Source organism: Amycolatopsis sp. NPDC050768, from assembly GCF_040654155.1.
GTDB lineage: Bacteria > Actinomycetota > Actinomycetes > Mycobacteriales > Pseudonocardiaceae > Amycolatopsis.
In genome coordinates this window covers 1-226,056 of sequence record NZ_JBFAHL010000015.1, presented here as the reverse complement: position 1 = coordinate 226,056, position 226,056 = coordinate 1, and the positions used below count along the sequence as shown (strand labels likewise).

The 226,056-nt window shown below is 70.3% G+C and carries 210 protein-coding genes, 2 tRNA genes, 3 pseudogenes and 1 riboswitch (1 of these 216 only partly in view); of the genes and pseudogenes, 119 read left to right on the top strand and 96 right to left on the bottom strand.

Going from position 1 to position 226,056, the window contains the following annotated elements:
- Both AB0H62_RS36385 and nhaA read right to left on the bottom strand, forming a co-directional pair.
- Positions 1-353: the 5' portion of a phage holin family protein gene (locus AB0H62_RS36385; protein WP_220244865.1), read on the bottom strand. The gene continues 145 nt to the left of window position 1, outside the view; 353 of the gene's 498 nt are visible here — the first part of the coding sequence; the start codon lies at positions 351-353; its stop codon lies off the left edge, out of view.
- 60 nt (positions 354-413) lie between these two features.
- Positions 414-1,607: a Na+/H+ antiporter NhaA gene (gene nhaA, locus AB0H62_RS36380; RefSeq protein ID WP_220244864.1), complete on the bottom strand. Its 1,194-nt coding sequence runs from the start codon at positions 1,605-1,607 to the stop codon at positions 414-416.
- 209 nt (positions 1,608-1,816) lie between these two features.
- Between nhaA and AB0H62_RS36375 the strand changes: the two genes are divergently transcribed.
- Positions 1,817-3,274, top strand: coding sequence for a peptide MFS transporter (locus tag AB0H62_RS36375; RefSeq protein WP_360591135.1), 1,458 nt, complete (start codon positions 1,817-1,819; stop codon positions 3,272-3,274).
- Between the two features lie 3 nt (positions 3,275-3,277).
- On the opposite strand, the gene AB0H62_RS36370 is transcribed toward AB0H62_RS36375, so the two are convergent.
- A complete protein-coding gene (locus AB0H62_RS36370) occupies positions 3,278-4,003 on the bottom strand; it encodes a VIT family protein (protein WP_360591133.1) in 726 nt (241 codons plus the stop codon).
- A 115-nt stretch (positions 4,004-4,118) separates the two neighbouring features.
- Positions 4,119-4,304 (bottom strand): annotated as a pseudogene (locus AB0H62_RS36365) (DUF2848 family protein); the annotation flags it as partial.
- Positions 4,305-4,397: 93 nt separating this feature from the next.
- On the opposite strand from AB0H62_RS36365, the gene AB0H62_RS36360 reads away from it, so the two are divergent.
- Entirely contained in the window at positions 4,398-4,733 is a 336-nt protein-coding gene (locus AB0H62_RS36360) for a cupin domain-containing protein (protein ID WP_360591131.1), read from the top strand.
- A 45-nt stretch (positions 4,734-4,778) separates the two neighbouring features.
- Here AB0H62_RS36360 and AB0H62_RS36355 read toward each other — a convergent pair whose 3' ends face one another.
- The 3 genes from AB0H62_RS36355 to AB0H62_RS36345 all read right to left on the bottom strand — a co-directional run bounded on the left by AB0H62_RS36355 (position 4,779) and on the right by AB0H62_RS36345 (position 8,085).
- Entirely contained in the window at positions 4,779-5,279 is a 501-nt protein-coding gene (locus AB0H62_RS36355; protein ID WP_220244860.1) for a DUF6319 family protein, read from the bottom strand.
- Between the two features lie 150 nt (positions 5,280-5,429).
- Positions 5,430-7,409, bottom strand: coding sequence for an acetate--CoA ligase (gene acs, locus AB0H62_RS36350; RefSeq protein ID WP_220244859.1), 1,980 nt, complete (start codon positions 7,407-7,409; stop codon positions 5,430-5,432).
- A 94-nt stretch (positions 7,410-7,503) separates the two neighbouring features.
- Positions 7,504-8,085: a GNAT family protein gene (locus tag AB0H62_RS36345; protein ID WP_220244858.1), complete on the bottom strand. Its 582-nt coding sequence runs from the start codon at positions 8,083-8,085 to the stop codon at positions 7,504-7,506.
- Between the two features lie 114 nt (positions 8,086-8,199).
- Here AB0H62_RS36345 and AB0H62_RS36340 point away from each other — a divergent pair, with 114 nt between their 5' ends.
- The 5 genes from AB0H62_RS36340 (at position 8,200) to AB0H62_RS36320 (ending at position 13,420) form a co-directional block, all read left to right on the top strand.
- The gene (locus tag AB0H62_RS36340; RefSeq protein WP_220244857.1) at positions 8,200-8,706 is read left to right on the top strand and encodes a phosphoribosyltransferase; all 507 of its coding nucleotides are present in this window, start codon (positions 8,200-8,202) and stop codon (positions 8,704-8,706) included.
- Positions 8,703-9,425 carry an oxidoreductase gene (locus AB0H62_RS36335; protein ID WP_220244856.1) on the top strand — a complete coding sequence of 241 codons (723 nt, stop codon included), beginning with the start codon at positions 8,703-8,705 and terminating at the stop codon, positions 9,423-9,425. Before AB0H62_RS36340 ends, AB0H62_RS36335 begins: the two co-directional genes overlap by 4 nt.
- Before the next feature lie 88 nt (positions 9,426-9,513).
- Positions 9,514-10,287 (top strand): 3-hydroxybutyrate dehydrogenase, encoded by a 774-nt coding sequence (locus AB0H62_RS36330; RefSeq protein ID WP_220244855.1) that lies wholly within the window; start codon positions 9,514-9,516, stop codon positions 10,285-10,287.
- 32 nt (positions 10,288-10,319) lie between these two features.
- A complete protein-coding gene (locus tag AB0H62_RS36325; protein WP_360591126.1) occupies positions 10,320-11,636 on the top strand; it encodes an MFS transporter in 1,317 nt (438 codons plus the stop codon).
- A complete protein-coding gene (locus AB0H62_RS36320; protein WP_360591124.1) occupies positions 11,633-13,420 on the top strand; it encodes a GAF domain-containing protein in 1,788 nt (595 codons plus the stop codon). Before AB0H62_RS36325 ends, AB0H62_RS36320 begins: the two co-directional genes overlap by 4 nt.
- Here AB0H62_RS36320 and AB0H62_RS36315 read toward each other — a convergent pair.
- The 7 genes from AB0H62_RS36315 to AB0H62_RS36285 form a co-directional block, all read right to left on the bottom strand.
- On the bottom strand, positions 13,407-14,507 hold the full coding sequence (locus AB0H62_RS36315) for a HoxN/HupN/NixA family nickel/cobalt transporter (RefSeq protein WP_220244852.1): 1,101 nt from the start codon (positions 14,505-14,507) through the stop codon (positions 13,407-13,409). The genes AB0H62_RS36320 and AB0H62_RS36315 overlap by 14 nt on opposite strands.
- Positions 14,508-14,684: 177 nt before the next feature.
- Positions 14,685-15,614: an N-acetylmuramic acid 6-phosphate etherase gene (gene murQ / locus AB0H62_RS36310; protein ID WP_220244851.1), complete on the bottom strand. Its 930-nt coding sequence runs from the start codon at positions 15,612-15,614 to the stop codon at positions 14,685-14,687.
- 17 nt (positions 15,615-15,631) lie between these two features.
- The gene (locus AB0H62_RS36305) at positions 15,632-16,633 is read right to left on the bottom strand and encodes a MurR/RpiR family transcriptional regulator (protein WP_255638520.1); all 1,002 of its coding nucleotides are present in this window, start codon (positions 16,631-16,633) and stop codon (positions 15,632-15,634) included.
- 211 nt (positions 16,634-16,844) lie between these two features.
- Entirely contained in the window at positions 16,845-18,611 is a 1,767-nt protein-coding gene (locus tag AB0H62_RS36300; RefSeq protein WP_220244850.1) for a serine hydrolase domain-containing protein, read from the bottom strand.
- An 11-nt stretch (positions 18,612-18,622) separates the two neighbouring features.
- A complete protein-coding gene (locus tag AB0H62_RS36295) occupies positions 18,623-19,882 on the bottom strand; it encodes a DUF1343 domain-containing protein (protein ID WP_220244849.1) in 1,260 nt (419 codons plus the stop codon).
- Positions 19,879-21,702 (bottom strand): glycoside hydrolase family 3 N-terminal domain-containing protein, encoded by a 1,824-nt coding sequence (locus AB0H62_RS36290; RefSeq protein ID WP_360591121.1) that lies wholly within the window; start codon positions 21,700-21,702, stop codon positions 19,879-19,881. The genes AB0H62_RS36295 and AB0H62_RS36290 overlap by 4 nt, the downstream gene beginning before the upstream one ends.
- A 543-nt stretch (positions 21,703-22,245) precedes the next feature.
- The gene (locus AB0H62_RS36285; RefSeq protein WP_220244847.1) at positions 22,246-23,091 is read right to left on the bottom strand and encodes an HAD family hydrolase; all 846 of its coding nucleotides are present in this window, start codon (positions 23,089-23,091) and stop codon (positions 22,246-22,248) included.
- A gap of 557 nt (positions 23,092-23,648) precedes the next feature.
- Between AB0H62_RS36285 and ssd the strand changes: the two genes are divergently transcribed.
- The 8 genes from ssd to AB0H62_RS36245 all read left to right on the top strand — a co-directional run bounded on the left by ssd (position 23,649) and on the right by AB0H62_RS36245 (position 29,607).
- Complete coding sequence (gene ssd, locus AB0H62_RS36280; protein WP_220244846.1) at positions 23,649-24,710, top strand: septum site-determining protein Ssd; 1,062 nt, start codon at positions 23,649-23,651, stop codon at positions 24,708-24,710.
- A 340-nt stretch (positions 24,711-25,050) separates the two neighbouring features.
- A complete protein-coding gene (locus AB0H62_RS36275) occupies positions 25,051-26,187 on the top strand; it encodes a TadA family conjugal transfer-associated ATPase (RefSeq protein WP_360591118.1) in 1,137 nt (378 codons plus the stop codon).
- Between the two features lie 52 nt (positions 26,188-26,239).
- Complete coding sequence (locus AB0H62_RS36270) at positions 26,240-26,992, top strand: type II secretion system F family protein (protein WP_360591116.1); 753 nt, start codon at positions 26,240-26,242, stop codon at positions 26,990-26,992.
- Complete coding sequence (locus tag AB0H62_RS36265; protein ID WP_360591114.1) at positions 26,989-27,681, top strand: type II secretion system F family protein; 693 nt, start codon at positions 26,989-26,991, stop codon at positions 27,679-27,681. The genes AB0H62_RS36270 and AB0H62_RS36265 overlap by 4 nt, the downstream gene beginning before the upstream one ends.
- A 31-nt stretch (positions 27,682-27,712) precedes the next feature.
- Positions 27,713-27,877 carry a DUF4244 domain-containing protein gene (locus AB0H62_RS36260; protein WP_220244842.1) on the top strand — a complete coding sequence of 55 codons (165 nt, stop codon included), beginning with the start codon at positions 27,713-27,715 and terminating at the stop codon, positions 27,875-27,877.
- Positions 27,877-28,215 (top strand): TadE family type IV pilus minor pilin, encoded by a 339-nt coding sequence (locus AB0H62_RS36255; protein ID WP_360591112.1) that lies wholly within the window; start codon positions 27,877-27,879, stop codon positions 28,213-28,215. The genes AB0H62_RS36260 and AB0H62_RS36255 overlap by 1 nt, the downstream gene beginning before the upstream one ends.
- Positions 28,212-28,565 carry an Rv3654c family TadE-like protein gene (locus tag AB0H62_RS36250; RefSeq protein WP_360591110.1) on the top strand — a complete coding sequence of 118 codons (354 nt, stop codon included), beginning with the start codon at positions 28,212-28,214 and terminating at the stop codon, positions 28,563-28,565. The genes AB0H62_RS36255 and AB0H62_RS36250 overlap by 4 nt, the downstream gene beginning before the upstream one ends.
- 421 nt (positions 28,566-28,986) lie before the next feature.
- On the top strand, positions 28,987-29,607 hold the full coding sequence (locus AB0H62_RS36245) for a bifunctional DNA primase/polymerase (protein ID WP_220244839.1): 621 nt from the start codon (positions 28,987-28,989) through the stop codon (positions 29,605-29,607).
- A 42-nt stretch (positions 29,608-29,649) separates the two neighbouring features.
- Here AB0H62_RS36245 and AB0H62_RS36240 read toward each other — a convergent pair whose 3' ends face one another.
- Positions 29,650-32,583, bottom strand: coding sequence for a DEAD/DEAH box helicase (locus tag AB0H62_RS36240; protein WP_360591107.1), 2,934 nt, complete (start codon positions 32,581-32,583; stop codon positions 29,650-29,652).
- A 275-nt stretch (positions 32,584-32,858) separates the two neighbouring features.
- Between AB0H62_RS36240 and AB0H62_RS36235 the strand changes: the two genes are divergently transcribed.
- Together AB0H62_RS36235 and AB0H62_RS36230 are read left to right on the top strand one after the other, a co-directional pair.
- A complete protein-coding gene (locus AB0H62_RS36235) occupies positions 32,859-35,120 on the top strand; it encodes a sodium-translocating pyrophosphatase (RefSeq protein WP_360591105.1) in 2,262 nt (753 codons plus the stop codon).
- 163 nt (positions 35,121-35,283) lie between these two features.
- A complete protein-coding gene (locus AB0H62_RS36230; RefSeq protein WP_360591103.1) occupies positions 35,284-35,868 on the top strand; it encodes a hypothetical protein in 585 nt (194 codons plus the stop codon).
- Between the two features lie 161 nt (positions 35,869-36,029).
- Here the strand turns inward: AB0H62_RS36230 and AB0H62_RS36225 are convergent, their stop codons facing one another.
- Complete coding sequence (locus AB0H62_RS36225; protein WP_360591101.1) at positions 36,030-36,485, bottom strand: MarR family winged helix-turn-helix transcriptional regulator; 456 nt, start codon at positions 36,483-36,485, stop codon at positions 36,030-36,032.
- Between the two features lie 52 nt (positions 36,486-36,537).
- Here AB0H62_RS36225 and AB0H62_RS36220 point away from each other — a divergent pair, with 52 nt between their 5' ends.
- Together AB0H62_RS36220 and AB0H62_RS36215 are read left to right on the top strand one after the other, a co-directional pair.
- Positions 36,538-37,857, top strand: coding sequence for an MFS transporter (locus AB0H62_RS36220; RefSeq protein WP_360591099.1), 1,320 nt, complete (start codon positions 36,538-36,540; stop codon positions 37,855-37,857).
- 70 nt (positions 37,858-37,927) lie between these two features.
- Positions 37,928-38,647 carry a hypothetical protein gene (locus tag AB0H62_RS36215; protein WP_360591097.1) on the top strand — a complete coding sequence of 240 codons (720 nt, stop codon included), beginning with the start codon at positions 37,928-37,930 and terminating at the stop codon, positions 38,645-38,647.
- Here AB0H62_RS36215 and AB0H62_RS36210 read toward each other — a convergent pair.
- Positions 38,644-39,459 (bottom strand): serine protease, encoded by an 816-nt coding sequence (locus tag AB0H62_RS36210; RefSeq protein WP_220244832.1) that lies wholly within the window; start codon positions 39,457-39,459, stop codon positions 38,644-38,646. The genes AB0H62_RS36215 and AB0H62_RS36210 overlap by 4 nt on opposite strands.
- A 313-nt stretch (positions 39,460-39,772) precedes the next feature.
- On the opposite strand from AB0H62_RS36210, the gene topA reads away from it, so the two are divergent.
- The 7 genes and pseudogenes from topA to AB0H62_RS36175 all read left to right on the top strand — a co-directional run bounded on the left by topA (position 39,773) and on the right by AB0H62_RS36175 (position 50,167).
- Complete coding sequence (gene topA, locus AB0H62_RS36205; protein ID WP_360591095.1) at positions 39,773-42,661, top strand: type I DNA topoisomerase; 2,889 nt, start codon at positions 39,773-39,775, stop codon at positions 42,659-42,661.
- Between the two features lie 73 nt (positions 42,662-42,734).
- Positions 42,735-43,874: an MFS transporter gene (locus AB0H62_RS36200; RefSeq protein ID WP_360591093.1), complete on the top strand. Its 1,140-nt coding sequence runs from the start codon at positions 42,735-42,737 to the stop codon at positions 43,872-43,874.
- A 78-nt stretch (positions 43,875-43,952) separates the two neighbouring features.
- A pseudogene (locus tag AB0H62_RS36195) lies at positions 43,953-44,078 on the top strand (ESX secretion-associated protein EspG); the annotation flags it as partial.
- Positions 44,079-44,627: 549 nt separating this feature from the next.
- On the top strand, positions 44,628-45,281 hold the full coding sequence (locus AB0H62_RS36190; RefSeq protein WP_255638763.1) for an ESX secretion-associated protein EspG: 654 nt from the start codon (positions 44,628-44,630) through the stop codon (positions 45,279-45,281).
- A 751-nt stretch (positions 45,282-46,032) separates the two neighbouring features.
- Positions 46,033-46,665, top strand: a complete 633-nt coding sequence (locus AB0H62_RS36185; protein WP_360591091.1) for a hypothetical protein — start codon at positions 46,033-46,035, stop codon at positions 46,663-46,665.
- Between the two features lie 140 nt (positions 46,666-46,805).
- Positions 46,806-48,971: a dTMP kinase gene (locus AB0H62_RS36180; protein WP_360591089.1), complete on the top strand. Its 2,166-nt coding sequence runs from the start codon at positions 46,806-46,808 to the stop codon at positions 48,969-48,971.
- Positions 48,968-50,167, top strand: a complete 1,200-nt coding sequence (locus tag AB0H62_RS36175; protein ID WP_360591087.1) for a DNA polymerase III subunit delta' — start codon at positions 48,968-48,970, stop codon at positions 50,165-50,167. Before AB0H62_RS36180 ends, AB0H62_RS36175 begins: the two co-directional genes overlap by 4 nt.
- Positions 50,168-50,238: 71 nt before the next feature.
- Here AB0H62_RS36175 and AB0H62_RS36170 read toward each other — a convergent pair whose 3' ends face one another.
- Positions 50,239-51,918, bottom strand: a complete 1,680-nt coding sequence (locus AB0H62_RS36170) for a hypothetical protein (RefSeq protein WP_360591085.1) — start codon at positions 51,916-51,918, stop codon at positions 50,239-50,241.
- Between the two features lie 135 nt (positions 51,919-52,053).
- Between AB0H62_RS36170 and AB0H62_RS36165 the strand changes: the two genes are divergently transcribed.
- A tRNA-Thr gene (locus AB0H62_RS36165) sits at positions 52,054-52,127 on the top strand.
- Positions 52,128-52,263: 136 nt separating this feature from the next.
- Here AB0H62_RS36165 and AB0H62_RS36160 read toward each other — a convergent pair.
- Complete coding sequence (locus AB0H62_RS36160; RefSeq protein ID WP_360591083.1) at positions 52,264-53,160, bottom strand: hypothetical protein; 897 nt, start codon at positions 53,158-53,160, stop codon at positions 52,264-52,266.
- Positions 53,161-53,316: 156 nt separating this feature from the next.
- On the opposite strand from AB0H62_RS36160, the gene AB0H62_RS36155 reads away from it, so the two are divergent.
- Together AB0H62_RS36155 and AB0H62_RS36150 are read left to right on the top strand one after the other, a co-directional pair.
- Positions 53,317-53,676: a hypothetical protein gene (locus tag AB0H62_RS36155; RefSeq protein ID WP_220244824.1), complete on the top strand. Its 360-nt coding sequence runs from the start codon at positions 53,317-53,319 to the stop codon at positions 53,674-53,676.
- 148 nt (positions 53,677-53,824) lie between these two features.
- Positions 53,825-54,253 (top strand): hypothetical protein, encoded by a 429-nt coding sequence (locus AB0H62_RS36150; RefSeq protein ID WP_220244823.1) that lies wholly within the window; start codon positions 53,825-53,827, stop codon positions 54,251-54,253.
- A gap of 73 nt (positions 54,254-54,326) precedes the next feature.
- Here AB0H62_RS36150 and AB0H62_RS36145 read toward each other — a convergent pair whose 3' ends face one another.
- Positions 54,327-54,785: a GreA/GreB family elongation factor gene (locus tag AB0H62_RS36145; RefSeq protein WP_220244822.1), complete on the bottom strand. Its 459-nt coding sequence runs from the start codon at positions 54,783-54,785 to the stop codon at positions 54,327-54,329.
- A 122-nt stretch (positions 54,786-54,907) separates the two neighbouring features.
- Here AB0H62_RS36145 and AB0H62_RS36140 point away from each other — a divergent pair, with 122 nt between their 5' ends.
- From AB0H62_RS36140 to AB0H62_RS36120, 5 genes are all read left to right on the top strand, one after another.
- Positions 54,908-55,495 carry a TetR family transcriptional regulator gene (locus AB0H62_RS36140; protein WP_360591080.1) on the top strand — a complete coding sequence of 196 codons (588 nt, stop codon included), beginning with the start codon at positions 54,908-54,910 and terminating at the stop codon, positions 55,493-55,495.
- 19 nt (positions 55,496-55,514) lie between these two features.
- Positions 55,515-56,033: a gamma carbonic anhydrase family protein gene (locus AB0H62_RS36135; protein ID WP_220244820.1), complete on the top strand. Its 519-nt coding sequence runs from the start codon at positions 55,515-55,517 to the stop codon at positions 56,031-56,033.
- A 123-nt stretch (positions 56,034-56,156) separates the two neighbouring features.
- On the top strand, positions 56,157-57,431 hold the full coding sequence (glyA, locus tag AB0H62_RS36130; RefSeq protein ID WP_360591078.1) for a serine hydroxymethyltransferase: 1,275 nt from the start codon (positions 56,157-56,159) through the stop codon (positions 57,429-57,431).
- Between the two features lie 858 nt (positions 57,432-58,289).
- The gene (locus AB0H62_RS36125) at positions 58,290-58,616 is read left to right on the top strand and encodes a hypothetical protein (RefSeq protein WP_220244818.1); all 327 of its coding nucleotides are present in this window, start codon (positions 58,290-58,292) and stop codon (positions 58,614-58,616) included.
- A gap of 123 nt (positions 58,617-58,739) precedes the next feature.
- Positions 58,740-60,374, top strand: coding sequence for an MDR family MFS transporter (locus AB0H62_RS36120; protein WP_360591075.1), 1,635 nt, complete (start codon positions 58,740-58,742; stop codon positions 60,372-60,374).
- Positions 60,375-60,444: 70 nt separating this feature from the next.
- Here the strand turns inward: AB0H62_RS36120 and AB0H62_RS36115 are convergent, their stop codons facing one another.
- A complete protein-coding gene (locus AB0H62_RS36115) occupies positions 60,445-60,960 on the bottom strand; it encodes an inorganic diphosphatase (RefSeq protein ID WP_326566764.1) in 516 nt (171 codons plus the stop codon).
- Between the two features lie 324 nt (positions 60,961-61,284).
- Positions 61,285-61,803 (bottom strand): hypothetical protein, encoded by a 519-nt coding sequence (locus tag AB0H62_RS36110; protein ID WP_360591073.1) that lies wholly within the window; start codon positions 61,801-61,803, stop codon positions 61,285-61,287.
- 180 nt (positions 61,804-61,983) lie between these two features.
- Between AB0H62_RS36110 and dacB the strand changes: the two genes are divergently transcribed.
- From dacB to folK, 13 genes are all read left to right on the top strand, one after another.
- On the top strand, positions 61,984-64,071 hold the full coding sequence (gene dacB / locus AB0H62_RS36105; RefSeq protein WP_360591071.1) for a D-alanyl-D-alanine carboxypeptidase/D-alanyl-D-alanine-endopeptidase: 2,088 nt from the start codon (positions 61,984-61,986) through the stop codon (positions 64,069-64,071).
- Positions 64,072-64,162: 91 nt separating this feature from the next.
- Positions 64,163-65,179 (top strand): zinc-dependent metalloprotease, encoded by a 1,017-nt coding sequence (locus AB0H62_RS36100; protein ID WP_360591146.1) that lies wholly within the window; start codon positions 64,163-64,165, stop codon positions 65,177-65,179.
- Positions 65,176-66,150 (top strand): tRNA lysidine(34) synthetase TilS, encoded by a 975-nt coding sequence (gene tilS, locus AB0H62_RS36095; RefSeq protein ID WP_220244815.1) that lies wholly within the window; start codon positions 65,176-65,178, stop codon positions 66,148-66,150. Before AB0H62_RS36100 ends, tilS begins: the two co-directional genes overlap by 4 nt.
- Positions 66,151-66,152: 2 nt before the next feature.
- Positions 66,153-66,704: a hypoxanthine phosphoribosyltransferase gene (hpt, locus tag AB0H62_RS36090; RefSeq protein ID WP_220247209.1), complete on the top strand. Its 552-nt coding sequence runs from the start codon at positions 66,153-66,155 to the stop codon at positions 66,702-66,704.
- A gap of 195 nt (positions 66,705-66,899) precedes the next feature.
- Positions 66,900-67,265, top strand: coding sequence for a hypothetical protein (locus tag AB0H62_RS36085; RefSeq protein ID WP_220244814.1), 366 nt, complete (start codon positions 66,900-66,902; stop codon positions 67,263-67,265).
- Between the two features lie 19 nt (positions 67,266-67,284).
- On the top strand, positions 67,285-68,688 hold the full coding sequence (locus AB0H62_RS36080) for a hypothetical protein (RefSeq protein ID WP_360591068.1): 1,404 nt from the start codon (positions 67,285-67,287) through the stop codon (positions 68,686-68,688).
- Between the two features lie 150 nt (positions 68,689-68,838).
- Complete coding sequence (locus AB0H62_RS36075; protein ID WP_360591066.1) at positions 68,839-69,642, top strand: ESX secretion-associated protein EspG; 804 nt, start codon at positions 68,839-68,841, stop codon at positions 69,640-69,642.
- 98 nt (positions 69,643-69,740) lie between these two features.
- Positions 69,741-70,565, top strand: coding sequence for an ESX secretion-associated protein EspG (locus AB0H62_RS36070; protein WP_360591064.1), 825 nt, complete (start codon positions 69,741-69,743; stop codon positions 70,563-70,565).
- A 200-nt stretch (positions 70,566-70,765) separates the two neighbouring features.
- Entirely contained in the window at positions 70,766-73,165 is a 2,400-nt protein-coding gene (gene ftsH, locus AB0H62_RS36065; protein ID WP_220244811.1) for an ATP-dependent zinc metalloprotease FtsH, read from the top strand.
- Positions 73,137-73,763: a GTP cyclohydrolase I FolE gene (folE, locus tag AB0H62_RS36060; protein WP_220244810.1), complete on the top strand. Its 627-nt coding sequence runs from the start codon at positions 73,137-73,139 to the stop codon at positions 73,761-73,763. Before ftsH ends, folE begins: the two co-directional genes overlap by 29 nt.
- Positions 73,764-73,798: 35 nt before the next feature.
- A complete protein-coding gene (gene folP, locus AB0H62_RS36055) occupies positions 73,799-74,605 on the top strand; it encodes a dihydropteroate synthase (protein WP_360591061.1) in 807 nt (268 codons plus the stop codon).
- Positions 74,598-74,957, top strand: coding sequence for a dihydroneopterin aldolase (folB, locus tag AB0H62_RS36050; RefSeq protein ID WP_220244809.1), 360 nt, complete (start codon positions 74,598-74,600; stop codon positions 74,955-74,957). Before folP ends, folB begins: the two co-directional genes overlap by 8 nt.
- Positions 74,954-75,448, top strand: coding sequence for a 2-amino-4-hydroxy-6-hydroxymethyldihydropteridine diphosphokinase (folK, locus tag AB0H62_RS36045; protein WP_360591059.1), 495 nt, complete (start codon positions 74,954-74,956; stop codon positions 75,446-75,448). The genes folB and folK overlap by 4 nt, the downstream gene beginning before the upstream one ends.
- 61 nt (positions 75,449-75,509) lie before the next feature.
- On the opposite strand, the gene AB0H62_RS36040 is transcribed toward folK, so the two are convergent.
- The gene (locus AB0H62_RS36040) at positions 75,510-76,445 is read right to left on the bottom strand and encodes a MerR family transcriptional regulator (RefSeq protein WP_360591057.1); all 936 of its coding nucleotides are present in this window, start codon (positions 76,443-76,445) and stop codon (positions 75,510-75,512) included.
- A gap of 61 nt (positions 76,446-76,506) precedes the next feature.
- On the opposite strand from AB0H62_RS36040, the gene AB0H62_RS36035 reads away from it, so the two are divergent.
- The 7 genes from AB0H62_RS36035 (at position 76,507) to AB0H62_RS36005 (ending at position 83,858) form a co-directional block, all read left to right on the top strand.
- The gene (locus AB0H62_RS36035; RefSeq protein ID WP_220244806.1) at positions 76,507-76,968 is read left to right on the top strand and encodes a DUF3180 domain-containing protein; all 462 of its coding nucleotides are present in this window, start codon (positions 76,507-76,509) and stop codon (positions 76,966-76,968) included.
- Between the two features lie 69 nt (positions 76,969-77,037).
- Complete coding sequence (locus AB0H62_RS36030; RefSeq protein ID WP_220244805.1) at positions 77,038-78,828, top strand: DUF6779 domain-containing protein; 1,791 nt, start codon at positions 77,038-77,040, stop codon at positions 78,826-78,828.
- 511 nt (positions 78,829-79,339) lie between these two features.
- A complete protein-coding gene (locus tag AB0H62_RS36025; RefSeq protein ID WP_220247206.1) occupies positions 79,340-80,446 on the top strand; it encodes a PrsW family intramembrane metalloprotease in 1,107 nt (368 codons plus the stop codon).
- A gap of 262 nt (positions 80,447-80,708) precedes the next feature.
- Positions 80,709-81,611: a DUF2520 domain-containing protein gene (locus AB0H62_RS36020; RefSeq protein WP_220244804.1), complete on the top strand. Its 903-nt coding sequence runs from the start codon at positions 80,709-80,711 to the stop codon at positions 81,609-81,611.
- Complete coding sequence (gene panC / locus AB0H62_RS36015; RefSeq protein ID WP_220244803.1) at positions 81,608-82,516, top strand: pantoate--beta-alanine ligase; 909 nt, start codon at positions 81,608-81,610, stop codon at positions 82,514-82,516. The genes AB0H62_RS36020 and panC overlap by 4 nt, the downstream gene beginning before the upstream one ends.
- A 12-nt stretch (positions 82,517-82,528) precedes the next feature.
- Complete coding sequence (gene panD, locus AB0H62_RS36010; protein ID WP_220244802.1) at positions 82,529-83,023, top strand: aspartate 1-decarboxylase; 495 nt, start codon at positions 82,529-82,531, stop codon at positions 83,021-83,023.
- A 61-nt stretch (positions 83,024-83,084) separates the two neighbouring features.
- Positions 83,085-83,858 (top strand): type III pantothenate kinase, encoded by a 774-nt coding sequence (locus AB0H62_RS36005; RefSeq protein ID WP_220244801.1) that lies wholly within the window; start codon positions 83,085-83,087, stop codon positions 83,856-83,858.
- Here AB0H62_RS36005 and AB0H62_RS36000 read toward each other — a convergent pair.
- The gene (locus tag AB0H62_RS36000) at positions 83,855-84,598 is read right to left on the bottom strand and encodes an NAD(P)H-binding protein (protein WP_360591053.1); all 744 of its coding nucleotides are present in this window, start codon (positions 84,596-84,598) and stop codon (positions 83,855-83,857) included. The genes AB0H62_RS36005 and AB0H62_RS36000 overlap by 4 nt on opposite strands.
- A gap of 80 nt (positions 84,599-84,678) precedes the next feature.
- On the opposite strand from AB0H62_RS36000, the gene AB0H62_RS35995 reads away from it, so the two are divergent.
- The gene (locus AB0H62_RS35995) at positions 84,679-85,539 is read left to right on the top strand and encodes a sigma-70 family RNA polymerase sigma factor (RefSeq protein WP_360591051.1); all 861 of its coding nucleotides are present in this window, start codon (positions 84,679-84,681) and stop codon (positions 85,537-85,539) included.
- Here the strand turns inward: AB0H62_RS35995 and AB0H62_RS35990 are convergent.
- Both AB0H62_RS35990 and AB0H62_RS35985 read right to left on the bottom strand, forming a co-directional pair.
- Positions 85,536-85,850, bottom strand: a complete 315-nt coding sequence (locus tag AB0H62_RS35990) for an SMR family transporter (RefSeq protein WP_220244798.1) — start codon at positions 85,848-85,850, stop codon at positions 85,536-85,538. The two genes, AB0H62_RS35995 and AB0H62_RS35990, sit on opposite strands and share 4 nt — an antisense overlap.
- A gap of 194 nt (positions 85,851-86,044) precedes the next feature.
- On the bottom strand, positions 86,045-86,809 hold the full coding sequence (locus AB0H62_RS35985) for a class I SAM-dependent methyltransferase (RefSeq protein ID WP_255638514.1): 765 nt from the start codon (positions 86,807-86,809) through the stop codon (positions 86,045-86,047).
- Positions 86,810-86,903: 94 nt separating this feature from the next.
- Between AB0H62_RS35985 and lysS the strand changes: the two genes are divergently transcribed.
- Positions 86,904-88,412 (top strand): lysine--tRNA ligase, encoded by a 1,509-nt coding sequence (gene lysS / locus AB0H62_RS35980; protein WP_220244796.1) that lies wholly within the window; start codon positions 86,904-86,906, stop codon positions 88,410-88,412.
- 151 nt (positions 88,413-88,563) lie between these two features.
- Positions 88,564-88,917 (top strand): Lsr2 family protein, encoded by a 354-nt coding sequence (locus AB0H62_RS35975; RefSeq protein ID WP_220244795.1) that lies wholly within the window; start codon positions 88,564-88,566, stop codon positions 88,915-88,917.
- A gap of 129 nt (positions 88,918-89,046) precedes the next feature.
- On the opposite strand, the gene AB0H62_RS35970 is transcribed toward AB0H62_RS35975, so the two are convergent.
- Positions 89,047-89,862 (bottom strand): helix-turn-helix domain-containing protein, encoded by an 816-nt coding sequence (locus AB0H62_RS35970; RefSeq protein ID WP_360591048.1) that lies wholly within the window; start codon positions 89,860-89,862, stop codon positions 89,047-89,049.
- A gap of 65 nt (positions 89,863-89,927) precedes the next feature.
- Between AB0H62_RS35970 and AB0H62_RS35965 the strand changes: the two genes are divergently transcribed.
- Positions 89,928-90,500, top strand: coding sequence for a TIGR03086 family metal-binding protein (locus AB0H62_RS35965; protein ID WP_360591046.1), 573 nt, complete (start codon positions 89,928-89,930; stop codon positions 90,498-90,500).
- Between the two features lie 7 nt (positions 90,501-90,507).
- Here the strand turns inward: AB0H62_RS35965 and AB0H62_RS35960 are convergent, their stop codons facing one another.
- Positions 90,508-91,332 (bottom strand): (2Fe-2S)-binding protein, encoded by an 825-nt coding sequence (locus AB0H62_RS35960; protein WP_360591044.1) that lies wholly within the window; start codon positions 91,330-91,332, stop codon positions 90,508-90,510.
- 368 nt (positions 91,333-91,700) lie between these two features.
- Here AB0H62_RS35960 and AB0H62_RS35955 point away from each other — a divergent pair, with 368 nt between their 5' ends.
- On the top strand, positions 91,701-94,247 hold the full coding sequence (locus tag AB0H62_RS35955; protein WP_220244792.1) for an ATP-dependent Clp protease ATP-binding subunit: 2,547 nt from the start codon (positions 91,701-91,703) through the stop codon (positions 94,245-94,247).
- A gap of 65 nt (positions 94,248-94,312) precedes the next feature.
- The gene (locus tag AB0H62_RS35950) at positions 94,313-95,305 is read left to right on the top strand and encodes a hypothetical protein (protein WP_220244791.1); all 993 of its coding nucleotides are present in this window, start codon (positions 94,313-94,315) and stop codon (positions 95,303-95,305) included.
- Here AB0H62_RS35950 and pcp read toward each other — a convergent pair.
- Positions 95,283-95,912 (bottom strand): pyroglutamyl-peptidase I, encoded by a 630-nt coding sequence (gene pcp, locus AB0H62_RS35945; protein ID WP_360591041.1) that lies wholly within the window; start codon positions 95,910-95,912, stop codon positions 95,283-95,285. The genes AB0H62_RS35950 and pcp overlap by 23 nt on opposite strands.
- 72 nt (positions 95,913-95,984) lie before the next feature.
- Positions 95,985-97,430 (bottom strand): M1 family metallopeptidase, encoded by a 1,446-nt coding sequence (locus tag AB0H62_RS35940; protein WP_220244789.1) that lies wholly within the window; start codon positions 97,428-97,430, stop codon positions 95,985-95,987.
- A 160-nt stretch (positions 97,431-97,590) separates the two neighbouring features.
- Between AB0H62_RS35940 and AB0H62_RS35935 the strand changes: the two genes are divergently transcribed.
- Positions 97,591-100,749 carry a BTAD domain-containing putative transcriptional regulator gene (locus AB0H62_RS35935; protein WP_360591039.1) on the top strand — a complete coding sequence of 1,053 codons (3,159 nt, stop codon included), beginning with the start codon at positions 97,591-97,593 and terminating at the stop codon, positions 100,747-100,749.
- An 83-nt stretch (positions 100,750-100,832) separates the two neighbouring features.
- Here the strand turns inward: AB0H62_RS35935 and AB0H62_RS35930 are convergent, their stop codons facing one another.
- Together AB0H62_RS35930 and AB0H62_RS35925 are read right to left on the bottom strand one after the other, a co-directional pair.
- The gene (locus AB0H62_RS35930) at positions 100,833-101,630 is read right to left on the bottom strand and encodes an ABC transporter permease (protein ID WP_360591037.1); all 798 of its coding nucleotides are present in this window, start codon (positions 101,628-101,630) and stop codon (positions 100,833-100,835) included.
- Positions 101,627-102,604 (bottom strand): ATP-binding cassette domain-containing protein, encoded by a 978-nt coding sequence (locus tag AB0H62_RS35925; RefSeq protein ID WP_220244786.1) that lies wholly within the window; start codon positions 102,602-102,604, stop codon positions 101,627-101,629. Before AB0H62_RS35925 ends, AB0H62_RS35930 begins: the two co-directional genes overlap by 4 nt.
- A 182-nt stretch (positions 102,605-102,786) precedes the next feature.
- On the opposite strand from AB0H62_RS35925, the gene AB0H62_RS35920 reads away from it, so the two are divergent.
- A complete protein-coding gene (locus tag AB0H62_RS35920) occupies positions 102,787-103,749 on the top strand; it encodes an endonuclease/exonuclease/phosphatase family protein (RefSeq protein ID WP_360591035.1) in 963 nt (320 codons plus the stop codon).
- Positions 103,746-104,183 (top strand): acetyltransferase, encoded by a 438-nt coding sequence (locus AB0H62_RS35915; protein WP_360591033.1) that lies wholly within the window; start codon positions 103,746-103,748, stop codon positions 104,181-104,183. Before AB0H62_RS35920 ends, AB0H62_RS35915 begins: the two co-directional genes overlap by 4 nt.
- Here the strand turns inward: AB0H62_RS35915 and AB0H62_RS35910 are convergent.
- Together AB0H62_RS35910 and AB0H62_RS35905 are read right to left on the bottom strand one after the other, a co-directional pair.
- A complete protein-coding gene (locus AB0H62_RS35910) occupies positions 104,170-104,973 on the bottom strand; it encodes a Sir2 family NAD-dependent protein deacetylase (protein WP_360591031.1) in 804 nt (267 codons plus the stop codon). The two genes, AB0H62_RS35915 and AB0H62_RS35910, sit on opposite strands and share 14 nt — an antisense overlap.
- Complete coding sequence (locus AB0H62_RS35905) at positions 104,966-105,274, bottom strand: antibiotic biosynthesis monooxygenase (protein ID WP_220244783.1); 309 nt, start codon at positions 105,272-105,274, stop codon at positions 104,966-104,968. The genes AB0H62_RS35910 and AB0H62_RS35905 overlap by 8 nt, the downstream gene beginning before the upstream one ends.
- Before the next feature lie 102 nt (positions 105,275-105,376).
- Between AB0H62_RS35905 and AB0H62_RS35900 the strand changes: the two genes are divergently transcribed.
- A complete protein-coding gene (locus AB0H62_RS35900) occupies positions 105,377-106,564 on the top strand; it encodes an FAD-dependent monooxygenase (RefSeq protein ID WP_360591028.1) in 1,188 nt (395 codons plus the stop codon).
- 28 nt (positions 106,565-106,592) lie between these two features.
- Positions 106,593-107,990, top strand: a complete 1,398-nt coding sequence (locus AB0H62_RS35895) for an ATP-binding protein (protein ID WP_360591026.1) — start codon at positions 106,593-106,595, stop codon at positions 107,988-107,990.
- A 96-nt stretch (positions 107,991-108,086) separates the two neighbouring features.
- Here AB0H62_RS35895 and AB0H62_RS35890 read toward each other — a convergent pair whose 3' ends face one another.
- Positions 108,087-109,505, bottom strand: a complete 1,419-nt coding sequence (locus tag AB0H62_RS35890) for a M1 family metallopeptidase (RefSeq protein WP_360591024.1) — start codon at positions 109,503-109,505, stop codon at positions 108,087-108,089.
- 112 nt (positions 109,506-109,617) lie between these two features.
- Here AB0H62_RS35890 and AB0H62_RS35885 point away from each other — a divergent pair, with 112 nt between their 5' ends.
- Entirely contained in the window at positions 109,618-110,370 is a 753-nt protein-coding gene (locus tag AB0H62_RS35885; RefSeq protein ID WP_220244779.1) for an alpha/beta hydrolase, read from the top strand.
- 54 nt (positions 110,371-110,424) lie between these two features.
- On the opposite strand, the gene AB0H62_RS35880 is transcribed toward AB0H62_RS35885, so the two are convergent.
- From AB0H62_RS35880 to AB0H62_RS35865, 4 genes are all read right to left on the bottom strand, one after another.
- Positions 110,425-111,378, bottom strand: coding sequence for an N-acetylmuramoyl-L-alanine amidase (locus AB0H62_RS35880; protein WP_220244778.1), 954 nt, complete (start codon positions 111,376-111,378; stop codon positions 110,425-110,427).
- 107 nt (positions 111,379-111,485) lie between these two features.
- On the bottom strand, positions 111,486-112,361 hold the full coding sequence (locus AB0H62_RS35875; RefSeq protein WP_304504316.1) for an A/G-specific adenine glycosylase: 876 nt from the start codon (positions 112,359-112,361) through the stop codon (positions 111,486-111,488).
- Between the two features lie 24 nt (positions 112,362-112,385).
- A complete protein-coding gene (locus AB0H62_RS35870; RefSeq protein WP_220244776.1) occupies positions 112,386-112,877 on the bottom strand; it encodes a carbonic anhydrase in 492 nt (163 codons plus the stop codon).
- 130 nt (positions 112,878-113,007) lie between these two features.
- Positions 113,008-114,108, bottom strand: coding sequence for a LacI family DNA-binding transcriptional regulator (locus AB0H62_RS35865; RefSeq protein WP_220244775.1), 1,101 nt, complete (start codon positions 114,106-114,108; stop codon positions 113,008-113,010).
- A gap of 196 nt (positions 114,109-114,304) precedes the next feature.
- On the opposite strand from AB0H62_RS35865, the gene AB0H62_RS35860 reads away from it, so the two are divergent.
- The 3 genes from AB0H62_RS35860 to AB0H62_RS35850 are packed head-to-tail and all read left to right on the top strand — an operon-like array spanning position 114,305 to position 116,946.
- Positions 114,305-115,222 carry a zinc ABC transporter substrate-binding protein gene (locus AB0H62_RS35860; RefSeq protein ID WP_220247204.1) on the top strand — a complete coding sequence of 306 codons (918 nt, stop codon included), beginning with the start codon at positions 114,305-114,307 and terminating at the stop codon, positions 115,220-115,222.
- Complete coding sequence (locus AB0H62_RS35855; RefSeq protein WP_220244774.1) at positions 115,222-116,058, top strand: metal ABC transporter ATP-binding protein; 837 nt, start codon at positions 115,222-115,224, stop codon at positions 116,056-116,058. Before AB0H62_RS35860 ends, AB0H62_RS35855 begins: the two co-directional genes overlap by 1 nt.
- Positions 116,059-116,061: 3 nt before the next feature.
- The gene (locus AB0H62_RS35850) at positions 116,062-116,946 is read left to right on the top strand and encodes a metal ABC transporter permease (RefSeq protein WP_220244773.1); all 885 of its coding nucleotides are present in this window, start codon (positions 116,062-116,064) and stop codon (positions 116,944-116,946) included.
- A gap of 1 nt (position 116,947) precedes the next feature.
- Here the strand turns inward: AB0H62_RS35850 and AB0H62_RS35845 are convergent, their stop codons facing one another.
- From AB0H62_RS35845 to AB0H62_RS35835, 3 genes are read right to left on the bottom strand one after another with little or no spacing between them, the layout of a single operon-like run.
- On the bottom strand, positions 116,948-118,267 hold the full coding sequence (locus tag AB0H62_RS35845) for a hypothetical protein (protein ID WP_220244772.1): 1,320 nt from the start codon (positions 118,265-118,267) through the stop codon (positions 116,948-116,950).
- A 52-nt stretch (positions 118,268-118,319) separates the two neighbouring features.
- Complete coding sequence (locus tag AB0H62_RS35840) at positions 118,320-119,543, bottom strand: DUF445 domain-containing protein (protein WP_220244771.1); 1,224 nt, start codon at positions 119,541-119,543, stop codon at positions 118,320-118,322.
- 42 nt (positions 119,544-119,585) lie between these two features.
- On the bottom strand, positions 119,586-120,761 hold the full coding sequence (locus AB0H62_RS35835; protein ID WP_360591143.1) for a DUF445 family protein: 1,176 nt from the start codon (positions 120,759-120,761) through the stop codon (positions 119,586-119,588).
- Positions 120,762-121,158: 397 nt separating this feature from the next.
- On the opposite strand from AB0H62_RS35835, the gene AB0H62_RS35830 reads away from it, so the two are divergent.
- A complete protein-coding gene (locus tag AB0H62_RS35830) occupies positions 121,159-122,298 on the top strand; it encodes a hypothetical protein (protein WP_360591019.1) in 1,140 nt (379 codons plus the stop codon).
- A 130-nt stretch (positions 122,299-122,428) separates the two neighbouring features.
- Positions 122,429-123,079 (top strand): class II aldolase/adducin family protein, encoded by a 651-nt coding sequence (locus AB0H62_RS35825; protein ID WP_220244769.1) that lies wholly within the window; start codon positions 122,429-122,431, stop codon positions 123,077-123,079.
- Here the strand turns inward: AB0H62_RS35825 and AB0H62_RS35820 are convergent.
- From AB0H62_RS35820 to AB0H62_RS35785, 8 genes are all read right to left on the bottom strand, one after another.
- A complete protein-coding gene (locus AB0H62_RS35820; RefSeq protein ID WP_360591017.1) occupies positions 123,076-123,582 on the bottom strand; it encodes a TFIIB-type zinc ribbon-containing protein in 507 nt (168 codons plus the stop codon). The two genes, AB0H62_RS35825 and AB0H62_RS35820, sit on opposite strands and share 4 nt — an antisense overlap.
- Positions 123,583-123,635: 53 nt before the next feature.
- Positions 123,636-125,069: an MBOAT family protein gene (locus AB0H62_RS35815; RefSeq protein ID WP_220244767.1), complete on the bottom strand. Its 1,434-nt coding sequence runs from the start codon at positions 125,067-125,069 to the stop codon at positions 123,636-123,638.
- Between the two features lie 193 nt (positions 125,070-125,262).
- Positions 125,263-126,222, bottom strand: coding sequence for a 23S rRNA (guanosine(2251)-2'-O)-methyltransferase RlmB (rlmB, locus tag AB0H62_RS35810; protein WP_220244766.1), 960 nt, complete (start codon positions 126,220-126,222; stop codon positions 125,263-125,265).
- A gap of 37 nt (positions 126,223-126,259) precedes the next feature.
- Positions 126,260-127,648: a cysteine--tRNA ligase gene (gene cysS, locus AB0H62_RS35805; RefSeq protein WP_360591014.1), complete on the bottom strand. Its 1,389-nt coding sequence runs from the start codon at positions 127,646-127,648 to the stop codon at positions 126,260-126,262.
- Between the two features lie 42 nt (positions 127,649-127,690).
- On the bottom strand, positions 127,691-128,377 hold the full coding sequence (locus tag AB0H62_RS35800; RefSeq protein ID WP_360591012.1) for an HAD family hydrolase: 687 nt from the start codon (positions 128,375-128,377) through the stop codon (positions 127,691-127,693).
- A gap of 431 nt (positions 128,378-128,808) precedes the next feature.
- Complete coding sequence (gene ispF / locus AB0H62_RS35795) at positions 128,809-129,273, bottom strand: 2-C-methyl-D-erythritol 2,4-cyclodiphosphate synthase (protein WP_360591141.1); 465 nt, start codon at positions 129,271-129,273, stop codon at positions 128,809-128,811.
- Between the two features lie 5 nt (positions 129,274-129,278).
- Entirely contained in the window at positions 129,279-129,962 is a 684-nt protein-coding gene (locus AB0H62_RS35790) for a 2-C-methyl-D-erythritol 4-phosphate cytidylyltransferase (protein ID WP_360591010.1), read from the bottom strand.
- 64 nt (positions 129,963-130,026) lie between these two features.
- Positions 130,027-130,518, bottom strand: coding sequence for a CarD family transcriptional regulator (locus tag AB0H62_RS35785; RefSeq protein WP_033294400.1), 492 nt, complete (start codon positions 130,516-130,518; stop codon positions 130,027-130,029).
- Between the two features lie 286 nt (positions 130,519-130,804).
- Here AB0H62_RS35785 and AB0H62_RS35780 point away from each other — a divergent pair, with 286 nt between their 5' ends.
- Both AB0H62_RS35780 and radA read left to right on the top strand, forming a co-directional pair.
- Positions 130,805-131,443: a hypothetical protein gene (locus AB0H62_RS35780; RefSeq protein WP_360591008.1), complete on the top strand. Its 639-nt coding sequence runs from the start codon at positions 130,805-130,807 to the stop codon at positions 131,441-131,443.
- Positions 131,444-131,478: 35 nt separating this feature from the next.
- Positions 131,479-132,840: a DNA repair protein RadA gene (gene radA, locus AB0H62_RS35775; protein ID WP_360591006.1), complete on the top strand. Its 1,362-nt coding sequence runs from the start codon at positions 131,479-131,481 to the stop codon at positions 132,838-132,840.
- Here radA and AB0H62_RS35770 read toward each other — a convergent pair whose 3' ends face one another.
- The 6 genes from AB0H62_RS35770 to AB0H62_RS35745 form a co-directional block, all read right to left on the bottom strand.
- Positions 132,841-133,983: a hypothetical protein gene (locus AB0H62_RS35770; RefSeq protein WP_360591004.1), complete on the bottom strand. Its 1,143-nt coding sequence runs from the start codon at positions 133,981-133,983 to the stop codon at positions 132,841-132,843.
- Positions 133,980-134,600, bottom strand: coding sequence for a sigma-70 family RNA polymerase sigma factor (locus AB0H62_RS35765; RefSeq protein ID WP_360591002.1), 621 nt, complete (start codon positions 134,598-134,600; stop codon positions 133,980-133,982). Before AB0H62_RS35765 ends, AB0H62_RS35770 begins: the two co-directional genes overlap by 4 nt.
- Before the next feature lie 60 nt (positions 134,601-134,660).
- Positions 134,661-135,191 carry a hypothetical protein gene (locus tag AB0H62_RS35760; RefSeq protein ID WP_220244759.1) on the bottom strand — a complete coding sequence of 177 codons (531 nt, stop codon included), beginning with the start codon at positions 135,189-135,191 and terminating at the stop codon, positions 134,661-134,663.
- Positions 135,192-135,343: 152 nt separating this feature from the next.
- Positions 135,344-137,881, bottom strand: a complete 2,538-nt coding sequence (otsB, locus tag AB0H62_RS35755; protein WP_220244758.1) for a trehalose-phosphatase — start codon at positions 137,879-137,881, stop codon at positions 135,344-135,346.
- 35 nt (positions 137,882-137,916) lie between these two features.
- Positions 137,917-139,359 (bottom strand): trehalose-6-phosphate synthase, encoded by a 1,443-nt coding sequence (locus AB0H62_RS35750; RefSeq protein ID WP_220244757.1) that lies wholly within the window; start codon positions 139,357-139,359, stop codon positions 137,917-137,919.
- Positions 139,360-139,442: 83 nt separating this feature from the next.
- A complete protein-coding gene (locus AB0H62_RS35745) occupies positions 139,443-140,897 on the bottom strand; it encodes a threonine/serine exporter family protein (RefSeq protein WP_255638762.1) in 1,455 nt (484 codons plus the stop codon).
- Between the two features lie 566 nt (positions 140,898-141,463).
- Here AB0H62_RS35745 and AB0H62_RS35740 point away from each other — a divergent pair.
- A complete protein-coding gene (locus AB0H62_RS35740; protein ID WP_220244756.1) occupies positions 141,464-141,991 on the top strand; it encodes an NlpC/P60 family protein in 528 nt (175 codons plus the stop codon).
- 49 nt (positions 141,992-142,040) lie between these two features.
- On the opposite strand, the gene AB0H62_RS35735 is transcribed toward AB0H62_RS35740, so the two are convergent.
- Positions 142,041-142,113 (bottom strand) — tRNA-Thr (locus AB0H62_RS35735).
- Positions 142,114-142,551: 438 nt separating this feature from the next.
- Here AB0H62_RS35735 and AB0H62_RS35730 point away from each other — a divergent pair.
- Positions 142,552-142,842, top strand: a pseudogene (locus tag AB0H62_RS35730) (hypothetical protein); the annotation flags it as partial.
- Between the two features lie 134 nt (positions 142,843-142,976).
- Here the strand turns inward: AB0H62_RS35730 and AB0H62_RS35725 are convergent.
- The 7 genes from AB0H62_RS35725 to AB0H62_RS35695 form a co-directional block, all read right to left on the bottom strand.
- Entirely contained in the window at positions 142,977-143,939 is a 963-nt protein-coding gene (locus AB0H62_RS35725) for a cyclase family protein (protein WP_220244754.1), read from the bottom strand.
- On the bottom strand, positions 143,936-145,063 hold the full coding sequence (locus AB0H62_RS35720) for a substrate-binding domain-containing protein (RefSeq protein ID WP_220244753.1): 1,128 nt from the start codon (positions 145,061-145,063) through the stop codon (positions 143,936-143,938). The genes AB0H62_RS35725 and AB0H62_RS35720 overlap by 4 nt, the downstream gene beginning before the upstream one ends.
- Positions 145,064-145,091: 28 nt before the next feature.
- Positions 145,092-146,171, bottom strand: coding sequence for an ABC transporter permease (locus tag AB0H62_RS35715; protein ID WP_220244752.1), 1,080 nt, complete (start codon positions 146,169-146,171; stop codon positions 145,092-145,094).
- Positions 146,171-147,700, bottom strand: coding sequence for a sugar ABC transporter ATP-binding protein (locus AB0H62_RS35710; RefSeq protein ID WP_220244751.1), 1,530 nt, complete (start codon positions 147,698-147,700; stop codon positions 146,171-146,173). Before AB0H62_RS35710 ends, AB0H62_RS35715 begins: the two co-directional genes overlap by 1 nt.
- 11 nt (positions 147,701-147,711) lie before the next feature.
- Positions 147,712-148,803 (bottom strand): hypothetical protein, encoded by a 1,092-nt coding sequence (locus AB0H62_RS35705; RefSeq protein WP_220244750.1) that lies wholly within the window; start codon positions 148,801-148,803, stop codon positions 147,712-147,714.
- A gap of 117 nt (positions 148,804-148,920) precedes the next feature.
- Complete coding sequence (locus AB0H62_RS35700; protein ID WP_220244749.1) at positions 148,921-149,883, bottom strand: cyclase family protein; 963 nt, start codon at positions 149,881-149,883, stop codon at positions 148,921-148,923.
- A gap of 123 nt (positions 149,884-150,006) precedes the next feature.
- Entirely contained in the window at positions 150,007-150,804 is a 798-nt protein-coding gene (locus AB0H62_RS35695; RefSeq protein WP_220244748.1) for a DeoR/GlpR family DNA-binding transcription regulator, read from the bottom strand.
- Positions 150,805-151,096: 292 nt separating this feature from the next.
- On the opposite strand from AB0H62_RS35695, the gene AB0H62_RS35690 reads away from it, so the two are divergent.
- The 4 genes from AB0H62_RS35690 to AB0H62_RS35675 all read left to right on the top strand — a co-directional run bounded on the left by AB0H62_RS35690 (position 151,097) and on the right by AB0H62_RS35675 (position 156,765).
- Positions 151,097-153,394 (top strand): penicillin acylase family protein, encoded by a 2,298-nt coding sequence (locus AB0H62_RS35690; RefSeq protein WP_360590996.1) that lies wholly within the window; start codon positions 151,097-151,099, stop codon positions 153,392-153,394.
- Positions 153,395-153,479: 85 nt separating this feature from the next.
- The gene (locus tag AB0H62_RS35685; protein WP_220244746.1) at positions 153,480-154,406 is read left to right on the top strand and encodes a polysaccharide deacetylase; all 927 of its coding nucleotides are present in this window, start codon (positions 153,480-153,482) and stop codon (positions 154,404-154,406) included.
- A gap of 140 nt (positions 154,407-154,546) precedes the next feature.
- A complete protein-coding gene (locus AB0H62_RS35680) occupies positions 154,547-156,133 on the top strand; it encodes a GAF domain-containing protein (protein WP_360590994.1) in 1,587 nt (528 codons plus the stop codon).
- A complete protein-coding gene (locus AB0H62_RS35675; RefSeq protein WP_220244744.1) occupies positions 156,130-156,765 on the top strand; it encodes a response regulator transcription factor in 636 nt (211 codons plus the stop codon). The genes AB0H62_RS35680 and AB0H62_RS35675 overlap by 4 nt, the downstream gene beginning before the upstream one ends.
- 153 nt (positions 156,766-156,918) lie before the next feature.
- On the opposite strand, the gene AB0H62_RS35670 is transcribed toward AB0H62_RS35675, so the two are convergent.
- Complete coding sequence (locus AB0H62_RS35670) at positions 156,919-157,194, bottom strand: hypothetical protein (RefSeq protein WP_255638510.1); 276 nt, start codon at positions 157,192-157,194, stop codon at positions 156,919-156,921.
- A gap of 128 nt (positions 157,195-157,322) precedes the next feature.
- Here AB0H62_RS35670 and AB0H62_RS35665 point away from each other — a divergent pair, with 128 nt between their 5' ends.
- On the top strand, positions 157,323-157,874 hold the full coding sequence (locus AB0H62_RS35665; protein WP_360590991.1) for a hypothetical protein: 552 nt from the start codon (positions 157,323-157,325) through the stop codon (positions 157,872-157,874).
- Here AB0H62_RS35665 and AB0H62_RS35660 read toward each other — a convergent pair.
- Together AB0H62_RS35660 and AB0H62_RS35655 are read right to left on the bottom strand one after the other, a co-directional pair.
- Positions 157,843-158,664, bottom strand: a complete 822-nt coding sequence (locus AB0H62_RS35660; protein ID WP_220244742.1) for an acyl-CoA thioesterase II — start codon at positions 158,662-158,664, stop codon at positions 157,843-157,845. The genes AB0H62_RS35665 and AB0H62_RS35660 overlap by 32 nt on opposite strands.
- A gap of 21 nt (positions 158,665-158,685) precedes the next feature.
- Positions 158,686-159,423, bottom strand: a complete 738-nt coding sequence (locus AB0H62_RS35655; RefSeq protein ID WP_220244741.1) for an alpha/beta hydrolase — start codon at positions 159,421-159,423, stop codon at positions 158,686-158,688.
- A 48-nt stretch (positions 159,424-159,471) separates the two neighbouring features.
- Between AB0H62_RS35655 and AB0H62_RS35650 the strand changes: the two genes are divergently transcribed.
- Positions 159,472-160,743 (top strand): cytochrome P450, encoded by a 1,272-nt coding sequence (locus AB0H62_RS35650; RefSeq protein ID WP_220244740.1) that lies wholly within the window; start codon positions 159,472-159,474, stop codon positions 160,741-160,743.
- Here AB0H62_RS35650 and AB0H62_RS35645 read toward each other — a convergent pair.
- Both AB0H62_RS35645 and AB0H62_RS35640 read right to left on the bottom strand, forming a co-directional pair.
- Positions 160,731-160,940, bottom strand: coding sequence for a hypothetical protein (locus AB0H62_RS35645; protein ID WP_220244739.1), 210 nt, complete (start codon positions 160,938-160,940; stop codon positions 160,731-160,733). The genes AB0H62_RS35650 and AB0H62_RS35645 overlap by 13 nt on opposite strands.
- A 2-nt stretch (positions 160,941-160,942) precedes the next feature.
- Positions 160,943-162,622 carry an alpha/beta fold hydrolase gene (locus AB0H62_RS35640; RefSeq protein WP_360590988.1) on the bottom strand — a complete coding sequence of 560 codons (1,680 nt, stop codon included), beginning with the start codon at positions 162,620-162,622 and terminating at the stop codon, positions 160,943-160,945.
- Between the two features lie 157 nt (positions 162,623-162,779).
- Here AB0H62_RS35640 and AB0H62_RS35635 point away from each other — a divergent pair, with 157 nt between their 5' ends.
- Positions 162,780-163,367 carry an RDD family protein gene (locus tag AB0H62_RS35635; protein ID WP_360590986.1) on the top strand — a complete coding sequence of 196 codons (588 nt, stop codon included), beginning with the start codon at positions 162,780-162,782 and terminating at the stop codon, positions 163,365-163,367.
- Here the strand turns inward: AB0H62_RS35635 and AB0H62_RS35630 are convergent.
- The 6 genes from AB0H62_RS35630 to AB0H62_RS35605 all read right to left on the bottom strand — a co-directional run bounded on the left by AB0H62_RS35630 (position 163,248) and on the right by AB0H62_RS35605 (position 168,632).
- Complete coding sequence (locus AB0H62_RS35630) at positions 163,248-163,898, bottom strand: response regulator transcription factor (protein ID WP_220244737.1); 651 nt, start codon at positions 163,896-163,898, stop codon at positions 163,248-163,250. The two genes, AB0H62_RS35635 and AB0H62_RS35630, sit on opposite strands and share 120 nt — an antisense overlap.
- A gap of 14 nt (positions 163,899-163,912) precedes the next feature.
- Positions 163,913-165,073: a histidine kinase gene (locus tag AB0H62_RS35625; RefSeq protein ID WP_220244736.1), complete on the bottom strand. Its 1,161-nt coding sequence runs from the start codon at positions 165,071-165,073 to the stop codon at positions 163,913-163,915.
- An 82-nt stretch (positions 165,074-165,155) separates the two neighbouring features.
- Positions 165,156-165,914 carry a maleylpyruvate isomerase family mycothiol-dependent enzyme gene (locus AB0H62_RS35620; RefSeq protein ID WP_220244735.1) on the bottom strand — a complete coding sequence of 253 codons (759 nt, stop codon included), beginning with the start codon at positions 165,912-165,914 and terminating at the stop codon, positions 165,156-165,158.
- A 67-nt stretch (positions 165,915-165,981) separates the two neighbouring features.
- Positions 165,982-166,833 carry an SDR family oxidoreductase gene (locus tag AB0H62_RS35615; RefSeq protein ID WP_360590983.1) on the bottom strand — a complete coding sequence of 284 codons (852 nt, stop codon included), beginning with the start codon at positions 166,831-166,833 and terminating at the stop codon, positions 165,982-165,984.
- A gap of 184 nt (positions 166,834-167,017) precedes the next feature.
- Complete coding sequence (locus AB0H62_RS35610; protein WP_360590981.1) at positions 167,018-167,605, bottom strand: dihydrofolate reductase family protein; 588 nt, start codon at positions 167,603-167,605, stop codon at positions 167,018-167,020.
- 4 nt (positions 167,606-167,609) lie between these two features.
- Entirely contained in the window at positions 167,610-168,632 is a 1,023-nt protein-coding gene (locus tag AB0H62_RS35605) for a small ribosomal subunit Rsm22 family protein (RefSeq protein ID WP_360590979.1), read from the bottom strand.
- Positions 168,633-168,768: 136 nt separating this feature from the next.
- Here AB0H62_RS35605 and AB0H62_RS35600 point away from each other — a divergent pair, with 136 nt between their 5' ends.
- From AB0H62_RS35600 to AB0H62_RS35590, 3 genes are read left to right on the top strand one after another with little or no spacing between them, the layout of a single operon-like run.
- A complete protein-coding gene (locus AB0H62_RS35600) occupies positions 168,769-169,197 on the top strand; it encodes a YciI family protein (RefSeq protein WP_360590977.1) in 429 nt (142 codons plus the stop codon).
- Positions 169,197-169,547: a YciI family protein gene (locus AB0H62_RS35595; protein ID WP_360590976.1), complete on the top strand. Its 351-nt coding sequence runs from the start codon at positions 169,197-169,199 to the stop codon at positions 169,545-169,547. Before AB0H62_RS35600 ends, AB0H62_RS35595 begins: the two co-directional genes overlap by 1 nt.
- A 54-nt stretch (positions 169,548-169,601) precedes the next feature.
- Positions 169,602-170,852 (top strand): RNA polymerase sigma factor, encoded by a 1,251-nt coding sequence (locus AB0H62_RS35590; RefSeq protein ID WP_360590974.1) that lies wholly within the window; start codon positions 169,602-169,604, stop codon positions 170,850-170,852.
- Between the two features lie 11 nt (positions 170,853-170,863).
- Here the strand turns inward: AB0H62_RS35590 and AB0H62_RS35585 are convergent, their stop codons facing one another.
- The 3 genes from AB0H62_RS35585 to AB0H62_RS35575 all read right to left on the bottom strand — a co-directional run bounded on the left by AB0H62_RS35585 (position 170,864) and on the right by AB0H62_RS35575 (position 174,642).
- Positions 170,864-171,733 carry a nuclease gene (locus AB0H62_RS35585; protein WP_360590972.1) on the bottom strand — a complete coding sequence of 290 codons (870 nt, stop codon included), beginning with the start codon at positions 171,731-171,733 and terminating at the stop codon, positions 170,864-170,866.
- A gap of 110 nt (positions 171,734-171,843) precedes the next feature.
- Entirely contained in the window at positions 171,844-173,526 is a 1,683-nt protein-coding gene (locus tag AB0H62_RS35580; RefSeq protein ID WP_360590970.1) for an L-lactate permease, read from the bottom strand.
- Positions 173,527-173,868: 342 nt separating this feature from the next.
- Positions 173,869-174,642, bottom strand: a complete 774-nt coding sequence (locus tag AB0H62_RS35575; RefSeq protein WP_255638506.1) for an IclR family transcriptional regulator — start codon at positions 174,640-174,642, stop codon at positions 173,869-173,871.
- Positions 174,643-174,877: 235 nt separating this feature from the next.
- Between AB0H62_RS35575 and AB0H62_RS35570 the strand changes: the two genes are divergently transcribed.
- From AB0H62_RS35570 to AB0H62_RS35555, 4 genes are all read left to right on the top strand, one after another.
- A complete protein-coding gene (locus AB0H62_RS35570; RefSeq protein ID WP_360590968.1) occupies positions 174,878-176,251 on the top strand; it encodes a HAMP domain-containing sensor histidine kinase in 1,374 nt (457 codons plus the stop codon).
- 2 nt (positions 176,252-176,253) lie between these two features.
- On the top strand, positions 176,254-176,922 hold the full coding sequence (locus tag AB0H62_RS35565) for a response regulator transcription factor (protein WP_220244725.1): 669 nt from the start codon (positions 176,254-176,256) through the stop codon (positions 176,920-176,922).
- A 68-nt stretch (positions 176,923-176,990) separates the two neighbouring features.
- Complete coding sequence (locus tag AB0H62_RS35560) at positions 176,991-178,133, top strand: NHL repeat-containing protein (RefSeq protein ID WP_220244724.1); 1,143 nt, start codon at positions 176,991-176,993, stop codon at positions 178,131-178,133.
- The gene (locus AB0H62_RS35555) at positions 178,130-179,530 is read left to right on the top strand and encodes a phosphocholine-specific phospholipase C (RefSeq protein WP_220244723.1); all 1,401 of its coding nucleotides are present in this window, start codon (positions 178,130-178,132) and stop codon (positions 179,528-179,530) included. Before AB0H62_RS35560 ends, AB0H62_RS35555 begins: the two co-directional genes overlap by 4 nt.
- A gap of 6 nt (positions 179,531-179,536) precedes the next feature.
- On the opposite strand, the gene AB0H62_RS35550 is transcribed toward AB0H62_RS35555, so the two are convergent.
- From AB0H62_RS35550 to AB0H62_RS35540, 3 genes are all read right to left on the bottom strand, one after another.
- Positions 179,537-180,094, bottom strand: a complete 558-nt coding sequence (locus AB0H62_RS35550) for an NUDIX hydrolase (protein ID WP_255638505.1) — start codon at positions 180,092-180,094, stop codon at positions 179,537-179,539.
- Between the two features lie 76 nt (positions 180,095-180,170).
- A complete protein-coding gene (locus AB0H62_RS35545) occupies positions 180,171-180,572 on the bottom strand; it encodes a CoA-binding protein (protein WP_220244722.1) in 402 nt (133 codons plus the stop codon).
- Between the two features lie 37 nt (positions 180,573-180,609).
- Positions 180,610-181,113, bottom strand: a complete 504-nt coding sequence (locus tag AB0H62_RS35540; protein ID WP_220244721.1) for a VOC family protein — start codon at positions 181,111-181,113, stop codon at positions 180,610-180,612.
- 160 nt (positions 181,114-181,273) lie between these two features.
- On the opposite strand from AB0H62_RS35540, the gene AB0H62_RS35535 reads away from it, so the two are divergent.
- On the top strand, positions 181,274-182,050 hold the full coding sequence (locus tag AB0H62_RS35535) for a 2-keto-4-pentenoate hydratase (RefSeq protein ID WP_220247195.1): 777 nt from the start codon (positions 181,274-181,276) through the stop codon (positions 182,048-182,050).
- Positions 182,041-182,469, top strand: a complete 429-nt coding sequence (locus AB0H62_RS35530; RefSeq protein ID WP_220244720.1) for a hypothetical protein — start codon at positions 182,041-182,043, stop codon at positions 182,467-182,469. The genes AB0H62_RS35535 and AB0H62_RS35530 overlap by 10 nt, the downstream gene beginning before the upstream one ends.
- A gap of 224 nt (positions 182,470-182,693) precedes the next feature.
- Here the strand turns inward: AB0H62_RS35530 and AB0H62_RS35525 are convergent, their stop codons facing one another.
- Positions 182,694-183,554, bottom strand: coding sequence for an alpha/beta hydrolase (locus tag AB0H62_RS35525; RefSeq protein ID WP_220244719.1), 861 nt, complete (start codon positions 183,552-183,554; stop codon positions 182,694-182,696).
- Between the two features lie 8 nt (positions 183,555-183,562).
- On the bottom strand, positions 183,563-184,027 hold the full coding sequence (locus AB0H62_RS35520; protein ID WP_220244718.1) for a DUF1579 family protein: 465 nt from the start codon (positions 184,025-184,027) through the stop codon (positions 183,563-183,565).
- A 48-nt stretch (positions 184,028-184,075) separates the two neighbouring features.
- Between AB0H62_RS35520 and AB0H62_RS35515 the strand changes: the two genes are divergently transcribed.
- The 8 genes from AB0H62_RS35515 (at position 184,076) to AB0H62_RS35480 (ending at position 192,247) form a co-directional block, all read left to right on the top strand.
- On the top strand, positions 184,076-184,519 hold the full coding sequence (locus AB0H62_RS35515) for a MarR family transcriptional regulator (RefSeq protein ID WP_220244717.1): 444 nt from the start codon (positions 184,076-184,078) through the stop codon (positions 184,517-184,519).
- Positions 184,520-184,672: 153 nt separating this feature from the next.
- Entirely contained in the window at positions 184,673-185,575 is a 903-nt protein-coding gene (locus tag AB0H62_RS35510; RefSeq protein WP_220244716.1) for a GNAT family N-acetyltransferase, read from the top strand.
- Between the two features lie 65 nt (positions 185,576-185,640).
- Positions 185,641-186,069, top strand: coding sequence for a hypothetical protein (locus AB0H62_RS35505; RefSeq protein WP_220244715.1), 429 nt, complete (start codon positions 185,641-185,643; stop codon positions 186,067-186,069).
- Positions 186,070-186,100: 31 nt separating this feature from the next.
- On the top strand, positions 186,101-187,756 hold the full coding sequence (gene boxC / locus AB0H62_RS35500; protein WP_220244714.1) for a 2,3-epoxybenzoyl-CoA dihydrolase: 1,656 nt from the start codon (positions 186,101-186,103) through the stop codon (positions 187,754-187,756).
- A gap of 5 nt (positions 187,757-187,761) precedes the next feature.
- Positions 187,762-189,183: a benzoyl-CoA 2,3-epoxidase subunit BoxB gene (boxB, locus tag AB0H62_RS35495; RefSeq protein ID WP_220244713.1), complete on the top strand. Its 1,422-nt coding sequence runs from the start codon at positions 187,762-187,764 to the stop codon at positions 189,181-189,183.
- Positions 189,184-189,193: 10 nt separating this feature from the next.
- Positions 189,194-190,759 (top strand): benzoate-CoA ligase family protein, encoded by a 1,566-nt coding sequence (locus tag AB0H62_RS35490; protein WP_220244712.1) that lies wholly within the window; start codon positions 189,194-189,196, stop codon positions 190,757-190,759.
- A 13-nt stretch (positions 190,760-190,772) separates the two neighbouring features.
- Positions 190,773-191,627 (top strand): amidohydrolase family protein, encoded by an 855-nt coding sequence (locus AB0H62_RS35485; RefSeq protein ID WP_220244711.1) that lies wholly within the window; start codon positions 190,773-190,775, stop codon positions 191,625-191,627.
- 122 nt (positions 191,628-191,749) lie between these two features.
- The gene (locus tag AB0H62_RS35480; RefSeq protein WP_220244710.1) at positions 191,750-192,247 is read left to right on the top strand and encodes a sigma-70 family RNA polymerase sigma factor; all 498 of its coding nucleotides are present in this window, start codon (positions 191,750-191,752) and stop codon (positions 192,245-192,247) included.
- Positions 192,248-192,292: 45 nt separating this feature from the next.
- Here the strand turns inward: AB0H62_RS35480 and AB0H62_RS35475 are convergent, their stop codons facing one another.
- A complete protein-coding gene (locus AB0H62_RS35475) occupies positions 192,293-192,646 on the bottom strand; it encodes a VOC family protein (RefSeq protein ID WP_255638504.1) in 354 nt (117 codons plus the stop codon).
- A gap of 74 nt (positions 192,647-192,720) precedes the next feature.
- Positions 192,721-193,173 (bottom strand): MarR family transcriptional regulator, encoded by a 453-nt coding sequence (locus tag AB0H62_RS35470; RefSeq protein WP_220244708.1) that lies wholly within the window; start codon positions 193,171-193,173, stop codon positions 192,721-192,723.
- Positions 193,174-193,267: 94 nt separating this feature from the next.
- Here AB0H62_RS35470 and AB0H62_RS35465 point away from each other — a divergent pair, with 94 nt between their 5' ends.
- The 4 genes from AB0H62_RS35465 (at position 193,268) to AB0H62_RS35450 (ending at position 196,395) form a co-directional block, all read left to right on the top strand.
- On the top strand, positions 193,268-194,233 hold the full coding sequence (locus AB0H62_RS35465) for a ring-cleaving dioxygenase (protein WP_220244707.1): 966 nt from the start codon (positions 193,268-193,270) through the stop codon (positions 194,231-194,233).
- Positions 194,230-194,835: an alpha/beta hydrolase gene (locus tag AB0H62_RS35460; RefSeq protein ID WP_220244706.1), complete on the top strand. Its 606-nt coding sequence runs from the start codon at positions 194,230-194,232 to the stop codon at positions 194,833-194,835. Before AB0H62_RS35465 ends, AB0H62_RS35460 begins: the two co-directional genes overlap by 4 nt.
- Positions 194,836-194,845: 10 nt before the next feature.
- Entirely contained in the window at positions 194,846-195,982 is a 1,137-nt protein-coding gene (locus tag AB0H62_RS35455) for a dipeptidase (RefSeq protein WP_220244705.1), read from the top strand.
- A gap of 68 nt (positions 195,983-196,050) precedes the next feature.
- The gene (locus AB0H62_RS35450) at positions 196,051-196,395 is read left to right on the top strand and encodes a lipopolysaccharide assembly protein LapA domain-containing protein (RefSeq protein WP_220244704.1); all 345 of its coding nucleotides are present in this window, start codon (positions 196,051-196,053) and stop codon (positions 196,393-196,395) included.
- A 54-nt stretch (positions 196,396-196,449) separates the two neighbouring features.
- Here the strand turns inward: AB0H62_RS35450 and AB0H62_RS35445 are convergent, their stop codons facing one another.
- On the bottom strand, positions 196,450-197,307 hold the full coding sequence (locus tag AB0H62_RS35445; protein ID WP_360590959.1) for a maleylpyruvate isomerase family mycothiol-dependent enzyme: 858 nt from the start codon (positions 197,305-197,307) through the stop codon (positions 196,450-196,452).
- A gap of 76 nt (positions 197,308-197,383) precedes the next feature.
- On the opposite strand from AB0H62_RS35445, the gene AB0H62_RS35440 reads away from it, so the two are divergent.
- The 8 genes from AB0H62_RS35440 (at position 197,384) to AB0H62_RS35405 (ending at position 209,509) form a co-directional block, all read left to right on the top strand.
- Positions 197,384-198,175, top strand: coding sequence for an Abi-alpha family protein (locus tag AB0H62_RS35440; RefSeq protein ID WP_255638503.1), 792 nt, complete (start codon positions 197,384-197,386; stop codon positions 198,173-198,175).
- Between the two features lies 1 nt (position 198,176).
- The gene (locus AB0H62_RS35435; RefSeq protein WP_220244701.1) at positions 198,177-199,421 is read left to right on the top strand and encodes a DUF445 domain-containing protein; all 1,245 of its coding nucleotides are present in this window, start codon (positions 198,177-198,179) and stop codon (positions 199,419-199,421) included.
- A 49-nt stretch (positions 199,422-199,470) separates the two neighbouring features.
- On the top strand, positions 199,471-202,827 hold the full coding sequence (locus AB0H62_RS35430; RefSeq protein WP_360590956.1) for a patatin-like protein: 3,357 nt from the start codon (positions 199,471-199,473) through the stop codon (positions 202,825-202,827).
- 260 nt (positions 202,828-203,087) lie between these two features.
- A complete protein-coding gene (gene ectA / locus AB0H62_RS35425) occupies positions 203,088-203,591 on the top strand; it encodes a diaminobutyrate acetyltransferase (protein WP_220244699.1) in 504 nt (167 codons plus the stop codon).
- 38 nt (positions 203,592-203,629) lie between these two features.
- The gene (gene ectB, locus AB0H62_RS35420; RefSeq protein WP_220244698.1) at positions 203,630-204,880 is read left to right on the top strand and encodes a diaminobutyrate--2-oxoglutarate transaminase; all 1,251 of its coding nucleotides are present in this window, start codon (positions 203,630-203,632) and stop codon (positions 204,878-204,880) included.
- A 27-nt stretch (positions 204,881-204,907) separates the two neighbouring features.
- Complete coding sequence (locus AB0H62_RS35415) at positions 204,908-205,303, top strand: ectoine synthase (RefSeq protein WP_220244697.1); 396 nt, start codon at positions 204,908-204,910, stop codon at positions 205,301-205,303.
- A gap of 64 nt (positions 205,304-205,367) precedes the next feature.
- Positions 205,368-206,270, top strand: a complete 903-nt coding sequence (gene thpD / locus AB0H62_RS35410; RefSeq protein ID WP_220244696.1) for an ectoine hydroxylase — start codon at positions 205,368-205,370, stop codon at positions 206,268-206,270.
- A 476-nt stretch (positions 206,271-206,746) separates the two neighbouring features.
- Positions 206,747-209,509 (top strand): AfsR/SARP family transcriptional regulator, encoded by a 2,763-nt coding sequence (locus tag AB0H62_RS35405; protein WP_220244695.1) that lies wholly within the window; start codon positions 206,747-206,749, stop codon positions 209,507-209,509.
- Between the two features lie 677 nt (positions 209,510-210,186).
- On the opposite strand, the gene AB0H62_RS35400 is transcribed toward AB0H62_RS35405, so the two are convergent.
- The 6 genes from AB0H62_RS35400 to AB0H62_RS35375 all read right to left on the bottom strand — a co-directional run bounded on the left by AB0H62_RS35400 (position 210,187) and on the right by AB0H62_RS35375 (position 214,946).
- Positions 210,187-210,837, bottom strand: a complete 651-nt coding sequence (locus AB0H62_RS35400) for a DUF4190 domain-containing protein (protein WP_220244694.1) — start codon at positions 210,835-210,837, stop codon at positions 210,187-210,189.
- 552 nt (positions 210,838-211,389) lie between these two features.
- On the bottom strand, positions 211,390-212,274 hold the full coding sequence (locus AB0H62_RS35395; protein ID WP_220244693.1) for a hypothetical protein: 885 nt from the start codon (positions 212,272-212,274) through the stop codon (positions 211,390-211,392).
- On the bottom strand, positions 212,271-212,747 hold the full coding sequence (locus AB0H62_RS35390; protein WP_220244692.1) for a hypothetical protein: 477 nt from the start codon (positions 212,745-212,747) through the stop codon (positions 212,271-212,273). The genes AB0H62_RS35395 and AB0H62_RS35390 overlap by 4 nt, the downstream gene beginning before the upstream one ends.
- A 93-nt stretch (positions 212,748-212,840) precedes the next feature.
- Positions 212,841-213,287 (bottom strand): LapA family protein, encoded by a 447-nt coding sequence (locus AB0H62_RS35385; protein ID WP_220244691.1) that lies wholly within the window; start codon positions 213,285-213,287, stop codon positions 212,841-212,843.
- Positions 213,288-213,292: 5 nt separating this feature from the next.
- Positions 213,293-214,033, bottom strand: a complete 741-nt coding sequence (locus AB0H62_RS35380; protein ID WP_255638502.1) for an OmpA family protein — start codon at positions 214,031-214,033, stop codon at positions 213,293-213,295.
- An 85-nt stretch (positions 214,034-214,118) separates the two neighbouring features.
- Entirely contained in the window at positions 214,119-214,946 is an 828-nt protein-coding gene (locus AB0H62_RS35375) for an SGNH/GDSL hydrolase family protein (RefSeq protein WP_220244690.1), read from the bottom strand.
- Positions 214,947-215,222: 276 nt separating this feature from the next.
- On the opposite strand from AB0H62_RS35375, the gene AB0H62_RS35370 reads away from it, so the two are divergent.
- Positions 215,223-215,891 (top strand): DUF3159 domain-containing protein, encoded by a 669-nt coding sequence (locus AB0H62_RS35370; RefSeq protein ID WP_220244689.1) that lies wholly within the window; start codon positions 215,223-215,225, stop codon positions 215,889-215,891.
- 107 nt (positions 215,892-215,998) lie between these two features.
- Here the strand turns inward: AB0H62_RS35370 and AB0H62_RS35365 are convergent, their stop codons facing one another.
- Complete coding sequence (locus AB0H62_RS35365; protein WP_220244688.1) at positions 215,999-217,000, bottom strand: BadF/BadG/BcrA/BcrD ATPase family protein; 1,002 nt, start codon at positions 216,998-217,000, stop codon at positions 215,999-216,001.
- A complete protein-coding gene (locus AB0H62_RS35360; RefSeq protein WP_360590951.1) occupies positions 216,997-218,040 on the bottom strand; it encodes an SIS domain-containing protein in 1,044 nt (347 codons plus the stop codon). Before AB0H62_RS35360 ends, AB0H62_RS35365 begins: the two co-directional genes overlap by 4 nt.
- 164 nt (positions 218,041-218,204) lie before the next feature.
- Here AB0H62_RS35360 and AB0H62_RS35355 point away from each other — a divergent pair, with 164 nt between their 5' ends.
- Complete coding sequence (locus AB0H62_RS35355) at positions 218,205-218,960, top strand: GntR family transcriptional regulator (RefSeq protein ID WP_220244686.1); 756 nt, start codon at positions 218,205-218,207, stop codon at positions 218,958-218,960.
- Positions 218,961-219,073: 113 nt separating this feature from the next.
- Positions 219,074-220,627, top strand: coding sequence for an MFS transporter (locus tag AB0H62_RS35350; protein ID WP_255638501.1), 1,554 nt, complete (start codon positions 219,074-219,076; stop codon positions 220,625-220,627).
- Between the two features lie 3 nt (positions 220,628-220,630).
- On the opposite strand, the gene AB0H62_RS35345 is transcribed toward AB0H62_RS35350, so the two are convergent.
- The gene (locus AB0H62_RS35345; RefSeq protein ID WP_360590948.1) at positions 220,631-221,575 is read right to left on the bottom strand and encodes a threonine/serine dehydratase; all 945 of its coding nucleotides are present in this window, start codon (positions 221,573-221,575) and stop codon (positions 220,631-220,633) included.
- Positions 221,576-221,730: 155 nt separating this feature from the next.
- Between AB0H62_RS35345 and AB0H62_RS35340 the strand changes: the two genes are divergently transcribed.
- A complete protein-coding gene (locus tag AB0H62_RS35340) occupies positions 221,731-222,519 on the top strand; it encodes a hypothetical protein (RefSeq protein ID WP_360590946.1) in 789 nt (262 codons plus the stop codon).
- On the opposite strand, the gene thiE is transcribed toward AB0H62_RS35340, so the two are convergent.
- Positions 222,516-223,181, bottom strand: a complete 666-nt coding sequence (gene thiE / locus AB0H62_RS35335; protein ID WP_360590945.1) for a thiamine phosphate synthase — start codon at positions 223,179-223,181, stop codon at positions 222,516-222,518. The genes AB0H62_RS35340 and thiE overlap by 4 nt on opposite strands.
- A 30-nt stretch (positions 223,182-223,211) precedes the next feature.
- A riboswitch (TPP riboswitch) is annotated at positions 223,212-223,317 on the top strand.
- Here thiE and thiO point away from each other — a divergent pair.
- The 4 genes from thiO to AB0H62_RS35315 all read left to right on the top strand — a co-directional run bounded on the left by thiO (position 223,311) and on the right by AB0H62_RS35315 (position 225,965).
- Positions 223,311-224,387 (top strand): glycine oxidase ThiO, encoded by a 1,077-nt coding sequence (thiO, locus tag AB0H62_RS35330; protein WP_360590943.1) that lies wholly within the window; start codon positions 223,311-223,313, stop codon positions 224,385-224,387. Its footprint overlaps the riboswitch before it by 7 nt.
- On the top strand, positions 224,387-224,587 hold the full coding sequence (gene thiS / locus AB0H62_RS35325; RefSeq protein ID WP_220244681.1) for a sulfur carrier protein ThiS: 201 nt from the start codon (positions 224,387-224,389) through the stop codon (positions 224,585-224,587). The genes thiO and thiS overlap by 1 nt, the downstream gene beginning before the upstream one ends.
- A 2-nt stretch (positions 224,588-224,589) precedes the next feature.
- Positions 224,590-225,345 carry a thiazole synthase gene (locus tag AB0H62_RS35320; RefSeq protein WP_220244680.1) on the top strand — a complete coding sequence of 252 codons (756 nt, stop codon included), beginning with the start codon at positions 224,590-224,592 and terminating at the stop codon, positions 225,343-225,345.
- A gap of 188 nt (positions 225,346-225,533) precedes the next feature.
- Positions 225,534-225,965, top strand: a complete 432-nt coding sequence (locus AB0H62_RS35315; protein ID WP_360590941.1) for a MarR family transcriptional regulator — start codon at positions 225,534-225,536, stop codon at positions 225,963-225,965.
- The last annotated feature ends 91 nt before the right edge of the window (positions 225,966-226,056 follow it).

Genomic DNA, 226,056 nt, shown 5'->3' with positions numbered 1-226,056 from the left:
GTGAGCAGCATCAGGACGAACACGGTGAGGAACGCCGGCCAGCGGATGCCCCACCAGTCCGACAGGATCTCGGCGATGAACAGGAACAGGAAGTACGAGCTGTAGAGCCCCACGGCGAGGGCGATGAGGAAGTAGACGGCTCCCTTGAGCCCCTTCTTCATCTCGCCGACCAGCTCCGACTTCGCCAGCTCGACCTCGGCCCTGACCAGCGTCGACAGGTGCTGGGTGGCGTCGCCGACGAGTTTGCCGATGGACTGTTCCGCCGCCGCGGCCTCCTCGTCGCTCGACAGGGGCAGGTAGGGCACGGCCCCCACGCCGTCGGGGCCGGTGCGTTCGTGTTTGGGGCTGGTCACCGGGTCATCGTGCCACGTACCCGTTCCCCAAGCGCGGCGGACCGTCGGGAGTGTCGGGGATCAGTCCGCTCTCGCGTGCGCCCGGTTGCGTCGCAGCAGCAGCGCGGCCGCCGTCAGCGACGCGACGGCCGACGCGATCAGCACCGCCGCCTTGGCCAGTTCGGTCTCCGGTTCGTCGAGCGCGAGGTCTGCGATCAGCAGGCTCACCGTGAAGCCGACGCCGCCTAGAGCAGCCAGCGCCGAGAGATCACGCCAGCCCATGCCGGTGGGTTTTTCCGCGACGCCCAGCTTCACCGCCAGCACGCTCGCGCCGAGGATGCCGACGAACTTGCCCACGACCAGTCCCAACAGGACAGCCAGCGGCAACGCGGTGGTGAAGACCTGGCCCAACGCGTGCCCGCTCACCGAGATCCCCGCGGCGAACAGCGCGAACACGGGCACCGCGACAGCCGCCGACCACGGCTGGAGCCGGTGTTCCAGCCGCACCGCCGGCGCCTCGTCCTCGCCTTCGTCGGGTTTCACGCGCGTGAGCAGCCCGAGCGCGACGCCGGCGATGGTCGCGTGGATGCCCGTCGAGTGCACCGCCACCCAGGTGACCACCGCGAGCGGCACGTACAACCAGGCCGTGCGCACGCGTTTGTGCTGCAGGAACCAGTAGAGCGCCAGCGCCACCACGGCGACGGCAGCGGCCACGAGGTCGAAGCCCGTGGTGAAGACGATCGCGATCACGAGGATCGCGCCGAGGTCGTCGACCACCGCCAGCGAAAGCAGGAAGACCCGCGCGCTGCTCGGCAGGTTCGATGCCGTCAGCGCGAGCACGCCGAGCGCGAACGCGATGTCCGTGGCCACGGGGATCGCCCACGCGCGGTCGATTCCCGGCGTCCCCCAGCCGACCGCCAGTGCGATGAGCGCCGGCACGACCATCCCGCCGACGGCCGCGATCACCGGCAGCACTGCCTGCTTGAAGCGCGAGAGCTCACCCACCACGAGCTCGCGCTTGAGCTCCAGCCCGGCGACGAAGAAGAACAAGGCGAGCAGCCCGTCCTTCGCCCAGTCGCCGATCGACAGGTTCAGGTGCAGGAACTCGGGGCCGACGTGGAAGTCGCGCACGGCCCGGTAGACGTCATCGGCCGGTGAGTTGGCCAAGATCAGCGCTACGGCAGTGGCGGCGAGCAGGATGATCCCGCCGGTGGTCTCAGTGCGCAGGTAGCGGGCGAACTCGGCGGCGGCGCGGGCCGGGCGGGAAGCGGTCATGGGCGGAGTCCTCCAGGTGCGGCAATCGTCACAAACATCGCCGACCAGGCTTCCCGGCGCACCTTTTGCCGCCATTTTAGCGCCCGTCCGAGCCGGCCCGGGAGTTCGATGACGCTCACCACACCCGGTCCGGTTTTCTGTTCACCCATTCGCCTTCTAGCATGCGAATCGGAAACGACAACGTTGTCTAGGACAAGGACGAGACAGTTGTGAGTACCTCTACCGAGGCCCAGCACGACACGAGGTTCTTCGGGCACCCACGAGGGCTGGCGAACCTCTTCGGCGTCGAGATGTGGGAGCGGTTCTCCTACTACGGGATGCTCGGCATCCTCGCCATCTACCTGTACTACAAGGCCGACCAGGGTGGGCTCGGCATCGACCAAGGCGACGCGCTCGGCGTCGTCGGCGCGTACGGCGGCACGGTCTACCTCGCCACCGTGATCGGCGCGTGGGTGGCCGACCGCCTGCTCGGTTCCGAGCGCACGCTGTTCTACAGCGCCGTGCTGGTGATGATCGGCCACATCGCGCTGGCGCTGCTGCCGGGCCTGACCGGCATCGGCGTGGGCCTCGCGTGCGTCGCGATCGGTTCGGGCGGCCTCAAGGCCAACGCGACCGCCGTGGTCGGCACCCTCTACGCCGAGGGCGACGAGCGCCGCGACGCCGGCTTCACGATCTTTTACATGGGCATCAACCTGGGTGGCTTCATCGGCCCGCTGCTCACCGGGCTCGCGCAGTCGGAGGTCGGCTTCCACCTGGGCTTCGGGCTCGCCGCGATCGGCATGGCGCTCGGCCTGACCCAGTACACGCTCGGCCGCAAGAACCTGGGCGAGAAGGCGTCGGAGATCCCGAACCCCCTGCAGCCTTCGCAGCGCTGGACGGCGATCGGTGTCGCCGTGGTGATCGTGGTCGCGGTCGTCGCGCTGATCATGTCCGGCGTGGTCGGGCCGTCGAACCTGGCCGACGTGGTCGTCTACGTGGTCGTCGCGATCTCGGTGGTGTACTTCGTGGTCATCCTGACCAGCCGCAAGATCACGTCCGACGAGCGCAGCCGCGTGTTCTCGTTCATCCCGATGTACATCGCGAGCGCCGCGTTCTTCTCGCTGTACCAGCAGCAGTCCACGGTCGTCTCGGTCTACAGCGACCAGCGCCTCGACCGGAACCTGTTCGGCTGGGACATGCCGGTGTCGTGGGTCAACTCGATCAACCCGGTGTTCATCATCATCTTCGCGCCGATCGTCGCCGCGATCTGGACGAAGCTGGGGCCGAAGCAGCCGTCGACGCCGATGAAGTTCGTGCTGGGCACGGTGCTGATGGGTCTCGCGTTCCTGCTGTTCCTGCCGATGACCGGCACCGGCGTGAACGGCAGCCCGCTGATCGCGCTCGCCGGGATCCTCCTGGTGTTCACGATCGCGGAGCTGATGCTGTCGCCGGTCGGGCTGTCGCTGTCGACGAAGCTCGCGCCCAAGGCGTTCCGGACGCAGATGGTGGCGCTGAACTTCCTGTCGGTCTCGCTGGGCACCGCTATGTCGGGCAAGCTCGCGGAGTCCTACGACGTGCACGACGAGACGCCGTACTTCAGCATCATCGGCGTGGTCGCGATCGTGATCGGCCTGGTCCTGCTCGCGCTGATCCCGTTCATCCGGCGGCTGATGAGGGGCGTGCACTAGCTGCTAGCCGATCGTGGTGCCGAACAGCACTCCCACGAAGTAGGTGACGAGCATGGTGAGGGCGCCGACGCCCACGTTGCGCGCGATCGCGCGCCCCACCTGCGCGTTGCCCAGGCGCGCGCTCACGAAGCCGGTGAGCGTGAGGCCCACGACCACGGCCAGCGCGCACGCCCACACGCGCTCCGGCACCGCCGTCCAGGCGATGGACAGCAGCGGCAGCAGCGCGCCGACGGAGAACGCGATCAGCGAAGCCCAGGCCGCCTGCCACGGGTTGGTGAGGTTGTCCGGGTCGATGCCCAGTTCGGCCTCGGCGTGGGCGTGGAACGCGTCCTTGCGGGTCAGCTCGCGCGCGACGTCCGCGGCGAGTTCCCGGGACAGGCCCTTGCCCTCGTAGATCTCGGCGAGCTCGCGTTCCTCGGCCTCGGGCATCGCTTTCAGCTCTTGCTTCTCGAGCTGCAGCAACGCGCGTTCGGTGTCGCGCTGCGTGCTCACGCTCACGTATTCCCCACCGGCCATCGAAAACGCACCGGCCACCAGTCCGGCAATTCCGGCGGTGAGGATCGCGGTGCGGCTCGTGGTCGCCCCTGCGACGCCTACCACGATGCCCGCGACGGACACGATCCCGTCGTTGGCCCCGAGAACACCGGCGCGCAGCCAGTTCAGCTTGCCGCCAAGGTCGTCGTGGGGCTCGTGCGAGTGGGAATCAGTCGCGTCCACCGTTTCGGTCACGGGAATAGTGAAACACGAAATTCGGGCGAGCGCCTCTGTCCAGTGAATTACATCAAGGAAGGGTTTCCTTATTTAATTGTGCCTATCCTTTGAATGTCTGCCGATCGGCGCCGGCCTGCTGCGCGAGGTACGGCGCCACCGGGTACAGCGCCGGCGTCACCGAAGGCGCGGGCACGCCGAGCTCCGCCAGCTCCTTCACGTGCGCCGCCACGTCGTCCTGGCTGCGGCCGGTGTACCCGGCGTTGAGCAGGGTGTGGACGGGCGTGGTGATTTCGGAACCGTCTCGAAGGGTGAAGTGCACCGGGAACCTCCGGGAGTCTTGCGATGGCCGTTGTATACATGGAGTATATGTTGCTGGTGGCGGGAGTGCCCGAGGTGCCCGGAAGGCGGCGGAATGAGCGAATGGCTCGAAGTGTCCACTGTGGAAGGGCGACAGCTGACCGGCGGCGCCGCCTTCGTCCGCGAGAGAGAACGCGCCGCGCACGGGCTCGTGTACGAGATCCGCTACCCGGTCGGCGTCGGGTCGCCTGTGCACAGTCACGACCACGACAGCGTCATCTACGTGCTCGAAGGTCGGCTGTCCGGTGTGGTCGGGGGCGTGCCGGGAGAGTTCGGCGCCGGCGACACCGTGGTCCACCCGCGCGGAGTCGACCACCAAGTTCACGCCATTGTGGACAGTCGCTGGCTCGAGTTCAAAGCGCCGCTGCCGAAAAACTCGCCCCTGGCATGAAAAAGGCCCGGCAAAGAATGCCGGGCCTTTTCGCGGAACAAGAACTCAGGCGTCGAGCTCCGCCAGGGCCGCCTTGGCGGCTTCCAGCTCGGCCTCGAGCTGCGCGACCTTCGCGGCCTGCGCCTCGCGGGCCTGGTTGATGACCTCGTCGATCGGGCCCGACAGGTCCGCGTGCAGCTCCTTCGCCGCGCGCGAGACGGCGGCGGCCGGGATCTCCAGGCCCTTCGCGACCCACTTGCTGCCGTTCTTGAGCTCGGCCTGCCACTCGCCGTCGGCCGTGCCGGTGACGGTGAGGATGAGCTCCACCGTGCGGGTCTTCTTCGCGGTGGACGCGGCGGCCTTCGGCCGGCCGCGCTTCGGCTTCGGCGCCTCTTCAGCGGCCGGGGCGGCCTCGTCTGAATCGGAAGACGACGCAGGTGAGGCAGTGGTCTCAGTGGGCTCGGTGACCTCCGGGGCGTCGGCGGCCTGCGCCGAGGCAGCGGCTGCCTCGGTCGTCGCCGCTTCGGCCGCGGTGTCCTCGTCGTGCGTCAAGGCTTCCACGGTCATTCGTGTCGTCTCCTTGCCCGGATCTGGGGTGGGTACAGCGGCACATCTTAGAACATGCGTTCGATGTCCGCCATTCGGGGTAGTCAGCAGGAAAGGGGCCCTCCCGGCGGGAGAGCCCCTTCCTCGCGGACAGAACCTACCTCGCGGTGCCTACTCCTCCTTGCCCGACTGCAGGCCGGAGGAGATCAGGTCCATCACCGACGAGTCCGCGAGCGTCGTGACGTCGCCGATCGCCCGGTTCTCCGCGACGTCGCGCAGCAGGCGGCGCATGATCTTGCCCGAGCGCGTCTTCGGCAGCTCCGGCACGACCATGATCTGGCGCGGCTTCGCGATCGGGCCGATCTCCTTCGCGACGTGGTTGCGCAGCTCCTGCACGGCCTCGTCACCACCATCGACGGCGTTGCCGCGCAGGATCACGAACGCCACGATGCCCTGCCCGGTCGTCGGGTCGGTCGCGCCGACCACGGCCGCCTCGGCCACCGTCGGGTGCGAGACCAGCGCCGACTCGACCTCGGTGGTCGAGATGCGGTGGCCCGACACGTTCATCACGTCGTCGACGCGGCCGAGCAGCCAGATGTCACCGTCGGCGTCGTACTTGGCGCCGTCGCCGGCGAAGTAGAAGCCCTGGGCGGCGAAGCGCGACCAGTACGTCTCGCGGAAGCGCTCCTCGTCGCCCCACACGCCGCGCAGCATGCCCGGCCACGGCTTGTCGAGCACCAGGTACCCGCCGCCGCCCTTGCCGACCTCGTTGCCCTGGTCGTCCACGACCTTCGCCGAGATGCCCGGCAGCGCGCGCTGGGCCGAACCCGGCTTGGTGGACGTGACGCCCGGCAGCGGCGAGATCATGATCCCGCCGGTCTCGGTCTGCCACCACGTGTCGACGATCGGCGCCTTGTTCGCGCCGATGGTCTCGCGGTACCAGATCCACGCCTCGGGGTTGATCGGCTCGCCGACGCTGCCGAGCACGCGCAGCGACGTGAGGTCGTACTTCGCCGGGATCTCCGCGCCCCACTTCATGAACGTGCGGATCAGCGTCGGCGCGGTGTAGTAGATGGAGACCTTGTACTTCTGCACGATCTCCCAGTGCCGGCCCTCGTGCGGGGTGTTCGGCGTGCCTTCGTACACGACCTGCGTGACGCGGTTGGCCAGCGGCCCGTAGACGATGTAGCTGTGGCCGGTGATCCAGCCGATGTCGGCCGTGCACCAGTACACGTCCTCGCCCGGCTTGTGGTCGAACACGTTGTGGTGCGTGTACGCGGCCTGCGTGAGGTAGCCGCCGGAGGTGTGCAGGATGCCCTTCGGGCGCCCGGTGGTGCCGGAGGTGTAGAGGATGAACAGCGGGTGCTCGCTGTCGAACGCCTCGGGCGTGTGCTCGGCCGACTGCCCGTCGACGAGCTCGTGCCACCACAGGTCGCGCCCGTCGGTCCACGGCACCTCGCCCGCGAGGTCGCTGCCGGTGCGGCGGACCACGATGACCTTCTCCACGGTCTCGGCGCCCTCGAGCGCCTCGTCCACATTGGCCTTCATCGCGGCGGCCTTGCCGCGGCGGTACTGGCCGTCGGAGGTGATCACGATCTTCGCCGACGCGTCGTCCACGCGGGCGCGCAGCGCGGTCGGGGAGAAGCCGCCGAACACCACGTTGTGCAGCGCGCCGAGGCGGGCGCACGCGAGCATCGCGAAGATCGCCTCGGGGATCATCTGCAGCTGGATCGCCACGACGTCGCCGGCGGTCACGCCGAGCGAGGTCAGCGCGTTGGCGGCTTTGGAGACCTCGTCCTTCAGCTGCGCGTAGGTGATGTCACGGGTGTCGCCGGGCTCGCCGACCCAGTGGATGGCGACCTGGTCGCCGTGGCCGGACTCGACGTGCCGGTCGACGCAGTTGTAGGCGACGTTGAGCTTGCCGCCGACGAACCACTTCGCGAAGGGCGCATTGGTCCAGTCCAGTACCCGGGTCCACTTCGTGTCCCAGCTCAGGCGCTCGGCCTGCTCGGCCCAGAACTGCTCCCGGTCCGCGTCCGCCTTCTCGTAGGTATCGGCCTTGGCGTTGGCCTGAGCGGCGAACTCGTCGCTCGGTGGGAAGGTGCGGCTCTCGGTGAGCAGGTTGTCCAGCGCTGGGGACTGCTCGGTCATGGTGCAAGGCCTCCTGTAGTGCGAACCCGCGGCTCACGGCACGCTAGCGACGTTAGTCCGCTCACGACAAGGATGCAGCCGTGTGGGCGAGCCCTCAGGCGAGGCGGGCCAGCAGCCGGGCGCGTGCGCCGGGCCATTCAGCTTCCGTCATCGAGTACACCACCGTGTCGCGCGAAGTGCCGTCCGGACGGATCCGGTGGGCCCGCAGCACGCCCTCGCGCAGCGCGCCGAGCCGCTCGATGGCGCGTTGCGAGCGCAGGTTGCGGCTGTCGGTCTCCCATGCCACCCGCTGGGCGCCGAGCACCTCGAAAGCGTTGCGCAGCAACAGGAACTTGGCCTCGGTGTTGAGCCCGGTGCGCTGCCAGCGCGGGCTGATCCAGGTGTGCCCGATCGAGAGGATCCGGTGCTTCGCCGCGACCTGGTAGTACGACGTGGTGCCGGCGACGAGGCCGGTGGCGACGTCGATCTGCGCCCATGCGCGGCGGTCGGGATCGGCTGTGGCGGCTTCGACGAACCGCTCGGCGTCGGCCGAGGTCTCGAACTGCCGGATGCTCAACCAGGCCCAGATCGCGGGATCCTGGCCGACCTCGAACAGGCCCTTCGCGTGGTCCGCGCCGAGGGGCTCGAGGCGCACGTGGGTGCCGGACAGGGTCGGGTGATCGTTCCAGTCGCTCACGAAACCCAAGCTACGGCGTCAAGTGGTCGTGCCCGATAGCCATTTCTCGATCATTTCTCCAGACCACTTTCCGGTTGCTTATGCTCGCGGGAACGACCTAGGAGAGGCATGGGCATGGCTGAAGACGGCGCGGCGCGGGAAGAGCTCACCTGGGAGTTGTTCGGCACCGCCAGCAGGGAGCTCGCCGAGCAGGTCGCCGCCGACGGCTTCGAGCCCGACCTCATCCTCTCCATCGCCCGCGGCGGGCTCTTCGTCGCCGGCGCGCTGGGCTACGCGCTGGACGTGAAGAACCTGCACGTGATGAACGTGGAGTTCTACACCGGCGTCGACCAGCGCCTCGATCTGCCGGTGATGCTGCCGCCGGTGCCGAACGTCGTGGACCTGAGCAACAAGAGGGTGCTCGTCGCCGACGACGTGGCCGACACCGGCGCCACGCTCAAGCTCGTGCGCGACTTCTGCGCCGACCACGTGGCCGACGTGCGCTGTGCCGTGATCTACGAGAAGCCGCATTCGACGGTCACCAGCGAGTACGTGTGGCGCCGCACCGATCGCTGGATCAACTTCCCGTGGTCGGTCCTGCCGCCGGTCGTCAAGCGCGCCGGGCAGGTGCTCGACGCATGAGCGACCCGCTCAAGCCGCTGCTGGAGCTCGCCGGCGTCGCCGCCGCGGCCAAGGCGGCGCAGGACGCGGTGTTCGCCGTGCACCGCCTGCCCGCCAACCTGCGCGGAGGCGCGGAGACGGCCGCCGAGGCGTCGGTGCGCGCCGCGCGAGCGTCGGCCGGCATCGACGGCGCGAACCCCGAACTGCCCGCCGACGGCGCGGTCGCCGACCCCCTGCTCGCCGGCGCCCTGCGCGTGGCCGAGTCGCTGGAACCACTCCTGCCCACCTGGCGGCGCGCGCCGTTGCAGGCGCTGGCCCGCCTGCACGTCCTGGCCGCGGCCGACGTCGTCGAAGATCCCGACACACTCGGCCGGCCCCTTGCCGGAGGCGAGCGCCTGGAGCTGCTGGCCCAGCTCGTCACGGGCGCGACGTCCGTGCCCGGGCCGGTGCTCACGGCCGTGGTGCACGGCGAGCTGCTGGCCCTGCGCCCGTTCGGCTCGGCCGACGGCGTGGTCGCCCGCGCGGCGGCGCGCCTGTCGATGATCGCGACGGGCCTGGACCCGAAGGCGCTGACCGTGCCGGAGGTGGCGTTCTTCCGGCGCGTGCCGAAGTACGTCGAGCTCGCTTCCGGCTTCGCCGCCGGGACGACGGACGGGGTGCGGGAGTGGCTGCTGTTCTGCTGTGAGGCGTTCGAGGCGGGTGCGCGGGAGGCTCGCAGCATTTCGTCCGCCGCCGGTTAGGGCTGTGGTCCGGGCACACTGGATCTTGCCAGGCTGTGGTGGCCGGACACATGGTCGGCGAGGTGGGCGAGACCTAACCTCGTAGCCCATGACCAGTGGGGTACGTCACAGCTCACAGGGCGACCTTGATGGCCGCGTCGCCCTCGTGACCGGCGGTGCGAGCGGAATCGGGCTCGCCTGCGTTCGCGCGTTGGCCGCGGCCGGGGCGAAGGTGCACATCGTCGACCTCGACGCGCGCGGTGCCGAAGCGGCCGCGGCCGAGATCGGCGGCTGGGCGCACGTCGGTGACCTCACCGACCCCGCGGTGATCGACGCGTTGCCCGCCGAGCTGGACGTGCTCGTGAACAACGCCGGGTTCCAGCACGTGGCCGCGCTGCCCGAGTTCCCGCCCGAGCAGTTCGCGCGGATCCAGGCGCTGATGGTGACGGCGCCGTTCCTGCTGATCCGCCGGTCGCTGCCGGCGATGTACGCGCGCGGCTGGGGGCGGATCGTCAACGTCTCCAGCGTGCACGGCCTGCGCGCCAGCCCGTTCAAAGCCGCGTACGTCACGGCGAAACACGCCCTCGAGGGACTGTCCAAAGTGGCCGCTCTCGAGGGCGCGGAGCACGGCGTGACGTCCAACTGCGTCAATCCCGGCTACGTCCGTACGCCGCTCGTCACCGGCCAGATCGACGCGCAGGCCGCCGAGCACGGCCTCGATGCCGACGAGGTAGTGGAGCAGGTGCTGCTGCGGCGCGCGGCGATCAAACGGCTCATCGAACCGGCGGACGTCGCCGACCTCGTGGTGTGGCTGTGCGGCGAGCACGCCGGGCACGTCACGGGCGCGTCGCTGCCCCTGGACGGCGGCTGGTCGGCCGCCTGAACCCCCGTCCCCACAACGAAGTGGAGTGTGCAGTGACAACACCAACCCGGGCCGGCCTGCTGCGCGTGGTCGGCGCGAGCCTGATCGGCACCACCGTGGAGTGGTACGACTTCTTCCTCTACACCTCGGCCGCCGCGCTCGTGTTCAACAAGCTGTTCTTCCCGAACGCCGACCCGCTCACCGGCACGCTGCTCGCACTGCTGACCTACGCGGTCGGCTTCCTCGCTCGACCCGTCGGCGGGCTCGTGTTCGGCCACTTCGGCGACCGCATCGGGCGTAAGCGCCTGCTCGTGGTGAGCCTGGTGATGATGGGCGGCTCGACGTTCCTCATGGGCGTGCTGCCCACGTACGGCGCGGTCGGCGTCCTCGCCCCGATCCTGTTGACGCTGCTGCGGCTCGTGCAGGGCTTCGCGCTCGGCGGCGAGTGGGGTGGCGCGGTGCTGCTCGTGTCCGAGCACGGCGACGACCGCCGGCGCGGTTTCTGGGCGTCGTGGCCGCAGACCGGCGTGCCGGCCGGGAACCTGCTGGCCACGGCGGTGCTGGCGATCCTCGCCTCCGTGCAGTCCGACGCGACGTTCAACGCGTGGGGCTGGCGCATCCCGTTCCTGCTGTCGGGCGTGCTTGTGGCGATCGGGCTGTGGGTGCGGCTGGCCGTCGCGGAGTCGCCGGTGTTCCTCGCCGCGAAGGCCGCGGCCGGGGAGGAGGAAGCCACGCCGATCGTCGACGTGTTCCGCGGGCACCTGCGCGGGCTGGTCGTGACGTTCGGCGCGCGGCTTGCGGAGAACGTGTCGTACTACGTGATCACGGCGTTCATCCTCGTCTACGTCACCACCGGGCTCGGCCTGCCGAAGGCGACCGGGCTCACCGCCGTGCTGGTCGCCTCGGCCGTGCACTTCGTGACGATTCCCTTGTGGGGCTTGCTCTCCGACAAGATCGGCCGCAAGCCGGTGTACTTGTTCGGCGTGGTCGGGATGGCCGCGTGGGCGTTCGGCTTCTTCTGGCTGCTGGACCTGCGCACGACGGGCGCGGTGATCGGTGCGGCGACCATCGGGCTCGTGGTGCACGGCGCGATGTACGGACCGCAGGCGGCGTTCTTCGCCGAGCAGTTCCCCACCCGCGTGCGCTACACGGGCCTTTCGGTGGGCGGGCAGCTGTCGTCGATCGCGGCGGGCGCGATCGCACCGCTCGTCGCCGTGGCGCTGTTCCAGGCGTACCACTCGACGCTGCCGGTTTCGGTCTACGTCGCCGCGATGTGCGTGCTGTCGGTGCTGGCCCTGCTCGGCGCGCGGGAGACGCGCGGTGAATCGCTGGAGGAGGCTCCCGCCGAACGGCGCTCAGTGACAGCATGACCTGTGTGGATCCCTACCGCCGGTTGCTCGAGCTGCTCGCCGCCGGGGCGAGCAGCGAGCAGCTGGCGCACGCCGCGCGCGAGTCCGGCGCCGACGCGACCGAGCTCGCGCTGCGCGTGCGCGAGACGCTCACCGAGCACCAGCGGCGGGAAGCCGAGCTCACGGCGTTGTTCGACACCGCGAGCGACCTCGCGCGGCTGCGTGACCCGGACGCGGTGCTGCGCTCGATCGTGCGGCGGGCGCGGACTCTGCTCGGCGTCGACGTGTCGTACCTGAGCCTGAACGACGAGGCCGCCGGCAAGACCTACATCCGTGTCACGGACGGCTCGGTTTCCGCGTTGTTCCAGCAGATCGTGCTCGGCATGGGCGAGGGGCTCGGCGGGCTCGTGGCCCAGACCGCGCGGCCGTACGCCACCGCGGACTACTTCGCCGACGCGCGCTTCCGCCACACCTCACCCATCGACACCGGCGTGCTGGAGGAGGGCCTCACGGCAATCCTCGGCGTGCCGCTGGCCATCGGCGGCAAGGTGCTGGGCGTGCTCTACGCGTCGGACCGCGCGCCGCGCGAGTTCTCGACGGCGGAGGTCGCGCTGCTGTCGTCGCTGGCCAACCACGCGGCGATCGCCCTGGACAGCGCGCACCTGCTCGACGAGACGCGCCGCTCGGCCGCCGAGCTCAACGCCGTGAACGCGACCATGCGCCGCGCCGACGAAGCCCACGACCGCCTGATGGACCTCGTGCTCCGGGGCGGTGACCTGCCGGAAGTCGCCGCGGAGGTGGCGGGCGTGCTGCGTGGCGAGATCGCCGTCCACGACGCTTCGGGGGACTTGCTGGCGGGCTCGTTGCTGTCGTTCGACGCGCCGGCGGTGGCTTCTTCGCGCGGCAGCGGGCGCGCGGAGTCCACATCGGACACCTGGGTGTGCGCGGTGCGGGCCGGTCAGGAGCTGCTGGGCAGCCTCACGCTGGCGGGCCGGCCGGAGCTGGCGGGTGCGGACCGGCGGTTGTTCGAGCGCGCGGCCGTGGTCACGGCGTTGCTGCTGATGCTGCGCCGGTCCGTCGCGCAGGCCGAGGACGAGGTGCGCGGCGAGCTGCTCACGGACCTGCTGACGGCACCGGCGCGCAACCCGGCCTCGCTGACGGCCCGCGCGCGGCGGCTGGGTGTCGACTTGTCGGCGCCGCACGTGGTGTTCGTCGCCCACGCGCCCGGGATTTCCCGCCGTGGCCTCGCATCGGCTTGCGCGCGGTACGGCGACCTGGTGGGTGTGCACGCGGAACAGGTGGTCGCGCTCGCGCCGGACGGTGTCGGGGCGGCCAAGGTGGCCCGTGAGCTTCAGTCCGTTGTGGACTGTCCGGTGACGGTCGGTGCCGCCGGCCCCGCGAAGGGTCCCGCCGCGCTCGCCCACGCGTACGCCGAGGCGGTTCGTTGCGTCAGCACGCTGCTCGCCCTGGGTCGCGAAGGCGACGGCGCGGCGATGGCCGAGCTGGGCTTCCTCGGTGTGCTACTGGGCCGCCACGCCGACCTGCCCGCCTACGTCACGGCCACGCTCGGCCCGGTCCTGGACTACGACTCCCGCCGCGGCACCGACCTCGTCGGCACGCTGCGCGCGTACTTCGCGGCCGGCGGCAACCTGGCGCGCGCCAAGGACGAGCTGCACGTCCACGTGAACACCGTGGTGCAGCGCCTCGACCGCGTCTCCGCGCTGCTGGGCGACGACTGGCGCGAGCCGGAACGCGCGTTGGAGATCCAGCTCGCGCTGCGCGTCGCGCGGCTCAGTGGTCAGTGAGCCGCGCCGACCACTTCTCCTCGATGCGCCCGAACCGCCACACGGCGAGCGCGACCAGCCACGTGAGGATGAACAGCCCGACGATCGCGAACCCGACGTAGTCGAGGTTGACCTCGGCGATGGTGGCGAGCGGCCCGTGCGTGATGTCGAGCTGCTCGGCGAGGATCGACACGAGCTCGATCGTGCCGATGACCAGCGCCACCGCCACGGACAGCGCGGTGACGGTGATGTTGTAGTAGACCTTCCGGATCGGGCGCGAAAACGCCCAGCCGTAGGCGAAGTTCATGAACACCCCGTCGGCGGCGTCGAACAGGCTCATGCCCGCGGCGAAGAGCACGGGCAGCACGAGGATCGCGTACCAGGGCAGTGCGAACGCCGCCGCGCCGGCCGCGAGGACCAGCAGCCCGATCTCCGTCGCGGTGTCGAACCCGAGTCCGAAAAGGACACCGACGGGGTAGATGTGCCACGGCTTGCGCACGGCCTTCGTCGCGCCGCGCAGCAGGCGATTCATGAAGCCACGCTTGTCGAGTTGGCGTTCCAGCGCGGCTTCGTCCAGCTCACCGCGGCGCATCCGCGCGAAAACCCGGAGGATCCCGACGAGCGCCACGAGGTTGATGATCCCGATCAAATAAAGGAAAACGCCTGAAACCGACGTACCGATGAGGCCGGTGGTCTGGTGCAGCGCCGACGAGTCGTCCTCGAGCTGCCCGGCGACCGCGCGCACGCCCAGCGAGAGCAGCAGGCAGAGGCCGAACACGATCGTCGAGTGCCCCAGCGAGAACCAGAACCCGACCGACAGCGGCCGCTGGCCCTCGGCCATCAGCTTGCGCGTGGTGTTGTCGATCGCCGCGATGTGGTCCGCGTCGAACGCGTGGCGCATGCCGAGCGTGAACGCCGTGACCCCCAACCCGATCCCGAACACGCCCGACGCCCCCAGGTCGTAGTGGTGCGGCGCGATGAACAGCACGAGCACGCCCCAGCCCACGAGGTTCAGCAGCAGGATCACCGCCGCCATCCCGGAGAGCGACCCCCACTCTCGCCTCGACAGCGGCTGCCTGGCGCGGGTCGGTTCCTTCACCCCGGTCATCGACCTGCCCTCCCTCGCAGACAACACCTGAGAGGTTAGGCAGGTGAACAGGTGAACCGCAATAAGCGCAGGTTCACAAAAGAGCCCCTCACCAGGAGATGAGGGGCTCTTCGTCCGTTTCAAGCAAGGTGCTTGCGCTCCCCGCAGAGCTCAAGCAGTCGTATTTACCGGGACAACTCAACCCGCGCGCAAGTGCAGCGAGGCGAGTGCCTTGCGGACGTGGCCGCCGCTGGCCGCCAGCGCCGCCGCGGAGCGTTCGACGTCGGAGCCCGACAGCAGGTGCACGAGGGCCGTCTTGAGGTCGCCACCGGCCTCGGTCAGGGCGTCGGAGCAGTCGGCCATGGTCAGGCCCGTGGCTTCCTGCAGGATGCGGATCGTGCGGCCGCGCAGCTTCGCGTTCGTGGCCCGCATGCTGACCATCAGGTTCGAGTAGGTCTTCCCCAGCTTGATCATCGTGGCCGTGGAGAACGCCGTGAGGATCAGCTTCTGCGCCGTGCCCGCCTTCATCCGGGTCGAGCCGGCGATCACCTCCGGGCCGGTGGCCACGGCGATGAGCACGTCGACGCCGGCCGGCTTCGACGCGCGCGGGTTGGCCGAGACCAGCCCCGTGTGCGCGCCGAGGCGGCTCGACGCCTCGAGCGCGCCGAGTACGAACGGCGTGCGCCCGGAGGCGGCGAGGCCGAGCACGAAGTCGCCCGGCTGCACCACGGCAGCGAGCTCGGCCGCGCCGGCCTCGTCGTTGTCCTCGGCGTTCTCCACCGCCTGCCGCAGGGCCTTCTCGCCGCCCGCGTGGTGCGCGACGAAGAGGTCCGGCGGCACGTTGAACGTCGGCACGAGCTCGGCCGCGTCCAGCGTCGCCAGGCGGCCTGACGTGCCCGCCCCGACGTAGTGCACGCGGCCGCCGCCCCGCAGGGCTTCCACGGCGTAGTCGACCGCGCGCGCCAGCTGCGGCAGCACCGCGGCCACCGCGTCGGGCACCCGGCGGTCCTCGGCGTTGATGGCGCTGAGGATCCCCATGGTGGACATCAGGTCGATGTCCACCGTGCGGGGGTTGCGCTGCTCGGTCGGCGAATCGACGTGTACCGCCTGCGTGGGGACGGACATCATGCGCCTCGTTTCTCGGTTCACTTACCGGTTTCCCGCGGACGGCGGCGACCGTCGGGCCTGACCCCGAGCCGGTGCGAGCCGACCGCGTCCCTCGTCGCGTCCAGCGCGCTGACGGAGGCGTCCATGTGCCGCTGCGCGACCCCGATGAACAGGCAGTCGATCACGGTGAGCTGAGCGATGCGGCTCGCCGTGGCCCCGGAACGGAAGGTGGTTTCGCGCGCGGCCGTGGTGAGCACGTGGTCGGCGACCTCCGTGATCGGCGAGCGCGGGAAGTTCGTGACCGCGACGGTGACCGCGCCGTGCTCGCGCGCGACCCGCAGGGCCTCCACGGTGTCGGTGGTCGCGCCCGTGTGGGAGACGCCGATCGCGACGTCGCCGGGGCTGAGGACCGCGGCCGAGGTGAGCATGATGTGCGTGTCGGACCACGAGAAGCTCACGCGGCCGATGCGGTGCAGCTTCTGCTGCAGGTCGGCGGCCACGAAGGCGCTCGCGCCCACGCCGTAGACGTCCACGCGGCCGGCTTCGGCCAAGAGGTCGATCACGCGCTGCATCGTCGCGACGTCGAGCTGGTCGGCCGTCTCCTCGACGGCGCGCGCGTCGGCGAAGCTGACCTTGCCGATCACGGCCGCGAGGTCGTCCTCCGGGCTGATCTCGCCGCCGAGGTTGCGCGTGGTTCTCGCCTCGGTGCGCGCGGTGTCCGCGGCCAGCGCGATGCGCAGCTGCGGGTACCCGCCGACGCCGACGGCCTTGCAGAACCGCGTGACCGTGGTCTCGCTGGTGCTGGCGGCGAGGGCGACCTCGGTGATGCTCCGGCGCGCGACCGTCGCGGGGTCCTCCAGCACCACCTTCGCCACCCGCTGCTCGGCGCGGGCGAGCCCTGGCAGCAGCGAGCGGATGCGGACCAGCGGGCTCGCATCGGCGTCACGCACAGTGGCCTGAGCTGGGGTTTGCTCGGACGGTGCCGGGATGGTTACGGAATCGGCATCGTCCACCGTCGGAAAGTTACTAACCGTTGGCATTTGCGACAAGGCTACCCACATCCTTCGGCAGGATCGCAACCCGTCCGTGTCTGCGGACTTCGTTTTGCGATTAATCGTTGACCAGAAAGTCGCTAACCAGGTCGACCTTGTTAACGAGCTCAAGCTAACGACTTGGCAACTTAGTGTCGCCCCGCAAAAGGCTTCGGATCGCTGAGTGGGAGGGCCAGTTCGGCGCTGCGCGACAGCCCGGTCACCGAGCGCTCAAAATCCACCCGGTCGCGGTGAGTGCCGACGGATTCCGCTCACCATCGAGAACTGTCCGGCCGCGTTCGGTGACTTTCACACCGTCGACAGAAACTCCGCGTCCGGTGTAACTCGCGTCGGTGTTGTAACGCCAGCGCAGGGTCGTAACGCTCGAGGCCGGTACTTCTGCCGTCACGCGCCACCAGGCACGGTGTCCGTGGCCTGAGAGCGACGTCACCTGTCCGGGGGGTGTGCCTGCTCCGTTTGCATGAACGGCGACTGGTTGCCAATTGACGCCGTCCGAGGACGATTCCAGCTGAAGTGGATCAGTCGGACCTTCCGTATCCACAAAGGCGTAGAAGGAGACCTGCAGAGGGCCGCCGGATCGCGGTGTCAAGGGCTGCGTACTCAGCGTAGCCGTCGACTTGTCGCCGAGGCCCGCGAACCACGCGTCGCGGCCCTGAACGGGCTTCACGGCCATGGCTTGGGCCAGCGATGTGGCCCAGACCTGGCGGGCCGTGTTGATGGAGCCCCAGTTACGACTCGGGTGCACTCGGTTGGTCAGCAACAACGCGAACGACCGCGATTCCGGGTCGATGACCAGCGTCGTCCCGGTGAATCCGGTGTGGCCCGCCGTCACCGGTGAGGAAAGCGCACCCATGTACCAGGGCTGGTCGAGCTCGAACCCGAGGCCGTGGGCGTCGTCGGGGAAGCGCTGGTTGTAGTTGGTCAGCATCGTCTCGACGGTGTCCGGCCGCAGGATGCGCTTGCCCCGGTAAGTGCCGCCGTTGAGGATCGTCTGGCAGAGGATCGCCAGGTCGCTCGCGGTGGAGAACACGCCGGCGTGCCCGGCGACGCCGCCGAGGGACCACGCGTTCTCGTCGTGCACCTGGCCGCGCACGAGCCCGCGTGGCGGGTCGGCCTCGTACTCGGTCGCGGCGACGCGGTTCAGCTTCGACGCGGGCGGGTTGTAGCCGGTGTCGACCATGCCCAGCGGCGCGGTGATGCGGTCGTGCACCACTTTGTCCAGCGTCTGCCCGGTGAGCTTCTCGATGACGAAGCCGAGGGTGAGCATGTTGAGGTCGGAGTAGAGATAAGTCGTGCCCGGCGCGTTCTTCAGCGGGCTGTCGAGCACGGCCTTGCGGCGTGACGGGATGTCCGGATAGCCCTGCCACAGCGACGGCACGGGGTCGGCGTCGAAGCCGGACGTGTGCGTGAGCAGCTGCTCGATCGTCACGGCTTCCTTGCCGTTCACGCCGAACTCGGGCAGGTAGCGCACGACGGGTGCGTTGACGTCGAGTTTGCCCTGCTCCACCAGCTGCAGCGCGGCGATCGAGGTGAACAGCTTCGAGACCGACGCCATGTCGAAGATCGTGTCGTTCCGCATCGGGACCTGCTGGTCCTTCGGCAGCTCGGTACCCGCCGCGTCGGCGTACCTCAGCGCGCCGCCGACGGCGTAGCGGTCGACGACCACGCCGTCGTGGGCGAGCAGGCCGACGGCGCCGGAGAAGTGCGGGTGGCCGGACGCGTCGGGCTGCGTCCAGCTCGCCAGGAACTGCTCGGCGGACTTGATCGGTCCGGCGTCGAGTCCGACGTCGGACGGCTTGCCTTCGCGCAACGTCGTCGGCGGCGCCGCGAAGCCGTGTCGCACCACGTCGAAGCGCCCGGCGAGCGGGTCGTGCTGCGTCGTGGTGGCGATGGCGGCGGCTCCTGCGGTCGACGTTGCCGCGACCAGCACAACGACCGTCGCGGCGAGCACCTTCCTAGCACGCATGACCGCTCTCCTCAGCGATAGATCAGGTAAGGCCGGCGTTTGCGGTCGAACGCGGCGAGCTCGGCGCGCCAGGCGCCGGTGACCTCGTCGACCCCGGCGCCGGCGTCGATCATGGTGCGCAGCCGGTCGGAACCCGACAGCAAGTCGATGGCGTGGTCGGGCCGCCAGCCAAACGTTTGCGGCGCGACCTGCTTCGCGGTCACGAGCATCGCGACGGCCGTGGTGATCGCGTCGAACGCTCCTCGATCGGTCACGGTGAGCTGCACGCCGCCGCAGGTCTCGTTCACGAACTTGCTGAACGTGGGGACGAAGTACGTCTCACGGAAGCGCGCGCCCGGCAGGTCGAGCGCTTCGAGCTTGTCGCGCCAGTGCCAGTCGACGCCCGGAGCGCCGATGATCTCGAACGGCCGCGTGGTGCCACGGCCCTCCGCGAACAGCGTGCCTTCGAACAGGCAGGTGCCGGGGTAGACGATCGCGGTGTCCGGCGTCGGCATGTTCGGGCTCGGCATGACCCAGTCGAGACCGGTTTCGGCGAAGAGCATGTCTCGCCGCCAGCCGCGGACTTCGACGACGTCCAGCTTCACCGGCTTCACGCCTTCGCCGGGCAGGAACTCGGAATTGAACAGCCGCGCCAGCTCGCCGACAGTCATGCCGTGCTGCTGCGCGATCGGCTTGCGGCCGACGCCGGAGGCGAACTTCGGGTCGAGCACCGGGCCGGCGAGGCGGCCGCCGATCGGGTTCGGCCGGTCGAGCACCACGAACGCCGCGCCGACCTTCGCCGCCGCGACCATCGCCGTGTAGAGCGACCAGATGTAGGTGTAGAAGCGGGCGCCGACGTCGGCGATGTCGAACACGACGGTGTCGAGGCCGGCCTTGGTGAACAGTGTCGCGAGCTTTGCCGCGTCGGCGCCGTACGCGTCGTACACGGGGATGCCGGTGCGCGGATCCGTGTAGTCGCCTTCGGAACCGCCGGCCTGCGCGCTGCCGCGGAAGCCGTGCTCGGGGCCGAAGGCGGCGACGGGGCGGACCCCGGCGGCGACCATGTCGTCGACGATGTGGTCGCCGCTCGCGAGCACGCCGGTCGGGTTGGACAGCACCCCGAGCTTACGGCCGGAGAGCGGGCGCCAGTGCTGGGCGGCGAGTTGTTCGGCGCCGGTGAGCACTTTTTGGTGGTGCGCTGCCGGTGTTGCTTGCGCGACGGCCGAGCCGCCCGCGAGCACCGGGACGGCGAGCGCGGGGACGGCGAGGAACTTCCTGCGGTTGATGTTCACCAGCTCAGCCCGTGTCCGAAGGGGTACTTGACGGTGTTCACGTCGGCGCCCGCGGGGACGTCGACGGGCAGCTTGCCGCTCGGCTTCGTCTCGCCGAGCACGACCTTCGCGAGCGCCTCGAGCGACGGCGTGATGTAGCCGTAGGTCGCGAGCCACGTGGGCACGGGGTTGGCGTACCCGGCGTCGTACGGGATCTGCGCGGCGACCGCGACCACGGGCTTGCCGGTGCCCATCAACGACTGCAAAAGCTTATTCTGCAAGGGAAATCCGCCGAGGTTGTTCGTGAGCACCACGACGAGGTCGGTCTTCGCGGCGGCCGCGGCGGCCTGGGCGATGAGGTCGTCCGACGGGGTCTGCCCGGTCTGCAACGCGGTCGCCTGGGTGCCGTGGGCGGTGAGGCGGTCGGCGAGCGTCTGAGTGCTGGCCACGCCCCAGCCGGTGACGAGCGCGGTGGCGGGCTTCTGCTTGAGCGGCAGCACACCCGCGTCGTTGGCGATCGCGGTGATCGAGCGGTCGGCGATGCCCTGCGCGGTGGCGAGGTGCGCCGGCGTGCCGACCTTCTTGGCGACGAGCGCCGGGTTGTCGAACGGCGCGGTGAGGATGCCGCGCTTGAGCTTCAGCTTGAGCACCCGCAGCACGCTCTGGTCGATCCGCTGCATCGGCAGGTCGCCGGACTTCACGGCGGAGATCACGGAGTTGATCGCGACGTCGAGGTGCACCGGCATGAGCAGCTGGTCGATGCCGGCTTTCAGTGCCAGCACAGGGATTTCGGCGTCGCTGTGGAGCTCGCGCACTCCCTGCATCTCCAGCGCGTCGGTGATCACCACGCCGTCGTAACCCAGTTCGTTGCGCAGCTTGCCGGTGATGATCGGCTTCGACAGCGTGGCCGGCTCACCCGACGGGTCGAGGCTCGGGAACTGGATGTGGGCGCTCATGATCGAGTCGATGCCCGCGGCGATGGCGGCCTTGAACGGGGGCACGTCGATCTTGCGCCACTCGTCCTCGGTGCGGTCGATGCGTGGCAGGCCGGTGTGGCTGTCGGTGGCGGCGTCGCCGTGGCCGGGGAAGTGTTTTGCCGTGGAGGAAACGGTTTCGAAGGACGGGCCGGAGTTCTGGTAGCCCTTGACCTCGGCCGTCACGAACTGGCTCGCGAGCCCCGGCTGGCCGGCGAACGAGCGCACGCCGATCACCGGGTTGGCCGGGTTGGAGTTCACATCGGAGTCGGGCGCGAAGTCCTGGTTGATGCCGACGGCGCGCAGTTCGTGGCCGATGATCGTGGCCGCCTGCGTCGCGCTGTCGGTGCTGCGGCCGGCGGCGATGGCCATGGAGTTGGGGAACTCCGTGGCCGGAGCGCCCATCCGGGTGACAGTGCCGCCCTCCTGGTCAGTGCCGATCTGCAACGGGATGTGGGCGCCGCTGGAGATCGCGGCCTGCTGCAGGCCGTTGGAGAGCTTCGCGACCTGCGTCGGGGTGTCGAAGTTGTCGCGGGTGTCGTTGTTGAAGTAGATGACGCCGCCGAGGTGGTACTTGCGGACGACCTCGGCGGGCGTGTCGACGCCGAAGTCCGTCTGGTTCTTGGGGTTGACCTCATCGGCGGACTTGCCGTTCACCCAGGTGACGAACAGCTGCCCGACTTTTTCCTCGAGGCTGAGGCCGCGGAGCGCCTGCTGGGCGGCGGCGTCGAGAGACGTCATCGCTTTCGCGTCCGGTGTGCTGCCTGAAGCGGTCGCGCCGATTCCGGCGACGGCGAGGAGCCCCGCGAGGGGGACGGCGAGCGCATGGATCCTCCGCGGGCGCGTACGCGCGAGTCGGGTCGTCACGAAAGGGCCTCCCAGTGTCGTGCGCCGCGGGTGGTGAGAAGTCCACCTGGCGGCGCCGGTATCGGGAAGCTACTCACCGGCTTGGGCGTTGTCCATCGGCCGAGCGCAGGAACGTGGGGTTTCACCTGGGAATTTGTGGTGGAAACACTGGCGGCGCCCGTCGGCCGAAGCCGGCGGGCGCCGCCTGCAAGCGCGGAACATCTCGGGCGACCAAGCGTGCAACTCTGGTCGTACCTTCATGGACTCGGCGTCCGGCGTCCCGGTACGCAGTCCCTAGACGACGAGCCTCCCGCGGCGCGCTGCGCGTGGGTACCCGGAGTCCGCGCACGGAGGTTGCCCGGGGTGACAGAGGCTTCTCTTCTACCTCTGCCCTGGCCGGCTCAACGTCCGCACCTACTTTCTACGCCGTGAGCCCGGTCACTTCAAGAGCGTGGACGGGTGCACCGGTAAAAGAGGCTCGATCCGGTGATGCACACACCCTGAGCAACGGCCGATTCCGCTCTACGCTTAAGAAAACGGGTCCCGGTACCGCCGTGTGGGTGCCTAGCGCGGGGGCGTTCGGAACCGTCGGCGACGACTCAGGCTGTACCAGGTGGCGCCCGCCGCGAAGGCGCCCACGCCGAGCGCGACCATGCCCGCGGAACGGGCGGGGATCCGGCTGCGCAGTGACATCGGGCGTTCGAACGTGAGGATCGGCCACCCGCGTTCGCCGGCTTCGCGCCGCAGGAGCTTGTCGGGGTTCACGGCGTGCGGGTGGCCGACGGTCTCCAGGAGCGGAATGTCGGTGCTCGAATCGGTGTAGGCGAAGCACTCGGCGAGGTCGTACCCGTACGTCGCGGAGAGCTGCTTCGCGGCGACGGCTTTGTTGTCGCCGTAGCAGTAGAAGGCGACTTCGCCGGTGTAGCGCCCGTCGGCGATCTCCATGCGCGTGGCGACGCAACGCGTGGCGCCGAGCATCGCGGCGACGGGTGCGGCGACCTCTTCACCGGTGGCGGAGAGGACGACGACGTCGTGGCCGTCGGCGAGGTGGCGGTTGATGAGATCGGTGGCCTCGACGTACACGAGGGGGTCCACCACGTCGTGGAGCGTTTCTCGCACGATCGCGGAAACCTGGGCGACATCCCAGCCGGCGCAGAGCTTCGAAACCTCGGCGCGCATGCGTTCGGTCTTGTCGGCGTCGGCACCTGCTAGGGAGAAGACGAGTTGTGCGTACGCACTACGTAAAGCGGCTCGGCGGTTGATCAGCCCTTCTCTGAGTAATGGTTTGCTGAACGCCAGCGCGCTGGAAGAAGCGATGATGGTCTTGTCGAGATCGAAGAACGCGGCGACGGCTCGCCGGGGTTCTTCGGGGTGGGATTCGCGCGGCGGCGCGGTGCTGGGTTCGGCCACGTGATCAGGATAGGAGAAGCGGCGCCCGCGTACTCGCGTTGATCGAACACCGGCGCGCCCGCCCGGCGGAAAATCCATGACAGGACACTACATCCGGCTTTGGATGCCGTTACCGAATCGTAGGTGTCGATTGCGGCGCCAACCGGTGCCCGGGGGAGTTACAGTGTGGGAACCCGGTGTCCAACCGGGCCGGTTCAGTCCGACCCCCCGGGGCTGAACCCACCGGCGGCCCTCGTCCCTCCCCCCTGGCGAGGGCCGCCCTCTTTTCTGGGGGTAGTGCATTTCTTCCTCCGCGTTCGCGGATCGCCAGGATGTTTTTCGTGGCAATTACGAGATTGCCTGGAATTCCCCGGTTCAGGGGTCATGGCTGGTCGCGCATTGTGCCTCATCGATCCGACCGGAACTCCGCGCCGAGCCGTTTCGGCGGGAAGTTGTCCACAAGCCACAGGTTGTCCACAGGCTGCGCGGTTGGCCATTGCCGTCGCGTCCGGGCCGGGCGATCTTGGTGGGACCCGGTCCACGTGGCCCGGGTTCCGCTCCGCAAGGGGGAGGCCTTCATGAGAACCGCACGTCCACTTGTCGTCGCCGCCGACGGCGCGGTGCTCGACGAGATCCTGCGCGTCGCCGCGGTCGCCGGCTGCGAGCTCGACCGCGCACCGGATCTCGCGGCCGCGCGTCCACGCTGGACGCGGGCACCGCTGGTCGTGATCGACGAGGACTCCGCCGACGACCTGCACTTACCTCGTCGCGACGGCGTTTTGGTGGTGTCGAAAGGCGCGGTGGACGTCGAGTCCTGGCGTCGCGCGGCCCTCGTCGGCGCCCGGCGGGTCCTGTGCCTGCCCGACGACGAATCCGACCTGACAGTGGCTTTCGCCGACGTCGCCGACGCCCCCGCCGAACACCCCGGCCCGGTCCTCGCCTTCCTCGGCGGTCGCGGCGGCGCGGGTGCTTCCGTGCTGGCGGCAGCCACGGCCGTCGAAGCGGACCGAGCCGGCCTGGCGCTGCTCGTCGACTGCGATCCCCTGGGCGGCGGCCTGGATCTCCCACTGGGCTTGGAAAACACTCCCGGCCACCGCTGGCCCGACGTCCGGTTGTCCGGCCGCGTCTCGCTGCCGTCTCTGGTCGATGCCCTCCCTCGCCATGGCACCCTGCCCGTGCTGGCTTGCGGCCGCACCGGCCCCGGCCCCGACCCGCGCGCCCTTTCCGCCGTCGTCACCGCCGGTCGCCGCTCGGGCCGCACTGTCGTCTGCGACCTGCCCCGCCACCTCGACGAGGGCGCCTTGGCCGTCGCCTCTCTCGCGGACCTGGTGGTCTTGGTCGTCCCGGTCGAATTCCGCGCCTGCATGGCCGCACGGCAGGTCCTCGACCTCCTCAGGCCCCACGCCGACCGGCTCGCCATTGTCGCAAGTGGACACCCCCACGCCGGCGCACCCCCATCCCGCACCACGGCGCTCCTCGGCCCACCCCTGCTCGCCACCTTGCCACCCGAACGCCGCGTCGCCGCCACCCTCGAAACGGGCGAGTTCGACCTCCCACCCAAGGGAGCCCTGGTCACCGCGGCGCGTGCCGTCCTCGCCGAACTCCACCCATCGTCGGCCGCCCTCCCTGCGGCGGCTTGAGATGGGGTCGAGGTTGCAGGGGCGGTCGACTACCCCGTAGGCGGCGGCGTGGTGGGCCGACGTCATTTGCCGAAATCCGCCCTCGGTTCGCCTCCGCCTTGGCGCTCGTGCCGCGACCATGCCGTCCGGTTGAGGCACGCGCTGCGGTGCGGGCCGTAGCCCGCGCTGCCGTGTGAAGTAAGTCGTCCGTCGTTCCGGTCGGCGCCCGCTCGGTGCGCCCGACATGGCTCGCCTGCACTCGGCAGATCGCGTGGTCCTTGTCCTTTCCCTTTACCACCAACCCATCCATCGTGCGTCGCCTCTGGAGCCCAGCCATGCCCACTTACCCGAAGCCACCGACATGACCACCGAATTCGTCGAGCGTGTCCGCAATCGGCTCGCCGGTGAGAGCCGCCTCGCGGACCCCGTCGCCGTCGCGGAGGCCGTGCGCGCGGAAGCCGGCGGCACCCTCAGCCACGACGGGGTCCTCGACGCCGTCCGCCAGGCCCACGACGAGTTCGTCGGCGCCGGTCCTCTCGCGCCGCTCTTGGAGGACCCCGCCGTCACCGACGTTCTCGTCACGGCGCCCGACCAGACCTGGACCGACGGCGACTCCGGCCTGACCCGCACCGACGTCCGCTTTGCCGATGAAGAAGCCGTTCGCCGGCTGGCGCAGCGCCTCGCTCTCGCGGCGGGCCGGCGCCTCGACGACGCGCAGCCCTATGTGGACGGTTGGCTCCCCGTCCCGGGCGGGCACGTCCGTGTCCACGCCGTCCTGCCGCCGATCGCGCCCCACGGCACCTGCCTGTCCCTGCGCGTCCTCCGCCCCGCGACGCACACGCTCGACACCCTGACCGCACTCGGCGTCGTCAACGAAGAAGGCGCCGACATCCTCCGCTCGATCATCACGCGCCGCCTCGCGTTCCTGGTCACGGGCGGCACCGGTGCCGGCAAGACGACCCTCCTCAGTGCACTCCTCGCCGAAGTCAGCCCGCGCGAACGCATCATCTGCGTCGAGGACGCCGGCGAACTGCGCCCCGCGCACCCGCAGTTCGTCAGCCTCGTCGCGCGCCCGGCCAACGTCGAAGGCGCCGGCGCCGTCGAGCTGCCCGAGCTCGTCCGCCAGGCGCTGCGCATGCGCCCCGACCGCCTGGTGGTCGGTGAAGTCCGCGGCGCCGAAGTCTGCTCCCTGCTCAACGCCCTCAACACCGGCCACGACGGCGGCGCCTGCACCCTCCACGCCAACTCACCCTCCGAGGTCCCCGCACGCCTCGAAGCGCTCGCCTCCCTGGGCGGCCTCACCGGCGACGCCCTCCACAGCCAGCTGGCCGCCGCCATCCGCGTCGTCCTCCACCTCCGCCGTGACCCCACCGGCGCCCGCCGCCTCACCGAAATCGCGACCCTCCACCGCACCACCGCGACCACCCACACCACCCCCATCTGGCGCGACGGCCACTGGACCCCTTACCGCCCCCTCTTCGAGGAGACGACCGCGTGATCCCGACCTGCTCGCGAGCGACCAGACCCTTCAGCGCAGAGGAGACGACCGCGTGATCACCGCCTGGCCGTTCCTCTGCTTCGGCACCGCTCTCCTCACCTGGCCGACCCTGCCGACCCGGCTGAAGGCACCACCGCGGCGACGGCTCACCATCCCCACGCCACCGCGCCAAGCCGTCTGGGTGTTGCCGACGCTCCTCGCTCTTCCGCTCGCCGGAGTCGGAGCCGCAGTGGCGACCGCGTTGATCACCGTGGCGGCAAGGCAGGAACGGCGCAGCAGAAGGGAAACCTCCGCGGGGCTCGCCCGAGCCGAGCAGACCTCGGCCACCCTCCGCACGATGGTCGCCGAGCTGCGGGCCGGCGCTCATCCGGTACTCGCGGCGGAAGCGGCCGCCGAAGCCGTCCCCGCTCTGGCCGGCGAGCTCACCAACCTGGCCACCGCCGCAAGACTCGACAGCGCACTCGAATCTCCGGAACTCCCGGAACTCGCAGCGGCCTGGACCCTCGCCCGCAGGCACGGCCTCCCCATCGCCGACACCCTCGACGCCACTCGCCGCGACGTCGACGCCGCCACCCTGTACGCCCGGCGGTTGCACGCCAAGATGGCCGGCCCGCGGATGAGCGCGACCGTGCTGACCGGGCTGCCCGTCCTCTGCCTCGCCATGGGGCAGGCCATCGGCGCCGAGCCGCTGACCGTTCTCACCCAGACCGTCCTCGGGCAGCTGTTCCTGGTGGCGGGCGCCGCACTCCTCTGGGCGGGCACTGCGTGGTCCCGCGCGCTCACCGGCCGTCGGGAGGCCCGATGACGCCGTACGTCCTCGCCGCCGTCGCGCTCCTCGTCTGGCCCAGCGCGCCGAAGCCGCGGAGCCTCGCGCCACCAACCACATGGCGACCGACACTCCCGAGCCTCCGCACGAGACACGTCCTCGCCGCCGCAGTGGCCGGGGCATCGGTAGCCGTAGTCGCCGGAATTACGGGTGGCGCACTGGCGGGAGCAACAGCCTGGTGGCTCCTCCGCCGCTCCCGCCGACCGAAACCCCGCGACGACGTCACCGAGCGCCTGAACTCCGCCGCCACCCTCGACCTCCTCGGCGCCTGCCTCCGCACGGGCCTGCCGGTGCCGACGGCCCTCGAAGCCGTCAGCGCCACCGCGCCTGAGCACACGTCGGCCGCCATGAAAGCCACCGCCAACCTCCTCGCCCTCGGCGCGGGACCGGCCGAAGCCTGGGCCCAGCTCAAAACCCGGCCCGGGTTCGAGGAGCTGTCAGTCGCCGCGACCCGTACGGCCCGGTCCGGCGCGGCGCTCGCCGCGGCGGCCGACGAAGTCTCCCGCCGCCTGCGCGACGGGATCGGCGTCGAGGCCGAGGAACGCGCGGAACGGGCCGGGGTCGCGCTGGCGCTGCCGGTGGGGCTCTGTTTCCTCCCCGCGTTCTTCGTGCTCGGCGTGCTGCCGGTGGTGCTCGGCCTGGCCGAGCGGATCGGGAGCGTGTTGTAGATGAATCCACAATGGACAGAAAGGACCGACCATGCACTTCCTCCCCGGAGACGAGGGCACCACCACGGCGGAGTACGCCATCGGCACAGTGGCCGCGGCGGCGTTCGCGCTCGCGCTGTTCGTGCTGCTCAGCGGCGACTCGATCAGCACGGCGCTGTCGGGTCTCGTGCAGCGGGCCCTCACGGTGGCGACCTGATGGCCGGCCGTCGCCGGGACGGCGGCATGGTCACGGTCGAAGCCGCCCTTTCGCTGGGCGCGCTCACGGCCGTGGTGGCTCTGCTGCTCGCCGGCCTCGCCGCGGTGCTCGGACACATCCGGTGCCTCGACGCCGCCCGCGAAGCCGCGCGCCTGGCCGCCGCCGGACAGCCCGGTGCGGCCGAGGCCGTCGTGCGGACGATCGCGCCCCGCGGCGCGCGCCTCACCATCCGCCGGTCCGGCGACGGCATCACCGCCGAGGTCACCACCGACACGCTCACCGGCTTCCACCTGGACGCCAGCGCCTACGCCGTCGCCGAACCCGGAGCGCAGCAATGAAGGACAACGACGACGGCGTCGCCACCGTGTGGACGGCCATCGTGATCGCCGCGCTCGTCGGCCTCGCCGCGGCGGGCTGCTGGCTCGGCGCGGCCGTGGCAGCCCGGCACCGAGTGGAAGCCGCCGCTGACCTCGGCGCGCTGGCCGCAGCCGCGCACGCCGCCGACGGGCCCGCCCGGGCCTGCGACCGCGCTCGCGAAGTGGCCGACCATCAGGGCGCGGTCGTCATCACCTGCAGTTGGCACGAGCGCGACGCCCTCGTCGAGGTGCGAGCGGCGACCCCGCCCGTCCCCGGCTTGCCGCCGCCCTCGGCGCGGGCCCGGGCCGGCCCCGTCGGCCTCCCGGAGTGACGCCCGCCACCGCTCGTCCAGCCGCCGTTACGACGAGTGGCGCCCGGTGTTGATCATCGCCGGAGCAATCAGACGCACTGTCTCGACGAGCGGCGAACAGCCACGAGCAGCGGTAGCTGACGAACGGCGAGCGGTTAAAGCAGCTGGTCAACGGCCTAAACGACGTGGTGCGCCACAGTGGCCGCGAAGGGCAGTGAAAGTGTCAACCCGCGTGCTGGGGGGCCTCAGCGGGGTCTCAACGGCCGATCATCGGCTGTCCGTTATCGGCCGAGCGGTGGACTACCTGGCGTTCATCGCCCAGTAACCACCGGTTGTCGCGCGGCTCTTCCGCGCAATGTGCAAATTGCCGTTTAGTGAGACGTGCGCCACCAACGGCCCCGACCCGGGTGGCGCGAAACCGGACCTTGAAGGCAGGAAAGCAATGTTGGACGCGAATTGGCCGGACAGCTGGCGGAGCGCCTTCCGCATCGAACTTCGTGCGGAGGCGATCGGCCTCGCCTGGCGCGGCTGGCCGGTGCTCCCGGGGGCGACCCCGGCCCCGATCACCGGTGAGGGCGACGACCTCACGTGGCGCCGGCCGGTGCCGGTGCGGGACGACTGGCGCGAGCTGGTCGGCACCCACGCCCACGAGGTCGCCACCTGGTTCTCCAGCCGCACCCACAGTCTGCTCGTGGCCACGGGCACGGTCGTCGACGCCATCGAGGTCGACGACGAGCTGGGCAAGCGCGCCGCCCGCCTGCTGCGTGCTCTCGGGCACCCCGCGCCGATCGTCGCGATGCCCAACGGCCGCTGGCTCTTCCTCACCACGCCCGCCGACGGCATCCCGGCCGAGCTCGCCGAGCAGGCGTCCGTGCAGTGGCACGGTGCCGGCAGCTACATCCCGCTGCCGCCGTCGCCGTTCCAGCACGGTGTCGTGCACTGGCGCGTGAAGCCCGAGGTGTGCGGCTGGCAGCTGCCCGACCCGGCCGAGGTGCACGACGTGCTCATGCGCGCCCTCGCTGACGAGCACGCCCCGCTGCTCGCGGAGACCACCGCTGCCTGACCGGTTCGACCCCGGCAAGCAGCGTCGACAACTGAAGAGATTTCACGCACCACCGTGGCCGCACTGCTCCCCGTGCTGACGCAAAGCCCCAAGCACGGTATCCAGTACGGCCACTGCCCCTGCCTTGTCCAGCGGTTCGTTGCCGTTCCCGCACTTCGGCGACTGAACGCAGGACGGGCAGCCCGTCGGGCACTCGCAGGAGATGATCGCCTCCCGCGTTGCGGCCAGCCACGGGACAATCGCGGCATAACCGCGGTCGGCAAATCCCGCACCCCCGGGATGCCCATCGTGCACGAACACCGTTGCCTCCCCGGTGTCCTCGTGCCACGCGGTAGACACCCCGCCGATGTCCCAGCGGTCGCACGTAGCGAACAGCGGTAGCAGGCCGATCGCCGCGTGCTCGGCGGCATGCAGGGCACCGGGGACGCGCGCCGGAACCAATCCGGCGCCCCCCGGTGCTCTGCCAGCACCCCCGGTCCCCACCGGCGCCTCACCCTCGGCCCCGACCCGAGCGCCCCCGGTCCCCACCGGCGCGACGGTCCCGGCCCGAGCCGCGCCCAGAGCACCCCCGGTCCCCGCCGATGCCACCTGCGCCGCCTGCGACTCCTGTACCGGCTCGCCCTCGTCGTCCTCCCGAGACAATCGCTCCGCCGGCTCCGGCCCCACCGGGCTACTGCCGGAACGGTTGCCTTCCGCGGGCTTCGGCGCGCGAGCGCCCGAAGCCGCGGTGCCAGGCTCGCCTGGCTCAAGCTTTGCCTGGCCGTGGGCAGCTGGCTTCGAAGCCGTGCGCTCGGTGTCCGAAGCTTCAGGCTCCACTCGGCCGCGTTCCACCCGCGCCGAAGCCGCGGCGTCGGAGGCCGCCTTCCCTGCGGCCGCGACCGGAGCGGCCCCAGGCTCGGTGGCACCAGGAGGCTGTGCCGATGGCGCGCCGCCGATCCCCGCCGGCTCCACGTCCTCGGCCTCGACCCGAGCGCCCCCGGTCCCCACCGGCGCGACGGTCCCGGCCCGAGCCGCGCCAAGAGCACCCCCGGTCCCCACCCGATGCGCAGGGCCGAGCAAGTCGCTCGTCACCGTGTACCATACGGCGCGCGTGTGCAGGCTTTGTTCCGGCAGGTCCAGTGGCGTGTGGTCCAGGACCTCGCCCGACGGGCGGCGGCGCAGGTAGCCGACGACCTGCGACGTCACCGCCACCTCGCCCAGGCACACCGTGACACCGCCGTGGGAGCACTGTTCCTGCGTGGACAGCACCGAGATGTCCACGACCTCCCGCGGCGACGTGTGCCAGTCCGGGTCCTCGGCGTGCACGAGGGCGAGGCCGGTCTCGAGGTCGAGCTCGTCGACGACGTACGACGAACCCTGGTGCAGGTACACCGCACCCGGGTGCACGGCGTAGCAAGCCGAACCCGGGTCAACGGTGCCGAGCATGCGGCCGGAATCCGCCTCCACCACCGCGATCTGGTCGCCGCCCGAGCCGCGGATGCCGACTTCCGCGTGGGGGCGTTCGCGAGCGGTCCAGTACCAGCCGCTGGAACGGCGGCGCAGCAGCTTCTCCTCAGCCAGGTCCGCGAGCACCGCGCGGGCGGCCGGACCGCCGAACGATTCCAGCTCCGGTTCCGTCAACGGCAGCTCCGCCACCGCGCACGCGAGCTGCGGCCCGAGCACATAGGGGTTCGTCGGGTCCAGCACGGCCGTCTCCACCGGACGCTCTAGCAGCGCCGCCGGGTGGTGCACGAGGTAGGTGTCGAGTGGATCGTCGCGCGCCACGAACACGACCAGGGCCTCGTCGCCCGAGCGGCCCGCGCGGCCGGCCTGCTGCCAGAACGACGCCAGCGTGCCCGGGTAACCGGCGAGCACCACGGCGTCGAGGCCCGCGATGTCGACACCGAGCTCCAGCGCGTTGGTGGTCGCCACCCCCAACAACCGGCCGGACAGCAAGGCGGCCTCCAGCGCTCGACGCTCCTCGGGCAAGAAGCCAGATCGGTACGCGGCAACGGTTTCCGCCAACGCCGGGTCCACTTCGGACAAAAGGCGCCGCGCGCCCAATGCCGTGAGCTCCGCCCCGCGGCGTGAGCGCACGAAAGCCAGCGAACGCGCGCCCTCCACCACCAGGTCCGTGAGGATCCGCGCCGTCTCGACACCCGCCGAACGTCGCACCGGCGCGCCGTTCTCGCCCGTCAGCTCGTCGAGCAGCGGGGGCTCCCACAACGCGACCGTCCGCGCGCCTCGCGGCGAAGCGTCTTCAATGACCGCCGCGCAGGGCAGCCCCGTCAGCCGCGAAGCGAACTCCGCCGGCGAAGCCGTGGTCGCCGACGCCAGCACGAACACCGGCGACGCCCCGTAGTGCGCCGCCACCCGCCGCAGCCGGCGCAGCAGCAGCGCGACGTGCGAACCGAACACCCCGCGGTAGCTGTGGCACTCGTCGACCACCACGTAGGCCAGGTTCTTGAAAAACCGGGTCCACCGCGAATGCGAAGACAGGATCCCGCGGTGGAGCATGTCCGGGTTCGTGAACACCCAGTTCGCGTGCGCGCGCACCCAGTCGCGCTCGGTCATCGGGGTGTCGCCGTCGTACGACGCCGCCCGCACCCCGGGGACGTCCAAAGAGGACACCGAACGCAGCTGGTCAGCGCCCAGCGCCTTGGTGGGCGAGAGGTACAACGCGGTCGCCGCGGAGCCCGTGGCCAGTGAGGACAGCACCGGCAGCTGGTACGCCAACGACTTCCCCGAAGCCGTGCCCGTCGACACCACCACGTGGGACCCCGTGTGAGCCAGCGAAGCCGCCTCTACCTGGTGTTTCCAGGGAGTCTCCACTCCGGAACCCGCGAACGCCGACACGACCGACGGCGCGGCCCACTCCGGCCACGCCGCGAAACCGGCTGCCCGCGCGGGAAGCTCGGCCACGTGCGTGACCGGGTTCTCGTTCACCGGGACCCCCGCCGTGACCCGGCTGAGCAGCCTCCGTCCTCGCTCGACCACGTGCCGAAGCTTCGCACAGGGCACCGACAGAACCGGCGCGAGATCGATCAAGTGAGCAATCACACAAGGTCACGGAACGTACCGTGACCGGGACGCGTTGCAGGCCCGCTGAGCACTACCAATACACTCCCGCAATCCACACCCTCTGTGGCGATCGTCATGTGAGACGTGCATTGCCCGCACGGCTAGCGTGTCGCTCGGTACAGATCCATGCCAGTGCAGGCACGCCGGGTACGACGAGTCCGCATTGGCCAACGGCGTTCCCAGGAGGACGAATGTCCCGGCAGTTCCTCGCGGAGGGCGGTCTCACGCTCTCCGGGGGTGGCTACACCATCGTAGGTGTGGTCGCCGTGGTCGCCCTTGCCGCACTCGCCATCGGTTACGTGCTGCTCAGGGAGGTGCTGGCCGCGGGCCAGGGCACCGCCAAGATGCAGGACATCGCCAAGGCGGTGCAGGAAGGTGCGGCCGCATACCTGAAGCGGCAGCGCAACACCCTCGCCGTCTTCGGCGTAATCGTGTTCCTGCTGCTCTTCGCACTCCCCGCGGACGACTGGAACGAGCGCATCGGCCGCTCGATCTTCTTCCTCGTCGGCGCGGTGTTCTCGTTCACCATCGGCTACCTCGGCATGTGGCTCGCGACGCAGGCGAACCTGCGCGTGGCGGCCGCGTCGCGCGAGGAAGGCGGCCGCGAGATCGCGATGCGCGTGGCGTTCCGCACCGGTGGTGTGGTCGGCATGATCACCGTCGGCCTCGGCCTGTTCGGTGCCGCGGTCGTGGTGCTCGTCTACACGGGCCAGGCCCCGAAGGTGTTGGAGGGCTTCGGGTTCGGCGCCGCGTTGATCGCGATGTTCATGCGTGTCGGCGGCGGCATCTTCACGAAGGCCGCCGACGTCGGCGCCGACCTGGTCGGCAAGGTCGAGCAGGGCATCCCCGAGGACGACCCGCGCAACGCCGCGACGATCGCCGACAACGTCGGTGACAACGTCGGTGACTGCGCCGGCATGGCGGCGGACCTCTTCGAGTCCTACGCGGTCATGCTCGTCGCCGCGCTGATCCTGGGCAGCTCCGCCTTCGGCTCCAGCGGCCTGATCTTCCCGCTCATCGTGCCGGCCATCGGTGTCGTCACGGCCGTCATCGGCGTGTACATCACGAAGGCGCGCGCGGGCGAGGGTGGTCTCGTCACGATCAACCGCTCGTTCTACATCTCCGCGGTGATCTCCGCGGTGCTGTCGGCCATCGCGGCCTTCGTGTACCTGCCGAGCAGCTTCTCCGACTTCGGTGCGGAGTTCGCGGGCAACAGCGGTAACCCGGCAGTCATCGCCACCGTCGCCGTGATCATCGGCATCGTGCTCGCCGCGATCATCCTGAAGCTCACGGGTTACTACACCGGCACGGAGAACAAGCCGGTGCAGGACGTCGCCAGGACGTCGGAAACCGGTGCCGCCACGGTGATCCTGTCCGGCATCTCGGTCGGTTTCGAGTCAGCCGTGTACACCGCGCTCGTGATCGGCGCGGCCGTGTTCGGCGCGTACCTGCTCGGTGGCGGCATCGCGCTGTTCGCCGTCGCGCTCGCCGGCACCGGCCTGCTGACCACCGTCGGCGTCATCGTCGCGATGGACACCTTCGGCCCGGTCTCCGACAACGCGCAGGGCATCGCCGAGATGTCGGGCGACGTCGACGAGAAGGCCGCGCAGATCCTGACCGAGCTGGACGCGGTGGGCAACACCACCAAGGCCATCACCAAGGGCATCGCGATCGCCACCGCGGTCCTCGCGGCCACGGCGCTGTTCGGGTCCTATTCGGACGCGATCACGAAGGCTGTAGGCGGCACGGGCGAGTTCGTCGCGAACATCGTCAGCCCGAAGACGCTGGTCGGTGTCATCGTCGGCGCGGCCGTCGTGTTCCTGTTCTCGGGTCTCGCCGTCAACGCGGTTTCGCGTGCGGCCGGCGCGGTGGTGCAGGAAGTGCGCCGCCAGTTCCGCGAGATCGCCGGGATCATGGAGGGCACCACGCGGCCCGAGTACGGCAAGGTCGTGGACATCGTCACGCGCGATTCGCTGCGTGAGCTCGCCACGCCGGGTCTGCTCGCGGTGTTCGCCCCGATCGCCGTGGGCTTCGGCCTCGGCACCGAGGCGCTCGCCGGCTACCTGGCCGGCGCGATCGCGACCGGCACGCTGATGGCGATCTTCCTGGCCAACTCCGGTGGCGCCTGGGACAACGCCAAGAAGCTCGTGGAGGACGGCAACCACGGCGGCAAGGGTTCGGACGCGCACGAGGCCACCATCATCGGTGACACCGTCGGTGACCCGTTCAAGGACACCGCCGGCCCGGCCATCAACCCGCTGATCAAGGTGATGAACCTGGTCTCCGTGCTGATTGCGCCCGCGGTCGTCACCCTGAGCCTGGGCGGCGGCACCAACACCACGTGGCGCATCGTGATCGCGGTCGTCGCGCTCGCGGTCATCGTCGCGGCGGTCGTCGTGTCCAAGCGGCGCGGCACGGTCATCGAGAACACCCCGGCGGAAGCGAAAGCCTGATCCGCTGTTCAATGCGAAACCCGTCCGGGGCCCGGCGCGCTGTTCGCGCGCCGGGCTCCGGCGTGTCGGGAATTCTTCCCGCACTCCAGTGGGTGACTTGCGAATGATTCTCGGATCGGTACGGTCGGGGGCACCTGGACGTCGACGAGCAGGAGGTGTCGCGGTGCGGCCGCGGTCGACCGTTCTAGCCGCGCTGGTCACGGCACTCGGGATCGGCCTTGCCGCCTGCGGGCAGCAGCCGCCGGTGTCGCAGACCCACAGCGGTGGGCAGGCGGACACCTCCAGCCAGGCCGATCCGGCCGCGAGATGGGCCGACGGCTACTGCTCGGCGGTCACCCACCTCGTGCGCACGCTCGCGAACCTGCCCGAGATCGACCCGAGCTCGCCCGAACAGGCTTCCCGCACGTCGAGCCGGCTCCTGTCGTCTGTCGTCGACGGCATCGACCAGACCGTCGACGGCCTCGACCGCGTCGGCCCGCCGCCCCTCCCCGGCGACGACCAAGCGCGCGGTGACCTGCTCAAGCAGTTCGCCTCCGTCCGCTCGCGCGCCGACACCGCCCGCGAACGCCTCGACACAGCCACCGACGCCTCCGCCACCAAAACCGCCCTCGGCGACGCCCGGGCCACCCTCGACGACGTCGCCGCCCTCAACGTCCTCCAGGGCCTCAATGCGACGCCGGAACTCTCTGCTGCGGGGAAGCGGGCGCCGGACTGCCAGCAGCTCGTGGTGCCGCCGGCGCCGCGCTGACGGGGCGCTTCGGCGAGGCGTACGGGGAAGTCGGCGGTCAGCTGCTGCCCCGGTCGCGGTGACCTCATCCAACCTCCGCCGCTGCCACCGGTGCGACACGTCGAGCAGCTGTGGCCCGCTGTCGGCCCAGCTCCAGCGACGCCCGGCGGTGACAGGACTCGCTAGCTCTCCAGGTCGAGCTCGCTCGTCAAGCGAATCAGGTATCCGGCGAAGCGCTGCCGGTCGGTGGCCGACCAGGTGGCGGTGAGGTCGTTGAACGTTCTGCGCTGCCATTGGTGCGAGGCGTTGAGCAGTTCGCGCCCGGTGTCGGTGAGCTGCAGCGACGCGCGCCGCCGGTCCTGGCCCGACGTGCCGCGGGTGAGGTAGCCGCCGGCGGTCGCGTCGCGGACCATGCGGCTGGCGCCGGAGTGGTCGAGCCCGAGGTGGTGCGCGACGGTCGCGACGGTCACCTCGTCGGTGTGCTCGCTGCCCGTGTCGACGGCCTCGACCGCGAGGATGTGCTGCACGTGGCGCATCTCGCCCGTGAGCTCGGTCGACGTGCGCAGGGTCCAGCGCCGGGACCAGTGCCTGACCAGGCGGAACAACGCGGGGCCGGCTTCGGTGAGGGGTGGCGTCACGGGTTCCACCCTATCTTGACTGCGTGCGATCCGCATGCATAACGTGTGCGATATGCATGTACTTCTCCGCGGTCGCGACGCCGCCTTCGCCGCGCTCGTGCTGGGGCTGCTGATGGCTTCGCTCGATACCAGCGTGGTGGTCGCGGCACTGCCGTCCATCGGCGCTGACCTGGGCGATCCGGGTGCGGTGGGCGGGGTGACGGCGGCGTACCTGCTGGCGGTCGCGGTCGCCACGCCGGTGCACGGCAGCCTCGGTGACCGTTGGGGGCGGCGGCGCATGTTCGTCGGCTCGGTAACAGCGTTCGCCGTCGGGTCGGTGGCGTGCGCCTTGGCGTCGGATCTGGTCGCGTTGATCGCGTTTCGTGCGGTGCAGGGGCTGGGTGGGAGCGGGCTGATCGTGGCCGCGGTGGCGGCAATGGCGGAGCTGTTCGACCGAGTCGAACTGGTGCGGCGGCAAGGCTGGCTGACAGCCGTGTTCGCGTTGTCGTCGATCGGTGGTGCTCCGCTGGGCGGCCTCTTGGCGGCCGTCGCGGGCTGGTGGTCGATCTTTCTGATCAACCTGCCGATCTGCGTTGTGGCTCTGTTTCTCGGGGTGCGTTCGGTGCCGGGCACGTGGCGCGCGGGCCGAATCCGGTTCGACTGGACGGGCGCGGTTCTGGTCGCGGTCGTCGGTGGTTGTGTCGTCGTGCTCGGCAGTGGTGCGGCACCGGGGTGGGCGCCCGTGCTGGTCGCTGTCGCACTAGCCGCGACGGTCGCCGTCGTGCAGGTCGAACGGCGTGCGGCCGCGCCACTGGTCTCGCCGCGGCTGTTCGCCGACGCCCGCCTCGCGAGGGTTGTCGCCGTCACCTTCCTGACCGGCGTGGCGCTGTTCGGCAGCTTCACCTATGTCCCACTGGCCATCGGCGTCGCGCGTCCGGCGGCCACGGGCCTGCTGCTCGTGCCGATGAGCGTCGGGCAGGTGCTGGTGACCACCGGGTTCGCGCTGCTCGCCCGCCGATGGCCGCGCGTCACGGTGTGGGGTCGGTTCGGCCTGGTCCTCGGCGTGGCCGGGCTCCTTGTCACTGCGGCACTCCCGATCCTCCAGCCCGGCCCGACGCGGTTGGTCGCCGTCGTCGTGGGGCTCGCGTGCAGCGGCGCCGCGCTCGGGCTGTCAATGCAGGCCTACACCTTGCTGGCGCAGACGTGGGCACCACCGGACATCCTCGGCGCCGGGATGGCCACACTCACCTTCGCGCGCCAGATCGGCGGTTCGCTCGGGATCGCGATCTTCGGCCTGCTCACGCTGCCTGCGGTGTTCCTCGTGGCCGCCGCAGCCCTGTTGGTCGCCGTGTTCGCCGCTCCCCGCGCCGCCGACGACTGCGTGGCGGCATGATCGCCCGATCGGCGAAAAGCCGCCGCCTAACCCTCGCGTCCGATCGAACTTGTGTTCTATCATGATCCGCGTGGATCGGACGATCTCGCTGTTCTCGGCGGAGGCGAGCGGCCCGGGGGTTGCGGACCTGGCCGGCCTGCTGTGCTGCCAAGGACAGATCACCGGCTTCGGGCGCACGGCAGCGCGGCTGTCCGTGAACGTCGACGAGCAGTGGCGCGCCCGGGTGCTGGCGCGCGAGTGCCGCCGGCGTGGGGCCGACGCGCAGGTGGCGGTGCGGGAGTGCGGGCGGCCGCAGGTGCGCACGTCGTTCCGCGTCGACCTCCTTCCGCTGTCCGTGCAGTGGCTGCGCCGGGGCTGCTCGGGTCCGTCCGAAGACGATTCGGGCAAAGCGCTGCCCGAAGGCTTCCGGTTGAGCGGCGCGATGCTGCGCATGTGGGCCCTGGCGGCAGGGCGGCAGGGGCCGTCGGGCTACCTGCTCGGCATGGACCCGCTGGCGCCGCACCTGCACGACGATCTGCTGGCCGCGCTGGCGCCACTGGGCGTCCACGCGCGGTTGCTGGGGCCGAAGGCCGAAGAGCCCGCCGCGCGGTTGACCGGGCGGCGCAAGCTCGACGGGCTGCTGGAGCTCATCGGCGAGGCGCCTGCGGGCGCGGAGGACGCGTGGCCCGAACTGCCGGAAGTCCGCGAGGAAACGCGGCCAGAACGCACCGAAGGGGACTCACGCCGCGGCGGAGGCGGCGGGAGTCCCCTTCAGTATTTGCTGGGTGACGTCCTGGAGGCAGTCGGTTAGGGCTTCGGCAACGTGCAGCCGACCCGATTGAGGTCGATCTCGCTCGCCGTCGTCAGACACGCGGGAATGCCGAACGTCTCCTCGCCGTACTTGGTGCCGGGATGCACGGTCACGTTCCCGGACCCGTCGACCTCGCACGGGTTGTCGAGCGTGCAGCGCTGGCCGTCGTCGTTCGACGTGTTGTTCACGCCGATGACCTTGCCGGTCGCGGTCTCGACGATCGGGGAGCCGGACGTGCCGCCGACGGTCGTGCACTCGGGCGTGTAGCGGATCGAGTCCTTCCACACCCAGCCATTTTCGTGAAGCTCGTTCACGAACCCGTCGATCGAGCAGGAGTAGATGGTCTTCCAGTAGCCCGAGACCACGTCGATGTGCGTGCCCGCGGTCGGGTGCGCCGAGACGAGCTCGAGCGGGGAGACCCGGTACTTCTGCTTGATCTGGGCGTAGGTGGTGTCGAGCTGGTACAGCGACACGTCGGTGTCGGTCATGGTCGCGTACACGACCTTCTTGGCCTTCAGCGTCCCGAGTGAACTTTTGCCGTCGGACGACAGAAGGCTGAAGGTGCGAGTGGACCGCTGACCGACGATGACCTCGCCGGGATCGGGGAAACCCGACTCCAGGCAGTGACCGTTGGAAAGTACGAGTGCGGGCGCCGTGTCCGGCGTGCCGGCCGGTTTGACGACCGAGCCGGAGCAGTTGGACAGTGCCACCGTGCCGGAGAACGTGGTGGTCGCGGCGCTCGCCTCAGGGGCGGTGACCAGGGCGAACGCGGCCACGGCCACGGCCGCGGCACCGAGCAGACGTCGGGTCATGGTGGTTCCTTTCGGCTCGACGAGGTAGTAAGTGAAGCGGTGCCGACGTCAGGTCCACCACCGTCGAACGGAGGGTATCGGCGTGATCGCGAGATACCCTGCACGGCACGTGTCCGGAATCACGTGCTAGGTGTGGAGAGGAAACATCGCCGAGGTCAAAGGCGATCCGACGGGCAGGGGCCCGGCGGCGTGTCAGGCCACCTAGCCGCTGCGCGGCCGGTGCGGGCGTGCACACTGGCAGGTCGAAGACGCGGGCGCAGCACCCCTCGTGGAGGGGTAAAGGAGTGCCGCAGCCATCGAGGATGGCGCGGGGATGAGTGGAGAGCAGGGCAGCGTGGCAGGAGCACGGACCAAGAAGGACGGCACCGGGACGAACGGCGCCGGGACTCGGCGGCTGGTGATCGTCGAGTCGCCTACTAAGGCCCGCAAGATCGCCCCGTACCTCGGCGGCAACTATGTCGTCGAGTCCTCCGTCGGGCACATCCGCGACCTTCCGCGCGGCGCGGCCGACGTGCCGGCCCAGTACAAGGGCGAGTCGTGGGCGCGCCTCGGCGTGGACATCGACAACGACTTCAAGCCGCTCTACATCGTCACGCCGGACAAGAAGTCCAAGGTCACGGAGCTCAAGGGCCTGCTGAAGGACGTCGACGAGCTCTACCTCGCCACGGACCCCGACCGCGAGGGCGAAGCCATCGCGTGGCACCTGCTCGAGACGCTCAAGCCCAAGGTGCCCGTGCGCCGCATGGTGTTCCACGAGGTCACCGAGCAGGCGATCCGCGCGGCGGCCGACGCGACCCGCGAGCTCGACGTCGACCTCGTCGACGCGCAGGAGACCCGCCGCATCCTCGACCGCCTCTACGGCTACGAGGTCTCGCCGGTGCTGTGGAAGAAGGTCATGCCGAAGCTCTCGGCAGGCCGCGTGCAGTCCGTGGCGACGCGGATCGTGGTCGAGCGTGAGCGGGAGCGCATGCGCTTCACCTCGGCTTCTTACTGGGACATCTCCGCGACGATGGACGCCGGCGAAGACGCTTCGCCGCAGACGTTCCCGGCGCGCCTGGTCGGCGTCGACGGCGCCCGCCTGGCCACCGGCCGCGACTTCGACTCCAACGGCCAGCTCAAGGGCACGGCCAAGGAGATCCGCGTGCTCGGCGAGGCCGAGGCGCAGGCGCTGACGCAGGCGCTGGCCAACCGCGACTTCACCGTGTCCAGCGTCGAGGAAAAGCCGTACACGCGGAAGCCGTACGCGCCCTTCATGACCTCGACGCTGCAGCAGGAAGCGGGCCGCAAGCTGCGGTTCACCTCCGAGCGCACGATGCGGATCGCGCAGAAGCTGTACGAAAACGGTTACATCACCTATATGCGTACCGACTCGACCACGCTGTCGGAGTCGGCGATCTCGGCCGCCCGCAGCCAGGCCACGCAGCTGTACGGCAAGGAGTACGTGCCGTCTTCGCCGCGCCAGTACACGCGCAAGGTGAAGAACGCGCAGGAAGCCCACGAAGCGATCCGGCCGTCGGGCGAGGTGTTCCGCACGCCGGGCCAGGTCGCGGGCGAGCTGGACTCCGACGAGTTCCGCCTGTACGAGATGATCTGGCAGCGCACGATCGCGTCGCAGATGGCCGACGCGAAGGGCACCACGATGTCGGTGCGCATCGTCGGTACCGCGACGTCGGGTGAGGAGTGCACCTTCGCCGCGTCGGGCCGCACGATCACGTTTGCCGGCTTCCTGAAGGCCTACGTCGAGGCTGTCGACACCGAGGCCGGCGGCGAGGCGGACGACAAGCAGAGCCGCCTGCCGGTGCTGGTGAAGGACCAGGCGCTGACCGCCGCCGACCTTTCGGCCGACGGCCACACCACCTCGCCGCCCGCGCGCTACTCCGAGCCGAGCCTCGTGAGCAAGCTGGAGGAGCTGGGCATCGGCCGCCCGTCGACGTACGCGTCGATCATCAAGACGATCCAGGACCGCGGCTACGTGTGGAAGAAGGGCTCCGCCCTGATTCCCTCGTGGGTCGCGTTCGCGGTGATCGGCCTGATGGAACGGCACTTCGAACGCCTGGTGGACTACAACTTCACCGCCGGTCTCGAGGACGAGCTCGACCGCATCGCCAACGGCGACGAGCACCGCGTGCAGTGGCTCTCGAAGTTCTACTTCGGCGGCGACTTCGGCGTGGAGGGCTCGGTCGGGCGACTCGGTGGGCTGAAGAAGCTGGTCGACGGCAGTGTCGAGGGCATCGACGCGCGCGAGATCAACTCGATCCCGCTTTTCAACGACGCCGACGGGCACAAGGTCGTCGTGCGCGTGGGCCGCTACGGGCCGTACCTCGAGCGTGAGGTCGACGGCCAGTCGCAGCGCGCCAACCTGCCCGAGGACCTGCCGCCGGACGAGCTGACGTCGGAGCTCGCGGAGAAGCTCTTCGCGACGCCGCAGGAAGGCCGTCAGCTGGGCGTCGATCCGGTGAGTGGGCACGAGATCGTGGCGAAGGAAGGCCGCTTCGGCCCGTACGTCACCGAGGTGCTGCCCGAGGCCGAGCCGCTGCCCGAGGGCGCGACGGCTGCGCAGAAGAAGGCCGCGAAGGCGAAGGCGCCGAAGCCGCGTACGGGCTCGTTGTTCAAGTCGATGACCATCGAGACGATGACGCTCGAGGACGCGCTGAAGCTGCTGTCGCTGCCGCGTGTGGTGGGCAAGGACCCGGAGTCGGGTGACGAGATCACCGCGCAGAACGGGCGCTACGGGCCGTACCTGAAGAAGGGCACCGACTCGCGCTCGATCCAGACCGAGGACCAGCTGTTCTCGATCACGCTGGAAGAGGCGCTGAAGATCTACTCGGAGCCGAAGCAGCGCGGCCGGTCGGCCACGGCGAAGCCGCCGCTCAAGGAGCTCGGTGACGACCCCGTGTCGGGCAAGCCGATGGTGGTCAAGGACGGGCGCTTCGGCCCGTACGTCACCGACGGCGAATACAACGCGACGCTGCGGAAGTCCGACAGCATCGAGGAGCTGACGGCCGAGCGTGGCGCGGAGCTGCTGGCGGAGAAGCGGGCGAAGGGCCCGGCCCCGAAGCGCCGCACCACGACGACGCGCAAGGCGCCGGCGAAGTCGACGGCGGCGAAGTCGGCTTCGGCCACGAAGTCGGCCGCCGCGGCGAAGTCGACGACGGCCAAGAAGGCGCCCGCGAAGAAGGCGAGCACTGCGAAGGCCAAGTAGCAGGCGGAGTTTCCGTCGGGGCCACCCGAGACGTTTCGGGTGGCCCCTTCTTCGCGTCTGGGGGACGTATTCGATGCAGGAGACGCGGCGTGCGCGGGCGGCCGTTTCGGTGGTGTTCGCGGTGTGCGGGGCGGCGTTCGCCACGTGGGCCGCGCGAATCCCGGCGGCCCAGGCCCACGCGGGACTGAGCGCGGGACAGCTGGCGATCGGCCTGTTCGGCCTCGCGGCGGGGTCTGTGGTGGCGCTGGTGGCGGCCGGGCCGTTGCTCACGAAGATCGGCAGCCGTCGGGGTGTCGTGGTCGGCGCCACGGTGCTGTGCGCGGGCCTGCCGCTGGCCGCGCTGGCAACGAACCTGGTCGCTTTCGTGGGTGCGCTCGTGGTGCTCGGGATGGGCAACAGCCTGCTCGACGTGTCGATGAACGCCCACGCCGCGCGCGTCGAGGAGGCGTACGGGCGGCCGATCTTCGCCGGGTTCCACGCGTTCTGGAACATCGGCGGGCTGCTGGGTTCCGGCGCCGGGGCGCTGCTGGAGCGCGTGCCGATCGGGGTGCACTTCACCGTGACGGGCGTGGTGCTGCTGGTGGTCGCGCTGGCGGCGTCGACGCGCTTCCTGCCGGGCGCCGACCGCGGCCAGGGCGACGCGGCGTTCGTGCTGCCGGGCAAGGCGCTGATCCCGCTCGGGGTGATCGCGTTCTGCGGGTTCGTGGCCGAGGGGACGGTGAACGACTGGAGCGCGGTTTACCTGCGGGAGGTCACGGTCGCGTCGGCTGCGTTGGCATCGCTGGGGTACTTCGCGTTCTCGATCACGATGATCGCGGTGCGGGTGGTGGCCGACCGGCTGGTGGCGCGGTTCGGCGTGGTGCCTTTCATGCGGGTGGCGACCTTGGTGACTGTCGTCGGGTTCTTGCTGGTGGTGGCGGTGCCGGTGCCGGGGTTCGCGGTCGCCGGGTTCGCCGTGGTGGGGCTCGGCGTCTCGGGCATGGTGCCCCTGGCGTGGAGCGCGGCCGGCCGTAAGCAGCCCCTTGCGCCGGGCCGCGCGATCGCGGCCGTGGCGGCGTGCGGCTACTTCGGCTTCCTCGTCGGCCCGGTCCTCGTCGGTGCCCTGGCCGGCGGCATCGGGCTGCACTGGACTCTGGGCGTGGTCGGGGCGCTGGTGGTGGCGGTGTACTTCCTGGCACCGACCATGCGGGCGGCCCCGGTTCCGGCCCGCTGACCGACCGTTCGGCGCAACGTCGCGGCGAGTCGAACAAAGGTTCGAAAAATTGTCGGTGCCAGGGTGTTCAATGCAAGGGTGAGTTCAGCGACCGCAGTCTTCGACGTCATCGACGAAGTCATCGCGCCGCTCCGGGCCGAGGTACCGGAGCGGCCGTCGGTGATGGAGTTCTACGACCCGCAGTTCATGGTGCCGCCGGTGCTGGAGGGGGTGGGTGGTTCTGGTTCCCGCGGTTCCGGGCCGCCTGGGGGCCGGGGTCCTCGTGGCTCGGGGTCCCGTGATGGTTCGGGGTCTCCGGGGTCGGGTTCTCGGGGCTCGGGCCCTCGGGGCGCGGGTTCTCTGGGCTCCGGTGGTCCCTTCGGTGGCCGGGGCCCTTCGCGCAGTTCTGGTCCCGGTGGCGATGAGGAGGCCTCTTCAGGTTCAGGCTCCGGTGGATCGGGCGCTCGGGGAGGCTCGAGTGCCGATGGAGGTGTGGGCTTCTTTCGCGGCTCGGAGTCTCAGGGCGGCTCGGGTTCGTCCGGTAGTTCGGGTGGTCGGGGTTCGGAGGGGCCGGGGCAGTCTGGCGCCTGGGACTCTCGGGGCGCCTCGGGACCTGGCGGCGGCGGGAGTTCTCGCGATGGCTCGGGTCGTTCGGGCGAGTCCGGGTCGCGGGGTGACTCGGGAGCTTCCGGGGCCGGCGGTGCTGAGGGGTCTTCGGGCTCGTCGGGTTCTTCCGGTTCTTCGGAGTCGGAGGAGCTGAGCCTGGCCGACCAGGTGCGGCAGTCGTTCGGGCCCACGCTGGTGCCGGCGTTGATCGAGGAGATCGAGCAGTACACGCGGTTCGTGGCGGGCATGTCCGAGCTCGGCCTGGTGCCCGAGGGCGAGGTGACGCCGGAGGCCGTCGGGCTCTACCGCGTGCTGCGGGGCGGTTTCATCCGCGGCGTGGTGACCGGTGTCTTCCCGGCGCGCCCGGAGCCGTGGGAGGTCCGCTTCTTCGGCGACGAGGACTACACCACGGTGATGAGCAAGCTGGGCCGTCGCGCGCGGCTGCGTTCCGGTCTGCTCAGCGCCCTGCCGGGCTGGGTGTTCGACGGGTTGCCGGACCGTCCGCCGGGGCCGGGGCCGGCCGTCCGCATCGAGACCGACCGCAGTGGCCTCGTCCCGCGCGCCGCGTGGGGCTCGCTCGACGTCATCCGCGCCGCGGTCGCCCGCCCGCGCCTCGGCACGGTCCTCGTCGACCTGGCCGTCCGCGACGCCGTCCTCGCCGAGTACCCGCACGGCGCCTTCGGCCTCGTCGACAACGACCAGGGCCGCTACCAGTTCCGCGCCGCCCCCCGCCCCGACGGCGGCTGGCTCATGACCTGGCAACCGGCCACTCGCAGCACGGCGGAGGCGTGGATCGTCGAAGCGGTGCGCAACCATGCCTGACCGACACGACGCCCGACCTGGGCATCCGGAGACCGGGAACGGAGGTACGTGGGACGTGCGTTGAGGGCGCCTTGCGGTTTGAGCCGCTGGAGCCGAGCGCGCGCCGCAGCGGCGCTTGGCTTGTGCTTCGCGCTCGGCTCGCTGGTACTGGCCCGGCGGATTTCGCGGTGCCGGCGCGCGGGCGGGCAAGGCATCCAACTGAACCGGCGCCGCAGAGCCTCGCGGAGGCGGGTTCGCCGGGCGGCTGAGCGCGGCCTGATTGCCGGAACCGGCGGCGCGGACTGTCGTGGAGCGGGGTTCGCCGGGCGGCTGAGCGCGGCCGGATTGCCGGCCGTGACGGAGGGGTCGACTGCCGTCGCGCCGAAAATGGCTCGCCGGGCGGGTGAGCCTCGGCTCCATCGCTGGCCGAACTGGCGCCGCGGACTGTCGCGGAGCGGGTCGCCAGGCGGGTGAGCCCGGCCCCATCGTCGGCTGAACCGGCGCTGCCGACCGCCGTCGCGCGTGAAATGGCCCGCCGGGCCTCAGGGCGCCGGCCACGATCGATTACGAAGAGTGCCCGATCTCGTGACCGGTATCACCCCTGGACGTCGCTTTCGGCGGTCGACCGGGGTGGCCGTGGCCTGCAAACTGCTGCGGGACCGTCCGGTCGGCGGCGTGGGCGCGAGCGTTTCTGCGGCCATTGGGCGGATGCGGGAGCCGGTAGTGTCGCCGACACTGGAAGGCGAGGACATTCCGTAGTGAGGTGGTCACCATGAGCACGAGCGGTGGGGCTCCTTTCTTCAATGCCCCCCAAGGCACGCAAAGCGCCCCCGGCATCAACGCCCGCAGCGCCCCGCAGCCGGAGCGCGATGGGACGTTGGACGGCAGCATCGGCGGGGAGCGGTTCGCCGATCCGCTCGCCGGGCTGGTCACGGCGGCCGAGGCGGCGCCCGCGGTCGACGAGGCGCGGCCGTTGCCGACCGCGCGGCCCGTGCAGCACGACCCCGAAGCCGTGAAGCGGATGGTCGAGGCCGCGCTGCGGGAGGAGGCCGCGCGTACGCCGCAGCCGATCCAGCCGGCCGAGGAGAAGCCCGACGGTGTGCCGCTCGGGTTGTTGCCGCGGCAGCGGACGTGGCCCACGCGTGCGCCGCAGCTGCTCAAGCGGGTGCCGCGGCCCCGGCCGAAGGCGAAAGCCGAGGTCGCCGACGACGACATCGAGGCCGAACTAGCCGAACGGCAGGCCAAAAGGCGCGGTCTGCCGAACATCGGGATGCCGAACCTGGGCCGTCCGTCGACGAGCGCGGCGGGTGTGATCCTCGCGGTCGTGCTGCTCGTCGTGTTCGTCGTGATCGCGCTGTACATGGTGTCGAGCCTGGTCAGCAGTGTGACGGGCCTGTTCAGCTGACGTCGCTCCACCGCCGCCACACCCGGGCCGGTGCCGTGTCCGGATCGGCGATCGGGCTACCCTGACGACACGGTCGGGGGATCCGAAACTGGGTTTCCCGACGCCGCCGTGACGAGTGGGGTGGGCGTATCAGCGAAGGCGTGCGGTCGGTACCCGGCGCCGGATCGGACGGTTCGGCGAGTGCCGAGGCGTCCACGATCCACCGCGTCCGTCGGGTGCTGGCGATCAGACCATTCCGTCGGCTGTGGGGCGTCACGTACCTGTGCAGTGTCGCCGACTGGTTGAACCTGCTGGCTCTCACGAGCCTGAGCACGAAACTGCTCAGCAACTACACCGCGCAGAACTTCGCGTTCGTCGGCGTGGTGCTCACGAACCTGTTGCCCGGCCTGCTGTTCGCGCCGATCGGCGGCATCCTCGCCGACCGCTTCGACCGCCGCAAGGTGATGGTCGTCTGCGACTTCCTGCGCTGCGGTTTCCTGCTGTCGATCGCCATCGTCGGCGCGCCGTGGTGGCTGTTCGTCGCGAACTTCCTGGTCGGCTGCTGCTCGATCATGTGGATCCCGTCGAAGGACGCGGCGGTGCCCAACCTGCTGCGCCGCCCGGACCAGGTCGAGACGGCCAACCAGCTCGGCCTCGTGATGACCTACGGCCTCGCCGTGATCACCGCCGCCGGCGCCAACGCTCTCATCCTGGGCGCGAACACCACGTTCCACCTGTTCCAGGGCTCGACGGCCGACCTCTACATCGCGAAGATCGTCGTCGTCATCAACGGCCTGCTCTACCTGACCAGCGGCATCCTCATCGCCACGCGGATTCCCGAGCTCTCGCTGCGCGACGTCCACAAGCTGCCCGACCAGAAGGTCAAGAACGCCGACGAAGAGAAGTTCGGCTTCGGCGACATGGTGCGCGACGGCCTGCGCTTCGTGAAGAGCACGCCCTTGGTGCGCGGGCTGCTGATCGGTGCGTTCGGAGCGTTCGCCGCGGGCGGGGCGGTGGTGGCGTCGGCCAAGCCGTACTCGTCGTCGCTGCTCGCGGGTGACGCGGCGTTCAACCTGCTGGTGCTGGCCGTGTTCCTCGGCCTCGCCACCGGCATGGCCCTCGCGCCCAAACTCGCGCGGCGCCTGCCGCACGACCGGCTGTTCGGCATCTCGATCGTCGTGGCCGGGCTCTCGCTGGTGATCATCGCGCTGTCGCCGCACCTCGCGATCTCCGTGATCGCCGTGGCGCTCACTGGCTTCTGCGCCGGCATCGCGTTCCTCACCGGCGTCACGATCATCGGCTCGCGGGTCGAAGACGCGATCCGCGGCCGGGTCAACGCGATCTACCAGTCGATGCTGAAGATCGTGCTGTTCGGCTCGACGATCGTCACGCCGGCGTTGATCGGCCTGGTCCGGCCGCACCAGATCAACGTGTGGGGCAGCCCCGTCACCATCGACGGCACGCGCCCGGTGATGATCGGCGGCGGCCTGCTCGCGGTGCTGCTCGGCGTGATCGCCTACCGGCAGATGGACGATCGCCGCAGCGAGAAGATCCTCACCGACCTGCGCAATGCCCTGCGCCGCGCGCCCCGGCGCGTGAACGGTTTCCTCATCGCACTTGAAGGCACCACGGCCATCAACACGGCCAGCCAGGCCGCGCGCCTTTCGCGTTGGCTCGGCACCGGCACCCGGCCCGTGGTGCTCGCCGCCGATCCCGCGCTCGACGAGCGGCGATTCCGTTCGCTGATCTCCGACGCGTCGCTCACGGGCGCGCGGGCCCAGGCGCTTGTCGCCGCGGCCGTGCGCGCGGAGCTGGTCGAACGCGAGATCCAGCCGGCACTCGACGCCGGGTCCGTGGTGGTCATGGAGCGCTTTGTCGACTCGCCGCTCGCGCACCTGTGCACGATCGCCGGCCTCGACGTCGGTGAGCTCGAGGGCCTGGCCGACTGGGCGACGGGCAAGCTGCGCCCCGACCTCACGGTGCTGCTCGACGCCGAGCCGGGGCAGCGCGAGCAGAACTCGTCGGTGTCGGTGAACGACCAGTGGCGCGTGCAGCACCTGCTCGCCGAGATGGCCGCGGCCGACCCCGACCGCTACGTGGTCGTCGATGCCGACGGCACCGACGACGAGGTCGCCGCACGCGTCCGCACGGCCGTGCTCGCGGTGTTCGTCGGCCGCCTGTCCGGGCTCGCGCCGTCGGAGCCGGCCGAGCGTCCGGAGCTGGACCACAGCACCCACGCGGTGGCGACGGCCGACGTCGTCGAAGGTGCCGTCGCGGAAGCCGAGCTCGCGCCCGCGCAGGAAGTGTCCGAAGTGGACGCCAAGTGACCGGGCCGATCGGCGTCTGGGCCGAGCTCGTGGGCCAGGAGCCGGCGGTCGAAACGTTGTCGTCGGCTTCGACGGCGGCCGCGAAGATCGTGGCGGGGGAGCCTGCTCCGCCGGGTGCGATGACGCACGCCTGGTTGATCACGGGCCCGCCGGGGTCCGGCCGTTCGGTCGCGGCGCGCACGTTCGCGGCCGCGTTGCAGTGCAGCACCGGCACAGGCTGCGGCGCGTGCCCCGGCTGCCGCACGACGATGGCGGGCACTCACGCCGACGTCCGGCTCGTGGTGCCCGAAGGCCTGTCGATCTCGGTCGCCGAGATGCGCGCGCTAGTGCAGGCCGCGGCGCGGCGCCCGACCACGGGCGACTGGCAGATCGTGATCATCGAGGACGCCGACCGGCTCACGGAGGGCGCGTCCAACGCGTTGCTCAAGGCCGTCGAGGAACCGCCGGAGCGCACGGTGTTCCTGCTGTGCGCGCCGTCGGACCACCCGGACGACGTGTCGGTGACCATCCGCTCGCGCTGCCGTGTGGTGACGCTGCGGACGCCGCCGCCCGAGGCCATCGCGCAGGTGCTGATCGCGCGCGACGGCGTCGATCCCGAGCTCGCGCAGTGGGCCGCGTCGGTCTGCGGCGGCCACGTCGGCCGCGCGCGCCGGCTCGCCACGGACGACTCCGCGCGCCAGCGCCGTGCCACCGTGCTGCGGATCCCGACCGGCCTGCGACGCCCCGCCGACGTCTTCACCAGCGCCGACCAGCTGATCAGCGCCGCGGAAGCCGACGCCGGCGAGGAGAGCAAGGCCCGCGACGAGAACGAACGCTCCGAGCTGCGCACCGCCATGGGCGGCGACGGCATCGGCAAGGGCGTCGCCGGTGCCAAGCGCGCCGCCGAGGCCGCCGTGAAGCAGCTCGAAAAACGCCAGAAGTCCCGCGCGACCCGCACCCAGCGCGACACGCTCGACCTCGCGCTCGTCGACCTCGCCGGCTTCTACCGCGACGTCCTCGTCACCACCACCCACTCCGGCGCGACCCTCAACCACCCGGACCACGCCGACGACATCCGCGCCGCCGCCGGGGCCTGGACGCCGGAATCCACGCTGCGCCGCCTGGAAGCCGTCCTCGAATGCCGCGAGGCGATCGAGCTGAACGTCAAGCCGCGCATCGCCGTGGAAGCCATGGTGACGACGCTGCGCCAGGGCTGACTGCGCAGCAAACGACAACGGCCCGGTCACCCACGAAAGGTGACCGGGCCGTTCTCACGAACCCCCGGGGATCAGTCGCGCGGATGTGGTGACGGTTTGCGCGGAGCGTCGTCGGAGTGGAGCTTCACCGGCGCGGCGATCCGGCGGCGGTTGGGGAAAGCCGCGACCATCACGACGCCGAGCAGCAGCATCGCCGTACCCGCCCAGAAGAGTGGCACGGTGTCGTACGCCGTGCCCGTGTACGCGAGGTTCTTGATCGGGCCCTTGGGTGCCGGGCCGCCGGCCGCGGGCGGGGGTGTGGTGGCCGTGCCGCAGACGACGCCGCCGGTGGGGGCGTAGGCGCGGGCGACCTGTTCGCCAAGGGACAGCTGCGCCAGGGACGACGGGAGGTTGTCGCCGGCGCCGGCGGGGAGCAGGGTTTTCAGGTTCTTCGTCGGGAGCACCTGGAGGTCGAACAGCCGCGCCGAGGCGCCGAGCTGGTAGCCCTTGTACGGCGTCGTCGCGACGGAGCCTTTCTGGTCCAGACCGGCGATCGACAGCCGGAGGACGCCGAGGTCGAGGACGGTGCCCGCGGTGTCGCCGACCTGCTGGATGCCCTTCGTCAGCGTGGACACGAGTCCGCCGACCACGGGGATCGAGTTGAGCTGCCCGAATTTGTCGCTCAGGCCCGCGAGCGGCAGGCCGATCGGGATGTCCTTGGTCGGGTGCGCCGCGTCGAGCGTGTACAGGGTCTTGCCGCCGGCCTCGATGGTCAGTACGGGCGCGGTGTAGTCGACCTTCGAGGTCTTCTCGTCGCCGGTCGAGGTGACCGTGAGCGTCGGCTGGCTGGCGACCTTGATCGACAGCTCCAGCGGCGCGCCCTTGAGGATGTCGATGTCGGCGGCCTGCAGCGTCGAGGTCGACTGCACCGCCTTGTTCTTCGACCCCGGGATGTCCACGAGCTTCACCTGCGAACGCGACGACAGCGTGTTTGGCAGGCTCAGCAGCGAACCGGTGCCGTTGGCCGCGGTCTGGCCGCCGCCCGACAGGAGGCCGCCGAGGCTCTGCAGGCCCTTGGCCGGGTCGAAGCCCTGCGCGAGCTGCGTGCCCTGCGGCAGGTTCAGTCCACCCTGGCCCAGCAACGGGATCTGCGGCAGCGACGGGATCACGTTCAGCAGCGAAAGGCTCGCCACCGACGTGCTCGCGTCGGCGATCGTGCCCACGCACGGGCCCAGCGAGTCACTCCAGCGGGCGTGCGCGGTGCCGTTCAGCACGCCGATGTTCAGCAGCGGGTTCGACGGCGCGTTGAGCCCGCCGGACAGCGGGTGCGGGTTGTCCGGCAGCGCGGTCTGCACCACGGAGCCCGGCGTCTGCGGTGCCTGGCCCCCCACAGCCACCCCGAACGGTGACGCCTGCGCGATCGACTTCTCGTACGCCAGGTACGCCTCGGAGTTCGCTGACGCGCTCGACAGGCCCATCCCGGCCTCCAGCGCAGACTGCTTCGGCAGCGTCTGCCCGAAGCCGGGCAGGATCGTCGACGTCGGCACGGAGTTCGGCAGCAGGCGCAGCACGCCCAGCGCCGTGCCCGCGTCGCCCACCGCGTGGCCGAGCGGCTGCGGCCCGATCGGCGCGGACGCCGGGGGCTGCGACGGGTTCGCCGGCTGCGGGATCGGCGTCGTCGGGATCTCCTGGGCGCTCGCCGGCGCGGCGATGAGCAGCAGCAACGCCGCTGCCGCGGGCAGGGCCACCGTGCGGGGCAGTCTTCGCCGCATGTGCCGAGTCCTCCGGGTAGGCCGATCGGGGAGTGAGACCGAGGTCATAGGACCCTAACGACGCGGCCCCCGCAAGGTGACGCCCACGGCCTCCGCTACACTTGTTCCCGTCGGACGGCGCTAGCCACCCGGCATGCCGCCTTAGCTCAGTCGGCCAGAGCGATTCACTCGTAATGAATAGGTCAGGGGTTCGATTCCCCTAGGCGGCTCCGCAGGTCAGGGCCCATCCGAGACACCTCGGATGGGCCCTGATTTTTGTAATGAGTGTCTAAGACGCCTTGTCTTGTTGATCGCCAAGTTCACCCGTCAAGGGGACACCTGATCTCTCGTGACGGCGCCGCACTCTCAGCTGTGCGGACCTGCTCCGGCGCCCCGTTCGGCGAGTAGCTCCAGCCCGCCGGGGCCGAGCCGCAGCACCGACGGGACCAGCTCCGTGGTCTCGTACGGCGAACCGAGCACCTGCTCCCGGATGGTGTCCGCCAAGCCGCTTCCCTCCCTGGCGACGAACATCTCGTCCGGGCAGGTCAGGCCGACGAGCAGGTCGCCCGCACCGAGGTGCCGGGACAGCTGGGCGTGCAGGTCGGGCAGGGCGAGCGCGGAGGCCGCCATCAGGTTGTCCCTGGCGACCGACACCAGCACCTCCTTGCCCGAACGGCGGACCTCGAACTTCAGGCCGCGGGCCAGGGCGCCGTACGCGATGTCGAACAGCTTCTCGAGCGGCGGTGCGCCCATCTCCTCGTGCTGGTGCCGGGTGACGTGCCGCATCCCGATCTTGCCCTGCGGGGTCCGCGCCACCACCGCGAGCGCGACCGACAGCCGGCCGGGCACCAACGGCTGGTGCGGCAGTGTGTCGAGCAACCCGGCGCGAGGCGAGGACGCACTCCACAACACCGGCAACAGTTCCTCGGCGTTCTCCTGCTGCCGTGCTTCGTGCGTTTCAGCCATCACGGACCGTGCTTCGGCGAACGCTCGCTCCCAGTCATCGGGAGCGGGCCGGGCGAAACTGTAGGTGCACTCGGCCTTCCGGAACTGCTTGGCCATGAACTTCTGATCGGCCGCGGAGGGCTGCCATTCGCTGTACACCGCCGAAACCGCGGACGCGCGCACCTTGTGCTGCTGCCGAACGCTCGCCCAGGCCTGCTCGACGGCGTCGTCGGCCTTCGTGGGCGCGTCGGCCAGCACCGGCTCGGCGAAGCCTTTGATCCGGAAGACGACGAGGTTCCGGGACACATCGTCGTTCACCGGATCTCCTGGAAGGCAAAGGTTCTCGGCATCCGGCTTGTCTAGCACGTCGACGCGCGAATGGGGCGTAAAGCCGCAAAATGAAGCTGATCAAGCCCGGTAAGCCCCGCGCGGATCGCTCGAGCGGTTCTCAGTGCACGATTCCGAAGGCCCGACATGGCGATCAGGCGGGCTACGGCCACGGTGCTGTCCCTCATCCGCATCTTCAACGGCGCCCCCGGTTTGGTCGCGCCGGAGGAGATGGCGAAGCAGCTGGGCAGCGCGATGGACGACGACAAGACGTTCGTCTACCCGGCGCGGATGTTCGACATCCGGACGCTGGTCCTCGGGTTCAACCTGCTGCTGGTACGCGGCGGGCCGCGGCGCAGTGCGTTGCTCAAGCAGGCCGTGCTGATCCACGGCGTCGACACACTGGCTGCCTTCTGGTGGTCCGTCGAGCCGGCCGTGTCCAGTGGTGTCGCCGGTGCCGGTGGACCTCACTATCCACAGTGGAGACTGGTGGGGGACGCCCCATGAAACGGCCCGACGAGAGCCGTTGCATGACTTCCGCTCGCGGAGCGCGACGTGGATCACGCGCCGGGGCCGCCTGACTCGGCCATCCGGCCTGTGGCTTCGGACCGGAAAGCCGATGCCGGTCCTCCGGGGCCCGGATTGACTCGGTGGCATGAACGAAATCGGGAAAACCGCGATCTGGTTCGCGGCGATCGCGGCGGCACTGGCGACCGTCACCGCGTGTGCGCCGGACGGGCCGGAGCACGTCAAGAACGTCTCGTACGACACCGGCGCCATCGGCAAGGCCGACACCGACGCGCGCCTGCCGTCCTGGATCCCCGACGACGCGACGGCCGTCACGGAGGTCATCCGCACCACCGGGTCCGAACGGATCCTGCGCTACACCCCGGGTGCCTCGGGCTTGCCCGCGACGTGCGTCAAGGGTCCCGCGGCGGCGACCCGCGCGACCCTGTCGGCCGACTGGTGGCCCGCCGGCCAGGAGCACCGCACCGACCGCGTCTGCGACACCGACTGGCACGTCATCGCCGACCAGGGCCTGATCTACGCCTACAAACCGGAGACGCTCGATCAGCGTCGCTGAGAGCCGCATAAAAAGACGGATCGGGCTGCCGAGGCGTGATGCCCGGCAGCCCGATCCGTGGTGTCCGAAGTGGTCAGTCCTCCGGCGGGGTCAGCTCGATCACCGTGGCGGAGGCTTCGCCGCGCGGGGTGCGGTAGGTGATCTTGTCGCCGGCCTTGGCGCCGACCAGGGCGAGACCCAGCGGGCTGTCCGAAGTCAGCGAGTCGACGTCCTCGCCTGGGATGGTGACGACGTTGAGCACTTCCTCGTCACCGTCGGCGAAGCGCAGCGAGACGCGCGTGCCGTCGGGGAGCAGATTGCTGTTGTAGGCGCCGTGTTCGAGCTTGGCGGCGACGTCGGAGATCTGGCGCTCCAGCCGCGCGGCGGCCTCGGCCCGGTCGATCACGTCGGCCTGGTCGGCCGCGTCCCCTGTGCGTTCCTGCTCGCCGAGCTGCGGTGCGAGCGCCGCTCGTTGTGCGCGCAGATCGGCTATTTCCTTCTCCAGCTGGCGGCGCGCCGCCTCGCTGAGCCCCTTGTCCCCTGAGATCACCATGCCGGGCATTGTCCGCTGTGCGGACCGGGGTGGCCAATCCGCTTTTTCACCCGAGAGGGCACGATGGGACGTCTGCCCTAGGATTCGGGCCTGTCGTCCTGAATAACGTAACGAGGATCACCGTGACCGCCGTACCCGGCCGCAGCGCGCAGCTGTCGCCCAACCAGCTGCAGAAGCAGGAGCAGATCGTCGAGGCCGCACGAGTCGTGCTCGCCAGAGACGGGCTCGCCGGGTGCACAGTACGCGCGATCGCCGACGCGGGCCCGCTCACGAAGAGCGCGATCCACTACTACTTCGCGGATATCGACGTGCTCATCGACCGCGCGATGGCCGCCCACATCACCACGTTCGCCACGGACCTGCGCGCCGTCGGGGAGAAGTTCGCCGAACCGCGCGAGCGCCTGTTCGAGGTGACCAAGGCGTACCTGGCGGAGTTCGCGGAGCGGCCCAACGGGGCGTTCCTGTGGTTCGAGTACTGGATCGCGGCCGGGCGCGCGCAGCACCCGCAGGCGATCGACGCGATGCTGACGTCGATCACCGAGCTGTTCGCGGAGCTGCTGGCGCCGCTCGACGTCGACGACCCGCGGGCGCGCGCCCGCGCGCTGCTGAGCTACCTGCTCGGCGCCGTGGTGCAGCAGCGGGTGCGGCCGCGGCCGGTCGAGAGCCTGCGCGGCGACGTCGAGGCGCTCTGCTTCGCCGGTTATCGCTGACGCCGCTTAGGGTGCTGGCATGCCTCTGTTCTCCTTCGAGGGCGCCAGCCCGCAGGTCCACCCGGACGCCTGGATCGCCCCCACCGCCACCCTGATCGGCGACGTGACCGTCGAGAAGGACGCATCGGTTTGGTACGGCGCCGTGATCCGCGCCGACTTCGGGCCGATCGTGATCCGCGAGGGTGCGAACGTGCAGGACAACTCGGTGATCCACTGCGGCGGCACGCTGACGGAGATCGGGAAGAACGTGACCGTCGGGCACCAGTGCCTGGTCCACGACTGCACGATCGGCGAACAGGCGCTGATCGGCAACGGGTCGACGGTGCTCGACAGGTCCGTGATCGGAGCGCGGTCGCTGATCGCCGCGGGCTCGACGGTGACGCCCGGCACGGAGGTGCCCGAAGAAGTGATCGCGATGGGCAGCCCGGCCAAGAAGTTCGTGCCGCTCACCGACTCGGCGCGGATGTGGGTGGAGCACAACGCCGGGATCTACCAGGACCTCGCGCGACGGCACCGGGAGGGCTCCAAGCCCGTCTGACGTGCACTAAACTCCGGCACACAGCTGCGACTGGCGCCATCAGAGGTGGAGCACCACCGGGAAGCGACGACGAGGCCGGCACCGCGCGCCTGGGTGCCCGGCCGGTTTAGAGCCGGAGACGTGATGACACATCAGCCCGCCCTTTCCACGCTCGCCGCCGCCGACCCGCAGATCGCCGGGCTCGTCGAGGACGAAGCGAAGCGCCAGCACGACAAGATCCGCCTGATCGCGTCGGAGAACTACGTCTCGCGCGCGGTGCTCGAGGCCACCGGCACCGTGCTCACCAACAAGTACTCCGAGGGCTACGCCGGCAAGCGCTACTACGAGGGCCAGCAGTTCATCGACCCCATCGAGAACCTGGCGATCGAGCGCGCGAAGGCCGTGTTCGGCGTGGACCACGCCAACGTGCAGCCGTACTCCGGCTCCCCTGCCAACCTTGCCGTGTACCTGGCCTTCGCCCAGCCCGGCGACACCGTGCTCGGCATGGCCCTGCCCGACGGTGGCCACCTGACTCACGGCTGGTCCGTGTCCGCGACGGGCAAGTGGTTCAACCCGGTCCGCTACGGCGTGCGCAAGGAAACCGGCCGCGTCGACTTCGACCAGGTGCGCGACCTGGCTCTGGAGCACCGGCCGAAGCTGATTTTCTGTGGTGGCACGGCCATTCCGCGGACGATCGACTTCCCGCGCTTCGCGGAAATCGCGCGCGAGGTCGACGCCGTCCTGGTGGCCGACATCGCCCACATCGCCGGCCTCATCGCGGGCGGGGCGCACCCGTCGCCGGTGGGCCACGCCGGTGTTATTACGACCACCACGCACAAAACTCTGCGCGGCCCGCGTGGTGCGATGATCATGTCGGACGCTGCTCACGCCAAGGCGATCGACAAGGCCGTGTTCCCCGGTCTGCAGGGCGGGCCCCACAACCACACGACGGCGGCCATCGCCGTTGCGCTGGGGGAGGCGCAGCAGCCTTCGTTCGTTACTTATGCGCAGACGATCGTGGCGAACGCCGCTGCGTTGGCTTCGGCCTTGCTCGACCGCGGCTACGACCTCGTTTCCGGCGGCACGGACAACCACCTGCTGCTGATCGACCTGACGAACAAGAACGTGGCCGGCAAGCCTGCCGCTCAGGCCCTGGACCGCGCCGGGATCGAGCTGAACTACAACACGGTGCCGTTCGACCCGCGCAAGCCGTTCGACCCGTCGGGCATCCGGCTGGGCACCTCGGCCATCACGACGCGGGGGTTGCTGCCGGAGCACCAGGTGCAGGTGGCGGAGTGGATCGACCGCACGGTGGTCGCGGCAGCTGCTTCTTCTTCTCCGGAGGCGGAGTTGGACCGGATCGCTGCTGAGATCCGGGAGTTTCTGACGCCGTTCCCGATTCCGGGTTACGTCGCCTGACGCTGCTTTCGCTGAGCGAATGGTCCCCTCGCGCAATGGTGGTTGGTGCGGGGGGACCTTTTGCGCTGTTGGTTCGGTGCGAGGGGTCCTCTGGTGCCGTGCCGGTGGTGCGATGGGACCTTTCGCGCTGCGTACTAGGTGCGAGAGTGCCTTTCGCGCTGCGGACGTGGCGTGGGTGGATCGTTGGTGCGGGTGTCGGCGTGGCGGGGGGACCGTTTGCGCCAAGCCTTCCGCGCGAGGGGACCTTTGGGCTGTGCCGCCGGTGCGAGTGGGCCTTTCGTGCGGAGCCGACGTCACGAGAGAACCGCTCTTGGTGTGGGCCTGGTGCGAGTGGGCCTCTCGCGCGAGGGCTAGGCGTGGAGGGAGGGGATCCTTCGCACCGCGCGCTTGGCGCGAGAGGGCCTTCCACACTCCACGCTTGCGCGAGGGGACCCTTCGCGCAGGGAGTGATTGGCAAGGAGGGCTGGTGGTTCGGTGTCGGCGGTGTGAGTGGGACCTTCGCGATGCCAGCGGTTGCGCGATAGGTCCCTTCGCGGCGCCAACATGGCGCGAACGGTGCTTTCGTGCGGGTTCTCCTGCCTGAGCGGGCCGGTCGCGCCGGTGCATGAGAGGACTGGCTCGTGTCGGGGCGCGTGGGCGCAGGGGTCCACTCGTGCTGAGGTACCGGTGCGAGGGGACCGTTGGTGGCGTGTTGGTGGGGCGGGTTGACCGGTCGCGCTGAGCGGGCGGGGTGAGGGGACCGTTCGTTCTGTGTCGGCGTCGCGAGGGGACCTTTCGCGTGGCGAACGGACCAGCCGGCGCCCGAGAGCGGAGCCGTCGCGATCGGGGCGTTGGCCGGCTGCGCGCGATGATGAGCCGATGCCGCCTCTGTTGCTGCCGACCGAGCTCGTCGTGCGGTACTGCGCCGTCGACCGGGAGCTGGTCGGGTCCGCGTTGGTCGACACCCCGCGCCGCCTGGACGAGTTGACCGGGGATATCGCGCGGCGGGGGATTCCGACGCCGCTCAGGCTGGGGTTCAACGAGGAGCTCGGAGTCCTCGACGGCAACCACCGCATCGCCGTGGCGCTGCGGCTTGGGCTTGCCGAGGTGCCCGCGGCGCTGAGGAGCGAGCCCCGAAGCCCCCGGCCGGGCCACGCGAGGCCCATGCGTGAAGCCGACTTCGCCCAGCTCGAGGCCCACCTCTAACTCCCTGCGACCAGCGTCACACCTTATTTACTTGCCTCATGCAAGCTTCCCGGGAACAGTTGCACCCTGAAAGTAGTTGATGGATACAAGCAACTTCTCGACCGGACTTGAGGGAGTACCAAGATGACCGCCACCATCACCGCGGAAGGGGGCACCGGCAAGCTGTCGCACCGGCAGATCCTCACCGTGCTGTCCGGGCTGATGCTCGGCATGTTCCTGGCCGCGCTGGACCAGACCATCGTGTCGTCGGCGATGAAGACGATCGCGGACGAGCTGCACGGCCAGAGCCTGCAGGCGTGGGCCACCACGGCCTACCTGATCACCGCGACGCTCTCGACGCCGCTCTACGGCAAGCTGTCCGACCTGTTCGGGCGCAAACCCATGTACCTCACGGCGATCTCGATGTTCCTCGCCGGCTCGCTGGCCAGCGGGTTCGCGAGCTCGATGTACGAGCTGGCCGCGTTCCGCGCGTTCCAGGGTCTCGGCGCCGGTGGGCTGATGTCGCTGGCGCTGGCGATCATCACGGACATCACGGCGCCGCGCGAGCGCAGCAAGTACCAGGGCTACTTCATGGCCGTGTTCGGGATCTCGAGCGTGGCGGGACCGGTCGTCGGCGGGTTCTTCGCGGGGCTGGACTCCTTCGCGGGGGTCACGGGCTGGCGCTGGGTCTTCCTGGTCAACGTCCCGATCGCCCTGGCCGCGCTGGTCGTGGTGAGCAAGGTGCTGAACCTCCCGCACACCCGCGTGCAACAGCGCGTGGACTTCCTCGGCGCCGGCGCGCTGACGCTGGGCCTGGTACCGCTGCTGGTCGTCGCCGAGCAGGGGCGCGAGTGGGGCTGGGGTTCGCCCGCGTCGCTCGGCATGTACGCGATCGGGCTCGTCGGGGTCGTCCTGTTCATCCTGCAGGAACGCAGGATGGGCGACGCGGCTCTGCTGCCGTTGCGGCTGTTCCGCCGGCCGGTGTTCCGGGTGGCCACGCTCGTCACGGTGATCCAGGGCGCGGGCATGTTCGGCGCGATGATGTCGCTGCCGCTGTACCTGCAGATCGTGAAGGGTGCGACGCCGACGCAGGCGGGCCTGCAGATGCTGCCGCTCACCCTCGGGATCATGGTCGCGAGCCTCGGCTCCGGCGCGGTGATCTCGCGGACCGGCCGCTACAAGGTCTTCGCTGTGGCCGGTCTGGGGCTGATGGCGGCGGCGCTGTTCGGGCTGTCGACGATCGGCGCGGCCACGCCGCTGGGCGTCGTGATGGCGATCGCGTTCGTGATCGGCCTGGGCCTGGGCGCCTCGATGCAGACGCTGCAGCTCGCCGCGACCAACGACGTCGCCCCGCAGGACATCGGCGTCGCGACCTCGTCGGCCACGTTCTTCCGCCAGATCGGCGGCACGGCGGGGACCGCGGTGTTCCTCTCGATCCTGTTCGGCACGGTCGGTGACCGGATCGCGGCGGCGGTGCGCTCGGCGATGGCGACCCCGTCGTACGTCGCGGCGCTCGCCCAGCACCCGGAGTTCGCCCAGCAGATGGCGAACGGCGGCGTCGACGTAAACGACACCTCGTTCCTCGCCCACCTCGACCCGGTGCTGGCCCGCCCGATCCTCGACGGGTTCGCCGGCTCGATGAGCACGGTGTTCCTGGTCGGCGGGATCGTGCTGACGGTCGGGTTCGCCCTGGTCTGGCTGCTCAAGGAGAAGCCGCTTTCGGACAAGTCGGCGATGGAGCAGCGCTCGGAGCAGGAAGCGCTCGCGCTGGCGCACTGAAATAGATCAACGAAAGGGCCGTTCACCCCAGCTCGGGGTGAACGGCCCTTTCGCGCGTTCTCGGTCGCTCTCAGTGAGCGGGACCGTCGACCTCTTCCTTCGCCAGCCGGTCCTGCTCCCGCTGGTACGACCGCGAAATCTCGGCCTCGGCCTCCGCGCGGCCCACCCACGACGAACCCTCGACGCTCTTACCCGGCTCGAGGTCCTTGTAGACCTCGAAGAAGTGCTGGATCTCGAGCTTGTGGAACTCGTTGAGGTGGTGGATGTCGCGCAGGTGCTCAAGGCGCGGGTCGTTGGTCGGGATGGCCAGCACCTTGTCGTCCGGACCCTTTTCGTCGGTCATGCGGAACATGCCGATGGCGCGGCAGCGGATCAAGCAGCCCGGGAACGTCGGCTCCTGCACCAGCACGAGCACGTCGAGCGGGTCGCCGTCCTGGCCGAGCGTGTCGTCGATGAAGCCGTAGTCCGCCGGGTACTGCGTCGCCGTGAACAAGGTCCGGTCCAGCTTGATGCGACCGGTCTTGTGGTCGACCTCGTACTTGTTGCGCTCCCCCTTGGGGATTTCGATCGTGACGTCGAACTCCACGGCCGTCCTCGCTGCTTCTCGAATCTCGGTATCCCACACGTCGTGGGCGGCAACCGTAATCACCTCATTGACGTCACTAGTGTGGACTACGCGCTGCCGCCGGGTCCCGTGGATGTCGGCTAGGCAGCATGTGACCTTGGCCCCTTCCGGGCAGGTGAGAAGGAGTGGTGGGTGTCGGACAACGACCAGCCGATGTGGCCCGATGGTGACGAGGACACGTCGTCGCGCGGCGGTGGGGCGACCGCGCGCTTTCCCATCCCCAAGCCCGGCCAGACCGTCACGGACCAGCTCGCCGTGCCGAACGTCACACCTCCCGCCGGTTCTTCACCCGGCGCCGGCGGGCGTCCGCCGGGGTCGTGGTTCAAGCCGAACGTGGCTCCTGAACTGATTCCGGGACTGAACACTCCGGTCGAGCCGCGCCCGGCTGGTGACCGAGGTGGACAGCCGGGGCAGCAGCCGCCGCAGGGACAGCAGCCGCAGTCGGGGCCGCAGGGACAGTCGGGTCAGCCGAGTCAGGCGGGGCAGCAGAGCCAGCCGGGGCAGTCCGGGCAGATGCGGCAGCCGGGACAGCCGCGGCAGGACCTCGCCGACCGGCTCGGGCCGCGGCCAGGTGAGCAGCCGCGAGTCCGGCAGCCCCAGAACCAGCAGTCTCAGAACCAGCAGGCACCGGGGCAGCAGTCGCAGGGCGAGAGGAGCCAGTCCCAGCCGGGGCAGGGCCTGTTCGGTCAGCAGAGTCAGGGCGGCCAGCTCCAGCAGGGCCGGCAGACGCAGCAGGGGCCGGGTCAGCAGCAGTCCGGCCACGCGCCGTGGGGCCAGCAGCAAGGTCAGGGTCAGGGTCAGCAAGGCCAACAGCAAGGCCCGTGGTCGCAAGGGCTGCAGCTGGATCGCTCGGAGGGCCAGCGGCCGCAGACACAGAGCCAGCAGGGCAAAGAGCAGTCCTCGTCGGAACGGTCGCAGGAGACGCCGTCCGATCAGGCCACTCAGCAGCTTCGGGTGCCGCCGCCCGGCGTGCCCTGGGTGCCGGTGGAGCGACCCGCGCGCCCGGGCGACGGTGATCAGAGCCGCAGTGACGAGACCCGCGGCGACGAGAACCGTGGCGACCAGAACCGTGGCGACCAGAACCGTGGCGACCAGAACCGTGGTGACCAGAACCGGAGCGAAGAGCCGCGCCGCGTCGGGTCGATGTTCGAGTCCGTGGCCGCGGAGCCGCCGGAGGAAGAGGCGAGCGAAGACAGCGGCGCCGCCAACAGCGAGAGCGGCACCGAGTACATCGACGTGTCCAAATGGGACGTCTTCCGCAACGAGCAGAAGCGCGAAGAACCCCAGCGCCAAGAACCCCAGCGCCAAGAATCCCAGCGCCAGAACACCGAGTCCCCACGCGAAGAACGTTGGGACGTCTTCCACACCGCCCAGGGCGGCAACGAACCCGAAGGCCCCCGGGACGCACCCCAGTGGGACAGCCTCCAGAACCAGGGCCCCTGGTCCCAGGACAAGCCCGACAACCCCCGCGGCCTCCCCGAGCCGCCGCGCGGCGCGGTCCCCCCGGCGTCGGGGACGCAGGCCCGCCCGGTGCGCATCGAACCGTCGGGTGAGCAGTTCCCGGCGGAGGCGACCGTCGGCATCGAGCGCCCCGCCGAAGGCTTCGCCGGCGGCTACGACGACCAGGAGCCGCCCCACAGCGAGCCGCAGCGGGACACCCCGCCGAAAGAGCCGAAAGCCAAGAAGGGCAAGAAGAAGTTCGTCGTCCTCGGCGTCGTCGTGGTGCTGGTGCTCGCGGCGGCCGGGGTCGCGTCCGCGATGCCGCAGGTGTCCAACAAGCTCGGCCTGCCGTGGGCGCCCAACGCGCCGAAGGGCGACAGCCCCGACCCCGCGTCCGTGACCCTCGCGCTGCACGGCCCTGACACCTCGGGCCAGGGCCCGTCGGCGAACGGCGTCGCTTCCGCCCTGGCCGGACCCTCTGGAGCGTCGGCGCTCTCGCAGCTCAGCGGCAGCGTGATCGACCCCGCCAACGGCTCCGTCCTGTGGGACCACAGCTCGACCACTCCGCTGACGCCGGCGTCGACCACGAAGATCCTCACGGTGTCGGCCGCGTTGCTGTCGATGGACCCGACGAAGCGGATCGTCACCAAGGTCGTGCAGGGCTCGTCGCCCGGCACGGTGATCATCGTCGGCGGTGGCGACCCGTCGCTCACGGCGCTGCCCATCGGCACCGACTCGCCGCTCTACCCCGGCGCGGCCCACGTGGACGACCTCGTCGCCCAGATCAAGAAGGCCGACCCGAGCGTCCAGAAGGTGCAGGTCGACGTCAGCGCCTACTCGGGCCCCACCACCGCCCCGGGCTGGGAGCCCGGCGACGCGCCGTCGACCTACGGCGCGCCGATCGTGCCCGCGATGGCCGACGGCGGCCGCCTCAACCCGTCGGTCGACGAGACGCCGCGCTCGGGCAACCCGGCGACCACGCTCACCCAGCTCGTCGCCGACAAGCTCGGCGCGCAGGCCGCCGGCACCGCGAAGGCGCCTGCCGATGCGAAGGTCGTCGCGCAGGTGCAGTCGGCGCCGTTGCCGGACCTGGCGTACGCGCTCCTGCAGATCTCCGACAACGTCCTCGCCGACGCTCTCGGCCGCCAGGTCGCCATCACCGCTGGCGCCGAGGCGTCGTTCTCCGGCGCGGCCGCGTCGGTGAAGAAGGTGCTGGCCGACCACGGGTTCGACGTCACGGGCCTGCAGCTGTCCGACACGAGCGGCCTGTCCAATCAGAACAAGGTACCCGCGCGGCTGCTCGCGCAGGTGCTCGCCGAGGCCGCGGCACCGGACGGCAAGAACCCGGACACCCCGAAGCTGCGCCCGTTGCTCGCGGGCCTGCCCGTGGCCGGCAGCCCCGCCGGCACGCTCGCCACCCGCTACGCGACGCCGAACTCGGCCGCGGGCAAGGGCTGGGTCCGGGCGAAGACGGGCACGCTCACCGGCGTCAACACCCTCGCCGGCTACGTGCTCGACAGCGACAACCGCGTGCTCGCGTTCGCGTTCATGTCCAACGGCTCGGAGAAGAACCCGGGCCAGGCCGCGCTCGACGTGCTGGCCACCACCCTGCGGAAGTGTGGCTGCAACTAGGCGAATCGGTGCCGGATTCAGTCGGGCAAAGTGCCCTTGTGCAGGTAGCGTCGGACAGGTGAGCCAGGAAACCGAGACCCCACGGCGGCCGATGGTCGACTGGGACCTCGCGGCGTCCACCGGAGCGCGGTTGGTGCGCGGTGGTCCGCAGGTGCCCAAGGAAGAGGCCGCGCGCGCGGTCACCGACCTGCGTGACCTCACGGCCGAGGCCGAGGGCCACGTGCGGGAGCTGACGGGCCTGGGCAAGGACCTGCCACTGCTGCCGGGCACGGTCGTCGACCGGCCCGGCTGGGTGCGTTCCGCCGCGTCGGGGCTCGAAGCGCTCACAGGCCGCGCGCTGCCCGAAGCGCAGGGCGGCCCGCTCGGCCCGATCCTGGCGTCGGGCGCGGGCGTGCAGACGGGGCTGGTGCTGTCGTTCCTCGCTTCGCGCGTGCTCGGCCAGTACGACCCCTTCGGCGGCCCCGAGCGCGAAGGGCAGCTGCTGCTCGTCGCGCCCAACGTCGTCGCCGCAGAGCGCGCGATGAAGGTGCACGCGCCCGACTTCCGGCTGTGGGTGTGCCTGCACGAGTGCACGCACCGGCTGCAGTTCACGGCCGTGCGGTGGCTGCGCGACTACTTCGCCGACGAGGTCGAACGCCTCGTCACCGGCATCGCGGGCCATTCCGCCGACGGCCTTTCGGACCTCGTCGGGCGCCTGCCCGAGGCGCTCAAGCAGCGGGGCAAGGGCGTCGGCATCGCGGAACTGCTGCAGTCGCCCGCGGAACGCGCGATCTTCGATCGGCTGCTGGCCCTGTCGACCCTGCTCGAAGGCCACGCCGACTACGTGATGGACGCCGTCGGCCCGCAGGTCGTGCCCAGCGTCGAGGTGATCCGCTCGCGTTTCAGCGCCCGTCGCCAGGGCGGCGGTGTCTTCGACCGCATGCTGCGCGCGTTGCTCGGGCTCGACGCGAAGATCCGCCAGTACGAAGAAGGCGCGAAGTTCACGAAGCACGTGGTGAACGCCGTCGGCATGGAGGGGTTCAACGCGGTCTGGCGCTCGCCGAACACGCTGCCGACCCGGGCCGAGATCAGCGATCCGGCGGCCTGGGTGCGGCGCCTGCACGGGTGAGCGCGCTCGCGGCGGTCCGCCGGGCCGTGCGGGAGTTCCTCGCGACGCACGCGCCGCCGCCGGAGGTATGCGTCGCCGTCTCGGGCGGGGCGGATTCCCTTGCCCTGGCGGAAGCCACGGCGTACGTCGCGCGCCACCGGAAGCTGCGCACGCGCGCGCTGATCGTCGATCACGGGCTTCAGGACGGCTCCGCGGAAGTCGCCGCGCGAGCCGCCGCGGCCGTGAAGGAGCTCGGCGTGGACGAGGCGGAAATCCTTACCGTGCACGTCACGGGCAAGGGCGGTCCCGAAGCCGCCGCGCGCACCGCGAGGTACCGCGCGCTGCGCGCAGCGCTGCCCGGCGGCGAAGAAGGACTCGTGCTCCTCGGCCACACCCTCGACGACCAAGCCGAAACGGTGCTGCTCGGCCTCGGCCGTGGCTCCGGACCGCGGTCGCTGGCCGGCATGCGCCCGCTCGACCCGCCGTGGGGCCGGCCGCTGCTGGGCGTCACGCGCGAGCAGACCCGCGGTGCCTGCGCCGAGCTCGGCCTCGAACCCTGGCAGGACCCGCACAACGCCGATCCGCGCTTCACCCGCGTCCGCCTGCGCGCGGAAGTGCTGCCGCTGCTGGAAGAGGTGCTCGCCGGCGGCGTCGCGGCGGCATTGGCCCGAACGGCCGCACAGCTGCGTGACGACACCGAGGCGTTGGACACAGTGGCGGACAGGATTCTCACCCGCGCGGGAGGGCCCGAAGGGCTGGACGTGACGGTGCTCGAGGGCGAGCCCGCGGCACTGCGCAGACGGGTTCTCCGCAGGTGGCTGCTGGGCTCGGGCGTGCGGGAACTGACCGACGCGCACCTGCGCTCGGTCGACGCGCTCGTGGCCCGCTGGCGCGGGCAGGGCGGCGTCTGGCTGCCGGGCAACTTGGAGGCGCGCCGGTGCCGTGGCAGGCTCTCGCTGTCCGGACTCGAACCCACCACCCGAGGGGAATGACCGTGTACGAGGGCGAGATCGCCTCCGTGCTCATCACCGAGCAGCAGATCAAGGACAAGATCGCGGAGCTGGCGGCCAAGATCGCCGCGGACTACCCCGAAAACGGCCAGGGTGATCTCCTCCTGGTGGGCGTGCTCAAGGGTGCCGTGATGTTCATGACCGACTTCGCCCGCGCTCTGCCGGTGCCGACGCAGCTGGAGTTCATGGCCGTGTCGTCCTACGGCTCCTCGACCTCGTCGTCGGGTGTGGTGCGCATCCTCAAGGACCTCGACCGCGACATCGCGGGCCGCGACGTGCTGATCGTCGAGGACATCGTCGACTCCGGCCTCACGCTCTCGTGGCTGCTGAAGAACCTCGCGAGCCGCAACCCCGCGTCGCTCGAGGTCGTCTCGCTGCTGCGCAAGCCCGAGGCCGTGAAGGTCGACGTGCCGGTGAAGTACATCGGCTTCGACATCCCCAACGAGTTCGTCGTCGGTTACGGCCTCGACTACGCCGAGCGCTACCGCGACCTGCCCTACATCGGCACACTGGACCCGCACGTCTACACGTCCTGAAGCCCGGCGGTGAACCTCGCGGGGCTTTCGGACGTGTCAGAGGTGGTAACGCGCCGGCGGTGTTGCGGCGATCACACACGGCGGGGAACCTGGGGTTCGCCGATCGCGTCATAGGTGCAGACCTGGTGCGTTAACCTATGCGAAGACCTATGCCAAGCGAGCGGGGAGCTCGCGCGGGGGAACGGAGAGAGGGCAATGGGCAACAGCAGCTTGGCCGATGCCAACGCGTTCAAGAGCGCCGCTGTCAACGGCCAGGTCGGCATCGACCCGGACGCCGCACAGACCGCGCTCAACAAGATCCGCACGGGCAAGGACGCGGTCGAAGCCCTGCTCAACAGCGCGGGCTCGCTGGCGCAGCCGCCGAAGCTCGGCGCCAACCCCGTCGGCCAGGCGATGGCCGAGAAGTTCGTCCAGCGCGCCGACGGCGGTGGCGACTCCTACTCCTCGGCCCTGCAGAACCTGCTGAGCCAGTACGAGGCGGCGGAGCAGGGCATCCTCACGGCGATGGCGCGCTACCACGAGTTCGACCAGTCCGCGGCCGACCCGTTCCGCAAGGCCTGACGAGGGGGATCACGAAGTCATGGCTGGAAACCAAGACAGCAGCTACGGCCAGCAGCCGCCGGCGCAGAACGTGCCCGCCAGCGGGTCCGCGGTGCAACTCGGCGACAACTCGGTCTCGCAGAACATCGTCGACTCCGCGCGCGGTCGCGCCGGCGGGTTCGAGATGGGCGGCGACCGCGCGATCGCCAACCCGCCCAACTGGAACGCGCAGGAGAGCCACCAGCTCTACAACGGCGCGATCACCGACAACGACCCGGGCACGGCCGAGGCCACCGGGCAGCACTGGACCAAGCACGGCACCGAGCTGAAGACGGCGTCCGACGACCTGTTCAACGCGGTTGCCGAGCTCGGCAACGCGTGGGTCGGCGACGGTGCCGCGGGTGCGCAGGGCGCGCTCGTGTCCATCGCCAACTCGGGCACGCAGGCCTCCGACGCCGCACACACGATGGCCGACCGCCTCGCGAAGCAGGCCGCGGCCGCCGCCGAAGTCAAGAAGATGCCGGCGCCGCTCGACTACGACCCGAAGCAGGCCATGTCCGCGGCGCTGGCCGGCGGTCCCGCCGCGCTGGCCGCCGACCAGAAGGCCCAGGCCGACGCCGCCAACGACGTCAAGGCCCAGCAGGTCGCGTTCTTCAACGCCTACACGCAGTCGATGAAAGAGGTCGACAACACGACCCCGAGCTTCGGCCCTGACTCGCTCGGCATGAAGCCCACGCCCTCGCACTTCAACGGCAACGACTTCGGCAACGTCGGCACGATCGCGGCGCCGGTCGGCGCCGGTACCCTCGGTGCCGGCAGCTACGCCGTCGGCGGTGGCACGGGCTACACGGGCCACTCCGGCAGCGGCGCGGCCGCAGGGGCGTCCGGTGCGGGTGGCCCTCTGGTCACCGGCAACTCGGGCACCTACGGCACGTCCGGCTTCGACGGCGGCATGGCCGCGTCGGCGGGAGCCGGCGCGGGTGCCGCGCCCGCTCCGGCCCCGGCTCCTGCCACACCGGCCGTGTCCGCCGGTGGCGGTGGCGGTGGCGGTGCCGCTTCGGCACTCGGCCTGAGCGCGCTGGGCGGCGGTGCCGGCTTCGCGGGCGGCAAGCTCGGGCAGGGCTCGCGCAGTGGCGCGCGCAAGAACGAGGAGAGCACGTCGGCGGCCGCCGAGCACCAGAGTGCCCAGGGCGCCGCGCCCGCGCAGCAGCAGGGCGTGGTCTCGGCCGGCGGCACGATCGGTGGCCAGAACCCGCCGGGCATGAACCCCATGGGTGGCGGCATGGGCGGCGGCATGGGTGCCCACGGCGGCCAGGGCCAGGAGGACCAGGAGCACACCCACGCGTCCTTCCTCATCGAGCCGGACCCGGACGACGCCTTCGGCGCCAACGAGGCCACGCCTCCGCCGGTGATCGGTGCCTGGTCGGACGACGACGACAACTGACGCACTTCCCGCGGGCGCGTGGCCTTTCCGGCCGCGCGCCCGCGTTTGTCTCGAACACGGCTGTTTGGAACACGGCGCAGCACCACCGAAAATGTCTTGAACACAACGTCCTGAACACAAGGTGTGACACGGGGTTTGGGGGTTTGGTCGATGCCGAACGCGGAGCTGCTCACCCCGCTCGAGGTGGACTTCCTGTGGGAGTCGGCCGCGCTGGGTGAGCTGCCCTACCCGCTGCGGATCCGTTCGCACGGCGCCACCGTCGATGAGCGCGACGCACTGCGAGCGCGCACGCTCGGTGGCCTGGTCCAGCGGGATCTCGCCGACGGCCGCGGCCGGCCCGCGCCGCACGTCGAGGAGTACTTCGGCATCCTCGCCGCGCCCGACACGAGCCTCGACACGGTGCAGCTGCTCGATCCCAACGCCGAACCGCTGCTGGCCGTCGCCGGCCTCGTCGGCGAGCAGGGCCTGCTGGCCGTGCAGGACCAGCGCGGCTTGCACCTGCAGCCGTGCCCGGCCGACGGCTTGGCCACCGCCATCGTCTCGCTCCTGCCGGGCGCCCCGCGCGGCACGGAGAAGTCGATCACGGTGCCGCTGGAGCAGCTCGTGGGCAGCTCCGGCGTCGACTTCATGCAGCGCCGTGGCAACCAGGTCGACGCCTCGGGCCGCGCGAGCGTGGACGAGGACCGCAAGGCACTGGCCCGCCTGCACGCCCAGCCCCGGCTGCGCGGCGGGCAGATCGGCGCCAACGCGCGCAACCGCCTCGGCGGGCGCAGCCGGTCGCCGGTGCTCAGCTGGTTCGACACCGAGACCGGCCGCTACTTCACGCAGGCCACCCGCGGTCGCGACGGCCGCGACTGGATCACCATCGCGCCGGCCGACGCCGCGACCCTGCGGCACCGCCTCGGCGAGATGGTGGCCGGCGCGGCGGGGCAGGAAAGCGCGGCGGCGTTCTGAGGAGCTGCTGGTAGTTCAGCACTTCAGGCCGTTCCTGCCCGGGGCACGCTCGCGCTACGCTGAGCAAGAGATCGATCCTGGAGGGTGAGCACCACCGCATGCACCAAGAGTTCTTCTCGCCGTTGGCGTTCGACTTCCTCTGGGAGTCCGCGGGACTCGGCGAGCTGCCCTACCCGCTGCGCGTGCGCTCGCACGGTGCCACGGAAGACGAACGCGTTTCGCTGCGGCACCGGGTCGACGTCGAGCTCAAGGCACGGGGCGTCCGTGACGCCCGAGGCCGCCTCGAACCGCCCGTGGACGAGTGGCTGAACCTGCTCGCCCGCGCGCCGATCACGCTCGACGCGCTGCACATCCCCGAGTTCCAGGCCCACCCCGTCGCGCTGCTCGCCGCGGGTGACGGGCGGGCCGCCGGCGTGGTGGCCATCCAGGACGCCGACGGCATCTGGCTGCGCGAGACCCCCGCCGACGGCCTGGTCTCCACGATCGTCGACCTGCTGCCCGGTGGCCGCCGCGGCAGCGAGGCATCCGTCACACTCCCGCTGGACGAGGCGTTGCACACACGCCCGATCCGCGTGCCCGTCGCGGCCGGCGGCCTCGGCGCGGCGGAGGAGACGGGGCGACGGGCGAAGCGCCAGTCGCTGAGCGAGCGCGCGACGGTCGACCCGCGCGAGACGTACGCGCTCATCTCCGGCCAGCCGCGGCTGCGCGGCGGTCAGCTGGCCGCGAACAGCCGTACCCAGCTCGGAGCCCGGCAGCGGTCCCGCGTGCTGGGCTGGTTCGACACCGCCACGGGCCGTTACCTCAGCCTGTCGCGAGCGGGATCCGACGGCCGCGAATGGGTGACGGTGGCGCCCGCGGACCCGATGACGCTGCGCACGCGACTCGGTGAGATGGTGGCTTCAGTGGCCGCCGACACACGCTAGGGTGACGCGAACCGGCACCATCCGGGAACCCTCGTGCTGTATCGCCCGTTGACCTGCGTGAGGCTCACAAGGGTCGATCGTCCGGACGGGCGGTACCCTGGTGGGACTGGCCCGGGCACCACGGGTTGTCAAGATCGTGATGGCGGGTATCACAGGAGCCGCCCAACCAGGGAGGGTCGAGGCCGCAAGGGCCGAGTCGTATGAACCGGAAGAGCGTGCTCAGGAACCCACTGCTGTGGATCGTCGCAGGGTTGCTGGCGTTGTTCGCCTACAACACGATCTTCGACAGCGATCGTGGCTACACCCAGGCTCCGATCTCCGTGGCGAACGCACAGATCAATGCGCACCACGTCAAGGAAGCCAGCATCGAGGACAAGGAACAGCAGGTCAAGCTGTCCTTGACTCAGAAGATCGACGTCAACGGCACCCAGACTGACCAGATCGTCGCGCAGTACCCGGCGAACGCGGCTCAGGAGATCTACAACGAGCTCAACTCCGCGACGCTCGACAAGCAGCCGATCAAGTTCGACACCAAGGTGACGCAGCAGAGCATCCTGACGCAGATCCTCATCTTCGCCATCCCGCTGGCCCTCGTGCTGGGCCTGCTCATGTGGATGATGAACAACGCGCAGGGCGGCGGCAATCGCGTCCTCAACTTCGGCAAGTCCAAGGCCAAGCAGCTGAACAAGGACATGCCGAAGACCACGTTCGGTGACGTGGCGGGCGCGGACGAAGCCGTCGAAGAGCTGTACGAGATCAAGGACTTCCTGCAGAACCCGGCGCGCTACCAGGCACTCGGAGCGAAGATCCCCAAGGGCGTGCTGCTCTACGGGCCGCCCGGTACCGGTAAGACGCTGCTCGCGCGAGCCGTCGCCGGTGAAGCGGGCGTGCCGTTCTACACGATCTCCGGTTCCGACTTCGTCGAGATGTTCGTCGGTGTGGGCGCGTCCCGTGTCCGCGACCTGTTCGAGCAGGCCAAGCAGAACGCGCCGTGCATCATCTTCGTCGACGAGATCGACGCGGTGGGCCGTCAGCGCGGTGCCGGCCTCGGCGGCGGGCACGACGAGCGCGAGCAGACGCTGAACCAGCTCCTCGTCGAGATGGACGGCTTCGACGCCCGCGGCGGCATCATCCTGATCGCGGCCACCAACCGGCCCGACATCCTCGACCCGGCGCTGCTGCGCCCGGGCCGGTTCGACCGCCAGATCCCCGTGTCGGCGCCGGACCTGCGCGGCCGCAAGGCGATCCTCGATGTGCACTCCAAGGGCAAGCCGATCGCGCAGGGCGTGGATCTGACCGGCCTCGCCAAGCGCACCGTCGGCATGTCGGGTGCGGACCTGGCCAACGTGCTGAACGAAGCCGCGTTGCTCACCGCCCGCAAGAACGGGCACGTGATCGGCGAAGTCGAGCTCGAAGAGTCGGTCGACCGTGTGGTCGGCGGGCCGGCGCGCAAGAGCCGGATCATCTCCGAGAAGGAGAAGAAGATCACGGCCTACCACGAGGGCGGGCACGCGCTCGCCGCGTGGGCGATGCCGGACATCGAGCCCGTGTACAAGCTCACGATCCTCCCGCGCGGGCGCACCGGCGGCCACGCCCTGCTCGTGCCGGAGGACGACAAGCAGCTGATGACCCGGTCGGAGATGATCGGCCGCCTGGTGTTCGCGATGGGTGGCCGCACGGCGGAGGAGCTCGTGTTCCACGAGCCCACCACCGGTGCCTCCTCCGACATCGAGCAGGCCACGAAGATCGCCCGCTCCATGGTCACCGAGTACGGCATGAGCGCGCGGCTCGGCGCCGTGAAGTACGGCCAGGAGCAGGGCGACCCGTTCCTGGGCCGCTCCGCGGGCCGGCAGGCCGACTACTCGCTCGAAGTGGCGCACGAGATCGACGAGGAGGTGCGCAAGCTCATCGAGACCGCGCACACCGAGGCGTGGCACGTGCTCAACACCTACCGCGACGTGCTCGACAACCTGGTGCTGGAGCTGCTCGAGAAGGAGACGCTGCAGCGCAAGGACCTCGAGCGGATCTTCGCGACCGTCGAGAAGCGCCCGCACATCACCGTCTTCAACGAGTTCGGTGAGCGCACCCCGTCGGACAAGCCGCCCATCAAGACCCCGGGCGAGCTGGCGATGGAGCGCGGCGAGCCGTGGCCCCCGCCGGAGAAGGAGAAGCCGGTCCTGCAGCCGGAGCCGACGCCTGTCGGCACCGCCGCGGGCGCGGGTGACCTCCCCGGTGGGCCGCCGTACGCACCGCCGACGCCGCCCGACCCGAACGCCAACCCGTACGCTCCGCCGCCCAACGGCGGCCGTCCGAACGGTGGGCCGAACGGCACGGGTCGCTGGCCCCAGTCGTATGGTGGTCAGCAGCCGGGCGGTCCGGCAGGCGGCTACTACCCGGGTGGCCCGAGCGGTACGCAGAGCGGTCCGCCCAACTACGGGGCGCCTCCGGGCTGGACCCCGGCGACATCCCCGGGCAGCCAGCCTTGGCGCCCAGCCGAAGACCGTCCGCGTGAGCAGGGCTGGTTCGCCGACGGCGCGAACGGCCAGCAGCCGGACGAGGGGCAGCAGCGGCGTGACGTGGACGGACCAGACAAGCACTAGCAACGACGGCCTCCGCCCGGTCCCGGTCTTCGACCAGGACCGGGCGGAGCGTGCTGTCCGGGAACTCCTGCTGGCCTGCGGCGAGAACCCCGACCGCGACGGCCTGCGTGACACGCCGGCCCGCGTGGCCCGCGCGTACCGCGAGATGTTCGGCGGGCTGTACACCGATCCAGACGAAGTGCTCGCGAAGACGTTCGATGAAGCGCACGAGGAGCTCGTGCTCGTCACTGACATCCCGATGTACTCGAACTGTGAACACCACCTGCTGCCGTTCCACGGCGTCGCCCACGTCGGGTACATCCCGAACGCCAACGGCAAGGTCACCGGGCTGTCCAAGCTCGCCCGGCTCGTCGATCTCTACGCGAAGCGGCCGCAGGTCCAGGAACGGCTGACGTCGCAGGTCGCCGACGCGCTGGATCGCAAGCTGGAGCCGCGCGGCGTCATCGTGGTGATGGAGGCCGAGCACCTCTGCATGTCGATGCGCGGCATCCGCAAGCCGGGTTCGCTGACGGTGACGTCGGCGGTGCGGGGGCTGATGCGGACGTCGGCGACGTCGCGCGCGGAGGCGATCGAGCTGATCAAGGGGCGGCGCCCGTGATCTCGGGCCTGCCCCGGCCCGGGCGGTGCGCCGTGATGGGCGTGCTGAATGTGACGCCCGATTCGTTCTCCGACGGCGGCCGCTACCTCGACCTCGACCAGGCGCTCGAGCACGCGCGCGACATGTGGGCGCGCGGCGCGGACCTGATCGACGTCGGTGGCGAGTCGACGCGGCCGGGGGCGTTGCGCGTGGACGCGGAGACCGAGGCCGCGCGGGTGCTGCCGGTGATCCGGCAGCTGGCGTCCGAAGGTGTCGCGCTGTCCGTGGACACGACGCGTGCTTCCGTCGCGGAGGCGGCCGTCGAGGCGGGGGCGCGGGTGATCAACGACGTGTCCGGCGGGCTCGCCGACGCGAACATGGGACGCGTCGCCGCGCAGTGCCGCGTGCCGTGGGTGCTGATGCACTGGCGGGGGCACAGCAAGGACATGACCAAGCTCGCGACGTACACCGACGTCGTGGCCGAGGTGCGCAGCGAGCTTCAGTCCAGAGTGGACGATGCGCTCGCCGCCGGCGTCGACGAAAGCGCGATCGTGCTCGACCCGGGGCTCGGGTTCGCGAAGCACGCCGAGCACGACTGGGCGCTGCTGCACGGCCTGGATTCAGTACTGTCACTGGGTTTCCCGGTGCTCGTCGGGGCTTCGCGCAAACGGTTCCTCGGGCGGCTGCTGGCCGAAAAGGACGGTGAGCCGCGGCCGCCGGACGGGCGCGAGAACGCCACCGCCGCGATTTCCGCCCTGGTCGCCGCGGCCGGGGCGTGGGGAGTGCGCGTGCACGAGGTGGGCGCGTCGCTCGACGCGGTCGCCGTCGCGGCCGCGTGGCGGAAGGGGCGGGCCGATGGCTGATCGCATCACGTTGACGGGGCTGCGGGTGTTCGGCCGCCACGGCGTGTTCGAGCACGAGAAGCGCGACGGGCAGGAGTTCGTCGTCGACGTCACCGCGTGGCTGGACCTCGGGCCGGCCGCCGCGTCCGACGACCTGACCAAGACGCTGCACTACGGCGAGCTCGCCGAGTTGGCCGCCGGGATCGTGGCGGGCGAGCCGTACGACCTCATCGAGAGCGTCGCGGGCAAGATCGCCGACGAGGTCATGCGCGACTCGCGGCTGAGCGCCGTCGAGGTCACGGTGCACAAGCCGGCGGCGCCGATCCCGCTGACGTTCGACGACGTCGCGGTCACCGTCCGGCGCGAGCGGTGAGCCGCGCCGTCCTCTCGCTCGGCTCCAACCTCGGCGACCGGCTGGCCTACCTGCGCATCGCGCTGGACACCGTCGGGCCGGCGCTGGTGTCCGTGTCGAGCGTGTACGAGACGAAGCCGTGGGGCGTCGAAGACCAGCCCGACTTCCTCAACGCCGTGTGCGTCGTCGACGACCCCGCGCACGACCACTGGGCCTGGCTCGCCACGGCCCAGGCCGCGGAACAGGCGGCCGGCCGCGTCCGCGAGCTGCGCTGGGGCCCGCGGACCCTCGACGTCGACGTGGTGACCGTCGACGCCGTGAAGTCCGACGACCCGCGCCTGCTCCTGCCGCACCCGGGTACGCCGGACCGCGCGAGCGTGCTGATCCCGTGGTTGGAAATCGAGCCGGATGCGGTGTTGCCGCTCCACGGTCCCGTCGCGGATCTCTTGCGGGCTCGGCCGGAGGACGACAAAGCGGGTGTCGTCCTTCGGCCGGACCTGCGGCTTCGGTGACTCGGCGCCGTTCGCCCGCCGTTCACCGATTCGGCGGTAACGCACTCACTCAGGTACGCACTCAGCTACGCAGCGTCGCCAGCATGAAGCCGACCTCGGGCTGGGCGCTCGGGATCGGCGGCCAGCCGTTGATGATCGCCAGTAGCTGCCAGTAACGCTCGGCCCGGGGATCGCCGCCGGAGGCGAACTTGTCGGCCAGGGCGCGGCGGAACGCGGGGTCCGCCGGGTCGTCGTCCGGGCCGGCCGAGGCGACGGCGATGGTTGTGGCCAAGGCGCGGCCCTCCGGTGAGTCCGCGCCCAGACCCGCGTCGAGGGCGGCGCGGGCGTCCGCGGACCAGGCGAACCAGTTGTCGCGCTGGGCTTGCGTGACCTCGGTCGACGCACCGGCGTCGCGGTCGGCCGCGTGGCGCTCGCTCATGCCGCGGATCAGGCGCCGGAACTCCGGGTCCTGCACGAGCTCGGCGAACTCCAGCCAGGCCTCCAGCTGCTCGGGCGACGGGTCGTCCGGCAGCTCGGGCTTGGCCGCGCCCATGCGGTCGTAGAACTCGGGGTCCACGGCGAGGCCCTCGGTCATCTCGGCCCAGAACTCGTCGACGAGACGCTTGCGCTCTTCGTCGGACATCTGTGCGAGGCGGTTCATCAGCTTCACTTCCTCCAGTTCGGAATCGCGTTTCGCCACCGCCCGCAGCACGGCCCGGCGCAGCCGGAGCCTGCGGATCTGCTCGTCGAGGGCCTCGACGTGGCGCACGGCCAATTCGCGCACCGACGACTCGCGCTCGAGGGCGCGAGCGACGTCGGCGAGGCCGAGCCCCAGCTCACGCAGCGTCCGCACCAGCTCCAGCCGTGCGAGCGCGTGCGCGTCGTACAGCCGGTAGCCGGCGTCGGTGCGCTCCGTGGGCGGGAGCAGGCCCTCGTCGGAGTAGAAGCGGATGGTCTTGACCGGCAGTCCCGTCCGCCGGGACAGCTCGCCGATCGTGAAGACCGCGGTGGCACCCACACGACGCATGGTGGAGTCTCCAGTCACTGGAGGGTCAAGGCTTCTCGGTACGGTAGACCACATGCACTTCACCCGGCCCCGTGAGCTGGTGGTGGCCGCGGTCCTCGGCCTTGTCCTGGTCTACGTCGTCTTTCAGCTCGCCTACGGTGATCTGCCCCGACTCCCGACGCTGGCAGGAGTCACGTTCGCAGTACTCGCTGTGATCGAGGCGATCATGGCCTACACGATCAGGTCGAGAATCAAGGCCGGACGGGTGACGGCCTCGATCGGCATCGCACGCTCAGTAGCGCTCGCGAAGGCGTCTTCGTTGGCCGGATCCTTCATGACAGGGGGTTGGCTGGCGGCGTTCGCGTATGTTTTTCCCCGACGTGACGAACTCGTCGCCAGCGTCTTCGACACCCGTGCCGCGGTGGTCGGTGCGGTGTGCTCCGCGATGCTCGTAGCTGCGGCTTTGTGGCTCGAGCACTCCTGCCGGACCCCTCCCGGCGACGAGCGCCAGGACAACCGTCCGACGACCGGTTAACGACCAGATCCTGCCGCTCGAAGTACCGACTAGGTCTCGTTCGGGTCACTAGAAGGTACGGTGTCTGTCATGACCGGCGTGGGTGACGACTCGCGCGGCCGCCTTCTGGGTAGGCCGTGGCTCGTCGTCGGATTCGTCCTCGCCATCGGAGCCACTCTCGCACTGGTGCTCAGCGACGACCTCCGGTTCCTCCGGTTGGGAATCGTCGCAGCCCTTTGGGCCGCCTTGATCGGCGCCTTCCTCGCCGTGAGGTATCGCAAGCACGCGGCGCACAGCGAGGACGCGGTCGCCGAGGCGCAGGCGGTATACGAACTGGAACTGGAACGCGAGATCGCGGCTCGGCGTGAGTACGAGCTGGAGATCGAAGCCGAGACGAGGGAGACCGCGGAGGTCAAGTCGCGCGAAGAGCTCGATGCGTTGCGCGCCGAAGTGTCGGCGCTGCGCGAGAGCCTGCAGTCGCTGTTCGGTGGCGAGGTGCTGCTGGAACGCGTCGCGCTCACCGCGCAGGCCACGCGCATGCGCTCGCTCAACGACGACCAGCGGCTCGTGTCGGCAGGCTCGGAGTCGAAGAACGGCAACGGCAAGAAGCCCGCGCAGCTGATGGCGCCGAAGAACCCTGTGGTCGAGGTCAGCAACGACCGGCCCACCGAGCTGATGGACCGCGTGCTCGACACCCCTGGCACCGACCGGCGGCGCAAGCCCGCCAACGGCTCGGGCCAGCCGGGTCAGCACGGTCCCGGTCAGGGCCAGGGGCCGAACGGCAAACCGCCCGCTGCGCTGAACACCCAGCGCACGCAGCAGCTCGCGCGGCCGAAGCAGAACCGGCCGAAGCCGGCTCCGCAGCCGTCGTCCCAACCCGAGCCCGAGTCGGCCGCCGCGCGCGCCGTGAAGGCCGCCGAGCTGCGCGCCGAAGCCGCGCGTCGCCAGGCGGCCGCGGCCGAGTCGCAGCCGACGCGCACCGTCGCGCCGGTCTCGAAGCCCGAGTCGCTCGAGGAAACGCGCCAGGTGCCGCGGGCCGAGGTTTCGCGCCCGGGCATGCGCCAGGTGGAGCCGCCCGTGTCGCGCGCTGAGGTGTCGCGGCCGGACTTGCGTCGCGTCGAGCCGCCGGTGTCGCGCGCCGAGGCGTCGCGACCGGACCTGCGACGTGTCGAACCCCCGGTCTCGCACGCCGAGGTGTCCCGGCCCGACCTGCCCCGCGTGAGCCGCCAGGACCAGCCGACCGGCGAGTCCACGGGCACGTGGAAGCCGGCGTGGGACGCGTCCGCCGACTTCGGCGAGCGCCGTCGCCCCTCCGGCGACACCCCGCCGAATCCCCGCGAAGCCACCGCTTCACGCACCGACCTCCCGCCCGTGGCGGAAACTCCGGAGCCGTCGCACGCGGAACCGGGCCAGCGCAAGCCTTCGCGCCTGGAGCAGTTCTCGCGTGCGGACCTGTCGCCCCTGGCCGACTCCGCGCCGTCGACGAGGCACGGGGCTCACTCGAACTCGGGCGACGAACCCGAGGAGCCGGTCAACCCGACCTTGCCGGAGTCGGTCCGCAGCAGCGCCGCCAAGATCTCCGGCGGTCGCCGCCGCCGCTCCGACGACGAGCCGGCCGAAACGCCCGGCAGCGGCCGTCGCCGTCGCCCGGACGGCGAGCGCCCCGCGTGGGAAGGCGTGGTCAACGAGCGGGCTTCGCAGAGCCGCCGCAACCTGCCCCCCGTGGAGGCCCCGGAGGACACCCCCTCCCGCGGCCGCCGCGCCGCCGACGCCGCTCCCGCGAGTGGCTCCCACACGGCGGGCCGGTCGGTCACGGAACTCCTGGCCGCCAATGGCGCTGCGGAATCAGCGCCGCGGCGTCGTCGTCGCGCAGAGGACTGAACGTCCCGGAAAGCCCCGGCTCAGCATGATTGGGCCGGGGCTTTTCGCTGTGTACCAGCCTTCCGCAGGCCTCACGCCGCCGCGCAGTCTTTGCTGACGAAACCTCGGTCGCGCAGCGCCGGGAAGCGCGGCGGCTGTGGCCGGAACCGGAGAGCGCGGTCGTCGGTTCGAGCCGGATTCGTCGCGGCGCGAGAAGCCAAACCTCGGCCGCGCAGTGGCTTCGAACCCGGGGAGCCGCTCGCAGCAGCCGTGGCCGGAGCCGGTGAACGCGGGTGCGGGCCGAGCCGGATTCGGTGCTCGTGGCCCCGTCGGCCGGAAACATCCGGCCGCCGCGAGATGAGCGGCGACACCCGCACAGCCGTTGCCCACCCAGGAAAAACCGCGGCCGCGAAGAGCCACAGCCAGCACCACACACCTCACCCCCGTATGGTGACCGCTCGTGAACGGAACCCTCCCCACCACGAAGGGCTCAGCGGCGAGACCCGGTGCTCGCCTTCCGCGTCGGGTCACGGTGTTGTTGCCCGTGGTCGGGTTGATCGTCGTGGCGTTGTGTGGCCTGTTCCTGTTCGGGCTGGCCACGGCGCGCGTCGGCGTGGGGGCGGTGTCCATCGGGGTGCTGGCGGCGCTCGTGCCGGTCGCGGTGGTGGTCGCGGGGTTCCTGTGGGTGGACCGGTGGGAGCCGGAGCCCGCGAAGTTGCTGTTGCTGGCTTTCGCGTGGGGCGCGTGCATCGCGACGATCACCGCGCTGGTCATCAACAGCGGCGCCGAGGCCGTGGGCGACATCCTGCTCGGCAGTGGCAACGGCTCCAAGGTGAGCGCGCTCGTCTCCGCTCCGCTGGTGGAAGAAGCGGCGAAGGACGCCTTCGTGCTGCTCATCTTCTGGCGCCGCAGCGCGGAGTTCGACGGGGTGGTCGACGGGATCGTCTACGCGGGCTTCTCGGCGGCCGGCTTCGCGTTCACCGAGAACATCTACTACTTCGGCCGCGCGTTCGCCGAGTACGGCTTCGGCAACGGCGCCAACGCCGGCGTGCTCGCCGCGTTCTTCCTGCGCGGGGTGCTGTCGCCGTTCACGCACCCGTTGTTCGCTGTGATGGCGGGCATCGGTTTCGGGGTGGCGGCACGCACGCGGCAGCGGTGGCTGCGGGTCGTCGCGCCGCTGACCGGGTACCTCGCGGGCGTCTGCCTCCACGCGCTGTGGAACAGCGCGGCCACGCTCGGCGGCTCGAAGGCGTTCCTCACCGTGTACTTCCTGATCATGGTGCCGCTGTTCATCGGCGTGGTCTACGTGATCGTGCTGCAACGGCGGCGCGAGCAACGCATCGTGGCGGCCGCGTTGCCGAAGATGGTGGCCGACCGGTGGATCGCGAAGTCCGAGGTCAGCCTGCTGGCGAGTCTCCCGGGGCGCCGCGCGTGGCGCAGACAGGCCAGACGCGAGTCCGGCAGAGCGGCGGCGCGGGCGGTCGGGGTGTACCAGGCGAGCGTTTCGGAGCTCGCGTTCCTGGGGCGCAACAGCATCCGCAGTGAAGAGGACCAGCAGCGTCAGGAAGAGCTGCTGCGCACCCTCAAAACTGCGCGGGCCGACGCCGTGCGCCTCGCCACCGCGGGCGAGCCGCGATGATCGTCATCCCCCTCGTGGGGTAGCTCGATCGAGCCGAAAAACCCGTGCTCAGCGGGGGTGCGGCAGCCCTCCGCCACGCAGATCCCCGAGGCGCGATTAAATTACCTCCGCGATTGAACGACCGGGTGAAGCTCGTCACCAGAGCTCCGCCATCCGGACGCGACGGGGCTACTCTCGCGCCGTCGTCTGGTACCCGCGACGGAAGAGCGGGACTGGAACGAGCCAAGGAGTTTCGAGCCATGAGCGTCCACAGGCGCACGCCATGAACCGACCGGCCCGCCTCGCGGTGGGCGTGGTCTCGGCCGGCCGGGTGGGCAGCGTCCTCGGCGCCGCACTGGCCAGGGCCGGGCACACGGTGGTCGCCGCCTCCGGCCTGTCGGCCGAGTCGCTGGCGCGGGCCGAACGCCTGCTGCCCGACGTCCCTCTGCTGCCGCCCGACGAGGTCGTCCGCCGCGCCGACCTGGTGCTGCTCGCGTTGCCCGACGACGCCCTCGAGGGCATGGTCCGGGGGCTCGTGGCGACGGAGTCGCTGCGGCCGGGCCAGATCGTCGTCCACACCTCCGGTGCCCACGGAGTCGACGTCCTGAAGCCCGCCGCGCAGGCCGGCGCGCTGGCGCTCGCGCTGCACCCCGTGCTCACGTTCACCGGCCGCGCCGAGGACCTCGAACGCCTCAGCACCGCCAGCATCGGCGTCACCGCGGCGCCCGACGACGAGGTGGCCTGGAACGTCGGCGAGGCGCTGGCTGTGGAGATGGGCACCGAGCCGGTGCGCATCCCCGAGGCCGCCCGCGCGCTCTACCACGCCGCGCTCTCGCACGGCGCCAACCACCTGATGACGCTCGTCGCCGACTGCACGGAGATGCTCCGTGAAGCCGGAATCGGGCATTCGGAACGACTCGTCGCACCACTGCTGTCGGCCGCATTGGATAATGTGCTGCGCCACGGCGACCGCGCCCTTACCGGCCCGGTGGCGCGTGGTGATCTCGGCACCGTCCGCAAGCACCTCACCGTGCTCTCGGACTCGGCGCCGGCGATCGCCCCGGCCTACCGGGCACTGGCCCGGCGCACGGCCGAGCGGTCCCGCGCCGCCGGCCTGCTCGACGCGGCGACCGCCGCCGAGCTGACCGACCTCCTCGACGACCCCGCCGAAGGGCAGACCCCGTGACCACACCGAAGTTCAAGCGCGCCACGCTCAACGCGTACCAGCCGCCCGAGCACATCAGCCAGGTGACGCGCGCGCTGCGCAGCGTCGGCCACAAGGTGGCGCTCGTGCCCACGATGGGCGCGTTGCACGCCGGCCACCGCGAGCTGATGCGCCGCGCGAAGCGCCTGCCGAACACAATCGTGGCCGCGTCGATCTTCGTGAACCCGCTGCAGTTCGGCGCGGGCGAGGATTTCGAGGCGTACCCGCGGCGCATGGAGGAGGACCTCGCGACGCTGGGCGAAGCCGGCGTCGAGCTGGCCTTCACGCCGAAGGCGAGCGACCTGTACACCGAGAACGCCATGGTCACCGTGCACCCCGGCCCGCTCGGCGACGAGCTGGAAGGCGCCGTGCGGCCCGGGCACTTCACCGGGGTGCTCACCGTCGTCGCGAAGCTGTTCAACCTGCTGCGCCCGGACTACGCGTTCTTCGGGGAGAAGGACTACCAGCAGCTGGTGCTGATCAAGAAGATGGTGGCCGACCTGAACATCGACACCCGCGTGATCGGGGTGCCGACGGTCCGCGAGCGCGACGGGCTCGCACTGTCTTCTCGCAACGCGTACCTCACGCCGGAGCAGCGGGAGGACGCCGTGGTGCTTTCCGCGGCGCTGACCGCGGGGGCGCACGTCGGCCGCGACGGGGCCGAAGCGGTGCTGGACCTGGCTCGCCGGACGCTCGCCGAGCGTCCGCAGGTGGAGGTGGACTACCTGGAGCTGAGGGGAACCGATCTCGGGCCGGCGCCCGTCGACGGTGAGGCACGGTTGTTGATCGCCGCCCGGGTGGGGAGCACCCGGCTGATCGACAACGTGGGAGTGCTGCTCGGACGGGCTGTGGACCATCCGAGTGTGGATCTGGACGCAGGGGAATAGGGAGAGTCCACGATGTACCGCACGATGCTGAAGTCGAAGATCCACCGGGCCACCGTGACGCAGGCGGATCTGCACTACGTGGGGTCCGTGACCGTAGACGAGGACCTGATGGAGGCCGCCGACCTCCTGCCGGGCGAACAGGTGTCCATTGTGGACGTCACGAACGGGGCCCGGCTCGAGACCTACGTGATCAAGGGCGAGCGGGGCAGCGGCGTGCTCGGCATCAACGGCGCCGCGGCGCACCTGGTGCACCCCGGTGACCTTGTCATCCTCATCTCCTACGGCCAGATGGACAGCGTGGAGGCGCTGAACTATGAGCCGCGGGTGATCTTCGTCGACGAGGACAACCAGATCGTCGAACGCGGAACCGACCCGGCCCACGCGCCGGAAGGGTCGGGGCTGCTGAGCGGCACCGTCACGCTGCCCGAGGAGGACACGATCGCCTTTCCCGTGGCCGAAACCGCGGACGCGCGCCGCCTCGACGCGTTGCTGCACGCGGAAAGCTAAGTCATTGCTGTGATCCACTGAGTCGGCGGCGAGACCGGGGCCGCAGTAAAGGAAGTCCGCGTTGCTGCTCACCGTCGACGTCGGCAACACCAACATCGTCCTCGGCCTGTACGAGGGGCAGCGGCTCGTCGGCGACTGGCGCATGCGCACCGACGCGCGCATGACCGCCGACGAGCTCGCGCTCACCATGCGCGGCTTGCTCGGCCCGAACGCTGACGCGATCACCGGCATCAGCGCACTGTCCACAGTGCCCGCCGTGCTGCGCGAATTGCGGGTGATGCTGGGGCGTTACTACTCGCGGCTGCCGAAGATCGTGGTGGAGCCCGGCGTGCGCACGGGCGTGCCGCTGCTGGTGGACAACCCCAAGGAGGTGGGCGCCGACCGGCTCGTGAACACCCTCGCCGCCCACCACCTGCACGCCACCGCGTGCGTGGTGGTCGACTTCGGCACGTCCACGAACGTCGACGCCATCTCCGCCAAGGGCGAGTTCCTCGGCGGCGCGTTCGCCCCCGGCATCGACATCTCCGTGGACGCGCTCGCCGCCCGCGCCGCCGCGTTGCGCAAGGTGGAGCTCGTGCCGCCGCGGTCGGTCATCGGCAAGAACACCGTGGAATGTCTGCAGTCCGGCATCCTCTACGGCTTCGCGGGCCAGGTCGACGGCCTCGTCAAACGCATCGTGCGTGAGCTGCGCAGCGAGGAAACCGAGCCGGTCGCGGTGATCGCGACCGGCGGCCTCGCGCCGTTGGTGATCGGCGAATCGGAGACGATCAAGGAACACGTCCCCGATTTGACGTTGCTGGGCTTGCGGTTGGTTTATGAACGCAACGTGCGCTAGATCTTCGCCAGGAATTCCTCCCACGAGCGGGTGCCGGTTTCCGCGTCGAGGTTGAGGTTGTCGCCCGCGCGGTAGGCGCGGCCGGCCTTGCCCGGCAGGCGGACAGGCAGCTTGGGGCGGCGCTTTCCGTTGGCCCGCAAGTAATCCTCGACGAGCTCGCGCATGGCGTAGACCTTCGGGCCCGCCAGGTCGGGGACGCGGCCGGCGGGCGCGGCGAGGGTCAGTTCGGCGAGGCGAGCCGCGACGTCGTGGGCGTCCACCGGCTGGAACCGCATGCCGCCCGGCACGGGGACGAGGGGCAGTTTCGCGGCGGCGCGCGCGGCGTCGAGGCAGAAGCCGTGGAACTGGGCGGCGCGCAAGATCGTCCACGACAGACCCGAGGCGATCACGGTCTTCTCCGCCTCGAACTTGCGCGTGAAGTAGCCCAGCGGCACGCGGTCCGCGGCGATCACCGAGATGAGCACGAAGTGGCCCACCCCCACGCGCTTGGCGGCTTTCACCAGGTTCGCGGTGGCCACGTCGTCGCCTTTGGGCCCGCCGGCCAGGTGCAGCACCACGTCCACGCCGTCGACCGCGGCTTCGAGGCCTTCGCCGCTGAGCAGGTCGCAGGCGAAGTACTCGATGCCGTCGGCGGGTTCGTGGGCGTGCCGGCTCAGGACGCGCAGCTTCGCGTCCCGCAGCAGCGGGGTGACGAGAGTGCCGAGCGTGCCGGTGCCGCCGGTGACGAGGATCGTGCTCATCGGGTTCCTCCGTTCCGGTCACGTGACCGGGATTGTCGGTGTCTACTTCGGTGAACCCGCGCGACGGAGGAATGTGACACGTGGACGAAAAGGCCTGGTTGGCGCAGCAGTTCGAGGAGAACCGCCCGCGGCTGCGTGGCGTCGCGTACCGCATGCTGGGCTCGCTGAGCGAGGCCGAGGACGCCGTGCAGGAAGCGTGGCTGCGGCTCGACGGCGTCGACTCGGCCGAGATCGAGAGCCTGCCCGCCTGGCTCACCACGGTCGTCTCGCGCCAGTGCCTCAACCAGCTGCGCACGCGCGAACGCCGGCGTGAGGACTCGCTCGACGCCCAGGTCTTCGAGCGAGGCGACGACTTCGACCTCGAGGCAGAAGCGCAGCTCGCCGACTCGGTGGGGCTCGCGTTGCTGGTCGTGCTCGACTCGCTGGGCCCGGCCGAGCGCATCGCGTTCGTGCTGCACGACATGTTCGCGGTGCCGTTCGAGAACATCGCCGTGATGCTCGATCGCACGCCCGCCGCCGTGCGCCAGCTGGCCAGCCGCGCCCGGCGCCGGGTCCGGGGCGAGCAGCCGGCTGCCGACGTCACTCGCAGCCGCCGGGCCGTCGAGGCCTATCTGGCGGCCGCGCGCGGCGGCGACTTCGAGGCGCTGCTGCAGCTGCTCGACCCCGACGTGGTGCTGCAGGCCGACGCCGCCGTTTCGGGAGCTCCGGCGCCCGTGGTGCTGCGCGGTGTCCGCAGCGTGAGCAAGGGCGCGCTGCTCGCTTCGGAACGCGCGCGGGGCACGCAGGTGGCGCTGGTCGACGGCTCTCCCGCGCTCGTGCTCGCGCCGCGCGGCCGCCTGGAGGTCGTGCTCACGTTCACCTTCGACGGCGACCGCATCACGGCCATCGACGTGATCGGCGACCCCGAGCGCCTCCGCGCGTTGGAGATTTCAGTTTTCTAGTGCAGCACCTTCAACCCCACGACCCCGGCGACGATCAGCACCAGGCACGCGATGCGGCCGATCGTCGCGGGGTCGTGGAGGGCGAAGATGCCGTAGACGGCGGTCCCCACGGCACCGATGCCGACCCACACCGCGTAACCGGTGCCGAGGGGAATGCTGCGCAGCGCGTACGCGAGACCACCCATGCTGGCGATGAGGGCGACGAGGAAGACCACCGTCGGCCACAGTTTCGTGAAGCCCTTGGTGGCCGACAGCGCGGCCGCCCAGACGGTCTCCAGGACGCCGGCGAAGACGAGAACAACCCAAGCCATGATCAGAACCTTTCGCAGTGATGAATTCACTGCGCCGTCTTGTCCTGACCGGGTACGACGCGGTGTCTTCGGCCCCGGCTCCGCCGGGGCGTGCGAGATCGCCTTTGAGCCGGCTCCTTCCCTCCCGACATGATCGGCCCCGGGGGGCCGACCACATCGGGACGGAAGAAACCGGCGCGATCTCGCGTCGTGGGTCAGCTCTTGCGGGCGCGGAACACCGTCGTCACCAGGGGGTAGTCGAACTCGCCCGCGCCCGCCTCCGGCACCGACAGCAGGTGTTCGCGCGCGGCCGCCAGCGCCGCGTCGCGTTCGGCCGGATCGGCGACGATCAGGTTCGAGTGCGTGCCGACGGTCGCGAGCAGCGAGTCGATCGTGCGGCGGTGCGTGTGCGGGAACTCGTGGTCCTCGAACGGCTCGAAGCCGGCTGCCGACAGGCGCTCGTTCTCGTCGCGGAACAGGCGGCTCACGCCCGTGCGCACGAGCCTCGAGAACTCGACCACCCACTCCACCGTCGCGTCGTCGTGGTTCCACAGCGCCACGACGACCCCTCCCGGGCGCAGCACGCGGCGGATTTCCGCGAACGCGGGCTCGAGATCGAACCAGTGCAGCGCCTGTCCGATGAACACCGCGTCGACGGACTCGTCGGCCAGCGGGATGTCCTCGGCCTTGCCCATGAGCGCCGTCGTGTCCGGCAGCAGCTTGGAAAGCTGGGCGAGCATGCCCTCGTCGGGCTCGACCGCGGTCACGGTGAGGCCGAGGTCGACCAGCCCCTGCGTGAGCTTTCCGGTGCCGGCGGCGAGGTCGAGCACGTCGCGCGCGTCGTGCGCGGCGCCGGCGAGCCCCCATTCCACGGCGGCCTGCGGGTAGTCGGGCCGGTGCTCGGCGTAGGCGGCGGCGTGGCCGCCGAACGACGAGGCGCGGCGGGCGTGGAGTTCCTGGTCATATGTGGGATCGGTCACGAGAACCGAGACTAATACGGGAAAAGGCAGCGCCGGTGCCTCGAAGGGTAATCCGGTTGGCGTCGCCGACCAGCGGGTTCGTACGCTATGGGCCATGACCGAATTCCCCGCGCCCGACGCGCTGCCCGAAGACGACCTGCCCGAACAGATGCGGGTGCGCCGGGACAAGCGCGACCGGATAATCGCGGAGGGTGTCGATCCTTACCCCGTTGAGGTTCCCCGCACTCACTCGCTCGCCGAGATCCGGGCCGCGCACACAGATCTCGCACCCGACACCGCCACTGGTCAGACGGTCGGCGTCACCGGCCGGGTGATGTTTCTGCGCAATACGGGCAAACTGTGTTTCGCCACTCTTCGTGAGGGCGACGGCACGGAACTGCAGGCGATGCTCAGCCTCGCGAAGGTCGGTGAGGGGTCGCTCGCGTCGTGGAAGAGCGATGTCGATCTCGGTGACCACGTATTCGTCGCCGGCGAGGTGATCACTTCCAAGCGCGGTGAGCTTTCCGTGATGGCCGACAAGTGGCAGCTCACATCGAAGGCTCTGCGGCCGCTGCCCAACACGCACTCCGACCTCGCCGAGGAAACGCGAATCCGGCAGCGTTATGTCGACTTGATTCTGCGCGATCGGGCCCGCGATGTGGTGCGCACTCGCGCCGGCGTGGTGCGTTCGCTGCGCGAGTCGTTCCACCGCCGCGGATTCACCGAGGTCGAGACGCCGATGCTGCAGACGCTGCACGGCGGCGCCGCGGCCAGGCCATTCGTCACGCATTCGAATGCGTTCGACCTCGAGCTGTACCTGCGCATCGCGCCGGAGCTCTACCTCAAGCGCTGCGTGGTCGGCGGGATCGAGAAGGTTTTCGAGATCAACCGCAACTTCCGCAACGAGGGCAGCGACTCCTCGCACTCGCCCGAGTTCGCGATGCTGGAGTACTACGAGGCCTACGCCACGTACGACACGAATGCCGTGATGACCCGCGAACTCATCCAGGAGGCCGCGGAGAACGTGCTGGGCACCCAGGTCGTCACCCTCGTCGACGGAACGGAGTACGACCTTTCCGGCGAATGGACGACACTCGGCATGTACGAGTCGCTGTCGGAGGCATTGGGTGAAGAAGTGTCACCCGAGACTCCCGCCGAGCGGTTGCACAAGATCGCCCAGGCGCGCGAGATCGAGGTGGACCCGAAGCTCACCCACGGCAAACTTGTCGAAGAACTGTGGGAACACCTCGTGGGCGACGATCTCACCGCGCCCACATTTGTGCGTGATTTTCCGCTCGAGACATCCCCTCTGACCAGGCAGCACCGCAGCCGGGCCGGGGTCGCGGAGAAGTGGGACCTCTACGTGCGCGGTTTCGAACTCGCCACGGGTTACTCCGAGCTGGTGGATCCGGTCGTGGAGCGGGAGCGCCTCACCGAACAGTCCCTCCTGGCGGCACAGGGTGATAGCGAGGCCATGCGTCTCGACGAGGATTTCCTTCGCGCCCTGGAGTACGGAATGCCGCCGAGCGGCGGTGTCGGAATGGGAGTCGACCGGCTGCTCATGGCTCTGACCGGTCTCGGTATCCGGGAGACGATCCTCTTCCCCCTCGTGCGGCCTGAATAACCCCACCCGACGGTAGGAACCGGCGGGGTTTATCTCAAACGAGATTTGCACGCCGGGGGATGAGCGGGTATTAATGTGAGTGACAAAGACTTCTGTCCCGGGGCTCGCCCCGTAACCAGATCATTCGCGTAAGCCCCGCAGGAGGAATCAGATGGCACAGAAGGTGCTCGTCTCCCTGGTCGATGACCTCGACGGCAGTGAGGCCGAAGAGACCGTCGAGTTCGGTTTGGACGGTGTGACCTACCAGATCGACCTCTCCTCGGAAAACGCCGAAGAGCTGCGCGACGCACTGGCCCAGTACGTGGAGCACGCCCGCCGCGCCGGCGGCCGCAAGCGTGCCGCGCTGCGCCCGATCGCTGGTGCGAAGGCCTCGGCCCGCCCGGCCACGGTCGACCGCGAGCAGAACCAGGCCATTCGCGCCTGGGCGCGCAAGAACGGTTTCGCGGTTTCCGACCGGGGCCGGATCCCGTCGGAGGTCGTGGAGGCCTACCACCAGAAGAACTGAGGGGCACAACGAGGAGGCGGCCGCCGGATTGATTCCGGCGGCCGTTTTGCTTGTCCGGTTTCTGTCCGGTCGGATTGACCCCGGGGCGTTCGGCGACTTCAGCGGCTTGTGTTCACCGCGGCGGAGTGTTCAAGAACGCTCGTTCTGCACCGGGACGGCTCGGCGAGCCGACCGGGCGAACTCGCCGGGCGAGGATCCGGTCACCGCCCGGAAATCGCGGGTGAAGTGAGGTTGATCGCTATAGCCGAGCCGGGCGGCGAGGTCCGTCAAATCGGGACTGTCGGCGTCGGCGAGGTTGCGCGCGGCGTCGTTCAGGCGGTATATCCGGATCGCCCACTTGGGCATGCAGCCGACGTGTTCCGCGAACAGCCGCTGAAGTGCACGTGCGGACAAGCCGGCGCTCGCGGCGAGTTGATCGACGCGCGTGATTTCCGGATCCCCCGCGATTGTTTCCACCGCCGCGGCGGCCGTCCGCGCGGCGGGTGGAAGAGCCGAGTGCTTTGCGATCAGCAAGTTGTCGACTGCAGCGATCATTTCCTGATCGCCACTCGCATTTCGCGCCGATTCGGCCGCTTCGGTGCCGCCGCGGCCGAAGACGTCCTCCAGCGGTACGGATCGGTCCGTGAGGATCCGCACGGGCGCGCCGAGGAATGGGCGGAAGCACCCCGGCCGGAACCGCACGCCGAGGCCGTGTGCGCGGCCCTCGAGCCGGTGCGTGAACAGGGTGTGGCCGGGGCCGTAGACGCCGCACGCGCCGGGGAAGAAGGTCACGTGCACCGCGATGTTGGGCAGCACGTGCTGGTCGTGGAAGCCGTCGAGGTCCCAGTGCAGCACCCAGTGGTAGTCGACGAACTCGGTGAGCGCGGGCGCCGGCGCGTGACGGGCGAGCGTGAACTTCGTGCGGGCCACGTGCTCGTCGACGATGCCGCGCGGGATCCGGCGCATGCGCTTCACGCTAGTGCGTCGCGTACGTTCAAGACGGCCGTCACCCGCCGTGCTTGGCTTCGCGGATGACCGACCACTCAGCCCTGCTGCGCCCGGCCGCGGCCGAGTTCCTGCGCGTGGCGGCCGCCGCGAAACCGCTCACGGCGCCCACCCCGTGCACCGGCTACGACGTGCGCGGCCTGCTCAACCACCTGCTCTACTGGGGTCCCTGGCTCGCCGCCGCCGGCCGGCGCGAGACGTACACGGCGTCCGGCACCGAAGCCGACGCCGCCCTCGTCGGCGAACACTGGCTCGCAACACTGGGGAAGCAGACCGAAGATCTCGTTGACGCCTTCGCGCCCGCAGCCGCGTGGGAAGGCCTGGTGACGCTCGGCTCGGCCACGATGCCCGCGGCCGTCGTCGGCGACATGGTGCTCGGCGAGTTCGTGATCCACGGCTGGGACCTCGCCCGCGCGGCCGGCACGCCGCTGAACTGCACCGACGAGGCCGCGGAAGCCGTGCGGGCGTCCGCCGTCGCCATGGGCGAGCAGGCACGGGCGATGGGCGTCTACGGCCCCGAGGTACCGGTTCCGGCCGAGGCTCCGGCGCTGAGCCGCGCGCTGGGCGCTTCGGGCCGCAACCCGGCCAGGCGTGTGTGACCTGCGCTTATCGCGAGCAGACGCGCGGGCATTCCTCGCACTCGGCCTCGCCCGGCAGCAGGTAGGAGAAGCAGCAGCTCTCCCGCCGCCGTTCCCAGGCGCGGTGCCCATCGGCGTCCACGGCCATGCGCAGGGTCGAGGCGGAGGTCAGCGGGCGGTACCGGTCGTCCAGCACCAACGCGGCGTCGGCGACACCGGCGCCTTCCGCGTCCGGCGTCCCGCCCTGACGGCCGGCCCACCACAGCGAGTTGTCCAGCGCGTCGGTGGCCGCGGCCCACAACATGCGGCGGCCCAGCCGGCTGCTCGGCGCGTACGCACGCACGAAGCGTGTGGCGTGCGCCACGAACTGGGCGCGCAGCACGCCGGCCAGCGCGCGTTCGTCGGCCACGACCGTCGCTTCCGGGCGAGCGGAGCCGGGGTCGGTGGGCAGGCAGTAGAAGCTGTCGCCCAGCACGGCCATGCCCTCGGGGTGCGGACGGTCGTCGCCGAGGCCGAAGGCGAGCTGCTCGGGTTTGAGTGACGGCACACGGCGTTCGTGGTGCAGCAGCAGCGCGCCGACGTACGCGGGCACGTGCAGGTACCACGACATGACGTAACTCGCGCCCGTGCGCTCGGGCGCGGCGCCGTGGTTGTGGAGAAGCCACTTTTCCAGCCGTTCACGCCATTCGGTGAAAAGCTCGGGGTGTTCGAGCAGCTCAGCGCAGTGGAACCACCCGGTCGGGACGTCTCGCCGCAGCTCACCGCGCTCCTGCAGCCCCCCGACCCGCAGGAGCGAACTGGCGAGGCCGTCTCCGACGTCGCTGGCATCCCTGGAAGACCGCTGCTGGTTCACCGCGGCCTCCTTACCGGCCGAACTGATTAGGCGTGCCTAACCTTACAGAGATTTCGCGGTTGCGCCAATCGGGTGCCCACCTGGTGGAAACGGCCAGCTCCCGGATGTGTTCGCGCTGAGCGGACAGGGGGGTGCGGGCGGAATCCGAACGCGGGGCCGTACGTTCGAGAAGAAGTAAAGGTGCAGGGCAACCGGATGTTGGATGGTGACCGGACGGGTCGCCGGCCGGGTGTTGAAAGGCCACCGCAAGCCGTAGTGGTACGCAAGCGCGACCGCTTGGCTACTACAGTGGTCTCACGGTGCTGTCCGACGCGGGTGTGAATCCGCGCCGGCAACGGGCCGCCGACGCAGCAGTCGAGGGAGTGCGCATGTTTGAGAGGTTCACCGACCGCGCGAGGCGGGTGGTCGTCCTGGCCCAAGAAGAGGCCCGGATGCTCAACCACAACTACATCGGCACCGAGCACATCCTCCTGGGTCTGATCCACGAGGGTGAGGGTGTCGCCGCCAAGGCGCTCGAGTCGCTGGGCATTGCCCTCGAGGGAGTGCGCCAGCAGGTCGAAGAGATCATCGGCCAGGGTCAGCAGGCGCCGAGCGGGCACATCCCGTTCACGCCGCGGGCCAAGAAGGTGCTTGAGCTGTCGCTGCGCGAAGCGCTGCAGCTCGGCCACAACTACATCGGTACCGAGCACATCCTGCTCGGCCTGATCCGCGAGGGTGAGGGCGTCGCCGCACAGGTGCTCGTCAAGCTCGGCGCGGACCTCAACCGGGTGCGCCAGCAGGTGCTGCAGCTTCTGTCGGGTTACCAGACCGGCGAGAAGTCCACCGAGAGCGGCTCGGGCCGCGGCGAGGGCACCCCGTCGTCGTCGCTGGTGCTCGACCAGTTCGGCCGCAACATGACCGTGCTCGCCCGCGAGGGCAAGCTCGACCCGGTCATCGGGCGCGGCAAGGAGATCGAGCGGGTCATGCAGGTGCTGTCCCGCCGCACCAAGAACAACCCGGTGCTCATCGGCGAGCCGGGCGTCGGCAAGACGGCCGTCGTCGAGGGCCTTGCCCAGAGCATCGTCAAGGGCGAGGTGCCCGAGACGCTCAAGGACAAGCAGCTCTACACGCTGGACCTGGGCTCTCTGGTCGCCGGCTCCCGCTACCGCGGTGACTTCGAAGAGCGCCTGAAGAAGGTGCTCAAGGAGATCAAGACCCGCGGTGACATCATCCTGTTCATCGACGAACTCCACACGCTCGTCGGCGCGGGTGCCGCCGAGGGTGCCATCGACGCGGCTTCGATCCTGAAGCCGATGCTGGCCCGCGGTGAGCTGCAGACGATCGGTGCGACCACGCTCGAGGAGTACCGCAAGTACATCGAGAAGGACGCCGCGCTGGAGCGCCGCTTCCAGCCGATCCAGGTCGGCGAGCCGTCGCTCGAGCACACGATCGAGATCCTCAAGGGCCTGCGCGACCGGTACGAGGCGCACCACCGCGTCTCGATCACCGACTCGGCGCTGGTCGCGGCCGCCACGCTGGCCGACCGCTACATCAACGACCGATTCCTGCCGGACAAGGCCATCGACCTCATCGACGAGGCCGGCGCCCGCATGCGCATCCGCCGCATGACCGCGCCGCCGGACCTGCGCGAGTTCGACGAGAAGATCGCCGACGTCCGCCGCGACAAGGAGTCCGCGATCGACGCGCAGGACTTCGAGCGGGCCGCGCGCCTGCGTGACGAGGAGAAGACCCTCCTCGGCCAGAAGGGCGAGCGCGAGAAGCAGTGGAAGGACGGCGACCTCGACGTCGTCGCCGAGGTGGACGACGAGCAGATCGCGGAGGTGCTGGCCAACTGGACCGGCATTCCGGTGTTCAAGCTCACCGAGGAGGAGACCACCCGGCTGCTGCGCATGGAGGACGAGCTCCACAAGCGCATCATCGGCCAGGAGGACGCGGTCAAGGCCGTCTCCCAGGCGATCCGCCGTACGCGTGCCGGTCTGAAGGACCCGAAGCGCCCGTCGGGCTCGTTCATCTTCGCCGGCCCGTCCGGTGTCGGTAAGACCGAGCTCTCCAAGGCGCTGGCGGCCTTCCTGTTCGGCGAGGACGACGCGCTCATCCAGATCGACATGGGTGAGTTCCACGACCGCTACACCGCTTCGCGGCTCTTCGGTGCCCCTCCGGGCTACGTCGGCTACGAAGAGGGCGGGCAGCTGACCGAGAAGGTGCGGCGCAAGCCGTTCTCGGTGGTGCTCTTCGACGAGATCGAGAAGGCGCACCAGGAGATCTACAACACGCTCCTGCAGGTGCTCGAAGACGGCCGCCTCACCGACGGCCAGGGTCGCACGGTCGACTTCAAGAACACGGTCCTGATCTTCACCTCGAACCTGGGCACCTCGGACATCTCCAAGTCCGTGAGCCTCGGCTTCTCTTCCGGAGCGGACATCACCAACCGCTACGAGAAGATGAAGCAGAAGGTCAACGAGGAGATGAAGAAGCATTTCCGGCCCGAGTTCCTGAACCGGATCGACGACATCATCGTCTTCCACCAGCTCACGCAGGAACAGATCATCATGATGGTCGACCTGATGATCGGGCGGGTGGAGAAGCAGCTCAAGGCCAAGGACATGGAGATCGAGCTGACCGAGAAGGCCAAGGCCCTCTTGGCCAAGCGGGGCTTCGACCCCGTGCTCGGCGCGCGGCCCCTGCGTCGCACGATCCAGCGCGAGATCGAGGACCAGCTGTCGGAGAAGATCCTCTTCGGCGAGATCGAGGCCGGTCAGATCATCCTGGTCGACGTCGAGGGCTGGAGCGGCAACCCCGAGGACCGCGACGACGAAGCGCACTTCACCTTCCGCGGTGAGAAGCGCCCGTCCTCGGTTCCGGACGCGCCGCCGGTCAGCATCGGCGCCTCGGAGCACGACACCGAGAACGACTGATCGCTTGACGAGGTGAGAAGGGCGGTTCCCCACGGGGAGCCGCCCTTCTCCGTATCGTCGAGTCCATGGGGGACTCACGACTCACGAACCACCTGCGCGTGTCCACGGCGCTGGCGCTGCTGAGCGACCGGCAGCTCACCGAACGGCTCGCGGACGCCGAGGTCGTGTCCGAAGGCATCGGCGGCACGGGCGTGCGGCTCGACGTCGACGGCACGCCGGTGTTCGCGAAACGGGTGCCGCTGACGGAGCTCGAACTCCGGCATCCGCACTCCACGGCCAATCTCTACGACCTGCCGGTGTTCTGCCACTACGGCCTCGGCTCGCCGGAGGGCTCGGCGTGGCGGGAGCTGGCGCTGCACGTCATGGCCACCGGCTGGGTGCTCGGCGGTGAGTGCGAGTACTTCCCGCTGCTGCACCACTGGCGTGTGCTGCCACTGCGCGCCAACCGGGTTCCCGATCGTCCGCTCGAAGAGGACGTCGAGTACTGGGGCGGTTCTTCGGCCGTGCGCCGGCGGCTGGAGGAGCTGGAGGCTGCCGAAGCGAGCGTGGTGCTGTTCTGCGAGTACTTCCCGACGACGCTGCACGCCTGGCTGCCCGCGCAACTCGACCAGGCCGAGCGCGTCGAACAGCAGTTGTTCGAGACGGCTGCTTTCCTGAAGGCCCAAGGCGTGCTGCACTTCGACACCCACTTCGGCAACTTCCTCACCGACGGCGAGCGGGTCTACCTGACCGACTTCGGACTCGCCTTCGCCACGCGGTTCGACCTGAGTGCCGAGGAGCGCGCGTTCGCCGAGCTCACCCTCGAGCACGATTCCGCGTACTTGGCCATGTACTTGACGCAGTGGCTGGTCACGGAGGTATGCGGCACCTGGGACCGGGCCGAGCGGGTGGCCGCGGTCCGGCGCGCGGCCGCCGGGGAGCTGCCGCTGCCGGAATCCGTGGCGTCGGTGGTCGCGCGGCACGCGAAGACGGCTGTGGAGTTCACCGACTTCTACGACCGGCTCCGGGTGGACCGGGAGGCGCCGTTCCCGAGGCTCAGTTCAACGTTCCGGCGCTGACATCGAGGTCGTCCGCGGTGGTCAGCGCGGTCGTGATCACGGCGTCCAACGCTTCCGCCGACTGCTGCACGTCGAGTGACGGACTACCCGCCCCGACCTGCTCCGGTGTCGGCGGCACGTGGACGAATCCGCCCCGGAGCGTGGGGAAGTCGTTCGCGAGCAAGTGCATCAGGCCGTAGAAGACCTGGTTGCACACATAGGTTCCCGCCGTGTGCGACACCGCCGCCGGCACGCCCTTCGCCTGGATCGCCGCCACCGCCGCCTTGACCGGCAACGTGGTGAAGTAGGCCGTCGGGCCGTCCGCGATCACCGGCACGTCGACGGGCCGGTCGCCGGCGTTGTCGGGAATCCGCGCGTCGATCAGGTTGATCGCCACTCGCTCCGGCGTCACCGCGCTGCGCCCACCCGCTTCTCCCGCACACACCACGAGACTCGGCCGGTGCTGCTCGATCGCCGCACGCAAGGCCGGCAACGACGCGCCGAACTCCACCGGCAGTTCCACAGCGACCACGTCGTCCCGCCGCGCGGCCACCAGCCGCGCCGCCTGCCACGAGGGATTCGTGGCCGAGCCGCCGAACGGCGCGAACCCCGTGAGCAACACAGTCATGCCGAAACTCCCCTCGCGAAGCAGTGAAGGCCTCCCCGGGCAGACCGGGGAGGCCTTCACGAAAGGTACAGATCAAGCAGCGGGCTTCAGGTCGCCCGGGTACAGGTACTGATCAGCCGGCTTGCCCGAGCCGTAGATCCAGGCGTCGAAGAAGCCCTGCAGGTCCTTGTGCGACACGGACTCGCAGTACTTCTGGAACTCCTGCATGCTCGCGTTGCCGTTGCGGTGCAACGAGTTCCACGTCTTGAGCACCTTGTCGAACGCGGCCTCGCCCATGTACTTGCTCAGGGCGTGCAGCGCGACCGGGCCCTTGGAGTACACGTAGGTGAACTCGTTGCCCGGGCCCATGTCGTAGAGCTTGCCGTTCCAGAACCGGTCGGACGCGGTGGCGACCTGCTGCCGGTACTGGTCGTCGAGGTTCACGCCGTTCTTGGCCTCGTCCCACAGCCATTCGGCGTAGGAGGCGAAGCACTCGTTGAGGCAGACGTCCTTCCAGTGGTCCACGGCCACGGTGTCGCCGTACCACTGGTGGGCGTTCTCGTGGACGATCGTGTCGACGTTGCCCGCGCGGCCCGAGTAGATCGGCCGGCTCATGGTCTCCAGCGAGAACCCGATGGGCTCGGCCAGGTAGATGCCGCCGGCGGCGTCCACGGGGTACTTGCCGAACTTCGACTCCAGGAAGTCGAGGATCTCCGGTAGCCGCGCGTCGGCCTGCTTGGTCGAATCGGGCGTGCCGGGCGCGAACGCGCTGACGATCGGCGTGCCGTCCTTGCGCTTGCGCTTGTCGAACGTCCACTTGTCGATGGCGACCGTGGTCATGTACGGCACGGCGGGCGTGGTCTCGGCCCACACGTGCGTGGTGCCCTTCGCCGTCTTGTGCGTGCCCAGCTCACGGCCGTTCGCGATCACACCCCACTCGTCGGGGACGGTGATGGCGAGGTGGAAGGTCGCCTTGTCCAGGGGGGTGTCGTTCACCGGGTACCAGGTGCTGGCCGACTTCGGCTCTCCGGCGGCGAACGCGCCGCCGTTCTTGGCGTACTGCCAGCCGTTGTTGCCCAGCAACGGGTCGCTGATCGGGGCCGGCACGCCGTGGTAGCTGATCACGGTGCGGAACGGCAGGCCGCGCAACAGCGGGAGCAGCGGGGTGATCGTGAGCTCGTGGTCGCCGCTGCGGGTGAACTTGGCCTTCAGGCCGTTGACCTTCACCGAGTCGACGGTGAGGCCGTTGAGGTCGAGGTTGAACGAGCTCAGCGTCTGGGTGGCCCGCGCGCTGATCGTCTGCACGCCGGTGAGCTGGTGGCTGTCCGGCGCGTAGGTCACGGCGAGGTTGTAGTCGGCGACGTCGTAGCCGCCGTTGCCGTCTTGCGGGTAGTAGCTGTCGCCCGCTCCGTCGGCACCCGGGGTGCCCCAGCCGTACCCGTCCTGCCCTGCGGAGGCGATGCCGCCGCCCAGGCTCAGCGCGGCCAGCGTGGCGACGACCGTCACTGCCGGGCGACGCCAGCGGTGCTGCAGTCTCATAAACGCTCCTGTCTGCTGCTCGGGAAACCGTTTGCAACGTATCGCCGTGAAGGGCCGTTGATGGCGACTGGTGGTGTTTTGTCCTGAAAGTCCACACTTCCGTCGGTTCCCCTGCGGCCGTTCGGACCCGTCCTCAGCATCCGTCTGGAAAGCTGGTGCCATGCGCGTGGCGCTACTGGGTCCGCTGCGGGCGGCCTGCGACGACGGCACCCCGGTGGACATCGGCGGTGCGCGCCTTCGCATGCTCTTGGCCCGGCTCGCGCTCGACGCCGGCCGCGCGGTGCCGGCCGAGGTGCTCATCGACGGCCTGTGGGGCACCGAGCCGCCCGCCGACGCCGCCAACGCGCTGCAGTCGCTGGTCTCGCGCCTGCGCCGCGCGCTGCGGCCGGCCGGGGCCGAGCTGGAGTCCGGCGCCGGCGGCTACCGGCTCGCGCTGGCCGCGGACACCGTCGACGCGCACCGGTTCGAGCGGCTCGCGGCCGAGGGCCGCCGGGAGCTTTCGGCGAGCCGCGACTCGCGCGCGGCCGAGCTGCTGCGCACTGCTCTGGACCTCTGGCACGGCGCCGCGCTGGCGGACGTGCTCGACGCGCCGTTCGCCGCCGCGCCCGCGACGCGGCTGGAGGAGCTGCGCACGGAGGCCGCCGAGGATCGCTTCGACGCCGAGCTGCGCCTGGGCCGCCACGCCGACGTGCTCGCCGACCTCACCGCGGCCGCCGAGGCCCACCCGTTGCGTGAACGGCTCGCCGGACTGCGCATCCGCGCGCTGTGCTCGGCCGGGCGGCAGGCCGACGCGCTCGCCGCGTACGGCACGATCCGCGCGACGCTGGCCGACGAGCTGGGCGTGGACCCGTCGGCCGAGCTGCAGGAGATCCACCTGCAGGCGTTGCGCGGCGAGCTCGCGCCCGCCGCGACGGTCACCGACCGGCTGCCGGTGCGCCTCACGAGCTTCGTCGGCCGCGGCGACGAGCTCAAACAGCTGTCGGAGCTGCTCGACGGCTCCCGGCTCGTCACGCTCGTCGGCCCGGGCGGTGCGGGCAAGACGCGCCTGGCGACCGAGGCCGCGGCGCGCCACCCGGTGCACGGGCCCGGGCGCGTGTGGTTCGTGCCGCTCGCCGGTGTCCGCGACGCCGACGATGTGCTCGGCGCGCTGCTCACCGCGTTGGGGATCCGCGACATGCGCGCCACCGAAACCGAGGTGCTGCGCAAGCCGATCGACCTGTTCGAGCACGCCGTCGAGGCGCTGAGCGGCGGGGAAACCCTGCTGGTGCTGGACAACTGCGAGCACGTGGTCGAGGTCGCCGCGCAGCTGGCCGACGACCTGCTGCGCCGCGTGCCGGCGCTGCGCATCCTGGCCACCAGCCGCGAACCGCTCGCCATCACCGGCGAGGCGCTGTGCCCGCTCGGCCCGCTGCCCGTGCCGGCCGAGTCGACGCCGCCGGGCGAGGTGGGTGCGCTCGACTCCGCGCGCCTGTTCCTCGACCGCGCCATCGCCGTGCGGCCGGACTTCACGCTCGACGAGTCCACAGTGGACGCCGTGACGCAGATCTGCCGCCGTCTCGACGGCATGCCGCTGGCGCTGGAGCTGGCGGCGGCGCGCCTGCGTTCGATGCCCGTCACGAGCATCGCCGAACGCCTCGACGACCGCTTCCGCCTGCTCACCTCCGGCAGTCGCACGGCTCTGCCGCGGCAACGCACACTGCGCGCCGTCGTGGAGTGGAGCTGGGACCTGCTCACCGACGCGGAGCTCGCCCTGGCGCGGCGGCTGGCCGTGTTCGCGGCGACGTTCGACGAGGACGCCGTGACCGCCGTCTGCGCCGACGGCGAGCTCCTGCCCGCCGAAGACGTGGTGTACGTGCTGGGTTCCCTCGTCGAGAAATCCATTGTGGACACCGTCGGCGGGCGGTACCGCATGCTGGAGACGCTGCGGGTGTACGCCACCGAGCGGCTCACCGCGTCGGGGGAGACCGAGCGGCTGTCCGCGGCCATGGTGCGCTACCTCGTCGACCTCGTCGAACGCACCGAGCCCCTCCTGCGCACCCGCGAGCAGCTCGCCGCGATCGCGGTTTTCGAGCACGAGAACGACAACCTCACTGCGGCACTGCGCGCCGCCATCGAGTCCGAGGACGTGGATTCCGCCGGCCGCCTGCTCTACGGCATGTTCTGGTACCTGTCGATCCTGGGCCAGAGCGAACGCGCGGAGCGCTTCGTGGTCGACGTGCTCGCCTTCGGCGACCGCCTGGCGCCGGACGTATCCGCCAGCCTGCGGCTGAGTCAGCTGATGATGCACATGATGACCGGACCGCAGGCGCTGGCGGACGCCGCTGACCTGATCGAGGAGTGCGTGCGCACGGGCGCGGTGAAGGGCAATCCGTGGCTCGCGCTCGCGGTGCCGATGGTCGCGTTCCTCAGCGGCCACCGCGACGTCGCCCGCCGGGAGATCCAGCGCGCCATCGACGGTGACGACGCGTGGGGCCGGGCTGCCGGGAGCTTCCTGCTCGCCGACGAGGGCGACCTGGAGGGTTCCGCCCGCGCCCGCGAGCAAGCCCACGCCGGTTTCCTCGAGATCGGCGACCGCTGGGGCCTGGCGATGACGTTCAGCTTCCGCGCCGCCAGCCTGTCCCAGCGCGGTGACCACGCCGGGGCCATCGCGGCATACACCGAAGGCCTGCGGCTGGCGATGGAGCTCCGGTCGCACGACGACGTCATCCAGCAGTGGTGGCGGCTCGCCGTGGAACGCTCGCGCAGTGGCGATTACGCAGGCGCGTGGCGCGAGCTGACCGCGGCAGAACGCTATGCCGAGAACAGCGGGATCCGGCAGCTGAGCCTGATCCTCGCGTTCGGTCGGCTGGAACTGCTGATCCGCGAGGGCCGGCTCGACGAGGCGCGGACCGTCGGCGAGCACATCTCGCGAAGCCGGGACGATTGGCCGTTCCCCGGCAACTTCGAGGACGAGTGGTTCGGCATGGTCAACGCCAGGATCGCGTTGGCGGCGGATAAACCGGACGAAGCCGCGCCGCACGCCGCGGCCGCCATCCGCTCTACTGTGGAGCGCGTCGACATGCCCGACGTGGCGAGGATCGTGGAAGTCTTCGCGGAGATCCGCTACAAGCAGGGTCACTTCGAGACGGCGGCGCGCGCGTTGGCGCTGACCGCGTTGATCCGCGGCGAGTTCGACCTCGGGAGCCCGGAAGTGCTCGCGCTGATCGCCGGGCTCGAGGAGAAGCTGGGCGCGGATCGTTACGCGGAGATCGTCGCGGACACTCGCGCGATGGATCGAGCCGATGGAATTGCCTGGCTCGCCGAGGAAGCCGGCTTCTGACGAGCTCGGTCCCCTCCACCACCCCCGCGGTGAAGGGGACCGAGTGCCCCCATCTTCTGTTGTGGTCCTTTTTCGACAGTCGCTCAGACCCGGCGGCGGTAGGCCCAGGTCGCGAGCGGGAAGCACACCACCACGGCCCCGACCATCCACGCCAGCGCCCCGCCGAGCGGTCCGGCGACCGCGCCGCCGTTCATCAAGCCCCGCAACGCGTTGGCCATCAGGCTCACCGGGCTGATGTCCGCCCAGGCCCGCAGCCACCCCGGCATCGTGGCGGTGGAGACGAACACGTTGCTGCCGAAGGTGAGCGGCATGATGAACACGAACATCAGGCCCTGCGCGGCACCCGGCGACTTCATCAGCATCCCGACGAACACCGAGCCCCAGCAGAAGCACAGCCCGAACGCCAGCACCAGCAGGATCGCGGCCAGGAACTGCATCGGCCCCGTCTCGATGCGGTAGCCCATCACCGTCGCGACGACCATCAGCACGGCCAGGCACACGACGTAGCGCACGAGGTCCGCCAGCACCGCGCCGACCAACGGCGCCGAGCGCGCGATCGGCATGCTGCGGAACCGGTCGAACACGCCCTTGGTGACGTCGGTGTTCAGCTGCACGCCCACGGTCAGGCTGGCTTGCAGGATGTTCATCACGACCAGGCCGGGCACCAGGCTCTGCAGGTAGTTCGAGATGGACCCGCCCAGCGCGTTGCCGAACAGGTAGGTGAACATCAGCAGGAAGATGATCGGCATCAGCGTCACATCGGCCAGCTGCTCCGGGTTCTTGCGGATCTTCAGGATTCCGCGCCAGGCCAGGGAAAGTGCGTGCTGCGTGCCTTTCACCGGGCTGATGCGGCGGGGCGGATCGAGCGCGAGCGTGGTCACGCGAGGCTCCCTTCGAGCTGGGCGTCGGCAGTGGTCGGTTCGGCGGAGCGGCCGGTCAGGGCCAGGAACACCTCGTCGAGGCTCGGCAGCCGCAGCGCGAGCTCGTCGGAGGTGATGCCGGCCTCGTCGAGCTTGCGCACGAGCGTGGACAGCAGCACAGGGTCGGAAACCGGCGCGGTGAGCAGGCCCGTGTCGTTGTCACGCGTCGGCCGGACGCCGGTGATCTCGCCCAGGATGCGGGCGACGGCGTCGAGGTCGGCGAGCGACGTCGGGCGCACCTGCAGCGTCTGGCCGCCGACGCGGCGCTTGAGCTCGTCGGCGCGGCCGTCGGCGACCACGTGGCCGTGGTCGAACACGGTGATCTTGTCGGCCAGCTGGTCGGCTTCCTCCAGGTACTGCGTGGTGAGCAGCACCGTCGCGCCGTCGGCGACGAGGCCGCGGACCACGGCCCACACCTCGTTGCGGGCGTGCGGGTCGAGCCCGGTGGTGGGCTCGTCGAGGTAGAGCACCTCGGGCCGCCCGACGAGGCTCGCGGCGAGGTCGATCCGCCGGCGCATGCCGCCGGAGTAGGTGCGGATCGGGCGCTTGGCGGCGTCGGACAGCTCGAAGCGCTCCAGCAGCTCCTTCGCCCGGGCCTTCGCGTCGGCCCGCGACAGGTCGAGCAGCCGGCCGATCAGCACCAGGTTCTCGATGCCGTTGAGGTCTTCGTCGACGGACGCGTACTGGCCGGTGAGCCCGATCAGCGAGCGCACCCGCACCGGGTCCTGCACCACGTCGAAACCCCCGACCGTGGCGTGCCCGGCGTCGGGCTTGATGAGTGTGGCCAGGATGCGCACGGCCGTCGTCTTGCCCGCGCCGTTGGGCCCGAGCACCCCCACCACCTTGCCGAACGGGACCTCCAGATCCACCCCGTCCAGCGCCTTGGTCTCCCCGAACTGCTTGACCAGGCCCTCGGCCTTGATCGCAAACGACATGTGGTCCTCCTCCTGCTGTCGCCCTCCGAGCAACACAGTGGACGGCCGGCCTGTCAGGGCGCGCACAGCACGCTGACAGCGCCTGTCGCGGACCTGTCTTCCGCTGTCAGGAGTTGCGGAGGTGTTGTGGAGGTGCGGTGTCCGGGGCGCGCTTGCCCGGCCGGAGTCGGCATACTCGGCCCATGGTGATCAACGACCAGGTGCGGGCGCGGCCACGGAACCAGCTGGTCACGGGCGTTTTGCTGCTGTTCGGCGTGCCCCTGCTGGCGATCGCGGCGCTGCGCACGGTCGGGTACGACGGCGGCTGGTACACACTCGTGCTGCTCGCGCTCACCCCGTACGCGGTCGTGTACGGAGCGCTGCTGGGCGGTGTTTCGCTGGTACTGCGCCGGTGGTGGATCGGTGGAATCGCGCTGGCGCTGGCGATCCTGCTGGCCGTGTTCGTGGCGCCGCGCGTGATGGCCGACGAGCAACCGGCCGTGGCGGGGAAATCGCTGCGCGTGATGTCGGCGAACCTGTACCTCGGCCGGGCCGACGCTGCCGCGATCGTGAAGCTGGTGCGCGACAACCGGGTCGACGTGCTGAACCTCTTGGAGATGACGTCGGCCGAAGTGTCCGCTTTGGACAAGGCGGGGCTGTTCGGCCTGCTGCCCTACCGGGTGCTGCACGCGGCGCCGGGCGCGGACGGGTCGGGCATCGTGTCGCGCTACCCGCTCACCGAGGAGAACTACACGGGCGATTCCACCGCGAAGCAGCCCAGCGCGGAAGCCGACCTCGGCGGCGGCACGGTGGTGGAGCTCGTCGCGGTGCACCCGCAGTCGCCGGACACGGGCGTCGACCAGTGGGAACGCGAGACGAAGGACCTTTCGCGCGCCGCCGGCGAGCACGGCCTGCGCATCCTGGCCGGCGACTTCAACGCGACCCTCGACCACGCGGCCCTGGCCACCGTGCTGTCGCGCGGCTACCACGACGCCGCCGACGAACGCGGCGACGGCCTGCAGCCCACGTGGCCCGCTGATGCCACGCCGCTCGTTACGCTGGACCACGTGCTGGTGGACAAGCGTGCGGCCGTCGAGGACTACCGGGTTTTCGACGTGCCCGGAACCGACCACCGCGCTGTGTACGCCCAGGTGCGGTTGCCGTGACGATCTCGCTGCGTCCGGTCTCGGGCCCGGACGAATACCCGGAGCTGCTGGCGATCTGGCGCAGTGCGGTCAAGGCGACGCACGATTTCCTGACCGCCGCCGACGTTTCGTTCTACGCTTCGCGGGTGCCCGGATACTTCCCGCGGGTGGAGCTGACCGTGGCCACTGTGGACGGTGTTGCCGCAGGGTTTTCCGGGATCGCTTCCGGGAGCTTGGAAATGCTGTTCGTGCACGCCGATCACCGCGGCGAGGGGGTCGGGTCCGCACTGTTGCAGGCGGCTTTGTCGGCGTCTCCATCGCTGACGCTCGACGTCAACGAGCAGAACTCGCAGGCGCTCGGGTTTTACCTGCACCACGGGTTCGTGATCGCCGGCCGCTCGGCGACGGACTCCGAGGGCCGGCCGTTCCCTTTGCTGCACCTCAGGCAAGCTTGAGCAACGACTGCAGCGCGCCGGCCGCGATCGACACGCCGCGGCCGTGGCGGATCTGCGGCTCGCGCGGGTTGATGCGAACGAGCGCGCCCGTCGCGGCGCTCGCCAGCTCGGCGTAGCGGCGGACGGTCGGCACGGCCTGGCCCGCGCCGAGCTCGACCACGGTGAGGTCGCGCCGGCCGCGGCGCCACGCGGTGAGCTCGTCGAGCTGGGCCTGGCTGCGCGTCGGGACCCACTCGAAGTCGCCGAACATCAGGATGTTGGGCCGGGCGAGGCCGCCGCAGCGCGGGCAGCTCGGCAGGGGCGGGCGGGCGCGCATGGTCGTTTCGTCGAGGTCGACGTGGATGTCGGTGGCCGGCCAGATGTCGTCCGTGCAGCCGTCGAGGCACTGCAGGTGGTGGATGGACCCGTGGGCCTCGGCGACGTGGCCGAAGCCCGCGACCTGGAACTGGCCGTCCACATTGGACGTGAAGACGCGGAGCCCGCCGGGCTTCCGGTCGCCCCATTCGCGCAGCAGCTCGAAACCCCGGTGCGGCACCGTCTTCCGGTAGAGGTCGAGCCGGTGGCCGTAGAACCCCCAGGCCAGCTCGGGGTCGTCGGCGAAGTGCCGCGGGTCGGCCAGCTCCTCGAAGCTGAGGCCGAGCCCGGCGTATCGCGGGTACGCGCGCCAAAAGCCCTCGTCGCCGCGGAAATCGGGCAGGCCGGAATCGACGCCCATCCCGGCGCCGGCGCACACGAGCAGCGCGCCGGCACCGTGGATCAGTTCGGCCGCTCGGGCGAGGTCGTCACTCACCCGGCTTCGAAGCCTGGACGACCTCGAACTCGAGCAGGCTCGCACCCGACGACACCGGCTTCGCGCGCTCGCCCGCGTGGGCCTCGCGCGCGGGGCCGGCCGCCCACGCCTGGTAGTGCTCCTCCGACTCCCACTTCGTGTAAACGAAGTAGCGCGTCTCGCCGGAAACCGGGCGGAGGAGCTCGAAGCCGAGGAACCCGGCCTGGCTGTCGACGGCGTGCAGCCGCGCGGCGAACCGCTTCTCCAGCTCGGGGCCGGCGCCTTCGGGGACCTCGATCGCGTTGATCTTCACCACTGCCATGGCTCCAGCCTACTTCCGTCTTCCGTGGGAGAAAGTGGTAGTAACTGTCAAATAGTTGTGGCTATCATGTTTGGGTAGGCATTCGTGGGATGGGCGCACACCATGCGGGTTCTGATCTCGGGGGCGAGCATCGCCGGCCCGGCGCTGGCGTTCTGGCTGCACCGCTACGGCATCGAGGCGACGTTGGTCGAACGCGCGCCCGCGCCGCGGCCGGGTGGGCAGGCCGTGGACCTGCGCGGCGTGGGGAAAGTCGCCGCGGATCGAATGGGCCTGCTGGAGCAAATCCGCGCCGCCTGCACCGACACGGGTGGCCTGTCCCTCGTCGACGCCTCGGGCCGCCGTCGGGCCACCCTCACCGTCGACCAGTTCGGCGGCGACGGCCCGATCGCGGAAATCGAAATCCTCCGCGGGGACATCGCTCGCGTCCTTCGGGAGGCGACGGACAACGAGTACCTCTACGGCGACCGGATTGTCTTGCTCGACGAGCAGTCCGACGGCGTCCACGTCACTTTCGAATCCGGCGGCTGCCGGGTCTTCGACGCCGTGATCGGCGCCGACGGCCTCCACTCGGGGGTGCGCTCTCTGCTGTTCGGCGACGTGCCGTTGCGGCACCTGGGCCGCTACCTGGCGTTTTGGACCGCACGCAACCACCTGGGTCTGGAGAACTGGTCGCTGGTGCACAACGCGCCGGGCCGCAGCATCGGCGTCCGCACGATCAACTCGAACCAGGCTTTCATGGCCTTCGCGTCGTTCCATGCCGACGACCTCCACCACGACTACCGGGACATCGGCTGGCAGAAGTCTTTGGTGCGCTCCCGGCTGTCGGGCTTGGGCTGGGAGGCCGCTGAGCTGGTGTCGCAACTCGACGACGCTGCCGACTTCTACTTCGACTCCGTCAGCCAGGTCCACCTCCCGTCGTGGTCCCGCGGCCGCGTCGGCTTGCTCGGTGACGCCGCCTTCTGCGCCTCACCCTCGTCCGGCCAAGGCACCAGCCTGGCCCTGGTCGGCGGCTACGTCCTGGCCGGCGAGCTCGCGGCCGCGCCGGATGTCCCAGCTGCATTGGCTGCATACGAGAACCGCCTCCGGCCGTGGGTCCTGGCGAACCAGAAGATGGGCCGCACCAACGCGCGCGCCGGGTCGCCTTCGAGCGCCCTTGGCGTTCGCCTGCAGCAGGTGGGCATGCGTCTTCTGCCGCACCTGCCGGAGCGCCTGCTGTTCGGCTCGATGCTCGCGGTGCTGAACGGCTTCGATCTGCCGGACTACTCGCGGTACCTGACGTCGGTGGCCTGACTGGGTGATTCATGCCACTCTGGGGTACATGGGGGAAGATCACGAAGCACTCGCACGCGACCTGCAGCGCATCATCAAAGCCACGGCCGACGCGGTCGGCTCGCGGCAGGCCAACGAGCTGATCGACCGCGTCACCGGGCACCTCGGGGTGGCGCTGACGCAGGCGCTGGTGGTGACGCGCAACTACGAGGACTGGGAGCACGCCAACATCCAGGCGGGCGTCGACGCGTACCTCGCCGAGCGCGGTGTGCAGACGGACTGGTTCGGGATCGCGGGCGGGCAGCGTGGCCACGAGGACCTGGTGGGCATGCTGTTCGCCGCGCGGAACCACCAGTTGTACGAGCTGGGGGCCGTCGACTACACGACCGCGACGATCGGGCCCGACGCGGCGGGGGAGGTCGTGCAGCTGGGGCTGGTGGGGACGGCCGCGCCCGACGGGACGCCGGTGATCGTCGGCGTGCGGGGGACGAACCAGCAGTACGGGCAGATGTACTGCCGCCTGGAGGTGATCGCCGGGGAGCGCGCCGCGGCGACGGCCACGCGCGACCGCATCGAGCAGCTGATCGCGGAGCACGACGTGTTGCGCGGCCACGTGCTGGCGTTCGGCGTGAGCGAGCACCGCGGCAACGAGCTGCTCACCTTCCTGCCCCGGCCCGCGATCGGTCCGGAAGAGGTGGTGCTGCCCGAAGGTGTGCTCGACGCGGTCGAGCGGCACACACTCGGCATCGCGGAACACGGCGAACGCCTGCTGGCGGCCGGACAGCACCTCAAGCGCGGCGTGCTGCTGCACGGCCCGCCGGGCACCGGGAAGACGCACACCGTCCGCTACCTGATGGGACGGCTGCCCGGCAGCACGGTCGTCATCCTCACCGGCTCGGCGATGCGCTTCGTCTCGAAGGCCGCGACGCTCGCGCGCCGGCTGCAGCCCAGCGTCGTCGTGCTGGAGGACGTCGACCTCATCGCCGAGGACCGCGACCACTCCCGCGGCGGCACGCCATTGCTGTTCAGCCTGCTCGACGCCATGGACGGCGTCGGCGGAGACGCCGACGTCACCTTCCTCCTCACCACCAACCGCGCCGGCGACCTGGAGAAAGCGCTGGCCGACCGGCCGGGCCGGGTCGACCTCGCCGTCGAGATCCCGCTGCCCGACGCCGCCGGCCGCGCCGCGCTGCTCGAGCTGTACTCCCGCGGCCTCAAGGTGACGGCCGACCTCGCCCCGATCGTCGAGGCGACCGAGGGAGTCACGGCGTCGTTCGTGAAGGAACTCCTCCGCCGCGCGACGCTGCGCAGCCTCACCACCAACCCTGACGCCGAGGCTGTCGTCGGCGATGCCGAGTTGGGCGGTGCGCTGGCGGAGATGACTGACGCGCGCAACGCGCTGACCAGGTCGCTACTGGGCGCCTCGGCTCAGGGGCGGCAGGGTTAGTGGTTGTGGTCGGCGCGGGATAGTCCGCGCCGGCGACGCTCGGGGCCGCAGCGTGGCGGGCGGGCGGTCATGGTCGGCGCGAGACAAAAGCCCAGCTCACGGGTGGAGTGTGCCCGGGTAGAGATCCTCGTCCGACGGGAGTTTCGCCGTGCGGAACCAGTCGTCCAGGAAGGGGCTCAGGTCCTGGCCCGCCAGGTGGTTCACGAGTTTCGTGAAGTCGGCCCACGTGGCGTTGGCGTGGCGGTGCTCGGCGGGCCAGTCGCGCAGCAGGGTGGAGAACGGGCCGTCGCCCATGCGGCGGCGCAGGGCGTGCAGGGCGAGGATGCCCTTGTCGTACACGGCTTCGAACTCGTGGCCGGGGCCTGGGTCGACGAGTTTGCGGTTCCAGAAGTCCGTGCTGGCGTGGGTGATTTCGAGGGCCGCGCGGTAGCGATCGTCGAGGTTTTGGCCCTCGCGTTCGGACCAGAGCCACTGGGCGTACGACGCGAAGCACTCGTTGAGGCAGACGTCCGACCACGAGTCGAGCGACACGGAGTCGCCGAACCACTGGTGGGCGTTCTCGTGGACGAGGGTGAGGATGTCGGCCCACTTCGCGTACGTCGGGCGCGTCTGCGTCTCCAGTGAGAAGTGGATGTCCTCCGCGAGGTAGATGCCGCCGGCGGCGCTCTGCGGGTACGGGCCGAACTTGCTGCTCAGGAACCCCAGGATGTCGGGCAGCCGGTCGCCGCTGGCCTCGAGCGACTCGGCGCCCGGCGCGTACGCCGACACCACGGGCGTGCCGTCGGGCAGCGAAGAGCGCTTCACCGTGAACTTGTCGATCGCGATCGTCGTGAGGTAGCTGGCGACCGGGTTCGGCTCGGTCCACGTCGTGGTCGTCTTGCCGCCGGCCGAAGAACTGCCCTGCTCACGGCCGTTGGAAATCACCGTCCAGCCGTCCGGCACGTGCGCGGTCACGCTGAACGTCGCCTTGTCACGCGGGGTTTCGTTCACCGGGTACCAGAACGCCGCCGAATGCGGCTCGCCCACCATGAACGCGCCGCCGTCGGACGAGCGGCTCCAGCCGGTCTCGCTGCCACCGTCGTGCTCGGTGTTCGACGGGTCGCCGGAGTACCGCACGCGCGTGCGATAGGTCGAGCCCGCCCGCAACGGCTGCGGCGGCGTGATCACCAGCTCGAAGTCCTTCTCCCGGCTGAACTTCGCCGGTTTCCCGTCGACCTCGACCGATGCGACGTCGAGCCCCCGCAGGTCCAGGTTGAACCGGCTGAGGTCCTGCGTGGCCTTCGCCGTCACGGTCGTGTCGCCGTCGAGGTGGCCGCTCGCGGGGTCGTAGCCGACGTCGACGTGGTAGTCGAGCGCGTCGTAACCGCCGTTGCCGTCTTCGGGGTAGTACGGATCGCCGGCGCCGCGCGCCCCAGCGGACGGATGCAGTGGCGCGGTGTCCGGATTGTCCGCACTGCACGCGGAGAGCGCGAGCACACCGGCGAGGGCGAAGACGGCGGTTCGGTGGCTGCGCATCGTTTCACCCTATTTCCAACCGTCCTCCCCGCCACCACCCTCAAAGGAGTGGCTTCGCCACATGTGCCTGTTCGGGTGTGATTGGCTACCGGACGAAACGGCAGGAGTCTCCATGCGACCTGGGCTGATCCACTTCGGCGGCGACGACACCACGGGCATGTCGGTGCTCCTGCTGCACGGCTTGATGGGCCGCGCCCGCACGTGGTGGCCGGTCGCCCAGTGGCTCAAGCCCTACGGCTCCGTCCACGCCCTCGACGCCCGCGGTCACGGCCGCGCGCCGCACACCGGACCGTGGACCACGGAGCAGTTCGCCGAGGACATCGCCGAGGTCCTGGGCGAGATTGGCCCGTCCGTGCTGATCGGCCATTCCATGGGCGGCCTCCACGCCTGGGCGACGGCGGCCAAGTATCCGGAGCTGGTACGCGCGGTCGTGAGCGAGGACTTCGCGCCCGACCAGCGCGGCCGCACCGTCGAGACCTGGCGCGGCTACTTCGACAGCTGGCCGGTGCCGTTCGAATCACTCGCCCACGTCCGCGAGTTCTTCGGCACCGCGGGCGACTACTTCACCGAATGCGTCGAGGAACGCGAAGACGGCTACCACCTGATCGCGAACCTGGCAAACCTCTACGAGATCGCCGCCGAATGGGGCCGCCGCGACTACTGGTCCATTGTGGACTCGATGGAATGCCCCCTGCTCCTCGTCGAAGGCGAGCACACGGCCATGCCGGCCGGACAGCAAGCACAGGTCGCCGAACGGGTGCCGGGCGCGAAACACCTCGTCATCCTCGGCTCGGCACACCTGCCCCACGTCGAGGCACCGGAAATCTACCGTGGTGCGGTGGAAGCGTTCCTCGCCGGACTCTGAGCAAGCCGGCGGGTCACGCGGACCGCCCTCGCCGGACCGCGTGACCCGCCGGGGTCAGTGGGCGAGTTCCACCCGCCACGCGGCGGCGGACTTCCCCGGCGGCACGATGAGCGGCCACACGTCCGAGCCGAGGAACCCCGACTCGTCCGCCGCCCGCGCCGCCGTGCAGCTGTCGCGGGGCAGCCCGTGAGAGGACGCCAGAACAGTCACGGCGTCTGTTGTGGACTGTCCAAACACACCATCGGTCGGCACGCCGTAACCCGAAGCGCGCAAGAATCGTTGTGCTGTAAGCACGCGAGGCCCAACGTCGCCGGGCTTCAGCAACGGCCACTCCGGCACCTCCGCCCGCGAAGCCGCGACACCGAGCACCCGGGAAACGGCCGTCCGCAGCTCCGGAAGCCGGTCGTAGAGCACCTGCCCGCAGCACTCCGTGGAGTTGAAATCCCGGTGGCCCTTGATGAAACTCGGCGAAATCCCGTATTGGTCGGCGATGTAGGCGACCAGCGAGACCAGTGAATTCCACAACGCCACCGGCACGTCGACCGTGCTGTACAGGCCCTCGTTCTCGATCCCGAGGCATTCGCTGTTGTGGTTGCCGACATTCGCGCCCTGCACGTGCTGCTTGCCGCCGCGCAGGATCTCGAGGCTGCGGTGCCGGCCTTCCGTCACGTAGCCGCCGCGGCTGTTCGTGAACTGCTGGCCCGTGTCGATCCAGCCGCGGGTGTCCATGTGGAAGTTCTGGATGTCGCGCGAGATCTGCAACGCGTGGGCCAGCGAATAGTCGGTGTTGTTGCCCGGATCGACGGTGTGGTGCACCACGATGTAGGTCGGCTTGTGGTTCTCCACCACGATCGCGCCCGTCGCGGGCCGCGCGTTCCACGCGTGCGTCGGGTGGATCTGCGGCGCGGTCACCGCCGTCGCCGTCCGTGTCGCGAACAGGCCGAACGCGCCCGCCGCGGTGACCGTGAGCCCGCCCTTGAGCACGGCACGGCGAGTGGCTTCCCCCATGTGAATCTCCTCCGCCGGAACAGAGAACGTCGGGGGAAAGCTAACCCGCCACGGAGCTCATGACAACTTTTTGCCGACTTTCGTCGTACCCCGTGAGAACCAGTCCGTCAGTGCTCACCCGGCAGTGCGAACAGCCCGCTGTCCGTCTGCTCCAGCAGGCCGTCGACCAGCAACGAATCGAGGCACCGGTCGCGCTGCCCGGCCTCGTGCCACACGATGTCCAGCCGCGCCTTCTCGACGGGCCCCTCGCTGCCGCGCAGCACGTCGAGCAGCAGGCCGCGCACCTGCCGGTCGGTGCCCGCGAACTTCTGCACGGGCTTGGCCGGCCCCGCGTACTCCGGCCGGCCGTTGTGCTGCCACGAGCAGATGTCGAACACTGGGCAGTCGGCGCAGCGCGGTGCACGCGCGGTGCAGATCAGCGCGCCCAGTTCCATCAACGCGGCCGACAGCTTCGCCGCCGGCGCGTCTTCGCCCGGCAGCAGCGCCTCGACGTCGGCCATGTCGCGCGTGTTCGACGCCGGACCCGCGTCGCCGGCGCCGTGCACCGCCCGCGCGACCACGCGCCGCACGTTCGTGTCGACGACCGGCGCCCGCTTGCCGTAGGCGAAGGCCGCCACGGCCCGCGCCGTGTACGCGCCGATGCCGGGCAGCGCGAGCAGGGTGTCCACATCGGACGGCACGACGTCGCCGTGCTCGGCCGCGATCACCGTGGCCGCCGCGTGCAGCCGCAGGGCGCGGCGCGGGTAACCGAGCTTGCCCCACGCGCGCACGACCTCGCCGGTGGTCTCCGCGGCCAGCGCCGAGGGCACGGGCCAGCGCGCCATCCACTCGAGCCAGATCGGCTGCACGCGCGCGACCGGCGTCTGCTGCAGCATGATCTCGCTCACCAGCACGCCCCACGCGGAGCACTCCGGCTCCCGCCACGGCAGGTCTCGCCCGTGTGTGTCGAACCAGTCGATCAGAACGTCCGCGTCCACAGCCACGCCGACCATTGAAACCGACGCGGCTCAGACGACCTCGGTCAGGCTCCCGGTCTTCACGTCGTAGACGAATCCGCGCACGTTGTCGGTGTGCGGCAGGAAGTCGCTGCGGCGCACGCGCTCCATCGACACGCGCACGCTGTCCTCGACATTGCGGAACGCCTCCACCGACCAGGTCGGCCGCAGGCCCGTGGCCTGTTCGAGCTCGTCCTTGAAGTCGTCCTCGGTCACGGTCGAGAGGCCGCAGTTGGTGTGCTGCACGATCAGGACCTCGCGCGTGCCGAGCTTGCGCTGGCTGAGGGCGAGGGAACGGATCATGTCGTCGGTGACCACGCCGCCCGCGTTGCGCAGCACGTGGGACTCACCTTGGATGAGGCCGAAGATCTCGAACACGCGCACGCGCGCGTCCATGCAGGTCAGGATGGCCACGTGCAGTGAAGGCTTGGGCGAGGAGCGGTCGCCCGGCACGACGTTGCCGAGTTCCTCGTTGCGCTTGAGAAGAACGTCGATGGAGGTCATGGTCACCTTTCGGCCACGCTTCCCCGACTATGCGGGCGGTCCCTCCCATGGAACCCGTCCGGAGCGCCCGTTACAACGGGATAGGTCCGAAGTCACCGGAAAACAGGGGCATTCCCCCTGCTGCCGGAGGTCAGCCCCCGAACCACGGCTCCTCGACGGTCCGCGGCGGCGCCGACGTGCGCCCGAGCCGCAGCTCGGTGGGCAGCGTGATCACCTTCGGGCCCACACGCTCGGCCGAGCCGAGCAGCAGCCGCCCCGCGACCTTGCCCTTCTCGAGCACGGGCTGGTGCACGGTGGTGAGCCCGAGGCGCTCGGCCTCGGCGATGCCGTCGAAGCCGGTCACGGTGAGGTCGAGCGGCACGCGCAGGCCCCGTCGCTCGGCTTCGGCCAGCGCGCCGAGCGCGAGGATGTCCGACGTGCAGATCACGGCCGTGACCTGCGGGTACGCGTCGAGCAGCTGGCGGGCGCCGGTAGCGCCGTCGTCGACGGTGTGGTCGAAGCGCTCGACTACGGGCACGGTGGCCCAATCAACGCCGGCCGCAGAGAACGCCGTGGCCAGGGCTTCGAGGCGGATGCGCTGCACGTGGAAATGGGCGCTGCTCTGGCGCTGCGCGGTCACGAAGTCGTCGTTGCGCTCGCGCGCCAGGCGCATGCACAGCACGCCGACCTGCCGGTGGCCGAGCGAAACGAGGTGCTCGGCCAGGCGCGTGACGGCGGCCGCGTCGTCGGGGCCGACGCGGTCCACGCCTTCGATGCGCGGCTGGTCGATGATCACCGTGGGGACGGGCCGCTCCAGCACCGCGGCCAAGTGCGGGTCGTCGTCGGGTACGGAGTAGACGACAAATCCGTCGACGCCGGCGCGGTGTACGGCGGCGACGTCTTCGCGGCCGGGGCTCGCGGGCACCAGGTGCAGGCCGACCCCGGCGTCCTCGCAGGCGAGGGCGAGGCCTTCGAGCACACCGACCGCCGCCGGGTCACGGAACGCGTACGACAGGTTCTCGGTGAGCAGCAGCCCGACGGCGCCGGCCTTGCGCGTGCGCAGCGAACGCGCTACCGGGTCCGGGCCGGGGTAACCGAGGCGGCGGGCGGTCTCGAGGATGCGCCGGCGAAGTTCGGGAGACAGCTGGTCGGGGCGGTTGTACGCGTTGGACACGGTGGTCCTGGACACCCCGAGCTCCGCCGCCAGCGACGCCAATGTCGCCTGCCTCCGGGTGCGAATAGGACGGCCCATCCGCAAACCGTAACGGTTCAGATCGTTTTCCAGAAGCGACACCCCTGTGGTGAGTGTCTCGATCCGCTGAGTGACGGACGGGCCTTCTGCCACCCGGTGGAGCGGGCACTGTCATTCGGATGGGGTAAAGTGAATCTGACAACGATTTCCATTAGCTGATCGGTTCGACCCAGGAGAGTCTTCGATGAGTTCCCGCCTGAGTACCCGCCGCGCCCGCGGCGTGCTCGCCGCCGCTTCGGCTCTGACCGTGTTCGCGCTCAGCGCGTGCTCCAGCACCGACTCGGGCTCCGGCACCGGTTCCGGCTCTGGTTCCACGACGGGCCAGATCAACGTCGTCGCGGCGACGGACGTGTGGGGCAGCGTCGTCACGGCCGTCGGCGGTGACAAGGTGGCTGTCAAGTCGATCATCCACGACCCGACGGCCGACCCGCACTCGTACGAGTCCACGGCCGACGACGCGCTGGCGGCCAAGAACGCGCAGCTCACGCTCGCCAACGGCGGCGGCTACGACGACTTCTTCGGCAAGCTGGCCGACCAGGCGGACGGCGCGAAGAAGCTCGTGGCCTACGACATCGCCGCGACCGGCGACGAGAACGAGCACGTCTGGTTCGACCTGCCGGGCGTGGAGAAGGTGGCCGACCAGGTCGCCTCGGCGCTCAGCGCGATCCAGCCGGCGTCGAAGCAGACCTTCGACGACAACGCCAAGGCGTTCAAGGGCCAGGTCGACGCGTTGGTCAAGAAGACGGAAGCCGTCGGCGCCGCGCACCCGGGCACCAAGGTCGTGGTGACCGAGCCCGTGGCGCACTACCTGCTCGAGACCGCGAAGATCACCGACGCGACGCCGAAGGCCTTCTCCGACGCGGTCGAGAACGAGACCGACGTGCCCGCCACGGCCGTCAACGACTTCACCCAGCTCATCAAGAACAAGCAGGTCAAGGCCCTGATCAACAACGTCCAGACGGTTACCCCGCTGACCCAGCAGGTGGTGTCGGATGCGAAGGCGTCGAACGTCGCCGTGGTCGACGTAGCCGAGACGCTGCCTGCCGACGTCACGGGTTACATTGACTGGATGACCAAGGAAGTGGACTCGCTGTCCGGGGCTCTGAACAGCTGATGTCCGCCGCGCTCTCGACGGTTCGCCCCGCGGTTCGCGTCCGCGGGGCGGGCCTGGCGTTCGGCAGCCGCACCCTCTGGTCCGGGCTCGACCTCGACGTCGAGCAGGGCGAGTTCCTCGCGATCCTCGGTCCTAACGGGTCCGGCAAGAGCAGCCTGCTCAAGGCGTTGCTCGGCATGCAGAGCCTCTCGGCCGGCAGCGTCGAGATCGCCGGCGGCCGCCCGGGCGGCGCCAACCGCAAGGTCGGCTACATCCCGCAGCAGCGCGCGATCGACGACGGCCTGACCCTGCGTGGCGTCGACCTCGTGGGGCTGGGCCTCGACGGGCACCGCTGGGGGACCGGCGTGTTCGGCATGCGCGACCGCCGGCGTCGCGTCGCGGAGGCGATCGAGGCCGTCGGTGGCACGGCGTACGCGAAGCAGCCGATCGGGCGGCTTTCCGGCGGTGAGCAGCAACGCCTCCGGGTGGCGCAGTCGCTGGTCGGTGACCCGTCCGTATTGCTGTGCGACGAACCGCTCCTTTCGCTCGACCTCGCGCACCAGCGCGCGGTCAGCGAGCTGATCGACCGGCGCCGGCGCACGGCGGACACGGCCGTGCTGTTCGTGACGCACGAGATCAACCCGGTGCTGCAGTTCGTCGACCGCGTGTTGTACCTGGTCAACGGCTCGTTCCGCGTCGGCAAGCCCGACGAGGTGATGAACTCCGAGACGCTGTCCGAGCTGTACGGCACCCGCGTCGAGGTGCTGCGCGTCGGCGGGCAGATCCACATCGCGGGTTCGCAGAGCTCCCTGTGCGAAGACCAACCGCACCACCACGAGCAGGAAGCAGTGGGCTGAGCCTTGGACGGCATGTTCGACTTCGCCAAGACGTGGGAGCTGATCACCGAGCTGGACGGCGTGCAGACGGCGCTCATCGCGGCCGCCGTGCTCGGGCTGCTCGCCGGCATCCTCGGGCCGCTGATCGTGATGCGCCGCATGTCCTTCGCGGTGCACGGCACGTCTGAGCTGGCCTTCACCGGCGCAGCGGGCGCGCTGCTGATCGGCGTCGGCGTCGAGTACGGGGCGCTTCTCGGCGCGGTGGCCGCCGCCCTGCTGCTGGGCATCCTCGGCACCCGCGACGCCGACCGCGACTCCGTGATCGGTGTGATCCTGTCCTTCGGCCTCGGCATGGGCGTGTTGCTGCTGTCGTTCTACAAGGGACGGTCGGCCAACAAGTTCGGCATTCTCACGGGCCAGATCATCACTGTGGACTCGACGAACCTGACGTCACTCGTGATCTCGGCCGTCGCCGTGCTGGCCGTGCTGGCGTGCGTCTACCGGCCCCTGCTGTTCGCCAGCGTCGACCGCAACGTCGCCGTGGCGCGCGGCGTGCCGGTGAAGACGCTGACGGTGGTGTTCTCCCTGCTCGTCGGTGTCGCGACGGCGCTGAGCGTGCAGATCGTCGGGTCGCTGCTGGTGGTCGCCCTGATGGTGACGCCCGCCGCGGCCGCCGCCCGCGTCACGGCGAGCCCGTTGCGCGCGACGGTGCTGTCGGTGATCTTCGCGGAGGTCGCGGCCCTGGGCGGCATCATCCTGTCGCTGGCCCCGGGCAAACCGGTGAGCGCCTTCGTCACGGCCATCTCGTTCTTGATCTACCTGATCTGCCGCGCCATCTCCTGGGCTCGCGACCGCCGCACCGGCGTCCGCGTGACCGCTCCGGCCGAGCGGACACCCGTGGCCGTCTGACCTACCCGACGGGGTGCGCGGCCATCGCCGTCTTCACCGCGTTGATGAAGCCGTCGTCCGTGAACGGCACCAGGCCGCCCGCGACGTTGCGTTCCACGGCCTGCAGGACGACCACCTGCGAGTTCACGAACTCGTTGACCGCCTGTGCCTGGGGCGTTTTGTCGGTTGAGTAGGCGAGGTAGGTCAGGTTCGTGAAAGCCGCGGAGAGGTAGCGCGAGGACGCGAGGCTGAAGGAGTCGCCGTAGATGAGCGTGGGCTTGGCGATCGTGCCCACCAGCGGGGGCGAGTTGTGGTGCACGGGCTGGTCGATGTTGGCGAGGAAACCCGCCGCGCGGTCGGTGACGCCGTCGGGCTTCAGGCTGTACTGCGTGTTCGACTTGGTGCCCGACTTGCCGATCAGCAGCGGCAGGTCGGCGACGGCGTCGTACACACCGTCCGGAGTGGACAGCCAGCTCGTGGTCACGCCGGGCTGCACGGTCTCGGCGAGGGTCCGCGTGAGGACGAGGCCGCCTTCGTCACGCCAGTGCGTGTCGTTGGGGGCGTAGATCGGGTGGCCCACGCGGGCGGCGGACGCGGCGAGCGCCGGGCGCAGGTCCAGCGAGTGGCCGACGGTGGTCATCTTGTACCAGTCGTTCGGCGCGGCCGCCTGCGAGCACTCCTTGCCCGGGAAGCTGTCGGGCAGGAACTGGGGCACCATCGTCGTCTTGTCCGGCGTCACCACGAAGATGAACTTGCGCCCGGACGCCTCGACAGCGGTGCGCAGCTCGTTGACCTTCTTCAGCGTCGTGTCGATGTCCTGCGTGGGCGTGCACTTCGACTCGGCGTCGTAGCCGTAGTACAGCCAGCCGTCGAGGCCCTGCACGACCTTGCGGTAGCCGGCCTGGTTGCTGCCCGGCAGGCTCGGCGCGGCCGGACCCTGGTTGGGCGCGCCCGGCTGCTGCAGCGGCGGCGCGGGGATGGGGCCGGAGTCGGACGACGAGCCCTGGTCGAGCGGCGCGTCCTCGCCGAAGATCGCTTGGCTGACGCCGTCGGCCGCGTTGATGGCGCTCGCGCGGAAGGACAGCTGGTCGACAGCCCACGTCGGCAGGCCGGTGAAGAAGCCGAAGCCGTCTCCGATGCTGGGGAAACCCGCGAGCTTGTGGTTCTCGATCTCGGTCGGGCGCACCCCGAACACCCACAGCATTGTGGGCGTGGTGAAGAACAGCAGCGCGCAGATCAGCGCTGTGAGCTGCCGCTTGCCGTGCCGCGGACGGTGCAGCGCGTGCTCGCGGGGCAGGTACGCCTCGTGGACGGCTGGCAGCTGATGGGGTTCGGACGCCACTCGATCACGGTAGCCACTTCGAGTGAACGCGGTGTGGGCAACCACCGAAAAGTCAGCCGAGCATGAGCAGGACCTGCAGCTCACCGACGATGAACCCGATCACGCCACCCACGGCGATCAGCTTCCACTCGTCCTGGCGGAACGCCGGGCGCAGCAGCCCTTCGAACTCCACGGGCGTCATCGCGAGCATGCGCTGCTCGATGACCTTGGCGACGTCCATGGCCTGTGTGAGGTAGCCCTCGGCGTAGCGGACGGTCTGCGGCAGCTCCGCCAGCGCCCGCCGCGCGGCCTCGTGCTTCATCTCTTGCAGCCGGCGCCCGCCGACGGCCAGCGTGAGCACGGGCTTCGCGAGGCTGGCCTGCTCGTCGACGGCATGGCTCACCGCGCGTTCGACCATGGCTACGAGCCGGTCGGACTTCGGGCCGCGCAGCAGGGCTTCGAGCAGGTTCGCCGTGGTCAGGACTTCGCCGGCGATGAGCTCGCCGTACTGCCGGGCGACCTCCGCGCGGCGGCGCTGGAACTTGCCCTGCAGGATCACCCGGCCGACGCGCACGGGTTCGCGGGGCAGGAAGATCATCTTGATCGCGAGCCAGTCGGTGAACAGGCCGATGCAGCCGCCGAAGATCGGCAGCACGAGCGGCTCGAGCGTCAACGCCCACACGATCGCCTGCACGATGCCGAGGCCGAACCCGAAGAAGATGCCGGCGCGGGCGATGAAGGCCATCTCGGGCCGCGAGGTCTCGCGGATCAGGCGCACGAGCAGGGCCTTGTCGCGGGTGAGGCTTTCGACGGTCATGTGCCGCACGTCGAGCACTTCGTCGAGGTTGTCGCGCACGTCCTCCAGGAATTCGCGCACGAGCCGCGGCGCGTTGGCCTGGACCTGCTTGATCAGCAGCTCCTGCGCGAGCGTCGGCAGAACTTCCCACAGGCGCGGGTGGTGCTCCTCCAGCACGTCGCGCGCGATCGCGTCGACGGCCCGCAGCATCGGCTGCTCCAGCTCGCGCGTGACGATGACCGGGTCGATCTTCTCGAAGATCTCCTTGAGGTCGAGCAGGTTCGTGGTCAGCAGTTCGGTGGCGATGGCCGCCATCCGGCCGCCGTGCTTGGGCACCACGCCCTGCCAGCCGAGAAACGGCTTGATCCCGACGAATTCGAGCGGGCGGAACATCATCTCGATCGCGACGCGCTTGGTGACGTAGCCGATGAGCGCGGCGATGAACGGCATCGTGGCGTAGACCGGCCAGTGCCGCGCGAGGTCGTCGAGGACTGCGTCCAAACCGGCCTCCCTCCACTCGCCGGAGAAACCGTATCGCAGTTGTCAGTGCAGCAGGGCCAGCGCCTGGAGCTCGCCGACCAGCCCACCGATGACCGCACCGACCGCGATCAGCTTCCATTCGTCCTGCCGGAACGCCGGGCGCAGCAGTTGTTCGAATTCCAGCGGGGTGAGTTTGCGCATCCGGTCGACGATCGTGTTGCGCACGTCGAGCGCGTTCACGGCGTAGTCCTCGGCGTGGCGGATCGTCTCGGGTACGCGCCGCGCGGCGATCGCGGCGGCCGTCTGCTTCATTTCCTGAAAGCGCTTCGTGCCGACGGCGATCGCGACGAACGGTTTCACCACGCTCGCCTGCGCGTCGATCGTCTTCTGCACTTCCCGCGTGATCATGGTGAACAGGCGGTCGGACTTCGGGCCGCGCAGGACGGCTTCCAGCAGGTTGGGCACGGTGATGATCTCGCGGGCGATCATGTCGCCGTAGTCGGCGGCGACCTGGTCGCGGCGTTTCTGGAACACGCCTTGCCATGTAAAGAGGCCCAAGAACCGTTTCGGCTCGCGAGGCAGGAAGATCATTTTCAGGGCGAGCCAGTCGGTGAGCCAGCCGATGCCGAGACCGAACAGTGGCAGCACGATCGGCGATTTCGTGAACGTCCATACGAGCAGCTGAACGCAGCCGAGAATGAAGCCGAACACGATTCCGGAACGCGCGATGAACCGCATTTCGGGTTTCGAGATGTCGCGGATCAGGCGGTTGAGGAGCGCCTTGTCGCGCACGAGGTTGGTCACGACCATGTGCTTGAGGTCGAGCACGTCTTCGATGTCGGCCGCGATTTCCCGCATGATCTTGGTGATCGCGCGCGGCGCTTCGGCCTGAACGCGCTTGAGCAGCAGCTGCTGCGCGGTCGTGGGCAGCACCTCCCACAACCGCGGCTGGTAGGTCTCCATGACCTCGCGCGTGACGTCTTCGACGACTTCGAGCAGCGGTTCTTCGATTTCCTTGGCGACCTGCGCGGGGTCGAGGCGCGCGAAAATCTCCTTCGGGTCGACGAGGTTCGTGGTGAGCATTTCCGTCGCGGTCGTCGCCATGCGTTCGGCGTTCGCGGGCAGCACGCCCTGCCAGCCGAGGAACGGTTTGACGCCGGCGAACTCGACGGGCCGGAACATCATTTCGATGGCCACGCGCTTGGTGACGTAGCCGATCAGCGCGGCGATGAAGGGCATCGTCGCGTAGACCTGCCAGTGGTGCACCGCGCTTGCCTCCCCGTGTCGCGCTCACGCGCACGGTAGCGGGCGGCGGGCAGTGCGTCGGGGAGCCGCGTCGGGCGTTCACCGGTTCGGGCCGGCTCGGCTGTGGGGTGGGCTTCGGGCCGGCTCGACTGCGGATCGACGGTGGTGGCTTGTCGGGGCCGCGTATCCGCCGGGCTCGTGCTGGTCGGGCCGAAGATCGATCCGGCGCGGTTGTTGCGGACTGTCCATTCCGGTCTCCCGCTGTTTCCGTGTTGTTATCCCCGTCGTCCCTCCTCGTCTGCGATGCCATGCGTGACCGGGGGTAGCGCATTTTGTAATGCAGCCGTTTGGCGGTACGTAAACACGGACCTGCCCTCACTAAGGTGGCCCGATGGTCGCGCCTGAGAAGTCCGAAGCCACTCCCAAGAGCGCCCCGTTCGCAGTCGCGGTCAGGGGTTACAACCAGCGCCAGGTCGACGAGCGGCTCACCGCGCTCGCGCGCGAGCTGAGGGAGACGTCCCACAGCCGCGATGACGCCATCGCGACGGCCGGTGAGCTGTCCAAGGCCCTGACCACTACGCAGAACGAGCTGTCCGAGACGAAGGCCGCCCTTGTGCGGCTGAGCTCGAGCCCGTCCGGCGCCGGAGCGATGGCCGAGCGCGTGCGCATGATGATGCAGCTCGCCGAGGAAGAAATCGCCGACCTCCGCGCCGCGGCCGAAGCCGACGCCGCCGCCACCCGCGCCGAGGCGGACAAATACGCGCACGAGTCGCAGCGGACCGTCGAGCGTCTGGGCAAGGAAGCGGAAGCCGAGCGCGAGCGGCTGCTTACGGAGGCGCAGGCGGACATCGCGTCGCGCATCGCTTCGGCCGAGGCTGACATCGACGAGCGTACGGCTGCCGCGGACGCGGACATCGAGCGTCGGACCCGGACTGCCGACGAGGACATCGCTTCGCGCACGGCTGCGGCGAATGAAGATATCGCTACGCGCACGGCTGCGGCTGACGAAGACATCGCCACGCGCACCGCCGCCGCGGACGAGGACATTTCTTCGCGGACGGCCGCCGCCAACGAAGACATCGCCACGCGGACCGCTGCCGCGAATGAAGACATCGCGACCCGCACGGCCACCGCCGATCGCGCCCGCACCGAAGCCGACGAAGCCGCCGCCCGCGCCCGCGCCGAAGCCGACGAATCGGCCACCCGCGCCCGCGTCGAGGCCGACGCCGCCGCCGAAGCCGCCTCAGCCGCCGCCCGCGCCGAAGCCGACCGTGCCGCGTCCGAGGAGATCGCCGCCAAGCGCTCCCAGACGGACACCGCCCTCGCCGACGCCCTCCAGAAGCAGACCGAGGCCACCGAAGCCCGCACCCTGGCGCTCGACCTGCGCTCGCGGGTGGCGGACCGATTGGCCGCTACGAATGTCGCCGTTCAGGAAGCCCTGCGCCTGCTGAACCCGGCGGACCAGGCGGCTACGGAGCCGGAGTCCGTTGAGGACGCTGCCTTTGGGTCGGAGGACGTCGCCGCTCGCTGACCCCACCCTTCCGCGGGCCCACCACACTTGGTGGGCCCGCTCTTTTTTCAGGGTCGCCGATTCCCGCCGCACGGATGTTCGCCCCGAGAATGTCGATATCCACCAGCGCCGGTTGCGGAGGTTTTGTCTCTTGATCCTCGAAGACGAACGCGCGGCGCTGTGCACCTACGCCCGCCGCCTGGCGTCGGACGGCCTCGTCGTCGCCACCTCCGGCAACCTCTCCATCCGCGACGGCGCCCTCGTCGCCGTCACCCCCACCGGTGTGGACTACGCGACTTTGCAGCCGGCCGACATCCCGATCGTCGGCTTGGACGGAGAGCTCGTCGATGGCAGTCTCCGGCCCACCAGCGAACTGCCCATGCACCTGACCATCTACAACCACGCCACCGACCCCGACGGCGCCCCGGTGAACGCGGTCGTCCACACGCACTCCGCCCACGCCACCGCCGCGTCGACGCTGGTCGACGAGCTCCCGCCCATCCACTACCTGGTGGCCACCCTCGGCCCCACCATCCGCGTCGCCCCCTACGCGACCTACGGCACTCACGCTCTTGCCGCCCACATCCTCCCGGCGCTGGAGGCTCGCCGGGGCTGCCTGCTGGCCAACCACGGCACGGTCACCTACGGGTCCACACTGGCTGCGGCTTATGACCGTGCTCAGCAATTGGAGTGGCTCTGTCAGGTGTGGCTGTTGGCCCGCTCGTCCGGTACCCCGGCTTTGTTGCCGGCGGCTGAGATTGAGCATGTGGTGGAAAAACTTCGCGGTTACGGCCAGGGCTAAAGCGTTGCCCGCATCCGCTGAATTCCGCGCAGCACCCTTTCGCGATTCTTCGCCGACTTGAGCCATGCCGGCAGCTTGGCGACCATCGTCATCCGCCGCCGCCACTCACCCTCGCCGACAACGACCTTCTCCCGAAGCCTCGCACCGACAAAGGCCTCGAGATAATCAAGGTGCGCTTCGTTGTACGCCCACAGCACATTCCCGCCGCAATCGCCTTGCAGCCACAGCGGCTGCCTCAGATACGGGTCGCGCACGGGCCCAGTCGGCACCGGCCCATATCGCGTCCCACCGATCTGGTCCCGGAGATACCCGCACCGCCCACACACCAGCCGTCGGGCCTCCCGCAGCTCCGCACCCACCCCCGGCACGACAACCACCCTGGCGCATTCCGCACACCGCGGGCAGCGCACCAGCACCTCACCGGCGGCGAAATGCCATGCGGTCAGCCGCTGATCGCGGAACCGCTGCTGATCGGCTGTCACGCTGGACCCTTCGTTGCCCACGGAGGTACAGGGTACGCAGACAGCCGCCGATTCCCATTGCGATTTTCGCGCGGCTAGAACTGGTAGTACAAGAACGGACTGAACGTGCCCGTCGCCACCAGAATCGCGGCATAAACCAACCCGGCCGTCATCACGCCCACCCGCAAAGCCGTCGCCGGACGCGTGCGCGAAGACTCCAGCAGCGGTCCCGTAACGGGATGCGCCGGCAGCACAAACACCGTCAGCGCCAAGAGCAAAATCACCAACCGCTGGTTCGTCAGCGCGCTCGAGACCACATCGCCGAGCCCGCCGAAGTCCGGCAGGAGCATGTGGCCGATCATGCTCAGCGCGTGCGGCAGGTCGGTGGAGCGGAAGAACACCCAGCCGAACACCACGAGGACCAGGGTCAGCACCCGGCGGGCGATGCGGGCGGCCGGGCCGGCCGGGGTGTCGCCCAGGTTGAAGCGGCGTTCGATGACCAGGAGGGCGCCGTGGTAGCAGCCCCAGACCAGGAAGGTCCATTGGGCGCCGTGCCAGAAACCGGTCAGTACGAAGACGATGCAGAGGTTGCGGTAGGTCTTGCCGGCGCCTGAGCGGTTGCCGCCGAGGGGGATGTAGACGTAGTCGCGGAACCAGCGGGACAGGGACATGTGCCAGCGGCGCCAGAATTCCGTGATGGTGACCGACGAGTACGGTCGCGCGAAGTTCTCCGGGAGGCGGAAGCCCAGCATGCGGCCGAGGCCGATGGCCATGTCCGAGTAGCCCGAGAAGTCGAAGAACAGCTGCAGCGTGTAGCCGATAGCGCCGAGCCAGGCCGTCGCGAAGGTCATCTGGTCGGGGGGCGTGGAGAAGCACGCTTCGACCATCGGGCTGAGCGAGTCGGCGACGATGGACTTCTTGCAGAGGCCCAGCGCGAACCGCGGGAAGCCGGCGGCGATGTCGTCGAGGCGGTGGGAACGCTGCTGCGGCAGCTGGTCCGCGATCTCGCGGTAGCGCACGATGGGACCGGCGATGAGCTGCGGGAACATCGCGATGTATGCCGCGAATGACACGGGGTTGCGAAGCGCGCGACGCTCGCCGCGGTAGATGTCCACGACGTACGAAATGTGGTGGAACGTGTAGAACGAGATGCCGATCGGCACCACGATGCTCGCGACGCCGACATCACCGCCGAACCAGTGCGCGACGGCCGCGATCTGCTGCGTCGCGAAGCCCGCGTACTTCCAGATGACGAGCACCAGCACGTCGAGCGTGACGAGTCCGATGAGGATCCGCTTGCGCCGCGAGCTGCGGACGTCCCAGGGGCTGGGTTCGAGCGACGGGCCGGCGAGGAAGTTGACGGCCATGCAGCCGAGCAGCAGGAACAGGTACGGACCGGCGCCGATCGTGTAGAACAGCAGGCTCGCCACCGCGACGATGCCGTTGCGCCAGCTGCGCGGGCACACCAGCACGGCGATCAGCACCGCGGGCATGAAGTACCACAAGAACAACGGCGAAACGAACGACATCGGTGACGGACCCCCTCGGTTCCGGAGCTGACCTTAGCCCGAGCGGGTGGCCCGGTGGAGTGAAGGCCAGCGGATCCCGACGCGAATCACTGAGGGTGATAGCCGAAGGGGCAACCGAACCGGTCGCACCGAGGGGTTCAGACCGCTGCCGGGCCGCCCGATGACAGGCAGCCCGGCAGTGGTCGAAGAAACGTCAGCTCAGCCGGCCCGCCGCACGGCGGCGGCGCGCGACCTCCGCCAGCAGCACGCCGGCGGCCACCGAGGCGTTCAGGGACTCGACGCCCGCCGCCATCGGGATGGACACCGTGGCGTCGCAGGTCTCGCGCACCAGGCGCGACAGGCCGCGGCCCTCGGAGCCAAGGACGATGACCAGCGGGTCTGCCGCGAGCTCCAGGGAGTCGATGTCCACGGTGCCGTCCGCGTCGAGGCCCACGATCATCAGGCCCTTCGACGCCCACGCCTTCAACTGGCGCGTGAGGTTCGTCGCGACGGCGATGGGGAGCTTGGCGGCCGTGCCGGCGCTCGTTCGCCACGCGACGGCCGTCATGCCGGCGCTGCGACGTTCGGGCAGGAGCACGCCGTGAGCGCCGAACGCGGCGGCCGACCGGATGACCGCGCCGAGGTTGCGCGGGTCCGTCACGCCGTCCAGCGCGACGAACAGCGGGGTGCTGCCCGAGTCGCGCGCGGCTTCCATGAGGTCGTCCGGGTGGGCGTACTCGAACGGCGGCACCTGAAGGCCCAGGCCCTGGTGCATGGCGCGGTTGGTCTTGCGGTCGAGCTCCTCGCGCGGGATCTCCAGGATGGAGATGCCCTTGTCGGCCGCGAGGCGCACGGCCTCGTTCACGCGGTCGTCGATCTCGATGTTCACCGCGACATACAGCGCGACGCCCGGGACGTCGGCGCGCAGGGCCTCGACGACCGGGTTGCGGCCGGCGATGAGCTCCGGACGGTCGGCCTTCTTCTGCCGCGCCTGCTCCCGCGTCTTCGCGGCGTTGGCGGAGCGGTACGCCTTGTGCCCGGGCCGGTCCTCGGCCTTCGGCGTGGGGCCTTTGCCCTCGAGCGCCTTGCGCCGCTGTCCGCCGGAGCCGACGACCTGGCCCTTCTTGGTGCCGGTCTTGCGGACGGCGCCCTGACGCCGTGAGTTCCCTGCCATGTGTAACCGAGTCCTTAATCCACCGCAGTGGAACGGATCAGGAGTTCCTGACCGTCCACTGCGGACCGTTCGGGGTGTCTTCAACCACGATGCCCGCCTGCGTGAGGCGGTCACGGGCGGCGTCCGCGCGCGCGAAGTCCTTCGCGGCGCGCGCCTCCTGGCGTTCGGCCAGCAGGCCTTGTACGAGTTCGTCGAGCGCTTCGCGGACGGGGGTCTCGCTGCCGCCGCCGTCGGCCCAGCGGTCCGAGAGCGGATCGACGCCGAGCACGTCGGTCATCGCGCGCACCGACGAAGCCAGCTCGAGTGCCTTGGGGGTATCGCCCGCGTCGAGCGCGGCATTACCGTCGCGCACCGTGTTGTGCACCACGGCGAACGCGGCCGGCGTGGCCAGGTCGTCGTCCATCGCGGTGGCGAAGTCCGGCTGCACGGCGCCTGCGAGCACCTCGCCGGCCGCCGCCGCGCGCCGCAGGAACGCCTCGATGCGGCGGTAACCCTGCGCCGCCTCAGCGACCGCGTTGTCGGAGTACTCGACAGTGGAGCGGTAGTGCGGCTGCACGAGGTAGTAACGCAGCTCGGGCGCGCGGTAGCGCTCCAGCATCGCCGGGATCGACACGGTGTTGCCCAGCGACTTCGACATCTTCTCGCCGGACATCGTCACCCACGCGTTGTGCAGCCAGTACCGCGCGAACGGGTCGCCGACGGCGTTCGACTGCGCGCGCTCGTTCTCGTGGTGCGGGAAGACCAGGTCGACGCCGCCGCCGTGGATGTCGAACTCCGGGCCGAGGTAGTTGGTCGACATCGCCGAGCACTCCAGGTGCCAGCCCGGCCGCCCGTCGCCCCACGGCGTCGGCCACGACGGCTCGCCCGGCTTCGCGCTCTTCCACAGCGTGAAGTCGCGTGAATCGAGCTTGCCGCGGGTCGGTGTCTCGCCCTGCTGCACCTCGTCGAGCTGCTGGCCCGAGAGCTTGCCGTAGCCGTCGAACGACTTCACGGAGAAGTAGACATCACCTTCGGCCGCATACGCGTGGCCGCTGTCGATCAGCCGCTGCATGAGCGTGATCATCTGCGTGATGTGCCCGGTCGCGCGCGGGTTGACCGACGGCGGGAGGCAGCCAAGGTCGTCGTAGGCCTTCTCGAACGCGCGCTCGTGCTTGGTCGCCCACTCCCACCACGGCCGGCCCGCTTCGGCGGCCTTGGTGAGGATCTTGTCGTCGATGTCGGTGACGTTGCGGACCAGGAGCACGTCGAGTCCACTGTGGAGCAGCCAGCGCTGCAGGACGTCGTAGTTCAGCACTCCCCGCACGTGCCCGATGTGGGGCACGCCCTGCACCGTGGCGCCACACAGGTAGATGGACGCCGTTCCGCTGCGGACGGGAACGAACTCCCGAGAGGCACGGGTCGCGGTGTCGAACAGGTGTAGGGCCACCCATAAAGGGTACGGGGTCGGTGTGGGCGACGTCGCAAGACGTCAAAAGACGTCGTGCTTGCGCAAAGCCCCGAGAAGTGCGTCCGGTCGTTCGGCGGTGGGCAGCGGGTCGACGAGCTCGAACGCGCAGCCCAGCGCGCGGGCGCCGCCGTCGGCCTCTTCGCTGTCGCCGATCATCAGGGTCTCTTCGGCGCCGACGCCCAGCTGGTCGATGGCGGCGCGGAAGATCTCCGGCTGCGGTTTGACGGCTCCGACCTCGAAGGACAGCACGAACGACGAGACGTGGGTGTCCCAGCCGCGCTGCGTGAAGGCGGGGCGGATGTCGAAGGCGATGTTGCTGAGGACACCGACCTTGCGGCCGCCCGCGGCGCCGAGTTTGAGGGCGGCTTCGGTGTCGGGGTAAGGCGTCCATTCGCTGGGGGTGATCAGGCGGTTGTAGAGGGCTTCGGCCTGGTCGCGGTGGGGGACGCCGGAGCGGGAGAGGACTTCGAGATAGACCTTGCGGTGGAGGTCGGGGTCCAGGTCTCGGTCGTTCCAGGCCTGTCGGTATTCGGCGTCGAGTTCGACGACCTGGCCGACGGGGGCGGTCATGCGGCGCATGAGCTCGGTCTGGGCTTCGAGGTCGAGGGTCTGGCCGTGGTCGTCGATGACGTCGGTGAGCCAGGAGGAGTCCTGCTCCAGTCGGAAGAGGGTGCCGGAGAAGTCGAAAAGGACTGCGTTGATGGCCACGTGGTCACTTTAACTAGATCTGGTTCTCGCGGGAGCGGCGTCGGGTTTGTGTGGGGTGGGTTCTCGGTCCTCGCGGGGCGGGTTGCGGTGGGGTATGCGGGTTCGGGGCCTCGCAGGGCGTGTTGCGTTGGGCGTGCACCCCGAAGCTGGATTGTGTTGACGGCCGGTGATCTTGTGTCAAGGGGGGAAAGCGTGCCTTGACACAAGCTCGCCGGCCGCAAAGGGGCTTCGGATCGGGGTGCCGGGGCGGGTCTGGGTGCGGGGTTTCGTCGCGTGGTTGGGCGGCGGTGGGGAGGGTGGACGCGGCCTGGGTGGGTGGTGAGTTGGTTGGGCGGGTGGTGGTGGGTGGGTGCGTTGGGTGCAACCAATGCCGCATGGGGGCGCGCGAAGGTGAGAGAAGCGGCGGAGTGGCGGAGCGGACTGGGGAGGGGTCAGTCGCGGATGAGCAACGCGGTGGCGAGGGCGGCGATGCCTTCGCCGCGGCCGGTGAGGCCCAGGCCGTCGGTGGTGGTGCCGGAGACGCTGACTGGGGCGCCGATGGCCGCGCCGAGGGCGTTTTGGGCCTCGGTGCGGCGTTTGCCGACGCGGGGGTGGTTGCCGATGATCTGGACGGTGGCGTTGGCGACGCGCCAGCCTTCGGCCTCGATCAGGGTGCGGACTTCGGCGAGCATGTCGGTGCCGTGGGCGCCGTCCATGCGGGGGTCGCCCGTGCCGAAGACGGCGCCGAGGTCGCCGAGGCCGGCGGCGGACAGCAGGGCGTCGCAGAGGGCGTGGGAGGCGACGTCGCCGTCGGAGTGGCCGGCGCAGCCGTCGACGCCGGGCCACAGCAGGCCGGCCATCCAGCAGTCGCGGCCGGGTTCGATGGGGTGGACGTCGACGCCGTTGCCCACACGCAGGTCGGTCACAGCGGGGCCTCCTGGTCGCCGCCGGCCACGAGGGCTTCGGCAAGCGTGAGTTCGAAGGCGCTCGCGACGCGCATGGCGTCGGGATCGCCGGGGACTGTGATCGCGCCGGACACGGAGCCGAGGCCCGGATCCGGGCTTTCGGCGAGTGCCGCGCGAAACGCGTCGAGCGAGAAGCCGACGGGGGTCTGGGCGGTGCGCAGGCCGTCGCGGTCGACGGTGGCGGTGATCAAGCCGGCGTCGGTCGCCTTCACGGTGTCCGCCATCGGGAGCACCGGGACTACGACAGACGCACCTGCACGGACCGTGTTCAGTACATCACGGACAGTCCGTTGTGGAGTGAAGGCGCGCAGGGCATCGTGAACGAGAACCACCGCACCAGGGGAAAGCAAAGGCTCGACGGCGGGGAAAACCTGCCGGAGCGACGCACCGGGGACGAACCGGCAGCGATCGGACAGCTCGGAAACGAGGTCCGAAAGTGTGTCTGAAAGGGCGTCCGAAAACGACTCAGCACACCGAGAAGGGGCTGACACGACCACCAGATCGAGCTCCGGTGTCCCGAGTAGCCCCCGCACGGTGTGCTTGAGAAGAACTTCACCGTTCACCGTCGTGAGAGCACGCTCTTCATCGGCGATGTGGTGTGCGACAGTCACGAACGCGACGCTCTGCACCTGCTGGTTCATCGAGTCGTGATCGTAGAGAAGTGGCTGCCCGGTGCCTCCGCCGGGAGCCGGATGACCCAGGGGGTCAGACCGTCGCGGTTTCCAGAACTTCGTCGAGGAGTGTTTCCGCCTTGTCCTCGTCGGTGCCTTCCGCGAGCGCGAGCTCGCTGACCAGAATTTGCCGCGCCTTCGCCAGCATGCGCTTCTCGCCGGCTGAAAGTCCGCGGTCCTTCTCTCGCCGCCAGAGGTCGCGCACCACTTCGGCCACCTTGTTCACATCGCCGGAGGCGAGCTTCTCCAGGTTGGCCTTGTACCGACGAGACCAGTTCGTGGGCTCTTCGGTGTGGGGAGCACGCAGTACGTCGAAAACCTTGTCCAGTCCTTCTTGCCCGACGACATCACGCACACCGACGATCTCGGCGTTGTCAGCAGGCACGCGAACCGTAAGATCCCCTTGCGCGACTTTGAGGACGAGGTACTTCTTCTCCTCGCCCTTGATCACGCGGGTCTCGATGGCTTCGATGAGTGCGGCACCGTGGTGCGGGTAGACGACGGTCTCTCCGACCTTGAAAACCATGTGTCCTCTGCCCCTTTCGCTGATTCCATCTTAGCACGGTCTTCAGATGGCCACCTAGCGGCCCGGGATCGTCGTCGCAGGTCAGCGGCTTGGCGGGGGTTGACAAACCTGAATCGCCCGTGCTCATGCAGGTAATGGGGAAGCCATTGATCAGCAGGTGCGAAATCCTAATTGGACGGTTGATCTTGGGTCGTGGCGCACCCGTTGGGGCCCACCGGTTCCGCGCGCGCGGAGGCGCCCGGCTAGTCTTCGTCGTGACGAGGCCGTGAGATGGAAGGACTCCGACGTGAGGCTGCAGAAACGTCGCGTGCTCGGCGCAGGTGTGTCGGCGCTCGGTGCCGCGCTCGTGCTCGCCGGTTGCGGGGCCGGTCAGATCACCCAGACCGACACGCAGCAGCCTGCGGTCAACGGCACGTACGCGCAGGTGAAGACGCTGGTGCTGCGTGACGCCGCCGTCCAGTACCCCGCGCAGGGCGCCGCCTACTCGGCCGGCCAGCCCGCGCCGCTCACGCTCACGATCGTCAACCAGGGCGCCCAGGACGACCAGCTCGTCTCGGTCAGCTCGGAGGGCGCGAAGTCGCCGGCGCAGATCAGCGGCGCCACCGACATCGTCGCCGGCCACACGCTGGTCATCGGCCCGGACGACGCCGTCGAGTCGACCAACGAACAGGCGGCGCCGACCACGTCGAGCTCCGCCTCCACGCCGTCCAGCGACACCTCCTCGGGCGCTCCGACCGCCACGAGCAGTGCGTCCCCTGGCGACGGCGGCGCGGCCACGAAGCTGAACCAGGGCACGGTCGTGCTGCAGGACCTCACGCAGCCGCTGTGGCCGGGCATGACGATCAACGTCACCTTCACCTTCCGCAACGCGGGCCCGATCACCGTCGCGATGCCGGTCGCCGCGCCGGCACACGTCGAGCCCTGACGGTTTTTGTCGGTGCCCGCCGATAGCCTCGGCGCGTGGTGAAGAAGACCAACACCGTCTACCGGTGCGCGGAATGCGGGTACGAAGCCGCGAAGTGGCTCGGCCGCTGTCCGGAGTGCCAGGCCTGGGGCTCGCTCGAAGAGCGGGGCGGGGTCAAACCGGCGACCACGCGAGTGGCCGCGGGTGCGCCCAGCGCGCCCGCGCGGCCCATCGGCGAGGTCGACGTCGAGACGGCCCGCGCGAAGGCGACGGGCGTTTCCGAACTGGACCGCGTGCTCGGTGGCGGGCTCGTGCCCGGCGCCGTGGTGCTGCTGGCCGGCGAACCCGGTGTCGGCAAGTCGACCCTGCTGCTCGAAGTGGCGTTCCAGTGGGCCAAAACGGCCGGGCGCTCCCTGTACGTCACGGGTGAGGAGTCGGCCGGGCAGGTCCGGCTGCGCGCCGAGCGCACGGGCAACGTGCACGGCGAGATGTTCCTCGCGGCCGAGAGCGACCTGTCGGCGGTCCTGGGCCACATCGACGCCGTGAAGCCGGGCGTGCTGATCGTCGACTCGGTGCAGACGATGGCGTCACCGCAGGTGGAGGGCTCGCCGGGCGGGGTCACGCAGGTGCGCGCCGTCGCGGCGGGGCTCGTGGCGGTCGCCAAGGAACGCGGGCTGCCCGTGGTGCTGGTGGGCCACGTGACGAAGGACGGCTCGGTCGCCGGCCCGCGCGTGCTGGAGCACCTCGTCGACGTCGTGCTGCAGTTCGAGGGCGACAAGCATTCGACGCTGCGCATGGTGCGCGGCATCAAGAACCGCTTCGGCGCGGCCGACGAGATCGGCTGCTTCGAGCTCACCGAGGGCGGCATCGTCGGCGTGCCCGACCCGTCCGGGCTGTTCATGAGCCGCACCGCCGAACCGGTGCCGGGCACGGCCATCACGGTCGCCATGGAGGGCAAACGGCCACTGCTGGGCGAGGTGCAGGCGCTGGTGTCGAGCACGAGCATGCCGCAGCCCAGGCGCGCGGTGAGCGGCCTCGACTCCTCGCGCGTGGCCATGGTCCTCGCCGTGCTGGAGAAACGCGGCCGGCTGAAGCTGGGCGACAAGGACGTCTACGTCGCCACGGTCGGTGGGATGAAGATCACCGAGCCCTCGATCGACCTGGCGCTGGTCCTGGCGCTGACGTCGTCGATGCACGACGTCGCGTTGTCCCAGCGGCTGGTGGCCGTCGGCGAGGTCGGGCTGGCCGGAGAGGTGCGCCGGGTGCCCAACGTCGCGCGCCGCCTCGCCGAAGCCGCGCGGCTCGGCTACACCCACGCCCTCGTGCCGCCCGACTCCGGCAAGCTGCCCGACGGCATCCGTGCCCTCGAAGTGGGCGACGTCGCCAGTGCGCTCAACGCCGCCAACCACGCGAAGTGATCACGACCCGAACTGGCTGGTGATCTCGAAGCGGAACTTCGCGTCGCTGAGCGTCTCGCCCGGATGGATTCCGTAGAAGTTCTGGTTCGTGACGTCGCTCGCACTGAGCAGCTGGGAAGTCGAGTTGTCGATGGTGACGACCAGGTGGTGGTTGCCGTAGCTGACCAGGCAGTTGTCGATGCCGCCTCCCTCGCTCCACGACGTGGCCTGGCTGCGAAGGAGGTCGATGATCGCCGCGCGCACCGGGCGCGGCGCGAGCCCCGAGGCGAGCACGGTGAGCAGGCGCATCTGGGTGTTGCCTGGCCCCGCGTAGGCCGCGACCGCAGACCCGGGGGTGGGCGGGAGCGGCGTCTTCGCCGTGGACGTCGGGCCGGCTGCTAGCTGGAAGAGGCCGGGGTACGACTGCATCGGCGGGAGGACGTCCGTGGGGTAGTCCAATCGCCGGGGCGGCGGGTACGCGGACGAGACCTCCTTCAGCAGCGGCCCCCGCTCCGTCGGCAGGTTCGCGACGAACGCCGGGGTCGGCCGGTACCAACCGGCGGGGACGTCCGTGTTCCAGCCGCCGGGGTAGGGGAACGGCTGCTCGAAGTCGCCGCCCGGGGCGATCTGCGTGGTGGAGTCCGGGCCGGGCAGGCTTGCCTGGTCGGACGGCAGGCCCGTGATGACCACCGGGCCGCCATCGCGGGTCCACTTGCGCATCCACAGGTCCGACCGGTCGGCGGGGATCCAGAACTCGACCTTCTGCTGCACGGCGAACGCACTGCGGTCGGCCACCCACTCGATGTCCGTGTAGGTGTTGGTCACGTGGGTGTACTGACCGGGACCGGGCTGCACGTCGGCGGTCGCCGTGGCGGCCGGGGCGACCGTGGCGGGACGCTCGACCACCTCGCGGGCCACGACCACACCACCGGTCACGACGGCGACGGCCGCGGCCACGGCGATCCAGCGCCACGTGCCGCCAGGCTTCTTCTTCGCCGGTGGGGCGATGTGCGCGCGGCCGGTTTCGGCGGCGGCGGCCCGCAGCAGCGTCGCGCGGGCGCGGTCGAGCTCCGCGGGGTCGGTGCGGACGTGGGGGTGCAGGGCGTCGAGGGCTTCGTCGAGCTCGGCGTCGGACCACAGGTGGCGCACATTGTCGTCGTTCACAGTTCCTTCGCCTCCTCGGCGATCTCGGTGGTGCTCCCGACGGTCGCGGCGTTGGCCCGAAGCCAGCGCCGGATGCGGTGCAGCCGCGAGCGGATCGTGCCAGGCGGCACACCCAGTGCTTCGGCGACCTCCGTCGGCTCGAGCCCGGCCCACGACACGAGCAGCAGCGTGTCGCGGTCGGCGGCGTTGAGCTTCGCCAGCGCGCCGGCGAGCTGCGCCGCGCGGGTCTGCGCGTCCACCTGCTCGGCGACGCGGCCGTCGTGCCCGACCGTGGAGTGCTCGCCGACGGCCGCGAGCCGCGCGGTCGCCCTCAGCGCCCGCGTCTCGCTGCGGATGTGGTGGCGCAGCAGGTTCGTCGCGATCCCGTACAGCCACGAGCGCGCCGTGCCCAGGTCCGGCCGGTACGACTCGCGCCGCCGCAGCGCGACGAGGAACGTCTCGGCCACGAGATCGTGGGCGGCATCATCGCCGACGCGGCGCGCGAGGTAGCGGTGCAGCTGGCGCGAGTGTGCGTCGAAGAGCCGCCCGAACACAGGCGCCGGATCGGGAACGCCCAGGTCGGGACGGTCGAACGAGTCCGGCAACGCCGCCTCCGGACCGTCGTGGATCACCTGCATGCCCAGTGTTGCCCGCAGAGCTCCACAGCGTTCACAGCGGCGTTCACGGACTGACCGGACTCACCAGATCGGGTGGTCGCTGAACTTCTCCAGCGTCGTGACGGACGGGCGGACGTAGAACAGGCCTGCCGCGTAGCCGAGCAGGCCCAGAGCGAAGTTGGCGAAGGTGGCCAGCACGTCCGTCGCGCCGAAGCGGTCGTGGTCGCTCCACAGGTCCACGAGCGCCGACGCGGTGAGGGCGAGCAGGCAGGTGACGACCGTAGCCGTGAAGCAGGTGATCAGCGCCGTGCGCGCGGCTCGGGCGCGGGCGACCACGAGGTAGTCGCCCCGCAGGCAGCTGCGGCAGGCGAACACGACGATGGCCGTCATCACCACCGCGAGCGTCGGCAGCAGCAGTCCGATGACGCCGACAGGGGCGTCGGGGAGGCTGTGCCCGTGCAGCGGGCGGTTGACGAACGCCGTCACGCCGAACACGAACGCGGTGCCGGCCAGCAGCGCGATGCCGGTGACCACGGAGCCGGTGCGCACGCGGCGGGCGAAGAGCGGGGGCAGCGGGGCGTAGTCCGTGGCTTCGCCGTAGTACTGCTTCATCCCGTCACCTCCTGCACCGACCTGCGTCCGAGCGCCGAATGAACGTGCAAATGCTCGTGAAGGTCACCTTAAGGGACGGTAGGTCTCTCAAGGTGACCTTCACGGCACTTGTCACCGACCTGTGCTAACGCGGTTAGGCCGGTGACAGGTGTTCACAGCTTCTCGGCGAGCAGGTTCGCGCACCGGATGAGGCCGATGTGCGAGTACGCCTGCGGGTGGTTGCCCAGCGAACGCTCGGCGATCGGGTCGTACTGCTCCGGCAGCAGGCCCGTGGGGCCTGCCGAGGCGACGATCTGCGTGAACAGCTCCTCGGCCTCGTTGCGGCGGCCGGTGATGAGGTACGCCTCGATCAGCCACGCGGCGCAGATGTGGAACCCGCCTTCGCCGCCGGGCAGGCCGTCGTCGCGGCGGTAGCGGTACACCGTGGAACCGCTGCGCAGCTCGGCCTCGATCGCGGTCACCGTGCGCTGGAAGCGCTCGTCGGCCGGGTCGATCAGGCCGGTGAGGCCCACGAACAGCGACGCGGCATCGAGGTCGGTGCCGTCGTACGCCGTGGTGAACGCCTGGACCTCGTCGTTCCAGCCGTGTGCCAGCACGTCGGCCTTGATCTGCTCACGCAGCTCCGGCCACGCGGCCGGCACGTCGCGGCCGTACTCGTGGCCGAGCTTCACCGCGCGGTCGATCGTGACCCAGCACATCACCCGCGAGTACACCCGGTGGCGCGGCACGTGCCGCTCTTCCCAGATGCCGTGGTCCGGCTCGTTCCAGCGCCGCGTGACGGCCTCGGCCATCGCGCGCACCATCTGCCAGTCCTCGTCGCGCAGCTCGCCGCGCGCGTCGGCCAGGGTGACCACGAGCTCCACGACCGGGCCGAACACGTCGAGCTGCACCTGGTGGTTGGCCAGGTTGCCGACGCGCACAGGGCGCGAACCGGCGTACCCGGGCAGCGACTCGATCACGGCCTCAGCGCCGATCACGCTGCCGGCCAGCGTGTACAGCGGGTGCAGGCGCTCCGGACCGGCCAAAGTGGACAGCACGCCGTGGAGCCACTGCAGGTAGCCCTCGGCCTCCTCGTTGGACCCGAGGTGCACCAGCTCGCGCACGGTCATGGACGCGTCGCGGATCCAGCAGTAGCGGTAGTCCCAGTTGCGGACGCCGCCGATCTCCTCGGGCAGCGAAGACGTCGCCGCCGCCAGGACACCACCGGTGTCGGTGTTGACCAGACCGCGCAGTGTGAGCGCAGAGCGGCGCACCAGCTCGGCCTGCACCGTCGGCAGCTTGAGCTTCGCCGCCCAGTCGCTCCAGTAGCGGCCCGCGCGGTCGCGACGGTCTATTTCGGACAGTTCGTGGGCGCCGAGATCCGTGGTGCCGCAACGGAGTTCGAGCACCACAGGGTTGTCCGGTGTCGGCTGCACGAGCGCCGTGGCGGTGTCGTGCAGGCCGTCGGACGTGATGGTCCACGCCACGCCCGGCGAGCGGAGCACGAACGGCTCCGACGTGCCCAGCACCCGCAGCCCGTCGCCCTCGGCGACCAGCTTCACGGGCACACCGCCGAACTCCGGCCGCGGCGCGAACAGCACGTCCGCCGCCGTCTCGCCCGAGATCACGCGCACGATGTCCGTGCGGTGCGAAGGGCTTTCCGGCTCGAGGTAGTCGGTCACGAGCAGGCGCGACCAGCGCGTCTCGACCGTCATCGTGTTCGGCAGGTAGCGCTGGCCCAGCGGCAGGCCGTTGCGGTGCGGCTTGATCGAGAAGGCTCCCGCACCGGGGCCGCCGAGCAGGTCGGCGAACACGGCAGGCGCGTCGGGGCCGGGGTGGCACAGCCACGTGAGCTTCGCGTCCGGCGTCACGAGCGCGACGGAGCGCTCGTTGGCCAGCATCGACAGCCGCTCGATGGGCGGAGCCGACTCGCCGTAGAGCCAGTTCCGCCGTTCCTCCAGGAGGAACCCGAGAACCAGCGCGACGTCGACGGTGTCGGGCACGCGGTAGGTCGCGAGCGTCTCGCCCTCGCCCACCTTGATGCCCAGGTCGGGGCCCGACAGGCGCGCGAACGCCTTCTCGTCGGTCACGTCGTCGCCAAGGAAGATGGCGGCGGTGGCGCCCACCTGGTGGCGCAGGGTGTCGAGCGCGCGGCCCTTGTCCGTCTGGACGACCGCGAGCTCCACCACCTCCTTGCCGTCGGTGGTCGACACGCCTTCCCAGGTCGACGGGCCTTCGTGCACGTCGGCGAGCACACGGCGACCGGCCTCGTGCTCGGCTCGGCGCACGTGCACCGCGATGCTCGCGGGCTTGACCTCGAGCGACACGCCCGGCACGTCGAGCACCAGGTTCTCCAGCTCCGCCTCGAGCCGGCGGTGCAGCGCACGCGCCTTCTCGTCGAGGGCGTGGATGAACCCGATGTCGAACTCGGAGCCGTGGCTGCCCACGAGGTTCACTTCGGCGGGCAGGCGCGACAGCGTCGCCAGGTCACGCAGCGCGCGACCCGAGATGACGGCTGTGGTGGTCTCGTGCAGGCCGGCGAGAGATCTGAGTGCACCGACGGACTCCGGCAGCGGCCGGGCCTCGTCGGGGTTGGCGGTGATGGGGGCCAACGTGCCGTCGTAGTCGCAGGCGACCAGCAGGCGCGGGGTACGGGCGATCTGCACGATCGCGCGCCGTAGCTCCGCAGGCAACGCCTCGGCGGTCAACACTCCTCCTCAGGAGGTCCAGCGCGGTACGGGGGAGGTCAGTCGACCGGCTCCGCACCCAGCGCCTGCAGGAACGAGCGCGCCCACCGGTCGACGTCGTGGGTGAGGACCTGTCGACGCATGGCGCGCATCCTGCGTCGGCCCTCGGCGGGGTCGAGCGTAATAGCAGCCACCAACGCGTTCTTCACCCCGTCCAGATCATGGGGGTTGACCAGGAACGCGCTGGTCAGTTCGGCGGCCGCGCCGGCGAACTCGCTGAGCACGAGCGCGCCCCCGAGATCGTGGCGGCAGGCGACGTATTCCTTGCAGACGAGATTCATCCCGTCGCGCAGCGGCGTTACCACCATCACGTCGGCGGCGGAGAAGAAGGCGGCCAGCTCGGTGCGGTTCACGGACTGGTGCAGGTAGTGCACGACCGGGTGACCGACACGCGCGAACTCGCCGTTGATGCGGCCGACCATCTGCTCGATCTCGCCGCGCATGCGCTGGTAGTGCTCCACGCGTTCGCGGCTCGGTGTGGCCAGCTGCACGAAGGCGACGTCCTCGGGCAGCATGCGCTCCTCGTGCAGCAGCTCGTGCAGCGCCTGTAGCCGCAGGTCGATGCCCTTGGTGTAGTCGAGGCGGTCGACGCCGAGCATCACCGCCTTCGGGTTGCCGAGGTCGCGGCGGATCTGCTTGGCGCGCTCGACCACGCCCTTGCTGCGCGCGAGGGTGTCGAGGCCGGCGGCGTCGATCGAGATCGGGAACGCGCCGACGCGCACGGTGCGGTCGCCGACCTGCACCATGCCGGGCCGTGACCGCACGCCGACGGCGCCGCGCGTCGGCTCGAGGCCGACGAGCTGGCGGGCCAGCCACAGGAAGTTCTGCGCGCCGCCGGGGCGGTGGAAGCCGATGAGGTCGGCGCCGATGAGCCCGCGCACGATCTCGGCGCGCCACGGCAGCTGCATGAACAGCTCGACGGGCGGGAACGGGATGTGCAGGAAGAAGCCGATGCGCAGGTCGGGGCGCAGCTCGCGCAGCATCGTGGGCACGAGCTGCAGCTGGTAGTCCTGGATCCACACCGTCGCGCCCTGGGCCGCGACCTGGGCGCTGGCCTCGGCGAAGCGGCGGTTGACCTTCACGTAGCTGTCCCACCACGTGCGGTCGAACACCGGCGGCGCGACGACGTCGTGGTAGAGCGGCCAGAGCGTGGCGTTGGAGAAGCCTTCGTAGTAGTCACGGACCTCGGCGGAGGTGAGGGTGACGGGGTGCAGGACCAGGCCGTCGTCGTCGAACTCCTCGACGTCGACGTCGGGGACGCCGGGCCAGCCGACCCATGCGCCTTTGCGCGAGCGCAGGAACGGTTCGAGCGCCGAGACGAGCCCGCCGGGGCTCGCCGTCCAGCGCTGGCCGCCGTCCGAAGCGCGCTCCAGGTCGACGGGCAGCCGGTTGGCCACCACGACGAAATCGGCGGACGGTGCGGTCTTCTGCTCGACAGTCACTACAGCTGCTCCCTCGTCATCCGCGGGTCGCGGCCCCAGTGAAACCCTAGCGCGCGCCAGGCGACCGGCCGGTGATCAACCGCTTACTCCAGACGCCGCTCCGGCGGCTCCAGCGGTCCCGCCATCCGCGGTCCGGCGAGCTTGCGTTCGAGCCGCCCGAGCCGCATCCGGACGGGTTGCGCGAGGTATTCACCCAGGACAACGCCCGCTGCCAGCGCGAGCCCGATGGCGACGGCGGTCATCAGCGACGAGATGTTGCCGCCGGGCTCGACCCCCAATTGGTATAGACCACGATAGGTGGACAGGCCGGGCAGCAGGGGAGTGATACCGGACACGGCCACGACGAGAGGGGTGACCTGCAGCCGACGGGCGAGCAGGCCGCCGCAGAAGCCGACGAGCGTGGCCGCGATGGCCGACGAGCTCACCGCGTCGAACTGCGTCAGCATCAGCGAGCCGTAAACGAGTGCGCCGATGGCACCCGCCGCCGCGGCGACGAGCAGCGCGCGCAGCGTCGAGTAGGAGGCCAGCGCGAAGCAAGCGGCCGCGCCGGCGCCGGTGACGACCACGATAGGCAGCTGCTGAGGGGTCGAGTTGATGACCTCCGGCAGCGGCGTGCTCGGCAGGCCGAGCATCACGGCGATCTTCAGCGCCAGCACCACGCCGGTGATCAGGCCCGCGGACATCAGCGCGGTCTCCATCGTGCGGCCGGCGGCCGTGACGTTGTAGCCGGTGATCGCGTCCTGCACCGCCGAGACGGTGGACAGCCCGGACAGCAGCACCGTGACGGCCGCGGCGACCACGAGCGTCGGGCGGTCGGTGGTGAGGACGTTGCTGCTCACGATCGCCATCGCGGACAGCGTCGCGACGAGCCCGCCGACGACCTGCTGGAAGAAGAACGGCAGGTGGTAGCGGTTGAGCAGCCGGCCGAGCCGGTCGACCACCGAGGAGATCACGAACGCCACCACGGCCACGTCGGGGCCGCCGCCGAGCAGCAGCGTGATGAACGCGGCCAGCCCGCCCCACGCGATCGTGGCGACCCAGCGCGGGTACGGGTGCGGCGCGGCCGTGATGCGCTCCAGTTCCGTGTGCGCTTCCTCGGCGCCCATGTTGCCGCGGACGATCTTGCGCACGAGGATCTCGGCCTGCGTAAGCCGTGTGTAGTCGAGGCTGCGCGAACGGACCACTCGCAACGCGGTGACGGGCGCCAGGTCCGTGCCGCGGTGGCACGTGACGGTGATCGACGTGAAGATCACGTCGACCTCGCAGTGGGGCAGCCCGAGCGCGGCGGTGAGCGCGAGGATCGTGGCGGTGACGTCGGACGCACCGGCGCCGCTGGCCATCTGCACCTCGCCGATGCGCAGCGTCAGGTCGAGGACGAAGTTGACCGTCGCGTCGTCGGGCGGCTGCGGGCCCAGCGTCTCTCCGCTTTCGACGGCCGGCTGTTCCGCCGTCGGCGCCTCGAGGATGTGCCACGCGCGCCGCCGCAGGAGATTCGGCCGGTGCCGCTGGTTCGAGCTCGGCCGGGGAGGCTCCAGGATCGGCCATCGTCTGCGGTGAATCCCCTGGTCGGCGCGTTCGTTGATCTTAATGATCGATCCCACCTCCTCGTCCGTCTGGCGTCGTTCTCCTCGACGTTCCCGGGGACCATCGGCCGACGCGTCCCGACCGTTGCACTGATCCGGAAGTGGTGTGCACCACGTCTGCCCTCGATCGTCTCGCAGGGTCGTCCGGGGCGCTCGTTTTCGGCGGTTGAGCTGGGGGTTCGGGGTGGTCTGGAGCGGGTTTGCGCCGGGTGTGCCGGCCGGCGCGGGCCGTGAGCGCGGAATTCCTGGTGAAACCGGTTCCAAAATGTGCTTCACGGAATTCCGCTGACTGAATTTCGCGAGCGGCTTTTTGGGTGCATCCGCGCTGGTGGAGCGGGTTTTGACTGCCGGTAAATTGCGACTGATACCACTCGGTATTTGCACTGACCGGCAGGCAAGAATTGTTGATCTGTGCCACTGATCACTCTTTGGTGCATTCTCGTATTTCGTTTCGTAATGTGCCCGTGTTCTCACGGTTACCTGTGATTCGCTCTCCTCCCCCGAAGGAGCTCTACCCCGAAATGGCACTACACCGATTCGAAGTTCGATCCGATGCCGCGCCGTCACGCAAACGGCGCTTCGTCCGCGCCGCCCTGACGGCGACCGCACTTGCCGCCGCGATGTCGGCCACCGCCGGCCCGGTCCTCGCGAGCACCGCGTCCGCCGCGACCGCCGCCCCGGCCGCCTCCGCGTCGGCCAGCGCTCGGGTTGGCGCCTCTGCGCTCGGCCGCGCGCTGACCCAGCAGGGCAAGCCCTACGTCTGGGGCGCGGCCGGTCCGAACGCCTACGACTGCTCCGGCCTCGTCGTGTGGGCGTTCAAGCAGGTCGGCGTCGCGTTGCCGCACAGCTCGCGGCTGCAGTCCACGGCGGGCGTCGCCGTCTCCAAGGCCGCACTGCAGCCCGGTGACCTGGTGTTCTTCTACACGCCCGTGAGCCACGTCGGCATCTACGCCGGCGGCGGCATGGTCCTGCACGCCAGCCGGCCCGGAGTTCCGGTGAAGCTGTCGCCGCTGGCCTCGATGCCGTTCCACAACGCCCGCCGCGTCTGACGGGTCTCGAACTGCCCCGAGACAGATCAGCGACCTGTGGGGCGGAAGGAGCCGGCAAGGGGACTTGAACCCCTGACCTACCGCTTACAAGGCGGTTGCTCTACCAACTGAGCTATGCCGGCAGCGCCTGAACCAGGCCGCGAAAGTATATCGGTGTGGTGCCCGGCCTCCGGCCGCGGGAGCGAGCTTCCCGGGCCGGTCACCACGCGCCGCGGCGCTCGCAGGTCCACGTCCCCCGGGCCTCGAGCACGCGGGTCAGTTGTTCACGTCGGCCTCGGCCGGGTTCGAAAACTTGGCCGAGGCCGACGTGATTCTGGGTCCTCGCAGTTGTCGAAAGCGGGGGTTCCCGTTTTCCCGCGAGCCCGAGAAGTGAGCCGGGCCACACCGCAATGGTGAGAGCCGGCTGTTGCTTGACCGCGTCCGGGATATTCCCCGCGGCGCGGTGAACCGGTAGAAAACGATGCCCGTCAGCCATGTTCACGTGTACGAACGTGTCTAGCACCGTTGCCGGAACCGGTTTGCCGTCATCCCCTCGTTTCGGGGGAAAAGGTGGCCTCACGGTGAGCAACCCACTCGTCGTACCGACGCAAAATTCGACGAAGGCCTATTCGGGCATCTCGCGGCTGGAGTCGGCGAATGGTCTGTCCTCGGCGATCGAGTCGGGTGACTGGGCGTCGGTCGCGATGGGGGCGGTGGCGACCGCGCTCGACGCGTTGTCAGTGGCGATGGACCCGTTCGGCGCGGCTCTGGCGGCCGGTGTCGGGTGGTTGCTGGAGCACGTGGGCCCGCTCAAGGAGGCGCTCAACGGGCTGACCGGCAACCCGGACCAGATCAAAGCGCAGTCGGAGACCCTGGGGAACGGCTTGAACTGGCAGCCGATGCCCCTGCGCGGCAGCGCGAACGCGGAAGCCGGCCCGAGTTCCGCCGGAGCCGCCGGGGCCGGCTGAGCCGGTCTTGGGCAGCGGGCGGCACCCGCCCGCTGCCCCTACTTGACCACGATCGGGTTCACCGGAGAACCCGTCCCGCCCACCACCTTCAGCGGTGCCGCCGCGTAGAGGAAGTCCCACTGGCCGTCGGCGCGGCAGTCGGCGACCAGTGCGCGCAGGTCGCAGATCTCGGTGAACACCAGGCCGAGGTTGCGCATCAGTGCACAGTGGACGAGCAACGTGGTGCCGTTGCGCGGGTCGATGAGCACCTCGTTGCCGATCGTGTCGGTGGCGAGGTTGGCGATCTCCATGGTCTGGAACCACTCGGCCAGCTCAGGGGTGTAGACCAATCCCGGTTCCTGATAGGACTCGCCGAAGAACTCCTCCCGTGGCACGGAGTAGAAGAACTCCAGCCAGCCCGTGTTGATCAGCAGCACGTCGTGCGGCCGGATCTCCACGCCCTGCGCGGCGGCCGCGGCGGCGAGGTCCTCGTGGGTGAAGGTCTCGTCGCGGTCCAGGTGGCGTTTGCCGCGGAACCCGGCCATGTCCACGAGCACCCCGCGGCCGACGACGCCGCGTTCGGCGATCGGCAGCACGCTCGCCTTGCGCAGGCCGCCGATCGTGGTCGCGGCGTCGTAGCCGTTGTAAAGCGTGTCGTCGTACCAGACGTGGCCGAGCGCGTCGTACTGCGTCGAGCCCTGCAGGTGGCTCACGACGACGTCGTCCGCGTACCGCGCGCCGCCGGGCAGGTCCGGTGGTTCGGGGGCGTACCAGGAACCCTGGTCCTGCACCATGTACCGCCGCGGCGCCGCCCGCGCGGGCGAGGACGGGTCGCCGTGCTCGTGGAACATCGGCGTCTGCAACGTGAACACCCGGCCCTGGCGGACCGTCCCGAGCCCGGCGAGCACCTCCGCCGGGCCGAGGTGGTTGAGGGTGCCCACCTCGTCGTCCTCGCCCCAGCGGCCCCAGTTCCGTGGCGCACCCGCGAGCAGGTGCGCCACGGCCGGGACCTCGTCCGTCACGCCTTGCCCCACAGCGCGGCGTACTGCTTGTCGTAGTCGGCGACGATCGGGAACAGCTCGCTGCCGGCCTCGGTGGGGTAGTTGTCCTTGGTGACGACCCACATCGGTGGGTGGATGGTCGGCACCGCGACGCCGGCGAACTTGCGGGCCATGCTGTCGACGATCGCCCACATGTCGCCGTAGAGGTCGTACGGGATCGCGCCGGCCTCGGTGCCGTTCTTCAGGTAGCCCAGCGAAGCGCCGTACGGGGCCTGGCCGAAGACCTTGACGTCGTCGAGGCCCGCGGCCTTCAGCGCCGCGGGCAGACCGACGCCTGCCGCGTCGTCGGCGAGGACCACGAACTTGGTCTTCGGGTGGCTGCGCAGGTAGGACACCATGCGGTTGGGCGCGTCCTTGCCCAGCGACGTCAGCGGCAGGTCGATCGAGTCGAACGTGCAGCCGGGGCACAGGGTCTTGAGGTTGGTCTGCAGGCCGGACTTGATCGAGCTGAGGATCTTGAAGTCGGGGATGTTCGCGTACAGCACCGAAGCGCTGTCGCCGCCGTTGACCACGGCCCACGCGGCGTCGATCTTGCCCTTGGGCGAGTTGTCGTCCGGGGTGTCGATCACGTAGGTGATGCCGTCGCCCACCGGGTCGAGCTGGCAGCACGCGCCGGTGATCGCACCCTGCGACTGCAGCTGCCCGAGCTGCGAGCGGATCACGGACTTGTCGATCGCGTTGTAGATGACCCCGTCGACCTTCTGGCGCAGGATCGTGTCGAACGCGTTCTGGAAGCCCTGCGGGGTGCCGTTGGTGTTGATCGTGGTGAGCGACCAGCCCAGCAGGTCCGTCGCCTTCTTGATCACCTCGCCCTGCAGCACGCACTCGGGCAGCCCGCAGCTGACGAACGCGATCTTCTTGCCCGCGGGTACGGGTTTGCCGATCGGGTCGGTGACCTGGATCTTGGTCGGCCGCTGCGACGCGGCGGCGAGGATCTGCTTGGCCTGCGTGAGATCGGCCTTCGCACCGCTGGTGCCGGCCGACGCGCCGGCGCCGCCCGAACCGCAGGCCGAGACCAGTCCGGCGACGGCGAGCGCCGCGGCCATGAGCGCGAACATCTTGCCGCGCAAGGGTTTTCCGAGCATGAACGACTCCTTTGTCGACGGGGAAAGCTCAGGAAACGGGCTCGGTGGTACGGCGTAGGCGGCGTTTGATGCCGCGCAGCGTGCCGCGCTGCTTGCCGGTGACCGCGAGCGCGGCGATCAGCACGATGCCGGTGAAGGTGTTGGACGCCCAGGTGGCGGCGCCGGCCAGCGCCAGTCCGGTGTCGCCGGTGCCCAGCAGCACCACGGCGAGCACCGTGCCGCCCGCGTTGAAGCGGCCCTCCTTGAACTGCGTCGCGCCGAGGAACACCGCGGCGAACGCCGGCAGCAGGTACGGCGTGCCGGACGCGGGGTCGCCCGAACCGACCGACGAGCCCAGCACGATCCCGGTGAACCCGGCGATCAGCGCTCCCGCGACGAGCGAAAGGAACCGCAGCCGGAAGGTCGGCACGCCGGCGAGCCGCGCGGCGCGCTCGTTGAAGCCGGTCGCGTACAACCGGCGGCCGGTCACGGTGTGCTCCTGGACGTGCCAGATCACGGCCGCGAGCACGATCGCGTAGACCACGGGGATCGTGATCCCGGCCCAGCTCGCCTGCGCGATGTGCGCGTAGCCCGGTGCGGTGAGTTTGTCGTCGTTGATCGGCGAATCACCGGTGATGAACGTGTTGGCCGCCTGGATCAGCGAGCCGGTGCCGAGCGTGCCGATCAGCGAGTCGATCTTGAGCACCACCACCACGAACGCGTTGACCAGGCCCACCACGAGCGCCACGAGCATCGCGACGACGATCGCGCCGCCGAGCCCCATGCCCGCGTGCACCACCAGGTACGCGGTGGTCACGCCGGTCAGCGACATCGTGTACGCGAACGAAAGGTCGAACACCCCCGCCGAAAGCGGCACCACGAGCGCGAGCGCGGCCATGGCGGTGATCGAGTAGTTGTCCACGACCTGTTTCACGGTCGCCCCGGCGAAGAACACCCCGCCGAGCTTCACGGTGAACAGCACGATCGCGAGGACCAGCAGGTACACCGCGCCGATCCGCTTGAAGCTCAGGTAGTGGGCCACGTTGCGGCCGTGGTGCGGCGCGGCCGGGAGCGCGCCGTCCGCGGTGCTCGGCGGCGCGTCCGGTTCGGTGGTCGGCAGTCTGCTCATCACGGGGCGGCGATTCCTTCCATTGCGAGGACGAGGGCCTTCTCGGTGATCGCCGTCCCGGCGAGCTCACCCACCACGGCGCCCCGGTCGAAGACCAGCACGCGGCTGCACAGGCCGAGCAGGTCGCCGACGTCGGTCGACGACACGATCACGCTGAGCCCTTGCGCGACGCGTTCATTGATCAGCGCGTACAGCGCGCGCCGGGTGCCGATGTCGACGCCGGCGGTCGGTTCGCACAGCAGCAGGATCGCCGGTTCCTGCGCGAGACAGCGCCCCACGAGCACCTTCTGCTGGTTGCCGCCCGAGAGCGTGGTGATGGCGGAGTCCCGGCTTTCCGACTTCACCCGCAGCCGCCCGATCCAGTCGTCGGTCACGCGGGATTCGCGTCGGCGTCCGAGGACGCCCGCGGAGGCGATGCGCGGCACGATCGACAGCGTCAGGTTCTCCCGCACGGAAAACTCGCCGATGATCCCCTCGGCCCCGCGGTCGGCCGGGACCAGCGAGCAGCTCGGCACACCACCGCGGCCGAGCCGGTTCCACCCGCTCTCGTCCGACGTCCGGTATTCGCCGGCGACGGGGTACTGCAGGGCCCCGGCGAGCGCGTAGGGCAGCTCGTCGCGACCGGACCCGGGCAGCCCCGCGAGGCCGAGCACCTCGCCGGCCCGCAGCCGCAGCGCGGCCCCGGTGAGGTATCGGCCGGACAGCCCGCGCACTTCGAGCACATCCGGCACCTCGGGCGCCGGTGCGGCGGCGGGTGTGACGTTGTGGGAGACCTCGTCGCCGAGCATCAGCTCCACCAGACCCGGCCGGTCGAGCCCCGCGACGTCGCGGGTGGCGACGCGCCGGCCGCCGCGGAACACGGTGACCCGGTCGCAGATCTCGAACATCTCGTCCAGCCGGTGGGTCACGTAGAGCACGCTCGCGCCTTGGCGGCGGACCTCCTCGACGATCTCGAAGAGCCGGTGCGCCTCGTTCGGCGGCAGCACCGCCGTCGGCTCGTCGAGCACCAGCAGGGCCGGGCCGGTCTCCCAGCCCTGCAACGCGGCCGCGATCGCGACCCCGGTCCGCTCGATCGGGGTCGTCTCGGACAACGGGGCCCGCACGTCGAGCTCGATCCCGAGGCGCGCGATCAGCTCGCGCGCCTCGGCCTCCTGCCGGTCCCACCGGATCGTCCGCAGCCGCGTGCGGGCGAAGCCGGACCGCAGTGCGAGGTTCTCCACGGCGTTGAGCTGCAGAACCAGGCCGAGATCCTGGTGCACGAACCGCATCCGCGGGTGCCGCGCGCCGCCGGCCGACGCCGTGAGGTCGAGCTCGTCGCCGTCGAGCCACGCACGGGCGCCGCAGCCGGGATCGGCGTCCTGGAACCCGGCGAGGGTCTTGATCAGCGTCGACTTGCCCGATCCGTTGTGCCCGGCGAGACCGTGGATCTCGCCGCGGCCCACGTCGAGGTCGACCTCGCGAAGCGCCCTGGTGCCGCCGAAGGTCTTCGACAGGTCGCGCACGGCGAGCAGAGTGTCCGATGTGGTCATGACGCGTCCGGTCAGCGGCCGGCGGCCACGGGGCCCCGCGTGGCGGCGCCGGCGAGGGTCGCCAGCATCATGCTCACCCACAGCGTGTGCTCGGTGGTCTTCTCGATGGCGTGGCTGTCGTTGGGCTCGGGCACGAGGAATCCGCTCGGTACCCAGCTGCCGTCCTCGCCCTGCGACTCGACGTACCAGCGAGCCATGCGCACCACGTGCTTGAGGTGGTCGCCGGTGGGGTCGATCTCGGCCGCCATCGCCGAGCCCCAGCCGAACTTGCAGATCTGCATGGATTCCCACCAGTTGTACTGGTCCTGGGTCCCATTGGCCGACAGCTTCAAGATGCCGGTGGCGATCTCCTTCGCCCGCTCGTTGCGGGTGACCATGTAGTAGCGCGTGAGGAACGCCGCGCTGATGCCCGGGGCGTAAAAAGCCTGGCGCGGCTTGCGGAAGTCGATCTTGCTGATGAACTCGTCGTCGTGGTCGGCCACGGTGCGCAGGCCCTGCGGGCCCCACGAGGCGTAGAGCACGTCCGGCAGCTCCGGCTGCGCGGCCCACAGCCGGTCGAACCAGCCGAACGCGCCGTCGGCCACATCGGACTGTCCACTCGCGAGCGCGGCCAAGCCCATCTGGGCGGTGGGGAAGATGAACTGCCGGCCCGTGCGGGCTTCCGGACGCTCCATGTAGGACCCGCCGGTCTCGGGGTCCTGGAAGGTGGTGCGCATCGTGTCCACGAGCGCGAGCGCGGTGTCGTAGCGCTCCAGCGCCCACGCGCCGTGGGCCAGCAGCGAGTGCGGGTAGGTCGCCCACCGGTGCACGAACGCCTCGCGCGGCACGCCCTCGCGCAGATCTCCCTGCGCGGTCAGGGTGTTGCGTTCGATCCACGACAGCACGCGGGCCGCTACCTCGCGCTCGCCGACGACCGCGAAGACCCACGGCATCCGGTAGTAGCCGTTGCGGATGTCGGCCGCGGCGGGCTTGCCGTCGTCGGCGACGTGGTCGAGCAGCCACCGCACCCCGCGGGCGCGGACCTTGCGCAGGCTTTCCTGCGCCGCCCTGATCTCCTGCTCCGACACGGCGTTCTGGTCACGGGTTTCCTGGGCAACGCTCATCACGAGCCGTCCTCTCCGTTTCCTGGTCTTCCGGTGTGCGTGTTCCGGTGTGCGCGCGGGGCGGATCGCCGGTTCCCGGACGGGGAACCGTTCCTGCGCGAAGGTTTTCGGTGGGTCTTACTTGATGGCGACGGGGTTCACCGGGCCACCGGTGGCGTGCACGATCTTGAGCGGCGCGGCGACGTAGAAGAAGTCCCACTGGCCGTCGGCCGCGCAATCTTCGGCGAGGTCTTCGAGGTCGCAGATCTCGAGGAACAGCACACCGAGGTTGCGCATGAGCGCGCTGTGCACCAGCAGTTTCGCCCCGGTTTCGGGGTCGAGGGAGGTCTCGACGCCGATGGTGTCGGAGCCGATATTCGGAATCTCCTGCTCGTGGAACCACTCGGCGAGCCCGGGTGAGTAGACGAGTCCCGGTTCTGGCCAGCTCTTGTGGAACTCGGCGGTGGGCGTCTCGCGGAAGAAGACCGTGCGGCCGGTCCGGACCAGCAGGATGTCGCGCTTGCGCAGCTCGACGCCCTGCCGTTCGGCCGCGGCCTCGAGGTCGTGGTGGGTGTAGGTTTCGCCGCTGTCGAGATAGCGCTTACCGCGATGACGGGCGAGGTCGATGAGCACTCCGCGGCCGACGACGCCGTGCTCGGCGATCGGCAGGATGCTGTCGCGGACGAGGCCGCCGATGGTCGAGTCGGCGTCGTAGCCGTTGAAGAGCCGGTCGTCGTACCAGACGTGGCCGAGCGCGTCGTAGTTGGTGGAGCCCTGCACGTGGGTGGTGAGGTAGTCGTCGGCGAACCGGCCGCCGCCGGGGATGTCCGGCGCCAGGCCACCGCGCCAGGTGCCTTGATCTTGGACGTTGACCCGCACCGGCCGCTGCCGGTGCGGTGCGAACGGGTCGCCCGCCGGGTCGCACATGCGGGTCTGGAGGGTGAACACCCGGCCCTGCCGCAGACAGGCCGCGGCCGCGAGAACTTCCTTGGGGCCCAACAGGTTCAAGGCCCCGATCTCGTCGTCCGCGCCCCAGCGGCCCCAGTTCGTCGGGGCCCCGGACAGGATCTCGGAAAGCTGTTTCACCGGCTGATCGCTCACGACGGACCACGCTCCTTGACGTCACTGTCGGGCTCGCGCTGGTGCTGTGCAGCGAACATAAGTGGCCGGGGCAGTGATGTCAATAAACTAACATCGGCGTGACAGGAAAGTACCAACCCGAGGTCAGGTGAAGGCGTGGTCCTCGTCGACGGGCACCGTGATGACCTGCACGTGGTGCTCCGCTAACACCTTTTGGTGCATTTCGGACAGACCGTCGTCGGTCACGAGCACGTCGACGTCGTCGAGGGAACAGGCCCGCACCATCGCCGAGAGGGCGAACTTGCTCGAGTCGGCCACCAGGATCACTTCGTCGGCGGCGTCGACGAGTGCGCGCTTCGACACCGCGTCGAAGTGGTTGCCGCAGTACACGCCCTCGGCGGTGAGGCCCGACGCGGCGAGCAGCAGGGTGCGCACCCGCAGCTCCCCGATGGCGGCGATCGTCATGGGTCCGGCGAACGACTGCGAGCTCGGGTGCAGGGTGCCCCCGAGGCTGATCACGTCGAGGTTCTCCTTGCCCGGCAAGGTGTTGATGATCGGCAGCGACGCCGTGACGACCTGCAGCCGCAGCGTCGGCGGGAGCAGGTTCGCGACCTCGTTGGTGGTGGTGCCGGCGTCGAAGGCGACCGCGCCACCGTGGGGCAGCAGCTCGATCGCCCGGCGCGCGATCGCTCTTTTCGCCGCTCGGTGGCGCCCGGATCGGGCTTGGAAGTCGGTGCCGCCGATCGCGCTCGCGGGCAGCGTGGTGACACCGCCGTGCACGCTGCGCATGCGGCCCTCGCGGACGAGCAGGCGGACGTCGCGCCGGACGGTCATCTCCGAGACGCCGAGTGCCTCCGAAAGCTCGGCGATCGTGCAGAAACCCTGCTCCTCCATGCGTTCGACGAGGCGGCTGCGCCTCTCCTGGGCGGGCTCAGGGGGCATGGCGCTCCTCCGGACCGGCGCCCCGCGCGCGATCGTGGCACGCGCCCGTCGACCCTGGGTGTGATGTTAGTCAATGTCAATAATCGAACATTAGCCGCGAACGGCGCCCAGGAGCAACCACCATCGTCCAGGCCCGAAAGCCGGTGCGGTTCCGCGGCTTTTTGTTCGCCTCCGGTGGTTAGCCGAACGGGTAGTCGGCCACCACCCGCCCGGCCGCGAACTTCTGCCGACGCGGCGACCGCCCCGGCTGCTTGACTGCGGCCACCTCGATGACGAGACGGGAGAAACCGTGGTGGCACCTGATCGAATTTCCCACACGCTGCCCGGGCTGACGGCGCCCGCGGAGATCGTGGTCGACCGCTGGGGTGTGCCGCACATCTACGCGGCCAGCACGTACGACGCGTTCCGCGCCCAGGGCTTCAACGCTGCCCGTGACCGGTTGTGGCAGATCGACTTCTGGCGCCGGCGCGGCCTCGGCCGCCTGGCCGAGGTCTTCGGGCCCGAGCATGTGGAGCGGGACCGCGCGGCGCGGCTGTTCCTCTACCGCGGCGACATGCACCGCGAATGGCTCGCGTACGGCTCGGACACGAAACGCGCGACGACGGCGTTCGTCGAAGGCGTCAACGCGTTCGTGGAGCTCACGCACCAGAACCCCGAGCTGCTGCCCGCCGAGTTCCGGGAGCTGGGTTACGAGCCGGCGCTGTGGGAGCCCGACGACGTGGCGCGTATCCGCAGCCACGGCCTGTTCTACAACGTCCGCGAGGAGGTCGCCCGCGCTCGCACCCTGCGTGACCTGCCCGCGGAGGCCGAGGAGCTGCGGCGCCGGCGCGAACCGTGGCGGCCGGTGGAAATCCCCGAGGGGCTCGACCTCGCCGCGATCCCCGACGACGTGCTGCGCGTCTACGACCTCGCGACGACCGCGCCCGTGTTCGCGCCGCCCGCACCGCACGACCCGCAGGGCGACGTGTTGCCGGAGGGCAGCAACAACTGGGTCCTCGCCGGTTCGCGGACACGCTCGGGCCGGCCGCTGCTGGCCAACGACCCGCACCGCGCGGCCGCCGCGTTGCCCGGCCTGCGCTACATCGCGCACCTCAACGCGCCGGGCTTCAACGTGATCGGCGGCGGCGAGCCCGCGCTGCCCGGCATCTCGATCGGCCACAACGGCCGGATCGCCTTCGGGCTCACCATCTTCGCGATCGACCAGGAAGACCTCTACGTCTACGAAACCGATCCCGCCGACCCGACGAGCTACCGCTACGACGGCCGCTGGGAACCGATGCGGCGCGTCACCGAGACCATCGCCGTACGCGACGGCGAGCCGGTGGAGACCGAGCTGCTCTTCACCCGCCACGGCCCGGTCGTGTACCAGGATCCCGAGCGGAACACGGCGTACGCGGTCCGCGCCGCCTGGCTCGAGGCCGGCATGGCGCCCTACCTCGGCAGCATGGACTACATGCGCGCCGGGGACTGGGACGAGTTCTCGGCCGCCATGAACCGCTGGGGCGCGCCGCCGGAGAACCAGGTCTACGCCGATCCGTCGGGTCGCATCGCCTGGCAGACCGGCGGTCTCACGCCGATCCGGCCCAACTGGGACGGCACGCTGCCCGTGCCGGGCGACGGCCGGTACGAGTGGGCCGGCTTCTACGACACCGACCAGCTGCCCGGCACCCTCGACCCGGAGGCGGGATTCCTGGCCACGGCCAACGAAATGAACCTGCCGCCGGACTATCCGCCCGACCGGCACATCACCTACGACTGGTACGCGCCCTACCGCAAGCACCGCATCGACGAGGTCCTCGCGCAGACCACCGACGCCACCCCGCAGAGCATGGTCGACCTGCAGAGCGACTTCCTGTCCGTGCCCGCGCGCCGGATCGTGGCGCGGCTGCGGGAACTGAGCGTGGCCGTCGACGGGCTCGACCTGCTCACCGGCTGGGACGCCGTGCTGGCGCCGGATTCCGCGGCCGCCGCGCTGTTCGAGGTCTGGTACCGCCGCCACCTGCGGCCCGAGCTGCTGGCCCGGGCGCTGGAACCGCTGGTCGGGGACCAGGCCGACGCGACGGCCACGCGCATCTCACCCGCCGAGGACCTCCTGGCCGACGCGCGCATCGACCTCGAACTGGTCGAGAACTCCGAGGCACTGGCCGAGATCGTCGCCAAGACCCTGCCCGCCGCCGTGGCCGAGCTCGAAGGCCTGCTCGGCGTCGACCGCGATGCGTGGGCGTGGGGCCGGCTGCACGTGGCTCGCGCGCAGCACCCGCTGAAGGCCCTGCTCGGCAACCTGCCCGAGGACCGGCTCGGCACGGAACCGCTTCCGCGCGGCGGCAGCGGCGACACCGTCGGGAACACCGCGTACGGCCCGAATTTCGTGCAGTCGGCCGGCGCGACGTTCCGGATCGTCGTCGACGTCGGCGAGTGGGACTCCTCGCTCGCCATGAACGCGCCGGGCCAGTCCGGCCGGCTCGACGACCCGCACCTGACCGACCTGTTCGCACCGTGGGCCCGCGGGGAGGCGTTCCCGCTGCTCTACAGCCGGGAACGGATCGACGCCGAGGCCGAAACCGTCATCGAGCTGAACCCGCCCGCCTGAAAACCCTGTGAACGCACAGTTTGACGCAAGACAGTCCGACGCACCATCGCCCGACACAACACCGTCCGACACAAGAGGAGGACCCATGGGTCACCTGCAACTCCCGCCCGGCAAGAAGATCGCCGTGAACCTCGGCACCGACTTCGACGCGCAGTCGCTGTGGCTCGGCGGGTTCAACCGGCCCAGCCCGTCGTTCATGTCGCGCGGCCAGTTCGGCGCCGAGGTCGGCGTGCCGCGGCTTTTGGAGCTGTACAAGCGCTTCGACATCACCACGACGTGGTTCACGCCGGGCCACTCCGTGGACACCTTCCCCGAGCAGTGCAAGGCGGTGCTGGAGGCGGGCCACGAGTTCGGCCACCACGGCTACTACCACGAGATCCCGCCGGGCATCGAGCGCGACACCGAGCGCCGGCTGGTGGACCTGGCGTTCGCCACGTACAAGAACGTGCTCGGCATCCGCCCGACGGGCTACCGGTCGCCGTACTGGGACTACAGCGAGAACACGCTCGACATCATCGAGGAGTCAGGCTTCCGCTACGACACCAGCCTGATGGCGCGCGACCTCGTGCCCTACCACCCGCAGCGCTGGCAGATCAACTGGGAGAAGGGCAACGTCGCGGGCAAGGCCAGCTCCGTGATCGAGATCCCGGTCAACTGGTACCTCGACGACTTCCCGCCGCTCGCCTACACCGGCGTGTCGACCGGCATGCAGGACACGGAGACGATCTTCCGCCGCTGGCGCGACATCTTCGACTACGCCTACGAGCGCGTGCCCAACCCCGTGTTCGCCTCGTGCGTGCACCCGCAGATCATCGGCCAGGCGCACAACATGCTCTGGTACGAAAAGCTCGTCGAGCACATCGTTTCCCACGACGGCGTCTGGTTCGCCACGTGCGACGAGATCGCCCGCGCGTGGGTGGACGACGAGGAGGACGAGCGGCTGATGGCGCTGCCGGACGTCCGTGGCGTGGAGCCCCCGCCTGCGGACTCGAGCTGGGCCCGCCAGGGCTGAGCCACCTGCTGAACCCGGGTCGTCGAGACGGGCCCGGACCGGTGAAACGCGCCGGTCCGGGCCGTTTCCGCACGGCCGGAGCCGTGACGGGCCCCGGTGGGTGTGGGACGCTGGCGGGCGAGCAGAGAGGACGAACGCTCGTGGACTACCTCGTCGACGGTGGTGGCCTGCAGGCGATCGACGACGCCCTGCGCCCGATCCTCGACGAGATCCGCGAGCTGCTCGCGGCCGACGTCGCGCTGGTCGTCTACGAGGCCCGGCGCAGCGGTCCGCCGCACGTCGTGCTGTCGGGCACCGCCGACTGGTTCCTGCCCAACGAGCCCGTGGTCGTCAACCAGGAGCTGCCGCGCCACGAGCCGGCGTCGCTGGTGGAGCTGGAGATCCGGTCGAAGCTGCGCCGCCACGCGGTGCGGCTCGGTGCGTGTGTGGTGGTGCCGTGGCGTGACGCGTATGGCGTCGGCGCCGTGATCGTCGGGACCGCCGGCGCGCCGGTGCCCGACCCGGCTTCGCTGGCGGACGACGCGCTGCGCAAGCACTACCGTTCGACGATCGCCCGGGCGTTGCGCGAGGCGCGCCGGTCGGGGGCGGTGCAGCTGAACCGCTCGCTGCGGGGTGCGGCGCGGCTGGTGGCCGAAGCGGCGGTGGACGGCCCGAACGTGCCGGCGGTGTTGTCGGCGGTGCTGACGTCGGCGCGGGACTTGCTGCGGTCGGAGGTCGCCTACCTCGCCGTGCCCGACGGCGGGCCGGGGACGTTCGTGTTCGACCAGGTGCTGGGGATCCGGACGCCGGCGTTCCGCAGCCTGCGCGTGCAGCTCGGCCAAGGCCTCGGCGGGCTGGCGCGCGAGCTGGGCAAACCCATCCGGTCGGCCAACTACGCGGCCGACGCGCGGCTGCAGGCCGCGCCCGTGAGCGAAACGCGTGACGAGGGGATCATCTCGGCGATGGCGGTTCCGGTGCTGGTGGGCCGGGAGATCGCGGCGGTGCTGTACGTCGGCGACCGGCGGATGCGCGCGTTCACGTCCGTCGACGAGGACCTGCTCGAGGAGTTCGCGGGCCACGCTTCGCTCGGTTTGCGACGGCGGCTCAGCGAAGGACATCGGGCCGAGACGGTGGAGCGGTCTGTGCGTGAGCGCGTGGCGTACGACCTGCACGATTCCGTGGTGCGGGGGCTGGTGACGATCGGGTTCGAGGCCGAGCAGGCGGGCTTTGCGGCGACAGACCCGGAGACCGCGACGCGGCTGGCGGCGATCGCGCACGCGGCCGAGGCTTGCCTGGCGCGGTTGCGCGGTGAGCTGGGCACCCTGGTCGCCGGGAGCGGTGCGGGCGTGATGCAGGCTTCGGAGGTGCTGGAACGGATCGATGGCCTGCCCGACCGCGGGGTGCCGCGCAGCCTGGAGCTCGAGGGTGACGACGTGGACGTGGCCCGGGAGGTGGCCGAGGCGTTGGTGCGGGTGGGCCAGGAGGCCGTGGCCAATGCCGAGCAGCACTCGGGCTGCGACCGGCTCGCGGTCCGGGTGGTGACGGCGGTTTCGCGCGTGGTGAGCCTGCAGGTCACGGACAACGGCACATTCGACGACGCCGCCCGAAGCCCCGCGGCCGGCCATTTCGGGATGCGGGCGATGGGCTCGGCCGTCGAGTCGCTCGGCGGTTCGCTCGCCGTGCACCCGGCGCCGGTCCGCGGCACCGTGGTCGAGGCGACGATCCCGGTCTGGCCGGTGCCGTCGTGATCCGGTTCTGCGTGATCGACGACCACGAGGTCATCCACGACGGCCTGCGCGCCATGGCCGAACGCGAACCCGACCTCGAATTCCTCGGCGGCGCCACCACCGTCACCGACGGCGAGGTGCTGGTGGAACAGGTTCAGCCCGCGGTCGCCATCCTCGACCTCCGCATCGGTGAACGCGACGGCGGCAACGGGATCGACCTGTGCCGAACGTTCACCGGCCGGTACCCGGCGCTGTCCGTGGTGATGTTCAGCGCATACGGCAACGGCGAACTCCTCGCCAAGGCCATCGAGGCGGGCGCCGCGGGTTACCTGCTGAAGGAGACGTCGGTTGGGCGCGTGCCGGGGATCCTGCGCGAGATCACCACTAGGGGGAGCTGGTTCGAACCGCGGATCGCCAGCGAACTCCTACACCGCCGCGCCCGCGGGGACGCCGCGCCACCCGCCTTCAGTAGTCGCGAACTGGACATCGTCCACGGCATCAGCCGGGGCGAGAACAACCACGAGATCGGCGAACACCTGCACCTCAGCCCGCACACGGTGAAGTACCACATCGCGTCCATGCTGCGCCGCCACGACGTCCACCGTCGCGCTGAACTGGTGCGGCTCGCTTCGGACCTGCATTTGCTGGATTGACGGCGGGCCGGCCCGAAGGGACCGGCTCGAACCGTGAAGGGCCGGGCGTTGCAATTGATCTTGCTGAATCGAATCGTGCTGGACCGACATCCGTCGAATCACCACGTGCGGGCCGGAAACCCGTGGCAACGAAAGCTTTCCGGCCGTCGGGTGTCAGGAAGCGACGGCCAGGCGGACGCGGCGGTCGCGGGCGTAGGACACGAGTTCGCGGACCTCGTCGGTGGTGATGATGCGCACGGCGTCGTCCAGGAGTTCGGCGGTGGCGACCTGCAGGGGCCAGCCCGTGAGCCCAGGGACGGGGACGTGCCAGAACCACTGGCCCTGCGTCAGATCTTCGGCGGCAACCTCGTCCACAGCGTTGCCCATCGTGTTCCCCACGGCGTTCCCCCAAGCGGCGTTTTCGAGAGCGGAGTTTTCCTCGGAACTCATACGGGAACCCTAGCGACGACCACCGACAAAAAACCGTCCACCGTGGACGAGCGCCTGACCCGCGTTTTTGCGGCCGGGCGCGCGCTGGCCTAGGCTGCGCCGATCACCGGAAGAACAGGAATGGCGAGATGCCCCTGCTTGACTCCGGGTCGTACCGTGATGTCGACCTGCCGACGATCGTCCGCATGGAGCGGAGGCTGCCCTGGTTCGGGTGGCCGCACCTGCCGCTCGGCCTGATGGTCTGCGTTGCCGCGATCCTGGCCGCGTACCGCGTGCCCGTGTCGTACCACACCACCACGGCGCTGGTCGCCGGCGGCGGCGTGCTGGGCGGCTTCTGCGGCTACGGCTGCGGCCTCGTGATGGTCAGCACGCCCGACCTCGTGAAGACCGGCCGCCTGCGCTGGCGTCGCACGCGCGTACTGCGGGGGCTGCTGTTCGCGCTGGGGGTACTCTCCGCCGCGTCGCTGGTCCTCGTCGCGGTGTGTCACTTCGTGCTGCTGGCGGGGGCGTCGGGGCTGCACCCGTTCACGCTCTCGCTGCAGGCCGGCGTGTACCTGGTGCTGGCCGTGGCCAACACGCTGCTCGCGGTGCTCGAGATGCTGGCGCTCACGAAGGTCCTCAATGGAGTGTCCATCAAGGACGGTGAGCTCACCGCCGCCGCAGCAGGACTTCCTGCGTGACGGAGGCCACCAGCCGGCCGTCGGTGGTGTAGAACTCGCCGTGGGTGAGGCCACGCTCGTTGGTGAAGCTGCGGCTCTCCATGTCGAACAGCAGCCACTCGTCGGCGCGGAACGGGCGGTGGAACCACACAGCGTGGTCGAGTGAGGTCAGCTGCGCGCGGCCCGGCTCGTCGCGGTGGGGCAGCGCCGCCGTGCCCGCGAGGCGGATGTCGGAGATGTAGGTGAGCGCGCACACGTGCGCCAGCGGGTTGTCCGGCAGCCGGCCCTTCGCGCGCACCCAGATGCGCTGGCGCGGCCCGCTGCCGACGTCCGGCAGCCCCGCTGCCGGGTCACTGATGAATCGTGCCTCGATCACCGACAGCATGATCGGCAGCTCGTCCTCGTCGCGGACCTCGACGTCGTCGGGCGCCGGGACCTCGGGCATGCGGGCCTGGTGTTCGCTGCTGCCGGCCGGTTTCTGGAACGACGCCGAGAGGCTGAAGATCGTCTCGCCGTTCTGGATCGCCGCCACGCGCCGGGTGGTGAACGAGCCGCCGTCGCGCGTGCGCTCCACCTCATAGACGATCGGCAGGTCCGTGCGGCCGCCGCGGATGAAGTAGCCGTGCAGGGAGTGCACGTGCCGGTCCTCGGGCACGGTCGCGCCCGCCGCGGTGAGCGCCTGCGCCGCCACCTGCCCGCCGAACGCTCGTTGCGGCGAACCCTCGTGGCTGGTGCCACGGAAGAGGTTGCGCTCGAGCGGTTCCAGCTTGAGGAGCTGGTCGATGCCGGGGTGTACGGGGTCGGTGATCACCCCGTCATCCTAAGCGACCGCTCACTCCGCACGCCCCGTGAGCTGCGTCAACAACGGCAGCAGTGCGGCGGGTTTCTCCACGTGGGCGTTGTGCCCGAGCCCCGTCAATGTGACGGAGTCGGCAGCCAGCGCGCGCAGCTGCTCGGGGCGTGACATCGGGTCGTCGGCGCCGGCGGCGAGCACGACGGGGCACGTCGCCTCGGCCAGCAACCGCGGCATGTCCGGCGCGCCCACGCCGAACGCGGCGGAGTCCAACGCCAAGCGCCAACCGTCGGCGGTCTCCGTCACGCCACCGGGATCGGCGGGCGCCAGGCCCGCGAGCCCGGCGACCTTCAGGTACGCGACCTCGGCGTCTTCCCGCGAGGCGAACAACCGCGGCGGACGCGCGGCCATCGCGGCGGCGCGCTCCAGGTCCTCGGCGCTCCACTCCACCTTGACGCCCAGCGCCAGCACCCCGGCGACGTCCAGACCGTGCCGCCCGGAAGCCAGCTCCAGGGCCACCACGCCACCCAGGGAATGACCCACGACGACCACCGGCCCGGCGGCACCCAACCCGGTGGCCACCGCGCCCGCCATCGCCGGGAACGAGTAAGCCGGCAACGGCGCCGAACCACCGTGACCGGGCAGGTCGGGCGCGAGCACGCGCCGGTCCAGCAGTTCGGCCAGCCCGTCCCACACCGCGCCGGTCGCACCCAGGCCGTGGAGCAGCAGCACGGCGGGCTCGCCGGACCCGTCGGTGCGCAGCTTCAGCGTTTCCACCAGTCGGATCTTTCCCCACCCACGGGTTCCGGGGCTAGGGTCGAGACCGTGTCGAGTGCCCTGATCGCCGACCCGGACACCTACGTCGAAGGCGTGCCCTACGACGTGCTCGCGAAGCTGCGGCGCGAGACGCCGGTGACGCGCGTCGGCGACTTCTGGGCCGTGCTGCGCCACTCCGATGCGCGCGACGTGCTGCGCAACCCCGCCACGTTCTCGTCGCAGCTCGGCGGCACGCAGATCCGCGACCCCGCGACGCCCGAGGACCTCGGCTACGTGCGGCGCATGATGCTGAACATGGACCCGCCCGAGCACGGCCGGCTGCGCGGGCTGCTGACCAAGGCGTTCACGCCGCGCGCGATCGGCCGGCTCACCGAGCGCATCGAGGGCTGGGCCCACGACCTGGTCGCGGCCGTCGCGGACCGCGGCGAGTGCGATTTCGCCAAGGACGTGGCCGCCGACCTGCCGCTGCTCACGCTGGCCGAGGTGTTCGGCGTGCCCGAGCAAGACCGGCGGCTGATGTTCGACTGGAGCAACCGCGTGATCGGCTTCCAGGACGCCGAGTACGCGGTGAGCGCCACCGTCCGGCCGGAAGATGTCACGGACCTCGCCCGCGCCGCCCTCGCCGTGCGGCCCGAACCGGGGCCGGACGGCTCGATGCCCGATCCGCGCACGCGCGCCGGGATGCCGGACCTCTACGCATACGCCAACGCCCTCGGCGCGTACAAACGCAGCCACCCCGGCGACGACGTGATGAGCAACCTCATGCAGCACGTCGACGACGACGGCGGCCGCGTCTCGATCGCGGAGTTCGAGAACCTGTTCTGGCTGTTTTCCGTGGCGGGCAACGAAACCCTGCGAAACGGCTTGCCCGGCGGGCTCGCCGCGCTCCTGCGGCACCCGGAGCAGTACCGCAAGCTCCTCGACGACCGCTCGCTGCTGCCGGGCGCCGTCGAGGAGATGCTGCGCTGGTGGACGCCCGTCATGCACTTCCGTCGCACGGCCACCGAGGACACCCGGCTGTCCGATGTGGACATCAAGGCCGGCGACAAGGTCGTGGTCTGGTTCTCCTCGGCCAACCGCGACGAGACCGTGTTCGCCGACCCCGACGCGTTCGACGTCACGCGCGCGCCGAGCGAGCACCTGACGTTCGGCCACGGCCCGCACTTCTGCCTCGGCTCGCACCTGGCGCGCGTGCAGATGCGGGCGCTCTTCGAGGCCGTCCTGGAGCAGCTCGGCGAAGTCCGTCTCGCGGGCGAACCGCGGCGGCTGCGGTCGAACTTCCAGAACGGCCTCAAGAGCCTCCCCATTCAGTGGGGATGACCGCGCGTCAGGACGAGCTTGGCGACGCCCGTCGACGTGAACCCGAGGAAGATGAACGCCAGGATTCCGTACTGCACGAGGGAATCCCCGGCGAAACCCGTGGACAGCTCCACGATCAGCAGACCCAGCATCACCAAACCGATCACGAGGTACGCCCAAGCCGTGCCCCGCGTGCGGGGAAGCCACCGAAGTCCCATGTCTAGCTCCCGGAGTTGAGGTCGCGGATCAGGTCCTGCACGTTCTGGCGCAGGTGCGAAAGCGCGTCGCGCACCTCGGTCGCGACGCCGCCGGCGTGGTGGTCGACCGGCCCGGCCACGGGGTGCACCTCGTCCTCGCCGGGCAGTGGCACACCGGGGCATGTGGTCGAGGCGGGCCGTGAGTTCTTGGTGAGGAAGGTGTTCACGAGCCCGTCGACGCACGGGTTGCCGTTGATCGCGTACTCGCCGTGGAAGGGCGCGTCGTCCACGGAGATCAGCGGCACGCCGGCCGCACGAGCCCCGGCGCGGCCCTGCTCGTAGCCGGTCTGCGGATCGAACTCGCCCTGCACCACGAGAACGTGGCTCGCGACCGACGCCGGCAGGTCCGGCAGTTCGTGCTGCGGCGCTTCTGACCAGTAGCCGCACGGCTCGCTGAGCCCGTAGGACCAGCCGTACAGCGGGTCGACGGGACCTTGGCGGTCGCTGAGGTTCTTGTACCAGGCCGCCGACCGCGTCGGCTGGTCACCGCAGGCCACGGCGTAGCGGGTGCCGCCCACCGGCACGTAGTCGGGCGTCGCCGCGACGACCTTCGCCACGGTCAGGTCCGCGGCCGGCACGCCGAACGCGGTGCGCGACTCGGCGTCGAGGTCGGCCGCGAGGTCCTTCGGCGGCGCCGGGACGGTGCCGTCCAGCGCGGCTGCGCCCTGCGTGAAGACCAGCGCGGCGAGCAGCCACTGCAGTTTGCTGCCGTTGCCGACGAAGATGTGGTCGAAGTTGTCGGGTGACATGTCCTTGCCCGCGTAGTACGCGCGCACCTGTTCGTACTTCTGTTTCACCGCTTCCGGCGTTTTGCCCAGCTGGTCAGGGAACTGGCGCGAGAGCCACGGCACGTACACGTCGTCGAACTGGCGCTGGTCGACCACGGGGAAGGCCTCGAAGTCGGCCTGCAGGCGGCCTTCGAAGTTCACGCTGGAGTCGAGGACGATCTTGCCCGCGTGGTCGGGGAACATCGACGCGTACTTCGCGCCGAGCCAGGTGCCGTAGGAGTAGCCGAGGTAGTCGAGCTGCTGGTCGCCCAGCAGCGTGCGGATCAGGTCCATGTCGTGTGTGGTCTGCCACGTCGTGATGTACGGCGTGAGCGCGTCGCTCTGGCAGGCCTCGGCGATCGCACGCGGCGTCGCCTGATGCGCCGCGATGCTGGCGGCGGAGCGGTCACGGGCGTCGAGGGCGGTGCCGGGCAGCCGGCCCGTTGGTACCTGGCACGACAAACCCTTGTCGCTGCTGCCTTCCTGGCCGGTGCCGCGCGGATCCATGCCGATGAAGTCGTACTGCGCGTTGACGGTCGGCTCGAGCCCGGCGAGCTGGCCGGCCAGCGAGGTGCCCTGCCCGCCCGGGCCGCCGGGGTTCACGAGGATCGCACCCTGCCGGTCACCGGTCGCCGCGACGCGGCTGATCGACACCTTGAGGTCGGTGCCCGCGGACGGGTTCGCCCAGTCGCGCGGAACGGTGATTTCGGCGCATTGTGCGGGTTTCGCCCCGGTGGCCGGTTTGAACGCGCAGTCGCCCCACGTGATTTTCTGGCTTGTGTAGGGGTCTTCGGCCGCGGTCGCCACCGCCGGGACCGTGGCTGCCGCGGTGGCGGTGATGACCGCCGCGACCAGTACTGCTCTGGGAGTTCGCACCGGGAAGTCCTTTCGTCCGTGATCCGCTTGCCGTCGAGTCTCGTGCGCGCGCGGACGCCGGCGATCAGCCTCGGGTACGAACTTCCGGTGCCGCCTCGGCCGTGCGAACGAGGCGGGCCAACGCGCGCGGTGCTGCCGCAGCGGGGAAACTGGCGGCATGACCATTCCCGCGCCCGGCCCCGGCGTGGTCGGCCGACGGGTCGTGCAGCGCGTGCTCGACCAGCTGCTCGCCACCGTGCCCGTGGCGGTGGTCGCGGTGCTCGTCGTGCTCTACGTGCCCCCGCCCGGCTCGCTGCTCACGTTCATCAAGATCGTGGCGTTCACGACGTTCGGGATCTGGATCATCGCGAGTCTGTACCTCGAGATCTGGTGGCCGCACCGCCACGGCGGCCAGACGCCGGCGATGCGCTGGCTGCGGATCCGTGTGGTGCTGCCGGACGGCGGGCAGCCGCCGTTGCGCGCCTACGTGATCCGCGCGGTGCTGATGGTGGTGGACGGGTTCTGCTGGGGCCTCGCGGGCGTGGTGATCATGCTGGTCAGCCCGCGCCGGCAACGCCTTGGTGACCTGGTCGCGGGAACGCTGGTAGTGCGAGTACCGGCGCGTGTCCCGGCCTCGACCTCGGCCTCAGCGGACGAGCCCGGTCTCCCAGGCCCAGATGGCGATCTCGGTGCGGTTGCGAGCCCGAAGCTTGCGCTGGGCGGCCGCGAGGTGAGTCTTCACGGTGGAGAGCGACAGGACGAGTGACTCGCAGATCTCGGCGTTGGTCTGGCCGCCCGCCACGGCTTTCACCACGTCGAGCTCGCGGTTCGTGAGCGGACTGTCCGGTTCGGACCGTTCTTTGCCGGCGCTGCCGACGAAATGGGCCAGCAACCGCGTGGTGATGGCCGGGGAGACGAGCGCTTCGCCGTGCGCAGCGGCGTGCACGGCCTCGATCAGCAGCGTCGCGCCCGCGTCCTTCAAGAGAAATCCGCACGCGCCCGCGCGCAGGGCCGCGTGGACGTTCTCGTCGAGCCCGAAGGTCGTGACCATCACGACGTGCAGCGGATCGGCGACGTCGGGACCGGCCAGGAGTTTCGTGGCCTGCAGCCCGTCGACGCCGGGCATGCGGATGTCCATCAGCGTGACGTCGGGACGCAGCTGCCGCGCCAGCCGTACGGCGTCTTGACCGTCGGCGGCCTCGCCGACCACCTCGATGTCGGGCTCGCCTTCGAGGATGAGCCGGAAGCCGGTGCGGACCATCGCCTGGTCGTCGGCGATCAACACGGTCACCGGCACGGGGTTCCTCCTGCTCAGGCTGTTTCGAGCGGCAGCCGCGCGGCCACCAGCCAGCGGTGCCCGGCCGCCGGGCCCGCGGAAACCGTACCGCCGACGGCGGTGACGCGTTCGATCATGCCGATCAAGCCGTAGCCGCCGGGACGCGTGGGCTTGGCGGCGCCGTCGTTGCCGACCTCCACCACGAGGTCGCGCTGGTCACGGCGCACGCTCACGCGCACGTCGGTGGCGCGCGGCGCGTGGCGGCGGACGTTGGTGAGGGCCTCGGTGATCAGGCGGTGGACGGTGGTCACGACCTCGGGCGTCGCGCTGAGGCCGCCGAGGTCGTCGGGCACGTCGAGGGTGACGGTGCCGTCGTCGGGCACCGCGCGGTCCACGGCCGAAGCGAGCCCGGACGGTGGACTGAACAAGTTCTCCCCGTCAGTGCGTAGCGTGCCGACAAGTCGGCGCATCGACGCCAGCGCCTCCGCGCCCGCCTGCTCGATCTCGGAGAACGCGCTGGTGTCGCCGCCTTGCCGTTCGGTCACGCGGTGCGCGGCCTGCACGCGCACGACGATGCCGGTGATCTGGTGCGCGACCAGGTCGTGCAGCTCGCGCGCGAGGTTCAGCCGCTCCGCCGCGCGCACCTCGACGGCTTCGGCGCGGGCCCGCGCGTCGGCGTCGCGCAGCAGCAGGCCGATCGCGAGCGCCGCACCCCACGCGACGGCCGCGGCGGCCGAGAACAGCGCCGCGGGCGAGCCGATGCCGTAGCGGAACACCGGCGCCGTCACGGCCGCGATCCCGCCGAGGACGGACAACGTCGCGGCGGGCGGGCGTTGCAGCCGGTGGCAGCACGCACCGACTACCAGCGCGATCGCGAGCGCCTCCGCACCGCTGGGCTGCACCGGCAGCCGTTGCCCGAGCGCCGCGACGCCCGCCGTGACGGCCGTGCCGAGCAGCGACAGGCACGAAACCGCCGTCGCCACGAGCGCGACGTGATCCGGGAAACGGCGGCGCAGCACCGCGAGCACGGCCACCACGGGCCCCAGCCCGGGCGCGAAGTCCACGGCGATCAGCGCGAGCGTGCCCTGTGCCGAGCCGGAGCGCGCGAACACCACGGCGTCGAGCACCACGAGCACGCCGAGCGCCGCGATCTCGGCGACCAGGGCGATGCGCGGGCCCACGCGCTGGGTGGTCATGGTCCTGATCGTCTCGTGCCGGGGCGCGCTTCGCCTCCTGCGCGGGTGCGAAGCGCCTCGGCCGTGAGGCTGAGCCGGGCGTTCAGCCGAAACTCACCAGCGACAGCCAGGTGCCGAGGAACTCCGTGTCGCCCGTGAGCTTCGCGGTGGTGGCGGGCACGCGGGCATAGATGATCAGCAGCAGGTCGGTCAGCGGCGCCTCGACGGTCACGGCCGGGTTCCCGACGGTGCCGGGGTGCCACGCGGGCAGGTCGCCGGTGAGGTCGACGGTCCACGACGCCGCGTGGTCCGTCGGCGCGAGGTGGATCGTGTGGCCGGGTCCCTGCAGCGCGCGGCGTTCGGGGAAGTAGTCGAACATCACCGGCAGGGAGCCGAGTTCCAGCCACTCGTCCAGGATGTCGTGGGCGACGTCGCCGTCGAGAGTGAAGCTCCGCCCGAGGGCGAGCGTCACGTCGGCGCGGTGCATGGCCGTCTCGTGCAGGAAGCGGCGGGCGTAGAAGGCGGCTCGCGGCGCGCCGGCGGGGACGGGGGTCCAGACCTCGGCGTCGGGCCCGGCTTCGCGCAAGGTCGTCGCCAGGGCCCGGGCGCCGTCGGTGAGCCAGCTGCCCGGCCGGACTTCGTGGCCCGGGTTACGCAGGTAGTCATCGGCGGGGGCCTCGGACGCGCGCGTGCGCACGATTCCCTCGGCGTATCGGTGCCCCGCGCCGACGTGGTTGAGCAGCTGGCCCAGGCTCCAGTCCGGGCACGCCGCGATCCGCGTCGCGAGGTCAGCGCCTTTCGCGGTGGCCTGCAGCAGCTCGGTCTGCGCCACGATCTCGGCGGCCCGGCGTTCGAAATCCATGGTGGTCGTCCTTTCGGTTCGCTTCACCACGGAGTCGGCGCCGGTGCCGCCGACCGGACACGGTGGCTCAGGATTCTTCCGGCGCCGGGTCGATGGCCACGGACCGGGCGAGCGTCTCCAGCGGCGCGAGGGCGTCGAGGCGGCCCTGCAGCGTGGCGGACAACGCGTCGAAGGCATCGCTGCCCAGCGGAACCCGCAGCGGCGGGTTCTCCTGGGTGCTGAGATCGTGGATCGCGCCGGCGACCTTGCCGGCGTCGCCCTGGTAGAGGTCGAGGCCCGCTGTGCGGAAGTAGCCGCGCACGGCCGCGACCGCGCCTTCCTGGTAGGCCGGATTTCCCTCGGGGAAGCTCGCCGCGTGGTGGAAGTCGGTGCGGATGGCACCCGGCTCGACGATCGTGACGCGGATGCCGAACTGGGCCACGTCCTGGGCGAGCGACTCGCTGAAACCCTCCAGACCCCACTTGACCGCGTTGTAGACGGTGTTGCCGGGGAAGGCCATCTGGCCACCCATGCTGGAGATCTGGAAGATGTGCCCGCCGCCGTGCTCGCGCAGCGCGGGCAGCACGGCGCGCGTGATCGCGATCGGCGCGTGCAGCATCGTGGTGAGCTGGCTCTGCACGAGCTCGGGGCTCTGGTCCTCGAGGGCCCCGATCACGCCGAAGCCGGCGTTGTTCACGACCACGTCGAGCGGCCCGCGGGCCAGCACCCGGCCGAGGACCTCGTCGATCGCCGGGAGGTCGCTGACGTCGAGCTGCTCGACCTCGATCTGCGAGCCGTACTTCTGCTCGAGGTCGGCCACGCTCTCGGGCCGCCGGACCGCGGCGACGACCCGGTCGCCGCGATCGAGCACGACCTCGGTCAGCGCCCGGCCCAAGCCGCGGGAGGCCCCGGTGACGAACCAGCGACGGACAGCACTCATCTGCAACTCCAGGAACTCGCGCGGTGGGGGAAGCCGGGCGCGAGGCTAGGAGGAGCGGGTCCGCGGCGGCACCGGCAGCGTGGTGGCGGAGGCTTTCGGGAACACGTTGTGTCCGTCGGCCTCAGGCTTTTCCTTCCCGGGCCCGGGAAAGGCACGACTGTGCTACTCACTCGGGCACCGGCGGCTACGCCGTGCGTTCGAGAGAGGTGACGCGGTAGGTCAGGTGCGTCATCGTCGGCGTGGTGACGGCGTCGGTGCGCTCCAGTGCCACGCGGTGGTCGGCGAGGTCGTCGAACAGGCGCACGCCGTCCCCGAACAGCAGGGGCACGAGGTGCAGCCGCAGCTCCTCGACGAGGCCGAGGCGCAGGTACTGGCTGATCGCGGAGCCGCTCATCAGCACGACATCGCGTTCGCCCGCGGCTTCTCGGGCTTGAGCCAGCGCGGCTTCCGGGCCGTCGGTGACGAAGGTGAACGTGGTCTTCCCGCGCTCCAGGGGTTCGGCCGCGCGGTGGGTGAGGACGAACGCCGGCCGCTCGAAGGCGCCGTCCGGGCCCCAGACGTCGATGCCCATGTCGAACGTGGTGCGCCCGAGCACGAACGCGCCGGTGCCGGTGAAAAACCCGGCCATCACGTCGTGGTCGGCCTCGGTGCCGTGGGCCATCCAGGTGTGCAGCAGCTCGCCGTCGCGGCCGAGGCGGTTGTCGGTGTCCGTGCCCGGGCCGGCGACGACCCCGTCGAGCGACATGCTGATCTCCGCGACGACCTTCCCCATCGGACTACTCCTTCGTGGTCCCGGTGTTCGTGGTCCAGGCGTCGCCCCATTCCGCGTCGCGCGCGGCGCGGTAGCGGGGGCCGTGGCGTTTGGACACGGTGACGCCGGAAGCGAGGCCATCCACCGTACACAGGTCGAGCTGCACGAAGCCCTTGTGCTTGCGCGGGTGCCGCAGGATCCGCGCGTCGGCGCGGTCGGCCGCGACGCCCGCCGGCGCCGCGACGACGTAGGAGAACTTCTCGTCCTCGAACCCCAGCGTGCCCGCCTTGATGCGCCGGTGCACGCCACTTCGCGGCAGGCGCGCGGCGAAGTGACACCAGTCCTCGCCGGGTTTGACGGGGCACTCGCCGTCGTGCGGGCACGGTGCGAGCACCGTGTGGCCGAGGCCGCGCAGCACGTCGCGCGCCGCGCGGATGCGGGCGAACCCGGCGGGCGTGCCGGGCTCGATCAGCGCCACCGCACCACCCGACGCGGCGAGCCAGCGCACCACCTCGTCGCGAGTGCGTTCCGGCAGCTCACCCAGGACGTACGACAGCGTCACCAAGTCGGCGGCCGGCAGCGGCGACGACGGATCGATCAGCCCGCGCTGCCACGTCGCCCCGCGGACCGCCGCGTCCGCGGCGCTCGCCGCGAGTTTCCGGCCCAGGGTGAGTGCGCCGGCGACCTGCTCGACGACCGTGCACTTTTCCAACGTCGGCCACGCGCGGGCCGCGGCCCAGATCGCCGCGCCCGTGCCGCCACCGACGTCGAGCTGCGTGCGCGGCGCGAACTCGGGCGCGGCCGCCGTCACTTCACTGAGCACGGAGCTGACGGCCGCGTACGTCGCCGGCATGCGGTAACCCGCGTAGGCGGCGACGTCGAGCTCCGAGGTGAGGATCGGCGACGTCGCGGCTTCGCCGGAGCGGTAGCGCGAGCTGAGCTTGTCGACCGCCTGGGCGAGCCGGGATTCGGGGAAGCGGCCGAGCTCGTGGTCGAGGGCGGTTCGCAGGTCGTTGGGAAGGTGCGCCACGACGGAGAATTCTCCCATGCCCGATTTGTCCCCCAAGCGGGCGCCTGACCTGCTAGTTTCGGCCGCGGGAAAAAAGTTCGGGCGCCTTGTCGATCCAGCGGCCGCCCGTTCGACGCAGGGGTGACGGCAAAACCGAAAAGAGAGGATCTCCCAAATGCGGTTCATGGTGATCATGAAGGCGAGCGAAGAGTCCGAGGCCAACTCGGTGCCCACGACGGAAATGCTCACCGAGATGGGCAAGTTCAACGAGGAACTCGTGAAGGCGGGCGTGATGCTCGCCGGTGAGGGGCTCCTGCCGAGCTCGGAGGGTGCGCGCGTGCGCTTCGCGGGCAACGCCGAGCCGACCGTGATCGACGGCCCGTTCGCCGAGAGCAAGGAGCTCGTGGCCGGCTTCTGGATCCTGCAGGTGAAGTCGAAGGAAGAGGTCATCGAGTGGGTGAAGCGCGTGCCCAACACGGACGGCGCGCACCACGAGATCGAGATCCGGCGCATCGCCGAGGCCGAGGACTTCGGCGACAACCTGACGCCGGAGCTGCGTGAGGCCGAGGAGAAGCTGCGCGCGGAAGCGGCGAAGAACGCCTGATGCGCTTTCTCGTGATGGTCAAGGCCAACGCCGACTCCGAGGCCGGGGTCATGCCGAGCGCCGAGCTGATGGCGCAGATGTCGAAGTTCAACGACGAGCTGGCGGCGTCGGGGCACCTCGTGCAGGCCGAGGGCCTCGCCCCCAGCTCGAAGGGCGCGCGGTTGGTCTACTTCGACGGCGAGCCGCAGCCGCAGGTGGTCGACGGGCCGTTCGCGGAGACGAAGGAGCTCGTGGCCGGGCTGTGGGTCCTGCAGGGGGAGTCGGTGGCGGAGATCGTCGAGCTGCTCAAGCGCGCGCCCAACCCCGACCTGCAGGCGGGGGTCGTCGAGATCAGGCCGCTCGTTCCGTGACGCCGCGCCCGCCCGAGGCTTGCTCTCGGGCGGGCCAGCCTGTCTGATGGGCCCGTGGAGACGCACGGTGCCGTGGAGGCGGTCTGGCGGATCGAGTCGGCGCGGGTGATCGCGGGCCTCGCGCGGATGGTGCGCGACGTCGGGCTCGCGGAGGAGCTCGCGCAGGACGCGCTGGTCGCCGCGCTGGAGCAGTGGCCGGAGACCGGCGTGCCGCGCAACCCCGGCGCGTGGTTGATGACCACGGCCAAACGCCGCGCCATCGACCAGTTCCGCCGCAACGAGACGTTCGGCCGCAAGCTCGACGAGCTCGGCCGCGAGCAGCAGGTCTTCGAACCGGACCTCGACGACTTCGACGCGGTCCTCGACGAGGAACACATCGAGGACGACATCCTCCGGTTGGTCTTCACCGCGTGCCACCCGGTGCTGCCCACACCGGCGCGCGTCGCCCTCACGCTGCGCATGCTCGGCGGCCTCACCACCGACGAGATCGCCCGCGCGTTCCTCGTCAAGGAATCCACTGTGGCGCAACGGATCGTACGCGCGAAGAAATCGCTGGCCGACGCGAAGGTGCCCTTCGAGGTCCCCGTCGGCGAAGAGCGCATGGCCCGCCTGTCGTCCGTGCTGGAAGTCATCTACCTGATCTTCAACGAGGGCTACTCCGCCACCCACGGCGACGACTGGCTGCGCCCCGCCCTGTGCGAAGACGCCCTCCGGCTGGCCCGCGTGCTCACGGGGCTCATGCCAACGGAACCCGAGGTCCACGGGTTGGCGGCGCTGCTGGAGATCCAGGCTTCGCGGTCGGCCGCGCGGACCGGGCCGTCCGGGGAGCCGGTGTTGTTGATGGAGCAGGATCGGGGTCGTTGGGACCAGTTGCTGATCCGTCGTGGGCTTGCGGCGTTGGCTCGTTCTGAGGAACTGGCCGAGGGTGCTTACGGGCCCTATTCGGCGCAGGCGGCGATCGCCGCGTGTCATGCCCGGGCGCGGGTGCCGGAGGAAACGGATTGGGCGCGGATCGCCGCGTTGTACACGGGGCTTGCGCAGCTGACGCCTTCGCCGGTGATCGAGCTGAACCGGGCGGTGGCGGTGTCGATGGCTGAAGGTCCGGAGGCCGGCTTGGAGCTTGTGGACAAGCTGAAGGACGAGCCGGCGTTGAAGAACTACCACCTCCTGCCGAGTGTCCGGGGGGATTTTCTGGTGAAGCTGGGCCGTCGGGCCGAAGCGAAGGCGGAGTTCGAACGCGCGGCGGACATGACGGGGAACGCCCGCGAGCGCACTCTGCTGCTCGACCGCGCGGCGGCTTGCTGATCTCGCGTTGTTTACGCTTCCACGAACACGATCCGTTCCGGCGGCACCACCAGCTTCACCGTCTGCCGCTTCACCTCCACCAGAGTCGCGAGCTCCGTCGACTGTCCGTCCGGGACGGTGAACAACCGGTCGTCGCGCGTGTCGAGGAAGTGGGCGAAGCCGGCCAGCGAGACGCCGCCCGTCTCGTCCAGAGCAAGGTAATCGGCCAGTCGGCGGAACAGCTTGGGCAGCAGCACGAGCTCATCCTGCAGCTGAGCCCGAGACCGGAGCCGAAAACCCTCAGTGGTCACGTCCGTTGCCCACACACCGCTCCCCGACGCTCGCGCGGACGAGGCAGCGTCGGCCAGCGTCTGGCGCAGATCGACGTACAACAGCGAATAGAACGTCGGATACGTGAGACCCTCCGAAATCAACTGGAAATTCACCGAGTTCTTCACCGTTTTCGCATCGAGGAACACCTCGCTGCCGTCCACCGAACGGCCGGGTCGCTGACCCGGGAAGGCGAACGCGACCGCGCGGCCGTACTTGTCGGCGAAGCGCGTGAGGATGTGCCCCGCGACTTTCTCCGGTTTCGCCGCCGTGACGACGCCGCCTTCGTCCCGCGTGACGGACGTGAAACCCAGCAGTGACACGAGCCGGTCGGCCGCGGCGTCGCCGAGCCCGGCGGGCTGGTGCAGCATCTCGCCGCCGCGTGGACGGTAGTGGGTCTCGAGCGCGTCGATTGCGTCGAGGCGCAGCTGCATACCGCCGCGGGAGTTGAGGCGGACGCGCAGGCCGGCCTTCTTCGTGGCGGAAGGGTCGTCGGGGTAGAACCGCACGGAGTCGCCGTCCGGTGCGGCACCGAGGAGCTGGAACGTGCCTTTGATCAGCGTCAGTGGCATGTGCACCACGGTAGGTCGCGCGGCGCCGGGTGTGTCCGGTTTTCATCCGGACAGCCCAGTCACCGCCCACAGTGGACGGTGACTGGTTGCCGGGAAACGCGCAAACCGTGTCAGGGGATCATGAAACCGAGTACGGTCGCCTGCAGCAGTGAGATCACGCCGACCACGGCGGTGAGGGCGAGCGACCACAGGAACGTCTGGCGCAACAGTGCTCCTTCCTTGCCGCTCTGCCCGATCGCCGTCGCGCCGATCGACAGGTTCTGCGGCGAGATCATCTTGCCCATCACGCCGCCGGAGGTGTTCGTGGCGCCGGCCAGCACGGGGTTGAGGTGCAGCTGCTGCGCGGAGATCACTTGCATGGGCCCGAAAAGGCTGTTGGTCGACGCGTCGGAGCCGGTCAGGAACACGCCGAGCCAGCCGATGTAGGCGGAGAAGATCGGGAACAGCACGCCCGTCGTGGCCAGCGCGAGGCCGAGCGTCTGCGTGGCGCCGGAGTAGTTCATCACGAACGCGATCGCGAGGATCATGAAGATCGTCGCCAGCGCCCAGCGCATCTGGTGCAGCGTGCTGCGGTACGTCTGCACCAGTTGCTTCGGCCGGGCGCCCATCGCGAAGCCGGCGATCACCGTGGCGATGAGTGCGATCGTGCCGGGGGAGAAGAGGAAGTCGACGGTGAACGTCGCCGCGTACGGCGTGTCCTTCGGTGTGATCGGCGCGTGCTGGATCACGTGGTTGTGCAGCCCCGGCCACGCGAACACCCAGTCGGCCTTGTGCAGCAGCTTCGTGAGGTCCAACCACACGGGCAGGTGCGCGAAGATCGTGCCGATGCGCGACAGGAAGATCGCGAGGATCAGGATCACGTACGGCATCCACGCGTAGAGCGCACCGCGTTCGGACTTCGCCGCGCCCAGGCTCGCCGACTTGACGGGTTCCTCGCCCTCGAAACGCCACACGGTCTTCGGCTGCCAGAACCGCGTGAGCACGTACAGCGCGGCCATCGCGGCGAGGGCGGCGAGCACGTCGACGAGGCTCGCGCTGATGTAGTTCGACGCCGCGAACTGCATGAGCGCGAACGCCAGCCCGGCCGTGACGACGGCGGGCCAGACCTCCAGCATCTTCTTCCAGCCGGCCAGCACGACGATCAGGAACGCCGGGATGATCACCGCCAGGAACGGCACCTGCCGCCCGACCATCGACGAAAACGCGGCCGTCGCCTCTTCCGGCTTGAGGTGCATGATCGGCCCGGTCAGGCGGCCCAGCACGATCAACGGGTTGCCGAGCCCTCCGAAAGCCACCGGCGCGGTGTTCGCCAGCAACGCCAGCACCACGGCCTTCACCGGTGGGAAGCCGAGCGCCGCCATCATCGCCGCCGTGATCGCGATCGGCGACCCACCACCCGCGACGCCCTCCAGCAGCGCGCCGAAACTGAACGCGATCAGCAATGCCTGCAGCCGCCGGTCCTCACTGAACCCGGCGAGCACGCGCTTGATGCTGTCGAAGCGGCCCGTGGTCACCGTGACGTTGTGGAAGTACACGGCGTGGAACGCGATCCACGCCACGGACCACACGCCGAAGACCACGCCCATCACAGCCGAGTCGAGCGCGAGCCCCGCCGGCATCCGGTAGAGCAGCAGCGCCACCCCGAGCGCCGTGATGAGCGCCAACGCCGCCGACAGGTGCGCCGACAGCTTCACGACGCCCAGCGCCACCAGCAACACGATGATCGGCAGCGCGGCGAGCACCGCGGACACCCACAGCCCGCCCGCCGGTTGGTAATCCTGGATCCAGGTCACGCGTCAGCCCCTTCGCTGATCCGTCCGGCCCTCCCGACGGCGGCGGTTCCGGGAGACCCAGGGGTTTCGTTTCCTGCCGACCACGGCGGACGCCGAGCCGGCCTACGCTGGCGGCGGGTGTTTCGGCTGCGGCCGGTGCCGAGCCTGGGGTGAGGCGGGTCTACTGGTCACGACGGCGACCGGTTTGGCGTGTGTCAGGCCGGTTCGGGCTGGGGTGCGCGGAGTTGCCGCGGCACGAGCCCGGCGGAGGATCGAGCCGGTCGCGGTGGCAGCCGGCTTGATGTGTCGGTCGTGGGTGGACCGAAGCCGAGCCGGAGCTGGGCTGGGACGAGACGGGGAGCCCTACCGGCTCCGGACGTACCCCAGCCGAAGCGAAAGCGCCGCAGCCGTCCCCGCCACGGTCGCGCCCAGTTCCTCCACGCGGCGCAGCACCCGGGGCGCCGGACCGGCCACGCTGATCGCCGCGATGGGCCGCCCGGAGTGGTCGCGGACGGCGGCGGCGACGCAACCCACGTCAGGCTCGTTCTCGACGTCGTCGATGGCCCACCCGCGGCGGCTCGTGCGGGCGAGGTCGTCGAGGAGCCGGCCGGGATCGATGATGGTCTTGAGGGTGAGGCTGTCGAGCTTCATGCGGCGCACGCGCTCCACCCGGTCCATCTCCGGCAACGCCGCGAGCCACGCCTTGCCCAGCGAGGTCGCGTGCTGGGGGCGGCGCGTGCCGAGACGGCAGGCGAGCGTGACGGCGCTGGCGCTGCGCTCGGTCGCGACGTAGACCATGGTGTCGTTGTCGGGCACGGCGAGGTAGGTCGTCTCGCCCGAACGTTCGGCCAGCGACGCCAGGTAGCGCGGCGCGCAGCGGTGCAGGTCGGTCGCGGCCATCGCGCGGGCGCCGAGCTCGACGAGCCGCGTGCCGAGGCGCACGCGGCCGGTCACGGTGTCCGCTTCGAGGTATTCGAGCCGCTTGAGGGTGCCGACGATGCGGTACGCCGCGCTTCGCGAGAGCCCCAGTTGCCTCGCGATCGCGTTGGTGGAAATCTCCTGGTGCTGCCCCACGTGTTCCAGCACCGCGAGCCCTCGCTCCAGCGTGCCGCTCTGGTCCAGCCCTCGTTCCGTCACGCCGTTCGCCCCTTCGCCCAAATTCCCGCTCATCGGCACGTGTTTCCGCTAAGCGGGGTTGGACGCTAACACCTCGGATGTATGGACGGAAGATCTTGACCTACTTTCGTATTGCGGCAGGTCAAGGTTGGCCTGAATGGTTCAACCTCCGATCGTTAGGACGACTAACAAATCATTCACGAGTCCGAATAGGACAGCCGCCGGCACCCGGCCCGGAAATCGTTACCCTGCGTACGTGCGAGCGGTGATCGGCGTCCGGATGCGGACCACGGCCGTCGCGGTGGTGGTGCTGGCGTTGGCCATCGCGGTGGCGTGCGTGGTCGTCGTCGTGCTGCTCGAAGAGTCGCTCGACCGTAGCGTGACGGAGAGTGCGCGCAGCACTGGCCGGCAGGTCGCCATCCAGCTCGTCCGCGAAGGCTCACGCGACCTCTCCGCCAGCGACGTCGCCAGCACCGGCGACACCGAGGCTGTCACGCAGGTGCTCGACAAGGTCGGCACGCCCATCGCCGGCGACCCCGCCATCACCGGCCATCCGCCCCTGACCTCGGACCGGCCCGAGCCCGGCCGGGAAACCGTCGAAACCCTGCCGCTGGACCTGAACGGCGACGGCGCCGACTACCGCGTCGTTTCCCAAGGCGTCAGGGGACCGGGTGGGCCTTACACCGTCATCTCGGCGAGATCCCTCGAACCCGTCACCGAAGCCTCAACCCGGCTCACCCTTCTGCTGGCCCTGATTTCCCTGCCCGTCCTCGCCATCGCCGGATTCGCCGTCCACCGATCCGTCGGCGCGGCGCTGCGGCCGGTGGAACGTATGCGCCGCACCGTCGCCGAAGTGTCCACAAGGGACCTCGCCGCGAGAGTCCCATTGCCACCCGGCAACGACGAGGTCCACCGCCTCGCCGTGACCCTCAACGAGATGCTCACCCGGCTGCACTCCGCCCAAGCCGCGCAACGCAGGTTCGTCGCGGACGCCAGCCACGAGCTCCGCAGTCCACTCTCGACGATCAGCACCGCCCTCGACGTCTCCGGCCGCCACCCCGAGACGACCGGTGAGCTCGTCCCCGTGATCACCCGGGAAACCGCGCGCCTGCGTGAGCTCGTCGACGACCTCCTCATGCTCGCCCGCACCGACGACACCACCGACCGCCCCGCCACGACCGAAGTGGACCTCGACGACATCGTCCGCGCCGAGGGCAGGCGCATCCACGCGGAAGGTCCCGTCACGATCGAGGTCCGTGCCGGGCCGGCCAAAGTCCGCGGCAGCGAAGCACAGCTGAGGCGGGCCGTGCGCAACCTCGTCGACAACGCCCGCGGCCACGCCCGCGAACGCGTCCGCATCGCCAGCTGGGTCCACGAAAACACCGCCGTGGTCGAGGTCAGCGACGACGGCCCCGGCGTCGCGCCCGAAGACCGCGAGCGCGTCTTCGAACGGTTCGTCCGGCTCGACGCCTCGCGACAGCGCGGCCACGGCGGCACCGGCCTCGGCCTCCCGATCGTCGCGGGCATCGCCGCGCGCCACGGCGGCCACGCGTCCTATGTGGACGTCACCGACCCCAGCTACCCGGGTGCGCACTTCCGGATCAAACTGCCCTGCCTCGAGGAGGACTGACCGTGCGGCTGCTGATCGTCGAGGACGAGCGCGAGCTCGCCGAAACCCTGCGCCGGGGACTCGTCGCGGAGGGGTTCACCGTCGACGTCGTCCACACCGGACCCGACGGCCTGTGGTCGGCCACCGAGCACGACTACGACACCGTCGTGCTCGACATCATGCTCCCCGAGCTCTCCGGCTACGAAGTCCTCAAACGCCTGCGGGCCAGGGAGAATTGGACGCCCGTCCTCATGCTCACCGCCAAGGACGGCGAGTACGACGAGGCCGACGCGTTCGACCTCGGCGCCGACGACTACCTGTCCAAACCATTCTCCTTCGTCGTCCTCGTCGCCCGCCTTCGGGCCCTGCTCAGACGAGGTGCCCCCGCCCGCCCCGCCGTGCTCGCGGCCGGCGACCTCAAACTCGACCCCGCCGCCCGCACCGTCCACAGGGGAGAGCGGCGGATCGACCTGACCGCCCGCGAGTTCGGTCTGCTCGAGTTCCTGCTCCGCCGCCGGGGCGCTGCGCTGACGAAGAACGAGATCCTCGGTCACGTTTGGGACGCGCACTACGAGGGCGACGAGAACGTGGTCGAGGTCTACGTCGGCTACCTCCGGCGCAAGATCGACGCCCCGTTCGGCACCCACACCATCGAGACCGTGCGCGGGGTCGGCTACCGGCTCGTCACCTGAGCGAACTCTTCCTGAACACCCACCACCCCGGCTTTCCTGGTACGACCGTGCCAGTGGATGCTGTGCCCGTGGCTACCGGCACCCTGGTCAGCAGTGCGCCCTCCGTGGAGCAGGGCGAGCTGATCACCTTCACCTACACGACGCCCCAGTCGTCGGTGACCCCGAAGAACTGGGTCGGGCTCTACTCCGACCCGGGCGGCGGTCCCGTCGACCAGTCCTACGTCGGCCCGTCGACGCTGTGGGAGTACACCCCGCTCGCGACCGGCACCGTCTCGTTCTCCACCGGCTCTCTCGGCCCCGGGAACTACCTCGCGTTCTACCTCGCGAACGACGGCTACGCCTGGCTCGCCGAACCCGTGCGCTTCGTCGTACGTCCGACGCCGCAGACGCCGCCGCCCGTGTACCAGGGCGCGTTCGGCCGCAGCGGCCCCGGACCGTCGCAGTTCAGCAGCCCGGCCGGCCTCACGGTCGACGCGCGGGGCCAGGTCTGGGTCGCCGACACCGGCAACGACCGCGTGCAGGCCTTCACTCGCGACGGCCGGCTGGTGCGCGTACTCGCCGGCCGGTTCAAGGCGCCGCAGGCCGTGGCCGTGGACCACGCGGGCAACGTCTACGTGGCCGACACCGGCAACAACCGCGTTGTCCAGTACTCCTGGTGGGGCGGCTTCGCGCGCGAGTACGGCGCCGGCAAGCTCGACAACCCGCGTGGCGTCGCCATCGACACCGCGGGCCGGCTGCTCGTCTCGGACACCGGCCACCAGCGCGTGGCCCGCTTCGACACCCACACGGGCAAGGCGCTCACCGACATCACCGAGAAGGTCAGCTCGCCGCAGGGCATCGTCAGCGACGGCGCGGGCGGCGCGTGGATCGTGCAGAACGGCCGCGCTGCGAGCGGCAGCGTCGCGGTCGTGCACTACTCCGGCGACGGCAAGGCGATCGGCTCGATCGGCGGCGGCCAGAACAGCGAGTTCGGCGGCCTGTCCAACCCCGCGGGCGTCGCGCTCAACACCCAGGGCGACGCGTACGTGACCGTCCCCGACTACGGCTGGGTCGCGCAGTTCCGCACCACCGGCCCGTACCGCGCCGAGTTCGGCACCGACGGGCCCGGTGCCTTGAGCTTCCCGCTCGGCGTGGCCGTGGACGCGCAGGGCCGGATCTTCGTGGCGGACACGGGAAACGATCGTATCGTCCACTTTGGAGTGAGAGCGTGAGCGAGTTCACCCGGCGCCGGGTTCTGGGCGCTGCCGCGGCCGCCGCGGCAGCCGCCGGATCGCTCGCGCTGCCGGCGAACGTCCGCAAGGCGCTGGCCGAGCCCGCGCGCCGGCCGGGCAGGCTCGAGGACATCGAGCACATCGTGATCCTGATGCAGGAGAACCGCTCGTTCGACCACTACTTCGGCACCATGGACGGTGTGCGCGGCTTCGCCGACCCGCACGCGTTGAAACTCGCCGGCGGCAACTCCGTCTTCCAGCAGCCCTACAGCGGCCACCCGGACGGCTACCTGCTGCCGTTCCGCTACAACACGCGCGAGACGAGCGCGCAGGCCACACCCGGCCTCCCGCACGACTGGACCGACCAGCACACCGCGTGGAACAACGGGAAGATGGACCGCTGGATCGAGGCCAAGGGCGCCAAGACCATGGCCTACTACGATCGCGACGACATCCCGTTCCACTTCGCGCTCGCCGAGGCGTTCACGGTCTGCGACCACTACCACTGCTCGGTGATCGGCCCGACGAACCCCAACCGGCTCTACATGTGGACCGGCTGGATCGACCCGCACGGCACCGCCGGCGGACCCGCGAACACCAACTTCATGTCGTCGGACAACCCGGCGCTGTCCTGGAAGACCTACCCGGAGCGGCTCACCGAGGCCGGCGTTTCCTGGCGGATCTACCAGGAGGAGGCCAACTACGACGACAACGCGCTGGCCTGGTTCCGCCAGTTCGCGGACGCGCCGAAGTCGTCGCCGCTCCACAAGAACGCGATGGTGAAGAAGTCGGCGGGCTGGTTCGAGTACGACGCCCGCAACGACAACCTGCCCGCCGTTTCGTGGCTGGTGGCGCCCTCGGCGCAGACCGAGCACCCGAACTGGATGCCCGCGGCGGGCGCGCAGTACATCGCGTCGAAACTGGACGCGATCGCCGCCAACCCGGACGTGTGGGCCAAGACGGCGTTCATCCTCACCTACGACGAGAACGACGGGTACTTCGACCACGTCGCCCCGCCGACCCCGCCCGCCGGCACGCCGGACGAGTTCGTCGGCGGCGTGCCGATCGGCCTCGGGTTCCGCGTGCCGACCGTGGTGGTGTCGCCGTGGACGGCCGGCGGGTACGTGAGCTCGGAGACGTTCGACCACACGTCGTTGATCCGGCTGCTGGAAGCGCGGTTCGGCGTGCGGGAGCCGCACATCAGCGCTTGGCGCCGCCGTACGGTCGGTGACCTGACGTCGGCGTTCCGGTTCGACCGGCAGCCTTCGCGCTACCCGCGCGACAACCGCGCGTTGCACTATCCGGCGACGACGGCGGACCTGCTGCAGGCGCAGGTCCAGGTCCGCGACAACCCGGCGCCGTCGGTCCCGACGGGGCCGCAGTCGATGCCGAACTGAGCTGCTCTACTGCGCTGGGCGGCCGAACTCTCCGTAGCAAGTCTCGCCGGAGAGCAGGGCTTGATGCGCCAATGCCACGCGCCTGGCCTTGGACGGCCGCAGCCGTGGCCTGGCCGCGTCCAGGCCCAGGAACTCGAAGCCGCCGAGCTCGTCGCCGGCCGGGTCGATGGCCCGGATCTGCGCGCGGCTGAGGGTGCCGCCGTCGAAGATCAGCTGCAGGCTGTCGCGCCAGACGCCGTGGGTCGGCATCCAGTCGACGAGCAGCAGCCGCCCCAGCGTGAGCTCGAGGCCGAGCTCCTCACGGACCTCACGGTGGCAGGCGGCGAGCGGGGACTCGTCGTCCTCGACCATGCCCCCGGGGATCTCCAGGAACGGCTTGTAGGTCGGGTCGACGAACAGCACCCGGCCCTGATCGTCGCGCACGAGCGCGCCGGCGGCGACGTTCTTCCGCGGCAGCCGCCCGGCGATGCCGGGGTTGAACTCGGCCTCCGGTTCCCCGTCGGCACGCAGGTCTTCGGCGAAAACGGCCCGGTCGCCGCGGTGGTGGGGCTGTTCGTCGGTCACGGTGCCTCGCCGGCCAGGAGCGCGCCTCGGCCGGCGGACGCTGCTACGCGTTGATGATGCCCTAGGCCGGCCGCGATCAGTTCTTCGAGATCGCGGCGACCGCGCGGACCACCGCGGTGCAGCGGTTCTCCACGTACTCGAGCCCGCCCTCCTCAGCGATGCGCTTCGCCTCGGCGGAGACGATGCCCTGCTGCAGCCACAGCGCTTTCGCACCGATGGCGACGGCGTCGGCCGCGATCCCCGGGGCCTCGGCGGCCGGGCGGAAGACGTCGACGAGGTCCACCGGCTCCGGGATGTCCTTCAGGGACCGGTAGACCTTCTCGCCGAGCAGCTCTGTGGCCGACGGGTGCACGGGGATGATGCGGAAACCGTGGGCCTGCAGCGTGGCCGGCACCCCGTGCGCGGCCTTCGCCGGGTCGCGGCTCAGGCCGACCACCGCGATCGTCGTGGCGTTCGCGAGGATTTCTTCAGGTTGCATGTCGGTTGAACGCCGTTCGAAAGAGGAGGATTCCGCGTCAGCCGATCTTCGAGCCGTACATCTCACCGAGGTTGTCGGCGATGAGCTCGATACGCGCGCCGTCGGGGTCGGTGAAGTAGATGGACGTGCCGCTCTCCTCCAGGTACTTCACGCCCGCCTTGTCGAGGCGGTCGCGCGCGCCGGCCCAGTTCTCCGGCGTCAGCGAGAGCGCGAGGTGGTGCAGGCCGCCGAGGACCTCCGCGTACGGGCCGAGGTCGAGACCCGGCAGGTCGAAGAAGGCGACCGCGTTGCCGTTGCCGACGTCGAAGAAGAAGTGGCTGGAGCCCGGGTAGTCCCGGTTCTCGATCAGTTCGGTGAGCGGGAAGCCGAGCACGTCCTGGTAGAAGTTGATCGTCCGCTCGACGTCACTGGAGAGCAGCGCGGTGTGGTGGATGCCGCGGCCCGCGGTCGTGGGCCGGACGGCGGCCGGGTGGAGGTGCTTGTCCCGCAGCTGGTCGCGGGCTTCGGTGAGCTTCGCGACGTCTGTCTCGGTTGGTGCCATTTCCGGTCACGTCCTCTCTGGGGCTGATGCTTCAAAACCTACTCTCCCAATCTCTCGCGCGCAAGAAGTTTCTTCGCGAGATATTTCGGCGTGCCGTCCAGCGGAACGAACGCCTTGGTCGGCACCGGCCGGTCCGGGAGAGTTCGACGGCGTGGAGCACCTGCGCGAAGTCGTCGACAGCCTGGTCCGGGCCCACGAACGGCGCGAGCCCGTCGAGCCGTTCGCGGGTGGGACGGCCGAGGACGCCTACCGGATCCAGCTCGAGCTCGTGCGCCGCTGGGTCGAGGCCGGCGACGTCGTGCGCGGTCACAAGGTGGGGCTCGCGTCGGCCGCGATGCAGCGGCAGATGGGCGTGGACCAGCCCGACTACGGTCACCTCACCGCCTCGATGTTCCACCTCGAACACCAGCCCATCCCCGCGGGCCTGTTCCTGCAGCCGCGGATCGAGCCGGAGGTCGCGTTCGTACTCGGCGCGCCCCTGCGTGGGCCGGGTGTGACGGTGGCCGACGCCGTGCGTGCCGTCGACTTCGTGCTGCCGGCGCTGGAGATCGTCGACTCGCGCATCCGCGACTGGCGCATTTCGCTGTTCGACACGATCGCCGACAACGCCTCGTCCGGCGGTGTCCTGCTCGGCAGCCGCCCTACGGCCCTGGCTGACGTGGACCTACGGCTCACCGGCTGCACCCTGCACGTGAACGGCACGCTCGCCGCGACCGGCGCCGGCGGCGCCGTGCTGGGTTCGCCGGTGAACGCGCTCGTGTGGCTGGCCAACACCGTCGGCCCGCTCGGCGTGACGCTGGAGCCGGGGCACGTGGTGCTGCCGGGATCGATGACGCGCGCGTTTCCGGTGGGGCCGGGGGACACGGTCGTCGCGACGATGGCCGGGCTCGGCAGTGTGACCGCGGTGTTCGCGGCCGAGGAGGACGCGTGCTGTTGACGGACGAGATGCTCACGGCTCCCGTGGCCGCCGGGATGCGGGTGCAGCCGGTGCTGGTTTTCCGGCTGGTTCAGGGTGTGGTGGGTCCCGGGGTGACCGCGCTCGAAGCCGTCTCGCGCGTGTACGGCGGCGTTGCGCTGCTCGACGACGGTGCCGTCACGGCCGTCCGGCTCGGCCGCGTCGGGGTCTCGCCGGACGGACTCGACCTCACGCTGGAAGCCGTGCTGCTGGAAGTCGACGGCCAGATCGTGGACACGGCTACGGGGGCCGCGGTGGGCCACCCGGCGCAGGCGCTGGCCGGTGTCGACGCGGAGGAAGGCCTGCTCGTGATGACCGATGGCCTCATCGAACCGGTCGAGGTCCGTCCCGATTTCCGGCTGGCCACGCACTTCACGCACCTGGGTGTGATCACGCTCTAGGCACCGCCGACAACGCGCACGGGCGCACCTCGTGCCCGATCCGAGTGTCCATACAGGACAGACGAGGTTCGCGCGGCCGTCGAGGCTCGCGGGGCCGCCGGCTGCGCAAGCTCCTGCAGCCGGTCTTCAGCAGTGAAAGGCGGTGGCCTGACTGCTGTCCGACCGGGCGTCCTTCGTGACGGGGCAGGCGTGGGCCGTGGACGGTGGGTTGGTGGCGCAGTGAGTCAGGCCTGTGCCGCCACCCGCGCGATGCCGTCCAGCACGCGGGGCCACACGGGTTCCGGCAGGTCGTGGCCCATGCCCGGGACGACGTCGAGGTCGGCGCGAAGAGCGCGGGCCGTGGCGCGGCCGCCGGAGACGTGGACGAGCGGGTCGCGCGCGCCGTGGATGACGAGGGACGGGAGGGCGAGGCGGCGCAGGGCGGCCGTGCGGTCGCGGGTCGAGAGGATCGCGGCGAGCTGGCGCGCGGCGCCGCCCGGGTTGACGCCGCGGTCGAAGGTGCGTTCGGCGCGTTCGCGGATGCGTTTCTCGTCGAAGGGGTAGCCGGGGGAGCCGATGAGGCGGAACGTCTTGACCAGCAGCTCGACGTACTCCTCGCGGCTGCGCGGCTGCGGCGCCAGCATCGACGCAGCGGCGCGCGGGCTCGGGTGGCCGATCAGGCGGTTGCCGGTGGTGGACATGATCGACGTCAGCGACCGGACGCGGCCCGGGTGCCGGATGGCGAGCGTCTGCGCGATCATGCCGCCCAGCGACGCGCCGACGACGTGGGCGCGCTCGATGCCGAGGGCGTCGAGCAGGCCGGCGGTGTCGTCGGCCATGTCGGCCACCGAGTACGGCGCCGCGCGCAGCAGGTAGGCGCGCACGACGTCGGCGCGCCCGGACATGCGCTGCGAGCGCCCGGCGTCGCGGTTGTCGAAGCGGACCACGCGGAAGCCCCGGCCGGCGAGCTGCTCGCAGAAGTCGTCGTCCCACCAGGTCATCGGCGCGGCGAGGCCCATGATCAGCACCAGCGGCGGGGCCGTCGCGGCGCCGAACTCCTCGTGGCAGAGGGTTACGCCGTTGGCCTGGGTGGTCGACTCACTCATGCCCCTTCTTACCGCGTACGTGCGTAGCGGGCTCGGAGGAACGGGCTGAACTCCGCGGCGTCGCCCATCTTCACGTCGATCTCGTGGATGAGTGTGTCGCCTTCCGGTTGGAGCCGATGCCACGCGACGCCACGCGGGGTGCGCTTCTCGAGGTGGAGGGTCCCTTCGCGCCACCCACCGCGGCCGGGCTCGCCGGGCGGGAAGCCGTAGCTGTCGAAGCCGTACCAGAGCGTTTCCTGCGTGGCCGGGTCGACGGTGAAAACGTTGTGGCCCAGGAAGTTGCTGCCGTCCTCGCGCGTCTGGACGTACTCCTGCACCACCGCGAACCCGTCCAGCGCGGCTCGGTAACTGGCTGTGGCCTTCGCGGTGGCCGCGGGCGCCCATGGCGACGCCGCGAGCTCCTCAACGCCCGCCCAGTCCCCGACCAGCGCGCCCAGTGCCTCGTGCGCGTCGCCTCTTCGTGGCATCTCCATGCCGTTCCCCTTTCGACAGGTGCCTGTCAATATGAGACGCTAGCACGCATGACCGACCGGGCGCAGCGCCTCACCCAGCTCGTCAACGACGTCTTCCTGACCAACGGCACCCTCCTCACCACCGGCGACGCCCTCACCGCCCCGGCCGGCCTCACTGCCGCCCAGTGGCAGGTCCTCGGCTTCCTCGAAGACGGCCCCACCACGGCCGCCGACCTCGCCCGCCGCCGGGGCCTGCGCCGGCAGAGCGTGCAGGAAACGGTGAACCGCTTGCTGCGCAACGGAATGCTCACCCGAGCGCCGAACCCCACTGACGCCCGCGCGCCCCTGCTCCACCTGACCCCTGCGGCGCGGAAGGCTCTCCGTGAACTGGAGACCCGCCGTGTCCGGTGGGCCGACGCCGTGGCCGCCGGGTTGTCACCCGAAGACCTCGAGATCACGCTGCGCACGCTCCACCGCCTGCGCGAGCGCCTCGCCGAGGTGAAAACCGGTTGACCACCCCAGCCCCCGCCCGGTTGAGTACCGCCCAGCACCCTCACGAACGGAAAGGAGGTGGACGCCATGTTCGGCTACTCGATCACGCGTTCCCACCTCCGGCTGAGGGTGCCGAGGGCCTGACGGGAGCGCGGAACTCCCGGAAGGAATCTCATGACCGATCTGGTCGTGCGCCCGCTCGTCGCGGGTGAGGAACACCTGTTCACCAACCTCCCTGCAACCCAGTGTGTGGGCAGCGCCCTGCTCGGGCGGGACTACGAAGAAATGGCCCAACACGGCGAATACCGTCCCGAGTGGACCTGGATCGCCGCCCGAAACGGCAAACCCGTGGCACGCGCGGCCTGGTGGGCGAGCAAAAACGACGAAGCGCCCCTGGCCCTCGACTGGTTCGACTTCACCGACTTTGACGCCGGCGTGGAAGTCCTCCGCCAAGCGCCGTTCCGTGCCGAGTACTCCCTGACCGTCCCGCCCGGCTGGCGTGACGACCCAGCCGTCAAACCCGAGGTCGAAACCCGCATCGAGGCCGCGGAAGCCGCGGGGATGGAGGTGCTCGTCGAGCGCTACCGCTACACCTGGACCGTCGCCGACGGCCTCCCGGAACGACCCCGTCGCCTCGAGTTCCGGGCAGAGCCGCAAGACGACAAGATCCTCGCGGTCTTCCGCCGCGTCCACCAGGGCAGCCTCGACGCGCATGTCCGCCGCACCACCGCCGAGCACGGCCTCGACGCGGCGGCGCAGGAAGACCTCGACCTTCTGCGCCGGCTGCCGAGCCCGCGCGACTGGTGGCGCCTCGCGTACACGCCCGAAGGTGACCTCGTCGGCCTCACCATTCCCGCTCGCAACCCGACGGTCCCGATCGTCGCGTACGTCGGTGTCGTGCCGGAGCAGCGTGGCCATAACTACGCCTACGACCTGCTCGTCGAGGCCACGCACGAGCTGGTCGGGCACGGCGCCGAGACGATCGTCGCCGCCACGGACGTCACGAACAAACCCATGGCGGCGGCGTTCGCGAAGGCCGGGTATCCGGTGAAGTACCACCGCATTGATCTGGTGTGAGCGGCGGACCGGCGTTACCCTTCTCGCTAGAGCGATCTATCAAATCGCACAGGGGGCGATCGGTTATGCCTGACAGAGGTCTCACCGCACTCCGCGTGATCCTCGCGTTCACGCTGCTCACGACCACGTTCCACTACGCGCACAACGTCATCCGCGCGCAGGACTACCCGCAGATCCCGGGGATCCCCGTGCTCGCGGCGCAGATCGTCGTCGCGTTCGGGTGGGTGCTGTTCACGGGGTTCGGGCTGGCCGGCTACCGCTACTACGTCCGCGGGCGGTACTGGCGGGCGTTGGGGTTTCTGCTGGTCTGCTCGCTGGGTGGCCTGGTCAGCGCGGGTCACTTCCTGGTCGGCGTGCCGCAGATCCCGGCGTTCTGGTTCGCGACGATCTTCACCGACACGGCGGCCGCGATAGCGTTGTGGCTCTTCGTGTCCTGGGCGGCGGCGCAGCTCAACCGGGTGAGTATCGCCGATCAAGCGTCTACACAACATTGACGCTAGTCAGCAATATGTAGACAATCAGGGAGTGACCACCACCACGACTGTGACGTTCGAGCGCCACCCGGACACCTACCGGCACTGGAAGCTCGACGTCGACGGCGAGGTCGCCTGGCTCGAGATGGACGTCGACGAGCAAGGCGGCCTCGTGCCGGGCTACGAGCTGAAGCTGAACTCCTACGACCTCGGCGTGGACATCGAGTTCTACGACGCCACGCAGCGCCTGCGCTTCGAGCACCCCGGCGTCAAAGCCGTGATCGTGACGAGTGCCAAGGACAAGGTGTTCTGTGCCGGGGCCAACATCCGGATGCTCGCGTCGTCGGCGCACGAGTGGAAGGTGAACTTCTGCAAGTTCACCAACGAAACCCGCAACGGCATCGAGGACGCCACCGAGTTCTCCGGTCAGCGGTACCTGGCCGCGGTCAACGGGAGCTGCGCGGGTGGCGGCTACGAGATCGCGCTCGCGTGCGAGAAGATCCTGCTCGTGGACGACAACTCGTCGACGGTCGCGCTGCCCGAGGTGCCGCTGCTCGGCGTGCTGCCCGGCACCGGCGGCCTCACGCGCGTGGTCGACAAGCGCCGGGTGCGCCGCGACCTCGCCGACGTGTTCGCCACGCGCTCGGACGGTGTGAAGGGCAAGACCGCCGTCGACTGGCGGCTGGTCGACGAGCTCGTGCCCCGCGTGGGGTTCCGCGAATCCGTGCTGGCCAGGGCTCGAGAGCTGGCTGCCGAGTCCGAGCGCCTGCCGGGTGACCAGGGCGTGTGGCTCACGCCGCTGAACCCGGAGGTCACCGACGACGGCATCAAGTACCGCTTTGTCGACATCACCTTCGACCGCCCCGCCTCGCTCGCGACGATCACCGTCCGCGGCCCCGAGGGCGAACCCGGTGACCTGCACGCCGAGGGTGCCGACGGCTGGCTGCTGCGCCTCACCCGCGAGCTCGACGACGCGATCCTCCGCTTGCGCGCCAACGAAACCGAGCTCGGCACCTGGGTCCTGCGCACCGAAGGCGACCCGGCCGGCGTCTTGGCCCACGAGCAGCAGGTGCTCGGCGCGAAAGACTGGCTGAGCAACGAAATCCTGCACTACTACAAGCGCACGCTGAAGCGTCTCGACGTCACCAGCCGCACGCTCATCGCGCTCATCGAGCCGGGCAGCTGCTTCGCCGGCGTGCTGCTGGAGCTCGCGCTGGCCGCCGACCGCCAGTACATCCTGGACGGTCCGCCCATCGACGACGAAGACAGTGAAGAACGCGCGTCGATCACCTTGTCGGAAGCCAACTTCGGCCCGTTCCCCATGGGCAACGGCCTCACCCGCCTGCAGTCGCGGTTCTACGGCGACGACGACCACCTCGCGTGGCTCGTGCGCGAGCGCGACCACGCGCTGACGCCGGCCGAGACCGTGGAGCTGGGCCTGGTCACCGACGCGCCGGACGACCTCGACTGGGAGGACGAGATCCGGATCGCGCTGGAGGGCCGCGCCTCGCTGAGCCCCGACGCGCTCACCGGGATGGAGGCGAACCACCGGTTCGTCGGCCCGGAAACGATCGAAACGAAGATCTTCGGCCGCCTCACCGCGTGGCAGAACTGGATCTTCACCCGACCTAACGCGTCTGGTCCCGAAGGCGCGCTGCGCCGCTACGGTACGGGCCAGAAAGCGATCTTCGACAGGAAGCGGGTCTGACCGAGATGCCCGAGCGGATCGACTACGACGCCAAGATCCCCAACAACGTCAACCTCGCCGACGACCGGAGGTTGCAGCGGGCGCTGGAAGGCTGGCAGCCGAAGTTCATGAACTGGTGGGGCGAGATGGGTCCCACCCTGCAGACGCACGGCGTCTACCTGCGCACGGCCGTGAGCGTCGGGCGGGAGGGCTGGGCGCACTTCGACCACGTGAACGTGCCGGACTACCGCTGGGGCATCTTCCTCGCCGAACGCGACCCCGACCGGCGCATCGCGTTCGGGGAGCACAAGGGCGAGTCCGTGTGGCAGCAGGTGCCCGGTGAGTACCGCGCCGACCTGCAGCGCCTGATCGTGATCCAGGGCGACACCGAGCCGGCGTCGGTCGAGCAGCAGCGGCTGCTGGGCCTGACCGCGCCGAGCCTGTACGACCTGCGGAACCTGTTCCAGGTCAACGTCGAAGAGGGCCGGCACCTGTGGGCGATGGTCTACCTGCTGCACGCGTACTTCGGCCGCGAAGGCCGTGACGAGGCGGAAGGTCTGCTGCTGCGCAACTCCGGCAGCCCCGACGCACCGCGCATCCTGGGCGCGTTCAACGAGGAAACGGCCGACTGGCTGGCCTTCTTCATGTTCACCTACTTCACCGACCGCGACGGGAAGTACCAGCTCGGGACGTTGAAGGAGTCTTCCTTCGACCCGCTCTCGCGCACGTGCGAGTTCATGCTGAAGGAAGAGGCGCACCACATGTTCGTCGGCACCACGGGTGTCGACCGCGTGGTGCAGCGGTCCGCGGATCTCATCCGCGAGCACGACACGCTCGACATCGCCTCGCACGGCGGCATCCCGCTCGACATCATCCAGCGGTACCTGAACTTCCACTACACGGTGTCGCTCGACCTGTTCGGCAGTGAGACCTCCACGAACGCCGCGAACTACTACACCGCGGGCCTCAAGGGCCGCTGGCAGGAGACGCGCCGCAAGGACGACCACAAGCTCACCGAGGACAGCCGCGACCTCGACCGCCCCAACGGCGACGGCACGTGGACCTCCGACGAGCTGCAGGCCATCCTGCTGCTGAACCTCGACCTGCGCGGCGAGTACACGGCCGACTGCCAGACCGGCGTGAACCGCTGGAACAAGATCCTCGCGGACGCGGACCTCGACTTCCGCTTCAAGCTGCCGCACCCTGGTTTCAACCGCGAGGTCGGCATAAACTCCGGCCACCACATCACTCCCGACGGCAACATCGTCGACGAGGCCACGTGGGAGGCCAGCCGGCACCGGTGGCTGCCGACGACCGAGGACCTGACGTTCGTCCGCTCGCTCATGCATCCGGTGTACGAGCGCGGGAAGATCGCCAGCTGGGTCGCGCCGCCGAGGCAGGGCATCAACGGCAAACCGTTCGACTACGAGTACGTGCACCTCACCTAGAGGGGGCCCCATGAGCAGCGGGTTCAACGCCGCCGAGTACCTGCTGGCCCAGGGGCGTCCCGACGCACCCGCCGTCGTCTCCGCGCGGCGGACCCTGAGCTACGCCGAGCTGACCGACGAGGCCTACCGGTTCGCGTCGGGCCTGCGTTCCCTGGGCGTGCGCCCGGAAGAGCGCGTGATGTTCTGCATGGTCGACGACGTCGAGCTGCTCACGGGCATCCTCGGCACGATGCTGGCCGGCGCCGTCGCGGTGCCGGTGTCCACGATGGTCACGGGCCTCGAGCTGGGCAAGGTCCTGGCCGACTCGCGGGCGCGCGTGCTGTGCGTGTCCGGGGAGTTCGCCGCGCAGGCCGTCGGCGCGCTGGCGGCCGCGCCGGAGGTCACCGACGTGGTGCTGGACCGCGCGGAGGCGGCGGCGTTCCCCTCGGGTGTGGCCACGCACGCGTGGGCCGAATTGACCACTGTGGACGATGTGGACCTGGAACCCGCTCGCACGTGGGAGGATTCGCCCGCGCTGTGGCTGTACACGTCGGGCACGACGGGCCAGCCGAAGGGCGCGATGCACCGGCACGCGAGCATCCGCGCGGTGTGCGAGACGTACGCGCACTCCGTCCTGGCGACGGCTTCGAGTGACCGGTTCCTGTCCGTGCCGAAGCTGTTTTTCGCCTACGGCTTGGGGAACTCCGCGTTCTTCCCGCTCGCCGCCGGCGGCACGACCCTGCTGGAACCGGCGCGGCCGACGCCGGCCTTGTTCGCCGCCCGCGCTCGCGCCGACAAGCCGACGTTGTTCTTCGGCGTGCCGACGTTCTTCGCCGGCGTGCTGGCCAGCGACGTGCCGGACGACTCGTTCGCCTCGGTTCGGTTCGCGGTGTCGGCCGGGGAACCGTTGCCCGCCACCATTTTCACGCGCTTCCGCGACCGCTTCGGCGTCGAGATCCTCGACGGGATCGGCTCTACGGAAGCGTTGCACATCTTCCTGTCCAACCGCCCGGGCTCGATCCGGCCGGGCAGCACGGGCACCGCCGTGCCGGGCTACGCCGTGGAGATCCGCGACGAGAACGGCGCGCTCATCGAGGGCCCCGGGCAGCCGGGCGAGCTGTTCGTTTCGGGCCCGTCGACGGCGATGGGCTACTGGGCGCGGTACGAGACCACCAAGCGCGTGTTCCAGGGCGAATGGCTGCGCACGGGCGACAGCTACGTCCGCAACGAGGACGACACCCTGACTTGCCTGGGCCGCTTCGGCGACATGCTGAAGGCGGGCGGGATCTGGGTGTCACCGTCCGAAGTGGAGGAACGGCTGCTGCAGCACCCGTCCGTCGCCGAGGTGGCCGTGGTGGCCGCGCCGGACGCGGACGGCCTCGACAAGCCGGTGGCGTGCGTCGTCGCGGCGCCCGGTTTCGCCGTGGACCCGGATGTGCTGATCGAGTTCTGCCGCGCGGGTCTGGCGGCGTTCAAGCGTCCGCGCGGTGTCGTGGAGCTGCCGGAGCTGCCGAAGACCGCGACGGGCAAGATCCGGCGCAATGTGATCCGCGACCAGGTGCGCGAGTCGCTGCTCGTGGTTCCCGCGAAACCGTGATCGACTGGCCGGCATGATCGACGGTCGCTTCGTGGTCGACGCCCACGTCCACACCCCCCGGCTGCCCACGCTCAAACCGGCCTGGATGGACTGGGCCCGCGACTTCGCCGGCACGTACCCGTGGCGCACGGTCTACGACGACGCGGGTTCGGTGATCCCCGCCGCGATGGACGAGCTGATGGACTCCGAGGGCGTCGACCGCGTGCTGCTGTTCTGCGAGTACAGCCCGCGCGCCACCGGCATCCAGCCGATCGAGGACAACCTGCCGCTGGTCGCGTGCAACCCTTCGCGGTTTCGGTTGGTAGCGAACGTAAATCCGCACCTGCACCACCCGCTTCGTGACGAGGTCGCCCGCCAGCTGGACCTGGGCGCCGTCGCGCTGAAGCTCCACCCCGTCCACGGCGGCTTTTCGCCCGCGGACAAGGAGCTGTACCCCGTCTACGAGCTGTGCGCATCCGTCGGCGTGCCCGTCGTTCTGCACTCGGGCCTGTCGGTGTTCCCGGGCGCCCGCGCGAGCTTCGGCGACCCCGCCCTGCTGTCCGACGTGGTCGAAGACTTCCCGGCCGTGAACTTCGTCTTCGCCCACGGCGGCCGCGGCTGGTGGTACGACACCGCGGCCTTCATGGCCCAGTCGCGCCCCAACGTCTGGCTCGACCTCGCCGGCCTGCCGCCCAAGAAACTCCCGGACTACTACGCCCGCTTCGACCTCCCGCGGCTGGCCCGCAAGTGGATCTTCGGCACGGACTGGCCGGGAGTGCCGGGAACCGCCGTGAACGTCCGGTCGATCGCCGGGCTGGGCCTGCCGGAGGAAACGCTGGGGGACGTGCTGGCGGGTAATGCGCTGAAGCTGATGCCGGGGTTGAAGTAGCGCCACGTGCACCGGGGTGACCTGCGGATACGCGGAGTCGCCCGATTCGGCGGTCGTTCCGGTGATCGGGAGCCGGCGGGGGTGGTCAGTTCGTCTGCGTTTGCGGACGAAAGGACGTGGGCATGGCCGAGGACGGGGAGTTACGCCGGATTTCGGAGCTTGTCGTACGCGTGGTGGCCGCCGACCCGGGGCTGCGCGGCGACGCGGAGGACGCGTGCCAGACGGCGTGGGCCGAGTTCCTCGGGCGGCCGGACGCCGTGCACGAGCGCACACGCCTCGGCGCCTGGCTGACCACCGTCGCCCGGCGCCACGCCATCCGCGCTGTCGGCCGGCGGGCGCGGTCGGCGGAGGTCGAGGCGGCGTTTGCCCCGGCGGGCGCCGAGTCTCCGGAAGCGGCCGCGCTGGACAACGACGTGGCCACCGCCCTGTGGCGCACGGTCGACAGCCTGCCGGACCGCCACCGACGGCTGGTGTGGCTGCTGGCGCATCGGCCTGAGCTGTCGGTGCGTGAGGTGGCGGCTGAGCTGGGGATTTCGCCGAGCAGCCTGGGCAAGGTGCGGAGCCGGTGTCTTGCCGTGTTGAGGTATCGGCTCACTGCGCAGGGGTACACCTACCCGTGAGGGAACTCGCCCACCCGCGCAAAACCGCAGCTCAACAACCCAAAATCAATCCAAAATCTCATGCAGACACAAAACGTTCCCCTCCGAATCCGAGAACCACGCAGCCCTCTCATGCCCCACCTGCGCCACGTGGTCGACAGTCTTCAGCCCCTCCACGTCGACATCCTGGAACGTCACCCCCCGCCGCTCCAGCACCGTCATCTCCGCCGGCAGGTCGACGACCTCGAAGCTCAACGCGGTGTTGGGGCTCTGCGTCCCCTCGGGCATCAGCCGAAGGCCGATCGTCCCGGCCCCCGCGGCGAAGTACTGAGTCCCGTCCTCGCCGGTGTTCACCGGGGCGAGGCCGAGGGAGTCGGTGTAGAAGTGGGCGGCGCGGGTGGCGTCGGACACCGGGAGCATGGTGGTGATGGTCGAGTCGGTAAGCATGTCAGCAGCATGCGCCGACCAGGCAAAACGTCGGTAGGGCGCGTTTTTCAGCCGTTGGCCGAGCGCAGGGTGCGCATGGCGGCGGCGAGAGCCGCCGCGTCGTCGCCCAGGGGGCTCAGGACGATGCGGCGCAGGATTTCCGCGCAGGCCGAGCGGGCCTTCAGGGCCACGTCGAGGCCGTGTTCGGTCAGGGAGGCGAATGTGACGCGACGGTCGTCCGGGCTGGGGATGCGGCAGATGAGGTCCGCGGCGACCAGGCGGTCGGCGACCTTGGTGAAGCCGCCGCTGGAGAGCGCGGCCTCGGTGGCCAGGCGGGTCATCGGCATGCGGTGGTCGGGCGAGCGCACGAGTCTCAGCAGGATGTCGAACGACGCGGGCGCGAGGCCGAAGCGATCGGCGATCTCGCCCATCAGCTTGTCCTGCGTGGCGAGGTAGCCCTCGATCACGAGGCCCCACCAGGTCACGATCTCGTCGTCGTCCGTGCGCGGGTCAGGTGTCACGGCGCACACGCTACCGCACAGTCTCACCGGAATATATCTTGCGCGCGAGAGGTTTTGCGGGTTAGCGTTGAGCAACAGCACCCGAGGAGACCTGATGTCCATCAAAACGAGCGGGTTGCACCACGTCACCGCCATCGGCGGCAACCCGCAGCGCAACGTCGACTTCTACCTCCGGACCCTGGGGCTGCGGCTGGTGAAGACCACCGTCAACTTCGACGATCCGGGCACCTACCACCTCTACTACGGCGACCAGTCCGGCAAGCCGGGCTCGCTGATCACCTTCTTCCCCTGGTCCGACGCGCCCGCCGGTCGCCTGGGCACCGGCCAGGCGACGACCACGGCGTTCTCCGTGCCGGAGACCTCGCTCGGCTGGTGGCAGCAGCACCTGAAGACGCAGGGCGTGGAGACGAGCCAGATCCGCAACGCCGACAACGAGGAAACCCTGACCTTCCGCGATCCCGACGGTCTGCAGATCGCCCTCGTCGCGCACCCGCAGGGCGACCCGCGCGACCCGTGGGACACGAAGCTCGTCCCGGCGGAGAATGCCATCCGCGGCCTGCACTCCGTCACGCTCTCGGTGTCCAAAGAGGACGCCACGGCCGGCATGTTCACCGACGGCCTCGGCCTTTCCTTCCACAGCCAGGACGGCAACCGCTTCCGTTTCGAGGCGGGTGAAGGTGGCCCGGGCGCGCTCGTCGACGTGCTCGTGACACCGGAGACTCCGCGCGGCCTCGTCGCCACCGGCACCGTGCACCACGTGGCCTGGCGCGCGCCCGACGAGCCGACGCAGGCGGCTTGGCGCGAGGAGCTCGTGGACAAGGGCGTCAACGTCACGTCCATTTTGGACCGCCAGTACTTCCGCTCCATCTACTTCCGCGAGCCCGGCGGCACGCTGCTCGAAGTGGCCACGGACGCGCCCGGCTTCACGTACGACGAGCCGCTGCTCGAACTCGGCCGCGCGCTGAAGCTCCCGCCGTGGCTGGAACCGCGCCGCGACGAGATCGAGCACATGCTGCCCAAGCTGAACCTCCCGAGCGAAAACAACCCGGAGCAGAAGTGAGCACCTTCGAGCACAAGTACGCGGAAGGCGAGCCGGACAAGCCCGTGCTGCTCCTGCTCCACGGCACCGGTGGCGGCCCCGACGACCTGCTCGGGCTCGCCCGCGAGCTGAGCCCCGGCTCGGCCACGCTCGCCCCGGCGGGCCCGGTGTCGGAGTTCGGTGCCGCACGGTGGTTCCGCCGGCTCGCCGAGGGCGTCTTCGACTACGAGGACGTCGTCAAGCGCGCCAACGACCTCGCCGATTTCGTCGAGGCGGCCAAGGGTGAGTACGACCTGAAAAACCGCCGCCTCGTGGCCGTCGGCTTCTCCAACGGCGCCAACATCGCCGCCGCGGTCACGCTCCTGCGTCCGGAAGTCCTCGCGGAAGCCGCGCTGTTCTCCGGAATGTCCCCGGTCCCGCAACCGCCCGGCCACGACCTTTCGGGCACCCGCGTGTTCCTCTCCAACGGAGAGCAGGACCCGATGGCCCCCTTGGCTTCCACCGAGGAGTACATCCGCTTGCTCAAGGAGCGGGGCGCCGAAGTGACCACGCACCGCCAGCCCGGCGGGCACCAGATCACGCTCGACGGCGTCCGCGCGGCCCGGGAGTGGCTCGCTCGCTAGGGTCGAGCCCATGACTTCTGGGGCACTCGAACGTGCGACGAACCTGCTGAGCACCACGATCCTGTCCGACGGTCACAACGACCTGCCGTGGGAGCTGCGGCTGCAGGGTGGACCCGACCCCGCAGCCGCGGCCGCGGCGCTCGACCTGACCGTGCGCCAGCCGTCGCTGCACACCGATTTCCCCAAGCTGGCCGACGGAAAGCTCAGCATGCAGTTCTGGTCGGTCTACGTGCCGTGCCAGCTCGCGGGCGACAGCGCCGTGACCGCCGTGCTGGAGCAGATCGAGCTCGTGCACCAGCTCGCGCAGCGCTATCCCGACCGGCTGGAGCTCGTCACCACGGCCGACGAGGCCGAAGCCGCGTTCGCCGCCGGCAAGATCGCGTCGCTGCTCGGCGCCGAAGGCGGCCACAGCATCAACGAATCCCTGGGCGTGCTGCGGATCCTGCGCCGCCTCGGCGTGCGGTACATGACGCTCACGCACAACTTCAACACCCCGTGGGCCGATTCCGGCACGGACGAACCGGCGCACGACGGCCTCACCGACTTCGGCCGCGAGGTCGTGCGGACGATGAACGAGATCGGCATGCTGGTCGACCTTTCGCACGTCGCGCCGAGCACCATGCGCGCCGCGCTGGAGGTCAGCACCGCGCCGGTGATCTTCAGTCACTCCTCGTGCATCGCCGTGAACGACCACCCGCGCAACATCCCCGACGACGTCCTCGCGCAGCTGCCCGGCAACGGCGGCGTCGCCATGATCACCTTCGTGCCCGCCTTCATCTCCCCGGCCGTCTCCGCGTGGGACGAGCAGCTCAAGGCCGCGATGGCCGCCGCCGGCCAGGAGTTCCGCGACCTCGGGCAGCGCGGGCGCTTCGCCGAGGCGTGGGACGGGCCGGCGAAGCCGAAGGCGACCGTCGCCGACGTTGTCGCGCACGTCGAGCACGCACGCGAGGTCGCCGGCATCGACCACATCGGCCTCGGCGGCGACTACGACGGCGTCGGCACGCTCCCGGAAGGGATGGAAGACGTCTCGAAGTACCCGGTGCTGTTCGCCGCCCTGATGGAACGCGGCTGGAGCGACGAGGACTGCGCGAAGCTCGCCGGCCGCAACTCGCTGCGGGTGCTGCGCGAGGTCGACCTCAAGCACTGAAACACCGGTACTCACCCGTTAGGGTTTCAGAACCGGCGATCGGCTGACCGCGGGCGGACAATCAGGGCATGTCCCACGCGCGAAGTGACAACCCTGAGGTGCCGGGTGTCGAGATGCCCGGGACCGACCCGATCACGACCGCACCTCCCTCGACCACGAAACGCAGGCCCACCCGGGTCAGCGGGGCCTGGATCTCGGCGGTCGTGGCCATCGTGCTGCTGGCGTTCCTGCTGGTGTTCATCCTGCAGAACCTCGACAGCGTCACGGTGCACTTCCTCGGCATGGCGGGCAACCTGCCGCTCGGCATCGCGATGCTCCTGGCCGCGCTCGGCGGCATGGTGGTGATCGGCCTGGTCGGCGGTGCCCGGATCATGCAGCTGAGGAAGCAGACCAAGCGTCAGCGGCAGCGCTGATCGGGGCGGTCAGGGTGGATGCCGCAGCCGCGACATCCACGGGGTAAGCCTGTGTCATGCGATGATCGAGATCATCTCGAGCATCGTCGCGCAAACGATTTCGTCGCCCTTCACCGTCACGCGATCCTCGACGTCGGCGGGTTTCACCATGCGCGTGCACAGCCGCCAGAAGGTGTCCGCGTCCGTGGTCACCGACGCCAGCGGGCTGCGTGAGGTCGGCGCGGCCCGGTCGAGCGTCCACCCTGCCGCCGACGCTGCCGAAGCGCGGGCGGTCCACTGGCCACCGCTCGGTCCCGTGACGGTGTAGCCGACCTGGCGACCGCTGCGGGCTTCCACCTCGCGCAGCGTGTGCGGCAGGGCGCGCATGAACGTGTCCACCACCGGCGCCCGGAACTCGGGCTCGTCGAGCAGCGTCGCGCCCACGGCTTCGCGGATCTGCTGCTGGTGCACCCACAGCTCGGTGTACTCGCGCGCCACGTCGAGCCACAGCGGCGCCGGCTCCGGGCCCGCCCACGTGACGGGCCCGCCCAGCTCGTCGAGGTCGTGGCGCTTCCACATGTCGGTGAGCTGCGCCGTGCTGTCCACGAGCAGCGCGAACAGCACCTCGGGCGAGAGCCGGCGGCACGCGCGCACCCACTCGTCGTTGATCCGGTGCAGAAACGACGGGAACGGCTCGGCCTCGCGGGGCTCGTCGACGTGGTAGCCGTCGCGGTCCCGGGAAAGCCGCCCGAGCTTGTCGCCCAAGATGTGGGCGGCCACGTCGTGCACGGTCCAGCCGGGGCACGCCGTCGGCGCGGCCCACTGGTCGGCGTCGAGGTCGGTGAGCACGCTGACCAGGGCTTGTTCCTCGCGGGCGAACAGCGGGAGGACGTCGATCGGCGGTCCCCAGGCGGTGGCGGTCATGCGCGCCATCCAACACCGGACGATCACGGGGCCGCATCGCCTACCCGCAGGTAGCATCAGCGCGGAGCACGAGGGGAGCACTCCTGTGGACAGTCAGCGACCGCACGGCCGAGGCTCGGCCGACGACGTGGTCAACGTGGCCCGCCGCGCCGGGCAGCTGGCCGGCTGGGCCGCGCGCACCGGGTTCGGGCTCACGCGCAAGCTGCCCGGGGTGGACCAGGCCGAGCGCGGGATCCGGCACGTGGAGCGCAGCCTGCTGAGCGAGCTCCGCCGCCGCCTCGACGAGGTCGACGACCCCTACCACGCGGCGCTCACCGCGGCGTCGGCCATGAACCGCGGTGACGGAGGCGGCCGCGTGGTCGAGTCCACCGTGACGCTGGTGCCCGCCCGCGAGCACGAAGAGCCGCTTCGCGCGGCGATGGCCGAGCTGCTCAACCACTCCATCGGCTTCGGCCGCGAGCGCGCCCGCGAGTACTTCTACGCGATCATCCTGCGCCAGCTCACGCCCGACGAGGCGCGCATCCTCGCCGCGCTGTCCGACGGTTCGCCGTTCCCCGCCATCGACGTCGCCGAGCGCACGAACCTCGGCGGCGCGGGCCGGATCGTGCTGCGCAACGCCTCGACTGTCGGCAAGGCGGCCGGGGTGTCGCTGCCCGACCAGGTGCCCGGTTACCTCACGCGGCTGATCGGGCTGGGCCTCGTCGACCTCGACGAAGAGGTGCCGGCGCTGGAGACGCAGTACGAGATCCTCCTGACCGACGAGACCGTGCGTGAGGTGGAGAAGCAGGTGAAGCGGGTCAAGGTGATCCGCCGGACCGTGCACATCTCCCGGCTCGGGGCTCAGTTCTGGCAGGCCTGCGACCCGAGCCTCGGCTAGCGTGGGCGCTTTCCTTTCGGGCCTGCTCGACGACTTCGCCCGCCACTGGCCGCTCTACGTTTCGATCCCCGTCGTCGCCGCCCTCATCGGGTACGGCACGAAGCTCGTGGCGATCCGCATGATGTTCCAGCCCGTGGAGTTCCTCGGGATCAAGCCGTTCCTCGGCTGGCAGGGCATCGTGCCGAAACGCGCGGCGCGCATGGCGAGCATCGCGTGCGACACGATGACCGAGCAGCTCATCAAGCCGGCCGAGATCGTCGCGCGGCTCGACGCCGAGCGGATCGCGCGGGAGATCGAGAAACCGTTGCAGGCGGCGGTCGAGGACATCGTGCGCGAGGTCGCGGGTCATTACCAGCCGGGGCTGTGGGAATCGCTGCCGGTGGGTGTGCAGCGGCTGGTGATCCAGCGCGTGCAGACCGAGTCGCCGCACATGGTCAAGGCCGTGCTGGAGCTCATCAAGTCCGATGTGGACAGTGTGTTCGACCTCAAGGGCATGGTCGTCACCAGCCTGGTAAAGGACAAGCGTCTGCTCAACCGGATCTTCCAGGAGGCGGGCGAGCAGGAGTTCAAGTTCATCGCGCGCTCGGGCCTGGTGTTCGGCGGGCTGATCGGCGTGATCCAGATGGTGGCGTGGGTGCTGTTCAAGTTCCCGCTGATCATGCCGTTGTTCGGGCTCTTCACGGGCTGGTTCACCGACTGGCTCGCGCTGCGCATGATCTTCTACCCGCTGGAGCCGAAGCGGTACTTCGGCGTGCGGTGGCAGGGCCTGTTCCTCAAGCGGCGCGCGGAGGTGGCCGAGGCGTACGGCGCGCTGATCGCCAAGGAGATCATCACGCCGCACAACGTGATCGAGGCGATCCTGCAGGGCCCGCTGTCCGACCGGGTGCTTGCGTTGATCCAGCGCCAGCTCGACGCCGAGATCGGCCGCGCGGCGAACGTCGCGAAGCCGCTGCTGGTGTTCGCCATCGGCAGCCGCCGCTACCAGGACGTGAAGTTCGCGATCTCCGAGCAGATCATGGCGCGCCTGCCCGACACGATGCGCTACATCGAGGACTACGCCACCGACGCGATGGACATTCGCAACGTGCTCGTCACCAAGATGAAGGAGCTCTCGCCCGAGGAATTCGAGCAGCTGCTGCGCCCGGCGTTCCAGCAGGACGAGTGGATTCTCATCGCGACGGGCGCTGTACTCGGGTTTTGTGTAGGAGAGGGCCAAGTTCTGCTGCTGGAGCACCTCGCCTCCTGAGCGCGCCGCTAGGGTGCTGCCGTCGGGGCGGGACGTCGAGGGGTGCGGCATGGGCGAGGGAGCGGCTCCGTGGCCGCAGGAGATCCGGCTCGCGATGACCATGGTCGGGGGCGCGAGCCTGGCCGTGTGGATGAGCGGGGTGGCCGCCGAGACGTCGGAGCTGTTGCAGGCGTCGCGCTCTTCCGAGCCGAGTGGTGGGTACCGGAAGCTGCTCGACCTGCTGCGCGCGAAGGTGCGCCTCGACGTGCTCACCGGGACGAGCGCCGGCGGCGTCGGCGCGGCGGGGCTCGGGCTGGCAGAGGCGTTCCGGTCTTCGCCGGCGCCGTTGCGCGACGCGCTGGTGGCCGACGCCTCGCTGGCGAACCTGATCCGCGACCCGAAGGAGGCGCAGCCGCGCTCACTGCTCGACGGCGACCAGTTCCTGGGTTGCCTCGACGGCGCGTTCCGCGCGATCGTCTCGGGCGGCACGACGCCGGCCGAGGCGCCGGACATGACGCTGCTGCTGCCCGGCACGATGATCGACGGTGAGACCGTGCGCTACGACGACGCGCTCGGCAACCTCGTGCGCGACACCGAGCACCGCATGCTGTTCCGCTTCGTCGGTCCACTGTGGAACAACCAGGTCACGGCGCCGCTCGCGCTCGCGGCGCGCTCGACCGCGTCGTTCCCCGGCGCGTTCGAGCTGGCGCGGCTGCCGGTCGGCCCTCGGGTCGCGGACCGGCAGCACCCGGACATGACGGACTTCACCGAGCTCACGCGCTCGCACTGGCTCACCGACGGCGGCGTGCTCGTGAACAAGCCGCTGCGCCCGGCGTTGCGGGAGATCTTCGAGCTGCCGTCTTCGTCGGACGTGCGGCGGCTGCTGCTCTACGTGGTGCCCACCGTCGAGGCCGAGGCGGCCGCGGTGCCGGTGGATCCGGCGAACCCGCCACTGCTGGGCGCGGCGCTGGCGAAGGTCGTCTCGACGGTGATCAACCAGACGATCAGCTCCGATCTGGAGGAGCTCACCGCGCACAACGACGCCGTGGTCGCCACCCGCGACACCCGCGTTTCCCTTGCCGCGCTGGGACTTCGCGGCGGCGAACTGGTGGACCGCCGCGTGATGGCGGCCTACCTCGACCGGCGCGTCGCCGAGGACGCGGCCGAGCTGGTGCGCACGGCCACGCGGTACTACGCGCTGTCCACTGTGGATAGCAAGGATCCAGGCTGGGCCAAGGGGATTTCGACGGAACTGCGCTCGGTAGCAGCCGACGGTCTCCGGCACGGCATGCCGGCGAAGGCGCCGGGAGCCGGGTGCCAGGTCGAGGACCTCGCCGCCTTCCGCACCACGGCGCTCGACGATTCGGTTGCCACGGGCCTGCAGCTGGTCAACGCCGCGTTCCACCTCTGCCCGGACGGGCAGCAGGCCGCGACACTCAACGACGTCCGCGCGCGCCTGCACGCGGCGCGCAGCAAGGCCGCGCGGGGCATCCGCATCTCGCCGTGGGTGGCGAAACACGAACCGCCGGCCGCGGGCACCTCGGCGGCCGACTGGATCGCGCAGCTGGCGCGGGAATGGGCTCAGCTGGGCAAGTCGGACGCGCTGCGCGAAGCGTGGCCCCTGGTCACGGGCGCGCTACGCGACGCGGCGCCGGTGCTGCGGGAGCTGGCGAGCGACCCGCTGGCGACGGCGGCGGTGCTGAAGATGAACGGGCAGGCGCCGCCGCAGCAGACCGACGGGGCCAAGCTGGACGCCGAGGTCGCCGGCGTGGTGGCCGACGCCGTCGACACCGTCACGACGCTGGTCGGCTGGTTCGGCCTGGCCGAGGATCCGGCTCAGGATCCGGCTCAGCCGGAGGACCCGGCGCGCCAGGGCGACGCAGCCCAGCGTGCGGTCCCAGCGCAGCTTGCGGTCGCAGCCCAGCCTGCGGTGGCAGTACAGCCCACGGAACCAGCGCAGCTCGCGGTCGCAGTGCAGCCCGCGGTGGCGCCGCAGCCCGCGGTCGTAGCCCAGCCGGAGGACGCAGCCCCGCCCGACGACCCGGCGCAGGCCGCGGTTGCAGTGCAGCCCACGCACCCGGCCCAGTCCAACGACCCGGCCCAGTCCGTCAACGACCACACCCTGATGTCCCGCCTGATCCTCCTGCACGTCGCCACCCGCGGCCTGCTCGCGCAACCGCCGTCGGTCGACCAGCGCGTGGACCTGGTGCAGGTCAGCGCCGATTCCCGCACGCTGCTCGACCTCGGTCGCCAGCGCGGCTGGGACAAGCTCACCGGCCTGCAGGCCGACTACTTCGGCGCGTTCTACAAGTCCTCGTGGCGCGCGAACGACTGGATGTGGGGCCGCGTCGACGCCGTCGGCTGGCTCGTGCAGTGCCTGCTCGACCCGCATCGGCTGCGGGTGCTGCGCAACGTCGTCGGCCCGGAGGCGTTCCGCGCCGAGGTGCGCGAGGCGTTCACCGCGGTCGGCTGGCAGCTGCCGAGCGTGGCCGACAACGTGCCGGCCGCCGACGTGCAGTCGCTCGTCGCGCAGCTCGGCGAGGAGCTCGCCTTCCTGGGCCTCGACGCGCAGCTGGCGGACGCGGCGTTCAGCGACGACCTGCCGACCAGCCTGCCGGTGACGTCGATGGTGCTCGCGCGCGGCCGCCAGCTGGAGATCGCGCGCGAGGAGCTGCCGGTCGTCGCCAAGCAGGCGGCCGACGACGCGGCCGAGGGCAACGGCAAGCCGTCCGCGGTCTTCCGCACGGTCATGGCCACGCCGCCCGCGGACGCCGCCGCGACACAACGCGCGTTCCAGGCCTGCCAGGTCTCAGCCGAACGCTTCGAAGGCGAACGCGGCACGATGCTGCTCACCAAAACGCTCGTGAAGGCCGGTGCGACGGGCGTCAACGCCGCCGCGGGCGCCACCCGCGTGCCGACGTCGCTGCAGCCCGCCGCGAAGGTGGCCCAGGCGACCGGGCGTAGCGCGTGGTGGGTCACGCAGGGCGCGTCGAAGCTCGGGCGCCCGTGGAACCTCATCGCGGCCGCCGTGACGGCCGTGGCGGGCCTCGTGCTCGGCGGCAACGGCAGCCAGGTGCTGCAGTGGGTCGGCCCGCCCGTGGCCGCCGGTGCGGTCGTGTTCCTCGTGATGAGCCTGCTGACGCTGAAACGCACGTGGCGCATGGTGCTCACGCTGCTGTGCGTGCTGGTGGTGGCGGCGTTGCTGTTCGCGGCGTTCCTGCCGCCGCTGGCGCAGCCGTTGTTCGGCTGGCTCGGCACGGTGGTCGCGGGCTGGCGCCGCGGCGAGGCGCCCGTGTGGTGGCTGCTCGTGGTGCTGCTGCTCGTGCTGCCCGCCGTGTGGACGCCGATCGCCGCACTGCGCCGCCGCACGCGCACGCGGAGTACTCGGCGCCAGGTCAAGGGCATCGGGATCACCCGCCGCAGCTGAGTGGTCACGGCCGAGACGCGCCGTCCGATCAGGGGCGGCGTTCGTCCGCCTTGCGCCGAACCGCGTGACGCGTCATGGTCGGGGGAGTACAGGCCGCTCGCCACGGCGAGCGGTCCAATCCCACGTCTTGCCCCGAGACGCTGTCGATCAAACGTGTTTGTGGGGCTCCTCACCGAACATTTCACGTCCCCGCAGGTGAGCAGGGTGGGCGTGGCGCGCGTCGCTGGCGGCGTGAAAATTCTCTGTTACGTTTCCTGAGTATGTCCGGAAAGCACTTGATCGAACCCCCGACCAAGGCCGATGGCGCCGCCCTCTGGCGAATCGCGCGCGATTCGCAGAAGCTTGATCTCAACTCTCCGTATGCATACCTGCTGTGGTGTCGCGATTTCGCGGAGAGTTCGGTGGTCGCCCGAGTCGAGGCGGAGGCGGTGGGTTTTGTCATCGCCTACCGGAGGCCGTCCGAGCCCGACGTCGCGCTCGTGTGGCAGGTCGCGGTCGACTCTTCGCAGCGCGGGAAAGGCCTGGCCGGGCAGTTGCTCGACGCCTTGTACGCCCGCCTGGTCGACGACGGGGTGCGTTTCCTCGAAACCACGATCACCCCTGACAACGAGGCTTCGATCCGTCTCTTCGCGTCGTTCGCGAAGCGGTGGAACGCCACGCTGAAGAGCAGCAGGCTGTTCGAAGCCGAAGATTTCCCGGAAGATGGCGAAGGTGGGCACGAGCCCGAAAACCTTTACCGCATCGGGCCGTTGATCCGTCAATAAGCCGTGAATTTCGGGTCGAGTAGGAGCAAAGAAACGTCATGAGCATCTTCGAAGAGCTCGAATCAGAAGTCCGAAGTTACAGCAGGGGGTGGCCGGTCGTCTTCGACCGCGCGCAGGGCAGCTGGCTGTACGACGAGGACGGCAAGGCCTACCTCGATTTCTTCGCGGGTGCCGGCGCACTCAACTACGGCCACAACAACCCGAAGCTCAAGGCCGCGCTGATCGACTACATCCAGCGCGACGGCGTGACCCACGCGCTCGACATGTACACCGTGGCCAAGCGCGATTTCCTGGAGGCGTTCCAGCAGAAGATCCTCGCGCCGCGCGAGCTGGACTACAAGATCGTCTTCCCCGGTCCCGGTGGCGCCAACGCGGTGGAAGCCGCGCTGAAGCTCGCGCGCAAGGTGACCGGCAAGGAGTCGGTCATCAACTTCACCAACGCGTTCCACGGCATGACGCTCGGTGCGCTGTCGGTCACGGGCAACTCGATGAAGCGCGGCGGCGCCGGCGTCCCGCTCGTGCACGCCACCCCGATGCCGTACGACCGCTACTTCGACGGCACGATCCCCGACTTCCTCTACTTCGAGAAGCTGCTCGAAGACTCCGGCAGCGGCCTGAACGAGCCCGCCGCCGTGATCGTGGAGGGCGTGCAGGGCGAGGGCGGCATCAACGCCGCGCGCCTCGCCTGGCTCAAGGGCCTCTCGGACCTGTGCGAGAGCCACGACATCCTGCTGATCCTCGACGACGTGCAGATGGGCTGCGGCCGCACCGGCCCGTTCTTCAGCTTCGAGGACGCGGGCATCAAGCCCGACATCGTCTGCCTGTCGAAGTCCATCGGCGGCTACGGCCTCCCGATGGCGCTCACGCTCATCAAGCCGGAGCTCGACGTCTGGGAGCCCGGCGAGCACAACGGCACGTTCCGCGGCGTCAGCCCCGCGTTCGTGACCGCCACCGAGGCGATCAACCTCTACTGGAGCGACGACGAGCTCGAGAAGTCCACGAAGGCCAAGGGTGAGCGCATCGCCGCCGCCTTCAAGGACATCGTGGAGGCCTACCCGGACGCCAACCTGGTGGCGAAGGGCCGCGGCCTCGCGCGCGGCATCGAGTTCGCGAACGGCGACCTGGCCGGCGCGGTGTGCAAGGAAGCGTTCGAGCGCGGCCTGCTGATGGAGACGTCCGGGCCCGACGGTGAGGTCATGAAGCTCCTGCCGCCGCTGACGCTGACCGACGACGAGCTCACGCAGGGCCTGTCGATCATCAACGACTCCATCGCCGCCGTCCTCAAGTAATCCCGAACAACAGGTAAGGAGCGACCTTTGCTGGTCCGCACGCTCAACGAAGTCACCGACACCGACGCCGACATCAAGACGCCCAACTGGCGCAGCAAGCGCATCATCCTCGCCAAGGAGGGTCTGGGCTTCTCGGTGCACGAGACCACGCTGTACGCGGGCACGGTGAACGACTTCTGGTACGCCAACCACATCGAGGCCGTGTTCATCACCTCCGGCGAGGGCGAGGTGGAGAACAAGGCGACCGGCGAGGTCTTCCCGCTGGCGCCCGGCACCATCTACGTGCTCAACGACCACGACAAGCACCAGGTCCGGCCCAAGACCGAGATCAAGTGCGTGTGCGTGTTCAACCCGCCGGTCACCGGCCGCGAGGTGCACGACGAGAACGGCGTGTACCCGCTCATCGTCGAAGAAACCGCCTGAGCCTTCCCGGCTGCTGCCGCGACCACCACGCCGAACGAACGCGAGAACCAGGAGGAGAGCAACTGTGACGCTGACGGACACCCGGGTCGAAGACGGGTACCCGACCCGGATCGCCGGTACGCCGGAGCAACTTCCGCGCGTGCACCCCACGGTGTGGGGTACCGAGGCAGACGGTCCCATCGACGCCGCGACCCTGGCCAACCACGAGGCCAAGGGCTACACCGTCGACGAAGGCCTGCTCTCGCCCGGTGAGGTCCAGACGTACTGGCAGGAGCTCGTGCGGCTGTCCTCCGATCAGGAGCTGCGGGCCGACGAGCGGGTGATCACCGAGTCGAGGACCGGCGAGGTCCGGTCCATCTTCGACGTCCACGTGATCTCGGACCTGATCGCGGAGCTCGTGCGCGACCCGCGGGTCCTCGACCGGGCCCGGCAGATGCTGGGCTCGGACGTCTACATCCACCAGAGCCGCGTGAACTACATGCCGGGCTTCAAGGGCACGGGGTTCTACTGGCATTCGGACTTCGAGACGTGGCACGCCGAGGACGGCATGCCGACGCCGCGGGCCGTCAGCTGCTCGATCGCGCTCACGGACAACTACCCGTACAACGGCGGGCTCATGGTCATGCCGGGCTCGCAGCGCACATTCGTGCAGTGCGCGGGCGAGACGCCGGACGACAACTACAAGAGCTCGCTCAAGGACCAGCGCGTCGGTGTGCCGGCCGAGGACGACATCACGAAGATGGCGGCCGAGTGCGGCATCGACCAGTTCACCGGCACGGCGGGCACGGCGTTGTGGTTCGACTCCAACGTGATGCACGGGTCGTCGAACAACATCACGCCGTACCCGCGCTCGAACATCTTCCTGGTGTTCAACAGCGTCGAGAACGCGCTACAGGAACCTTTCGCGGCAGCCAGCCCGAGGCCGTCGTTCATCGCCGGCCGCGACGCCACCCCGGTGCGCCGGTGACGAGGGTTACCTCCGCGCGGCGGCGGGTCGCCCGTAGCCGTGAATGTGCACCCTGTTACTTTGTCGCCACTCCGCACGGGCCTCGTGGGTCCGTCGCGGAGGAGCTGTCCGTGGCAGTCCGGGTTCCTAGCTCGGGGTGAGCCCACCCGTCCCGCCCGGGCAGCATTGAGGTCGGGTGGACCGCGCCCCCTGGCGGCCCAGCCGACGTCACCGAGTCCGGCCCCGCACCATCAGATCGGGACTGATGGTGCGGGGCCGGATTCGTTTTGCCCGGGGCTAAGTCCGTTACGACATTCGGGCTACGGCCGCTGCTCGGGCGGGAAAACCGTGCGCACAGCCGAGGAAACAGCGACTGACACGTGGGTGTCCGGCGTGTGGAGTTCACGAAAGAGTTGTGTCTGTCAGCTCAACACCACGGTAGGTTGTGCCTCCTGGCGGGGGAGACGCCGGAACCAACCGGGGAGGTGCGCGCGAGCATGGCCGAAAACGCGGGCGCGCACGTGCAGCTGCTCGGCCCCGTCACACTCCTCGACGGTGCACGTGCAGTTTCCATCGGCGGTCCCGGTGTGAAAGGCCTGCTCGCGCTGCTGGCGTTGAAGGTCGGCAAGGTCGTACCGCTCGAGGAGATCATCGACGCGCTGTGGGGCCACGACCCGCCCGCCACCGCGCGGACGATCGTGCACGGCAACGTCTCGCACCTGCGCCGCGTGCTGCGCGACCTGGGAGGTGACTCCGTCGCGGAAATCCTCACCAGCCCGCCCGGCTACCAGCTCGCGGTGGATCCGGCGCGCGTCGACGTGCACCACGCCCGGGCCCTGCTGGACAGCGCCGTGCTGGAGCCGCCGGAGCAGGCGTCGACGCTGCTGGGCTCGGCTTTGGCTCTGTGGCGGGGACCCGCACTGTCCGGCGTGCCCGATTCGGTGCGGGCGCCCGAACTTGAGGACCTGCGCCTCGCGGTCCACGGCGCGCGCGTGGACGCCGACCTGGAGCTGGGCCGCCACAACGAGCTGATCGTGGAGCTCAGCCCGCTCGTGCGCGCCGACCCGCTGGCCGAGCGCACGGCCGGGCAGCTCATGCGCGCGCTCTACTACGCCGGCCGCCGCGGCGACGCGCTGGAGCTCTACCGCACGGTCTCGCGCGCCACGCTGCGCACGCTCGGCGTCGAACCGGGTGGCGACCTGCGGTGGCTGCACGAGCGCGTGCTCAACGACAACCTGAACGTCGCCGTCCCCGAAGCCTCCGCGCTCGTGAAAGCGCCTTCACAACTGCCGGCCGCGGTGCCTTCGCTCGCCGGCCGCGACGCCGAGCTGGCGTGGCTGGACGGCCTCGCCCAGACCGGCGAGAGCACCGTCGCGGTGGTGTCCGGGACGCCCGGCGTCGGCAAGAGCGCGCTGGTGGTGTGGTGGGCCCACCGCGCGGCAGCGCGCTTCCCGGACGGCGTGTTGTTCGCTTCCCTGCACGGTTTCGACCCGCGGCACGCGCCGCTGGAGCCCGCGGAGCTGCTCACGCAGTTCCTGCTCGGCCTGGGCGTCGCGACGGGTGATGTGCCAGAGCAGCTGCACGAACGCGTCGCGCTGTACCGGTCGCTCATCGCGGGCCGCCGCATGCTGGTGCTGCTGGATGACGCGCGCTCCGCCGAGCAGGTGCGGCCGTTGCTGCCGCCGGGTTCGCGGTCGATGACCGTGGTGACGAGCCGGTCGAAGCTCGAAGGCCTGGCCGTGTCGAACGCGGCGCGGCTGCGTGTTCTGGGCACTTTGGCGCCCGACGACGCGGTGCGCCTGATCGAAGAGCTGGCCGGGCCCGCGGATTTCGACCTGAACCACGCCCTGGCGCGCTTGTGCGGCTACCTGCCGCTGGCCCTGCGCATCGCCGGCGCGCGGTTGTCCTCAAGTCCACAGTGGACCGCTCAGGACCTCGTCGACGAGCTGGGCAACGAACGCACCCGCCTCGCCGCTCTGGAGGTCGACGGCGCCGACGGCGGCGTGCGTGCCGCGTTCGACGTCTCCTTCCGCGGCCTCCCTTCGGACCTGGCGCGTCTCCTGCTGCAGCTGGGCGTCCTGCCGGTCCGCCGCGTCGGCCCTCACCTGGCGGCCGCGGTGGCGTCGATGCCCGTCGACCGCGCGCGCCGCGCCCTGCGCACCCTGGCGGCGCACAACCTGCTGACCGAGACGGCCCGCGACGTCTTCGCACCCCACGATTTGGTGCGGCTCTACCTGAGGGAGCTCGCGGAGTCCGAACTGGACAGTGGTTCGACGGAAGCGGTCCTGGTCCGCGCCGTGCACTTCTACCAGGCCGCCTCCGACACGGCCCGCCGTCGAATGCTGCGCATAGTCGACCCGCTCGACCTGACGGACCTGCTGCCCGCCGACGCCCTCCCGGAGCTGAACACGTTCGACGAGGCCCAGGACTGGTTCGAGGCCGAGTGGCCCAATCTCCTGGTGGTGCTGGACGCCGCGTATTCCGCCGCGTTGTACGGCGACGTCTGGCGCCTCGCACGGGTTTCGCACACCTACCGAGTGGTCTGGCCCCTCTTGGACGAGTGGACCCGCCTCGTCGACCTGGGCCTGGCCGCCGCCGAGGCTTCCGGCGAGACCCTTGGCCAGTGCTGGATGCTCATCTCGCGCTGCGCCATCGCCCTGACGTTCGAGCTGCCCCAGGCCCGGCCCGCCGACGCCGAACGCGCCCTGGACCTCGCTGTGAAGCTCGGTGACAAACGCTCCGTCACGGTCGCCAACATCCACCTCGGCAGCGTGCTGTCCCTGCTGTCCCGCCACGACGAAGGCATCTCCCGCCTGCTGGAGGCCATCGCCGAAACCGAGCGCACCGGCGACCTCGAGCTGCGGGGGCAGGCGCTGAACAACTGCGCCGAGACGGAGAAGCGCGCCGGCCGCTTCGAGGACGCCGTGGTGCATGAGCTGGCTTCGCTGGCGATCGACCGGGAGCTGGGGAACGACAGCTACGCGGTGGTTTCGCTGAACAACCTGGCCGACCTGTCGCAACGCTTGGGGGACTCGGCTACTGCGTCGCGTTATGCGTGGGAGGGGATCGATCTCGCGCACGCCCGCGGGTTCGACCTTCACGAGGCGATCCTTCGGGTGACTCTGGCACGGATCTTGCGCGCTTCGCCGGCGACAGCGGGGTTGGCTCGGGAGCAGTACGCCTTGGCGGCGGTGCTGTACGGGCGGGTGAATCCGGCTCAGGTTCCGGAAGTGCAGGCGGAGGCTGCTGAGCTGGAGTGAGCGGTTTGACTGGTTCGACCGATTCGCTGATCACTCGGCTACCTGCCGATGACCTACGCATTCACCACTTCCGCGGCGCATCTGCACGTCGCCTCCTGGGCCCTCTCCGAAGTTGTCCACACCCATCTCGGAGTTGTGGACAACTCGCCCCCTTGGCGGCCTGGCCAGCGTTTTTGTCGGAGGCCGCCGATAGAATGGGCTTGGGGACGCCCCCCTCGGGAGGGCGGGGGCTGTCTGTCGGGGCCGGAGGTCTGCCGGGCGCTGGGAGTCGCCGACCGTCGGCGTGTGGAGATCGGTTGAAGATCGGCCCGCGAGGGTTGCGCAAGAGGTTTCTTGCACAGCGTTCACCTGCGTTTGCGCAGGTCGGGGATACCCTGGCTGGGCATACTTAGTGGTTTCTTAGCGTCCGAGGGTGTGGGCCGCGTAGGGTCGAAGGCGGTGTCGGCGGAGCCCTAGGGGAGGGGCAGGCTGTGAAGCTGGCGCCGCGGGTCCGCAGTCGCGTGCGGCGGGTCCGGAAGAGCCGCCAGGAGCGGCTCGGCGGCGGTTGGCCGGCCGACTTGGGGGTAGGCCGGCCGGCCGCCAGGCCCCGAGGCGACGGGAGCACCTGGGGGCGGGCAGTCGAGCATCGCGGGGCCGAGCGATCGAACCGGACGTCCCCAGCGAAACCCGGCCCGATCTCACCCCACGTTCGCCGTGCACAGCGCGATGGTCGAACCACTGCTGTCGGCCACCGTCTTGCCGTCCACCAGGATCGTGCAGGAGATCTGGTTCACGACGCTGGCGTTGGCGGTGTCGGCGGTCAGGCTGAGGATCGGGGTGCCGCCGCTGAAGGAGCCGTGGCCGTGCCACTGGTCGGTGCTCGCGGGGGCCGACTCGGTGCGCTGGTCGTTGAGCGTGCCGTAGCGGACGGTGGCGCCGCCGGCGGAGGTGACGACGAAGTCGACGTTGTGTTCGTCGCCCGGGGTCGGCGGGATGTGGAGGTCGCCGGCGCTGCTGGTGCCGAAGACCGACGGGAACAGCACCATCGTGGCCGACAGCAGGGCCGCGATCACCGCGACGATCACCGCCGTCACCGCGATGCCCCGGCCGGCCGCTTTGCCGCGCGTGGACTGGACCGTGCCGACGATCCCCAGCACCAGCCCGACGCCCGCGAGCGGCCACGCGACGAAGCCGTAGTCCGCCGCGATCGCCGCTCCGATCGCGACCAGGCCGAGAACCAGGCCGACGATGCCGAGCACGTTCGGCTTCGGCTTGGGTGGAGTGCGGTTCGGCGGCGTGGGCAGGACGCCACCGGGTGCGGCCGCGAGCCGGGGATCGGGCGGGATCACCCGCCAGGAGCCGGAGTCCGAGGAGCCGCCGCGGTGGGCGGAAGCGGCGGGTTCGGCTCGCCACGCGCCGGAATCCGAAGGTCCACGACGGCGGGCACCATCGCCGGAAGATCCGGATCCGCCACCGTGTGAAGCGGCAGTGCGGGAATCCGCAGATCCCCTGTCCCGCCGTGAAGAATCCGCAGAATCATGACCCTCGGCGGCGCCACGCGAACCGTCCCGGGCCCGGTCTTCGGAACCGGTGCCAGGCGGCGCGGAAGCACGTCCGGAAGAGCGGCCGTGGCGCGCGGGGGCGGGCGGGTGCCGCGGGTCGGGGGAGGTCATGCGTGGGGGCCTTCCGGGTCGAAGTGCGACGACGTTAACCCACGCCGACCAGTGGAAGGCGAAATCGTTACGTAGCAGAAAACGTCATCTATTCACCTCGCCGTACACACACCGGTCATTTACTATCCTGTGCCCCAGCAAGTGACCTGGTTGGTCGAGGGAACCCACAATTGAGCATGCGCCGCGTATACCGATTATCGGCATGATTGATGAACAAACCGCGCGAAATCAGTGGTCGAACAAGCTCACTTCGGGCGTGATCTCGAGCAGTTCGTGCACCGGGCGGCCGCGGCGGCCGTCGATGGTCGTCGTCCGGACCACGCGCAGGCGGGCGGTCACCGGGCGGTCGAGGTTCTCCTTGATCTGGTCGAGCAGGTCCTCGGCGACGGCGCCCTGGATCGTGCCGCCGGACTCGCGCTCCAGATAAAAGATCCGACGCCGCGTGCGGACGCCGTCGAGGCGGCCGGAGACGGTCTCGTAGCCCACGGCCTCGCGCGACTCGCGCAGGCTGTCGCGCAGGATCCGGGCCTGCTCGGTCGTCACGCTGCGCGTCACGTGCTCGCCCGCGGTGGGCGTGAGCGCCATGCCGATGCCGGCGTGCTTGCTCACCGCGTTGACGATGTCGCTCACCGCGTTGCGCACGGTGTCGCGCTGCAGCAGCACCGCGTCGAGCGCGCCGTCGTCGGAACCGTTGGCGGGCAGGAAATCGCAGAGCTCCTTGACCGCGCGCTCGGACAGCGTCTCGATGCCGTCGTGGATCAGCGCGTCGTCGAGCGCCGGCTCCGGGAAGCCGAAGAAGATCGCGTTGCCCGCCTGGCCCTTCTGGATCAGCGGCGCCTTGTCGCGGTCGGCCTGCTGGACGAAGGTGACCTCGTTGGACGGGTTGCGGATGATGTGCCCGATCTTCGCCGTCGCGTCCTGCAGCGCGCGGCTGATGTCGGAGAACGTGTACGCGTCGATGTGCGTCTCGCCGATCACCGACACGTGCAGCAGCGGCGAGCGCGACGTGCGCTCGAACTTCGCGTTGGCCGCCATCGCCGACGCGCGCGCGAGGTCGTCGAGCCAGGTGCCGCCGGGGATCTCGTCGGCGATGCGCCGGAACTCGTTCCTCACCAGACCATCTCCGGGAACCCCTTGCCGCCTTCGGCCCACACGGTCTCCCACACGTCCTCGTCGCCGGGACGGCACAGGAACCCGTCGAGCATCCCGCCCACCGGCTGCACCTGCTCGAGGTACATCGCGGGCTGCCCGACGATGACTCCGCGCAGCGTGAGCAGGCCGTACAGTGCCGTTCGCCCCTCGTCGTCGAGCCGCTTGAGCGCGCCCCACTCGTCGGGCAGCAGCACCACGTCGAGGCCGCGCGGCGGGTGGCCCGTGCGCGTCACGAACGCGCCGCCGATCCACGCGCGGCCCGAAGAGATCACCTGACGGGCGACGCCGAGGTAGGCGTTGAGCGCGCTGAACAGGATCTCGCGATCGTTCTGGTGCGGGGCGTCGAACACGAGCCGCTCGTAGACGTCGGCGAGATCGGCCTGGTGACGGCCCGGCGGCAGCAGGTTCTGCGGCGTCCAGTGCGGGAGCGCCATCGGACCTCCTGACCTCGCGAACCTCGACGAGAGGCTCACGGCTCCCGCTCACACCATTGCTCACAGTGCGTAGCCGAACTTACCAGGTGGGTGTCAGCCACCTCGCCCAGGTCGGCGCGGCGCGGACTCGCGGGGCTCGTCGTTGTGCGGCCACTCGTCCGCGGGCTCCTCGGCGGCCGGCCAGTTCAGGTCACCCGAGAGGTGCGGTTCAGGGTCCGGCAGTCGCCCGATGCGGTGACCGGAGGGCTCGTCCGGGGCGTACGGCTCGTCCGGGTCCACCGCGGGGTAGTCGTTGTAGACCCGTTCGGGTTGCTCGTCGTAGTCGTAGGTCGGCACCGGGATGTACTGGGTCCGCTCGGCGTCGCTCGGCTCCGGGACGGCAGGCAACGAACCCGACGTCGAGCCCGCGCCCGCAGCCGAAGCGGCAGGCTCACGAGAACGCTTCGGCCGTCCCGCCCGCATGATCAGCCACATCACCAGCGCCCCCAGCAGGAACGCGATGAGCAGCCACAGCCAAATCTGCCCGAAGAGCCAGAGCATCCCCATCACCTCTCTTCGACTGTGATCTCGACGCGCCGGTCCCCACCTTCGCCCGGCGCGGCCGTGCCACTTCCCCGTACGAGCAGCCGGTTCGCCGGCACTCCGCCGGCCGTCAGCATCCGCATCACCGCTCGCGCCCGGGTCTGCGAAAGCCGGACCGCCGCCGCGCGCCCGCCCGGACCCGCGGCGACGTGCCCGGTGATGCGGTAGCGCAGGTCGTCGGGCGCGCCCTTCAGCAGCTTCGCGACGGCGCGCGCCGCCTGCGTCCCCGCCGGTGTGAGCTGCGCGGTGTTCGGCTTGAACTCGATCGGCGTGTCCGCCAGCTGCGCGTCCAGTTCCTTCTGAACCCCGGCGCGATCGGTCGGCGGCGCGGACGAAGTCGTGCTCGGCGGCGCGCTGCTGCTACTGCGCGGCGGACTCGTCGTCGAAGGCGGTGTGGGTGTCACGGACGGCGGCTTCGGGGCCGCCCCACCGGAAACCTCCGCGGACTCGACCCCTTCGACGCCCTGCACGATCCCCAGCGCACGCCCGGCCTGGTCCGCCGGGAAACCCGACAACGTCGCCTGCCGGCCCGAGAACGACACGTCGCCGCCCCGGATCCCGGCAGCGGCGAGCGCGGAGCGTGATCGTCCGGCGAGGTCGCCTTCGATCCCGTCAGCCCGCACCCACGTGACCACCCCGGCGAGCACTGCCGTGACCAGCAGCGCGACGGGGATCAGGCGGAGCCAACCGCGAGCACCGGACATAAAGGGACCATAGGCCGGTCACGGCCCGTTGGCGACCTGGTCGGGCGCGCCATTCGGGTGGCGCTCGCCCGAACTGTGCCGGTGGTCAGGACGCGGTGGCGTTGCCCTGGAAGTCGCGCACGTCGAGCTCCAGCGCGGCGGCCTCGGCCTGCACCAGCGGCGAGAGCTGCGGCCGCTTCGGTGACAGCCCGTCACCCATCGACTCGCCCTTGAGCTGGCGGCGGATCCACGGCAGCAGGTGCGCCTTGGTCCAGTTGAGGTCCGAGCGCCGCGAGGTGATCCACGTGGCCGGCTCCGCGGTCGGCGGGTACGGCTCGCGCCAGTCCTCGATCACGGGCAGGCCGAGCACCTCGGCGGTCAGCAGCGCGATGCGGCGGTGCGCGTCGGGCGTGAAGTGCAGGCGGTCGTCGCTCCAGGCGCGGCGGTCGTGCAGCGGCCCCATGGTCCAGAGGTCGACCATCGTCGCGCCGTGGCGGGCCGCGATCGCCCACAGATACGTGTTGTAGATGCCGATCTTGCCGCGCAGCACGCTCATCACCGAGAGCGCCTTGGTGTCGGGACCGTTGAAGATCACGACGGGGATGCCGGCCTCGCGCAGCTTCACCACGCCGGCCTCGAAGCGGGCCGCGATGGCGTCGACGTCCGCGCCCGGCACGATCACGTCGTTGCCGCCCGCGCACAGCGTGACCAGGTCGGGCTTGATCTCGAGCGCGATCGGCAGCTGCTCGTCCATGATCTCGTCGAGCATTTTGCCGCGCAGCGACAAGTTGGCGTACTGGAAGTCCGGCCGCCCCCCGGCGAGCATCTCGGCGAGCCGATCGGCCCAGCCCCGGAACGAGCCGTCGGGCAGCTCGTCGTTGAGGCCTTCGGTGAAGCTGTCACCGATGGCCACGTAGCTGTCGATTCCGTACACGCTGGGATCCCCTTCCCCGGACTGACCGCGCCTACCCCGCGTTAAGTTGTACACCACAACTAACAATCGGACGTCCCCGTACCTTCCCGGCTGCCACCCCTGATTCAGCCGGAAGGCACAGTCTCTTACCTTCTCGTCTCCTCGCGCGCCCGTATTACGCGAATTTCACCTCGATCCGGGGTGATGAACCGCTCAGTCGAGCACTGAACGGACACGCTGTGTGGCGAAGGTCTCCCGCTTCGGGCCTGCCACCCCGGTATCCGGCAGGCTGGGGATGTGACGGACGAGACGACGCCTGCGCGCGAGTCGCTCGCGCAGATCCTCGGTGGCCGCCGTGGGGCGATCGACGCCAGCATCCCGCCGGTGGCCTTCGTGGTCGGCTGGCTGGCCACCGGGCAGTCGATCTCGTGGGGCGCGATCGTCGCCATCGGGGTCGCGGTGGCCCTCGGCGCCTACCGGCTGATCCGCGGCGACAAGGCGCGCGCCGTCGTCGTGAGCCTCGCGGCCGTGGTGATCGCCGCGCTCATCGCGTTGCACACCGGCCGCGCGGAGGACTTTTTCCTGCTGCAGCTGCTCTCCAACGCCGCGAGCGCCCTGCTCTTCGCCGCCAGCATCGTGGTGCGCTGGCCGCTGCTGGGTGTGATCGTGGGGCTCCTGATCGGACAGAAGACGCGCTGGCGCCGTGACCCCGCACTACTGCGCGCGTATTCGTGGGCGAGCTGGGTGTGGGTGCTGCAGTACTTGATCCGCGTGGTGGTCTACGGCCTGCTGTGGTGGGCCGGGGAGGTGGTGGCTCTCGGCATCGCGCGCACCGCGCTCTCGTGGCCACTGGTCGCGGCGACCGTGGCAGTGAGCGGCTGGGTTCTGTACAAGGCGTTGCCGGCCGGGCACCCGGGCCTGCGGCTCACACCGGAACCGGGTCCGGAAGACGGACCCAGGACATAAGGCGGCCCCCGGCGAGGGGGGAGGGTCCGGGGGCCGATGCCTACGGTACCCGGACCGGAGGGGTTGAGTCGACGGTTTGGACACTTCGAACCAGGTTTTGGTCGTATTCACCTTGCCGAAGGCCGCACCGCGGTCTCTCCCCAGGCGTCGACGGCGGCCAGCCACGCGGCGCCGAGCACTCCGTCGGAGCTGGTCAGCACGTCGAGCCCGGCCAGCCCGGCCTTCACGAGCGGTCCCACCGGACCGGTTCCTGTAAGGACGCTGCCGACGAGCACCACGGGAGTTTTCTCGCCCGGGTCGCGCGTGGCGAGGGCCGTGGCGACCAGAAGATCGGCTGCCCTGGCCACGATTTCCGTTGCGGAGGCTTCTCCGGCGGCCGCCGCGGCGCTCACGAGGGGCGCGAACCGAGCGAGCCGGACGGGCGCTTCGGCGTTGACCTTCATGATGAGCGCACGCACCGTGGCCAACCGATTCGCTTCCGTGACAAGCGAATTAGGGAAATCGTGATTGTCTGAAGTGGCCACGTCGTCCCGGGAGTCCACAGGAGACGGTCCGAACGCCTCGGCGAGCACGGCGCCCGGCAGCCCGGTGAGCTCCGCCCCGCGGCCGAGCGCCTCCAAAGTGGATCGCACCGCCTCTCGCCCGAGCCAGAACGCCGAGCCCTCGTCGCCGAGCAGCCAGCCGTAGCCGCCCGCGGTGGCGGTCATCCGCCGTCCGCGGATGCGGCCGGCGATCGAGCCGGTACCCGCCACGAGCACGGTGCCGTCGGGGGCCGACGTCGCCGACGCGTACGCGACTTCGGCGTCGGCCACCGTCCGAACCGCACCGTCCAAACCGATCCGTGCCCACGCCCCGGCGAACACCGCCGCGACGGCGGGGTCGGACAGCTTGCTCACCCCGGCCAGTCCGACCACGGCGGCGCGCACGTCCGTGCGCCCGCCCAGCGCCCGCTCGATCGCCGAGGCGATGCGCGCGGCCGCCTCCGCAGGCGGGTGCGAGTTGGGGTTGGCACCGCCGGCCGTCGCCGAGCCGAGCACGGCGCCGGCGGCGTCGACCGCGATCGCTCGCGTCGACGTGCCACCGGCGTCCACGCCCACGACGAGACTCACCGGGTCTTGGTCACCTTCAGCAGCCCACGCGGGCTGTCCGGGTCACCGCCGCGCGCGAGCGAAAGCCCGAGCGCGATCCGCTGGATCGGCAGGATCTCCAGGATCGGCGCGAGCTCCTCGGCCGTCTCCGCCACGGGGATCCGCAGTGCCGCCGGCACGTCGGCCGACGCGGATCCGACCGCCAGCACGTCGGCGCCGCGCTTGCCGACGGCCTCGAGCACCTCGCCCATCGCCTCGCCGCCGTGGCCCGCGCTCGTCACCGCGAGCACGGCGGTCTCGCCGTCGACGGCCGCGACCGGGCCGTGGAGCAGGTCCGCGCCGCTGTACGCGCGGGCGGCGAGGTAGCTCGTCTCCGCCAGCTTCAGCGAACCCTCGAGCGCCGTCGCGTACGAGTAACCGCGACCGGTGGTGAGTACACGGTCCACGAAGCGGTAGCGGTCCACCGCGCGCTGCACGCCTTCGGCCGCGCCGTCGAGCGTCTGCTGGGCGAGGTCGCCGAGCTTCTGCGCGTCGGCCGCCTTGCCGCCGCGCACGGCGTCGATGAACAGGTACAGCGCGAGCAGCGTCGCGGAGTACGTCTTGGTCGCGGCGACCGCCTTCTCCAGACCGGCGCCGATGTCCACGCCCAGCTCGGCCGCCGCGCGCAGCGGCGAGTCCGGCGTGTTCGTGACCGACACCGTGAGCGCACCCTGGCGCCGGGCCGCTTCGGTGACCTCGATGAGGTCGGGCGAGCCGCCGCTCTGGCTCACGGTGACGAAGAGCACCTCCTTCAGGTCTGGCCGTGCGCCGTAGAGCGTCGTGGTGGACGGTGACACGAGACCCGCGGGAAGCCCCAGGAGTACCTCGATCAGGTACTTGGCGTACAAAGCAGCGTGGTCACTCGAACCCCGTGCGGCGAGCAAAGCGAAACGGGGCGGCTTTTGTGAAATCTTTTCAGCTACTTCGGCTATTTCGCCCTGCCGCTCGACCAGCCCGGCCAGTACGGCAGGCTGCTCCGAGATTTCCGCGGCCATGTGCTCGCCGGGATGTTGTTGGGTCATCACTTTCCTCTCCGCCGGGACTCCAGTCCCGGGTGTGCTGAGCGGCGTGCGGTCAGGTCTAGACCAATGCTAGCCGGGCGGAGCGTTTGTGGTGAAGGGTACGTTTCTTGACGGGGAAGTGGCGCGATAGTGGCGATAGTGAGGGAAAGCTGAGGGAGCCGGTCATGTTGGAGACATCCCCCGCGAGTGAGGCGGGGACCACGGCGGGTGTGCGCGGGCAGCGCGAACCCAAGTACTGGGCGCTGAAACAGCACCTGCTGGATCTGCTCGACGCTCTGCCGCCGGGCTCGCCGATCCCGACGGAACGGGCGCTGGCGGGCGAGTTCACCGTGTCGCGCACCACCGTGCGGCAGGCGCTGGCGGACCTGACGGCCGAAGGGCGCTTGCACCGCGTTCAAGGGAAGGGCACGTTCGCGGCCGAGCCGAAGCTCGCGCAGCGGCTGCAGCTGTCCTCGTACACGGAGGACATGCGCAAGCAGGGCCTGAAGCCGTCGTCGAAACTCCTCGAAATCGAGGAGTTGCCCGTGGAGGGCGAACTCGCGAAACTGCTCGGGATCCGGCAAGGTGCGAAAATTCTTCGCCTTCGCCGCCTCCGGTTGGCGGACGCCCAGCCGATGGCGTTGGAGACGACGCACCTGCCGCTGGGCCGCTTCCGTGGGCTGCGCAAGCACATTTCGGCCGGCGGGTCGCTCTACGCAGTGCTTCGTGAGCACTACGGCGTCGAACTCGAGCGCGCGGAGGAGACGATCGAGACGTCGCTCGCCGGTCCGGAGGAAGCCGAGATGCTCGGCGCGGACGTCGGCATGCCGGTGATGATGCTGACACGGCACTCGTTCGCCACCGACGGCAAGCCGGTGGAGTTCGCGCGCTCGGTCTACCGCGGCGACCGCTACAAGTTCGTCACGACGCTGCTGCCGTGAGCGGGGCCGGCGGGCCCGCGAGCAGTCGCCGGGCCGGGCGTGGGTGGTTGCGCCCGGACCGGCGTCGCGACACCGTGTGCGCATGAGCTTCGAGCGTGCGCGGTGATCGCACGGTGACGACAACCGACAGCGGTATTCGCTGGGGCACCCCCTTGGCCCGCGGGGTGCTGTGGACGACGATCCTCGGCTCGAGCATGGCCATGCTCGACGGGACGATCGTCAATGTCGCGCTGCCCCGGATCGGCGAGGAGCTCGGCGCCACCGTCGCCGGCCTGCAGTGGATCCTCGACGGCTACATGCTGGCGCTCGCCGCGTTGATCCTCGTCGCGGGCTCCCTCGGCGACCGCTACGGCCGGCGCCGCATGTACCTGATCGGCGTGGTCTGGTTCGGCATCGCCTCGGCGCTGTGCGCGATCGCCACCTCGACCACGGAACTGGTGATCTTCCGGATCATCCAGGGCATCGGCGGCGCGCTGCTCACCCCCGGCTCACTCGCGATCCTGCAGTCGTCGTTCAGACACAACGACCGGGCGCGCGCGATCGGCGCGTGGTCCGGACTGGGTGGTCTGGCCGCCGCGGTCGGACCGCTGCTCGGCGGCGTGCTGGTGCAGGTCTGGTCCTGGCGGCTGGCGTTCCTGATCAACCTGCCGCTGGCCATCGTCGTGGTGCTGATGGCGCTCAAGTTCGTGCCCGAGTCGCGCGACGAGACGGCCACCGGCCACCCGGACTTCACCGCCGCCGCGACAGGCGCGATCGGGCTCGCGGGGATAACCGGAGCGCTGGTCGAAGCGCCTGGCCGCGGCATCGGTGACCCGATCGTGCTGATCGCGCTGGTCGCCGGCATCGCCGGGCTGGGCGTGTTCCTCTGGCTGCAGCACCACTCCCGCGAACCGCTCGTGCCGCCCAGCCTCTTCCGCGACCGGACGTTCACGCTGTCCAACGCGCTCACGTTCGTGGTCTACGCCGCCCTCGGCGCCGTGATGATGCTGCTGGTCCTGCAGCTGCAGGTCTCCCTGAACTACCCGCCGACGCTCGCGGGCCTTGCCGGGCTGCCGATCACGATCATCATGCTGCTGCTCTCGGGCCGCTCGGGCGCGCTGGCCCAGCGCATCGGCCCGCGCCTGCAGCTGGTGGTCGGACCCATCGTGATCGGCATCGGCATGCTGCTGCTGATCCGCGTCGGACCGGGGTCCTCGTACCTCGGTTCGGTCTTCCCCGCGGTGGTCGTGTTCGGCCTCGGACTGGCGTGCACGGTGGCGCCGGTGACCGCGACGGTGCTCGCCGCAGCCCCCGACCGCTTCGCCGGTGTCGCGTCCGGAGTGAACAACGCGATCGCCCGAACGGGTGGTCTTCTTGCGGTCGCGGTGCTCCCCGCGGCGGCCGGACTCACCGGTTCGGCCTACCGCGACCCCGTCGCGCTGACGGCCGGCTGGCGCATGGCACTGCTCATCTGCGCCGTCCTGGCGATCGCAGGAGGCCTCATCGCGTTGGGGATTCACAACGGCGTGCTCGGTTCGCCGGACGATTCCGGAGACGCCTCCGGTGGCGCGGCCGGGCCCGAGGCCAAGCGGACCGTGGACGACGAGTCGCCTCACCTCGGCGAGTGCTTCTCGTGCGGGGTGGACGGACCGCCGACCCACGTCCGCCCGGGCCCGGCGCGCGACTGACGCCTACGCGAGCAGTTCGGCCAGCAGTTCCGGGTCGACGTTGCCGCCGGAGATCACCGACACCGTCTTGCCGCCCGGCAGCTCGCCGGCGTGGTGCAGGAACGCGGCGGTGGCCGTCGCCCCGCTGGGCTCGGCCACGATCCGGGCCCGCCGGGCCAGCACGCGCGTGGCGTCGCGGATCTCGTCCTCGGTCACGGTGACGATGCCGTCGAGCACGCTCTGCAAGTGCGCGAACGTCAGGTCCGACGGCTGGGCGCGCAGGCCGTCGGCGATCGTGCGGGCGCGCTGCTCCATCGGCCACTCGATGCGGCGGCCGGCGCGCAGGCCCTCGGCGGTGTCGCCGGCCAGCTCGGGCTCGACGGCGATGACCTTCGCTCCGGGGCACAGCGCCTTGATCGCCGTGCCGACACCCGAGGCGAGCCCGCCGCCGCTCACCGGCACGAGCACGGTGTCGACGTCCGGCAGGTCGGTGGCGATTTCCAGGCCCGCGGTGCCCTGCCCGGCGATCACGTCGAGGTGGTCGAACGGCGGGATGTAAGTGAGCCCGCGCTCCTTCGCCAGCGCCGACGCGACCGGCTCCTGCTCGGCGATCGGCACCTCGATCACCTCGGCGCCCCAGCTCCGGGTGGCCTCGACCTTGAGCCGCGGCGCCACGTCCGGCACCACGATCACGGCGGGGATGCCGAAGGCGTTCGCGGAGTAGGCGACCGCCTGCGCGTGGTTACCGCTGGAGTACGAGACGACGCCGCGTGCGCGCTGCGCGTCGTCGAGTGAGGCGATCGCGTTGTACGCGCCGCGGATCTTGAACGCGCCGATCTGTTGCAGGCTCTCGGGTTTGAGCCACAGCTCGCCTTCGGTCCAGTGCTGGCGCAGCAGCGGCGTGCGCACGGCGTGGTCGGCTACCCGCTTCGCCGCGGCCTCGATTTCGGAGATCGTCACCAATCGCATGTGGTGAGTATGTCAGGAAAGTGTGAGCCACAGTCCATCCACTGTGGACGGTCAACGTGTCCTCGCTCACGGATGGGCAACGCGGGGAGTTCCTCGCGCGACTTACTCGTTGAACGCCACAGGGGAAATCGCGCGGGTACTAGTAGATCGGGATCATGAGTCAGCAGCGGGAAAAGACATCGGAGCAGGGCGAGAAGAAGAGCTTCCGCCCGGCGCAGGTGGTGGCGACGGCACTGGCCGCCGTCACGGCCGCGTTGCTGGGTTCGACACTCGGCGTGGCGGGGACCGTCGTGGGCGCCGGGGTGGCGAGCGTGATCACCACGGTCGGCGCCGAGCTGTACCTGCGTTCGCTGCAGCGCACTCGCGAGGCCGCGCTGAAGGCGCGCGCGGTGCTCGTGACGGCGGGGCAGCGCAGGGGCAGCAGGCCGGGCCTCTCGCCGGTCGACGACCCGGCGCAGATGCCGACCGTGCTGATGCCGCTCGACCCGTCGGAGATGCCGACGGTGCGGATCTCGAAGCTGACCGCGCCGGCCGAGCCCGAGGAGTCGTTCGGCGACAAGCTGAGGAAGCTGCGCTGGCCGATCATCCTGGGCACGAGCGTGGTCGCCACGGCCATCGCGATCGGCGTCAGCGTCGCGATCGAGGCGGCCGGCGGGCCAGGGCCCGGTTTCGTCCGCCACGACCCGGGCACGAGCCAGCACCAGCAGCAGGACGAGAACACCAACCCGCCCACGACGTCACAGAACAGCCCGCCGCCCAGCGAGACCGAGTCGAACACCCCGCCGCCCTCGACCTCGTCTTCGAGCACGTCCACGAGCGAATCGCCGACGTCTTCAAGCAGCTCGGACAGCGCCCCGCCGCCTTCGAGCACGGGTGGGGCGCCGTCGACCACACCGAGCGCGCCGCAGACGAAGGGTGCGCCGTCGGGGACCCCCAGTCCCTAACCGAGCTGGGACCTGAGCGCCTGCGCGGCCGCCTTCGGGTCTTCCGCGTCGGTGATCGCGCGGACCACGACGATCCGTGTCGCGCCGGCCGCCAGCACCTCCGGCAGGCGTTCCGTGTCGATGCCGCCGATCGCGAACCACGGCCGGTCGGTACCGGTTTTCGCGGTCGCGCGCACGAGGTCCAGGCCCGGCGCGTACCGGCCGGGCTTGGTCGGCGTCGGCCAGCACGGGCCGGTGCAGAAGTAGTCCACGCCGTCCTCGGCGGCGGCCGCCGTGGCCTGCTCGATCGAGTGGGTGGAGCGGCCGATCACCACGTCGTCGCCAAGGACGCGGCGCGCGAGCGGCACGGGGATGTCGTCCTGACCCAGGTGTAGCACGTCGGCGCCCACGGCGAGCGCGACGTCGGCGCGGTCGTTGACCGACAGCAGCGCACCGTGGCGCGCGCACGCTTCGGCGAGCACCTCGAGCGCCGCGATCTCCTGCGCGGCCTCGAGCGGGGTGCCGTTCGTCTTGTCCCGCAGCTGCACGATGTCGACGCCGCCGGCCAGCGCCGCGTCGATGAACTCGGCGAGGTCGCCGCGCGACGAGCGGGCGTCGGTGCACAGGTACAGCCGCGAATCGGCCAGGCGGGTGCGGATCTGTGATCCGGTCAGGGCGGGCATGGCGGGGACGTTACCCGCGCGCTACGGTGGGGTGGTCCGCACGGGAGCCCGAGGCACGGGCTGAGAGGGAGCCGCCGCTCCGACCGTGGAACCTGATCCGGGTCATGCCGGCGCAGGGAGCGTGATTCCATGAGTGAGACCCTCACCATCGTCGGCGGTGGTGTCATCGGCCTGTCCGCGGCTTGGCGCGCGGCGGCCCGCGGCCATCGCGTCACGGTGGTCGATCCGGCCCCCGCGCGCGGTGCGTCCTGGGTGGCCGGCGGCATGCTCGCGCCGGTCACGGAGGCGTGGCCGGGCGAGGAGCACGTGCTCAGCCTTGGCGAGGAGTCGCTGCGGCGCTGGCCCGCGTTCGCGCGGGACCTCGCGGCGGAGGGCACGGACCCCGGGCTGGCTTCGCACGGCACGATCGTGGTCGCGTTCGACAGCGCCGACGCCGGGCACCTCGACATCCTCGCGGAGTACCTGGCCTCGCTGGGCCGTGACGTCGAGCGGCTCACCGGGCGGGCGGCGCGGCGGCTCGCGCCGGGCCTGGGCGCGGTGCGTAGCGGGCTGCACGTGCCGGGTGACCTGGCTGTCGACAACCGGAAGCTGCTGACGGCGCTGCTCTCCGCGTGCGCGAAGCGGGGTGTCGAGTTCTCGGCGTCGCGGGTGACTTCGCTCGACGATGTGACCGGTCCCGTTGTGCTGGCTGCCGGCGCGTGGACAGGCAAGCTGCACCCGCTGCTGGCCGACGCCGTGCGGCCGCTCAAAGGCGAGATCCTGCGACTGCGGCCGCGTCGGGGCTGCCTGCCGCCCCCGCCGTACACGGTGCGCGCGATGGTCGAGGGCCGGCCGATCTACCTCGTGCCGCGCGCTGACGGCGAGCTGGTGCTCGGCGCGACGCAGTACGAAGCGGGCTTCGACGAGACCGTGACCGCGCGTGGCGTGCGGGAGCTGCTGGAAGGCGGCGAACGGATCCTGCCGGGCATCACGGAGTACGAGCTCGTCGAGACCGCGGCCGGGCTGCGCGCGGGAAGCCGCGACGCGCTGCCGTACATCGGGGAGCTCGGCGAAGGCGTGTACGCGGCGACGGGGCACCACCGCAACGGACTGCTGATGGCCCCCGTGACCGCCGACGCCGTGGTCGCGTGGCTGGCCGGCGAGGCCCCACCGGACGAGATCGGGGCGGCCGCGCCCGCCCGTTTGCTGCAGAAGGAGCGAGTCTGATGGAGATCAAGGTCAACGGGAGCTGGCGCGAGTTCCCCGACGGCGCCACCGTGTCCGAGGTGCTCGACGCACTCGACGTGGCCCGCCAGGGCGTTGCCGTCGCGGTGAACGGCGAGGTCGTGCGCCGGGGCGAGTGGGAGGCGTCGGTGGTGCCGAAGGGCGCGAACATCGACGTGCTGACCGCGGTGCAGGGAGGCTGACGATGGACGACGCTCTGGTCATCGGCGAACACAAGCTGTCGTCGAGGCTGATCATCGGGACCGGTGGTGCCGGGAACCTGTCGGTGCTGGAACGCGCACTGGTCGCGTCGGGCACCGAGCTGACGACGGTCGCCATGCGCAAAGCCGACGCCGACGGCGGCACCGGCGTGCTCGGACTCGTGCGGCGCCTCGGGATCAAGCTGCTGCCCAACACCGCCGGCTGCCGCACCGCCGCGGAGGCCGTGCTGACCGCCCAGCTGGCCCGCGAGGCCCTCGACACGGACCTCATCAAGCTCGAGGTCCACGCCGACGACCGCACCCTGCTGCCCGACCCGTTCGAAACCCTGGACGCCGCGGAGCAACTGGCGGCCGACGGCTTCACCGTGCTCGCGTACACCAACGACGACCCCGTGCTCGCACTTCGGCTCGAGGAGGCGGGCTGCGCCGCCGTGATGCCCCTGGGCGCCCCGATCGGCACAGGCCTCGGCATCCGCAACCCGCACAACATCGAGCTCATCGTCGCGCGCGCCATGGTCCCCGTCATCCTCGACGCGGGCATCGGCACCGCTTCCGACGCCTGCCTCGCCATGGAACTCGGCTGCGACGCGGTGCTGCTGTCCACCGCCGTGACGCGCGCCAAGGACCCGGAACGCATGGCCGCGGCGATGCGCGCGGGCGTCGAGGCGGGCCGCCTGGCGCGCGACGCGGGCCGGGTACCGCAGCGCTTCTGGGCGCACGCGTCGAGCCCGCCCCGCTGACGTGTGCGGCTGGTTTCGCCCTGGCGGGGTAAACGCGGGTAAGCCGCCTGGTGCAAGTGGGCCGCGTTTGCCGACCCGGTTGGTGATTTCGTCCGCGCTTAACGCCGAACGTGCACCGTCAGGCCTTATGGTGGACGACACCTTTCCGGCGCAAAGGCGGCGGGCAACAGCGGTAGGAGGAGCCAGCCGTGACTCTATCCTCGGTCCAGGACGTCTCGGGCAGGTTGTACCTGGCCGTGGGGCGGCTGTCGCGCTCGTTGCGGCAGGCGGGGGTCCCCGGGCCCGGCCACGGCGCGATCTCGGCCCTTGCCACGCTCGTTCACTTCGGTCAGCTGCGCCTCGGTGACCTCGCCGCGAAGGAGGGCGTCGCGGCGGCCACGATGTCGCGCATAATCGCCACCCTCGTCGAGGCGGGCTACGTCACCCGCGAATCCGACCCCGTCGACCGCCGCGCCTGGCTCGCCCGCGCGACGGAGGAGGGCGAGCGGCTCGTGTCCGGCGTGCGGTCCACGCGCGTGCAGGAGCTGAACCGCCGCCTCGACAAGCTGAGCCCGGAATACCGCGAAGCCCTCATGATCGCGTTGCCGGCCCTGGAGGCCCTGATCTCCGACGACAGCTAGGTGTATTTGGCCAGGACGTTGGTAGCGGAAGGTTCTGGTTGACGTGGGGAGAGCCTCCGGTTGAGGTGTGGCTTGTCTAGGACCCACGTCA

What these genes read in the sequence shown, in the direction of transcription:
- nhaA (WP_220244864.1), bottom strand. Translation starts at nt 1,607, where the DNA reads ATGACCGCTTCCCGCCCGGCCCGCGCCGCCGCCGAGTTCGCCCGCTAC.
- AB0H62_RS36360 (WP_360591131.1), top strand. Translation starts at nt 4,398, where the DNA reads ATGAGCGAATGGCTCGAAGTGTCCACTGTGGAAGGGCGACAGCTGACC.
- AB0H62_RS36355 (WP_220244860.1), bottom strand. Translation starts at nt 5,279, where the DNA reads ATGACCGTGGAAGCCTTGACGCACGACGAGGACACCGCGGCCGAAGCG.
- acs (WP_220244859.1), bottom strand. Translation starts at nt 7,409, where the DNA reads ATGACCGAGCAGTCCCCAGCGCTGGACAACCTGCTCACCGAGAGCCGC.
- AB0H62_RS36340 (WP_220244857.1), top strand. Translation starts at nt 8,200, where the DNA reads ATGGCTGAAGACGGCGCGGCGCGGGAAGAGCTCACCTGGGAGTTGTTC.
- AB0H62_RS36335 (WP_220244856.1), top strand. Translation starts at nt 8,703, where the DNA reads ATGAGCGACCCGCTCAAGCCGCTGCTGGAGCTCGCCGGCGTCGCCGCC.
- AB0H62_RS36330 (WP_220244855.1), top strand. Translation starts at nt 9,514, where the DNA reads ATGACCAGTGGGGTACGTCACAGCTCACAGGGCGACCTTGATGGCCGC.
- AB0H62_RS36320 (WP_360591124.1), top strand. Translation starts at nt 11,633, where the DNA reads ATGACCTGTGTGGATCCCTACCGCCGGTTGCTCGAGCTGCTCGCCGCC.
- AB0H62_RS36315 (WP_220244852.1), bottom strand. Translation starts at nt 14,507, where the DNA reads ATGACCGGGGTGAAGGAACCGACCCGCGCCAGGCAGCCGCTGTCGAGG.
- murQ (WP_220244851.1), bottom strand. Translation starts at nt 15,614, where the DNA reads ATGATGTCCGTCCCCACGCAGGCGGTACACGTCGATTCGCCGACCGAG.
- AB0H62_RS36305 (WP_255638520.1), bottom strand. Translation starts at nt 16,633, where the DNA reads ATGCCAACGGTTAGTAACTTTCCGACGGTGGACGATGCCGATTCCGTA.
- AB0H62_RS36300 (WP_220244850.1), bottom strand. Translation starts at nt 18,611, where the DNA reads ATGCGTGCTAGGAAGGTGCTCGCCGCGACGGTCGTTGTGCTGGTCGCG.
- ssd (WP_220244846.1), top strand. Translation starts at nt 23,649, where the DNA reads ATGAGAACCGCACGTCCACTTGTCGTCGCCGCCGACGGCGCGGTGCTC.
- AB0H62_RS36275 (WP_360591118.1), top strand. Translation starts at nt 25,051, where the DNA reads ATGACCACCGAATTCGTCGAGCGTGTCCGCAATCGGCTCGCCGGTGAG.
- AB0H62_RS36265 (WP_360591114.1), top strand. Translation starts at nt 26,989, where the DNA reads ATGACGCCGTACGTCCTCGCCGCCGTCGCGCTCCTCGTCTGGCCCAGC.
- AB0H62_RS36260 (WP_220244842.1), top strand. Translation starts at nt 27,713, where the DNA reads ATGCACTTCCTCCCCGGAGACGAGGGCACCACCACGGCGGAGTACGCC.
- AB0H62_RS36255 (WP_360591112.1), top strand. Translation starts at nt 27,877, where the DNA reads ATGGCCGGCCGTCGCCGGGACGGCGGCATGGTCACGGTCGAAGCCGCC.
- AB0H62_RS36250 (WP_360591110.1), top strand. Translation starts at nt 28,212, where the DNA reads ATGAAGGACAACGACGACGGCGTCGCCACCGTGTGGACGGCCATCGTG.
- AB0H62_RS36245 (WP_220244839.1), top strand. Translation starts at nt 28,987, where the DNA reads ATGTTGGACGCGAATTGGCCGGACAGCTGGCGGAGCGCCTTCCGCATC.
- AB0H62_RS36235 (WP_360591105.1), top strand. Translation starts at nt 32,859, where the DNA reads ATGTCCCGGCAGTTCCTCGCGGAGGGCGGTCTCACGCTCTCCGGGGGT.
- AB0H62_RS36220 (WP_360591099.1), top strand. Translation starts at nt 36,538, where the DNA reads ATGCATGTACTTCTCCGCGGTCGCGACGCCGCCTTCGCCGCGCTCGTG.
- AB0H62_RS36210 (WP_220244832.1), bottom strand. Translation starts at nt 39,459, where the DNA reads ATGACCCGACGTCTGCTCGGTGCCGCGGCCGTGGCCGTGGCCGCGTTC.
- topA (WP_360591095.1), top strand. Translation starts at nt 39,773, where the DNA reads ATGAGTGGAGAGCAGGGCAGCGTGGCAGGAGCACGGACCAAGAAGGAC.
- AB0H62_RS36200 (WP_360591093.1), top strand. Translation starts at nt 42,735, where the DNA reads ATGCAGGAGACGCGGCGTGCGCGGGCGGCCGTTTCGGTGGTGTTCGCG.
- AB0H62_RS36185 (WP_360591091.1), top strand. Translation starts at nt 46,033, where the DNA reads ATGAGCACGAGCGGTGGGGCTCCTTTCTTCAATGCCCCCCAAGGCACG.
- AB0H62_RS36170 (WP_360591085.1), bottom strand. Translation starts at nt 51,918, where the DNA reads ATGCGGCGAAGACTGCCCCGCACGGTGGCCCTGCCCGCGGCAGCGGCG.
- AB0H62_RS36155 (WP_220244824.1), top strand. Translation starts at nt 53,317, where the DNA reads ATGGCGATCAGGCGGGCTACGGCCACGGTGCTGTCCCTCATCCGCATC.
- AB0H62_RS36150 (WP_220244823.1), top strand. Translation starts at nt 53,825, where the DNA reads ATGAACGAAATCGGGAAAACCGCGATCTGGTTCGCGGCGATCGCGGCG.
- AB0H62_RS36145 (WP_220244822.1), bottom strand. Translation starts at nt 54,785, where the DNA reads ATGGTGATCTCAGGGGACAAGGGGCTCAGCGAGGCGGCGCGCCGCCAG.
- AB0H62_RS36135 (WP_220244820.1), top strand. Translation starts at nt 55,515, where the DNA reads ATGCCTCTGTTCTCCTTCGAGGGCGCCAGCCCGCAGGTCCACCCGGAC.
- glyA (WP_360591078.1), top strand. Translation starts at nt 56,157, where the DNA reads ATGACACATCAGCCCGCCCTTTCCACGCTCGCCGCCGCCGACCCGCAG.
- AB0H62_RS36125 (WP_220244818.1), top strand. Translation starts at nt 58,290, where the DNA reads ATGCCGCCTCTGTTGCTGCCGACCGAGCTCGTCGTGCGGTACTGCGCC.
- AB0H62_RS36120 (WP_360591075.1), top strand. Translation starts at nt 58,740, where the DNA reads ATGACCGCCACCATCACCGCGGAAGGGGGCACCGGCAAGCTGTCGCAC.
- AB0H62_RS36100 (WP_360591146.1), top strand. Translation starts at nt 64,163, where the DNA reads ATGGTCGACTGGGACCTCGCGGCGTCCACCGGAGCGCGGTTGGTGCGC.
- AB0H62_RS36085 (WP_220244814.1), top strand. Translation starts at nt 66,900, where the DNA reads ATGGGCAACAGCAGCTTGGCCGATGCCAACGCGTTCAAGAGCGCCGCT.
- AB0H62_RS36080 (WP_360591068.1), top strand. Translation starts at nt 67,285, where the DNA reads ATGGCTGGAAACCAAGACAGCAGCTACGGCCAGCAGCCGCCGGCGCAG.
- AB0H62_RS36075 (WP_360591066.1), top strand. Translation starts at nt 68,839, where the DNA reads ATGCCGAACGCGGAGCTGCTCACCCCGCTCGAGGTGGACTTCCTGTGG.
- AB0H62_RS36070 (WP_360591064.1), top strand. Translation starts at nt 69,741, where the DNA reads ATGCACCAAGAGTTCTTCTCGCCGTTGGCGTTCGACTTCCTCTGGGAG.
- ftsH (WP_220244811.1), top strand. Translation starts at nt 70,766, where the DNA reads ATGAACCGGAAGAGCGTGCTCAGGAACCCACTGCTGTGGATCGTCGCA.
- folP (WP_360591061.1), top strand. Translation starts at nt 73,799, where the DNA reads ATGGGCGTGCTGAATGTGACGCCCGATTCGTTCTCCGACGGCGGCCGC.
- folB (WP_220244809.1), top strand. Translation starts at nt 74,598, where the DNA reads ATGGCTGATCGCATCACGTTGACGGGGCTGCGGGTGTTCGGCCGCCAC.
- AB0H62_RS36035 (WP_220244806.1), top strand. Translation starts at nt 76,507, where the DNA reads ATGCACTTCACCCGGCCCCGTGAGCTGGTGGTGGCCGCGGTCCTCGGC.
- AB0H62_RS36030 (WP_220244805.1), top strand. Translation starts at nt 77,038, where the DNA reads ATGACCGGCGTGGGTGACGACTCGCGCGGCCGCCTTCTGGGTAGGCCG.
- AB0H62_RS36020 (WP_220244804.1), top strand. Translation starts at nt 80,709, where the DNA reads ATGAACCGACCGGCCCGCCTCGCGGTGGGCGTGGTCTCGGCCGGCCGG.
- panD (WP_220244802.1), top strand. Translation starts at nt 82,529, where the DNA reads ATGTACCGCACGATGCTGAAGTCGAAGATCCACCGGGCCACCGTGACG.
- AB0H62_RS36000 (WP_360591053.1), bottom strand. Translation starts at nt 84,598, where the DNA reads ATGAGCACGATCCTCGTCACCGGCGGCACCGGCACGCTCGGCACTCTC.
- AB0H62_RS35990 (WP_220244798.1), bottom strand. Translation starts at nt 85,850, where the DNA reads ATGGCTTGGGTTGTTCTCGTCTTCGCCGGCGTCCTGGAGACCGTCTGG.
- lysS (WP_220244796.1), top strand. Translation starts at nt 86,904, where the DNA reads ATGACCGAATTCCCCGCGCCCGACGCGCTGCCCGAAGACGACCTGCCC.
- AB0H62_RS35975 (WP_220244795.1), top strand. Translation starts at nt 88,564, where the DNA reads ATGGCACAGAAGGTGCTCGTCTCCCTGGTCGATGACCTCGACGGCAGT.
- AB0H62_RS35970 (WP_360591048.1), bottom strand. Translation starts at nt 89,862, where the DNA reads ATGCGCCGGATCCCGCGCGGCATCGTCGACGAGCACGTGGCCCGCACG.
- AB0H62_RS35965 (WP_360591046.1), top strand. Translation starts at nt 89,928, where the DNA reads ATGACCGACCACTCAGCCCTGCTGCGCCCGGCCGCGGCCGAGTTCCTG.
- AB0H62_RS35955 (WP_220244792.1), top strand. Translation starts at nt 91,701, where the DNA reads ATGTTTGAGAGGTTCACCGACCGCGCGAGGCGGGTGGTCGTCCTGGCC.
- AB0H62_RS35950 (WP_220244791.1), top strand. Translation starts at nt 94,313, where the DNA reads ATGGGGGACTCACGACTCACGAACCACCTGCGCGTGTCCACGGCGCTG.
- pcp (WP_360591041.1), bottom strand. Translation starts at nt 95,912, where the DNA reads ATGACTGTGTTGCTCACGGGGTTCGCGCCGTTCGGCGGCTCGGCCACG.
- AB0H62_RS35940 (WP_220244789.1), bottom strand. Translation starts at nt 97,430, where the DNA reads ATGAGACTGCAGCACCGCTGGCGTCGCCCGGCAGTGACGGTCGTCGCC.
- AB0H62_RS35935 (WP_360591039.1), top strand. Translation starts at nt 97,591, where the DNA reads ATGCGCGTGGCGCTACTGGGTCCGCTGCGGGCGGCCTGCGACGACGGC.
- AB0H62_RS35925 (WP_220244786.1), bottom strand. Translation starts at nt 102,604, where the DNA reads ATGTCGTTTGCGATCAAGGCCGAGGGCCTGGTCAAGCAGTTCGGGGAG.
- AB0H62_RS35920 (WP_360591035.1), top strand. Translation starts at nt 102,787, where the DNA reads ATGGTGATCAACGACCAGGTGCGGGCGCGGCCACGGAACCAGCTGGTC.
- AB0H62_RS35905 (WP_220244783.1), bottom strand. Translation starts at nt 105,274, where the DNA reads ATGGCAGTGGTGAAGATCAACGCGATCGAGGTCCCCGAAGGCGCCGGC.
- AB0H62_RS35900 (WP_360591028.1), top strand. Translation starts at nt 105,377, where the DNA reads ATGCGGGTTCTGATCTCGGGGGCGAGCATCGCCGGCCCGGCGCTGGCG.
- AB0H62_RS35895 (WP_360591026.1), top strand. Translation starts at nt 106,593, where the DNA reads ATGGGGGAAGATCACGAAGCACTCGCACGCGACCTGCAGCGCATCATC.
- AB0H62_RS35890 (WP_360591024.1), bottom strand. Translation starts at nt 109,505, where the DNA reads ATGCGCAGCCACCGAACCGCCGTCTTCGCCCTCGCCGGTGTGCTCGCG.
- AB0H62_RS35885 (WP_220244779.1), top strand. Translation starts at nt 109,618, where the DNA reads ATGCGACCTGGGCTGATCCACTTCGGCGGCGACGACACCACGGGCATG.
- AB0H62_RS35880 (WP_220244778.1), bottom strand. Translation starts at nt 111,378, where the DNA reads ATGGGGGAAGCCACTCGCCGTGCCGTGCTCAAGGGCGGGCTCACGGTC.
- AB0H62_RS35870 (WP_220244776.1), bottom strand. Translation starts at nt 112,877, where the DNA reads ATGACCTCCATCGACGTTCTTCTCAAGCGCAACGAGGAACTCGGCAAC.
- AB0H62_RS35865 (WP_220244775.1), bottom strand. Translation starts at nt 114,108, where the DNA reads ATGGGCCGTCCTATTCGCACCCGGAGGCAGGCGACATTGGCGTCGCTG.
- AB0H62_RS35855 (WP_220244774.1), top strand. Translation starts at nt 115,222, where the DNA reads ATGTCCGCCGCGCTCTCGACGGTTCGCCCCGCGGTTCGCGTCCGCGGG.
- AB0H62_RS35835 (WP_360591143.1), bottom strand. Translation starts at nt 120,761, where the DNA reads ATGCCCTTCATCGCCGCGCTGATCGGCTACGTCACCAAGCGCGTGGCC.
- AB0H62_RS35830 (WP_360591019.1), top strand. Translation starts at nt 121,159, where the DNA reads ATGGTCGCGCCTGAGAAGTCCGAAGCCACTCCCAAGAGCGCCCCGTTC.
- AB0H62_RS35815 (WP_220244767.1), bottom strand. Translation starts at nt 125,069, where the DNA reads ATGTCGTTCGTTTCGCCGTTGTTCTTGTGGTACTTCATGCCCGCGGTG.
- rlmB (WP_220244766.1), bottom strand. Translation starts at nt 126,222, where the DNA reads ATGGCAGGGAACTCACGGCGTCAGGGCGCCGTCCGCAAGACCGGCACC.
- AB0H62_RS35790 (WP_360591010.1), bottom strand. Translation starts at nt 129,962, where the DNA reads ATGAACCAGCAGGTGCAGAGCGTCGCGTTCGTGACTGTCGCACACCAC.
- AB0H62_RS35785 (WP_033294400.1), bottom strand. Translation starts at nt 130,518, where the DNA reads ATGGTTTTCAAGGTCGGAGAGACCGTCGTCTACCCGCACCACGGTGCC.
- AB0H62_RS35765 (WP_360591002.1), bottom strand. Translation starts at nt 134,600, where the DNA reads ATGCAGGTGATCCACGACGGTCCGGAGGCGGCGTTGCCGGACTCGTTC.
- AB0H62_RS35760 (WP_220244759.1), bottom strand. Translation starts at nt 135,191, where the DNA reads ATGAAGCAGTACTACGGCGAAGCCACGGACTACGCCCCGCTGCCCCCG.
- AB0H62_RS35740 (WP_220244756.1), top strand. Translation starts at nt 141,464, where the DNA reads ATGGCACTACACCGATTCGAAGTTCGATCCGATGCCGCGCCGTCACGC.
- AB0H62_RS35720 (WP_220244753.1), bottom strand. Translation starts at nt 145,063, where the DNA reads ATGCTCGGAAAACCCTTGCGCGGCAAGATGTTCGCGCTCATGGCCGCG.
- AB0H62_RS35715 (WP_220244752.1), bottom strand. Translation starts at nt 146,171, where the DNA reads ATGAGCAGACTGCCGACCACCGAACCGGACGCGCCGCCGAGCACCGCG.
- AB0H62_RS35710 (WP_220244751.1), bottom strand. Translation starts at nt 147,700, where the DNA reads ATGACCACATCGGACACTCTGCTCGCCGTGCGCGACCTGTCGAAGACC.
- AB0H62_RS35705 (WP_220244750.1), bottom strand. Translation starts at nt 148,803, where the DNA reads ATGAGCGTTGCCCAGGAAACCCGTGACCAGAACGCCGTGTCGGAGCAG.
- AB0H62_RS35695 (WP_220244748.1), bottom strand. Translation starts at nt 150,804, where the DNA reads ATGCCCCCTGAGCCCGCCCAGGAGAGGCGCAGCCGCCTCGTCGAACGC.
- AB0H62_RS35685 (WP_220244746.1), top strand. Translation starts at nt 153,480, where the DNA reads ATGGGTCACCTGCAACTCCCGCCCGGCAAGAAGATCGCCGTGAACCTC.
- AB0H62_RS35670 (WP_255638510.1), bottom strand. Translation starts at nt 157,194, where the DNA reads ATGAGTTCCGAGGAAAACTCCGCTCTCGAAAACGCCGCTTGGGGGAAC.
- AB0H62_RS35665 (WP_360590991.1), top strand. Translation starts at nt 157,323, where the DNA reads ATGCCCCTGCTTGACTCCGGGTCGTACCGTGATGTCGACCTGCCGACG.
- AB0H62_RS35645 (WP_220244739.1), bottom strand. Translation starts at nt 160,940, where the DNA reads ATGGGACTTCGGTGGCTTCCCCGCACGCGGGGCACGGCTTGGGCGTAC.
- AB0H62_RS35635 (WP_360590986.1), top strand. Translation starts at nt 162,780, where the DNA reads ATGACCATTCCCGCGCCCGGCCCCGGCGTGGTCGGCCGACGGGTCGTG.
- AB0H62_RS35625 (WP_220244736.1), bottom strand. Translation starts at nt 165,073, where the DNA reads ATGACCACCCAGCGCGTGGGCCCGCGCATCGCCCTGGTCGCCGAGATC.
- AB0H62_RS35620 (WP_220244735.1), bottom strand. Translation starts at nt 165,914, where the DNA reads ATGGATTTCGAACGCCGGGCCGCCGAGATCGTGGCGCAGACCGAGCTG.
- AB0H62_RS35615 (WP_360590983.1), bottom strand. Translation starts at nt 166,833, where the DNA reads ATGAGTGCTGTCCGTCGCTGGTTCGTCACCGGGGCCTCCCGCGGCTTG.
- AB0H62_RS35610 (WP_360590981.1), bottom strand. Translation starts at nt 167,605, where the DNA reads ATGGGGAAGGTCGTCGCGGAGATCAGCATGTCGCTCGACGGGGTCGTC.
- AB0H62_RS35605 (WP_360590979.1), bottom strand. Translation starts at nt 168,632, where the DNA reads ATGGGAGAATTCTCCGTCGTGGCGCACCTTCCCAACGACCTGCGAACC.
- AB0H62_RS35600 (WP_360590977.1), top strand. Translation starts at nt 168,769, where the DNA reads ATGCGGTTCATGGTGATCATGAAGGCGAGCGAAGAGTCCGAGGCCAAC.
- AB0H62_RS35595 (WP_360590976.1), top strand. Translation starts at nt 169,197, where the DNA reads ATGCGCTTTCTCGTGATGGTCAAGGCCAACGCCGACTCCGAGGCCGGG.
- AB0H62_RS35585 (WP_360590972.1), bottom strand. Translation starts at nt 171,733, where the DNA reads ATGCCACTGACGCTGATCAAAGGCACGTTCCAGCTCCTCGGTGCCGCA.
- AB0H62_RS35545 (WP_220244722.1), bottom strand. Translation starts at nt 180,572, where the DNA reads ATGCAACCTGAAGAAATCCTCGCGAACGCCACGACGATCGCGGTGGTC.
- AB0H62_RS35540 (WP_220244721.1), bottom strand. Translation starts at nt 181,113, where the DNA reads ATGGCACCAACCGAGACAGACGTCGCGAAGCTCACCGAAGCCCGCGAC.
- AB0H62_RS35525 (WP_220244719.1), bottom strand. Translation starts at nt 183,554, where the DNA reads ATGAGTGAGTCGACCACCCAGGCCAACGGCGTAACCCTCTGCCACGAG.
- AB0H62_RS35520 (WP_220244718.1), bottom strand. Translation starts at nt 184,027, where the DNA reads ATGGAGATGCCACGAAGAGGCGACGCGCACGAGGCACTGGGCGCGCTG.
- AB0H62_RS35515 (WP_220244717.1), top strand. Translation starts at nt 184,076, where the DNA reads ATGACCGACCGGGCGCAGCGCCTCACCCAGCTCGTCAACGACGTCTTC.
- AB0H62_RS35510 (WP_220244716.1), top strand. Translation starts at nt 184,673, where the DNA reads ATGACCGATCTGGTCGTGCGCCCGCTCGTCGCGGGTGAGGAACACCTG.
- AB0H62_RS35505 (WP_220244715.1), top strand. Translation starts at nt 185,641, where the DNA reads ATGCCTGACAGAGGTCTCACCGCACTCCGCGTGATCCTCGCGTTCACG.
- boxB (WP_220244713.1), top strand. Translation starts at nt 187,762, where the DNA reads ATGCCCGAGCGGATCGACTACGACGCCAAGATCCCCAACAACGTCAAC.
- AB0H62_RS35490 (WP_220244712.1), top strand. Translation starts at nt 189,194, where the DNA reads ATGAGCAGCGGGTTCAACGCCGCCGAGTACCTGCTGGCCCAGGGGCGT.
- AB0H62_RS35485 (WP_220244711.1), top strand. Translation starts at nt 190,773, where the DNA reads ATGATCGACGGTCGCTTCGTGGTCGACGCCCACGTCCACACCCCCCGG.
- AB0H62_RS35480 (WP_220244710.1), top strand. Translation starts at nt 191,750, where the DNA reads ATGGCCGAGGACGGGGAGTTACGCCGGATTTCGGAGCTTGTCGTACGC.
- AB0H62_RS35475 (WP_255638504.1), bottom strand. Translation starts at nt 192,646, where the DNA reads ATGCTCCCGGTGTCCGACGCCACCCGCGCCGCCCACTTCTACACCGAC.
- AB0H62_RS35465 (WP_220244707.1), top strand. Translation starts at nt 193,268, where the DNA reads ATGTCCATCAAAACGAGCGGGTTGCACCACGTCACCGCCATCGGCGGC.
- AB0H62_RS35455 (WP_220244705.1), top strand. Translation starts at nt 194,846, where the DNA reads ATGACTTCTGGGGCACTCGAACGTGCGACGAACCTGCTGAGCACCACG.
- AB0H62_RS35450 (WP_220244704.1), top strand. Translation starts at nt 196,051, where the DNA reads ATGTCCCACGCGCGAAGTGACAACCCTGAGGTGCCGGGTGTCGAGATG.
- AB0H62_RS35445 (WP_360590959.1), bottom strand. Translation starts at nt 197,307, where the DNA reads ATGGCGCGCATGACCGCCACCGCCTGGGGACCGCCGATCGACGTCCTC.
- AB0H62_RS35430 (WP_360590956.1), top strand. Translation starts at nt 199,471, where the DNA reads ATGGGCGAGGGAGCGGCTCCGTGGCCGCAGGAGATCCGGCTCGCGATG.
- ectA (WP_220244699.1), top strand. Translation starts at nt 203,088, where the DNA reads ATGTCCGGAAAGCACTTGATCGAACCCCCGACCAAGGCCGATGGCGCC.
- ectB (WP_220244698.1), top strand. Translation starts at nt 203,630, where the DNA reads ATGAGCATCTTCGAAGAGCTCGAATCAGAAGTCCGAAGTTACAGCAGG.
- AB0H62_RS35405 (WP_220244695.1), top strand. Translation starts at nt 206,747, where the DNA reads ATGGCCGAAAACGCGGGCGCGCACGTGCAGCTGCTCGGCCCCGTCACA.
- AB0H62_RS35390 (WP_220244692.1), bottom strand. Translation starts at nt 212,747, where the DNA reads ATGGCGCTCCCGCACTGGACGCCGCAGAACCTGCTGCCGCCGGGCCGT.
- AB0H62_RS35385 (WP_220244691.1), bottom strand. Translation starts at nt 213,287, where the DNA reads ATGCTCTGGCTCTTCGGGCAGATTTGGCTGTGGCTGCTCATCGCGTTC.
- AB0H62_RS35380 (WP_255638502.1), bottom strand. Translation starts at nt 214,033, where the DNA reads ATGTCCGGTGCTCGCGGTTGGCTCCGCCTGATCCCCGTCGCGCTGCTG.
- AB0H62_RS35360 (WP_360590951.1), bottom strand. Translation starts at nt 218,040, where the DNA reads ATGACCCAACAACATCCCGGCGAGCACATGGCCGCGGAAATCTCGGAG.
- AB0H62_RS35355 (WP_220244686.1), top strand. Translation starts at nt 218,205, where the DNA reads ATGTTGGAGACATCCCCCGCGAGTGAGGCGGGGACCACGGCGGGTGTG.
- AB0H62_RS35345 (WP_360590948.1), bottom strand. Translation starts at nt 221,575, where the DNA reads ATGCGATTGGTGACGATCTCCGAAATCGAGGCCGCGGCGAAGCGGGTA.
- AB0H62_RS35340 (WP_360590946.1), top strand. Translation starts at nt 221,731, where the DNA reads ATGAGTCAGCAGCGGGAAAAGACATCGGAGCAGGGCGAGAAGAAGAGC.
- thiE (WP_360590945.1), bottom strand. Translation starts at nt 223,181, where the DNA reads ATGCCCGCCCTGACCGGATCACAGATCCGCACCCGCCTGGCCGATTCG.
- thiO (WP_360590943.1), top strand. Translation starts at nt 223,311, where the DNA reads ATGAGTGAGACCCTCACCATCGTCGGCGGTGGTGTCATCGGCCTGTCC.
- thiS (WP_220244681.1), top strand. Translation starts at nt 224,387, where the DNA reads ATGGAGATCAAGGTCAACGGGAGCTGGCGCGAGTTCCCCGACGGCGCC.
- AB0H62_RS35320 (WP_220244680.1), top strand. Translation starts at nt 224,590, where the DNA reads ATGGACGACGCTCTGGTCATCGGCGAACACAAGCTGTCGTCGAGGCTG.